The sequence below is a fragment of the Williamsia sp. Y721 genome (genome assembly GCF_059683565.1).
Genome location: NZ_JCASNH010000005.1, coordinates 343,521 through 574,206 on the forward strand (window position 1 = coordinate 343,521; position 230,686 = coordinate 574,206).

206 protein-coding genes and 7 tRNA genes (2 of these 213 only partly in view) are annotated in these 230,686 nt (G+C 63.6%); 88 read left to right on the top strand and 125 right to left on the bottom strand.

Annotation, left to right across the window (positions count from 1 at the left end; all coding sequences use genetic code 11):
• The 14 genes from AC56PL_RS25110 to AC56PL_RS25175 all read right to left on the bottom strand — a co-directional run.
• Window positions 1-2,365: the 5' portion of a molybdopterin cofactor-binding domain-containing protein gene (locus tag AC56PL_RS25110; protein WP_497155503.1), read on the bottom strand. The gene continues 959 nt to the left of window position 1, outside the view; the window shows 2,365 of its 3,324 coding nt (coding positions 1-2,365); it begins with the start codon at window positions 2,363-2,365; its stop codon lies beyond the left edge, outside the window.
• Window positions 2,362-2,820, bottom strand: a complete 459-nt coding sequence (locus AC56PL_RS25115; protein ID WP_497155504.1) for a (2Fe-2S)-binding protein — start codon at window positions 2,818-2,820, stop codon at window positions 2,362-2,364. Before AC56PL_RS25115 ends, AC56PL_RS25110 begins: the two co-directional genes overlap by 4 nt.
• A 6-nt stretch (window positions 2,821-2,826) precedes the next feature.
• Window positions 2,827-3,837 carry an ABC transporter substrate-binding protein gene (locus AC56PL_RS25120; protein WP_497155505.1) on the bottom strand — a complete coding sequence of 337 codons (1,011 nt, stop codon included), beginning with the start codon at window positions 3,835-3,837 and terminating at the stop codon, window positions 2,827-2,829.
• Between the two features lie 243 nt (window positions 3,838-4,080).
• The gene (locus AC56PL_RS25125) at window positions 4,081-4,866 is read right to left on the bottom strand and encodes a UTRA domain-containing protein (protein ID WP_497155506.1); all 786 of its coding nucleotides are present in this window, start codon (window positions 4,864-4,866) and stop codon (window positions 4,081-4,083) included.
• An 85-nt stretch (window positions 4,867-4,951) separates the two neighbouring features.
• A complete protein-coding gene (locus AC56PL_RS25130) occupies window positions 4,952-6,298 on the bottom strand; it encodes an NtaA/DmoA family FMN-dependent monooxygenase (protein ID WP_495517368.1) in 1,347 nt (448 codons plus the stop codon).
• A 12-nt stretch (window positions 6,299-6,310) separates the two neighbouring features.
• Window positions 6,311-7,408, bottom strand: a complete 1,098-nt coding sequence (locus AC56PL_RS25135) for an LLM class flavin-dependent oxidoreductase (RefSeq protein ID WP_497155507.1) — start codon at window positions 7,406-7,408, stop codon at window positions 6,311-6,313.
• A gap of 31 nt (window positions 7,409-7,439) precedes the next feature.
• Window positions 7,440-9,125 (bottom strand): asparaginase domain-containing protein, encoded by a 1,686-nt coding sequence (locus AC56PL_RS25140; protein ID WP_495517366.1) that lies wholly within the window; start codon window positions 9,123-9,125, stop codon window positions 7,440-7,442.
• Window positions 9,126-9,278: 153 nt separating this feature from the next.
• On the bottom strand, window positions 9,279-10,046 hold the full coding sequence (locus AC56PL_RS25145; RefSeq protein ID WP_497155508.1) for an ABC transporter ATP-binding protein: 768 nt from the start codon (window positions 10,044-10,046) through the stop codon (window positions 9,279-9,281).
• A 32-nt stretch (window positions 10,047-10,078) separates the two neighbouring features.
• Window positions 10,079-10,960 carry an ABC transporter permease gene (locus AC56PL_RS25150; RefSeq protein WP_497155509.1) on the bottom strand — a complete coding sequence of 294 codons (882 nt, stop codon included), beginning with the start codon at window positions 10,958-10,960 and terminating at the stop codon, window positions 10,079-10,081.
• The gene (locus AC56PL_RS25155; RefSeq protein ID WP_497155510.1) at window positions 10,953-11,807 is read right to left on the bottom strand and encodes an ABC transporter permease; all 855 of its coding nucleotides are present in this window, start codon (window positions 11,805-11,807) and stop codon (window positions 10,953-10,955) included. The genes AC56PL_RS25150 and AC56PL_RS25155 overlap by 8 nt, the downstream gene beginning before the upstream one ends.
• Before the next feature lie 179 nt (window positions 11,808-11,986).
• Window positions 11,987-12,748 (bottom strand): IclR family transcriptional regulator domain-containing protein, encoded by a 762-nt coding sequence (locus AC56PL_RS25160; RefSeq protein WP_495517362.1) that lies wholly within the window; start codon window positions 12,746-12,748, stop codon window positions 11,987-11,989.
• Between the two features lie 267 nt (window positions 12,749-13,015).
• Window positions 13,016-13,792 (bottom strand): IclR family transcriptional regulator domain-containing protein, encoded by a 777-nt coding sequence (locus tag AC56PL_RS25165; protein WP_495517361.1) that lies wholly within the window; start codon window positions 13,790-13,792, stop codon window positions 13,016-13,018.
• On the bottom strand, window positions 13,768-15,057 hold the full coding sequence (locus AC56PL_RS25170) for a hypothetical protein (protein ID WP_497155511.1): 1,290 nt from the start codon (window positions 15,055-15,057) through the stop codon (window positions 13,768-13,770). The genes AC56PL_RS25165 and AC56PL_RS25170 overlap by 25 nt, the downstream gene beginning before the upstream one ends.
• The gene (locus tag AC56PL_RS25175; RefSeq protein WP_495517359.1) at window positions 15,035-15,928 is read right to left on the bottom strand and encodes a VOC family protein; all 894 of its coding nucleotides are present in this window, start codon (window positions 15,926-15,928) and stop codon (window positions 15,035-15,037) included. The genes AC56PL_RS25170 and AC56PL_RS25175 overlap by 23 nt, the downstream gene beginning before the upstream one ends.
• Before the next feature lie 247 nt (window positions 15,929-16,175).
• On the opposite strand from AC56PL_RS25175, the gene AC56PL_RS25180 reads away from it, so the two are divergent.
• Window positions 16,176-17,264 carry an acetamidase/formamidase family protein gene (locus AC56PL_RS25180; protein WP_497155512.1) on the top strand — a complete coding sequence of 363 codons (1,089 nt, stop codon included), beginning with the start codon at window positions 16,176-16,178 and terminating at the stop codon, window positions 17,262-17,264.
• 101 nt (window positions 17,265-17,365) lie between these two features.
• Here AC56PL_RS25180 and AC56PL_RS25185 read toward each other — a convergent pair whose 3' ends face one another.
• Together AC56PL_RS25185 and AC56PL_RS25190 are read right to left on the bottom strand one after the other, a co-directional pair.
• Window positions 17,366-18,601, bottom strand: coding sequence for an MFS transporter (locus tag AC56PL_RS25185; RefSeq protein WP_495517357.1), 1,236 nt, complete (start codon window positions 18,599-18,601; stop codon window positions 17,366-17,368).
• Window positions 18,602-18,878: 277 nt separating this feature from the next.
• Window positions 18,879-19,886 carry an ABC transporter substrate-binding protein gene (locus AC56PL_RS25190; protein ID WP_497155513.1) on the bottom strand — a complete coding sequence of 336 codons (1,008 nt, stop codon included), beginning with the start codon at window positions 19,884-19,886 and terminating at the stop codon, window positions 18,879-18,881.
• 321 nt (window positions 19,887-20,207) lie between these two features.
• Between AC56PL_RS25190 and AC56PL_RS25195 the strand changes: the two genes are divergently transcribed.
• Window positions 20,208-21,002 (top strand): UTRA domain-containing protein, encoded by a 795-nt coding sequence (locus AC56PL_RS25195; protein WP_495517355.1) that lies wholly within the window; start codon window positions 20,208-20,210, stop codon window positions 21,000-21,002.
• Window positions 21,003-21,038: 36 nt separating this feature from the next.
• On the opposite strand, the gene AC56PL_RS25200 is transcribed toward AC56PL_RS25195, so the two are convergent.
• Window positions 21,039-21,608, bottom strand: coding sequence for a DinB family protein (locus AC56PL_RS25200; protein WP_497155514.1), 570 nt, complete (start codon window positions 21,606-21,608; stop codon window positions 21,039-21,041).
• Between the two features lie 199 nt (window positions 21,609-21,807).
• Between AC56PL_RS25200 and AC56PL_RS25205 the strand changes: the two genes are divergently transcribed.
• From AC56PL_RS25205 to AC56PL_RS25215, 3 genes are all read left to right on the top strand, one after another.
• Window positions 21,808-24,045 carry an NADP-dependent isocitrate dehydrogenase gene (locus tag AC56PL_RS25205; protein WP_497155515.1) on the top strand — a complete coding sequence of 746 codons (2,238 nt, stop codon included), beginning with the start codon at window positions 21,808-21,810 and terminating at the stop codon, window positions 24,043-24,045.
• Between the two features lie 317 nt (window positions 24,046-24,362).
• Window positions 24,363-25,064 carry a GAF domain-containing protein gene (locus AC56PL_RS25210; RefSeq protein WP_497155516.1) on the top strand — a complete coding sequence of 234 codons (702 nt, stop codon included), beginning with the start codon at window positions 24,363-24,365 and terminating at the stop codon, window positions 25,062-25,064.
• 141 nt (window positions 25,065-25,205) lie between these two features.
• Window positions 25,206-26,702, top strand: a complete 1,497-nt coding sequence (locus tag AC56PL_RS25215) for an exopolysaccharide biosynthesis polyprenyl glycosylphosphotransferase (RefSeq protein WP_495517351.1) — start codon at window positions 25,206-25,208, stop codon at window positions 26,700-26,702.
• A 17-nt stretch (window positions 26,703-26,719) separates the two neighbouring features.
• Here AC56PL_RS25215 and AC56PL_RS25220 read toward each other — a convergent pair whose 3' ends face one another.
• Window positions 26,720-27,898, bottom strand: a complete 1,179-nt coding sequence (locus AC56PL_RS25220; protein ID WP_497155517.1) for a polysaccharide biosynthesis protein — start codon at window positions 27,896-27,898, stop codon at window positions 26,720-26,722.
• Window positions 27,899-28,252: 354 nt separating this feature from the next.
• On the opposite strand from AC56PL_RS25220, the gene AC56PL_RS25225 reads away from it, so the two are divergent.
• Both AC56PL_RS25225 and AC56PL_RS25230 read left to right on the top strand, forming a co-directional pair.
• Window positions 28,253-29,611 carry a hypothetical protein gene (locus AC56PL_RS25225; RefSeq protein WP_495517349.1) on the top strand — a complete coding sequence of 453 codons (1,359 nt, stop codon included), beginning with the start codon at window positions 28,253-28,255 and terminating at the stop codon, window positions 29,609-29,611.
• Window positions 29,608-31,125, top strand: coding sequence for an AAA family ATPase (locus tag AC56PL_RS25230; RefSeq protein ID WP_495517348.1), 1,518 nt, complete (start codon window positions 29,608-29,610; stop codon window positions 31,123-31,125). Before AC56PL_RS25225 ends, AC56PL_RS25230 begins: the two co-directional genes overlap by 4 nt.
• Window positions 31,126-31,152: 27 nt before the next feature.
• Here AC56PL_RS25230 and AC56PL_RS25235 read toward each other — a convergent pair whose 3' ends face one another.
• Window positions 31,153-32,778 (bottom strand): glycosyl hydrolase family 28-related protein, encoded by a 1,626-nt coding sequence (locus AC56PL_RS25235; protein WP_497155518.1) that lies wholly within the window; start codon window positions 32,776-32,778, stop codon window positions 31,153-31,155.
• Window positions 32,771-33,940: a glycosyltransferase family 4 protein gene (locus tag AC56PL_RS25240; RefSeq protein WP_497155519.1), complete on the bottom strand. Its 1,170-nt coding sequence runs from the start codon at window positions 33,938-33,940 to the stop codon at window positions 32,771-32,773. Before AC56PL_RS25240 ends, AC56PL_RS25235 begins: the two co-directional genes overlap by 8 nt.
• A gap of 257 nt (window positions 33,941-34,197) precedes the next feature.
• On the opposite strand from AC56PL_RS25240, the gene AC56PL_RS25245 reads away from it, so the two are divergent.
• Window positions 34,198-35,313 carry a glycosyltransferase gene (locus AC56PL_RS25245; RefSeq protein ID WP_495517345.1) on the top strand — a complete coding sequence of 372 codons (1,116 nt, stop codon included), beginning with the start codon at window positions 34,198-34,200 and terminating at the stop codon, window positions 35,311-35,313.
• Between the two features lie 59 nt (window positions 35,314-35,372).
• On the opposite strand, the gene AC56PL_RS25250 is transcribed toward AC56PL_RS25245, so the two are convergent.
• From AC56PL_RS25250 to AC56PL_RS25280, 7 genes are all read right to left on the bottom strand, one after another.
• Window positions 35,373-36,401, bottom strand: a complete 1,029-nt coding sequence (locus tag AC56PL_RS25250) for an oligopeptide/dipeptide ABC transporter ATP-binding protein (RefSeq protein ID WP_495517344.1) — start codon at window positions 36,399-36,401, stop codon at window positions 35,373-35,375.
• Between the two features lie 5 nt (window positions 36,402-36,406).
• Window positions 36,407-37,471: an ABC transporter ATP-binding protein gene (locus AC56PL_RS25255; RefSeq protein WP_497155520.1), complete on the bottom strand. Its 1,065-nt coding sequence runs from the start codon at window positions 37,469-37,471 to the stop codon at window positions 36,407-36,409.
• Window positions 37,472-37,499: 28 nt separating this feature from the next.
• Entirely contained in the window at window positions 37,500-38,405 is a 906-nt protein-coding gene (locus tag AC56PL_RS25260) for an ABC transporter permease (RefSeq protein WP_497155521.1), read from the bottom strand.
• A complete protein-coding gene (locus AC56PL_RS25265) occupies window positions 38,402-39,358 on the bottom strand; it encodes an ABC transporter permease subunit (RefSeq protein ID WP_495517341.1) in 957 nt (318 codons plus the stop codon). Before AC56PL_RS25265 ends, AC56PL_RS25260 begins: the two co-directional genes overlap by 4 nt.
• A 434-nt stretch (window positions 39,359-39,792) precedes the next feature.
• On the bottom strand, window positions 39,793-41,370 hold the full coding sequence (locus AC56PL_RS25270) for an AMP-binding protein (RefSeq protein WP_497155648.1): 1,578 nt from the start codon (window positions 41,368-41,370) through the stop codon (window positions 39,793-39,795).
• Window positions 41,371-41,432: 62 nt separating this feature from the next.
• Window positions 41,433-42,248, bottom strand: coding sequence for an alpha/beta hydrolase fold domain-containing protein (locus AC56PL_RS25275; RefSeq protein WP_497155522.1), 816 nt, complete (start codon window positions 42,246-42,248; stop codon window positions 41,433-41,435).
• A 10-nt stretch (window positions 42,249-42,258) separates the two neighbouring features.
• Window positions 42,259-43,155, bottom strand: coding sequence for an IclR family transcriptional regulator (locus tag AC56PL_RS25280; RefSeq protein ID WP_497155523.1), 897 nt, complete (start codon window positions 43,153-43,155; stop codon window positions 42,259-42,261).
• A 121-nt stretch (window positions 43,156-43,276) separates the two neighbouring features.
• Here AC56PL_RS25280 and AC56PL_RS25285 point away from each other — a divergent pair, with 121 nt between their 5' ends.
• The 10 genes from AC56PL_RS25285 to AC56PL_RS25330 all read left to right on the top strand — a co-directional run bounded on the left by AC56PL_RS25285 (window position 43,277) and on the right by AC56PL_RS25330 (window position 55,407).
• Window positions 43,277-45,229, top strand: a complete 1,953-nt coding sequence (locus AC56PL_RS25285; RefSeq protein ID WP_497155524.1) for a flavin-containing monooxygenase — start codon at window positions 43,277-43,279, stop codon at window positions 45,227-45,229.
• Between the two features lie 69 nt (window positions 45,230-45,298).
• Window positions 45,299-46,123 carry an SDR family NAD(P)-dependent oxidoreductase gene (locus AC56PL_RS25290; protein ID WP_497155525.1) on the top strand — a complete coding sequence of 275 codons (825 nt, stop codon included), beginning with the start codon at window positions 45,299-45,301 and terminating at the stop codon, window positions 46,121-46,123.
• 55 nt (window positions 46,124-46,178) lie between these two features.
• Complete coding sequence (locus AC56PL_RS25295; protein ID WP_497155526.1) at window positions 46,179-46,988, top strand: SDR family NAD(P)-dependent oxidoreductase; 810 nt, start codon at window positions 46,179-46,181, stop codon at window positions 46,986-46,988.
• A gap of 103 nt (window positions 46,989-47,091) precedes the next feature.
• Window positions 47,092-47,862 (top strand): SDR family NAD(P)-dependent oxidoreductase, encoded by a 771-nt coding sequence (locus tag AC56PL_RS25300; protein WP_497155527.1) that lies wholly within the window; start codon window positions 47,092-47,094, stop codon window positions 47,860-47,862.
• A gap of 86 nt (window positions 47,863-47,948) precedes the next feature.
• Entirely contained in the window at window positions 47,949-49,520 is a 1,572-nt protein-coding gene (locus tag AC56PL_RS25305; RefSeq protein WP_497155528.1) for an ABC transporter substrate-binding protein, read from the top strand.
• A 542-nt stretch (window positions 49,521-50,062) separates the two neighbouring features.
• Window positions 50,063-50,761: a M23 family metallopeptidase gene (locus AC56PL_RS25310; protein WP_497155529.1), complete on the top strand. Its 699-nt coding sequence runs from the start codon at window positions 50,063-50,065 to the stop codon at window positions 50,759-50,761.
• Window positions 50,762-51,121: 360 nt separating this feature from the next.
• Window positions 51,122-51,451: an SDR family NAD(P)-dependent oxidoreductase gene (locus AC56PL_RS25315; protein WP_497155530.1), complete on the top strand. Its 330-nt coding sequence runs from the start codon at window positions 51,122-51,124 to the stop codon at window positions 51,449-51,451.
• A gap of 638 nt (window positions 51,452-52,089) precedes the next feature.
• A complete protein-coding gene (locus AC56PL_RS25320) occupies window positions 52,090-53,355 on the top strand; it encodes a hypothetical protein (RefSeq protein ID WP_497155531.1) in 1,266 nt (421 codons plus the stop codon).
• Entirely contained in the window at window positions 53,352-54,530 is a 1,179-nt protein-coding gene (locus AC56PL_RS25325; RefSeq protein WP_497155532.1) for an SNIPE associated domain-containing protein, read from the top strand. Before AC56PL_RS25320 ends, AC56PL_RS25325 begins: the two co-directional genes overlap by 4 nt.
• A 130-nt stretch (window positions 54,531-54,660) precedes the next feature.
• The gene (locus AC56PL_RS25330) at window positions 54,661-55,407 is read left to right on the top strand and encodes a DUF6308 family protein (RefSeq protein WP_497155533.1); all 747 of its coding nucleotides are present in this window, start codon (window positions 54,661-54,663) and stop codon (window positions 55,405-55,407) included.
• A gap of 136 nt (window positions 55,408-55,543) precedes the next feature.
• Here the strand turns inward: AC56PL_RS25330 and AC56PL_RS25335 are convergent.
• From AC56PL_RS25335 to AC56PL_RS25350, 4 genes are all read right to left on the bottom strand, one after another.
• Window positions 55,544-55,620, bottom strand: a tRNA-Phe gene (locus AC56PL_RS25335).
• Between the two features lie 71 nt (window positions 55,621-55,691).
• A tRNA-Asp gene (locus tag AC56PL_RS25340) sits at window positions 55,692-55,765 on the bottom strand.
• A 37-nt stretch (window positions 55,766-55,802) separates the two neighbouring features.
• A tRNA-Glu gene (locus tag AC56PL_RS25345) sits at window positions 55,803-55,875 on the bottom strand.
• An 86-nt stretch (window positions 55,876-55,961) separates the two neighbouring features.
• Window positions 55,962-56,417, bottom strand: a complete 456-nt coding sequence (locus AC56PL_RS25350; RefSeq protein ID WP_497155534.1) for a hypothetical protein — start codon at window positions 56,415-56,417, stop codon at window positions 55,962-55,964.
• 87 nt (window positions 56,418-56,504) lie between these two features.
• Here AC56PL_RS25350 and AC56PL_RS25355 point away from each other — a divergent pair, with 87 nt between their 5' ends.
• From AC56PL_RS25355 to AC56PL_RS25370, 4 genes are all read left to right on the top strand, one after another.
• Window positions 56,505-57,350: a helix-turn-helix domain-containing protein gene (locus AC56PL_RS25355; RefSeq protein WP_497155535.1), complete on the top strand. Its 846-nt coding sequence runs from the start codon at window positions 56,505-56,507 to the stop codon at window positions 57,348-57,350.
• Window positions 57,351-57,519: 169 nt separating this feature from the next.
• Complete coding sequence (locus AC56PL_RS25360; protein ID WP_495517327.1) at window positions 57,520-58,425, top strand: ATP-binding cassette domain-containing protein; 906 nt, start codon at window positions 57,520-57,522, stop codon at window positions 58,423-58,425.
• Window positions 58,422-59,480 carry an iron-siderophore ABC transporter substrate-binding protein gene (locus AC56PL_RS25365; protein WP_497155536.1) on the top strand — a complete coding sequence of 353 codons (1,059 nt, stop codon included), beginning with the start codon at window positions 58,422-58,424 and terminating at the stop codon, window positions 59,478-59,480. The genes AC56PL_RS25360 and AC56PL_RS25365 overlap by 4 nt, the downstream gene beginning before the upstream one ends.
• Entirely contained in the window at window positions 59,477-61,579 is a 2,103-nt protein-coding gene (locus AC56PL_RS25370; RefSeq protein ID WP_497155537.1) for an iron ABC transporter permease, read from the top strand. The genes AC56PL_RS25365 and AC56PL_RS25370 overlap by 4 nt, the downstream gene beginning before the upstream one ends.
• Before the next feature lie 20 nt (window positions 61,580-61,599).
• On the opposite strand, the gene AC56PL_RS25375 is transcribed toward AC56PL_RS25370, so the two are convergent.
• Window positions 61,600-62,367, bottom strand: a complete 768-nt coding sequence (locus AC56PL_RS25375; RefSeq protein WP_495517324.1) for an alpha/beta fold hydrolase — start codon at window positions 62,365-62,367, stop codon at window positions 61,600-61,602.
• Between the two features lie 184 nt (window positions 62,368-62,551).
• Between AC56PL_RS25375 and AC56PL_RS25380 the strand changes: the two genes are divergently transcribed.
• Window positions 62,552-63,007 (top strand): nitroreductase family deazaflavin-dependent oxidoreductase, encoded by a 456-nt coding sequence (locus AC56PL_RS25380; RefSeq protein ID WP_497155538.1) that lies wholly within the window; start codon window positions 62,552-62,554, stop codon window positions 63,005-63,007.
• 15 nt (window positions 63,008-63,022) lie between these two features.
• Here the strand turns inward: AC56PL_RS25380 and glsA are convergent, their stop codons facing one another.
• On the bottom strand, window positions 63,023-64,240 hold the full coding sequence (gene glsA / locus AC56PL_RS25385) for a glutaminase A (protein WP_497155539.1): 1,218 nt from the start codon (window positions 64,238-64,240) through the stop codon (window positions 63,023-63,025).
• 80 nt (window positions 64,241-64,320) lie between these two features.
• Window positions 64,321-65,277 carry an SCO6745 family protein gene (locus AC56PL_RS25390; protein ID WP_497155540.1) on the bottom strand — a complete coding sequence of 319 codons (957 nt, stop codon included), beginning with the start codon at window positions 65,275-65,277 and terminating at the stop codon, window positions 64,321-64,323.
• 166 nt (window positions 65,278-65,443) lie between these two features.
• Between AC56PL_RS25390 and AC56PL_RS25395 the strand changes: the two genes are divergently transcribed.
• Window positions 65,444-66,991, top strand: coding sequence for a DUF1254 domain-containing protein (locus tag AC56PL_RS25395; protein WP_497155541.1), 1,548 nt, complete (start codon window positions 65,444-65,446; stop codon window positions 66,989-66,991).
• Window positions 66,992-67,067: 76 nt separating this feature from the next.
• On the top strand, window positions 67,068-68,615 hold the full coding sequence (locus AC56PL_RS25400) for a DUF1254 domain-containing protein (protein WP_497155542.1): 1,548 nt from the start codon (window positions 67,068-67,070) through the stop codon (window positions 68,613-68,615).
• A 55-nt stretch (window positions 68,616-68,670) separates the two neighbouring features.
• Here the strand turns inward: AC56PL_RS25400 and AC56PL_RS25405 are convergent, their stop codons facing one another.
• Window positions 68,671-71,358: a winged helix-turn-helix domain-containing protein gene (locus AC56PL_RS25405; protein WP_497155543.1), complete on the bottom strand. Its 2,688-nt coding sequence runs from the start codon at window positions 71,356-71,358 to the stop codon at window positions 68,671-68,673.
• 170 nt (window positions 71,359-71,528) lie between these two features.
• On the opposite strand from AC56PL_RS25405, the gene AC56PL_RS25410 reads away from it, so the two are divergent.
• Window positions 71,529-71,966 (top strand): DUF6325 family protein, encoded by a 438-nt coding sequence (locus AC56PL_RS25410; RefSeq protein WP_497155544.1) that lies wholly within the window; start codon window positions 71,529-71,531, stop codon window positions 71,964-71,966.
• 262 nt (window positions 71,967-72,228) lie between these two features.
• Here the strand turns inward: AC56PL_RS25410 and AC56PL_RS25415 are convergent, their stop codons facing one another.
• The 3 genes from AC56PL_RS25415 to AC56PL_RS25425 form a co-directional block, all read right to left on the bottom strand.
• The gene (locus AC56PL_RS25415; protein ID WP_497155545.1) at window positions 72,229-72,738 is read right to left on the bottom strand and encodes a DUF1269 domain-containing protein; all 510 of its coding nucleotides are present in this window, start codon (window positions 72,736-72,738) and stop codon (window positions 72,229-72,231) included.
• A 239-nt stretch (window positions 72,739-72,977) separates the two neighbouring features.
• Window positions 72,978-73,892, bottom strand: coding sequence for an alpha/beta fold hydrolase (locus AC56PL_RS25420; protein ID WP_497155546.1), 915 nt, complete (start codon window positions 73,890-73,892; stop codon window positions 72,978-72,980).
• Complete coding sequence (locus AC56PL_RS25425) at window positions 73,889-75,139, bottom strand: MFS transporter (protein WP_497155547.1); 1,251 nt, start codon at window positions 75,137-75,139, stop codon at window positions 73,889-73,891. The genes AC56PL_RS25420 and AC56PL_RS25425 overlap by 4 nt, the downstream gene beginning before the upstream one ends.
• 124 nt (window positions 75,140-75,263) lie before the next feature.
• Here AC56PL_RS25425 and AC56PL_RS25430 point away from each other — a divergent pair, with 124 nt between their 5' ends.
• The gene (locus AC56PL_RS25430; protein ID WP_482140625.1) at window positions 75,264-75,860 is read left to right on the top strand and encodes a TetR/AcrR family transcriptional regulator; all 597 of its coding nucleotides are present in this window, start codon (window positions 75,264-75,266) and stop codon (window positions 75,858-75,860) included.
• A gap of 65 nt (window positions 75,861-75,925) precedes the next feature.
• Here AC56PL_RS25430 and AC56PL_RS25435 read toward each other — a convergent pair whose 3' ends face one another.
• Complete coding sequence (locus AC56PL_RS25435; protein WP_495517318.1) at window positions 75,926-76,732, bottom strand: MmyB family transcriptional regulator; 807 nt, start codon at window positions 76,730-76,732, stop codon at window positions 75,926-75,928.
• 98 nt (window positions 76,733-76,830) lie between these two features.
• On the opposite strand from AC56PL_RS25435, the gene AC56PL_RS25440 reads away from it, so the two are divergent.
• Window positions 76,831-77,667, top strand: a complete 837-nt coding sequence (locus AC56PL_RS25440; RefSeq protein ID WP_495517317.1) for an SDR family NAD(P)-dependent oxidoreductase — start codon at window positions 76,831-76,833, stop codon at window positions 77,665-77,667.
• Between the two features lie 108 nt (window positions 77,668-77,775).
• Here the strand turns inward: AC56PL_RS25440 and AC56PL_RS25445 are convergent.
• The 3 genes from AC56PL_RS25445 to AC56PL_RS25455 all read right to left on the bottom strand — a co-directional run bounded on the left by AC56PL_RS25445 (window position 77,776) and on the right by AC56PL_RS25455 (window position 78,079).
• Window positions 77,776-77,852 (bottom strand) — tRNA-Phe (locus tag AC56PL_RS25445).
• Window positions 77,853-77,896: 44 nt separating this feature from the next.
• Window positions 77,897-77,970 (bottom strand) — tRNA-Asp (locus AC56PL_RS25450).
• Window positions 77,971-78,006: 36 nt separating this feature from the next.
• Window positions 78,007-78,079, bottom strand: a tRNA-Glu gene (locus tag AC56PL_RS25455).
• A gap of 187 nt (window positions 78,080-78,266) precedes the next feature.
• On the opposite strand from AC56PL_RS25455, the gene AC56PL_RS25460 reads away from it, so the two are divergent.
• Both AC56PL_RS25460 and yidC read left to right on the top strand, forming a co-directional pair.
• Window positions 78,267-78,581, top strand: coding sequence for a DUF6412 domain-containing protein (locus AC56PL_RS25460; RefSeq protein WP_497155548.1), 315 nt, complete (start codon window positions 78,267-78,269; stop codon window positions 78,579-78,581).
• Between the two features lie 147 nt (window positions 78,582-78,728).
• The gene (gene yidC / locus AC56PL_RS25465) at window positions 78,729-79,661 is read left to right on the top strand and encodes a membrane protein insertase YidC (RefSeq protein WP_497155549.1); all 933 of its coding nucleotides are present in this window, start codon (window positions 78,729-78,731) and stop codon (window positions 79,659-79,661) included.
• Between the two features lie 37 nt (window positions 79,662-79,698).
• Here yidC and AC56PL_RS25470 read toward each other — a convergent pair whose 3' ends face one another.
• Complete coding sequence (locus tag AC56PL_RS25470) at window positions 79,699-80,616, bottom strand: NmrA family NAD(P)-binding protein (RefSeq protein WP_497155550.1); 918 nt, start codon at window positions 80,614-80,616, stop codon at window positions 79,699-79,701.
• 104 nt (window positions 80,617-80,720) lie between these two features.
• Between AC56PL_RS25470 and AC56PL_RS25475 the strand changes: the two genes are divergently transcribed.
• Window positions 80,721-81,290 (top strand): TetR/AcrR family transcriptional regulator, encoded by a 570-nt coding sequence (locus AC56PL_RS25475; protein ID WP_497155551.1) that lies wholly within the window; start codon window positions 80,721-80,723, stop codon window positions 81,288-81,290.
• Between the two features lie 3 nt (window positions 81,291-81,293).
• On the opposite strand, the gene AC56PL_RS25480 is transcribed toward AC56PL_RS25475, so the two are convergent.
• Window positions 81,294-81,369, bottom strand: a tRNA-Lys gene (locus AC56PL_RS25480).
• Between the two features lie 273 nt (window positions 81,370-81,642).
• On the opposite strand from AC56PL_RS25480, the gene AC56PL_RS25485 reads away from it, so the two are divergent.
• Entirely contained in the window at window positions 81,643-82,398 is a 756-nt protein-coding gene (locus tag AC56PL_RS25485) for a hypothetical protein (protein ID WP_497155552.1), read from the top strand.
• A gap of 15 nt (window positions 82,399-82,413) precedes the next feature.
• Here the strand turns inward: AC56PL_RS25485 and AC56PL_RS25490 are convergent, their stop codons facing one another.
• Window positions 82,414-83,412, bottom strand: coding sequence for an oxygenase MpaB family protein (locus AC56PL_RS25490; protein WP_497155553.1), 999 nt, complete (start codon window positions 83,410-83,412; stop codon window positions 82,414-82,416).
• A 107-nt stretch (window positions 83,413-83,519) separates the two neighbouring features.
• On the opposite strand from AC56PL_RS25490, the gene AC56PL_RS25495 reads away from it, so the two are divergent.
• From AC56PL_RS25495 to AC56PL_RS25510, 4 genes are all read left to right on the top strand, one after another.
• Window positions 83,520-84,128, top strand: coding sequence for a TetR/AcrR family transcriptional regulator (locus AC56PL_RS25495; protein ID WP_497155554.1), 609 nt, complete (start codon window positions 83,520-83,522; stop codon window positions 84,126-84,128).
• Window positions 84,129-84,217: 89 nt separating this feature from the next.
• Entirely contained in the window at window positions 84,218-84,700 is a 483-nt protein-coding gene (locus AC56PL_RS25500; protein WP_495517311.1) for a nuclear transport factor 2 family protein, read from the top strand.
• Between the two features lie 181 nt (window positions 84,701-84,881).
• Window positions 84,882-87,101, top strand: coding sequence for an MMPL family transporter (locus tag AC56PL_RS25505; protein ID WP_497155555.1), 2,220 nt, complete (start codon window positions 84,882-84,884; stop codon window positions 87,099-87,101).
• On the top strand, window positions 87,098-88,153 hold the full coding sequence (locus tag AC56PL_RS25510) for a PHP domain-containing protein (protein WP_495517309.1): 1,056 nt from the start codon (window positions 87,098-87,100) through the stop codon (window positions 88,151-88,153). Before AC56PL_RS25505 ends, AC56PL_RS25510 begins: the two co-directional genes overlap by 4 nt.
• A gap of 331 nt (window positions 88,154-88,484) precedes the next feature.
• Here the strand turns inward: AC56PL_RS25510 and AC56PL_RS25515 are convergent, their stop codons facing one another.
• Entirely contained in the window at window positions 88,485-89,213 is a 729-nt protein-coding gene (locus AC56PL_RS25515; protein ID WP_497155556.1) for a guanylate cyclase, read from the bottom strand.
• Window positions 89,214-89,275: 62 nt separating this feature from the next.
• Here AC56PL_RS25515 and AC56PL_RS25520 point away from each other — a divergent pair, with 62 nt between their 5' ends.
• On the top strand, window positions 89,276-89,446 hold the full coding sequence (locus AC56PL_RS25520) for a hypothetical protein (protein ID WP_495517307.1): 171 nt from the start codon (window positions 89,276-89,278) through the stop codon (window positions 89,444-89,446).
• Between the two features lie 21 nt (window positions 89,447-89,467).
• Here the strand turns inward: AC56PL_RS25520 and AC56PL_RS25525 are convergent, their stop codons facing one another.
• Window positions 89,468-89,935, bottom strand: a complete 468-nt coding sequence (locus AC56PL_RS25525) for an SRPBCC family protein (protein WP_497155557.1) — start codon at window positions 89,933-89,935, stop codon at window positions 89,468-89,470.
• A 100-nt stretch (window positions 89,936-90,035) separates the two neighbouring features.
• On the opposite strand from AC56PL_RS25525, the gene AC56PL_RS25530 reads away from it, so the two are divergent.
• Entirely contained in the window at window positions 90,036-90,689 is a 654-nt protein-coding gene (locus AC56PL_RS25530) for an NUDIX domain-containing protein (RefSeq protein WP_495517305.1), read from the top strand.
• A gap of 71 nt (window positions 90,690-90,760) precedes the next feature.
• Window positions 90,761-91,771, top strand: a complete 1,011-nt coding sequence (locus tag AC56PL_RS25535) for an iron-containing redox enzyme family protein (RefSeq protein WP_497155558.1) — start codon at window positions 90,761-90,763, stop codon at window positions 91,769-91,771.
• Between the two features lie 11 nt (window positions 91,772-91,782).
• On the opposite strand, the gene AC56PL_RS25540 is transcribed toward AC56PL_RS25535, so the two are convergent.
• Together AC56PL_RS25540 and AC56PL_RS25545 are read right to left on the bottom strand one after the other, a co-directional pair.
• Window positions 91,783-91,992, bottom strand: a complete 210-nt coding sequence (locus AC56PL_RS25540; protein WP_497155559.1) for a CDGSH iron-sulfur domain-containing protein — start codon at window positions 91,990-91,992, stop codon at window positions 91,783-91,785.
• Entirely contained in the window at window positions 91,989-92,732 is a 744-nt protein-coding gene (locus AC56PL_RS25545; protein WP_497155560.1) for a HemK2/MTQ2 family protein methyltransferase, read from the bottom strand. Before AC56PL_RS25545 ends, AC56PL_RS25540 begins: the two co-directional genes overlap by 4 nt.
• A 243-nt stretch (window positions 92,733-92,975) precedes the next feature.
• On the opposite strand from AC56PL_RS25545, the gene AC56PL_RS25550 reads away from it, so the two are divergent.
• The 4 genes from AC56PL_RS25550 to AC56PL_RS25565 all read left to right on the top strand — a co-directional run bounded on the left by AC56PL_RS25550 (window position 92,976) and on the right by AC56PL_RS25565 (window position 97,049).
• Window positions 92,976-94,448 (top strand): NCS2 family permease, encoded by a 1,473-nt coding sequence (locus AC56PL_RS25550; protein ID WP_497155561.1) that lies wholly within the window; start codon window positions 92,976-92,978, stop codon window positions 94,446-94,448.
• 129 nt (window positions 94,449-94,577) lie between these two features.
• Window positions 94,578-95,825 carry an MFS transporter gene (locus AC56PL_RS25555; protein ID WP_497155649.1) on the top strand — a complete coding sequence of 416 codons (1,248 nt, stop codon included), beginning with the start codon at window positions 94,578-94,580 and terminating at the stop codon, window positions 95,823-95,825.
• A 66-nt stretch (window positions 95,826-95,891) separates the two neighbouring features.
• Window positions 95,892-96,812: an alpha/beta fold hydrolase gene (locus AC56PL_RS25560; protein WP_497155562.1), complete on the top strand. Its 921-nt coding sequence runs from the start codon at window positions 95,892-95,894 to the stop codon at window positions 96,810-96,812.
• An 81-nt stretch (window positions 96,813-96,893) separates the two neighbouring features.
• The gene (locus AC56PL_RS25565) at window positions 96,894-97,049 is read left to right on the top strand and encodes a hypothetical protein (RefSeq protein ID WP_495517299.1); all 156 of its coding nucleotides are present in this window, start codon (window positions 96,894-96,896) and stop codon (window positions 97,047-97,049) included.
• A 33-nt stretch (window positions 97,050-97,082) separates the two neighbouring features.
• On the opposite strand, the gene AC56PL_RS25570 is transcribed toward AC56PL_RS25565, so the two are convergent.
• The 4 genes from AC56PL_RS25570 to AC56PL_RS25585 all read right to left on the bottom strand — a co-directional run bounded on the left by AC56PL_RS25570 (window position 97,083) and on the right by AC56PL_RS25585 (window position 102,238).
• On the bottom strand, window positions 97,083-97,793 hold the full coding sequence (locus AC56PL_RS25570) for a DUF305 domain-containing protein (protein WP_497155563.1): 711 nt from the start codon (window positions 97,791-97,793) through the stop codon (window positions 97,083-97,085).
• A complete protein-coding gene (locus AC56PL_RS25575; RefSeq protein ID WP_495517676.1) occupies window positions 97,790-99,292 on the bottom strand; it encodes an LVIVD repeat-containing protein in 1,503 nt (500 codons plus the stop codon). Before AC56PL_RS25575 ends, AC56PL_RS25570 begins: the two co-directional genes overlap by 4 nt.
• Window positions 99,293-99,428: 136 nt before the next feature.
• Complete coding sequence (locus tag AC56PL_RS25580; protein WP_497155564.1) at window positions 99,429-100,244, bottom strand: hypothetical protein; 816 nt, start codon at window positions 100,242-100,244, stop codon at window positions 99,429-99,431.
• The gene (locus AC56PL_RS25585) at window positions 100,241-102,238 is read right to left on the bottom strand and encodes a serine/threonine-protein kinase (protein WP_497155565.1); all 1,998 of its coding nucleotides are present in this window, start codon (window positions 102,236-102,238) and stop codon (window positions 100,241-100,243) included. The genes AC56PL_RS25580 and AC56PL_RS25585 overlap by 4 nt, the downstream gene beginning before the upstream one ends.
• 158 nt (window positions 102,239-102,396) lie before the next feature.
• On the opposite strand from AC56PL_RS25585, the gene AC56PL_RS25590 reads away from it, so the two are divergent.
• The 6 genes from AC56PL_RS25590 (at window position 102,397) to phoU (ending at window position 108,847) form a co-directional block, all read left to right on the top strand.
• Entirely contained in the window at window positions 102,397-102,861 is a 465-nt protein-coding gene (locus AC56PL_RS25590) for a DUF8021 domain-containing protein (protein ID WP_497155566.1), read from the top strand.
• Between the two features lie 46 nt (window positions 102,862-102,907).
• Entirely contained in the window at window positions 102,908-103,408 is a 501-nt protein-coding gene (locus tag AC56PL_RS25595; RefSeq protein ID WP_495517294.1) for a nuclear transport factor 2 family protein, read from the top strand.
• Between the two features lie 200 nt (window positions 103,409-103,608).
• Window positions 103,609-104,601 carry an acyl-ACP desaturase gene (locus tag AC56PL_RS25600; protein WP_495517293.1) on the top strand — a complete coding sequence of 331 codons (993 nt, stop codon included), beginning with the start codon at window positions 103,609-103,611 and terminating at the stop codon, window positions 104,599-104,601.
• A 103-nt stretch (window positions 104,602-104,704) separates the two neighbouring features.
• Window positions 104,705-105,790, top strand: coding sequence for a tRNA dihydrouridine synthase DusB (gene dusB, locus AC56PL_RS25605; protein WP_495517675.1), 1,086 nt, complete (start codon window positions 104,705-104,707; stop codon window positions 105,788-105,790).
• Between the two features lie 198 nt (window positions 105,791-105,988).
• Entirely contained in the window at window positions 105,989-108,094 is a 2,106-nt protein-coding gene (locus AC56PL_RS25610; RefSeq protein WP_497155567.1) for an LCP family protein, read from the top strand.
• 93 nt (window positions 108,095-108,187) lie between these two features.
• Window positions 108,188-108,847, top strand: a complete 660-nt coding sequence (gene phoU / locus AC56PL_RS25615; RefSeq protein WP_495517291.1) for a phosphate signaling complex protein PhoU — start codon at window positions 108,188-108,190, stop codon at window positions 108,845-108,847.
• A 9-nt stretch (window positions 108,848-108,856) separates the two neighbouring features.
• On the opposite strand, the gene AC56PL_RS25620 is transcribed toward phoU, so the two are convergent.
• The 8 genes from AC56PL_RS25620 to AC56PL_RS25655 all read right to left on the bottom strand — a co-directional run bounded on the left by AC56PL_RS25620 (window position 108,857) and on the right by AC56PL_RS25655 (window position 116,969).
• Window positions 108,857-109,714, bottom strand: a complete 858-nt coding sequence (locus AC56PL_RS25620) for a protein kinase domain-containing protein (protein WP_495517290.1) — start codon at window positions 109,712-109,714, stop codon at window positions 108,857-108,859.
• Window positions 109,704-111,107, bottom strand: a complete 1,404-nt coding sequence (locus AC56PL_RS25625; RefSeq protein ID WP_497155568.1) for an FHA domain-containing protein — start codon at window positions 111,105-111,107, stop codon at window positions 109,704-109,706. The genes AC56PL_RS25620 and AC56PL_RS25625 overlap by 11 nt, the downstream gene beginning before the upstream one ends.
• 46 nt (window positions 111,108-111,153) lie before the next feature.
• A complete protein-coding gene (gene pstB, locus AC56PL_RS25630) occupies window positions 111,154-111,930 on the bottom strand; it encodes a phosphate ABC transporter ATP-binding protein PstB (RefSeq protein WP_482140685.1) in 777 nt (258 codons plus the stop codon).
• 92 nt (window positions 111,931-112,022) lie between these two features.
• The gene (pstA, locus tag AC56PL_RS25635; RefSeq protein WP_495517288.1) at window positions 112,023-112,916 is read right to left on the bottom strand and encodes a phosphate ABC transporter permease PstA; all 894 of its coding nucleotides are present in this window, start codon (window positions 112,914-112,916) and stop codon (window positions 112,023-112,025) included.
• A 1-nt stretch (window position 112,917) separates the two neighbouring features.
• Window positions 112,918-113,934 carry a phosphate ABC transporter permease subunit PstC gene (gene pstC, locus AC56PL_RS25640; protein WP_495517287.1) on the bottom strand — a complete coding sequence of 339 codons (1,017 nt, stop codon included), beginning with the start codon at window positions 113,932-113,934 and terminating at the stop codon, window positions 112,918-112,920.
• Between the two features lie 83 nt (window positions 113,935-114,017).
• Window positions 114,018-115,070, bottom strand: coding sequence for a phosphate ABC transporter substrate-binding protein PstS (gene pstS / locus AC56PL_RS25645; protein WP_495517286.1), 1,053 nt, complete (start codon window positions 115,068-115,070; stop codon window positions 114,018-114,020).
• Between the two features lie 248 nt (window positions 115,071-115,318).
• Window positions 115,319-116,188: a mycothiol synthase gene (gene mshD, locus AC56PL_RS25650; protein ID WP_497155569.1), complete on the bottom strand. Its 870-nt coding sequence runs from the start codon at window positions 116,186-116,188 to the stop codon at window positions 115,319-115,321.
• Window positions 116,178-116,969, bottom strand: coding sequence for a winged helix-turn-helix domain-containing protein (locus AC56PL_RS25655; RefSeq protein ID WP_495517284.1), 792 nt, complete (start codon window positions 116,967-116,969; stop codon window positions 116,178-116,180). The genes mshD and AC56PL_RS25655 overlap by 11 nt, the downstream gene beginning before the upstream one ends.
• Window positions 116,970-117,149: 180 nt before the next feature.
• On the opposite strand from AC56PL_RS25655, the gene AC56PL_RS25660 reads away from it, so the two are divergent.
• From AC56PL_RS25660 to AC56PL_RS25675, 4 genes are all read left to right on the top strand, one after another.
• A complete protein-coding gene (locus AC56PL_RS25660) occupies window positions 117,150-117,965 on the top strand; it encodes an LmeA family phospholipid-binding protein (RefSeq protein ID WP_497155570.1) in 816 nt (271 codons plus the stop codon).
• A 284-nt stretch (window positions 117,966-118,249) separates the two neighbouring features.
• The gene (locus AC56PL_RS25665; RefSeq protein WP_495517282.1) at window positions 118,250-119,089 is read left to right on the top strand and encodes a rhodanese-like domain-containing protein; all 840 of its coding nucleotides are present in this window, start codon (window positions 118,250-118,252) and stop codon (window positions 119,087-119,089) included.
• A gap of 2 nt (window positions 119,090-119,091) precedes the next feature.
• Window positions 119,092-119,397, top strand: a complete 306-nt coding sequence (locus AC56PL_RS25670; RefSeq protein ID WP_482140700.1) for a DUF1416 domain-containing protein — start codon at window positions 119,092-119,094, stop codon at window positions 119,395-119,397.
• Between the two features lie 254 nt (window positions 119,398-119,651).
• Window positions 119,652-120,266: a heme-binding beta-barrel domain-containing protein gene (locus AC56PL_RS25675; RefSeq protein ID WP_495517281.1), complete on the top strand. Its 615-nt coding sequence runs from the start codon at window positions 119,652-119,654 to the stop codon at window positions 120,264-120,266.
• 231 nt (window positions 120,267-120,497) lie between these two features.
• Here the strand turns inward: AC56PL_RS25675 and cydC are convergent, their stop codons facing one another.
• The 5 genes from cydC to AC56PL_RS25700 form a co-directional block, all read right to left on the bottom strand.
• Window positions 120,498-122,207: a thiol reductant ABC exporter subunit CydC gene (gene cydC, locus AC56PL_RS25680; protein ID WP_495517280.1), complete on the bottom strand. Its 1,710-nt coding sequence runs from the start codon at window positions 122,205-122,207 to the stop codon at window positions 120,498-120,500.
• Window positions 122,194-123,885: a thiol reductant ABC exporter subunit CydD gene (cydD, locus tag AC56PL_RS25685; protein ID WP_497155571.1), complete on the bottom strand. Its 1,692-nt coding sequence runs from the start codon at window positions 123,883-123,885 to the stop codon at window positions 122,194-122,196. Before cydD ends, cydC begins: the two co-directional genes overlap by 14 nt.
• A complete protein-coding gene (gene cydB / locus AC56PL_RS25690) occupies window positions 123,882-124,943 on the bottom strand; it encodes a cytochrome d ubiquinol oxidase subunit II (RefSeq protein ID WP_497155572.1) in 1,062 nt (353 codons plus the stop codon). Before cydB ends, cydD begins: the two co-directional genes overlap by 4 nt.
• A 15-nt stretch (window positions 124,944-124,958) precedes the next feature.
• A complete protein-coding gene (locus tag AC56PL_RS25695) occupies window positions 124,959-126,584 on the bottom strand; it encodes a cytochrome ubiquinol oxidase subunit I (RefSeq protein WP_495517277.1) in 1,626 nt (541 codons plus the stop codon).
• 321 nt (window positions 126,585-126,905) lie between these two features.
• Window positions 126,906-127,817, bottom strand: a complete 912-nt coding sequence (locus tag AC56PL_RS25700; protein ID WP_497155573.1) for an aminodeoxychorismate lyase — start codon at window positions 127,815-127,817, stop codon at window positions 126,906-126,908.
• A 30-nt stretch (window positions 127,818-127,847) separates the two neighbouring features.
• On the opposite strand from AC56PL_RS25700, the gene ygfZ reads away from it, so the two are divergent.
• The 3 genes from ygfZ to AC56PL_RS25715 all read left to right on the top strand — a co-directional run bounded on the left by ygfZ (window position 127,848) and on the right by AC56PL_RS25715 (window position 129,995).
• The gene (ygfZ, locus tag AC56PL_RS25705; protein WP_497155650.1) at window positions 127,848-128,981 is read left to right on the top strand and encodes a CAF17-like 4Fe-4S cluster assembly/insertion protein YgfZ; all 1,134 of its coding nucleotides are present in this window, start codon (window positions 127,848-127,850) and stop codon (window positions 128,979-128,981) included.
• 2 nt (window positions 128,982-128,983) lie between these two features.
• The gene (locus AC56PL_RS25710) at window positions 128,984-129,622 is read left to right on the top strand and encodes an MOSC domain-containing protein (protein WP_497155651.1); all 639 of its coding nucleotides are present in this window, start codon (window positions 128,984-128,986) and stop codon (window positions 129,620-129,622) included.
• Between the two features lie 193 nt (window positions 129,623-129,815).
• On the top strand, window positions 129,816-129,995 hold the full coding sequence (locus AC56PL_RS25715; RefSeq protein WP_331889125.1) for a DUF3073 domain-containing protein: 180 nt from the start codon (window positions 129,816-129,818) through the stop codon (window positions 129,993-129,995).
• 235 nt (window positions 129,996-130,230) lie between these two features.
• On the opposite strand, the gene purM is transcribed toward AC56PL_RS25715, so the two are convergent.
• The 3 genes from purM to AC56PL_RS25730 all read right to left on the bottom strand — a co-directional run bounded on the left by purM (window position 130,231) and on the right by AC56PL_RS25730 (window position 133,604).
• Window positions 130,231-131,328, bottom strand: a complete 1,098-nt coding sequence (gene purM / locus AC56PL_RS25720; protein ID WP_495517275.1) for a phosphoribosylformylglycinamidine cyclo-ligase — start codon at window positions 131,326-131,328, stop codon at window positions 130,231-130,233.
• A gap of 222 nt (window positions 131,329-131,550) precedes the next feature.
• Complete coding sequence (gene purF, locus AC56PL_RS25725) at window positions 131,551-133,104, bottom strand: amidophosphoribosyltransferase (RefSeq protein WP_497155574.1); 1,554 nt, start codon at window positions 133,102-133,104, stop codon at window positions 131,551-131,553.
• 113 nt (window positions 133,105-133,217) lie between these two features.
• Window positions 133,218-133,604: a sterol carrier family protein gene (locus tag AC56PL_RS25730; protein ID WP_482140719.1), complete on the bottom strand. Its 387-nt coding sequence runs from the start codon at window positions 133,602-133,604 to the stop codon at window positions 133,218-133,220.
• A gap of 124 nt (window positions 133,605-133,728) precedes the next feature.
• Between AC56PL_RS25730 and AC56PL_RS25735 the strand changes: the two genes are divergently transcribed.
• Window positions 133,729-135,366, top strand: a complete 1,638-nt coding sequence (locus tag AC56PL_RS25735; RefSeq protein ID WP_497155652.1) for an ABC-F family ATP-binding cassette domain-containing protein — start codon at window positions 133,729-133,731, stop codon at window positions 135,364-135,366.
• A 22-nt stretch (window positions 135,367-135,388) separates the two neighbouring features.
• Here the strand turns inward: AC56PL_RS25735 and AC56PL_RS25740 are convergent, their stop codons facing one another.
• On the bottom strand, window positions 135,389-136,015 hold the full coding sequence (locus tag AC56PL_RS25740) for a TetR/AcrR family transcriptional regulator (protein ID WP_497155575.1): 627 nt from the start codon (window positions 136,013-136,015) through the stop codon (window positions 135,389-135,391).
• 97 nt (window positions 136,016-136,112) lie between these two features.
• Between AC56PL_RS25740 and AC56PL_RS25745 the strand changes: the two genes are divergently transcribed.
• The 3 genes from AC56PL_RS25745 to AC56PL_RS25755 are packed head-to-tail and all read left to right on the top strand — an operon-like array spanning window position 136,113 to window position 139,866.
• Window positions 136,113-137,228, top strand: coding sequence for an Rv3169 family protein (locus tag AC56PL_RS25745; protein WP_497155576.1), 1,116 nt, complete (start codon window positions 136,113-136,115; stop codon window positions 137,226-137,228).
• A gap of 4 nt (window positions 137,229-137,232) precedes the next feature.
• The gene (locus AC56PL_RS25750) at window positions 137,233-138,300 is read left to right on the top strand and encodes a phosphotransferase (RefSeq protein ID WP_495517267.1); all 1,068 of its coding nucleotides are present in this window, start codon (window positions 137,233-137,235) and stop codon (window positions 138,298-138,300) included.
• A gap of 57 nt (window positions 138,301-138,357) precedes the next feature.
• Entirely contained in the window at window positions 138,358-139,866 is a 1,509-nt protein-coding gene (locus AC56PL_RS25755) for a glutamate-cysteine ligase family protein (RefSeq protein ID WP_495517266.1), read from the top strand.
• A gap of 78 nt (window positions 139,867-139,944) precedes the next feature.
• Here AC56PL_RS25755 and AC56PL_RS25760 read toward each other — a convergent pair whose 3' ends face one another.
• On the bottom strand, window positions 139,945-141,339 hold the full coding sequence (locus AC56PL_RS25760; RefSeq protein ID WP_497155577.1) for an MFS transporter: 1,395 nt from the start codon (window positions 141,337-141,339) through the stop codon (window positions 139,945-139,947).
• A 507-nt stretch (window positions 141,340-141,846) separates the two neighbouring features.
• Window positions 141,847-142,839, bottom strand: coding sequence for a cupin domain-containing protein (locus AC56PL_RS25765; protein ID WP_495517264.1), 993 nt, complete (start codon window positions 142,837-142,839; stop codon window positions 141,847-141,849).
• A gap of 178 nt (window positions 142,840-143,017) precedes the next feature.
• Between AC56PL_RS25765 and AC56PL_RS25770 the strand changes: the two genes are divergently transcribed.
• Window positions 143,018-144,418: an FAD-binding oxidoreductase gene (locus AC56PL_RS25770; RefSeq protein ID WP_497155578.1), complete on the top strand. Its 1,401-nt coding sequence runs from the start codon at window positions 143,018-143,020 to the stop codon at window positions 144,416-144,418.
• Between the two features lie 16 nt (window positions 144,419-144,434).
• Here the strand turns inward: AC56PL_RS25770 and AC56PL_RS25775 are convergent, their stop codons facing one another.
• Both AC56PL_RS25775 and AC56PL_RS25780 read right to left on the bottom strand, forming a co-directional pair.
• Window positions 144,435-145,283, bottom strand: coding sequence for a phytanoyl-CoA dioxygenase family protein (locus tag AC56PL_RS25775; protein ID WP_497155579.1), 849 nt, complete (start codon window positions 145,281-145,283; stop codon window positions 144,435-144,437).
• Between the two features lie 51 nt (window positions 145,284-145,334).
• A complete protein-coding gene (locus AC56PL_RS25780; RefSeq protein ID WP_495517261.1) occupies window positions 145,335-146,135 on the bottom strand; it encodes a nuclear transport factor 2 family protein in 801 nt (266 codons plus the stop codon).
• 109 nt (window positions 146,136-146,244) lie between these two features.
• Here AC56PL_RS25780 and AC56PL_RS25785 point away from each other — a divergent pair, with 109 nt between their 5' ends.
• Window positions 146,245-147,270 carry an NAD-dependent epimerase/dehydratase family protein gene (locus AC56PL_RS25785; RefSeq protein WP_497155580.1) on the top strand — a complete coding sequence of 342 codons (1,026 nt, stop codon included), beginning with the start codon at window positions 146,245-146,247 and terminating at the stop codon, window positions 147,268-147,270.
• 12 nt (window positions 147,271-147,282) lie between these two features.
• Here AC56PL_RS25785 and AC56PL_RS25790 read toward each other — a convergent pair whose 3' ends face one another.
• Together AC56PL_RS25790 and purL are read right to left on the bottom strand one after the other, a co-directional pair.
• The gene (locus AC56PL_RS25790; RefSeq protein WP_497155581.1) at window positions 147,283-148,362 is read right to left on the bottom strand and encodes an NAD(P)H-dependent amine dehydrogenase family protein; all 1,080 of its coding nucleotides are present in this window, start codon (window positions 148,360-148,362) and stop codon (window positions 147,283-147,285) included.
• A gap of 119 nt (window positions 148,363-148,481) precedes the next feature.
• Window positions 148,482-150,761, bottom strand: coding sequence for a phosphoribosylformylglycinamidine synthase subunit PurL (gene purL, locus AC56PL_RS25795; protein ID WP_495517258.1), 2,280 nt, complete (start codon window positions 150,759-150,761; stop codon window positions 148,482-148,484).
• Window positions 150,762-150,925: 164 nt separating this feature from the next.
• On the opposite strand from purL, the gene eccA reads away from it, so the two are divergent.
• The gene (gene eccA / locus AC56PL_RS25800) at window positions 150,926-152,746 is read left to right on the top strand and encodes a type VII secretion AAA-ATPase EccA (protein ID WP_497155582.1); all 1,821 of its coding nucleotides are present in this window, start codon (window positions 150,926-150,928) and stop codon (window positions 152,744-152,746) included.
• A 4-nt stretch (window positions 152,747-152,750) separates the two neighbouring features.
• Here the strand turns inward: eccA and AC56PL_RS25805 are convergent, their stop codons facing one another.
• From AC56PL_RS25805 to cysD, 3 genes are read right to left on the bottom strand one after another with little or no spacing between them, the layout of a single operon-like run.
• On the bottom strand, window positions 152,751-153,554 hold the full coding sequence (locus AC56PL_RS25805; RefSeq protein WP_497155583.1) for a 3'(2'),5'-bisphosphate nucleotidase CysQ: 804 nt from the start codon (window positions 153,552-153,554) through the stop codon (window positions 152,751-152,753).
• Window positions 153,551-155,434: an adenylyl-sulfate kinase gene (gene cysC, locus AC56PL_RS25810; RefSeq protein ID WP_497155584.1), complete on the bottom strand. Its 1,884-nt coding sequence runs from the start codon at window positions 155,432-155,434 to the stop codon at window positions 153,551-153,553. The genes AC56PL_RS25805 and cysC overlap by 4 nt, the downstream gene beginning before the upstream one ends.
• On the bottom strand, window positions 155,434-156,348 hold the full coding sequence (gene cysD, locus AC56PL_RS25815) for a sulfate adenylyltransferase subunit CysD (protein WP_497155585.1): 915 nt from the start codon (window positions 156,346-156,348) through the stop codon (window positions 155,434-155,436). Before cysD ends, cysC begins: the two co-directional genes overlap by 1 nt.
• A gap of 70 nt (window positions 156,349-156,418) precedes the next feature.
• Between cysD and AC56PL_RS25820 the strand changes: the two genes are divergently transcribed.
• Window positions 156,419-157,315: a helix-turn-helix domain-containing protein gene (locus AC56PL_RS25820; RefSeq protein ID WP_495517253.1), complete on the top strand. Its 897-nt coding sequence runs from the start codon at window positions 156,419-156,421 to the stop codon at window positions 157,313-157,315.
• On the opposite strand, the gene AC56PL_RS25825 is transcribed toward AC56PL_RS25820, so the two are convergent.
• Both AC56PL_RS25825 and AC56PL_RS25830 read right to left on the bottom strand, forming a co-directional pair.
• Window positions 157,302-158,063 (bottom strand): ABC transporter ATP-binding protein, encoded by a 762-nt coding sequence (locus AC56PL_RS25825; RefSeq protein ID WP_497155586.1) that lies wholly within the window; start codon window positions 158,061-158,063, stop codon window positions 157,302-157,304. The two genes, AC56PL_RS25820 and AC56PL_RS25825, sit on opposite strands and share 14 nt — an antisense overlap.
• Window positions 158,060-159,109, bottom strand: a complete 1,050-nt coding sequence (locus AC56PL_RS25830; protein WP_497155653.1) for an ABC transporter permease — start codon at window positions 159,107-159,109, stop codon at window positions 158,060-158,062. Before AC56PL_RS25830 ends, AC56PL_RS25825 begins: the two co-directional genes overlap by 4 nt.
• Window positions 159,110-159,271: 162 nt before the next feature.
• Between AC56PL_RS25830 and AC56PL_RS25835 the strand changes: the two genes are divergently transcribed.
• The 6 genes from AC56PL_RS25835 to AC56PL_RS25860 all read left to right on the top strand — a co-directional run bounded on the left by AC56PL_RS25835 (window position 159,272) and on the right by AC56PL_RS25860 (window position 165,300).
• Window positions 159,272-160,441, top strand: a complete 1,170-nt coding sequence (locus AC56PL_RS25835) for a sensor histidine kinase (protein WP_497155587.1) — start codon at window positions 159,272-159,274, stop codon at window positions 160,439-160,441.
• Entirely contained in the window at window positions 160,438-161,055 is a 618-nt protein-coding gene (locus AC56PL_RS25840; RefSeq protein WP_497155588.1) for a response regulator, read from the top strand. The genes AC56PL_RS25835 and AC56PL_RS25840 overlap by 4 nt, the downstream gene beginning before the upstream one ends.
• A 97-nt stretch (window positions 161,056-161,152) precedes the next feature.
• Window positions 161,153-162,055: an enoyl-CoA hydratase gene (locus AC56PL_RS25845; protein WP_495517249.1), complete on the top strand. Its 903-nt coding sequence runs from the start codon at window positions 161,153-161,155 to the stop codon at window positions 162,053-162,055.
• Window positions 162,055-163,230: an acyl-CoA dehydrogenase family protein gene (locus tag AC56PL_RS25850; RefSeq protein ID WP_497155589.1), complete on the top strand. Its 1,176-nt coding sequence runs from the start codon at window positions 162,055-162,057 to the stop codon at window positions 163,228-163,230. The genes AC56PL_RS25845 and AC56PL_RS25850 overlap by 1 nt, the downstream gene beginning before the upstream one ends.
• Before the next feature lies 1 nt (window position 163,231).
• Entirely contained in the window at window positions 163,232-164,206 is a 975-nt protein-coding gene (locus AC56PL_RS25855; protein ID WP_497155590.1) for an acyl-CoA dehydrogenase family protein, read from the top strand.
• Window positions 164,203-165,300 (top strand): acyl-CoA dehydrogenase family protein, encoded by a 1,098-nt coding sequence (locus AC56PL_RS25860; RefSeq protein WP_495517246.1) that lies wholly within the window; start codon window positions 164,203-164,205, stop codon window positions 165,298-165,300. The genes AC56PL_RS25855 and AC56PL_RS25860 overlap by 4 nt, the downstream gene beginning before the upstream one ends.
• A 59-nt stretch (window positions 165,301-165,359) precedes the next feature.
• Here AC56PL_RS25860 and AC56PL_RS25865 read toward each other — a convergent pair whose 3' ends face one another.
• From AC56PL_RS25865 to hsaA, 8 genes are all read right to left on the bottom strand, one after another.
• Window positions 165,360-166,001, bottom strand: a complete 642-nt coding sequence (locus AC56PL_RS25865) for a TetR/AcrR family transcriptional regulator (RefSeq protein WP_497155591.1) — start codon at window positions 165,999-166,001, stop codon at window positions 165,360-165,362.
• 7 nt (window positions 166,002-166,008) lie between these two features.
• Window positions 166,009-167,484 (bottom strand): MFS transporter, encoded by a 1,476-nt coding sequence (locus tag AC56PL_RS25870; RefSeq protein ID WP_495517244.1) that lies wholly within the window; start codon window positions 167,482-167,484, stop codon window positions 166,009-166,011.
• 150 nt (window positions 167,485-167,634) lie between these two features.
• A complete protein-coding gene (locus tag AC56PL_RS25875; RefSeq protein WP_497155592.1) occupies window positions 167,635-168,768 on the bottom strand; it encodes a sulfotransferase family protein in 1,134 nt (377 codons plus the stop codon).
• Window positions 168,769-168,777: 9 nt separating this feature from the next.
• Window positions 168,778-169,602, bottom strand: coding sequence for an SDR family oxidoreductase (locus tag AC56PL_RS25880; RefSeq protein WP_497155593.1), 825 nt, complete (start codon window positions 169,600-169,602; stop codon window positions 168,778-168,780).
• Window positions 169,599-170,786: a hypothetical protein gene (locus AC56PL_RS25885; RefSeq protein ID WP_497155594.1), complete on the bottom strand. Its 1,188-nt coding sequence runs from the start codon at window positions 170,784-170,786 to the stop codon at window positions 169,599-169,601. The genes AC56PL_RS25880 and AC56PL_RS25885 overlap by 4 nt, the downstream gene beginning before the upstream one ends.
• A 27-nt stretch (window positions 170,787-170,813) precedes the next feature.
• Window positions 170,814-171,422: a 3-hydroxy-9,10-secoandrosta-1,3,5(10)-triene-9,17-dione monooxygenase reductase subunit gene (hsaB, locus tag AC56PL_RS25890; RefSeq protein ID WP_497155595.1), complete on the bottom strand. Its 609-nt coding sequence runs from the start codon at window positions 171,420-171,422 to the stop codon at window positions 170,814-170,816.
• A 1-nt stretch (window position 171,423) separates the two neighbouring features.
• Window positions 171,424-172,344 (bottom strand): iron-dependent extradiol dioxygenase HsaC, encoded by a 921-nt coding sequence (hsaC, locus tag AC56PL_RS25895; protein ID WP_495517239.1) that lies wholly within the window; start codon window positions 172,342-172,344, stop codon window positions 171,424-171,426.
• A gap of 46 nt (window positions 172,345-172,390) precedes the next feature.
• Entirely contained in the window at window positions 172,391-173,572 is a 1,182-nt protein-coding gene (gene hsaA, locus AC56PL_RS25900) for a 3-hydroxy-9,10-secoandrosta-1,3,5(10)-triene-9,17-dione monooxygenase oxygenase subunit (protein WP_495517238.1), read from the bottom strand.
• Between the two features lie 230 nt (window positions 173,573-173,802).
• On the opposite strand from hsaA, the gene AC56PL_RS25905 reads away from it, so the two are divergent.
• Window positions 173,803-174,984 (top strand): Rieske 2Fe-2S domain-containing protein, encoded by a 1,182-nt coding sequence (locus AC56PL_RS25905; protein ID WP_495517237.1) that lies wholly within the window; start codon window positions 173,803-173,805, stop codon window positions 174,982-174,984.
• Window positions 174,985-174,997: 13 nt separating this feature from the next.
• Window positions 174,998-175,354, top strand: a complete 357-nt coding sequence (locus tag AC56PL_RS25910; RefSeq protein ID WP_495517236.1) for a hypothetical protein — start codon at window positions 174,998-175,000, stop codon at window positions 175,352-175,354.
• Between the two features lie 74 nt (window positions 175,355-175,428).
• On the opposite strand, the gene AC56PL_RS25915 is transcribed toward AC56PL_RS25910, so the two are convergent.
• The 5 genes from AC56PL_RS25915 to AC56PL_RS25935 all read right to left on the bottom strand — a co-directional run bounded on the left by AC56PL_RS25915 (window position 175,429) and on the right by AC56PL_RS25935 (window position 180,739).
• Window positions 175,429-176,484 (bottom strand): hypothetical protein, encoded by a 1,056-nt coding sequence (locus AC56PL_RS25915; protein ID WP_497155596.1) that lies wholly within the window; start codon window positions 176,482-176,484, stop codon window positions 175,429-175,431.
• A 127-nt stretch (window positions 176,485-176,611) separates the two neighbouring features.
• A complete protein-coding gene (locus AC56PL_RS25920) occupies window positions 176,612-177,793 on the bottom strand; it encodes a hypothetical protein (protein ID WP_497155597.1) in 1,182 nt (393 codons plus the stop codon).
• 111 nt (window positions 177,794-177,904) lie between these two features.
• The gene (dmpG, locus tag AC56PL_RS25925) at window positions 177,905-178,966 is read right to left on the bottom strand and encodes a 4-hydroxy-2-oxovalerate aldolase (RefSeq protein ID WP_497155598.1); all 1,062 of its coding nucleotides are present in this window, start codon (window positions 178,964-178,966) and stop codon (window positions 177,905-177,907) included.
• A gap of 3 nt (window positions 178,967-178,969) precedes the next feature.
• Window positions 178,970-179,890: an acetaldehyde dehydrogenase (acetylating) gene (locus AC56PL_RS25930; protein WP_497155599.1), complete on the bottom strand. Its 921-nt coding sequence runs from the start codon at window positions 179,888-179,890 to the stop codon at window positions 178,970-178,972.
• Between the two features lie 60 nt (window positions 179,891-179,950).
• Window positions 179,951-180,739, bottom strand: a complete 789-nt coding sequence (locus AC56PL_RS25935) for a fumarylacetoacetate hydrolase family protein (protein ID WP_495517230.1) — start codon at window positions 180,737-180,739, stop codon at window positions 179,951-179,953.
• Window positions 180,740-180,903: 164 nt separating this feature from the next.
• On the opposite strand from AC56PL_RS25935, the gene kstD reads away from it, so the two are divergent.
• Both kstD and chsH3 read left to right on the top strand, forming a co-directional pair.
• A complete protein-coding gene (kstD, locus tag AC56PL_RS25940; protein ID WP_495517229.1) occupies window positions 180,904-182,649 on the top strand; it encodes a 3-oxosteroid 1-dehydrogenase in 1,746 nt (581 codons plus the stop codon).
• Window positions 182,649-183,521 (top strand): enoyl-CoA hydratase ChsH3, encoded by an 873-nt coding sequence (gene chsH3 / locus AC56PL_RS25945; RefSeq protein WP_495517228.1) that lies wholly within the window; start codon window positions 182,649-182,651, stop codon window positions 183,519-183,521. The genes kstD and chsH3 overlap by 1 nt, the downstream gene beginning before the upstream one ends.
• Before the next feature lie 22 nt (window positions 183,522-183,543).
• On the opposite strand, the gene AC56PL_RS25950 is transcribed toward chsH3, so the two are convergent.
• Window positions 183,544-183,669 (bottom strand): hypothetical protein, encoded by a 126-nt coding sequence (locus tag AC56PL_RS25950; protein ID WP_495517227.1) that lies wholly within the window; start codon window positions 183,667-183,669, stop codon window positions 183,544-183,546.
• Window positions 183,670-183,865: 196 nt separating this feature from the next.
• Here AC56PL_RS25950 and AC56PL_RS25955 point away from each other — a divergent pair, with 196 nt between their 5' ends.
• On the top strand, window positions 183,866-185,521 hold the full coding sequence (locus tag AC56PL_RS25955; RefSeq protein WP_497155600.1) for an MFS transporter: 1,656 nt from the start codon (window positions 183,866-183,868) through the stop codon (window positions 185,519-185,521).
• Between the two features lie 189 nt (window positions 185,522-185,710).
• Here the strand turns inward: AC56PL_RS25955 and AC56PL_RS25960 are convergent, their stop codons facing one another.
• Both AC56PL_RS25960 and AC56PL_RS25965 read right to left on the bottom strand, forming a co-directional pair.
• Window positions 185,711-186,922 (bottom strand): HNH endonuclease signature motif containing protein, encoded by a 1,212-nt coding sequence (locus AC56PL_RS25960; protein WP_497155601.1) that lies wholly within the window; start codon window positions 186,920-186,922, stop codon window positions 185,711-185,713.
• Window positions 186,923-187,130: 208 nt separating this feature from the next.
• A complete protein-coding gene (locus AC56PL_RS25965) occupies window positions 187,131-187,691 on the bottom strand; it encodes a TetR/AcrR family transcriptional regulator (RefSeq protein ID WP_497155654.1) in 561 nt (186 codons plus the stop codon).
• A 158-nt stretch (window positions 187,692-187,849) separates the two neighbouring features.
• On the opposite strand from AC56PL_RS25965, the gene AC56PL_RS25970 reads away from it, so the two are divergent.
• Complete coding sequence (locus AC56PL_RS25970; RefSeq protein WP_497155602.1) at window positions 187,850-188,593, top strand: SDR family oxidoreductase; 744 nt, start codon at window positions 187,850-187,852, stop codon at window positions 188,591-188,593.
• A gap of 30 nt (window positions 188,594-188,623) precedes the next feature.
• On the opposite strand, the gene AC56PL_RS25975 is transcribed toward AC56PL_RS25970, so the two are convergent.
• The 7 genes from AC56PL_RS25975 to AC56PL_RS26005 all read right to left on the bottom strand — a co-directional run bounded on the left by AC56PL_RS25975 (window position 188,624) and on the right by AC56PL_RS26005 (window position 197,500).
• The gene (locus AC56PL_RS25975; protein ID WP_497155603.1) at window positions 188,624-190,258 is read right to left on the bottom strand and encodes an AMP-binding protein; all 1,635 of its coding nucleotides are present in this window, start codon (window positions 190,256-190,258) and stop codon (window positions 188,624-188,626) included.
• Window positions 190,259-190,294: 36 nt separating this feature from the next.
• A complete protein-coding gene (locus AC56PL_RS25980) occupies window positions 190,295-191,467 on the bottom strand; it encodes a lipid-transfer protein (RefSeq protein WP_482140817.1) in 1,173 nt (390 codons plus the stop codon).
• On the bottom strand, window positions 191,464-191,949 hold the full coding sequence (locus AC56PL_RS25985) for a MaoC family dehydratase (protein ID WP_495517222.1): 486 nt from the start codon (window positions 191,947-191,949) through the stop codon (window positions 191,464-191,466). Before AC56PL_RS25985 ends, AC56PL_RS25980 begins: the two co-directional genes overlap by 4 nt.
• Window positions 191,946-192,962 carry a bifunctional MaoC family dehydratase N-terminal/OB-fold nucleic acid binding domain-containing protein gene (locus tag AC56PL_RS25990; RefSeq protein ID WP_497155604.1) on the bottom strand — a complete coding sequence of 339 codons (1,017 nt, stop codon included), beginning with the start codon at window positions 192,960-192,962 and terminating at the stop codon, window positions 191,946-191,948. The genes AC56PL_RS25985 and AC56PL_RS25990 overlap by 4 nt, the downstream gene beginning before the upstream one ends.
• Before the next feature lie 13 nt (window positions 192,963-192,975).
• Window positions 192,976-194,139 carry an acyl-CoA dehydrogenase family protein gene (locus tag AC56PL_RS25995; RefSeq protein ID WP_495517220.1) on the bottom strand — a complete coding sequence of 388 codons (1,164 nt, stop codon included), beginning with the start codon at window positions 194,137-194,139 and terminating at the stop codon, window positions 192,976-192,978.
• A 5-nt stretch (window positions 194,140-194,144) separates the two neighbouring features.
• Entirely contained in the window at window positions 194,145-195,203 is a 1,059-nt protein-coding gene (locus tag AC56PL_RS26000; RefSeq protein WP_497155605.1) for an acyl-CoA dehydrogenase family protein, read from the bottom strand.
• Window positions 195,204-195,295: 92 nt separating this feature from the next.
• The gene (locus AC56PL_RS26005) at window positions 195,296-197,500 is read right to left on the bottom strand and encodes an acyl-CoA dehydrogenase family protein (RefSeq protein WP_497155606.1); all 2,205 of its coding nucleotides are present in this window, start codon (window positions 197,498-197,500) and stop codon (window positions 195,296-195,298) included.
• 218 nt (window positions 197,501-197,718) lie between these two features.
• Between AC56PL_RS26005 and kstR the strand changes: the two genes are divergently transcribed.
• On the top strand, window positions 197,719-198,372 hold the full coding sequence (kstR, locus tag AC56PL_RS26010; RefSeq protein ID WP_495517217.1) for a cholesterol catabolism transcriptional regulator KstR: 654 nt from the start codon (window positions 197,719-197,721) through the stop codon (window positions 198,370-198,372).
• 136 nt (window positions 198,373-198,508) lie between these two features.
• Here the strand turns inward: kstR and AC56PL_RS26015 are convergent, their stop codons facing one another.
• Window positions 198,509-201,046 carry an AAA family ATPase gene (locus AC56PL_RS26015; RefSeq protein ID WP_495517216.1) on the bottom strand — a complete coding sequence of 846 codons (2,538 nt, stop codon included), beginning with the start codon at window positions 201,044-201,046 and terminating at the stop codon, window positions 198,509-198,511.
• A 284-nt stretch (window positions 201,047-201,330) separates the two neighbouring features.
• On the bottom strand, window positions 201,331-201,936 hold the full coding sequence (locus AC56PL_RS26020) for a TetR/AcrR family transcriptional regulator (protein ID WP_497155607.1): 606 nt from the start codon (window positions 201,934-201,936) through the stop codon (window positions 201,331-201,333).
• Window positions 201,937-201,996: 60 nt separating this feature from the next.
• On the opposite strand from AC56PL_RS26020, the gene AC56PL_RS26025 reads away from it, so the two are divergent.
• Entirely contained in the window at window positions 201,997-202,845 is an 849-nt protein-coding gene (locus tag AC56PL_RS26025; protein ID WP_497155608.1) for an alpha/beta fold hydrolase, read from the top strand.
• On the opposite strand, the gene AC56PL_RS26030 is transcribed toward AC56PL_RS26025, so the two are convergent.
• Together AC56PL_RS26030 and AC56PL_RS26035 are read right to left on the bottom strand one after the other, a co-directional pair.
• Window positions 202,814-203,299 (bottom strand): anthrone oxygenase family protein, encoded by a 486-nt coding sequence (locus tag AC56PL_RS26030; protein WP_497155609.1) that lies wholly within the window; start codon window positions 203,297-203,299, stop codon window positions 202,814-202,816. The two genes, AC56PL_RS26025 and AC56PL_RS26030, sit on opposite strands and share 32 nt — an antisense overlap.
• Window positions 203,296-204,138 (bottom strand): Rossmann-fold NAD(P)-binding domain-containing protein, encoded by an 843-nt coding sequence (locus tag AC56PL_RS26035; protein WP_497155610.1) that lies wholly within the window; start codon window positions 204,136-204,138, stop codon window positions 203,296-203,298. Before AC56PL_RS26035 ends, AC56PL_RS26030 begins: the two co-directional genes overlap by 4 nt.
• Before the next feature lie 71 nt (window positions 204,139-204,209).
• Here AC56PL_RS26035 and AC56PL_RS26040 point away from each other — a divergent pair, with 71 nt between their 5' ends.
• The 4 genes from AC56PL_RS26040 (at window position 204,210) to AC56PL_RS26055 (ending at window position 208,331) form a co-directional block, all read left to right on the top strand.
• Entirely contained in the window at window positions 204,210-205,139 is a 930-nt protein-coding gene (locus AC56PL_RS26040; protein ID WP_495517209.1) for a cupin domain-containing protein, read from the top strand.
• A gap of 22 nt (window positions 205,140-205,161) precedes the next feature.
• A complete protein-coding gene (locus AC56PL_RS26045; RefSeq protein WP_495517208.1) occupies window positions 205,162-206,436 on the top strand; it encodes a hypothetical protein in 1,275 nt (424 codons plus the stop codon).
• Window positions 206,437-206,553: 117 nt separating this feature from the next.
• Window positions 206,554-207,048 (top strand): sigma-70 family RNA polymerase sigma factor, encoded by a 495-nt coding sequence (locus AC56PL_RS26050; protein WP_495517669.1) that lies wholly within the window; start codon window positions 206,554-206,556, stop codon window positions 207,046-207,048.
• Entirely contained in the window at window positions 207,045-208,331 is a 1,287-nt protein-coding gene (locus tag AC56PL_RS26055) for a VOC family protein (RefSeq protein WP_497155611.1), read from the top strand. Before AC56PL_RS26050 ends, AC56PL_RS26055 begins: the two co-directional genes overlap by 4 nt.
• A gap of 70 nt (window positions 208,332-208,401) precedes the next feature.
• On the opposite strand, the gene AC56PL_RS26060 is transcribed toward AC56PL_RS26055, so the two are convergent.
• The 4 genes from AC56PL_RS26060 to AC56PL_RS26075 all read right to left on the bottom strand — a co-directional run bounded on the left by AC56PL_RS26060 (window position 208,402) and on the right by AC56PL_RS26075 (window position 211,395).
• A complete protein-coding gene (locus AC56PL_RS26060; RefSeq protein ID WP_495517206.1) occupies window positions 208,402-209,673 on the bottom strand; it encodes a M18 family aminopeptidase in 1,272 nt (423 codons plus the stop codon).
• Between the two features lie 7 nt (window positions 209,674-209,680).
• Complete coding sequence (purQ, locus tag AC56PL_RS26065) at window positions 209,681-210,364, bottom strand: phosphoribosylformylglycinamidine synthase subunit PurQ (RefSeq protein WP_497155612.1); 684 nt, start codon at window positions 210,362-210,364, stop codon at window positions 209,681-209,683.
• Window positions 210,361-210,609, bottom strand: coding sequence for a phosphoribosylformylglycinamidine synthase subunit PurS (gene purS, locus AC56PL_RS26070; RefSeq protein WP_495517204.1), 249 nt, complete (start codon window positions 210,607-210,609; stop codon window positions 210,361-210,363). Before purS ends, purQ begins: the two co-directional genes overlap by 4 nt.
• An 81-nt stretch (window positions 210,610-210,690) precedes the next feature.
• A complete protein-coding gene (locus tag AC56PL_RS26075) occupies window positions 210,691-211,395 on the bottom strand; it encodes a DUF2334 domain-containing protein (protein WP_497155655.1) in 705 nt (234 codons plus the stop codon).
• A 174-nt stretch (window positions 211,396-211,569) separates the two neighbouring features.
• Here AC56PL_RS26075 and AC56PL_RS26080 point away from each other — a divergent pair, with 174 nt between their 5' ends.
• Window positions 211,570-212,082: a MarR family transcriptional regulator gene (locus AC56PL_RS26080; RefSeq protein WP_495517203.1), complete on the top strand. Its 513-nt coding sequence runs from the start codon at window positions 211,570-211,572 to the stop codon at window positions 212,080-212,082.
• A 67-nt stretch (window positions 212,083-212,149) separates the two neighbouring features.
• Window positions 212,150-213,604: a DHA2 family efflux MFS transporter permease subunit gene (locus tag AC56PL_RS26085; RefSeq protein WP_495517202.1), complete on the top strand. Its 1,455-nt coding sequence runs from the start codon at window positions 212,150-212,152 to the stop codon at window positions 213,602-213,604.
• Between the two features lie 82 nt (window positions 213,605-213,686).
• On the opposite strand, the gene AC56PL_RS26090 is transcribed toward AC56PL_RS26085, so the two are convergent.
• Together AC56PL_RS26090 and AC56PL_RS26095 are read right to left on the bottom strand one after the other, a co-directional pair.
• Window positions 213,687-215,804, bottom strand: a complete 2,118-nt coding sequence (locus tag AC56PL_RS26090) for a S9 family peptidase (protein ID WP_497155613.1) — start codon at window positions 215,802-215,804, stop codon at window positions 213,687-213,689.
• On the bottom strand, window positions 215,801-216,694 hold the full coding sequence (locus tag AC56PL_RS26095) for a phosphoribosylaminoimidazolesuccinocarboxamide synthase (RefSeq protein ID WP_497155614.1): 894 nt from the start codon (window positions 216,692-216,694) through the stop codon (window positions 215,801-215,803). Before AC56PL_RS26095 ends, AC56PL_RS26090 begins: the two co-directional genes overlap by 4 nt.
• Before the next feature lie 127 nt (window positions 216,695-216,821).
• On the opposite strand from AC56PL_RS26095, the gene AC56PL_RS26100 reads away from it, so the two are divergent.
• On the top strand, window positions 216,822-217,112 hold the full coding sequence (locus AC56PL_RS26100; RefSeq protein ID WP_497155615.1) for an Rdx family protein: 291 nt from the start codon (window positions 216,822-216,824) through the stop codon (window positions 217,110-217,112).
• A gap of 4 nt (window positions 217,113-217,116) precedes the next feature.
• Here AC56PL_RS26100 and AC56PL_RS26105 read toward each other — a convergent pair whose 3' ends face one another.
• The 4 genes from AC56PL_RS26105 to AC56PL_RS26120 all read right to left on the bottom strand — a co-directional run bounded on the left by AC56PL_RS26105 (window position 217,117) and on the right by AC56PL_RS26120 (window position 219,917).
• Window positions 217,117-217,614: a pyridoxamine 5'-phosphate oxidase family protein gene (locus AC56PL_RS26105; RefSeq protein ID WP_497155616.1), complete on the bottom strand. Its 498-nt coding sequence runs from the start codon at window positions 217,612-217,614 to the stop codon at window positions 217,117-217,119.
• The gene (locus AC56PL_RS26110; protein ID WP_497155617.1) at window positions 217,611-218,063 is read right to left on the bottom strand and encodes an SRPBCC family protein; all 453 of its coding nucleotides are present in this window, start codon (window positions 218,061-218,063) and stop codon (window positions 217,611-217,613) included. Before AC56PL_RS26110 ends, AC56PL_RS26105 begins: the two co-directional genes overlap by 4 nt.
• Window positions 218,060-218,404, bottom strand: a complete 345-nt coding sequence (locus AC56PL_RS26115) for an ArsR/SmtB family transcription factor (RefSeq protein WP_497155618.1) — start codon at window positions 218,402-218,404, stop codon at window positions 218,060-218,062. Before AC56PL_RS26115 ends, AC56PL_RS26110 begins: the two co-directional genes overlap by 4 nt.
• A gap of 109 nt (window positions 218,405-218,513) precedes the next feature.
• The gene (locus AC56PL_RS26120) at window positions 218,514-219,917 is read right to left on the bottom strand and encodes an MFS transporter (RefSeq protein WP_497155619.1); all 1,404 of its coding nucleotides are present in this window, start codon (window positions 219,915-219,917) and stop codon (window positions 218,514-218,516) included.
• Between the two features lie 89 nt (window positions 219,918-220,006).
• Here AC56PL_RS26120 and AC56PL_RS26125 point away from each other — a divergent pair, with 89 nt between their 5' ends.
• Window positions 220,007-220,603 carry a TetR/AcrR family transcriptional regulator gene (locus AC56PL_RS26125; RefSeq protein ID WP_497155620.1) on the top strand — a complete coding sequence of 199 codons (597 nt, stop codon included), beginning with the start codon at window positions 220,007-220,009 and terminating at the stop codon, window positions 220,601-220,603.
• A gap of 72 nt (window positions 220,604-220,675) precedes the next feature.
• Here AC56PL_RS26125 and purB read toward each other — a convergent pair whose 3' ends face one another.
• The 3 genes from purB to AC56PL_RS26140 all read right to left on the bottom strand — a co-directional run bounded on the left by purB (window position 220,676) and on the right by AC56PL_RS26140 (window position 224,002).
• A complete protein-coding gene (purB, locus tag AC56PL_RS26130) occupies window positions 220,676-222,103 on the bottom strand; it encodes an adenylosuccinate lyase (protein ID WP_497155656.1) in 1,428 nt (475 codons plus the stop codon).
• A gap of 68 nt (window positions 222,104-222,171) precedes the next feature.
• Window positions 222,172-222,780 carry a TetR/AcrR family transcriptional regulator gene (locus AC56PL_RS26135; protein WP_495517193.1) on the bottom strand — a complete coding sequence of 203 codons (609 nt, stop codon included), beginning with the start codon at window positions 222,778-222,780 and terminating at the stop codon, window positions 222,172-222,174.
• A gap of 73 nt (window positions 222,781-222,853) precedes the next feature.
• Window positions 222,854-224,002, bottom strand: a complete 1,149-nt coding sequence (locus AC56PL_RS26140; RefSeq protein ID WP_497155621.1) for an aminotransferase class I/II-fold pyridoxal phosphate-dependent enzyme — start codon at window positions 224,000-224,002, stop codon at window positions 222,854-222,856.
• A 90-nt stretch (window positions 224,003-224,092) separates the two neighbouring features.
• Between AC56PL_RS26140 and AC56PL_RS26145 the strand changes: the two genes are divergently transcribed.
• On the top strand, window positions 224,093-225,049 hold the full coding sequence (locus AC56PL_RS26145; RefSeq protein WP_497155622.1) for an alpha/beta hydrolase: 957 nt from the start codon (window positions 224,093-224,095) through the stop codon (window positions 225,047-225,049).
• 52 nt (window positions 225,050-225,101) lie between these two features.
• Here the strand turns inward: AC56PL_RS26145 and AC56PL_RS26150 are convergent, their stop codons facing one another.
• Window positions 225,102-225,947, bottom strand: a complete 846-nt coding sequence (locus AC56PL_RS26150) for an MmyB family transcriptional regulator (protein ID WP_495517190.1) — start codon at window positions 225,945-225,947, stop codon at window positions 225,102-225,104.
• Between the two features lie 51 nt (window positions 225,948-225,998).
• On the opposite strand from AC56PL_RS26150, the gene AC56PL_RS26155 reads away from it, so the two are divergent.
• Window positions 225,999-227,006: an SDR family NAD(P)-dependent oxidoreductase gene (locus AC56PL_RS26155; protein WP_497155623.1), complete on the top strand. Its 1,008-nt coding sequence runs from the start codon at window positions 225,999-226,001 to the stop codon at window positions 227,004-227,006.
• On the opposite strand, the gene purD is transcribed toward AC56PL_RS26155, so the two are convergent.
• The 3 genes from purD to AC56PL_RS26170 all read right to left on the bottom strand — a co-directional run.
• On the bottom strand, window positions 226,996-228,246 hold the full coding sequence (gene purD / locus AC56PL_RS26160; RefSeq protein WP_497155624.1) for a phosphoribosylamine--glycine ligase: 1,251 nt from the start codon (window positions 228,244-228,246) through the stop codon (window positions 226,996-226,998). The two genes, AC56PL_RS26155 and purD, sit on opposite strands and share 11 nt — an antisense overlap.
• 37 nt (window positions 228,247-228,283) lie before the next feature.
• On the bottom strand, window positions 228,284-229,564 hold the full coding sequence (locus tag AC56PL_RS26165) for a low temperature requirement protein A (protein ID WP_495517187.1): 1,281 nt from the start codon (window positions 229,562-229,564) through the stop codon (window positions 228,284-228,286).
• 93 nt (window positions 229,565-229,657) lie between these two features.
• Window positions 229,658-230,686, bottom strand: partial view of a glycosyltransferase family 39 protein gene (locus AC56PL_RS26170; RefSeq protein WP_495517186.1) — the 3' end only. It continues 1,101 nt past the right edge of the window; 1,029 of the gene's 2,130 nt are visible here — the last part of the coding sequence; its start codon lies off the right edge, out of view; it ends in the stop codon at window positions 229,658-229,660.

The window sequence follows — 230,686 nt, forward strand, 5'->3', positions numbered from 1 at the left end:
CCACCACTTCGACCGCCGCGGTCTCGGGTCGGCGTGCCCAGCGCGTTCCGTATCGGTCGAGAAAGTGGTGCAGACCAAGGGGATACAGTCGCCGGAAGGCCTCGATCTGCCACCGGGACGGCCTGCGGGCCAGGTGAAAGCGCCGGGTGGCCGGGACCGCAACGGCGCCGCTGTCACGCAGCGCGGCGAGCAGAACGTCAGGTGTCAGCGGAAGGGTCCGGAACCGGATCCCGATCGCGTCGTATACAGCGTTGAGGACGGCGGGTGCCACTGGCACGATTGCCATCTCGGCCACGCTCTTCGCATCGAACGGACCCGCCGGCTCCGGCCCTTCGATCAGGATCGAACGGATATCGGGGGCGGTGGTCGATCGCGGGACGGGGTAGTTGAGGTAGCTCGTATTGACCGTTCGACCACCCTCGTAGATGAGATGCTCCCCCACCACGGCGCCGAGCCCCTGAACGACACCGCCGATGATCTGGCCATCGACGAGCGCGGGATTGATCGCGTGCCCTACGTCGTGCGCCGCAACGTACTCGATGATCTTCAATTCACCCGTATCAGGGTCGATCTCGATCTCCACGGCGTGCGCTGCGAACGTGTAACTCGCGGAGATGTTCGGCCGGTCCAGACCGGTCCAGTAGGGCTCCATCTTCTCTTCGAGGTAATCCGCCTCGACGCGCAACACCCCGGCGCTGCTCTCCGGCGCATGCTCGATCAGGTCTGCGAAATCGCCTGACCCGATGCGGCCCAGCTCTTCGAGGCGTTCACGCAATGCGGTCGCGGCCTTGACCACCGCATGTCCACCCATGTGCGTTCCGCGTGAGCTCCAGGCGCCCATCTCCGGAGGCGCCTCATCCCAGTCGGTCATCACGACATCAACCAGGTCAAGAGGTACGTCGAGGATGTCCGCGGCGAGCTGTCCGAGGATCGTGCGTTGCCCGGTTCCGGCATCACTGCCACCGAATTTGACTGTGATGCGCCCGGTTTCGGAAGCCTCTACCGCCGCCGCACTGACATTGCCGCCGGGGTAGGCATACGAACCACTACCGTGCATGCCTGCCGCAACGCCGACTCCACGGTATGCCACCTTCGCGGACTTCTTCTCTGCCCAGCCGATTCCGTCGCGCACCGCGTCGAGACATTCGACGAGTCGGTTCGACCCGATGCGGGCACCGGCCAGGGCGCGAGTATTCGGCAGGCCCGCATTGAGCCGCCGGAACTCGATCGGGTCGATCCGGCACTTCTGGGCCAACTCGTCGACCAACGACTCGACCGCGAATGCGGTCTGCGGTTGCCCATATCCCCGGAACTGTCCGCCGGGAGTGAGGTTGGTGTCGACGAGTCGCGCACGCCAGATCGCAGCGTCAGGCCGGTACATCGACCCGAGCACCTTGATGCCCGCACTCATCACAGATGGTCCGTAGTGGTTGTATGCGCCATTGTCGACGTCGATATCGGCTTCCAGCAGGCAGATTCGACCATCAGCATCGGCGTGGACGGTCATCTCGCTCCGGAAACCGTGGCGCGGTTTGGTGGAAGCCAACTCCTCGGCACGTGAGAACTCCAGCATCACCGGCGCTCCGGTGCGCATCGACAGCAGTGCCGCGATGACCTCGTGCTCGCTGACCTTGGATTTGGAACCGAAGCTTCCACCGACAGCGACATCCCGACAGACGATCTGATCGGGGCGGAGCTCGAGGAGCTGCGCGAGTTCATGGATCACAAAGTGTGCCGCCTGGGTTGACGTCCACAGTTCCAGTCGGTCGTCGTGCCACCAGGCCAGTGTCGTATTCGGCTCCATACAGGCATGTGACACACGGGGATAGACGAAGACTCCGTCCGCGCGATGTGCACTGTTACGCCTCCCGAGATCGGGTTCGCCCCAGGTCCCGTCCGATTCGACAGACACGTTCGAGTCCGACGATCGCCGGTGGATGCGAGGGGCAGATCTCGCCAGTGCTGCGGCAACGGTCAGCGCCGCCGGTCGTCTCCGGTACCGCACCACGATCCGGCGCAGGGCCTTCTCTGCGGCCTCCGGCGTCTTCGCTGCGACCGCGGCGATTTCCTGGCCGTGAAATCGGATCTCCCCCACCGCAAAAGGCGTGCGGTCGGAAAACGTGCCACCACTGTGCAGGTAGCGTGCACCCGGCGGTAGATCACGGGAGTCGACAACCGCAAACACTTCGGGCGACGCCAACGCACCACTGAGGTCGACGTGCTCGATCCGAGCACTGGCCGTCGTCGACCGCAGGATTTTGGCGTACAAGATCCCGTCGGGATGCACATCCCCTGCATACAGCGCTGTGCCGGAGGTCTTCTCATCCCAATCAAGCGGACGGACGGACCGTCCCACCGAGGTCACCGCAGCGCCCTTCTCCGCTGGGCGACCGATTCGACAGCGTCGATGATCTGAACGTATCCGGTACAACGACAGATGTTGCCTGCCATGGCCTCGACGATGTCCTTGCGCCCGGGTTCGGCCACCTCCCGCAGCAGAGCCGCCGCTCGGACAACCTGCCCCGGCGTGCAGAAGCCACACTGGAATCCCGCATGGTCCGCGAATGCTTCGCGGAGGTCGCGGTCATCCTCGCCGAGACCGGCCGCCGTGGTCACCGGCTCGGTGACCACGGTGGCGAGGCTGACGCAGGACAGCACGGCTTTCGAACCGACGAAGACGGTGCAGGCCCCGCACTCCCCCCGGTCGCACGCAGCCTTGGGTGCGGTGTGGCCGTGCGCACGCAGGACACGCAGCAGCGTATCCGCGGGGGCGATGTCCACGACCAACTCGGCTCCGTCGACCTTGAGTGTCTTCTTCACTGCGACTTACGAGGTGACCACGAAGTCAGGAACGTAGCTCGATGCATCGGCCGGATCGTCCAAGATCTTCTCGTCTTTCATCATCTCGGCCATCCGGTCGAGCGCCGCGATGTTCACCGCCGCTGCGTAGGGCGGCTCTGTCAGCGACTTGAGCACAGTGGCGTCCTGCTTGCATGCCTGCGCCTGGATCGCGTAGCGCTCGTCCTGATTTTCCGGGAGCTCGATCTGTTCCGAAGCCTCGATGAGCGCTGTCTGGAACGCCTTGAAGGTCTCCGGATCGCTTTGGGCGGCATTGCCTTTGGCCACATACCCGGCAAAGACAAGCGGCTGGCCCGCACCCGCCACGACGTAGGGGTTACCGAGTGATTTCAGTTCGGGGAGCATATTCTGCTCGGTGATCTGCGCAGCATCGATTCGACCGGACGCCACCGCGGGCCCCAGGTCCGCGAAGGGTAGTGCGACAAAATCCACCGTGGACGGATCGGCACCGCCCGCCCGCATCCATTCACTGGTGATGATCTGGTTGATCCCAGCGACTTCGTTGACTCCGATCTTGGTTCCTTCCAGCGACTTGGCGTCGGTGTACTTCGAGCCTTCCTTCACGGCAACGGCATTCGCCTTGTTCGCCGAATCGGTCGGTGTCTCGTACGCGGTAGAGATCCAGGCCAGGTCGATCCCCTGGTCGAGCGCGCGCATCGTCGAGAACGGATTCGTGAACGCAAGGTCCACCTCACCGCTCTGCAACGCGGACAAGCCTGCCGCGCCACCCTGGGCCCGAACCAATTCCACGTCGAGTCCGTGTTCGGTGAAGATGCCCTTCTCCTGCGCCCAGTACACCGGCATCTCGTTGCACAGTCCGAGTGTCGTCACGGACACCGAGCGCGTTCCGTCCGCCGATTCGCTCGCCGGGGCAGATGATGAGTCCGACCCGCAGGCGACGAGCACAGCGGCCATCAGGGATGCGGCCAAACCGGCACCGATCTGTTTGCCGTAGTGGCGGGAGGAAGCGTCGTTCATGAGGATCCTTACGCGATGTGGGAGATCCGACCACGGCGAGTGCGCGGTCGTTGATGCAATGCCATCAACGACGCGTTTCGGTTGTGAGTCCCGGGTATGTCCGCGATGTTTCGCCCCTTGGCCGCTGAATCCGACCGCCTCGAACAGCCTGAGCCGCCACCCGATGCCGTGTTACGCCGCCTGGGTTACCTGGTTGGCCACCATTCGATTTCGGGCCACGCAGCCGGTGATTGCGAGGTGTCTTCAGCCTCGTGGAGGGTCGAGGGCAACGGTCACCATGTCGCTTCGATAGCGGGCATGGGAAACCAGAATGGTGTGTCCCCGTTCATCGAAGACCGTGGTGTCGATGTACAGGATCGGGGTTGTGGTCTCGACCTCGAGCAGCGCTGCGGCGGACTCACCGGCCGCGACGGCCGAGATGCGACGGTCAGCGGTCAAAGTTCCGTAGCCGAACCGATTTTCGAGGATCTGGTACAGATCGTCGATTGCATCGTCGCGAGTGAATTCGTCGTTCGGGCGCAGCGCCAGATAGTAGGTCCGCAACTGCCTGGGTACACCGTCGCCGATACTCAGTCGTTCGAAGATCGCAACCGAGGTGGCATCGGGTGGAAAGACCTCGGCCAACGGTCCCGGTATGTCGGGCGAGACCTTCCATCCGATGATCCGTGTGCCGTTGCGATCGTCGTTCACACCCCCGGCAGCCGAATCGATCAGAAGGTCGAACCGACTGCGCCGATGGACGTTTGTGGTGTACGTACCGGCTCCGACCGCGCGGTGCAGGCGTTTCTCCGCAACGAGTGTCTGCAGCGCCAGGCGGACACAGTTGCGCGAGGAGTGAAAGGCGCGCGCGATGTCCTCGTCGGCGGGCAATCGAGCGGCCGAACCGAGCCGGGTGACAACGATTGCCGAAATCAGGTCACGGAGACGACGCACTTCATCTTGGCGCCGATTGCCCTCGAGTCGCAGCAGATTGCTGTTGACGCGGTCCTGACGAAAGCGCGGCGGCCGGAAAGGCGGAGGCGAACTCACCGGTCGATACCGTGTTCCGTCACCGCATCCCTCCCAGGTCGGATGTAGTCGGCGACGAATGTGGCCGCCGACGGCTCCTCTCATGCTAGCCGAATGCCTCCAGCCCCAGGTTCTCCCGCAGGGTCGCGCCCGCGTACGACTTCCGGAATCGGCCGCGCCGTTGCAGCTCCGGAACAAGGAGTCCCACGACGTCGACGACATCGCCGGGCGTCGATTGTGGGTGCGAGATCATGAAGCCGCCCCGACTGCCCGTGGCTTCGAAACTCTCCTCCAGATAGTCGGCGACCTCGCTCGGTGTCCCGACCACCGTGTGGTCGTATCCGGTGGCCTCGCGCCAGCCGTTGTCGATGAGTTCGGTCCGCGTCATCTCGTGGTTCTCGTCGTACTTCGCGAAGAGATCCCGGAAGGCCATCGGACTTGCATTGCGGGCCTTGGCTTCCGCCTGCAGATCACCGAGGGTGAAGGTCTCGGGCAACGCCGCGAGGTCGAGACCGGTCTGGTGGGACATGAACGCCGCGGCACCGTCGCGAGGCAGGACGTCTCGCAGCATTTCGCGCCGCGCCAGCGCTTCGGACCGGTCCCGGGCGACGATCACCTGGATGTCCCAGAGGATTCCGACCTTCTTGGGGTCGCGACCACTACGGACAAGGGCGGCGTCGAGTTCGGTCCGGTGGTTGATTCGCTGACCCGGATCCCAGGCCCCACCGAACACGACATCGGCGAACTTCGAGGACGCGTTGATCCCCCGGGGTGAGCCGCCCGCCTGGATCAGCACCGGTGCACCCTGCGGGCTCGGTACGGTGTTCAACGGTCCCACGACGTCGAAGAACTCGCCCACATGATTGATGGGCGACACCATCGAGGCATCGGCCACCTGCCCGGTGGCCTCGTCCCAGACGAACGCGTCGGGACCGACACTGCGCCACAACGCCTGACAGACGTCGATGAACTCTTCCATCCGCCGGTACCGCGCGTCGTGATCGGCCAACTCTTTGAAGCCGTAGTTGGCGGCATCCGCGCCCCGCGAGGACGTCACCACATTGAAAGCTATTCGGCCGGAAGTGATGTGATCAAGTGAGTTCAGCAACCGCGCGACATAGAACGGGTGCATGAAGGTCGAGGAATACGTCAGACCGAACCCGAGCCCCGTCGTACCCTGCGCGAGCGCTGCGATGAAGGGACTCATGTCCTGTCGGGGCCACCCGACGCCCCAGTGCACTGCGGCGTCGATCGACCCGCCGTAGGTCGACGGGATGCCGGTGCCGTCGCCGAAGAAGATCATGTCCAGACAACCGCGTTCGGCCATCATCGCGACTTCCTGGTACATCTTCAGATCCGGGAATGTCGCGCCGGCCCACGATCCCGGCAGCCGCCAGCGGCCTTGGTGATGCGCGAAGGACATGTCGAGCGCCAGGCTCATTTCGTAAGACATGGGGAGCCGACCTCAGGCGGCGGGAAATGTCGAAGGGACAGGTGTCTCCGAAGGGGTGACCGGATGGTCGAGCAACGGGACGACGTCCCGACCGAACCGCTCCATACCTTCGAGAAAATCGTCGAAGGTGAGCATGATTCCCGAAGTGCCGGGGACTGCGGCGAGTTCGTTGAGCCGATCGGCGATGGTTTGCGCCGAACCGGTCAACGGAGCAGCGCCGTAGAAGGGGCTGATGTCGGTGCGGTGGCGCTGCGCGACCGCCGCGCTCGATCCGGTGGTGGCGGTGTCCCTGGAATACTCCGCAACCATGGCGGCCAGCGCTTCGTGATCCGCACCGGCCACATAGCGACTCACGATCCGGTCGGCCTCGGCGTCGGTGTCGGCAATGACCAGCGTTGCGTTGGCGATTGCGGTGGGGTGCCGGCCGGTGTCCCGACAAGCCTCCGCCAGGGCTGTGTTCGATCGCAGCACCGCTTCCGGCGTCGACCCGGCACCGAAGTGGTAGTCGGCGTACTCGGCGACGAAGCGGCGGCCGCGCGGCGAAGAACCGGCCGAGACGAGGTCGATGTGACCGGCCGGCTTCGGCAGGCATTGGGCGTCATCAACCTGGAAGTACTTTCCGTGGAAGGTCGCCGCGCCATCGGCCCACAGGGTCTTGGCGATATGGGTGAACTCGGAGAGCCAGTCATAGCGCACGCTGTAGTAGTCGTCGCCCGGCCACGCACCCATCTGCTGGTACTCCGCCTGGTTCCAGCCGGCGACCAGATTGAGTCCGAAACGCCCGCCGGACACATCGTCGAGTGTCGCCGCGGTCTTGGCGGCCACGAGTGGATTGATGGTCAACGGCGACACCGTTGCGTACAGCTTGATGGTCGAGGTGACGGCGCACAGCGCCGCAGTCAGCGCCAACGGATCAACCGTGTTGTCCCAGTGAGACGTTGCCCCGCCGAACCCGCGGTACTTCAGCATCGACAAAGCGAAGGCGAAATCAAGCTCTTCGGCTTTGGCGACGATCCGGCGATTCAGGTCGTAGGTGGGCATGTACTGCGGTGCGTCTCGCGACAGCACCCAGCCGTTGTTGCCCACGGGAAGGAAAACTCCATACTTCATCTGTCAGCTTCTTCCGTGCGGTTCCGTTGGTTCAATGTGTGTCGAAGACAGCCTGATACGCGCGCACTTTCGCCCGGATCGCGTCGATCTCCTCGTCGGTCGGTGCCTGCGGATCGACCGCCGGGGGCACGCATCCGAACTTCAGCAAACATGCCATCAACAGCATGCGCGCCTTGGTCGCGGTGAGATTGCCCGCAGTGACGAACAATCCACCCTGCCCGCCGTACCGCGAGACGTAGCCTCCACCACCGCGACCCACCGCGACAACCGGAATGCCCGAATAGACTGCGAGTTTCATCGCAGCCAGCAACGATTCGTACAGTCCCCCGTACGGCGACGATCCTTCGGCGATGAACCCGGACAGCGGGTACCGCGCGAGATTCGCCTTGATCCGGGCCAGCACCTCGACCTCACCATCGACGGAGTCCGAGAAATCGTCGGCGCCGAAGTTGGCATATCGGTTGATGGTGACCTTGGGTAGGGCCGTCTCGAGCAGGTTCCCATCGGCATCCTTGATCGAAACATCGACCAGGACAGTGGATCCATCGACGGTTGCAACGCCCTGGACGGAATCGGGAAGCTGCGTCAGACGCACCGCGGATGTGTGCGTGTGCCGCGCAACCGGAATGAAGGACAGCACGGGATCCCAGACGGTGTTCCCCACGATGCCACCATGTCCACCCGTTGCGATATAGCCGCCGGGACGTGCATCGGCCTTCTGCACCTCGCGGGATGTGAAGATCTGGCCGTTCTGCACCATCACAACACCCACTCGGTCCGAGCCGGCCGCATCGGCCCACACGCGCGAGGCGATGTACTTCGTCGACTGGATCAGGTTGTGGTCGCCGTCGTTACCGATCACCCCGTGTGGGTACTGAGATGCATTGCCCACGATCGGACTCTGGGTGTCGATCAGCAGATTCAGCCAGTACAGCGTCTCCTCCGCCGTGGGACTTCCCTCCAGCCAGATGGCACCGTCGTAGCCGCCCGCGCCGAGCGTCTGTGCCACCGAATTGGTCAGCCGCGCCAGGGTCGGCAGAGCGGGTTCGTGCCGAGTTGGCTTGTAAGGAAAGAAATCTTCGCCCAGCACCTCGGGCGAGATGTCGCCATCACCGATGTCGGTACGTTCTGCCGCCGGCAGCCCCTTGGTGTAGCCGCCAGAAGGGGCAGCGCGCACGAACTCGAAGTCTGCGACATCGCCGAGCAGATTGTTGTACCCGAATTCATCGATCCCGAAGCGATCGATCTCGGAGAAGATCTGCGACGCATCGGGATAGAACTGTTGGCGCGGCTCCCCTGCCGACGTGAACCCCGTATCCCACGGCCGCCCGTCGGATTGCCGTCCGGCGTAGGGCAGCAGATACGGGCCATCGGAAGGTCGGACGGTGACCCGGTACACGGGTATCCCGTCGGCGCCCGGGGTCGTGCTGAAGTCACCGGTCACCGGATCGACGAAACCGTCTGGAGATACGTGTGATTCGGCGGCATCCCGCTCCAACGGATGTGCTGAGAGGGCTTCGACGTACACCGTCGCGGTGGCCGCGAGCCGCTGAGATCGAATCGTGTCGAAGCCGGCACCCTGACCCGGCAGGCCACGGTCTCGGCGGACCGAATCGCTTGTCCTCAGTACACCGCTGTTCTGAATGGTTGCTCGCGGGCCCGAGAACACCGCGATCCGCGGCCTGTCCTTCGCACTCGACTGGTCTCCTGAACTCATACCGAAAGTAAAGACCAGTGGTGTTGCGGCGGTGTAAAGCACTGCAACGCAAGTGGTTACGCCATCTCAAACGCCACGATTGGGCCTGTGTCCAGGCGTTTGCCCATCACACCCGAGTACTTACGCCACTCATCGGATGCCTTGCGGACAAAGTCAGGCCACAACTGCTTCTGCAGGCCGCATCACGAGCTGGAAGACCTCGGTCCGCAATTCGGCGAATCGCGGTTTCAGTTTGGTGGTCACCTGATCTCGGACATGCCCGAGATCCACCTGGATGTCTGCGACGAGATGACCCGGATGTGCCGCCAGAACCAGCACCCGATCCCCGAGGTAGACCGCCTCATCGATGTCATGGGTGACAAATGCGATGGTCACCTTGTACTCATCGCGAACCTTCAACACCAGGTCTTCGAGGTCGGCCCTGGTCTGCGCGTCGACGGCGGCGAACGGCTCGTCCATCAACATCACCTTGGGTTCGACAACCAGCGCTCGTGCGATCGCAACGCGCTGCTGCATACCGCCCGACATCTGCCAGGGGTACATGTCGCCTTGTCCTGGCAGTCCCACCGAGGTCAACGCATGTTCGACACGGTGGGCCACTTCTGATTTCGGTAGCTTGTACGCGGCCGCGGCCATGACCAGGTTCTTTCGAACGGTCATCCAGGGGAACAGCGACCGGCTGTAGTCCTGGAACACAACCGACAAGCCGAAGGGAGGACCGTCGACCCGTTCGTCGCCGAGCATCACCTGTCCACCGGTGGGCGACAGCAAGCCGGCCATCATCATCAACAACGTCGACTTGCCACATCCCGACGGTCCGACGATCGAGACGAATTCCTGTTCGCCGATCGCGACCGTGGTGGAGGCGAGCGCCAAACGCTCACCGTAGGTCTTGGTGACCCCTTCGATACGAAGCTTCATGGCTCTCCTTGCGTGCGTTGTGGGTTGGTCGTCTACAGGTCGCGTAGCGAACTTCGGCGCTGCCACCGCAGAACCTGCTTCTCGACGGTGGTCATGATGGCGTTCAGCGCGATACCCAGCACCGCGATCAGCAGGAATGCGGACCACATCTGCCGGTATTGAAAGGTCTGCTGATAGACCATGACGTTGTAGCCCAGACCCGCGGTCGTCGCGTACAGCTCCGAGATGATCATCAGGATGAGCCCGATGCCGATGCTCACCCGTAGCCCGGCCATGATCTGTGGCATCGCCGCCGGGAGCAGCACGCGGCGATAGAGGGCCAGTTTTCCGAGCTGCATGCTACGAGCACTTCGAATCCATTGCGGATCAACGCCTGCGACTCCGTCTGCGGTGTTGACCACGATCAGCCACACCGTGCCGAAGAAGATCAGGAAGATGTTCATGGAGCTGTTGGGACCGAAGATCTGGAACACGATCGGCAGCAACGCGACGTTCGGCAACGACATGAAGAAGCGCACGATCGGGTTGTACATCCCGGCCAGGATCTGGCTGCGGCCCAGTGCCATGCCGAACACGACTCCGACAACCGCGGCCAGTCCCCATCCCGCTGCGAGCCGTCCGAGGCTGACCGGCACAGTGTCGTAGAAGTCGCTGGAGAGGAACAACATCGACGGATCGCTCGACAGCCAGTCCTTGCGGAACTGCACGAGAACATCACTGAGCGGTGGAAAGAACACCGTCGGCGAGGTCTGAGCGAATACTTCCCAGGCGATGAGCAGTGCCACGAGCAACCACAGCGCCCCGATCGGCGTCAGGACGCGACGGGCAGCGGCGACGGTGGTCCGGGACTTCCGCAAAACGACCGGGGGCTGCGCCGCAACAACTTCGGGCCGCAACTCGGTGACGCTAGACAATGTGCACCCACTTCATCGAAGTCTTCTCGATTCGCACGAGAACTGTGTAGACGGTCATACCGATGACACCGATCACCAGCAGCATCGCGTACACCACGTCGATCTTCAGCGCTTGCTGATACTGGACCATCAACGTCCCCACACCCGACTTCGCACCGAGTAGTTCGGCACTGATGACCACGACCAGTGCAACACCGGAGGCGATGCGCAGCCCGATGACGATGGACGGGAGCGCACTGGGCAGGGTGACGTAGGCGTGCGTCCTGAGCCAGCCCCACTGCATGGATCGGGCGGCGTCTTTACGCATCGGTTCGGTGGATGCGACGCCATACATCGTGTTGATCAGGACGATCCAGAACGTCGCATACACCGCGACGGAGACCTTCATGTCCAGGCCGAGTCCGAAGATGAGGATCACCACCGGGATCAGAGCCGTCGCCGGAATCGACCGAAACACGTTGACTGCCAATGTGGCGGGGAGCGTGAGCCACGGGATCGTGCTGATGAGCAGTCCGACCGCAATGGCGGTGACCGAGCTGAGCACCAACCCGGCAAGCCACGCCCACATCGTGTCGCCGAGACTCGACAGGAACTCGCTGTCGGTCAACAGGTCGGGCAGACGTGCGGCGACCGCCGAGGGATACGGCAGGGAAGTCGACGGCACGAGATCCAGTGCCACGACCACGGTCCACGCCAGCAGCAGCGTGAGGACCCCCAGGGCGCCCAAGCCGACGGCACGAACCCGATCCGGACTCAACATCACCTTGCGCACGCTTGCGACAGCACGGACACCCGTGGAGGGTTTCGCGTCCGACGCAACCTCTTGTTGCGACGTCGTCGTGATCATGGGCTGCACCCTCGATTTGTGTGGAAGTTCACTGCGAGACGTTGTCTCGCACTACGCGACAATTCGACCAAGGTGTGGCTGCGCTGTCAATTCGCCGGGGTTCCCAATCCCAGGATTTACCAGCGTGTTTCACGCCCGTAATGTGCCGATCCGGCCAGAAGTACGCGCGTCCACCACGGTCAGCCGGGTCCGAGTTCGCAGGACAGGGCCTCCGCAGCGGATTTGAGGGCGGCGATGTGTCGGTCGAGGTCTCCGCTGACCGACACAGACGTAGCCACCACCGCCAGGGCCGCCACGATCCGGTCACCGGCGAACACCGGGGCGGACAGTGTCCGAAAACCGTTGACCACCGGTGATTTCACCGAGACGTAGGTGGAACGAATGCGTTGGAGCTCGTCGGCGAATTCGGGATTCGTGCGCAGTTCGGCGCGCGCCATCGAGGCGTCGGATTCGGGAAGAAACGCACAGAAGACCCTTCCCTGCGCCGAGGCCGTCGGAGAAAGCCGTGCACCGACGCGCACCGTCACCCGTGCCACCTGCTCGGTATTGTCGTTGGTGGCCACCACAATTGGACTCTCACCATCCCAGACGCTGAGAACCACCGTCTCGCGGACCTCGGCGAGCAGTTTTTCCATATGGACTTCGGCACTTTTGATGACCGGAAGACCCGCGCGGGCCGCCGCCGCGAGTGTCATGACATGCGGCCCCAATGAGTACATGGATTCACCGTCATCGAATCGGATGAGGTTCGCGTCCCGCAGCGCCTTGGTGTAGCGATGCGCGGTCGCCTTGCTGGTGTTGAGCACCACGGTGATCTCACCAAGGCTCATCCGGGGACGCGCAGGGGTGAACGCCGCGAGGATCGTTGCCGCTCGCTCCACTGCCTGAATGGCCGGTAAGGCTTTGGCTTCCGGTTCTGATACCGCGATCGCCGCCGTCATCGTGGGTTCATCCGCAACGGCCGCCACATCCACACTAACTGGATCGCCTGCGGATTCTGTGACTCGATACCGCACATGATTCCTCTCCCTGGATGCCGGTGTTATGGCCGGCGTGACCGCACCCGCGGCCCGAATCCGGGCCGGAACATGGCACTACTGGGAGGCTAAGTCGCGAATTGGCTTACGTCAATGCGGGATACCATCTCGCAATATGAGGAGCGGATCGTATCGCCGCTGTAACAACCTGCGTCGGTCAGCCGACACATGTCATCCGTTGCCGAGGGCCGCCGACAGACGTTCGGCGCTGCTGCGAAGCGCGTCGATATTTCGCTGAACCTGCTCATCACTCGCGACCGACGTCGCCACCACGGCCAGTGCCGCAACAACGTGGTCGGCCTGGAACACGGGGGCCGCCAACGTGCGAAGTCCGTTGACAACAGGAGATTTGACCGAGACGCCACTCTCACGGATGCGCACCAGTTCGGCGGCGAACTCGGGATCGGACTGGATTTCGCGGCGCAGCATCGGGACCTCCTCGTCGGGGAGATACGCGCAGAAAACCCGCCCTTGCGCGGACGCGGTCGGTGACAACCTGGCACCGAGGCGCACGGCGACGCGCGCAACGTGATCGGTGTTGTCGTTGGAGGCGACCACGATGGGGCTCTCGCCGTCCCACACACTGAGCACAACCGTCTCCTGGACCTCCCGGAGGAGTTGCTCCATCAGCGGTTCCGCGAGCTTGATCACCGGTAGTCCGGAGCGGGCCGCGGCCGCCAGTGTGAGGACCTGGGGGCCAAGTGAATACACGGTTTCGGTGGGGTCGTAACGGAGCAGGTTCACCTCGCGCAACGCCTTGGTGTAGCGGTGCGCCGTCGCCTTACTGGTGCCCAGCGCCGCCGTTATCTCGTTCAGCGACAATCGCGGACGAGCCGGGGTGAAGGCAGACAGGATGACGGCAGCACGTTCGACCGCCTGGATGACTGGCGCACCCTTTTCTTCCGGTGTCTTGGCCACCACCGTCACCTCTTCTCTCCAGCTGCCCATCTGCCACCGATGTCGGCGTAGATATGTGCACAGCGCATCAGGTCGCTGACGCGCAACACGTCGCGATCGGCATCGTCGTCGTCCGCCACACTAACCGGCCCTGTCCGGACGGTTTCGACACCGGCCTCGCGGAGCAGCGCACCGTCTGTGGATCCGGTCCAACTGGTCACTTCGGGGGCGCTTCTTCCGTGGTGACTCTGCCATACTGCGCGGGCAGTGTTCACGAACACAGAATCTTGTGACGTGAGACCGGCAGCCTGCGGCGTTGTCAGCTCCACTGCGACAGTGCAGCCCTCGAGGGGACTGCCCGCGAAGGCCCGGTCCATTGACGAACAGAGATCGGCGGCCAGGTCGGCGACGACATCGCCGGGCATCGTGACGAGATACACGTAGAGATCGACATGGGACGGCAACAGATCGGGTTTGCGAACCGAACCCGTCCTGACCGCGCCGATCCCCGCCTCACGCCCGATCTGACCATCGCGGTGGCCACTGTGCGTCAGCCGGTGGCGCCAGTCCTCGAATGCGGCGCACATCGCGCCGATATGGATGGGGAGGCCACCGGATGGTTGCGCACGGTCGCGGCTGAGCACCGCACCCCGCTGACCCGAAACCCGGATACGCAGGTATCCCGCTCCCGGTTCCTCCCACAGCACGCCCGGCGGACCGCATTTCGCGACAATCGCGGCGCCAGGGGGCGGATAGGCCTCGAGATGGTCCTTCAGACCGCTGTAGACCGCATCGGCAGGACCGGGATGCTCACCAAGCGTGTTCTCATGCGTTCCGCCACCGGCAAGTACCAGTCGCAGGGAGCGCGGTGCGGATGTCGGCAACGACGTTGCAGCACTGGCAAATCCGACCAGTGCCGCCGCCGCCGGACCGCGCGCGACCCCGAGACCGAACGCCGAGACGGCATCCGCCCGCCTGGTGAAGCCCACCGCTGCATCCGCCCAGGACCCGGTGATGTCGTGATCGGCAGACCCGATCCCCGTCAGGGACGTGTCGAGGTGGGAGTACACAAGCAGATCGTCGCGCGACGCAACCCTGGTGCAGCACACCAGGTTCGCGCCAGCGCTGCCGATCTCGTCCACCGTGAACGACAAGGCCGGCCAGCGCAGGCCTGCCCACCGGGCGAGCGCATACGCGGTCTGCCGCTCTTCACCCCGCGGTGTCGGCTGTGCGGTGAGAACACCGATCGCCCCGAGCAGGCTGTCGATGCCTGTCGAGTCGGTGCTCGGCGGGTCAGTGTGCCCAGGTCCGGTCATCGGCCTCCGCACGCCAGATATCGATATTCCGCGGATCTCGTTTGAGACGACGGGGACGGTGCGTCTCGTGTTCCTCCGCGGAGAAGATGCGGTGTCCGTCACAGAGTTCGTAACGGGGCCCGTGTTTTTCATCGAACAGATAAAACGCGATCGAGGTCGACGCCGAGTGGTTCACCACGTCGCCGAGAATCTTCACGCCCTTGTACTGGGCTCGCGCACGGCGACGCATCACACCGTCCAGATCGCCCATGATGAAACACAGGTGCTCGAGTGCGAACTTCGTACTCCGGCGGATTGCCAGGCTGTGGTGATAGCGATCTTCACACCGCAGAAACGCCGTGAAATCTTCGACATAGTCAGAAGGCATGAACCCGAGGACATCGAGGTAGAAGGCCAGGGTCTGCTCGTACTTGTCGGTCACGATGAACGGATGGACCAGTCGCTGCGGCCTCAGGTCCGGCCACGGCGTCTCCGCATATTCGAGGAAGCCCGTGAACAACTCCACCAGAGTGCCGTTGGGGTCACGAACCGCAAAGCCTTCCTGGCACAGCCCTTTTGTCCCATCGGTCAAGGGCAAGATCTCATGCCCCGACTCGGCAACCCGGTTCCGGAGATCGGCAAGATCTTCATCGGCGACGTGGAAACCCACACCGTCGTAACGGAACTCGGTCAGTGACGGATCCGAGATCAGTTCGATACTGTGGTGTTCCAGGCCGACCCGAAGGTAGGCATGGGTGTCGTCATGGCCTTCGGTGGCAAGGCCGACATGGTATTCGAGGAACTCGATGGTGGCGGCCATGTCAGGGACCGCGAGGCGCACAAATGCTGCACCTGCGGGCCCCCGACGGCGGTTGTTGCCTGGTTCGGACACGGACCTTGCCTTTCGTATGCGTGGAAGCCGTTGACGCCCACGTGTGACCACCGTTCGAGCGGATACGAAAAGGGTAAGAGCCCCGAGACCGACCGTCAAGCAATGTGGGACAACGTCTCGTAATGCAACATGTACGTAACCTAAGGGCAGCGATCGGTCACTAACGTCCATGGTGGGGCGAGAAACTCGTGCCCCGCCCCAGGCACCCGCCCCTCACCCTTTTCCTCGCTCGAAAGGTTCATCCTCCATGCCCATCTTGCAACCACATTCCGGGGAACGTCTCGGCGATCACTACGTGGCCGCGTCCCCCAAGACGGTGTCGTGGGGACGGCTGCCGACTCCGGACCGTGAACCCGTTCTCACCATCGCCTCCGGCGAGACCGTCACCATCGACACCATCTCCCATGAGGGGCTGATGGAAGATCAGGGACGAGATCCACTGTCATACTTCGGCTCTCACGGCGTATCGGCAGGGGATGTCCTCGAAGACCTCGTTGAACTGGCCGCATCCGACGTGGTCCACACCAGGGGGCCGGACGGCCCACACGTTGTCACCGGACCGATTCACATCGACGGCGCCAAGCCCGGCGACATCCTCAAGGTCGAGTACCTCGACCTCACACCCCGAGTGCCCTACGGCGTCGTCTCGAGCCGTCACGGCCTGGGCGCATTGGCAGGCGAACGCCCGGTCAGCGACGAGACGGGTGAGCCCGTACCGATCATCAGCCAGTTCTGCACTGCGGACGTCGACGAGTTCACCGCGACGATGCGGTGGGGTGACAAGCGGCGAATCACGTTCCCGCTCAGTCCGTTCATGGGCCTGTCCGGACTCACCGCGAACACCGATGTCGCCCTGAACACCATCCCGCCCGGGGCACACGGCGGCAATCTGGACGTCCGCGACCTGGGACTGGGGTCGACGATGTACCTACCGGTGCAGGTGGACGGCGCCGGTTACTACATGGGCGACCCCCACTTCGCACAGGGCAACGGCGAGGTCTCGTTGACCGCGCTCGAGGCGTCGCTGCGTACGACCGTTCGGCTGACGGTTCTCTCTGCGGCGCAGGCCTATCCCGCCACCGGGGGCATCGACGGACCGTTCGGCGAGAGCCCCACCCACTGGATTGCCATGGGGTTGGATCAGGATCTCAACGAAGCCATGAAAAAGTGTGTCCGTGAGGCCATCCGACTGCTCAGCCAGGTCGCCTTCGTTCCGGAGTCCATCGCGTATCTGTACCTCAGTGCCGCAGGCGATTTCGTGGTCAGCCAGGTTGTGGACGACGTCAAGGGCGTGCATTGCCTGATCCGTAAGGCCGACTTCCCGGCCTGGACCTAGTACAGGAACAGATCCGCCCCTGCCGGTAGCCCTTCATGGGCTGCAGGCAGGGGCGGATCGCTCTATCCGATGTCCCGGCGGGCAAGTCACAGCAGAGGGTTTCAGCCTGCTGACGTCGGCCGGGTGGCAACTCTGATCCGTTTCAACAACACCGCGGCAACCGCCGCGACGCAGGCGACGCACGCGAAGGCGAATGGCCACGACGACGCCTCGACGATCACCCCCATCAGCGGTGGAGTGATCGCCATCCCCGCCGCGACTGCGGTGTTCTGCACGCCGAGCAAAAGCCCGATTCTGGTGGGTCCGGCCAACTCCCCGATCGCCGTGAACGCCAGGCCATTCCAGCTGATCGACGACAGACCGGCGCATACCAACACGATGACCGCGACGGCCCCGCCGATCATCTCACCGACGACGGCGAGCCCGAACAGCACGCTGGTCACCACGGCGACGTGCTGCAACGGGGCCAGACGCATTCCCTTGCGATCCGACCAGGCACCGAGTCCGATACGTGCTGCGCCGCCACCGAGTTGGACGAGCGCGAGCACTCCGGCCGCCGCGATCGCCGACATCGCGTGTCCATCAACCAGATAGACGACCAGGAATCCCACGACCGTCAATTGCGGCACGACAAGAAGAAACGAAACGACGCACAGTTGCACGAGGACGCGGGTGCTGCCTGCGTGAACTTCGGACTCGTGCGTCCGCTCCTCCGCCTCCACCGGCCTGTCAGGTTCGCGAATGAACACGACCACCACGACCGCACCGACGCCGCAGACAGCCGCCGCGAGGAGTAGCGCACCACTGAGCCCCCATCCCCTGGCCGCCGCCGGCAACGTCACTGCCGCCACGGCCGCACCGAGGGGGATCGCGGTCTGCCGAACGCCCATCGCAAGGCCGCGTTCGGAGCGCGGGAACCACAGGATGACCGCACGCCCACTGGCGGCGTTCACACTTGCGCAGGAGGCCCCGGCCAGCGCCATCGACACCATCAGGGTCCACACCGATGCCGAGAGGGCGGCACCGATCAAGCCGCAGGCGCCGAGCACGAGGCCGACCGTCATGACCCACCGTTCACCGATCCGGTCGGCCAGAAAGCCCCACGGCACGAGAAACAACATCAGCCCGATCGTGCTTGCGGCCAACACGAAACCCAACGCGGTGAGCGACAGGGTGAATTGCGATCGCAACATGGGCGACAGGCTGGGCATGCCCTGAAGCACCGACGCTGCCGAAGCCTGGGCGAAAACACCTGCGGCCAGCACAACCCATCGGTATCGGCTTTTGGAGGCGGCCGCCGGCACCACGATCGACGCTTCTTCTTTCATCTGCGTCATGCCGCGCCGCTCTCCGCCCACCTCATGCGATGTATCTTGTAATGCGCGATATCGTCATGTCAACCAAGATGATAGGTCTCGACGTGCTTTCGGCGCCATCGGCCCGGATCAACTGCCCGCCACCCACACCACGACCGGGGACCGTCAAATATCTACCCGCACCAACACCCCTGGGCGCGCGACCACGGGCGCGGCTGGGCGAGCGGGCGGCCAACAGCTATGGCCCCCGGATCCCCCAGGGGCCATAGCTGTTTTCGGGAGTCGGGGTCAGCCGAACTCAGTCGACCTGGACGCCTGGAACCACCAGGGATTCGAGGTCGGGCATGCTCTCGAGCTGATCGGACTTCAGTGCCATCTGGGCCATGTCCTCGAGGACCGCCATGTCGATGGACGACGTGATGGTGTTCCCTGGCAGTTCCAACAACGTGGCGGCAGGCGTCTTGCAGACGGCACTGGCGATCTCGAAGGACTCCGCCTCGTTTGCCGGGTCGTGAATCTGCTCAATCGACTCGTTCAGCGCCGCAAGCCACTTGCCCTCCACGCCCGGATGATCCTTGATCCAGTCGGTCATGCCCGTATACGTCGCATAGATCGCGTAGCCACCATTCGCGGATGTGAACGCGTTGCCGATGGAGTCCAGGGCATCCGCGTTCATGGCGAGAGCCGAGGCCGGGAGCTGACCTGCGTCGACTCGACCCGACACGACGGCCGGTCCGAGCTCGGGAAAGGGTAGTGCGACGAACTCGACCTTCGAGGGATCGCCATCGGCCTCACGCACCCAGTTCTCGATCATGATCTGGTTGATGCCTGCGAGTTCGTTGACGGCAACCGTCTTGCCCTCGAGGTCGGCGGCGCCCTTGATGTCCGACCCCTTCTTCACCGCGACACCACCGGCCTGTGGCGCGGGTGGCTGAGCGCTTGTGTAGGCGGCACTGACAACAGTCAGATCGATTCCCTGCGCCTCGGCACGGAAGATGCTGAACGGATCGGTGAACGCGAGATTGACCTCACCGGGCTGCAACGCCGCGATCCCCGGCGCGCCACCGACTCCGGGCACAACGGTGACGTCGAGCCCGTGTTCGGCGAAGATACCCTTCTCGACGCCCCAGTAGAGGTACCGCTCATCGCAGAGATTGAGGCTGCTGACCTTCACGGAAATCGGCGCGTTGGGATCGGCCGAGCTTCCCGAATCCGATGAACTGCCGCCACAGGCGGCCACCATCAACGTGGCGGCGACGGCTGCAGTGACCCCAAAGGTCCTGACTATTGGACGCGTACAAATCACGGGGCATTCCTCCTGAGCGGACACAGCCGCACATGCATGGTCGGTGAACGCATCTCTGGACACATGATGCGATCTTGCTATGGGAGATGGTGTTCCCGTCAGATTGCCCGTCGGTCGCGGGGCCGTAACACTCGCGTTTCGCCGGGCATCCGACATCAACCCCCGACGTGTTCGGGCAGCTCACGGGGCTGCAACCACCGTCGACCAATCCGGCTTCGCCACCCACCACACGGGCTGATCAGACCTTCCCGCGGCGGGCGGTCCGTGTTGGTAACCTCACCGTTTCGTTGCAGCAACACCGGTTCCGTAGATGTACGTGGTGTGGAGTACGGAAAGTTCCCTCGGAGCGTCACCAGCCATGCCCTCCGGGTTCGCACCGGTGAGCGTCGTCGCGAGGAAGCACGTCGCCTACGGGACATCCTCAGCGGCACACTCGAGCACCAACCCGATCAAGTGACACGACTACCTGACGAGTCCGCCCTCTCGAAAGGTCATGGTGCATCGCGAAACACCGTCCGCGAAGCGTTGCACCTACTGGCCGATGAGGGACGTATTCGGCGTCAGGTCGGAACCGGCAGCTTCCCCGGCATGATCCCGAGTCGGTACAGATTCGACAGGTTGTTGGACGGCTCGGAGATTGCGGGGCGCTACGCACGGCTCGATTCCGCCCTCCTGGGATTGAGCGTTCTCGAGTCGATCCCGGACACCCTGCGAACGAGTCTGGACCTGCCTGCAGATGCAACGCGTCTGGCCGTCTTCGAACGGGTCGAGTCTGCTGATGGCACGCCCGTGGAACTACGCACCTATCTGCTCCCCCTGGTTGCCGCTGATGTCATCGACGAGACCGTCGCGGCCGGCGACGTGTACGCGTACATCGAGATGGGACAACAGAGGTCCATCGCATCGGCGGCTCGCGCGGTCTCGGCGGTCGCCGCCGATGCCGGTGTCGCGACCATTCTGGGCGTGCCCGAGAGCACACCTCTGCTCTTTCTCGAATCAACCCTGTTCGACGACGACGGTCGCGTGCTCCTGGTGACCTACGGCCGACATCGCAACGACCGTGTCACCGTCACGTTCAACGCCGTGCGAGAACGCACTCGGCCCGACGCCACGTAGGGACACCCACGCCGCCGCGCGCGGTGTCCCGGCGGCTCACTCGGCAGGAAGGTCGGCCCAGTCCGAACCCTCCGAGATGGCTGCCATGGTGCTCTGTCCGTCGAGGGCCTCACGGATGATGTCGGCGTGCCCGCAGTGGTGCGCGGTCTCACGCAGCAGATGCAATGCCATCTTGCGCACTGTCCACCAGTCCCGCTCGGGCTGCCAGGGGGCGGTCGGCTGTGGGATCAACTCGTCCAGGCTGGCCACCTCCGCGATGACGCGGTCGTAGTCGGCGGCGGCGCGATCATATTCGTCGAGCCAATACGCGAGCGTCTCGTCGTCGCGGAGCGTGTATGCATCGCCGACCTCGCTCATATCGAACTCGGCATTCTCGTCGCGCTCACGAATCGTCTGTGCATTCCCGCGTTCACCTTGCGCCAGGTGCTTGATCAGACCGCCGATGGTGAGTTCGCTGACAGTCGTCCGCGTGCGGGCCTTGGCGTCGGTGAGGTTGCGTGCCGTCACTTTCAGTAGTGCCCGCTGGTCGGAGAGAAGCGTCAAGATGTCCGCTTTTTCGCCGGTGACGGGGACAGTGAGAGCGACGGAGGTATAGGTGCCGGCCATGATCGAGTCCTTTCGGGAACTGATGGGAACAGTGCCCACGTTATGACCTATAGAGGACAGTTCCGGTCCGCAATTGTGGCCGCAGCTATAGAGTGCTTCCGAGGTGTCCGCGCTCACAGGGGCCTCGGGTCTTAGGATTACGAACACGGGGGAAGACGGACCAATGCATGACGCGACGAAACTGGAGACGAAGGCGAATATGAACGCAAAGCAGCCGACCATCATTTACACCCTGACGGACGAGGCGCCGATGCTTGCGACACACGCATTCCTCCCGGTTGTACGTGCGTTTGCCGGTGCGGCCGACATCAACATCGAGTCGAGCGACATCTCCGTTGCGAGCCGCATCCTTGCCGAGTTCCCCGATTACCTGACGGACGACCAGCGTGTGCCGGACAACCTGGCCGAACTGGGCCGTCTGACACAACTGCCCGAGACCAACATCATCAAACTGCCGAACATCAGCGCCTCGGTGCCGCAGCTTGTCGAGGCCATCAAAGAACTCCAGGCAAAGGGCTACAAACTCCCCGACTACCCGGGCAACCCGAAGACCGACGAAGAAGTCAAGGTTCGGGATCGCTACACCAAGTGCCTCGGAAGCGCCGTGAATCCGGTTCTCCGCGAGGGTAACTCGGACCGCCGCGCACCAAAGGCCGTCAAAGAGTTCGCCCGCAAGCACCCGCACAGCATGACCGAGTGGTCGATGGCCTCGCGGACCCACGTGGCACACATGCGCGAAGGCGACTTCTACCACGGCGAGAAGTCGATGACCGTCGACGGCGACCGCGACGTGAAGATGGAACTGCTGACCAAGAGCGGCAAGACGATCGTCCTCAAGCCCAAGGTCTCCCTGACCGACGGTGACGTCATCGACAGCATGTTCATGAGCAAGAAGGCCCTGATCGAGTTCTACGAGGAGCAGATGGAGGACGCCTACGAGACGGGCGTCATGTTCTCGCTCCACGTCAAGGCCACGATGATGCGCGTCTCGCACCCCATCGTCTTCGGCCACGCCGTGCGGGTCTTCTACAAGGACGCATTCGCCAAGCACGGCGATCTGTTCGACGAGCTGGGCGTCAACGTCAACAACGGCCTCTCGGACCTGTACAGCAAGATCGAGTCCCTGCCCGCGTCCAAGCGTGACGAGATCATCGAGGACCTGCACAAGTGTCACGAACACCGGCCGGAACTGGCCATGGTGGATTCGGCACGGGGTATCTCGAACTTCCACTCGCCAAGTGACGTCATCGTCGATGCCTCCATGCCCGCGATGATCCGGGCCGGCGGCAAGATGTGGGGCGCCGATGGTCGGCCCAAGGACACCAAGGCCGTCAACCCGGAGTCCACCTTCTCTCGCATCTACCAAGAGATGGTCAACTTCTGCAAGACCAACGGCCAATTCGATCCGACCACCATGGGCACCGTCCCCAACGTCGGCCTGATGGCACAGAAGGCCGAGGAGTACGGCTCACACGACAAGACCTTCGAGATCTCCGAGGACGGCGTCGCCAACATCACCGACCTGGCCACCGGTGAGGTCTTGCTGTCGCAGAACGTAGAGGCCGGCGACATCTTCCGTCTGTGCATCGTCAAGGACGCCCCGATCCGCGACTGGGTCAAGCTGGCCGTGTCGCGCACCCGCGATTCCGGGATGCCGGTCATCTTCTGGCTCGATCCGTACCGCCCGCACGAGAACGAGCTGATCAAGAAGGTCAAGACGTACCTCAAAGATCACGACACCGAGGGCCTCGACATCCAGATCATGTCGCAGGTCCGCGCCATGCGGTACACCCTCGAGCGAGTGGTCCGCGGCTTGGACACCATCTCCGCGACGGGCAACATCCTCCGCGACTACCTCACCGACCTGTTCCCCATCCTCGAACTCGGCACGAGCGCCAAGATGCTCTCCATCGTGCCGCTGATGGCCGGTGGCGGTTTGTACGAGACGGGCGCAGGCGGTTCGGCTCCCAAGCATGTCAAGCAGTTGCTCGAAGAGAACCATCTGCGCTGGGATTCGCTCGGCGAGTTCCTCGCTCTCGCCGTCAGCTTGGAAGACCTCGGCAAGAAGACCGGCGACGCCAGGGCGGTGATCCTGGCCAAGTCGTTGGACGCGGCGACCGGCAAGCTGCTGGAAAACAACAAGGGTCCCTCACGCACCACCGGCGAACTCGACAACCGCGGAAGCCAGTTCTATCTCGCCCTGTACTGGGCACAGGAACTGGCCAACCAGACCGAGGACGAAGAACTGCGGAAACACTTTGCCGCACTGGCAGATACGTTGTCCAAGAACGAAGCTGCCATCGTCGAAGAGCTCAACGACGCCCAGGGCAAGCCCGTCGAAATCGGCGGCTACTACCTGCCGGACACCGAGGCCGCGACTGCTGTGATGCGACCGAGCAAGACCTTCAACGAGGCGTTGACTTCCGCTCAGTCCTGAACCGCGGTTCACTGATCCGCTCCACTTCCACGAACCGCTCCAGTTGCAGCACGACGCAACTGGAGCGGTTCGCTATAGGTAGAGCTGTTTTCGTGGCCATCCACAAGATGATCAATCGTCAATCCTGAGATAGCCGTCGCGAAACGTCGTCGTCCCAAATGGTCGCGAAGGCATCCTCACGGCATACTCGGACTGGGTCCTCCCTGGCCGACCGGGTTATTGATGGTCTGGCAGGCACAGCGGCGGCACCAAATGTGCACTCGACAGGCCGTTCGCGGTAGTACAAAAGCGTGCTACCGCTTCACGAAAGATGAGAAATGGATCCACTGCGCTCGACGGACGCGAAAAGTTCTGCCAATTCGAGCGATCACGGAGTGGGTGAACGAGAAGAGAAGATCACGGATTCTCCGGACCGTTCCGAAGGCACCCCTCGCGACCATTTCGCAGCCGTCACCGGTGCATATGCCGATCCCGCTCTTCTCGCCATTCTCGAAGGCCTGCGTTTGCCCGACGGAGACTCGCAGTCCCCCATCTGGTCGGTGCTCGGCGACAGCGAGCGGTTGCGAGCGATCGCCGACACCGGACTGCTCGAGCCGGGACCTCATCCGGCGGTCGATCAGATCGTCGGTATGACCATCGAAGCAATCGGGATCCCGTACGCCGCCCTGAACATCATCACAGACGTCGAGCAGGTACACGCCGGGATCGCGTACCGCTCAGGTGACATCGGGGACCGCCGGACGTATCCCCTTGCCGATTCGCTCTGCGTGTACGTGGTCGCCAGCGGATCCCCGCTCATCATCGACGACATCGCCGACCATCCGGTACTCGGGGATCATTCGGCCGCCCGAAGTGGTGCGGTCGGCGCATACATCGGCATCCCGATCGTCGACGACGCGGGTCAGGCGGTGGGTACGCTCTGCGCCTGGGACACCGATCCGCATCATTGGTCCAGCGGCGAGATTCAGATCATGACCGACCTTGCCGACGTTGTCCAAAACTCCATTTTCGATCATTAATATCTCGGCACCCGATTTTAATTCAAGGCCGACTGAGACCAATAATCCGCGCTCGAACCGAGCGTGTATTGCGACACCGCATATAGAGTGTGTTTAATTGTGAGTGCACCAAATTTTATGAGTGATCTGACCTTGCCATGAATGGAGTGGGAATTGCCACAATTGCTCGAGGTCGAAACCTCGACTGCACCCAGTGGCCCCCCGCGTAATTCTCCGAATACTCGAAGAACATTCGGAGAACTCATCCGGACCGATCCGTTGAGCACCATCACCACAATTTCCATAGATGTGTTGTCTGCGTCGATCGCGGTCGCACTCGCCTGGTGGTGGGTGGTCTCGTCGGATTCACCCCACCCACCCATGTGGTGGCTCGCGATGTTTGTTCCCGTCGTCGTGATCGTGATGGGGTTGCGATCGTTGTATCGCCGCTCACTCAACCGCCGATTCCTCGATGAGTTCTACGGAATCCTCTCCTCTGCCGCGATCGCGACGATGCTCTTGCTGTGCAACCTGGTCATTTTCGGGATCACCGATCGGCCCGGGATTGCCGTGACGAAGTTGTGGGTGTGTGCCAGCATTCTCATTCCGCTCGGGCGTCTTCTCCGTGTGGTGGTCCAACGTCGCCTGCAACGGCACTCCCACCTGGTCTCCCCCACGCTGGTCATCGGGTCCGGACCGGTCACCCAACATGTCATCGATCGGATGATCGCGGCTCCGGAGCACGGCATGAACCCCGTCGGCGTGCTGTCGGCCGAAACCCTCACCCGCGGTGACCAAAGGCTCGACACCGACCAGGTGCCGTACCTGGGCACTGTTGACCAGCTGGAAGACGCGATTGCCAGCACACAGGCCGAACGTCTCGTCGTGGCATTCACAAACGTTCGCTGGGAGATGCTGACGGCGGCGGTCCGCATCGCGCACCGCCACGGACTACGGGTGTGGGTGGTACCCCGCATGTACGAGGTGATCGGCTCGAAGAGCGCCGTCGACCATATCGGCGGTATGCCATTGCTATCTGTGCCCCACACCAATCCACGCGGGTGGCAATTTCGCGCCAAACACATCAGCGACCGCGTCACCGCGGGCCTTATCCTGCTGGCGATCTCACCCCTGTTCCTGTTGCTCGTATTGTTGGTGCGGTTGAGTTCTCCCGGGCCGATCTTCTTCGCTCAACAACGGGTGGGGCGTGACGGGCAGGTCTTCGGCTGCCTCAAGTTCCGGTCGATGCGGCTACCCGATCCCGCGACGCCGGCGTATGTTCCGAAAGTCGGCAACGCACCGGGCGGTGTCGAGGGTATCGATCGACGGACACGGATCGGAAAGCTCATGCGGACGACGTCGATGGACGAACTCCCCCAGCTCCTCAATGTCCTTCGGGGTGACATGAGCCTGGTCGGACCTCGGCCCGAACGTCCCGAATTCGTAACCCTTTTCGAGGCGCAGATCCGCCGCTACGGCGAGCGGCACCGAGTCAAGGCCGGCGTCACGGGGTGGGCTCAGGTCCACGGCCTGCGCGGACAGACGTCCATCGCCGACCGTGCCGAATGGGACAACTACTACATCGAGAACTGGTCGCTGTGGCTGGACATCAAGATACTGCTGCTGACCGTGCTCGCAGTGCTCAAGCGCGCCGAATGATCTTCCGATAGAGCCTTTCATGCCCTGTCGGACGCGAGTCCATGAGCTCGCTTCCTGCTCACGAAGACCGAGTTGTATTCCGGCGCCAATCTCGACGCGGCCACGTGATAAGGCACGAACATGAGTACCTCGGTGATGACAAACGAGACGAATACAGCAGTGCTGGAGTGGAAACCGAACAGGAAGGCCAGTCCCAGCACGACGTAGAGCGCGGTGTTCGCAGCTCTGAGCCAGAAGACCATCTTCGTCAGTCCCGCTCGTCGCAGCGCGGCAAAGGGAATGGTGGTGATCAGCATGCACACCTTCCACAGGCATGCGATCGCCAAACCGACATACAGGGAGCTGCTCCAGGCGGGGCCGAAGATCAAGCTCCACACTCCCAGGTAGGCACTGCCGAAGATCGCCGCCGTGCCGACAACAAGGATCAACGCGACGCCTGCCACCTCGCCCTTGTGCCCGTGGGCGAGCTGACGCACGCGGCCATAGGCAAGGATCGGTTCGAGAACTCCCGAAATGGTTGAGACAACCCGGAAACCAACAGCTGCCGACGGGCCGAGGATCACCAGGATGAAGGACGCCAATGCGGGTTGCACCATGCCAACCGTCGCGGTTTCGCCGGTGACCCACGCAGCTCTGGTCAGGTCAGGCGGCAAACCTGATTCCCGCCGGTCCGGCAGTGGCCAACACCTGATGAGGATGGCCAGCAGGGCACCCGCGGCCAGAACCCTTACGCAGTTGGAGTTGTCACCCACGGCAAGGATCAAGGCCCCCAGAGCGCCCACCATGAGGACTGCTGCGGCAACCGATTCGAGCTTCCAACTGCCCCGAACGACTCCGATCGTCCGGGCCATCAGCAACCCTGACGACAGTCCCAGCACGCCGACCAGCGTGACGACCGTCGGCGGTACCGGCGGACTCACGATGAGAAGGGTGCCGGATACAAGGCTCAGCAATGCCATCCACCAGGGCATCTTTATCTTGTGGTCCGCTTCTGGGGTGGCAAGGCGGGACTCGACCACGAACGCCGACAGCAGCTGGGCCACATAGGTTCCGATCGCCAGCGAAACGGCCAGGCGACCCTGTTGGTCGATCGGCGCGACGCGCGCGAATACTGCGACGAAAATTGCCGGGAAAGCGTTGAGTGCCAGCCCGGCGGCGATTTGCACCAGCGGCTCGACGCGCTTCCCGTCAACCACTGACCGTATTCGTGTCACCACACGTCGGCCTCGCCGGTCACGTCCATGAATTCTTCGAAATAGGTGTCGTGGACCGCTCCACGATGCGACGCCCAAATATTCTCGCCAGCGGGATTCAATCTGGTTGGGGCAATTCCTGGTAGCAAGTGCGTTATTGCACTTCTGCACCGAAATGTCCGCTCCACCTGTAGTAGTCTATGTCACGGATTGGTTGCCCTGCTCGCTGAGATCGAGCCACTTTGGTTTGTGATGGAGAGGACTCAGCGGTGGGTTGTGCGACATCCTTTTCCACCGGTCGATATTTCGATCCCGCCCGGCCGCAGAATTGTTGCGCAATCACACCCCGCCACCATCATGCAGTTTGATTTTCTGCCGAAATCGGCCGCGGAGAGTCCGCCGCGTAGCAATGCACCGACATGGTGGCTCGCGCCGGCCGTTGTAATCCTCATCCCGGTCCTCGGGTCGTTCATTGCGTGGGCGTCCTTGATCGGCTGGTGTTCGGCCGGGGGATGCCCGGCGGGCTCATGGATGGATCTGCGCGGGTTTCTTCAACCGGCCCCGTTCACCGTTCCCGGCGTGACGTTGCTGGCTGTCTGGTACGGAGCCGTCGTTGTCCTGGCGACAGTCGGTTGGCGACTGGGGCTCGGGACAACGCCGACACCGGAACTCGTCGAGCGCACCACCGGTCCGACGTTCGAGCGGCGGTACTTTTTCCTCATCCTCGCGGTGTCCGCGATCGGCGTCGGATATGCGTACTCCCGAATCGCCGCCGCGACATCGATCAGCGACGCTTTGACCACCCAGACCGGCAACACATTCACGGAGGCGCTACCGGATTCGGCCGGTATCGCCACGCTTCGGTACGCGACCATCCTGGCGGCACCCATCAGCGTCTACCTGTGGCGAAAGAAGGTGCTGCACCCCGGTTTCATGCTGTTGGCAGTCCTCCTGCTGGTGGCCAACTCGATGGTTGCCTCTCGCCTCTCGCTGCTGATGGCGGTCGTGGTGTACGTCGTCTTGCAGACCGCGGTTCCCCGCGAATCCGCGGGTGCCGACCGTAAATCGGTACGGCCTTGGCAACTGCTCGTCGCGGTTGCGCTCATGTTCACGCTCCTCACCGCACTCAACTACATCCGAAACGGCAACTACTACCGCGATGCGGGTGTGTCGAATCCGATCGCGATGAACCTCTACCAGTCCGGCGCATACCTTGCCGTGCCTGCGCAGGTGTCCATGGGGGTGGCGGACGCGGTCATGCGCGGATCCTTCGACAACCCCGGGGCCCCGGTCGACTCGGCGGCGGCGGCATTACCCAGCTTCCTGGTCCCGGCGCACGAGGTCCGGGCCAAGGAATCACTGGGCGCCGACTCGTACGACTTCACTGTCTCATTTGCGCCGAACTTCACGACCAACTCCGAATTCGCCGATACCTACGCAGATTTTGGAGCGTGGGGATGGCTTTACACGCTTCTGCTGTTTCCGCTGGCCGGCTACGTCTTCGGGCGGTTCCTGACATACGGACCAGTGGTTGCCGGATCGGCCGGGGTTATTGCCTACTGCTTTGCCGAAGTGTGGCGTATTCAATTGTTGACCCAGGGAATTACCCTTTTCCTCGTACTTCTGACGCTTGTTTGCGTGTTCTTGGCGGCACGGGGACCGTCCATCGGGAAAGCTGGAACGCATGGTTCCGAGAGGAAATGTGAAGTCACTTGACTAGCAACTTTGCAGGTACTGCATATCGACCAGGCAATGTGGGTAGCGAATGGCTACGCAGCGCGGTTGCCGCGGTCCGCAGTCGGTGGATCGTCTTACTGTTGGGAGCATTGGTCGGCGGGATCCTGGGTGCGGTCCTGACCACCGCGCAGTCGCCGAGCTACGAGTCGTCGGCAGTGATCTACCAGACGCCCCACTTCGGTGACACCGATGGTATGAGTCGCCAGCGGACCGAGGCGTACACGAAATTGCTGACCTCTGACCTGGTCATCGAAACCGCGCTTGAAAACACCGGACTGGCGATGTCGATCTCCGATGTGCGTGAAATGACCACGGCCAGCGCCAACGTCGGAAGCGCGATCCTGACGGTGACGGTCCGCGCGGACGACGCGGACACGTCCGCAGAGCTTGCCAACGGCCTGGCACAAGCGCTTCCGGGCACCGTCTCGGCGCTGGACGGGATCACCTCTGCGCCCGAGCAGCCGGCCACGGTGGACGGGATCACCCCTGCCCCCGAACAGCCGGCCACGGTGGACGGGATCACCTCTACGCCCGAACAGCCGACGACGGTGGACGCCGACCCGGTGCGGTTGTCCGTGATCAGCCCGGCTCTGTCCGACGACGCCGAGGGCGGCCCGAAGTATGTGCGCAACACCGCACTCGGCGTGGTCGCAGGACTGCTGGTCGGATTGCTCTACGCGTATCTGCGGAAACAGGTGAGCCGAAGAGTTCAGGATGCGGGCGCACTCGGCAAGTTTCTGTCCGGGCCGGTGTTGGCAGGCATTCCTGCCGACAAGGCACTGGAATCCGGTCTCGTCGACTTCCGAAGAGACGGTCCCGCGGCCGAAGCATTCCGCCGGCTTCGCGCCGTGATCGCCGACCACGAACCCGGCCAAGGCGATTGCCGGACCATCGTCGTCTCGAGCGCGGTCGGCGGCGACGGCAAGACAGCGGTCGCGGTGAATCTCGCAGCCGCTCTCGCAGAGAGTGGAAACGAGGTCGTTTACGTCGACGCCGCCCCACCCGACTCCGAGGGCTCCGGGGACCTGGCCGCACCGGCCGGGTTGTCCAACTACCTTCTGGGTGACGGTGACATCGGCCGATATGTCTCCGCGAGTAGATATTCGAAACTCTCGCTCATCTCAAGCGGTCCCGCCGCGGCCGGTTGGTCCGAGCTGATCGGCACCGGTCGGATGCGCACCGGACTGGCAGATCTCGCCGCTCGCGCCGACTACATCATCGTGGACACCGCACCGCTGGGTACCCGATCCGATGCGCTCGTGCTGGGACGTTGGGCCGACGGCATCCTGCTGGTGGCGCGGTCCGACCACACCAGGTACGCAGAGCTGAGTGCTGCCCTCGAGCGCTTGTCATTGGCCGGAGTCCGCATGTGCGGCGTTGTGCTCAATGACTTTCCGAGGCCACTGGTCCGCAGCGTGCGCAAACGAGGCAAACGATTGTCAGGTACTCATCTGCTGGCACCTGCGTCCCGTCCCGTCAAAACAATCGTCTGACCAAGGGCCGGTGGGACATCGGGTTCGTCATCGGCAGGCGACGAAGATCGGCTCTCCCTTCGGCGGGTTGGTGGTCACGGCGCCGATGGTCACCTCGGTGTTTCCGGGTGTCCCACCGACGCACCGGTCGCTATAGATCAAGATCGGCAGCCACCCCGAAGGCGCTTGCGTCCAGACCAATTCCGCGGTCGACACCGCCCCGGACGAGCCGAGGAACTGGACGAATGGTCCGCCACCTTCGGAACTGATCGGAGGGCCGGTCACCGTCACGCTGAGCTGGTCGATCTCCAAGTCCGGTGAGTTGTGAGCAGAGAACGCCAGCCCCGGCTTCGTGCTCGTCACGGAGACGGTTCCCAATGACATGCCCTGCGCGGTCTGCAACCCGACCGCCCCGGTGCCCTGGGCGATCTCTGTGTCGGTCACGGAACAATCCGCCAGTCGGACACCCGTGACCGGTTGTGCTGCGACTGATTCCATGAGAACGGACCAACTACGGCAATCGGATACGGTGACCCCCGAGATGTCGAGGTCGAAACGGCTGAACGCGTCGCCGGTTGACCCGTTCGGTCTTGCGAGTACGTGCAACCCCATCTGCGAGTTCTCAATGGAGAGCCCGGTGAGGCTCACTCCTCGCGATGCCACGTAGCGCCACCCGGCATTTGAGTCAGCCGCGGCCGAATCGACCATGACACCTGCACCATTCGTCTTGCCACTGACCGTTACCCCGGTGATCGTCGACCTGTTGACACCGGCCAGACGCATCCCGTTCGCCGCACCGCCCGTCACGACCACATCGGAGATGCTGAAGTCGGCATTCGACCACCCGGTCAGAGCGGGGAACGAGAAGGTCTCGGAAGCATTGTCGAACTGGTTCACCGCGGTGTGATAGGTCACCAGGGCCAGACCGTCGTCACCAGTATTGGTCGCTGAAAAGCGTTCGATGCTTCCGCGGCGGCACGCGTTGAAATGAAGTCCGTCGGCCATGGTGTTCTCGACGTGCAGGCCGTCGACAGTGATGTCGGAAACGCCCATCATGATCACACCCGCCTGCGGGCTCGACTCCACGCTGCAGTTCAGCAGGCTCACCCCGCTCGCCGGACCGTTGGAGCCGGTCCAACCACTGGGGACGGCGGACGTTTCCGATGGGTAGCCCACCACGCGGATACCGTCGCCCATGGACCGCTGCGCCGGCTGGGTTGTCCACCGCACTGTCACGTTCTGGAGTGATACGCGCTCCAACGGGCCGCGCAGCACGATGCCGTGGCTCGTGCCGGCACCGTTGGCGTCGAGATTGTCCATCAACAGTTCGGCGCCTGCGTCGAAGTCGATGGAAACGTCGGAGATCCCGGCTATCGAGATCGCCGCGGCGCCTGTCGGATTACGCTCCGCGAAGCGATACCGGCCAGACGGGAAACGTAAGACGTCTCCAGACCTCAACGCGGAGACGGCGTTGCGGATGGCAACGGAGTCATCGTGTACGCCATCACCCACGGCGCCGAAAGCGCGGACATCGCGGATCTCGCCGTCGTCGGCGACGAGGCGAACGGCGTGGGTGGATACGGGCAAGGCGGCGGAACACGAGGTGAGCGCCAACGCTGCCGGAAGCACACCGAGAAAACTACGACGCGATAGCGCCGACGACCTGTCAGACAATGGATCTCCTCTTCAATACCGAACAGATCGCCTCGGCCGTCACCGGCGACGAAATCTCCGACTGGCGCCGCTTGACATGCAGCTGCCCACGATCACTCAACAATGCCCTGGCGGCGCCATCATTGCAGTACTTCTTCATGAGCAGCGCCAACGCCGCAGCGTCATGCGGGTCGAAATACTCAGCGCCGTCACCACACGTTTCCACCAGGACCGGGATGTTCGACGACAGGACAGCGGTGTGCGATGCCATTGCCTCCAGCGGCGGGAGGCCTGCACCCTCGTAAAGCGATGGCATCACAAGCATGTCCGCGCGCGCGACCAGAGCGCGCAACTGGTCAAAGGGAAGTCTGCCCGTCAGCTGCACACGGTCACCCAGGCTGTCCACGAGCCGGTTGACTCGCTCGTCGAGCGTTCTGAGCGACTCATCGCCACCGGCAATCACCAGTTTGTGCGGCACCGAATCCGCTATCGCCGCAAACGCATCGAGAAGCACCGGCAGGTTCTTGTGCCGCTTGATGTTGCCGACATACAACACATACGGCGGCTGAATCGGTGACGGTGTGGGTTCGGGGGGAGAAAACCAAATATCGTCAACTGGGATGGGAGTCACCAGTATCTCGGCCGAAGGTGCGATCGCGGCCATGGAACGCGCGGTCGCCTGGGACGGCGTGAAAATTGTTTCCGCCCGTCGTGCGCCGAGTTGCAGCATTGTCCGTGCGTACACGTTCTTGGCCAGATTCTGATCGCTCAACTTGTTGTCTTCGACATGGAGGGTGTCGTGCACCGTGGAAAAAAATCGCACGTTTCGACGGCGTGGAGACAATAGAGCAAGAGGAAAAGGATAGTGCGGGACCCACAGTGCCTGGGGACGCGTCAGGGACAATGCACGACCCCACGCACGCTGTTCCTGCGCCGAATACATCCGGGCATCGGCAGGGTCGGAGAGAATCACACGCGTGTTTGCGCTGATCACAGGTATCGCGTCTCGATCGGTGAGTATCGCCAGAGTGAATCCACGATCGCCCAGCACCTGTTCGAGATACGGGATCTGTGTCCTGATGTAAGTGCCGATACCGCTCTGACGGATATGCCGGGCATCAAATAGCACATCAACGGGTAACACGCTGTCGCAGCTCGCCTGAGCGGCGCGGGAAGTGTCCACGAATTCATTATCGCAGGTCTGACAAATCGGTGAAACAGTTATTCGCGCGGTGACACGGCGACCTCCAAGAGAAAATGATATCTTCGGACACGAACGAACTGACCATTTACTGGGGCAGCGGCAGTTCTTCAGCTGCATTTCTCGGCAAGCGAAGGGCGACTTTGCGTGAATATCCGCAATTCTCAATTGTCTGGGGTCCCGGATGAAATGGGTCCACGCCGAGTGATTGCCACCCGTCGCGAGTCCCCGAAGCAATCATGACCGGTCCCCGGTTGGCGATAGTCCACGAGCGATTCACGGAGATCGCCGGTTCTGAACATGTGGTCGAGCAGATGTCCGTGACGTGGCCGCATGCTGCCGTCCACGTTCCCATTGCCCGTCCGGCGGGCATACCGGCCGGCCTGTCGTCCCCCCCGGTGACGACATGGGTCGACGGCGCTTACCGCTTGCTGGGGCAGTCTTCTTACGCCCCATTGATGCCGTTGCTGCCAAGAGCCTTTCGCGGCATGAAACTGGGTGCGGTGGATGCGGTGGTGGTGAGTCATCACGCGTTTGCCACGCAGGCCGCCTTCGCCACCGACGCCCCGGTGATCGCATACGTGCACAGCCCGGCGCGCTGGGCTTGGGACCCCGCCTTTCGTGCGCAAGAAGCCGGGGGCGCCGCCGGTGCGGCCGTGCTCGCGGGACTGGCGCGGGTGGCGCGTCGGGATGAGTTGAAAGCCGTGGACCGGCTCACGCAGATCGTCGCGAACTCGAGCGAGGTCGCCGACAGGATTCACCGCTGGTGGGGCCGGGAAGCAGTGGTGGTGCATCCACCCGTGGACACAGACGGTTTCACGCCTGACCACTCGATCGAGCGGGAGGACTTCTTCCTGCTCGCCGGTCGTCTGGTGCCCTACAAACGACCGGATCTCGCGATCATGGCCGCGCGGCGGGCCGGTAAACGACTCGTCGTCGTGGGCGACGGCCGATGGATGGACGTCTGCAAAGAGCTGGCCGCTGCCGACACGATCTTTGCCGGGCGACTCCCCCACGATGAACTACTGGCGCTCTACCGGCGCGCACGAGCTCTGATAATGCCCGGTGTCGAGGACTTCGGCATCGTTCCGGTCGAGGCGATGGCCACCGGGACACCGGTGATCGCCTTGGGCGAGGGCGGTGCGCTCGACACGGTCATCCCGGGCGAGACCGGGATGCTTGTTCCCACCGGTGACGACGAACACGTGGTCAGCGGGCTCGCCCACGCCATGGAGGCATTCGATCCGACAGAGTTCGACTCAGAGAGAATCCGCACATGGGCCGAAGGGTTCTCGCGGAAGATGTTTGGAGAGAACATGATCGGTGTCGTCGACGGCGTACTCAAAGCCCGCTGACCACTGCGACGGCCAGATCTGGTGCTGCGCGCTGCACGGGAAACCGTTCTCGCGTAGCACTAACCCACAAGTGTCTTGACCGAGCTCGCTTCGTTGCTCCCGGGCGTTGATTCGAGCGGGAAGTGACAGGCGGCGAACTGTCCGGATCGAATCTCTCTGACCTCGGGTTCTGTTGTGGTGCAGAGATCCTGGGCGTTGGGACAGCGAGTGCGGAAACGACATCCGGTCGGCGGGGCCAGAGGTGAGGGTACGTCGCCTTCGAGTGCCGGTCCGGCGAATCCCTTGTCGGGGTCGGTCAGTGGCACCGAGTCCAGCAACGCCCGGGTGTAGGGGTGAGCGGGACTGTCGTACACCTGGACCGAGTCGCCGAACTCGCAGACCTTGCCCAGGTACATCACCATGACCTTGTCGCTGACGGTGCGCACGACGCCGAGGTCGTGGGCGATGAACACCACGGTGAGGTCGAACTCCGCTTTGAGTTCTTCGATGAGATTGAGGATTTGGGCTTGCACCGATACGTCGAGTGCGGAGACGGGTTCGTCGCAGATCAACAGTCGCGGGTTCAGCGCCAGGGCGCGGGCGATGGCCACCCGTTGGGCTTGTCCACCGGAGAGCGCGCGTGGGAGGACATCTGAATACCGTTCCGGGGAAAGACCCACCGAGTCGAGGACCTTGGCCGACGTGGTGGCGCGGTCAGCTTTTCCGGCGCCCGCCACGGCCATCCCTTCCACGACGATGTCCTTGACGGATCGGCGCGGATTCAGGGAGCTGACCGGGTCCTGAAAGATCATCTGCATGTCGCGCCGCAGCACCCGCATGGCCTTTTCGTCGGCCTTTTCGATCCAATCGTCGCCGAACCGGATCCGGCCCGCGGTGACCCGGTCCAGACGCAGGACCGCCCGGCCGGTGGTCGATTTTCCACAACCGGATTCCCCTACGATGCCCAGGGTTTCACCGGGCAGTACATCGAAGCTGATCTTGGAGACCGCCTGCACGGTGCCGGCGCTGGTGGGGTATTCCACGACGAGGTCCTCGACGCGCAGGAGTGCCTGATCGCCGCGTAGATGCGCGGTGCCGCTGCCAGCCATGAGTTCTACCTTCCGGACAGTTCGAGGGTTTTGATGGGCTGCGGCAGGACCGGGTGCAGACACGCCACCTGATGATCGCCGCCCGCTGATTGCAGCGTCGGGCCCGGTGTGACGCAGTTCGTCTCTGCGTGTTCGCACCGCGGCGCAAACCGGCACCCTGACGGTGGCGCGGTGGGATCGGGCAACGAGCCCGAGATCACCCGCAAGGGCGCGTGCCGGGCATGGTCGATGGTCGGTGTGGCGCCCAGGAGCGCGTGGGTGTAGCGATGCATCGGCGCCTCGAAAACCTGACGGGTGGAACCGACTTCGGCGAGCCGGCCTGCGTACATGACCGACACCCGATCGGTGCGTCCGGCGACGACGGCGAGGTCGTGGCTGATCAGCATCATGCCCATGTCGCGTTCGCGTTGCACCCGCCGCAACAGGTCCAGGATCTGGCGCTGGATGGTCACGTCGAGCGCGGTCGTCGGCTCGTCGGCGATCAGCAGGTCCGGCTCGCACGCCAGCGCGATCGCGATCATCACCCGCTGACGCATCCCGCCCGACATCTCATGCGGATAGTTCCGAAGCCGCCGTTCCGGATCGGGAACCCCCACTTCCTGAAGGAGTTTCAGCGCCCGGCTGCTCGCTTCGGAACGGCTGACACCGAGGTGCTTGCGCATCCCCTCGGTGAGTTGACGCTCCACCCGCACCACCGGATTGAGGGACCGGCCCGGGTCCTGGAACACCATGGCGATCTGTTTCCCCCAGATCTCCAGCGTCTCCTTCTTGTTCAGGGCCAACAGATCCCGGCCCTGAAAGGTCACCTCACCCGAGCGTGCAGAGCGCGGCGGCATCAACCCCATGATGGCCCGGGCCATCACCGATTTTCCCGAACCGGACTCCCCCACGACGCCGAGTGCCTGACCGGTGTCGAGCGAAAGGGACACATCGTCGACAGCCCGAACCGTCCCACGCGCGGTACCGATATACGCCCGAAGATTCTTCACCTCGAGCAGCGGACCGGCACGCTTGCCTTTCGCGAGCCCTGAAGGGTCGCCGGGCCGTTCCATCTCGGACTCAACGCTCATGGTCACTCTTCCTCGGCTCGATCATGTCTCAGTGCTGGATTGTCTTGTCGAACTTCATGCGGAGGTGGTCGCCGAGCTGATTGAGGGCGAAGACGGTGAAGAAGATGGCCAGCGCCGGCACGAAGACCAGGTGCGGCGACGTCGCGAGCGCGTCCTTGCCGTCGCTGATCATTCCGCCCCAACTGGGCGTGGGTGGGGGTATGCCCAGTCCGAGAAAGCTCAGGGAGCCTTCGGCCACGATCAAGGCTGCCATCACGATGGGCAGGTAGGACGCCAGTGGCGCGATCACGTTGGGCAGGATCTCTTTGAACAGGATCCGAGAGTGGCCGGCACCCATATTCCTTGCGGCGCGGACGAACTCTCGCGACGACCATGCCATCGTGTTGGCTCGGGAAAGGCGGATGAAAGCCGGGACGACGACGAGGGTCAGTCCGGCGAGCATGGTCGTGACACTGGGTTCGAAGATCGAGGCCAGGGCCAGCAGCAGGATCAGGGGCGGGAAGGCGAGCATGGCATCGGCCAGCAATGAGATGCCGTTGTCCAGGTGGCGACCGAAGTAGCCACCAACCAATCCGATCAGCGATCCGATGATGAACCCCACCAGTCCGGCAACGGTTCCCACGACCAATGAGACCCGGGCGCCGTAGATGATTCGGGACAGCTCGGAGCGTCCGAAGTTGTCGGTCCCCAAGAGCAGATCGAGTGATCCGAAGGCCGGATTCAGTCGGGGTGCGCCCACGGGGGTGTCGTAAGGGGCGATGGGAAGCAGGTTGGCGAACAGCGCTGCCAGGATCAGTGCGACCAGCCAGCCCACTGACAGGTACACCAGAAACGAGCGGGGTTTGCGAACCGCCGGGACCACCAGCACCGGTGTCGCGGGTTCGGTATGCGGGCCGGCGGCGGGGAGGGGTTCTTTGGTGATCATGTCGGTCATGCTGTGGCCGCCACCTTCCGGACGCGTGGGTCGATCAGTCCATAACTGAGATCGACGATGGTGTTGATGGAGACATAGACGACGGCGACGAACACCACGATGCCCTGCACCATGATCAGGTCGCGGGTGGTGATGGACGCGGCGATCAGTTGCCCCAAACCTGGTAGACCGAACAGTGTTTCGACGATCACCGTGCCGCCGATCAACCGGCCCAAATTGATTCCGGCCAGGGTGATCAATGAGAACGACGAGGGCCGGAAGGCATGCCGGAACATCACGTAGGTGCCCGACATCCCTTTCGCGCGGGCCGCGGCGATGTAGTCCTCACCGAGGGTGCCGATCAGGTCGGTGCGCAACAACCGGTGGAAGGAGGCGATCTCGGTCAGTGCGATCGCGATCGCGGGCAGCAGGGCGCTCTGCAGATTCAAACCCAATCCGTCACTGATATCGGACCATCCGAGCACCGGGAACATCTGCAGCTGGATCGCGAAGAAGTAGATGAGGATCGGACCGGCAATGAATGCCGGCACCGACAAGAAGACCGCCGAGAGCGCGTTGATGCCGCGATCCAGGGCTGACCCGGGCCGTGACGCCGAGATCACACCCATCACGATCGAGACCACCAAGGCGATCAACAGACCCAATGCTGCCAGCTCCAACGTCACCGGCAGTCGCTCGAAGATGGCTTCGGTGACAGACTGATTCGTCAAAGGCGAGGTACCGAGGTCCCCGGTCACCGCATTACCCAGCCAGTCCAGATACTGTGACCACACCGGCCTGTCAAGCCCCAACTGCGCATCCATTTCCGCAACGGCTTCGGGGGTTGCATTGTCACCAAGAATGACCTGCGATGCAGAACCGGGAGCCAAACTCAGCAAACTCACCACCGCAATGGTCACCAATAGGACCACAGCAATACTGCGCGCGAGACGCGTCGCAATTGTGCGAAGCATGAATAGTCAACTTTCGTCCTGAGCAACGGGCAGAAGGAACTGGTGACATGCCGATTCATGGTGATTACGCGGAACGGGCTGCGCTCCACGGCATGTGCAACCCTGAGCGCTTTCACTGGTTTCTTGTGACAAACGCCGCATTGACAGCGACTGTGCTCTCACCATAGAAGAGCGGTCCTCTCGATGGCAATACCCAAATCGGACTTTTCTCAGGGGACACTTCCGACCAGAGCAAAAGACAAACTCGCATGCCAATTGAATAGCCGCGGTTATAACCACGCGAATTGTGTAGTTCGCGGACGCAAAACTACAACGCCGATCCGAAATCTGAAATCGGCGCGCCAAATAGGCGCTACCACAACATATTCAAATGCTGCAGTATGCGAAACGGCCTGTCGCCTCCGACAGCCCGTGGTGCGTGAGCCCCGTTTATGTCATCTGACACCTTCGATATGGAGGTCGGCGATCTGTCGCCGCACGTGGTGTTTTTTGACCTTGCCGGACGCTGTCCGCGGAAAGTCGTCCACCTCGTGGAGCTCTTCCGGCCATTTCTGTCTGGCCGTGCCCGCATCTGCGAAATGCTGTTGAACCTCGGAGAGCGTCGGCATCATCTGCCCGGGTTTCACCCGCACCACCGCGGCAGTGCGTTCCCCCAGTCGCTTGTCCGGCGCCGCGACGACCACCGCTTCCGCAATCGCGAACATTTCGAGCAGAACGTCCTCGACCTGCGCGGCACTCACATTCTCGCCACCGCGAATAATGATGTCGGACTTACGATCTGTGATCATCAGATAACCATCGTCGTCGATCACCCCGATATCACCGGTGCGATACCAGCCATCCTCGTCGAACGCCTGTGCCGTCAACTCCGGGTCGGTATAGCCCAGGCACAGATCCGGTCCGCGGCTGAGAATTTCGCCGTCTTCCCCCAGCCGGATCTCGACGCCCAGCTTGGGATTGCCATCGGTCAGCAGTCGCTTGTCTTCGGGAGCAGTTGTGACCGATCCGGTGATCGATGGATGTTCGGTGCTCCCATACGACCGGGTGACGATGATGCCCAGGTCGGAGAGGCGCCGGGTGACCGCGGCGGGAACAGTCGAGCCGCCGAGTCCGATGTATTTGAGGTAATGCAGATGGTCCGGGGTGAAGTCGGGATGGTCCAACAGACTGGTCACGAAGTACGTCGGTCCGCCACCGATCGCGACACCATCGGAATCCATCAGGGCGATCACCCTGGTCGGATCCCACTCGTCGCAGAGGTCGACCGGGGTCCCCTCGAGCACCGGGACCAGGAAAGCCCCCAACATGCCGATGAAGTGGCCGACCGGGAGCGCGGTGAGTTGCCTGCCGCGGTCCGCCTGGTAGTTCGCGAGTAGTTGCCGCGTCTCGAATGCCAGCGTCTGGTGAGTGTGGATGACACCCTTCGGGTCACGCGTCGTCCCCGAGGTGTACGCGATCAATGCCGGACTGGCCGGGTCGACGTCGAGGGAGCCGACCATCGGAACATCATCGAGCAGGTCGTCGAAGTTCAGACCGACCACACCCACGATCGGTACTGCTGCACTGACCTCCGGAACGTACGTCATCCGCCCGAACCGATCGGCAGTGATGAACACACGCGGCTTGGCGCGCTCGAGTATGAAACCCAATTCCTTTGGGCCATAGAAATGCACGATCGGTACGACCACTGCACCGAGTAACGACGATGCCCAGAACGTGGCCGCCGCTTCCATCCAGTTCGGTAGTTGAAAGGCGACGACATCCCCTGCTCGCACACCGCGGGCCCGCAATCCTGCCGCCAGCCGACGGGCAACCAGTTCGACGTCGGCCAATGTTCCCGAATACGGCCGAACCTTCGAATGAATCCGGAAGTGGACCCCGGCAGAGTCGTTCAAACCCTTGCCGAGAATTTCTCCGAGCGACTCATCCGTCCACCACCCCATCGCCTCGTAGTGCGCTCTCAGGTGGTCGGGGAGGTCTCGAACGGGAATCGCGCTGATCGTCGAACTCATCTGCTTAACAGTTCCTTTCACGATCTGAAGTGTGTTTTCTGGCTTGATGCGGCGAGCTGGCCTCAGGTGTGTGCAATCGGATCGAGCAGCTCTGAGAGTTGCTCGACCATGTACTCGATCGCGAGAGTTGAACCGGGGGTTGACGGATACGAGAGGTTCCAGATGTGCGGTTCCCCTTCGTGCACCTTCAGACGCACATCGACCCCCGCTTCGGCGGCGGTGCGACACAGGAGCAACGAGTCGTCCCGGAGCACCTCGGAATCACTGACCTGCACGATGATTCGCGGCTGACCCGCCCAATCTCCCAGGACCGGCGAGGCCAGCGGATCCGTCTCCGGGGTCCCGGCCAGGTAGCCCGCTGCAGCTTCGGTCGCCTGGTCGAGCGAGAAGCGGGCGTCGGTTGCGGCATTCTCGGAAAAACTCGCGGCAGTATTACGCAGGTCGGCCCAGGGTGAGAACAGGAATGCGCCGGCGGGAGCCGATATCTCCAGTTGCCGTATCCGCAGCAACAGCGCCGCGGCCAGTCCACCTCCCGCAGAATCCCCCCACAGCACCAGACGTTCGGGCCCGACCTGTTCGATGATCAACCGGTAGGCGGTCAGCGCATCGTCCACCGCAGCGGGGAACGCACTCTCGGTCGAGAGGCGATAGCCCACGGAGAACACCTGGGTCTTGCAGGCGACCGCGATTCGAGACACGCTCTCGGAGAACATCTGCGGGGACCCTTTGCGGTAGCCACCCCCGTGGAAATGGAGCAAGGCGGTATCGGTACCTGCGCCGCACGGCCGGATCCGCAGCACCGGTACGCCCGCGAAGTCGAGTTGTTCGACTTCGACGCTGACGTCCGGATCGGCTGCAGCAAACTCTGTTTCGGTCATCGCCTGCCTCTCAAAGTGGTTCATTCCAGTCATGGGTTGGCGCGCGACCGCCGATCTGCCTCGTCAACAACTGCGCCGAGGCGATGACGGGCTGCGCTGCCGTCGCGATCTCTTTGCCGACGAGCTTGCCGATGTGAAGCAGGGTGAGGCAGAAGACAACCCGGCCGTCGGGGTCGAAGACCGGCGCCGCGATGTTCCCGACGGTGTATTCGACATCCGGATCGACCTGCAAAACCGCATAGTTCGGCTGGTCGTCAAAGAACTGTTCGAGCAGGGCTTCGCGGAGACCGAGATCGTTCGGGCGTTCGGCGAGGTCGTGGGTCAGTGAACGTCGTACGGGGTTCGGATCGTCCAGACCCACCGTGTAACCCCGTTGCCGTACGGCCGGACCGTATGACTGGAGATAGTCGGTCACGCGTTCGTGCAGATCTGCCGGCATTTCCAAGATCCGCTCGCGCAACTCGGCTGGGGCCATCCATGCCATGAAGGGCTGCCCGAACGGGGGCTGCAGTGGTATCCGCTGTCCGGGCGCGAGTTCGAGCTGTCGCCCAGTCGGCCTGCCTTCTACGGCAATACAGAGGATGTCCCTGCCGACCATGACGGTGCCCGTGCACTCGTGTCCGGTCGCCGCCGCCAGCGCTGCCAACTCCTGGCGCGCCAGTTCGATAACCGGGTTGGCTCCCGCTGCCGCGTGCCCGGCAGCCAACACCGCGGGACCGAGTGTGTACGTCTTGTGGCGCGGGTGCCGCGACACGTAACCCCCCTCGCCCATGGTCTTGAGCACCGCAAACATCGAGCCCGGACTCACATCCAGCGCCTTCGAGAGCTCGCTGAGAGTGAAGGTGCCGCGCTCATTCACCGTCAGAAAGTCCAGTACTTGCAATGCGCGCCGCGCCGAGAGGGCCATCCAAATCCTTCTGTGAGCAAATCGTTGACGTGATCTTCGCCTCAGGCTAGCGTAATCCACCAAGTTCCGAAACCGGTTTCGAAATGCTGAAAAATGGTGGGAAATGGTGAATCGCTTGTTCATGAGAAAAGCTTTGGAAAGTTCGAATCTTCACGCCCTGCGACTGGCACTGCTGCACGCCACCGGCGATGAAGAGCTCGCGGCAATGAAGCTGGAGCTGGTGCCGATCCGCAGTGGCGCCGCGTTCGAGATGACTATTGCCGAAGAATCGCGGGCCGACCTGTTCCGCAAAGCCGAAGAGTTCGTGGCCAACAATGCCGCCACGTACATCCCGCGAGAACTCGACGAAGATGAACTCCGCTCGATGATGGAACTCGCTCTGGGTCACGAGCTCACCGACGCAGAGTTCGCGGTGGCGCGGACCATGCCCGCGGTTGAGAAGTTCCCGCTTTTCACGAAGTGGACCGAGCAGCGCCCGGACCGTGCAGACGATTTCACCGTTGTCATCGTCGGCGCGGGCCTGTGCGGAATCGCGATGGCCGTCCAACTCGAACAACTCGATATCTCGTACGTGCTCTACGAGCGGCGACCAGATGTCGGGGGAACCTGGGCCATCAACACGTACCCGGATGCGCGCGTCGACACAGCGAGCACCACGTACGAGTACAGCTTCGTGAAAAACCATCCGTGGACCGAACAATTCGCGCGACAGCCCGAGGTGCGCAGCTATCTCGAGATGGTCGCGAAGTCATACAACGTATTCCAGAACATCAGGTTCGAGCACGAGGTGCAGGCTGCCGAGTTCGATGAGTCGACGTCGATGTGGTCGCTGCAGGTGGCCGACCGTGATGGCGTGTCCGAGAACGTGACCAGCAACTTTGTCGTCACTGCGACGGGGCTGTTCTCGACTCCGAAGAGGCTCGACACCAAGGGTATCGAGGACTTCACCGGTGAAATCATTCATACGACGGAGTGGACCGACGAGCACAGCGCGAAGGGCAAATCGGTCGCGATCATCGGCAACGGTTCCACCGGAGTCCAGATTCTGTCTCGGATCGCGGAGGACGCCGAGCAGGTTCATGTGTTCCAGCGAACCCCGCAGTGGATCGCGCCCCGCGAAGGATACGGCGAAACCGTGAGCCCGGAGATGCGGTGGATTCTCGACAACATCCCGCATTACTGGAACTGGGCCCGCACCACGGCACTCAAACCCAACAATCCCCGCGACACGATCCAGCCCGATCCCGAATGGCGCGCTGCCGGTGGCATTTTCAGCAAGAGCAACGACCGGCTCCGGGCGAATCTGACCCAGTACATCCGCTCCCAGGTCGATGACCGCGCCGACCTCGTCGAAAAGCTCGTACCCGACTACACGCCCGCGGCACGACGTCCGGTGGTGGACAACGGCTGGTACCGATCGCTCACCCGGGACAACGTGGAACTGGTGACCGACGGCATCGAAAAGTTCACCGAGCATGGGATCGTCACCGTCGACGGCACCGAGAGAAGAATCGACATGGCGCTCAGCGCAGTCGGCTTCGAGGTGACGAAATGGTTGTGGCCGATCGACTTCCGCGGACGCGGAGGTGTCAGTATCGAAGATCGCTGGAATCTGCCGGGAGGTCCGCGGGCATACCTGGGCCTGGCAATTCCCGAGTTCCCGAATCTGTTCGTGCTCTATGGCCCCAACGCGCAGCCGGCAACCGGTGGCGGCATCGGCGTCGGCGGACTCCCCGCGTGGATGGAGTCGTGGGTGGGCTACATCGCCAGGGTGATCGTCGCCGTCGTAGAAGACGGGAACACCTGCGCCGAGGTCACCAACGAGGCCTTCTGGGAGTACAACAATGCGGTCGACGACGAGGCAAGCAAACTCATCTGGCTCGATCCTGCCGCGAACCCGAAGCGAAACTACTACGTCAATGAGCACGGACGGCTTGGTACGAGCACCCCGATATCCGGACTGGAACTCGCAACGCGGCTCCTGCATCTCAATCGGGCCGACTTCACGTTTTCCGCTGTGGCACAGAGCTCTTCGGACACCGACGGAACCGACGAACTCGAAACCGTGGCCTGAAGCCTCCGACGCACACCACAACCTGACGCCTACTGCACCGACCACACAAGAGAAAGCCGAGAACTCAACATGATCGATCTAGGACTGGACGGGGCCCGCGCCATCGTCGTCGGCGCGGGATTCATCCCCATGCGTGCCGGGAACGGGCGTGGTTCCGCGTTGCAGCTCGCCAGGGCCGGTGCCACCGTCGCCTGTGTCGACAAGGACGCCGAACGCGCCGACCAGACCGTCCGGGAGATAGCCGCCGAGGGCGGCAAGGCATTCGCGATCGTTGCCGACGTGCTCGACTCCGGTGAGGCTCGGCGTGCGGTCGACGAGGCCGCGGCTCAGATGGGAGGGCTGGACGTATGCGTCGACATCGTCGGCGGTGCAATGTGGAGCAAGGCCGCCGACATCCCGGATGAAGATTGGGACGCGCAGATCCTCCTCAATCTCACGCAGGTCTTCTATGTGTTCAAAGCTGCTATCCCGCACCTGATCCTGAATGAGAAGGGCGGCTCACTCATCGCCATCACCTCGGTCGACGGAATCGGTTCGTCCCGCTTCCATGCCGGATACGGAGCGGCCAAGGCCGGCGTCGTCTCGCTCGTGAAGACGTTCGCCGACGAATACGGCAAGCACGGCGTACGGGTCAACTCGATCGCACCCGGCAACGTCGGCGGCGGCAACTGGGATCTCCCGGAAATCCCCTTCGGTGAGGATGTCGTCAATGCACTCGCACCACCTCGCGGGCGCGACATCGCCGATACCGTCCTGTTCCTCGCCTCCGGCCTCTCCGCGAAGATGACCGGTCAGACGCTGGTCGTCGACGGTGGCGCAGTGATCCAGAGTCCCTGGCGCATGACCGAAGACCAAATCGGCCGCAACGCCGCGTTCTCGAATGCGTCGTCCTAGCCCGACCGCCGGAACGTCTGTGATCACCGGCCGCGGGGCCAGAACGGAGCATCCTATGACCGACGGCCACATCCCGGCTGTGACCGACGCTTTTCTCGTTACCGACAAAGTCGCGCTCATCACCGGCGGAGGCAGTGGCATCGGCCAAGAGACGGCGATCGTGCTCGCGTCGGCTGGGGCGCGTGTGATCGCCACAGACATCGACGAATCCGGTCTGGCGCAGACCCGTATCCGTGCCGGGAACGAAGGCCTGTCCATCGATACCCAGCACCTGGACGTCTCCGATCCCGCGGCGGTATCCAGGACCGTCGATAATGTTGTCGCCCAACATGGCCGGCTGGACATCCTGGTCAACGCGGCAGGCATCATGATCATGCGAAATGCACTCGAGGTGACACCCGAGGAACTCGAGAAAGTACTTCGTATCAATGTCGGCGGCACGTTCTTCGCGTGCCAGGCAGCGGGCCGGGTGATGTCGGCCGGTGGGAGCATCATCAATCTCACCTCGGCCATCCTCGACCGGTCCAGCCCCGGACGCATCACCTATGCGATATCGAAAGGTGGTGTGGCGCAGTTGACCCGCACCTTCGCACTGGAGTTGGGGCCGGCCGGCATCCGCGTCAACGCCATCGCTCCTGGATGGGTCGAGACAGGTATGACCAATCAGCACTGGACCGATGCCGACGGTTCCATCGATCACGGCAAGCGCGATGAATACATCACGATGATGACAACGGCGTCGCCGATCGGGGTGGTCGGCACCACCCGCGACATCGCGCTGTCGGCCCTGCAACTCGCCTCTTCCGCCGGCGCGTTCATCACCGGCCAGGTGGTGCGGATCAACGGTGGTTCATTCATGGCCTAGACGCCGACGACAAGACGAATCGACAACAGGTATCCCCCACCGCGGCGCGAATATGCCCGCGGAACAACGTGATCCGCGAGAGCGGAAGAAGAGGACCAGATTCATGGGTGACAGGCTTGAAGGCAAGGTCGCAGTGGTGACAGGCGGTGCCAGCGGCATCGGAGCGCAGACCGCACGTCGATTCCTGCGTGAAGGTGCACGAGTCGTGATCGCTGATGTCAATGACGAACTGGGTAAGACGGTCGCTGATGAACTGGGTCCGCAGGCACTCTTCGTGCACGCCGACGTGACCTCGCAAGACGATTGGGATCAGCTACTACGGGTGACGAGTGAGCACTTCGCGCCGCTGGACGTGCTCGTGAACAACGCCGGTGGCGGTCGCGGCGTCGGCAACATCGTTGATGAAGTGTACGAGGGTCATCACAACATCCTTGAACTCAACGTCTCCTCGGTGTGGATGGGCACCCGCACCGCGCTACCCATCATGCGGGCCAACGGTGGTGGGTCGATCGTCAACATCTCGTCGATCGACGGGCTCGTCGGTGTCGCGGGGATGACAACGTATGTCGCATCCAAGTTCGCGGTCACGGGTCTCACCAAAGCCGTTGCCTTCGAGGGTGGCCCGTACAACGTGCGGGTCAACTCCGTCCATCCCGGATTCATCGAGACACCGATGATGCTCAAGGCCACCGGAACGGTGCGCACTCGACTCGTCTCGGCGATGGAGAAGCAGCCGATCGCCAGATTCGGAAAACCCGAGGACGTCGCCAACGCAGTTCTGTTCTTCGCCTCCGACGAGAGTTCCTACTGCACGGGCACATCTCTCGTTGTCGACGGTGGTCAATTGGCAGGCCCGCATCGGGAACCGATGTGATCACCAGTCGCTGACCGGAGAGTCCGCTCTTCATCTCTCCAACCTCATTCGGTTCGCCCACAATTCAATTCAATGAAAGGTCGACGATGATTCGACAAAGACGTCTATTCACTGCGGCAATCGCTGCGGTGTGTTCTGCGACCCTCCTACTGACCGCCTGTGGTTCGTCCTCCTCCCCCGGCGGATCGTCGGCGGACGTCGGGGATCCGGTGGCCGGCGGTGCCGGACGCATCATCCAGGTCAGCGAGCCACGCACCCTGGACCCGGCAGCACTGGGAAATGTCTGGGCGAGCCAACCCGAAATCGGCAATGCGATCTACGGGACATTGATGATCAACAAACCCGGATCGCTCGACATCGAATACAAGATGGCCGAAGACTTTTCGACCACCGACGGCGGCAGCACCTACACGATGAAACTTCGGCCGGGCCTGATGTTCACCGACGGGACTCCGCTCGATGCGGAAGCGGTCAAGTTCAACTGGGAGCGCATGCGTGACCCCTCGCTGGGATCAGGGGCGAGCAAGTTCAGCCCACAGATCGCCGGCACCGAGGTGATCGACCCGACGACGTTGAAAGTGACGATGGTCGCGGCGAATTCGCACTTCGACCAAGCAGTCGTCACCAGTGCCCTGAACTGGGTCGCATCCCCGACCGCTCTGCAGAAGGGCAAGCAGGAGTTCGACAAGGCACCGATCGGCGCCGGCCCGTTCACCCTGACCAGTTGGACCCGCCAGGACGAAATTGCACTCACAAAGAACCCGGGCTACTGGGACGCACCCAAGCCGTACCTCGACACACTCACGATTCAGTTCGTTCCTGACGCCGCTCAGCGCTACAACGCCGTCATGAGCAACGCTGTCGACCTCGCCTCTGAATCGAACGCCGCGAACCTGCAAAAGGCCGAGGGTGCCGGTTTGAAGAACGAACTCGTCGATGCCGGCGGTGGTTACTACATGGCGATGAACACCCGACGCGCACCATTCGACGACGAGAGGGCTCGCAAGGCCGTGTCCTTGGCCTTGGATCTCAACACCATCAACACCGTTGTCTACAACGGCGCGGGAGTGGTGCCGACGACCCTGTTCCCTGAGGCATCCCCGTTCTACAGCGATATCCCGTTGTCAGAGAACAACAAAGCCGAAGCCCAGGCCCTGTTCGACGAACTGGCTGCCGAAGGCAAGCCCGTCTCGTTCGACTTCACCTCGTTCTCGACGACCGAGAACAAGCAGACCGGCGAGGCCGTGCAGGCCCAGCTGAGCGCCTACGACAACGTCAAAGTCGGGATCAATGCCCTCGATTCCAGCGCAATCGGCTCCGTCGTGGCCGGACGGGACTTCGAGATGGTGGTCACCTCGGCGAATGTCCTGGACCCCGATACCGAACTGTGGACAAGCTTCCATTCCCAGTCCAAGGGCAACATGAGTGGAATCAGTGACCCCCAGCTCGACGCAGCGCTCGACGCCGGTCGCGTCGGCACCACCGTCGAGGAGCGTAAAGCGGCCTACGACACCGCCCAGGAGCGCATCGCCGAAGTTGTTCCCGGTGTGTTCTTTGTCCGGTCGACCCCCTCGGTGATCGCCGGAACCAACGTCCAGGGCATCGTCATGTACGGACTCGGATCACCACTGCCCGAAGAAATGTGGCTGACCGACTGACGCTTGCGCAGCAAAAGAAGGCAGGGCCCCGGCTTGCAACGCATGCCGGGGCCCTGCCCATTGCTTTTGTCCTATTGCGCCGAGCTGATTGTTGCGGGCGGCGGAGAGTCTCGAGGCGGCGTGGCCGCATCGTCACCGTACGCAATCAGGACTGCCGCCCAGGCAACTGCCGCGCAGGTCGCGACACCACGGGAGAGAACCTTCCGGTTGCGTTCCCGGATTTCGGTAGTGGACGCCATGTTGATCACCCCAAGCCAGTCGTCTGCATCATTGCGACGACGGTTCCACCTGGTTCGGTTGGACACACGAGTACTGCGCTACTCGGTTCTCACAAGCCCCTTCGCGGCGGCATCGCGTACCGGCAGCCTCGGGTGAGCGCCGGCATGTGTCTGACGCCTCCCTCGGCCCGCTTGCAACAACCCAGGGCGTTCGTAGTAACCTTTCCGTGTCCTTGCTGATACCAAAAAGTTACCTCTTACGAAACGGACATATTTGTGGCTCGACACCGACTGAATGCCCAGGTCCCATCTCTGCCCTCGACCATGGCACTCGCGGATTGCGCGTCGCGCAGTGGCCGTGGGGGCCAGCACCGGGCCGCACGAACCAGCGCCGTGCCGGCAGCGGCGACAGCAGGCGCGTTCGTGGCCATGGCCGGCGCGATCGGTCTGACAGTCGGCGGAGCCGCCCAGGCCGCCGCACAGCCTGCGCCCACCCCGATCAACCTCGAGGACATCTCCCCGCTGGCTGCGCATCCCGCATTGTCATCGCTGCCCTCGGACGTGACGCTGCCTGCACCACTCGACGACCTCGTTCGCGACCTACTGCCGCCGAACCTGTTCGAACCAGGCGCAGGGGCCACGGCATCGCCGGCCTCGGGCACGATCACCTCGCGCTACGGCGCTCGATGGGGCACCACCCACTACGGCCTGGACATCGCCAACGACATCGGCACCCCGGTTTACGCGGTCACCGACGGAACAGTTCTCGAGTCCGGCCCCGCCGACGGTTTCGGACAGTGGGTTCGGGTCCAGCAGGACGATGGCACCATCGGCGTCTTCGGGCACGTCGACGAGAGCTTTGTGACGCCCGGCCAGCAGGTACGGGCCGGCGAACAGATCGCCACCGTCGGCAACCGCGGACAATCCACCGGTCCGCATCTGCACTACGAAGTGTGGGACACAGACGGCACCAAGATCGACCCCGAGGTGTGGCTCAACAACCGCGGAGTCAGCGTCAACTAATCCGGCAGGACGGGCCCAGCGCAAGACGATCACTCAGAAGGATCAGTTGAGTTTCGTCAACGCGCCAGGCGTTGCCGACTGGGACACCGATAGGGCTCTGACTTGCAGAAATGCAGGCCAGGGCCCTATCTCTCTCTGGACTGCTCATCAATCGCGCCCGCTACCAACCGCCGTTTCGGCATGTCGGTCTGGTTCCACGAGGCGAGCAGCTGCAAGGCATTCGCGGGGTCGCTACCGGGTTCGGTGTCGTAGATGAAGAGCACTTGATATCGAAATCGCCTGCAGGCGTTAGCGCTTGGTAGGTGATGGTGAGATCTCCTCGGATCGCGGTCAGGATTCGAAGGAGAGCCCGGCGTCAGCATGTACAGCGCGAGCAAGTTCGCGGTGGCCGGGATCAGCGACGCACTCGCCGCCGAGTTGGAACCATTCGGCATTCAGAGCATGGTCGTAGAACCCGGCGTCTTCCGTACCGATTTTCTCGATCCTTCATCACTTCAACTGCCGCGCAACCGAATTGATGACTACGACGGGACGCCCGCTCATATGACACTTGATTGGGCGTCGGAGGCGAACCACACCCAACTCGGCGATCCCGTCAAGGGAGCGGCCCTGATCTACCGTGTGGCGTCGATCGTGATCTTCCACTCCACCTTCCGGTGGGCCGCGACTCGATCAATCGCCGAGCCGTAATGACCGAAAGGCTTGCACGCGAGCTGGTCCCGTGGCGTGAAGACTCAGCCGCGACCGCCTGCGACGACAACTGAGGCCCAATCCTTCGCTCCCCTACCCCGGTGTGGGGCAACTTCGGGCGTCGTCGGAGCGTAGCGACAGTGTTCGCCGGAATCCCGTTTAGGCAAGATAAGGCCTTCCGATGAAGCTGATGCTTTGGATTAGTACATCGGAGTACGGGTCTTCCTGCGTCAGAACTCTCGGGCCGCCGATGTCTCCCCCTTCACCACTGATCAGTCCGCGCTCGGACTCACCTGTGGATCCCCCGCGGGCGGGTAGCGCCATTTCCAAAGCCGCCAGCCGATGCAAGCGAAGAAGTCGAGAGGCATTCTCGGGAACGAGCATCAGCCCGGAAGCGGCGGCAACCAGTGCACCATGGGAATTAAACCGCCCCAGACGCATCGGCGACTTTTCGACCGGAGATGATCAGATCGGATGACCCGGACATTCGTCTTACAAGGTTCAACTACATTTCGATAGAGTCCGAGGAGATGAATAAAAGCAGGCATGCCACGGCCAATCCGCCAGGCGGGGAAGGCTAATTCCAGGTTCGTAGACTGCCGCGTGCACTTCAATACTGCGTGGTGTATTCAGAAGTAATGGCCCGTCGTCGCGGTTTCTTCGCCGAACTTCAGCATCAGCAGCAGTTGGCCGCCAAGCGGCAGGCTCAGCAGCAGCGGCTTGCGGTCCGCGAGTACAACCAGGCGGCGCTCGCTCGACAACGCGCAGCCAGTGTGCACCGCAGAGCCGCTGATGCGGCGCGACGATCTACTGCCGCTGAGCAGGCTCGCCTCAACAAGCAGATGGCAGCCGCTTACGTCGCGGAGTGCGAAGCCGAAGCCGCCGAGAAGACAGCTGAAGCAGTCGCCCAACAGCAAGAGATAGAGGAACTGCTCGCAGCAACGCTCGAGGTCGACGACTGGGTCGATCTGACGAGACTCCGGCAAGTCTTCGAACCCACAACGCTCGACGCTGGCACCCTCTCGACGGAAACTCCGGTCCCCACCTACATCCCGATCCCGCCTAGACCGCACTTCTATGCGCCTGAACAACCAACAGGCCTCAGTGCAAGACTCGGTGGTCAACGCAAATACGAAACCCAACTCGCCGCCGCACACGCACAATACGCAAGCAACGTGACCTACTGGCACGGCCAACTCAACGATCTCTTCGCACGCAACGGCGCCGCTCGTCACGCGTGGTTGGCGACCGAGTTCGACCGCCTCACACGACTCGAACAGGCCCAGCGTGACCATGACGCCGCAAATCGATCTCAGCGCGAAGAAGTCCAACGAGCCAACTCCGAGCTTGATCAGCTCATCGCCGACCTACGAAACGGCAACGGGCGCGCTCTCGAGCAATACGTTGGAATCGTGCTCGCCAACTCCACGTACCCCGAAGAGTTCCAGGTCGATTATGACTACGAGTTCATCACTGCAGACCGCGAACTCACAGTGACCGTCCTCGTACCGCCCCCCGACCAGTTCCCTTCAGTGAAAGCGGTCCGCTACGTCAAAGCCAAAGACGAATTCACCACAACGCGCCTGTCTGCCACCGAGCTCAAGCGTCGCTACAACAGTGCCGTCCATCAGACCGCGCTGCGCACGCCCCACGAGGTGTTCGAATCCGATCGAGAAAACATCGTTGACGCCATTTCACTGACCGTTGCTGTGGACACCGTTGACCCTGCGACTGGCCACGACCGCCGCGTACCGCTGATTCAACTCGCTGTCGACCGCGAAAGCTTCCTGGCCATCGACTTGTCCCGGATCGAGCCCATCGAGACCCTCAAGCACCTGGCCGCAGCGGTGTCGAAGAACCCCTATGGACTGATTGCCCTTGCTGGACAAGGCGTCCGCGGATGAGCGACCCCCAAGTCGTCATCAACGCGCTGCGCCGCACTCTCGTCGAAAAAGAGCGTGAAGCTGCCAACCTGCACGACAAGGTCACCGAGTTGACCACGCAGCTCAACCACAAGTTGCCACCGCAAGTCCCGACGGCCGCCACGCCCGTCGTCGACGAACGAGTCATCACCGTCGATGACGCGCTGGTTCTCCAAGAGGTCGGACTGTACGAGTACCACCATCCCCTTGAGAACGCCGAGGCGTACAAACTCAGTCTCGCTGCCCTACGTTCACAGATCCGCGACGCCATCACCGGCGGCGACGCCATCGAAGTGTCAAAGCAGTTCAGCTTCAACAACTCCCTCGCTCAAGGCCGCCGCCTCACCGGCGACCTCTCGAAACTCATGCTCCGCGCCTACAACGCCGAAGCCGAAAACTGCGTCCGCACCATCCGCGCCGGCAACCTCATCACCGCGACCCGCCGACTCGACAAAGCAGCCGCCGACATCGAAAAGCACGGCGCCATCATGCAAATGCGCATCGCCGCCGCCTACCACGACCTCCGCACCCAGGAACTCGAACTCACCGCCGACTACCTCATGAAAGTCCAAGACGAACGCGAAGCCGCCCGCGAAGAACGCGAACGCCTCAAAGACGAACGTAAAGCCGAACAGGAACTCGCCAACCAACGCAGGCTCCTCGACAAGGAACGCGACCACTACCGGAACCTCCTCGGCCGCGTCACCACCGCGGCCGAACGCGACGAGGCACAACAGGAGCTCGAACGCCTCGACCAAGCCATCGCCGACAACGACTACCGCGCGGCGAACATCCGTGCCGGCTACGTCTACGTGATCTCCAACATCGGCGCCTTCGGCCCAAACGTCGTGAAAATCGGACTCACCCGCCGACTAGAGCCACTCGACCGCATCCGAGAACTCAGCAGCGCCTCAGTCCCCTTCCCCTTCGACGTCCACGCCATCTACTTCTCCGACGACGCCGTCACACTCGAAAACCAACTGCATCAACAGTTCGCGGAGCTTCGGCTCAACCACGCCAACCCACGGCGCGAATTCTTCTTCGCCACACCAGCACAGGTCCGCGACGTCCTTGCCACCAAACTCGGCAACCTCCTCGAATACACCACCGAACCCGAAGCCACCCAATACTTCCAATCCCGCCGCTACTGGCCCTAGCCATCACCCCTTCAGCGGTGTTGCCCAACATGACGAGCGGCATCGGTCTCGGGCCACTCGCACCACGCCACTTGGCTTCGACACTCCGAGAACCTCTACCAATGCGTCGGAAACTCCTTACGGTCAGGTCATGAGCCACTCCGGGCAGTACGCCGACGACCGCAACTACACGCTTCCCGAATCATGGGACCCCGTCGAGCAAGTGACCCTGCAGACTGCGCTCTCGCAAACGCTCGAGGCCCTCACCGGCGACGACCCACTCCACAGACTTGGCTACTTCTACGACCCACTCGGGGAGTACGCCGGCACCAGTTTCCTCGACGCGGGCCACAACTCGGAGTCGTCGATCGAGGCGGACGACCTGTACGCCGTGAGCCGCCTCAGCATCACCGTGACCAATCGACAAGGTCGATCCCTCCTCGACCCAGGACCCGCAAGAGATCAAGCCACTGAACTCTTGGCCGCCTTGCCACCAGCGCTCACCATCACCGCCAGTCTCGACGCCAGCGTGCTGGAGCGGATGTGGAAGCTTCACGATCTCTTCCGCACATTGCTCGCCACTGACACCAAGGACTCGAACCACTGGGTCTTCGCAGCCAAACTCTGCGCCCGCAAACGACCAAACCTCTTCCCCGTGCGCGACAGCCAAGTCTGCGGCTACCTCTCAGGCGGTAAGGCGCTCGGCTCTGGTCCAGGCAGACTCGGGCGCTTCACCAAAGACATCCAAGTCTTCGCATTCCTGATGTCGCACGAAGCAGTCAACGAGAAACTCGCTGAATTTCGCGAGGCGACGGGAAACGCTGACCTTCGGGTAGACAACGAGCCTCTGCGGCTTCTCGACGCGCTGCTGTGGACGAGAGCCACTGACTCGTCGTAGGTGTGGCTTAAAGCAACGCGATTCGTTTGACCGCTCCAGCACGCGAAGATGCAAGACCTAAGCCGATGAAGCGAAGATCCGGCCCTCATCGAGGTCCGGATTGAAGGCGCTAAGCCTCTGAACTGCGTGAATAAATTGGTGGCCAGAGTCGGGATCGAACCGACGACCTTCCGCTTTTCAGGCGGACGCTCGTACCAACTGAGCTACCTGGCCGAACGACACTCAGGCGAACCTGGATGTCGGTCGCAATCGCTTGCGACCCTCCGGCAAGCCGGAAATCTAAGCGACCCTGACGGGACTCGAACCCGCGACCTCCGCCGTGACAGGGCGGCGCGCTAACCAACTGCGCTACAGGGCCATGCGTGCTCTGCCATCAGGCGACTGATGGCAATGCGTACCCCCTACGGGATTCGAACCCGCGCTACCGCCTTGAAAGGGCGGCGTCCTAGGCCGCTAGACGAAGGGGGCCGGTGTTCTCCTTTGGGAGCTGAATCAGCATATGACACGGAGCCGAATGCGAGAAATCGAGTCCCCAACCTGCAAAGACTCCAGCGTCAGCGGCGGCCCTGGACGGCATCCGAGGTACTCAACGCCGTCGGCAGATGCCCGATTGCGAAGATGGCTGCTGCCGCCGCAATCCAACCGTTGCCGAGCCATGCCGCGGTGCCGAGAAAGACCAGGACCGGCAGGATCGCCATGGGCACCGGTACCTGCCACAACGGCCGATACAGCGCGGCACCGGCGCGGCCCGTCACGAAGTAGCGAGCCCAGAGAGCGTAGTAGAGCACCAGACAAGCCAAAGTCGGTGCAGCCCACCACTGCACGACGGTCCCGGACTGGGTGATCGCCGGAACAACCAGACACAACGCCTGTCCCCCGCGTTCCAGCCACGTCAGCGGCCACGCCACAGGGGCCGGTGGAATCGGGGTTCTGGGCGGAAACAACAGCAGGAGAAGGTTAGGAGCGAGTACCGCAAGACTGACGATGAGCCCTATCGGCGAAAACCCCACGGGCCGAAGCTACAGGCACCGATCGCCGGACGATTGATCGAAGTTCACCGAGTCGCCGGTGCCCCGGGCTGACGTATCGTCATCGGCATGGCCTCGCCCACTCGTGATCACGCGGGCGTCGGGTCGTGGCGGCGCGAGCGGGGCACGGTGGTCCGCCGGGCCACAACGGTCACCGACAAAACGCCGCTGTCGTTCGTCATCTTCGCCGAGTCGGAAACAGCCGGTGTGCCGTTGGAGTACGAACCGCACTCGCATCCCACGCACGAGCTGGTGTGGGTACGCAAGGGAACGCTGACGGCGATCATCGACCAACGCGTGTTCACCGTCTCGGATGGAGACGCGCTATGGCTACCGGCCGGGACAGTCCACGCGGGACGGCTGACCGCGAATGCGCAGTTCTCTGACGCGTATTTCGCTCCCCATCAGACACCCGTTGCGTTCGTAGACCCAACCACCATCAAAATGACTCCGGTGCTGGAGTCTCTACTCACCCATCTCGGACGCACCGATCTCGATGGCACCGCCCGAGCCAGGGCCGAGGCGGTTGTGTTCGACGTACTCGAGCCGTCGAAACATCAACTCACACTGCAATTGCCGGGTGATCCCAGAATCGACGCGATCGCCAAGGCGCTACTGGAGAATCCAGCGGACGGCCGCGCATTGGATGAATGGGCGCGCACCTTGGGCATCAGCGAGCGCACGATCACACGGGTGTTTCGCAGCACCACGGGGCTGCCGTTCGCACAGTGGCGACAGGTCCTGCGAGTTCACCAGGCGCTGACCTTGTTGACTGAAGGCTGTGAGGTCCAAACCACCTCTGAGCTGCTGGGCTACGCACAGCCGAGCACCTTCATCGACGCCTTCCGGCGTGTCATGGGAACGACACCGGGCACCTTCGTCGGGACGCTACCGACATCTCGCCGGATGTCCTGAATCCCGTATCGCGGGTCTCAATGTCTGTATTGCAGACAAGCCCATCCACCCCTATAGTCCCTTATGCAAGGGTTGCCTAACCTTCTGCTGAATACGTGCGGACCTGCTGGTGGCTGATTGAAGCCCCCGAAAGTGACGTGCTCCGCCACTTCGACTCAGAGCTGACTTCATGACCTCCACAGATGCTGCGCGTCCAGACGCGACAACGAGCGCACCCACTCTGGTCGGCGACGCATTGACCTTGAGGTACGGCAAGACCGAGGTGGTCCACGACGTCTCGATCGCTCTGCAACCCGGCCACATCACCGCGCTCGTGGGACCCAACGGGAGCGGCAAGTCCACTCTGCTGCGTTCACTTGCTCGCCTGCATCGGATCGACGAGGGGCACGTGCGGCTCGGCGGCGTTGACGGACGGCCTGAGCGGGCCGCGTCACTGCTCAGTGCACGTGAGTTCGCCCGAGAAGTCACCCTGTTCTCCCAATCGCGGCCCGCACCGCAAGGCCTGTCCGTGAGCGAAGTTGTGGCGTTCGGACGTCACCCGTACCGCCGTGGCTTCGCGGGATTGTCCGCCGAGGATCGCCGCGCCATCGACCACGCGATGAACGCCACCGGAGTGCACAAGATGGCAGACCGTGCCGCCGGAGAGCTGTCCGGTGGTGAGGTGCAACGTGTTTGGCTGGCTGCCTGCGTCGCCCAGGACACCCGAGTCATCCTCCTCGACGAACCCACGAATCACCTTGACCTGCGGTACCAAATCGAGACTCTCGACCTAGTCCGCGATCTCGCCGAGGAGCACGGCGCTGCCGTCGGGATCGTCCTGCACGACCTCGACCACGCAGCGCGCGTCGCGGACACCCTGATCCTGTTGTCCTCCGGACGAATTCACGCGGCGGGTGCCCCGCTCGAGGTTCTCACCGCGCGGAACATCAGCGATGTCTACGAGATCGAGGTCGAGGTCGACGTCGACCCCCGCACGAACCGCCTTCGCATCGACCCCGTCGGACGGCACCCCGCCCGGATCTCGGGCGATACCACTCATTCCCGTTCCATCCGCACTCGAGAGGACCTTTCGTGACCCGCTTCAATCGAATCGCCACCGCGTCATTGGCTTTCGCCGCCGCGCTGGCCGTCGGCGCCTGTGGCACCACCAGTGCAGACAAGGCAGACAGCAGCGCTGTGGCGCCGCCGCCGTCGCAAAGTTGCAACGACGACACGACAACAACATCCACGGGCCCGGTCTCGTTGACCGACGGTGTCGGCCGCACGGTCGAACTCGACCAGCCCGCAAAGCGGGTGGCGGTGCTGGAGTGGCAGCAGATCGAAGATGCACTCACCTTGTGTGTCACGCCTGTCGCGGTCTCTGACTCCGAGGGCTACAGCACTTACGTCAGTGCCGAAGAGCTCCCCGCCGGCGTCGCCGACATCGGCACCCGGGAAGAGCCCGACTTCGACACGCTGTACGCCACCAACCCCGACCTCATCATCATCGAGGCATTCAGCGCCGACGACGAGATCATCGCCCAGCTGGAAGCGCGCGGTGTACCCGTGCTCGCCACACTGGGCGCCAACGGTGCAGACCCGATCGGGAACATGAAAAACGTGTTCTCGATGATCGGCGAGGCAACCGGCCGCACCGACCGGGCCGACCAGGTGCTGCAGGAGTTCGATGACCACCTCGCGGCAGCGAAGACCAAGGTCGCCAATGTCGACCTCCCCACGCGGGACTTCCTGTTCTTCGACGGATGGATCGAGGGCGCAAACGTGATCATCCGCCCTTACGGTGACGGAGCACTGTTCACCGCGCTCGGCGAACAGCTCGGAATGACTTCGGCCTGGACGAACGAGATCAACGACGTGTACGGCAGCGGCGGAGTGGATCCCGCATACGGACTCGCCCAGACCGACATCGAGGGCCTGACCGCCGTCGGCAACGCCAACCTCTTCTACTCGACCGACGACGAAGCCGAAAGCTATGTCACCGAGTTGGAGAAGAGCCCGATCTGGACGTCGCTGCCCGCCGTCCAGCAGGGACGCGCGTATCCCTTCCCGCCGGGAGTCTGGGGCGCCGGTGGTCCGCTCTCATGCCAGCAGGCAGTAGACGCCTACGTCGACGTCCTCACCACCGCTTGATCGCCACGCGTGACGCCGACACCGGGCAGCAGTCGCTGCCCGGTGTCGGCGTTCGTCGCGGCGCGGGTGGAGTGGCTGTCCTGGCCACTCTGGTCGTCGCGGTCGTCCTGGTCGGGATGTGGCACCTCACACAGGGAACATCCGGTGTCGGGATGTGGGACCTGCTGCGCCTTCTGGGCGGAGCAGACGAAAACGTCGGCGGCGTGCCGGTCCGGGACGTACTGACCGGATCGCGGCTGCCGCGCCTATTTGCGGGTGTGGCAGTGGGTTTCGCCCTCGGCGTGGCCGGAGCCCTGTTGCAGTCGATCACCCGCAACGTCCTGGCCTCCCCCGACACACTTGCCGTCACCGCCGGATCGTATTTCGCACTCACGTTGGTCGCCGCGCTCGGCCTCTCTGTGCCGCTGTGGGCGTCAAGTGGCGTCGCATTCCTCGGGGGCATCGTCGCAGCAGCCGTGGTCCTGGGACTTTCCGGCCGCGCGGCGGGCACCGGAACCACACGGCTCATCCTCGCCGGCGCAGCGATTGCGATGGCACTCGATGCGTTGACCGCGATGATGCTCATCCTGTTCAAGGAGAACACCACCGGCCTATTTGCTTGGGGCAGTGGCTCGCTCGCTCAGCTGAACATCGACGCCTTCGTCCGCGCGGCCCCGATCATCATCGTGGTGTTCTGCGCGGCACTACTGCTCTCGCGCCGGCTCGATGTGCTCGGTCTCGGTGACGACGCCGCATCAGCGGTGGGCGTACCGATCCAGTCCACCCGCGTCATCGCGGTGATCTGCGCCGTGCTGCTAACCGCCATCTCGGTGACCTTGGCCGGACCGATCGCCTTCCTCGGACTCGCCGCCCCCGTGCTGGCCCGCCTGATCGCCGGACGCGTGCACACGCTGCGCCGACACGTGTTCCTCGTACCGGTCTCGGGACTACTCGGGGCTTTGCTGATCCTGCTTGCCGACGCCTCGCTGCGTGCGGTGATGGGCGCACAGGCCGCCACCTCCATTCCCACCGGCATTCCCACCGCACTGCTGGGAGCGGTCCTGATCGTGATCCTCGCACTGCGACTTCGTGATTCGGGATCGAACCGGCAACCGCCTGCGCAACGGATCGGAATCCGCTCGCGTCGCCGATTTGTCATCGCCGTGGTCATCGCGGCGGTGTTGCTGGTCGTGGCCATCATCATCGATCTGCTCGCCGGAAGCCTGTGGCTCCGTACCGGCGACCTCGCGCTCTGGCTGCAAGGCACCGCACCCGACCTCGTCGGACGAGCTCTCGACGAACGGTTCCCCCGCGTGGCCGCCGCGGTACTCGCCGGCGCAGCGCTCGCCTTGGCGGGCTGCGTTGTGCAAGGCACGGTGCGAAATCCGTTGGCCGAACCCGGGATTCTGGGCATCACTGCCGGCGCCGGATTGGGCGCGGTGAGCGTGGTGACCTCCGCCGGAGGAGGCGGGCGCCAGGCAATCATCGTCATGGCAGTCGTCGTGGGAATGGCGACGTTCGCGTTCATTGCTCTGCTGGCCTGGCGCGGTGGACTCCTGCCCGACCGGTTCGTACTGATCGGGATCGGTTGCAGCTACGGCATCAGCGCCGTGACCACTTTCCTTCTCCTGCGCGCCAATCCGTGGGACACACCCCGCATCTTCACCTGGCTGTCGGGTACGACCTATGGGCGCACGCTCCCCGACGTCATACCGATCGCAATAGCCCTCGTTCTCGCGGTACCGGTGCTGTACGGGATGCGACACCAGCTCGACATCATTGCCATCGACGAGGACACCCCACGTGTTCTCGGTATCCGGCTCGAACGCACCCGCCTGATCCTGCTCGCGATCGCGGCACTGCTGGCCGCCCTCAGCGTCATCGCGGTTGGTGTCGTCGGCTTCGTCGGCCTCGTCGCGCCACATCTCGCTCGCGGCATCGTCGGATCCCGGCACGGACGCGTCATCCCGGTCTCGATGATGCTCGGCGCATTGCTGGTGTGTGTCGCCGACATCCTCGGCCGGACACTCATCGCGCCCGCCCAGGTGCCGGCCGGACTCATGATCGCCCTGGTCGGCGCACCCTACTTCGTCTGGCTGCTCAGCCGCTCACGCGACTAGCTTGGTGCCCCTGCGGTTGATCAGTTCTCCTGCTGCAGAAATCCTTTGATGAGGAGACTGATCAACTCGGGGCGTTCGGCGATCAGGTTGTGAGTTGTTCCGGGCACGATGCACAGCTGTGCGCCCGGAATCGATGAAGCGATCAGCAGGCTGTGGTCGGGGCGGATGGTGTCGCGGTCTCCCGACATCACCAATGTGCGTGCGGTGACCCCGGCGAGGTCGGCCGGTGCGATCTTGGGCTCCGCGGTCCAGAGGCGAAAAAGCTTGGCCAACACGATGTCTGCATGCGCTGGTCCGTCTGGGGAGAGCCGCTCGTAATGCATCCGCTCGACGTCGGGTTCGTCGGCGCCCTTGTCCGCGGCATGTACAGGCGAGTCGAGGACGGGAGCACCGACGGTCTCGGCCGAATCCGTGAACGCGGAGGGGTCCAGGTTCGCGCTGATCGAAACCAGCGACCGGATCCGCTCCGGGTGATTGATCGCGAGTAACAGACCGATGATCGCACCGTCGCTATAGCCGATCACGTCCACCGATTCCAGGCCCTGAGCGTCCAGGTACTCCAGTGTGTCGGCGACACCGCGCGCGTAGTTGTAGTCCTCGTCGATATCGGCCGATCGACCGTGACCGGGTCGCTCGTAGGCGAACACCTGATGGTCCGGTACCAGGGCATCGGACTGCGCTCGTAGGGACTCGAGCGAGCAGTAGCCACCGTGCAGAAGGAGTACGGGACTCCCCCGGCCGTCGACCTCCGAATACAGGTCCATTCCGTTGATCCGGAGATACGCCACTTGTTATGTCCATCCCTCGACCCCGGCCGCCGCTGTGCGCATGCGATTGAACCGTCTGCTCGACAGACAGCGTACTTCGCTCCATCTGCCGAACCCCGACCACGGCATCGCCAGGAGCGCGACAATCGAAGTCGTCGAATCTCCATGATGTTTCACAATTCAAACAATCTGAAGGAAGCGACCCATGAGCTTTGAAACACCCGCAGGCACTCGCGGTGGCAGCAAGCCATCCGGCCCCCTGTTCCGGCTGGTCAACAAGGTGATGGCCAAACGGATCCGCCGCCGTGGCGACTTCAGGGGCATCAGAGCACTCGTCCTGACCACAATCGGCGCCAAGACCGGACAAGAACGATCCAACCCGGTCAACTGGTTTCCCGGCCCCGATGGCAGCTGGTTGATCGTGGCGTCGGCCGCAGGCGCGGCCGGGAATCCGGGCTGGTACTACAACATCAGGGCCCATCCGGACAGGATTCGCATCGAACTCGACAACCGCACGATCGAAGTCAAAGCCGACCAACTACATGGCGCCGAACGCGAGCAAGCCTGGAACGACATCACCACCATCGCACCACAATTCGCGGGTTATCAGGAGAAGACCGACCGCGAACTCCCCATCATCCGCCTGACCCCACGGGACTGACTGATCATCTCGCAGCTAGCGCGGCAGATCAGCATCTTCCCCGCTGCGCTCGAGCAGCCGTTCCGGGTCCTTCACGGTCGTCGTGTAGTCATCGGCCAGCCTCTCGCGCACCTCACAGATCAGTCGCCGCGCGGCATTGTCGATGACGCGCACCCGAGAGAGGTCGATGACGACCTCATTGCCCGAAATACCCTCGCAGACACGGCTTGCGAAGATCTCGGCGCCGGCGAACCGAATGTCTCCCTGTAGTTCGATCACGGTCTCCCCGTCCCGCTCTTCGACTGACCGAAGCGCCGATCGCCCCGTCGGGACAACGTGCATCATGTGTAGTTCCAGATCCCGGGACAGCCGTTCAAAAACGGCTACTCCCCGCACACTGTTTCCATGCTGATTGAGCCGGGGTGAGAACACCGCGAGTCCTACCTGTCCCGGCAACACCCCCATGATTGCGCCGGCCACACCACTCTTCGCCGGTATGCCCACCGTCGACATCCAACTGCCACTGCCGTTGTACATCCCGCACGTCGCCATTACCGACAACACATGTCGATTGATCGGACCCTCCAACAATTGTTCGTCCGACGAGGTCGACAATCCACCGTTCGCCATCACCGCGCCCATGGTCGCGAGATCTTTGGCGTCAACCCGGATTGCACACTGCTTCGCGTAGCCGTCGACCACCTCGTCGGGTGAGCTGTCGAGTTGTCCTGTCGACCGAAGTAGATAGGCGAGCGCTTTATTGTGGTCGTCGGCCGCGAGCTCGGCCTCGTACACCTGTTGGTCGAGTTCGAGTTCGCGGCCTGCCAGGCGGCTCATCTCATCGACGATGCGGCGGCTGCGGTGTTGGGCATCGTCCCCCTCGACGAGGTCGTGGACGGCGAGCGCGCCGGCATTGATGAAGGCATTGCGCGGGCGCCCGGTGTCCTCCTCCAGCGAGATCTCATTGAACTTCTCACCTGACGGCTCGGCGTCGACACGCTTCCGCACTCGGTCGAGACCACCGTCGCGGAGCGCAAGGCCATACGTGAACGCCTTGGAAATCGACTGGATCGAGAACTCGTGATGCGCGTCGCCTGCCGTGTAGACAGTGCCGTCCACGGTCGCCAACGCTATGCCGAACAAGTCGGGGTCGGCTTTCTCGAGCTGCTGATTGCCGGTCATCACCGAACCGCCGTCGTCATCCCTGCATTCGGTCAAGACCCGGTGTAGGTAGTCCTCAATCGGTGAGCGCATACCTCACGTGTAGCCACGACCTGGACGAACTAACCTTCGCGGCGGAGGACGCCGCATACGTAGACCGAGCTCGTGAGCTCTCAAATCTTGGATTCGTACTGTTCGGCCGCGGTGTCGATGGTCAACCCGGCACCGAAATGCGGTCCGCCGCCGACGTTGTAGATGCCGGCGATCCGTTTGGGGTATGAGTTGGCGGCCACAACGGCCTCCGACCACGGGTCGAGGTGTGAGAGCAGTTCTTCGAGATCATCGCCGAGCGCGTCCAGCACGGGTCGTTCGAGTTCATCGGTGCGAACCTCGATCTCCTCACGGAACGCTCGGCCGACGTCGGTGAGCTTCTCGTCGCCGGTCATCAGTCCACGCTTTTCCAGACGTACGAAACCCGCGTCCATGTCAGCGGCGGCCCATCCGCGGGTCGGGGCGTACGACCGCGCAGGCAACCCCCACCACTGTTCAGTCAGCAGCAGTATCTCGACCGCGTCGACGCCACCGACTGCCCAGCTGATGACGTGGCTGTCGCCCCGGTGTTCGCGCAGGAGGTCCGCAGCTCGCCATAGGTCACCGATCGGGTCGCCGGGGAAGCCGAGCGAGCGCAACCCTGCGTAGACGGGATGGGCTTCCCAACTGGCCGCGTTGGCCCCGCGCCGAAGTATGTCGATCACCCGATCGAGATCTGGAGGTCGGTCGCCCAGCACCCTCGCCAGCATCGCCGTTGCGCCCTTTTCCCGAGCGGTGAGGATGGACTGTCGATCGGCAGTCTTCCTTCCCGCCGCAACTGCCGGCACGACAGCCTTCGGGTTGAAGCAGCCGAACGCGGCCGCGACCACTTCCCCGGCCACCTCGCCCAAGCATGCTCCGCGACTGGTGAAGTATGCCGTCATCTCAGGACGGGCCGCGCCCTCGTGAGTTACCGGACTCCCTGCGAAACCGAGTTCTTCATAGGCCGCGTGCGCCTCCGGGGCGAAGTACACGCCCGCCGCCACCGGTTCGAGTGCATTGCGTAGACGACGGGCGTTCTCGTGGAAGTCGGTGGTCATCAGATCTCCCGATGCTCGGCTGATAAGCGGGAAAGCGGTTTTCGTCGTTGTCCAGCCTGGTCGCCCGGTTGCGCGGTCGCCTCATCCGTTGCGGATGAGGCGTAGATCGTGGCAAGTGGCGCATTCTGTTCGCGGCCGTCCCCCTGGAGTGAAAGGGAACCTGAATATGCACATCGACGAAAAGGCTTTGGAAGCAATCGCGGCACCCGACCGCGTGGAGACCCCGCTCGGCACCGCCGAATTCGGGGACGGCGCACCGACCACCAAGACCGTGGAACAGGCATACGACCACCTCGACTTCCTCCACGGTGTGAACGTCTACCTCAACGCGTTTCAGGGAGCATCGACGTGGGCGCTGCGCCAAGGTTTCCTCGATGCCGGCGCCGAGGACAACGCAGTGCTGATCTTCTCGGACCTGATGGATTCGGAGTCCCTCTTCTTGACCGCGAACGCCGACACGATCTACTACTGGTCGGTCGTGGATCTGGGCGGCGGCCCGATGGTGGTCGAGACACCCCCGATGGCTTTGGGCACGTTCGACGACATGTGGTTTCACTGGATCAGCGACTTCGGCCTCCCCGGCCCGGACCGGGGTGAGGGGGGTCGATTCCTGTTGGTGCCGCCGGATTACGACGGACCGTTGCCGGACAGCGGATTTCATGTAGGACACTCGGGCACCAATCGAGCCCTGCTCATCGGCCGATCGTTCATGCAGGACAACGATCCAAGGCCCACCGCAGACCTGATCAAGAGCACTCTCAAGATTTATCCCTACGTCCCGGGTGGTTTCGGCACCAGTGTGGCAACCCTTCTCGAGGGAGAGGTCCCCGGTGGGATATCGGCATCGCCCCCGGAAACCCGGTTCATCGAGGCCAGTGGAACGGCACTCAACACCCTCCCTCCGTCGGACTTCGGGTTCTACGAAGTACTCAATGCGATGGTTCAAGACCAGCCCGCCACGGCCACCGATCCCGAGACCCTCGGACAACTCGCGGCCATCGGCATCGTCAGAGGTGAACCTTTCGACCCCGACGAGCGGATGCGCACCATCCTCGACGAAGCAGCCGCCGTCGGGCATGCAACCTCTCGGTCGCTGATGTTCGATGCCCGCGCCTCGGAAGGGCACGTGTACTACCCGGATTCGGCATGGACCAACATGCTGTTGCCCGCCGGCTACACCTTCGACAGACCGCCGGCGTTGGTCACCGAGAAAGGCATCGAACCGGTGCCGACCACGGGTGCGAAGAAGGTGAATCTACGAACCTTGTTCTTCTACGGATACACCGGCATCACCCCGGCGATGTGCATGCGCTTGACCGGCATCGGCTCGCAATACCTGGCCGCCTTCACTGACTCCGACAACACGTATTTCGACGGAGCCGAGCACTACTGGGTCACCTTGCCTCCAGACATTCCCGCAGCGCGATTTTGGTCACTGACCCTGTACGACAACCAAACCCGATCGATGCTGCAGACACCGCAACGCTTTCCACGATCCGGTAGCCAGAGCTACCCGACACCGGCGGCACAGGCGAACACCGACGGTTCGACCACTGTCCACATTGCTCCGGAAAAACCGGACGGTGTCGATGACGGCAACTGGATCCAGACCGCAGCAGGTAAGGGCTGGTTCGTCATCCTGCGCCTCTACAGTCCGTTGAGCTCCTTCTTCGACAAGACCTGGCAACCCAGCGAGATCGAACACCTGAGTTGAAACGTCGGCTTCATCCGCAGTGAGGTGCCGGCAGCGATCGGTCGTAACAACCCGAAGCGAAAGGGAACACAACAATATGAGCATCGACGAAAAGACCCTGGAGGCGATCTCCGCACCCGACCGACTGCAAACCCGCATCGGCACAATGGAGTTCACCGATGGGGCGCCAAGCAAACAGACCGTCGAGAAGGCCTACAACCACCTCGACTTCGTCCATGGCGTGAATGTGTACCTCAACGCTTTCCCCGGCGCTTCGACCGAGGCGATCCGACAGGGTTTCATCAGCATCGGTGCCGACGACAACTCGGTCGTGATCTTCTCAGAATTGATGGATTCGCAATCGCTGTTCTTGACAGCCAACGCCGACACCATCTATTACATCTCGTTCGTGGATCTGAGCAGTGGACCCATGGTCGTCGAGACACCACCGATGGCGTTGGGCGTGTTCGACGACATGTGGTTTCACTGGATCATCGATTTCGGCCTCCCCGGCCCGGACCGGGGTGAAGGTGGTCGATTCCTGCTCCTCCCACCGGGTTACGACGGCCCCTTGCCCGACAGCGGCTTTCACGTCGGACACTCGGGCACCAACCGGGTTCTGATGCTCGGTCGATCGTTCATGCGAGACAGTGACCCGAAACCCACAGCCGACGAAATCAAGAACACACTCAAGCTCTATCCGTACGTCCCGGGCGGGTTCGGCACCAGTGTCGCAACACTTCTGGAGGGAAAGGCCCCCGGCGGGAAATCGGTGTCGCCCCCGGAAACCCGGTTCATCGAAGCGAGTGGCACATCGTTCAACACCATCCCACCATCCGATGCCGGATTCTACGAAGTGCTCAACGCCATGGTTCAAGAGCAACCCGCCACCGCCACCGATCCCGAAACCTTGGGGCAACTTGCGGCGATCGGCATCGTCAAGGGCGAATCGTTCGACCCCGACGACCGAATGCGCAGCATCCTGGACGAGGCGGCTGCCGTCGGCCACGTCACCGCCCGCGCCCTGTTATGTGATGCCCGCGCGGCGGAAGGACACTTCTACTACCCGGACTCGGCGTGGACGGCCATGCTCTTCCCGGGTGGCTACACGTTCGAGACACCGCCACCGCTCGTCACGCCGGACGGTATCGAGCCGTTTCCTCCCGGTGGCGCGAAGAAGCTGAACCTGCGGACGCTGTTCTTCTTCGGATACACCGGCATCACCCCGGCGATGTGTATGCGTTTGACCGGCATCGGTTCGCAATACCTGGTTGCGTTCAAGGACTCCGAACACAACTACTTCGACGGCGCCAAACACTACTCGATAACATTGCCGTCTGACATTCCCGCAGCACGATTCTGGTCACTGACCCTGTACGACAATCAAACCCGATCGATGCTGCAGACGCCGCAGCGCTTTCCACGATCCGGAAGTCAGAGCTATCCGACGCCGGCCGCGGATACTGACGCCGATGGGACGACCACCGTCCACTTCGCAGACAAGAAACCGGCCGGCGTCGCCGACGGCAACTGGATTCAGAGTGACCCGGACAAGGGTTACTTCGTGATCCTGCGCCTCTACAGCCCACTGCAGTCCTTCTTCGACAAGACCTGGCGACCCGGCGAGATTCGTGAACTGAGCTGAGCAGATCAAACTACTCGACGACGGTTGACGTCTGCCTGGTGGGAAATGCTGCAGTTCACAACAACTCGTAGAATCGAGCTTGCTGCACCGCTTCGCGGCGGTTGTTCACACCCAGTTTGCTGTAGATGCCGCGCAGATGGGTTTTCACAGTGTTGACCGAAATGAACAGGTCGGTCGCGATGTCGGAGGCCCTGAGCAGCGTGGGCAGGTACTGCAGGACCGCGAGCTCGCGGTCGGTGAACGGTGGAACGATGTGTATCTCCGCGGCAGGCGTGGTGGTCGGTCCAGCAGTCGCGATCAGTTCGGCAACGAAGTTGCTGTAACCGGTGGAGAGGTGTTCCTGTCGACTCAATTGAGTCTCGATCTGTGCGCCTGCCATGACGAATGGAGCGATCATCGCCATCGGTTGCGCCAACGCCACCGCATCTGCGAACCGAGCCACGGCATCGACGTCGCGATGAAGACGCAGGTTCGCGATCGACTCGACGATGGCGGCTTCTGTGGCCTGGACTCGATAGTTGTTGAATCCCTCGTTCGGCCCCAGAGCCGTCAACGCTCCGGCTGGATCGGCGATGGCCAGGAATGCCTTTGCCCGTGTGACGCGTTCGAGAGCTGACGCAAAATCGTTCCTTTCACCGGGATCGTCGACCATGGCCAGGGCGTCGCCTGGTTTGTCGTCCAAAAGCAGGACTTCGGCGTGTGTCACCCGCGACCAGCGGGTCAGCAAGTCCGACAGCCCGCCGATGCTGTCTTGCTCGGCGATGAGGCGCTTGAGCCGCACTCGTGCTTCGACGACATCGCGGCGCAAGGTCGCAACCCCCACGGCGGCGATGTACATGATCAGCCGCGCGGCGATGTCGGTGTCCGGGAGGGCCGAGGACAGAGCCGAATCAATATGGTCCTGTGCGGCATCGAGTTCATTGGTCTGCAAATGAACCAGGGTCGCGGACGCCACGGCGGCGAGCCGCTGCGGTTCATTGACCCACCCGCGACGCTCGGCGATGTCGAACGCAACAGCCGACTCGGACCGCGCTCGAACCAGGTCCCCGACCAGGGCATCGATGAGCGAGAGATAGGACGTTGCCGCCACCTCCAAGATGCCCAATCCGCTGCGCTCAGCGCCCGCCCGCGCTGCTGTCAGGTCCGAATATGCCTCGTCGAACCGCCCCTCAAGTGTCAGACCGATGGCCCGGTTGTTCGAGGCGATCAGTGCGTAAGCACCCGCGGCCGGAAACTGTTGCCGTGGAAGATTGTTTGCCAACTCCAACAGCCGATCGGCAGCACCGACAATCGCCTCGGGCGAATGCGTTCTCGCATGCACCAGTCGGGCCACCGCGATGAGGATCGTGGCCGCGTGTTCTACGTCGACGCCACCTTCGAGTAGCTCGGCGGCGTCCTCGGCGTACCGCGACATCGACTCGAAGTCGTGCCGCTGATACGCACACACCATCGCCGCCAACAGTGTCGGCGCCGTCGGGCGTTGAGCCGCCTCCGCAGCCGCCACAGAGAGCGCCGACGCCAGGGCAGCCGACTGCGGCGAGAGAATCAAGGGCAGAGCGACGGTTCCGAGAACCCGCAACACCGCCACCCAATCTCGCGCCAGCGAGTAGTGCTTGATCGCGACTATCGGTTCGTCCTGCGCTGCATGCCAATCACCCGCACGACCGTTGAGTTCGAATGCACTGTCGGGATTCTCGGCAGCAAGCCTGTCCTGCAACAGTTCACGTAGCAATGGGTGGTATCGAAACCAGTTCGGCCTGTCTGACAGTCGGACTGTCAGAGCATTTCGGTCCACCAGGGTTTCAAGCACTCGTCGACTATCAGCCCGCCCTGTCAAATGCCTCGCCAACTCGGCAGTCAATTGATCGGCGACACTGGTTGCAAGCAGGAAGCTACGGTCGCCGGCGGTGAGCTGGTCAAGGACTTCCTCGAGCAAATATTCTGCGACCCGTCGATTGTCTCCGCCAAATCCCTTCAGCCCGGCATCCGACGTCGTCCGAGGGTCACTGAGGTTCAGCAACGCCAAGCGGATACCTGCCGGCCAACCCTGGGTTCGCCGTAAGAGATCAGCCAGGTCGTGCCTTGCCAGAAGATGCCCACTCAGGACACAGACCCCGTGCGCCTCCCCCGCAGTGAACGCCAGATCGTCCGCTCCGATCTCGGTGACATGGCCGGCCAGGCGCAAGCGTGACAGCCGCAGCGGCGCCTCGTTCCGCGTCGCCAACATCAAGCGCAATTGCGGTATACGTTGATCCACAACATGATTCATGAAGTTGAGCACCTGAGTGTCTTCTATGTTCTGAAAGTCGTCGAGCACGAGCACCACCGGCCGCGGCAGTCGGATCAACGCCTCCAGAATGCGGTTCAGCTCACCTTCTCCAAATTGCGGGCCCGGCGCAATCTCCCACAGCGGACTACCGTGAGGAAGGACCTCAGAAATTCGCAGGGCGTCGAGAAGGTCTGTCCAGAAGCTTCGCAAGTCGTAACCGTTTTCGATGGTCAACCACGCAACCGGGCCCGGCAAGTTGCCTCGCCGGAGCCATGCCGCGATTGCCAGAGTCTTGCCATAGCCGGCACCTGCACAAACGATGGTGACCGGACGCCGGGATCCCCCGGTGAGGATCGAATCAAGACGCGGACGCTGGAGGAACCGCGGAGGTAACTCCGGCCTGGTGGCCCTCAACTTCAAGGCACCGCTGAACTCGTGTGCCATCGCAGGTATCACCTTCTCATCGGTGCCCACGATCGTCACCCTGCAGTGGGCCACCCCTGATAGTAGGCGTGACGACCCCTCACCCGCTTCGGATGATGACAACTTCACCTGGACATCGTCGAATATTTGCTGAGGCGTATGCCCAGAACACCTGACTTGTCCTTGTCGGTCGGTTTAGGGCCACCTAGGAAGGTTGGTTAATGCAACAGCAATCTCAATTGGGCCCGATCGACTATGTGCTGATCGAACTCAAAGACGGCAACCAAAGGCTCGATCTCACCCTGGCTCGGTCCATCGCCACGCTCGTCGACCATGAGGTCATTCGAGTGCTCGATCTACTCATCATCACGAAATCTGCGACGGGCGAAATCGATGTGATCGAGTTCGAAGAGCTCGACCAACCAGAACTTGCTTCCGTGGAGCGCACCCTCGCAGAAATTTTGGCTTATGAAGACGTGGTGAACCTTGCCATGGCAGTCAGACCTGGCGCCAGAGCTGCGGCAATCATTTGGGAACACACTGCCGTAACCCCCATCGCGGCAGCCAGCCGGGAGGTGGGAGGAACGATCATCGCGGAGGGACGGATACCCGTGCAGGCCATCCTTGCCACTCTCAAGTCAGAACACCCGGAGGACTGACAATGCCCTTACGTCCAGGACGCATCGACCGCCAAGCGGTCATCGGTCACCCAGTCATCCGGACCAGATCAATCGGCGACACTGCCGCTGTGGTCGACGAGGCAATCAAACGTCGCCACGGCGCTCCCACCCCAAAAACGCCGGACCCGGCGTCCGACTGCCCACCATCCCGTCGGCCTCCGACCGCACCGCCTGCCTAGATCGCGCGCGTCATCGTCTCTATTGTTAGCTATTTACCACGTATACAAATTGGCGCCAGGACCTACAAGTCCTTCAGAGCGTCCTGAAGGACGTGATCGACGTCTTTCGGGTCGATGCCGAGTTCTTCGGCAACATCCTTCTCGGCTTGCTTCACGGCCTTCTGAATCGCTTCCTTGACCTTGCTTTCACCAACGACGACGAGTCCCGCCTGGCCGGGGTCGATGAAATCGCCGAGATGCTTCACGTCCTTTCGTGACATGCCTTTGGCAAGGTGCCCACTCACACCCCCGACAACGCCACCGAGGGCCGCCGTTGCAAGGACAGATGGCGGAAAGATCACACCCAGCACCGCGCCGGCGGCAATCCCTCCCCATGCACCGTGGCGAGTCGCTGTTTCATCCTTGTTTGCGTGCACTTTGCCGTTGGCGTCCTTCGTGACGACAGCTGCGTCATACGAGCCGACCAGACCTCCCGCATGCAGTTCTTTGACCGCCTCGTAGTCGCTTTGGGCCGCGGCCTCGCTCGAATATGTCGCGATGTAAATGAATGTTTCGTCGTTCTTGCCCATCATGTTCTCGCTTCCGGCGTTGATGCAGTCGGTTGACCACAGACCCAGACTGCACAGCCCGGCTACGCCTGTCCTCACCCGTACAGAGTGATGTCGAGCACCGAGCTCGCCGAATTACACTCCAAAAGCAGTGTCTCGTTTCACCGCTGCACATGGCAATCGCTGAAAGCAAATTGGCTTTGTTTCCCGTCGCTGCATGCTCGGCCCGACACTCCCTGCGTACCCGGTGACGGTTTCCCAGTTCAGAGGAACTCGAGAAGCAATTCAATCGCCGCCGACGGGTTCTCCTCGAACAGATAGTGTCCGGCGTCTGAGATGACCCTGGTGGTGACGTCATCGGCCCCGACTTGCATCGTGACGCCAACGCCTTCACCCCACCCCAGGGCTCCACCGATGGCGAGAACGGGCAGGGTGAGGCGCTGCTGTTGACGAATCCTGTTCTGCGCGATCGTCGTATCGAGAGCGCGGTAGAACTCGAAGCTGGTGTGCAGGCCGACTGGATCTCGGGTTATCGCGTCGACGTACTCGCGGATTGCGTAGTCCGGGATCGCAGACGGCGTCGCGGCCTTGGTGCGGAATTGCTCGGCAAAGAAGTCGTATTCATGTCCCCGGACGAGGATTTCGTTCAACGCCGGTAGACGGTTGAAGGCGAAATGCCACAGCTTTTCGTTGACAGACGAGTCGCTGAAGATCGGAGCCGACGGAGTCAGCCCGGGGATCGCCGCTTCCGCGACGACCAACCGATCCAGCACGCCCGGGTGATCTGCAGCCAGCGCATAGCCCGTCCACACGCCGAGGTCGTGGCCGACCATGGAGAACCTGGAGTGTCCGAGCGCTGCCATCAAGCCGACCATGTCGCGAGCCAGACTTGCGGTGTCGTAGCCGCCCTCCGGTTTGTCCGACAGCCCGATCCCGCGCGGGTCAGCAACAACGATGCTGAACCTGTCGGCCAACGCCGGCATCACATGACGCCAGGCGTACCAGGTTTGAGGCCACCCTGCGACAAGCAGTAGCGCCGGCCCATTGCCGCCGGTGACCGCGTGCAGCCCAACTCGGCCGGTGTCGATGATGGAACTGGAGAATCGTTCCGCGAAGCCGGCAGGCAAGTTCGGGACGGTGGATGCACTCCCTGCGCGAGTGACATTGACAGACTTCATGATTGGACTCCTGATTTCGAATTGGACGTGCCGGCGCGGGATGGTTCGACATCCCGCCGGAACGACATTGTTGATGCGCCGACGACAGTCACAATCACCACGACCAAGAGGAGAGTCGAGACTGTGACCCCGAAGAGCTGATCGAACTCGCCGAGCGCGAGAGTGGGAATCGTTGTCCCGAGATAGGCGGCCAGGAAATAGGTCGCGACCAGATCGGCACGACGGTCGGGATCGGCGAGGCGCTGCGCGATTTCGATACCTTGCCCGAAGATCAGCCCCACGCCCACGCCCGCGACGACGGTCCCGGCGACAAACAGGGCCAGCCAGTTCCCCAGAAGTCCGACTTCGAAGACACTGACGCCGACAACCAGAGCAGACGGTCCGGCGAACCGATCCGCAAGCCATGGCGGATGCGGGACGAACTGCACGACCAGTGCCGCAAAGAACACGATGCTGACGACCCCCGCGACAACAGCACCATTGCCGATTCCCAACTGTCCCGTCAAGAACGACGGAACGAGGGACGAGAACAGGCCGTTCACCGCGAAGGCAGCGAAGACCAGGCACGCTAGGCGAACAAAGGTGCCACGCTCCGGTCCGCTGGGAACAGCAGGACGACGGAGGTGAAGTCGAGTACCCGGGCGGCGGTCTACCGTCTCAGGAATGGCGAACGCGGCCAGGACAGAGATCCCGAGCCCGCCGAGATATAGCCAGAACACCAGGTGCACGGGATCTTTGAGCAGCTGTGCGAGAAGTCCCGATCCAAGGACCCCCAATCCGAGCCCACCCATGTTCGCCACGGTGGCCATCGCGGCGGCGAGGTGTGCGCGGTCCCGCCCGGCAAGCTCGCCGAGGGCAGCGGTCGCGGTTGCCGTGATCACCCCAGCGGCCAAGCCGAATACGAATCGAGCCACCACGAGATGGGCCAAAGTTGTTGCGGCGAGGAAGATCACGGTACTCACGCCCAGAACAACCAGCGCCGCCACAAGCACGGGGCGGCGGCCGAGCCGATCGGATAACGACGCCAGGACAAGTAGTGCGATGACCACGCCGAAGGCGTAGGCGGCGAAGATCAGCGTTGTCGCAAACGATCCGAAATGCATCTCCGGCGCCCAGAACCGATAGAGCGGAATCGGCATGGTGCCGCCCATCATCACCAGACCGTAAATGGCCACCACGAGCCAGAACCCGACCGTCCGCCGCCGCGTCATCCCCAACACGATCGGCTTGTCATCCTGCACAGTCATCGGATCAGCCTCTCCTGCCACGGAATTCGAATCCGCAACACCATCTTGGTCCAATCAGTCCAACATAGTTGGAACGATCGGTCAAATTTGGCGGTATGATCGTAGGTGAATGAAAGGAATCGAAATGGCGGGACGAAAACAGTTCGACGTCGACCAGGCACTCGACCAGGTGATGACCGTGTTCTGGGAACGCGGGTACGCCGAGACATCTCTCGACCTCATCGGTGCTGCAACGGGCCTCGGCAAAGGCTCTCTCTACGGAGCATTCGGAGGTAAGCAAGAGCTGTTCCGACTGTCCCTGGACCGTTACGCTGACACCTTCGGTGAGCAGTACGACGCTGCCCTGAACGCTCATCCCGACAATCCGGCCGCCGCAGTGAGCGCGTTCTTCGACGTCATCTTGGCGCGCATCGCCGAACCGACGATGCCCGGCGGATGCTTGGTCGCTCTATCCGCTGCGGCCGCACCGACTCTCGATGAAGCGAACCGTGATCACGTCAAGGAACTGCTCGGGCGCCAGCGTGGGCGCATCCGGGCGGCGATCTCTGGTTCTTTCGTCGACGAGCTGATCGCCGACAATGTCGCCCTGTTCGTGGTGAGCACCAACCAAGCACTTGCAGTCATGGATCGTGCCGGGTCAACCGCCGAAGAGCTTGAAACAATTGCGCGGATGGCCGTACAGACTGTCGAAACGATGACTCCCCCGAGCCCTACGCGTTAGAGATTCTGGTTTCCGACGGTGAATGTGGCGTCGACCATTGGGTGGCCAGATACCACTGACAACGATCAGTGACCATGGTCCTTGAGCTTCTCCAGCGCGGCCGCGGCCGGCGAATTCGGCTCCGCGCGATAGATCACGAGTTCTTGGCCGGGTGCCGAGCGCACATCGAAGGTCTGGATGTGTAGTTCGAGGTCGCCGACGACCGGATGCCGAAACCCCTTGGTCTTCAGGCGACGTCCGCGCACCTCGTGATCCGTCCACATGGCGGCGAACTCGGTGTCGGAGGCCAGTAGTCCATCGCGCACCTCACAGACCCGCGGATCGTCGGGCTGCGCCGTCTCCAACAATCGAAACCCCGCAACCGTGCTCGCGGCCACCGCAGCCCAATCCGCATACAACGCGCGAACAACCGGATCGCAGAACACCGATTCCAAAAGATTGCGCGTGCCGGGAAAACCCATGAACAGCTTCTCCCCCAGCGCATTGGTCGCGATGACGTCGAACGCGTGACCAAGAATTATCGCCGGATGCTGCGGCCATTCGTCGATGAGCGCGGTCAACTCGGGTTCGACGATTCCGGCAGTAGGCGTCGCGCGAGGAGGCGTGAGCCCGGCCAGGCGGTACAGGTGGGTCAAGCCGTGCTCGTCCAGCAGCAGTGCGCGACCGATCGAGCGCGCAACCTGAGCCGATGGCGACAGTTCACGGCCTTGCTCGAGCCGCATGTAGTAGTCGACGCTGACATCGGCGAGCAGCGCCACCTCTTCGCGACGAAGACCGGGCACCCTGCGCCGGTCGTTGCTGCTCAGGCCGACGTCGGTCGGCTGCACTCGGGAACGGTGAAGGGCAAGGAATTCGCCCAGCGACGATGGCATCCCGCCGATGCTAGTGCCGCATGTTCGTCAATGGGTGCGGCGCACCCAGGAAGGGAGCGGCGTTCCACAGCGCCGCCCGTCGCGCGACGCTGGAACACATGACAAGAACACACGAACAATCCACCACCCGTTGGCTCATCACGGGCGCGAGCCGAGGCCTCGGACGAGCCTACGCAACAGCAGCGCTCGAGCGTGGCGACCTCGTCGCCGCCACCGTGCGGAACGCATCCGATCTCGAGGACCTGCGCGACATCTATCCGGATCAGCTGTACATCGACACCCTCGACGTCACGGACCGCGACCGGGCCCGGGCTGTGGTCGCTCAGGCTGCGGAACAACTTGGAACACTGGACGTTCTGGTCAACAACGCCGGATATGGGCACTTCGGTACCGTCGAGGAGCTGTCCGAATCCGATCTTCGCTCACAGCTCGAGACCAACCTCTTCGGCGCCCTGTGGACCTCTCAGGCGGCGATCCCGATCATGCGGGACCAGGGACGCGGGCGCATCATCCAGATCTCCAGTCTCGGTGGGATCGGCGCGTTCGCCAATCTCGGGGCGTACCACGCGTCGAAGTGGGCGCTGGAGGCCATTTCCGAGTCTCTTGCCCTGGAGGTCGCACCATTCGGCATCAAGGTCACCATCGTCGAACCGGGTGGATACGAAACGGACTGGGCAGGCGCATCGTCTCGTCATTCCGCTCCCCTGCCCCAGTACGAGCCGCTGCGCGCCGCCGCCGCCGCACGACGCGGAAGCCAGGTCTCGGGATCCCCTGAGCGCGCCGCTGACGCACTTCTGCGAGTCGTGGACAGTCCAGAGCCCCCGCTACGCGTCGTCTTCGGCGGCCAAGCCCTCGGCATCGTCCAGGGCATCTACGAACGTCGCCTGGCGGAATGGTCGCAATGGGAGGACATCAGCAAACTCGCCCAGCAGTAGCCGAAATACGTTGCTGCACACGGGCCGATCGGACCCATGGAACAAAAAAATCCGATCCTCGCGGAGGACCGGACTGAAGGCGCTAAGCCTGTGAGCTGGGAAAACTAGTGGTGGCCAGAGTCGGGATCGAACCGACGACCTTCCGCTTTTCAGGCGGACGCTCGTACCAACTGAGCTACCTGGCCGAACGATATCCGGGCGAACCTGGATACCTAGTCGAAATTTCTTGCGACCCTGACGGGACTCGAACCCGCGACCTCCGCCGTGACAGGGCGGCGCGCTAACCAACTGCGCTACAGGGCCATGCGTGCTTTGCCATCTGCGCACGATGGCATTGCGTACCCCCTACGGGATTCGAACCCGCGCTACCGCCTTGAAAGGGCGGCGTCCTAGGCCGCTAGACGAAGGGGGCCGGTGTTCTCCGTTTGGGAGCTGAATCAGAATATGACACGTACACAGCAATTCCCAAATCAGCAGGCCAGGTGCTGTTTTTTGGCTGACACGACGATTTTCGCCGGCCAAACGTCTGGATCGACAGCAGGCCGATCACGCTCCCGGCTCGACGACGCCGAACCAGCCCCTGCTGTATGTTCGGTCACATGATCTCGGGGGTGGTCGCGATGAGCAGGTGGGTGCTAGCACCCGTCCTGGCAACGCTTTTCCTGGTTGCCGCTCCCGTCTCGCTCGACAGTCAGGCCGGCATGGTTGCGGTCGGCGCCTCGGTCGCAGTCCTGCTGCTCTCCGCCTTCACGCTCGACCGTTCACGCGACCTGCTTCTTCTCGTGGCGGTCGGGAGCACCGGCCCGGCGAGTGACGAACGCTGCCTGCGCGGGTCCTTCCGACGGCAGACGAACCCCGACACTGATGGCCGCCCACGTCCCAGAGCACCCGGAAGCGGTCTACGACCAGCCTGAGTTCCGTGTGACCGGAATCTTCCTCTCACCGGCTGGTCGACACGAGTTTCTTTTGTCCTCGTAGACCCATCGCCGCGTCGATTCATCAGGCCCTGTGTAGACCGCCCAGCGCCTTGTCGTCGACGCGCCCGCCAGTGAGGTGCTTTCATGCTCGACATCATTTGCTATCCCGTATCTGCCATTTTGTGGTTCTGGCACAAGGTTTTCGCCTTCATCCTCCAAAGTTCCGACAGCGGCATCGGCTGGGCGCTGGCAGTGGTGTTCCTGGTGTTCACCCTGCGGCTGATACTCATCCGGCCGTTCATCAAACAGGTTCGTACGCAACGGCAGATGCAAAAGCTGCAACCCAAGATCAAAGAGCTGCAGCGCAAACACAAGGGCGACCGGCAACGCCTGTCGACGGAAACGCAGACGCTGCAACGCGACCACGGCGTCAATCCCCTACTCGGATGCTTGCCGGTCCTGCTCCAGATCCCGGTGTTCTTCGGACTGTTCCACGTTCTGCGGTCGTTCAACCGCACCGGCGGTGGCACCGGGATCCCGTTCCTCGACTCCGACCCGTTGAGCATCGAAGAGAACGCCAACACACCGAACTACATCTTCTCGGCCACCGACGTGCAGTCGTTTCTCGATGCCAAACTGTTCGGCGCACCACTCTCGGCGACGATCACGATGCCTGTCGAGCAACTCGAAGCGTTCGGTGATGTGAGCCGCCTGGCGATCGCACTGGTCGCGATCCCGTTGATGGTCATCGCCGCGGTGGCCACCCACTTCACCGCCCGCGCCAACCTGGCACGCAGTACGGCCACCTCGTCCACACCTCAGATGGCGATGATGAACAACCTCGCACTGTGGGTGTTCCCGGTCGGCGCGATCGTGGGCGGACCGTTTTTGCCAATCGCCATCCTCATCTACTGGGTGGCCAACAACGGTTGGACGCTGGCACAACAGCACTGGGTGCTACGCAGGCTCGATGCCGAAGAGGTCACTGCGCAAACTGTCGCATTGAAGACGCAGCCCACCGGTCCGCCGCCGGGTGCGCGGCCCGCGCCAGGGCGAGGACGACGCGGCAAGCGTTGACGCCACGCGTACTGCACACCGCCTGGGCGCGCAGGCGCTATTCCACCTCCGGAAGACGCTTGCGCGCCCAGTCGTCGAATGGAGTGACGGAGATTCCGAGGGCACGGGCAAACTGCGGCCGGGCAGGCTGGACGGCCACGTTCATCCAGTCGAGTCCGATGCCCATCGGCGGCATCCCTGCGGCAATGGCCTCCCCCAGGGTCATGTCGGGGGCGGTGAAATCGGCATTGAGGTGACGCGACAGTGTTTCGGCGATCTTTGTCATCGACAGGAAGTCGCCGGCCAGCTCCAGTTCGACCTCATGGAACTTCGCAGGCTCGGCGACGATGGCCGCGACCGCGGCACCGATGTCGTCGACTGCCACAAGCGACACCTCGGTCGTCGGTTTGAGAAGGCTCACCAGTCCACCGTCGACGCCGCGGGGCAGCATGTACGCCTGCGAAGGCAGGAAGTTCTCCATGAAGGTGCTGGGATTGATCAGCGTCCAGTGCTCGAAGCCCGCTGTCCGGACGTGTTTCTGGATGGCCGATTTCGTGCCCAGGACTGGCTCCAGGACCGCCCATCGTCCTTCGGCCCAGCCGGGGGTCTCGGTGTAGCCGGCAATTCCGGACACCGCCGTGTAGATGAACTGTGGCACTTCGGCGGATTTCGCGGCCTCGATGAGGTTGATCCCCTGCGCCAGTTCTCCTTCGAATGCACGCCCGGCGATGTCCGGCATCTGGATGGAGAAGACGGCCCGCGCCCCTTGTGCGGCGTGGGTGAGCGATTCGCGGTCGTCGAGGTCGCCGACCGCGAGCTCGGCACCAAGTGCTGCAACAGCTTTCGCACGGTCGGTCCCGGGATTGCGCACCAGTGCCCGCACCGGGGTACCCGCCGCAAGCAGTGCACGCACGGCGGCACCCCCCTGCCGGCCGGTGGCGCCGGCAACTAGTACGGGTGCGGTATCAGTAGTCATGAGTTCCCCTGGGAGGCAATAGAAGAATAAGTGGCGAGGCCCGCCACTTAGCTTCCGCTAGACTAACGGCGGCCCCCGCCACTTAGCAACCCCGGAGATGATCGATGACCGTTCAACGCGCCGACGCGCGGCGCAACTACACGCGGATCCTGGCCGTCGCCGAAGAAGAGGTCGCCGCGCATGGCGCCGACGCATCGATGGAACAGATCGCCCGGACCGCTGGTGTCGGTTCGGCGACCGTGCGCCGCCATTTCCCGAGCAAGCAGGCCTTGTTGGAGGCGGTGTTCGCCGAACGGACCGATGCGTTGTGTACCCGGGCTTCAGCACTGGCCGATGCGCCTGATGCCCGCGCGGCATTACTCGACTGGCTGGGTGCGCTCACCGATTACGCGACGTCGGCGCGTGGGCTGGCCGATCTGCTGGCCGGAGGTGCCATAGACGATCAAGACCACGTCGATGCCTGCGCCGCAAAACTATCGGGTTCAGCAGGCCCACTGCTGCAACGAGCAATACAGGCAGGGGCCGTGGGGCCGGGAATCACTCTCGGAGACCTGATCACGCTCGTCACGGGCCTCGCGCTGGCCACCGAACATCACCAGAACCCCAGTGCCGAAGCACGTCGTCTGCTCACCCTGACCCTCGAGGGCATCAGCCCGCGAGGATTACCCGGGTGAACGTGGTGCCCCCTGACGGGCTCGAACCGTCGACCTGCGGATTAAAAGTCCGTAGCTCTACCAACTGAGCTAAAGGGGCATGCTCTGGAACCACCGGTTTCAGTGCGCTACGGAGTTTACAGACGGACCCGCCGGAGACGAAAACGGGGCATGGACTCGGCGGGTCGAGGCTCCCCAGGGCGGGTTTGTCCTACGCACGCCGGTGCCGCCACACCGGTACCCGATCAGAGAACCTGCACGGAATTTGATTGAATGCAGTTTCCGCCGGTTCGCGGTAATTCACCTACTTGAAATAGTTTTATGGTCTCCTCTTTTGGGCTCACAAATTACAAAACAGATCGGGGCGTTCTTGATGCGTAAGGGTTTGAAGCGGTTGATGACAGTCGGAGCCGCAGGCGCGATGGCGATCACGCTCGCGGCGACGCCGGTGGCACAGGCCGACCCGGCACCGCGACCGAACCCTTTGGCGGCCATCGAGGCAACCCCAGCGGCACTGTCCAACGACCTCGCTGCGCAGCTCGAATCAGCCAACAGGCAGCTCAGCAGGCTCGGCTTCGCCCCCTTCCTGTGGCCGACCGCCGCGGTCAACTGCTCACAAGCACCGGGCACCCCCCTCGGGGTTGTGCCGGCAGTCGCCGGCGCGATGTCGGGACCGCAAACCCCGGGGCTCGGCTATCTAGCCCTTCAGAATGCTGCCGATCCGACAAGTCCTTTTGACTTCAATGCCGTCAAGAGAGGCGAGGTTCTCTACGGATTCTTCCCGGCAGGCATCGTCAACGACAGCGCGAACAAATCCGGCATGAATGTGGGTTGGTTCAACGTCAATACAATGCAGGGTGGATTTGTCCCGATGGGCAGCCTGTCCGACGCGATCCTGACGCCGATCAAGAAACAGGTCGCCAAGCTCCCCGCACCTCAACAGGTCGCGGCCCGTGCCGCGGTGGCTACGGCGGAAACCGTCCTGAACCGATTCCCCCAGGCGGGATCAAGGGCAGCAGTGGTCAAAACCGGCCAGGGCATGGTGCTGTCGCTTGTCGTCGGGTCGGTCACTCATTCGAGCGGCACCTGCTACTTCCTGCCGACCGTCGGACTCCAGGAAGTCGACTGACGATCGGCTGACCGCTCAGACGAGTTCGGCCTCCACCGTCGTGCGGTCCAGCGCCGGATCGGTGCCGAGGACGTAAGTCGGTTCGGTGTGGGGAACCGTTGTACCCCCGGCCACGCGGGCCTTGGCTTCCTCGAACTCCGGCATCGAACCCATTGCCGCGTACAAACCATTGAGGGACGTCCATACCGCGGTCCGCCGCGCGGTGCGCTCGAGGGCGTTCGGCGGCTTGTACATGACGAGTTGAGCCGCCCAGCTCGGCATGGTGTCGCGGATGGCCCAGTCGACTGCACCCTGTATCGGGTCGGTCAGATTGTTCCCGGTGGCCATCGCGTTGCCGTGAGTCAGACCGAGTTTCGGCACATACGACTTCAGCAGGTCCAGCGTCTCGGCTTTGGTGGTCGGCAGATCGTCGCCACCGAGGGCGTGGCCCACCCGGACGAACTCGCCGTAGTACCGGTCGAGTGCCTTACCGCGCAGTGGCCGCGGGTGGTAGATCTCGTGCGCGGTGGCAATCCCCCAGACGACCGTGGCGTAGTTCCAGCGCAACCATTCTGGATCGTCGGCGTCGTAGGGCAGACCGTCGGGCCGGGTTCCCTTGATGGTGTGGTGCATCGACCGGACGGTCCGCGCCAGCCGCTCGGCGGTTTCCGTGGAGCCGTAGGCGGTTCCGATGAAGAACGCCACCGAATGACCCAACCGCACCGAGAGTCCGGCGGGGTCGAGCTGACCGGTGGGCCGGCCCGACTCGTCCTTCCCGACCAGCCGCGAATGATGCATACCCATCCAGAAGATGCTCGGATCGAGGCGCTCGAGATAGGAAGCGCATTGCAACCCGAAAATCAGGGCCGGGGTATGCGAATGGACGTGCCATACCGCGCTGTCGGGTCCGAACCACCCCGGATCGCCTTCCGGACCAGCGAACTCCATACCGCGGAAATAGTGACTGCGTACATCCCGATCAAAACGGTGGTTGATCCACTGACCAGCAATTTGATGAGGCAACGGTGGCAACATCGAGCATCCCCTCCCAGGTGTGGATACGTATGTGACCAGAATAGTGATTGGTGACGACTGTGACCAGAAGTTCGAAATAGTCGTGCGGCCGGACGTATGCTGCGGTCATGTCGACCCCCACCCGCTGGGCCGGTGTTCCGCTGAGCGATCGCCGCACCGAGCGGCGATCGCTGCTCGTCGAGGCCGGATTCACGCTGTTCGGCGCGGGCGGTGAAGCTGCTCTATCGGTCCGGTCCGTCTGCCGCGAATGCGGCCTGAACACCCGCTACTTCTACGAGAGCTTCACAGACACCAACGACCTCCTCGGCGCGGTGTACGACCACGTGGCCGCAGGTCTCGGCGTAACCGTCGAGCATGCGATCGAGAACTCCGCCGACTCGGTCCGCGACCGGACCGCTGCCGGCATCCGGGCGGTGCTCGGTTTCAGCTCCGCCGACCCCCGCCGGGGCCGGGTCCTGTTCACCGACGCCCGGGCCAATCCGGTGCTCATCTCGCGGCGGGCGCTCACCCAGGACATGTTGCGCGACGTCGTTCTCGCCGAAAGCGGGCAATCACACCCCGACTCCAGCCCGGTCGCCGCCCGGGTCGGCGCCTCGATGTACACCGGCGCCATGGCCGAACTCGCCCAGGACTGGCTTGCCGGAAACCTCGGCGACGATCTCGACGCGGTGGTGGCCCACGCCGTCCGGCTGGTGCTGCGCGCCATCCGCGTGTAGGGGTCGGGGTTCGAATCCCCTTAGTACCGCTCCCTTTCGAGTTTCCCGATCGGCCACGCAGCCGCTGCGCATTCGATAGCGTCGACTCCATGTCATCGCCGGAAATCGACGCGTCGCTCGATCAGGACGCCCTGTTCAAACTCCTTGCCATCGAACAGATTCGGCAGTTGAAGGCTCGCTATTTCCGGATGCTCGACACCAAGGACTGGGACGGGTTCGCCGCGGTGTTCACACCCGACGCAGTCCTCGATTCCGGTGCCTGGACGATCACCGGCGCCGACATCATCCGCGACCGGGTCTCCGCATCCCTCGAGGGCATCACCACCGTGCACCACGGTCACACCCCGGAGATCACCATCGACTCCCCGACCACCGCACACGCGATCTGGGCGATGGCCGACGAACTGCACGCAGGCGGCAGCCCGGAAAAGGGGCTCACGGGGTCCGGTCACTACCACGAGGAATACACCCGCACCGGCGACAGCTGGCGGATCAGCCGTTCGAAGCTGACCCGCTTACACATCTCACCGCTGCCCGGAGGCTTTCACGTCGCGATCCCCGGCGACAACTGAAAATCAGAGCTCCACAGCACTGAAGAGAGCACATCCGGAGAAATCCGGGGCACTGGTGGCGCGTCGGCGATGAATTTCTTGGAACCTCAGGGTCATCCCTTATAGATCGACGCTCCATCTTGGTTCAAGATGGAGAACGTCGATGTAAACCGTCCCATCTGCCGCAGCCCCGGAGGCCGCCATGGACCGTTATACCGCATTTATCATTCGCCGCCGCTGGCTGATCATCGGAAGCTGGGTGGTTGTTCTGATCGGCGCGATCTTCGCTGCCTCGATGTGGGCCGGACCGACCACCACATCCTTCACCTCAGACACCCGCACCGAATCCGGCCGGGCCGCTGAGCTTCTGGAGCAAGCAGGCCAAGAGAAACAGGCAAATGCGACACAAATAGTGATTGCCGCACCCGACGTCGACGGCGGAGTACGAAACCCAGAGGTCGAGGCCGCGGTCTCCGCGCTGGTGGACGAGATCACCGCCAGTTCTCCCGAGGTCAGTGTCACCGACCCCTTCGGACCGCAGTCGCAGATCTCGACCGACGACCGAATCGCGGTGGCCCCACTTGACGTGGGCACCGGAACCGACGCCGAGGTGCAGGACCGGATCGACGACATCAAGGCCATCGCCGAAGACAACCAAATAGCCGGTGTGGACGTCGAATTCAGCGATCCACGGTTCGACGACGCGCCCCCGAACGGCACAGCGGAGGCAGTCGGCGTATTCCTTGCGTTGATCATTTTGCTGGTCGCCTTCGGATCTGTTGTGGCAGCAGGACTTCCGATCCTGTCGGCGCTGTTCGGCGTCGGCGTCGGCGCAGCCGTTCTCATCCTTGTGCAGAACTTCATGGATGTCCCGAACTTCGCCATCTCATTGACCTTGATCATCGGTATCGGTGTCGGAATCGATTACGCGTTGCTCATCGTCACCCGCTTCCGATCCGGTATCCACGACGGACTGGATGTCAACGACGCCGTGACCATCGCGATGCTCCGCGCCGGCCGTTCGGTGCTGTTCGCAGGCGGCACCGTGATCATCGCCATGTGCGGCATCCTCATCTCCGGCGGTGACATCGGCCCGGCCCTGACCTTCGCGGCCATTGCCGGCGTGCTGGGCACCCTCATCGCCTCGGTGTCGCTGCTACCTGCGCTGCTCGCTGTCATCGGCACGCGCATCAATCGGCTCTCGTTGCACTGGCTACGTAAACGGAGGGGCAAAGACCCCGACAAAGCACTTGAAGGCGTGTGGGCGAAGAGGTGGAGTGCCCGCATTCAGGCGATGCCGTGGGTTGGCGTCTCGGTCGCGTTGCTCATTCTCATCGTCCTGTCGATCCCGGCGTTCCAGCTCCGGCTCGGATTCTCCGATGCCGGTAACCGAAACACCAGCGCCACCACCCGCGTTGCCTACGACTACGTCACCGAAGGCTTCGGTGTAGGTGCCAACGGGCCGCTGATCGTGGTCGCCGACTACCCGGCAGGCACGAATCCGCAATCAGAACTGGAGGCCTTGCGCACCGCCATCGCCGCCGATCCGGATGTTGCGGAAAATGGTGTGGACCAGGCATTTCCGGTGGGCCAAACCGACGGACGAGAGATCTCGATCATTTCGGTGAACCCGTCCAGTGGCCCACAGGACGAGGCCACCACAGAGCTGGTGGACCGCCTGCGTGACGAGACCATCCCCAACACCCTCGGTTCCGATTCGGACGTCAATGTTCAGATCACCGGACAGAGCGCCGGATCCATCGACTACGCCGAGGTCACCCTTGACCTGCTTCCCTGGACCATCGCGGCGGTGCTGGCAGCAGCATTCATCCTGCTCGTCCTGGCATTCCGCTCGATTGTTGTCCCGATCAAAGCCGTGATCGTCAACGTCCTCTCGCTCGGTGCGGCGTACGGGGTGATCGTTGCCATCTTCCAATGGGGTTGGGGTGCGGAAATCTTCGGTGTCGGTCGGCCCGGACCGATCGACAGCTGGGTTCCGATGATGCTGTTTGTCACCGCAATCGGGTTGTCGATGGACTACGAGGTCTTCCTGGTCTCACGAATCAAGGAGCGCTACGAACACACCGGTAATCCCACCACGTCGGTCGCAGAAGGTCTCGCGAGCACAGCCCGCGTGATCACCTGCGCTGCGCTGATCATGATCTGCGTGTTCATGTCACTGGCATTCCTGCCCGACCGAAGCCTGAAGATCCTGGGTGTCGGCCTCGCAGTGGCCGTCCTCATCGACGCCAGTATTGTCCGACTGTTGTTGGTGCCCTCGACCATGGAGATCCTGGGCAAGGCCAATTGGTGGTTCCCGACGTGGCTCGAATGGATTCCACGACTCGACGGGATGCACCGGGACGAGGACGAGCCAACGCCCGACCAGACGCCGAAGGTCAGCGATAAACTCACCCAGTGAGATCAGTCGAACCACTGAGTGCGCCGGTCGGTGCCGCGGAGGCATTGCGCCGCATCGCATTCCTGCTCGAACGAGCCCGCGAGGGGACCTACCGCGTCGAGGCATTCCGCAAGGCGCTGAAGGTCGTCCAGAAATTGAAGCCGGACGAATTGCGCACACTGGTGACCAGTGGCGGATTGACCGATCTTCCCGGCATCGGGAAATCCACTGCGACGGTGATCACCCAGGCGGTGGGCGGTGAACTACCGGACTATCTGAAGACCTTGCAGGAGAAGGCCGCTGCACCCCTGGCATCCGGTGGCAACGATCTCTACGCCTCGGCTCGTGGCGATCTGCATTGCCATTCCGACTGGAGCGACGGCGGATCGCCCATCGACGAGGTCGTCTTGGCCGCGATCGAACTCGATCACAGCTGGCTGGCCCTGACCGACCACTCCCCTCGCCTGACGGTGGCCAACGGACTGTCGGCCGAGCGACTGGTCGAACAGATCCGAGTGGTCGACAAGATGAACAGCGCACTGGGCGATCGATTTCGGCTGCTGCGCGGCATCGAGGTCGACATCCTCGACGACGGTTCGCTGGATCAGACCGACACGATGCTCGATCAGCTCGACATCGTCACGGCGTCAGTGCATTCCAAGTTGGCCATGGATTCAGGGCCGATGACACGGCGGATGGTGGCCGCTGCCCGCAACCCGTACGTGAACGTCCTGGGACATTGCACCGGCCGATTGGTGACCGGCGGCCGCGGCAAACGCGCGCAGTCAAAGTTCGACGCCCACAAAGTATTCGAGGCCTGTGCCGAGTCGGGAACCGCAGTCGAGATCAACTCACGACCCGAGCGTGTCGACCCGCCCGACGAGCTCATCCGGATCGCCATGGACCTCGGTTGCCTGTTTGCCATCGATTCCGATGCCCACGCTCCCGGTCAACTCGACTTCAAAACGCTCGGCTGCCAGCGCGCGGAGAGCCTCGGTATCGAAGCCGACCGCATTGTCACCACCTGGCCTTTGCCGCGACTTCTCGAATGGGCGGGCGGTTCTCGGCGGTGATCCCCGCAGCCCTGAACCATTCGGGGCAAAGTCGGCGACTCCACTTCGCCGACGTGAGAACTTTGTTTGTCGTTTAGCGAAAAATGACGTCGATTTTGATCTTCTGTGTCAGAATCAGAACCCTGCGGGAGCGGAAGTTCGATGCCGACACAGACGGAGTGGGGGTTGCGCTTGATTGATTCGGCCACCCTCGCCCCCGACCCACAGACGACAGTCCTGGTTGCGAAACAGCCAGATTGACGCCACCGAGCGTGCTTCGTCCACCACCGGGTGAGCCTTCAGGGGAGCATTCGAGTCCGACGGAGCACGCTCAACGGCATTGTGCCGCCGACTATTTTTCGACGGCGATTTCTGCACCGAGCTCGTATCCCGGGGCCATCGGCAACGTATCGCCGCTCCAGAACCGGCCGGGGTCAAACCAATTCGAGCGTTTATCGGTCTCGAGTAGTCCCATCGCCTCGTAGGTCATCGCCACGACCTCGGCACAATAGGCGGTCTCCAGGCGGGTCTTGTCTTCGGCTTCTCTGCGTTTGCTGATCCGGTTACGCACCTTCTTGTCCAGCACCGGTACACCCCTGGTGAGGTCGGCGGCCGTGGGTACGCGCCCCTTGAACCACCGGCCGGCGAGCTTGGCGGTCGTCGGAAACGCGGTGCCGTCCATGCGGGCAATCACCTTGAGCAGCAGGTCCTCCTGCTGCCGACCCGCATACGGCGTGATCTGGCGAATCCAGCAGCGCTGGCCATATTTGTCCATCCACTGCAGCGCCGCCTCACGCGCGTCATTGAGCTGAACGCCGCGATGATTCGTCCCCGTCCACATATCGGTCAGCTTGTTGCCGAGTTCGGCATGCCACATCAACGGCGGCAGGTCGTCGAGCACAACGGCCATCGCCACGTGGTTGACCGGACTGTTGGTCAGCGCCTGGATCGCCCGATCGGGCCCGGACTTGCCACGAAAGAGCCATACGTCCCCGGTACGGGTGGACTCGAGCGCCTTGTCGAGGGAGATCGCCTCGGTCCTGTTCGGATGCACACCCGAAAGACTAAACGCCGCAGGCATCACCGGCGCGACGCCGCGGTTATCGGCGGCGCGACGATTGTTCGACGGCTATTGTTCGACGGGTGCACAGTGCGTGGAAATGGATCGGACTCGCGGGCGTTGTCGGGGTGGCCGCAGGTGGGGTGTTGGTCGGCCGAGATGTCCGCCAGCGGAACTCATATACGCCCGACGACATCCGGGCTCGGCTCCACAAACGATACGAAGAGGCCGCCGCGTCCGACGAGTCCCCGTGACGTCCGTCTGGAGGGTTCGACTCAGGCGAACCGCGCAGCCAATGCCCGGAGCGTCGCGCTGATCCCGTCGCCGTTCTTCTTGTCGAACCCCATGACCTCGAGCATCTTCGGCGATTTAGCGGTCGAGTAGTCGAAGGTCTCGGTGACCTTGGTGGTGGTCGGCGATGTCTGCTGCAGTTCCCAGCGCCAGCGGTGACCGAGCGGATGCTGCCATTCGACCAGCTTGTCGTCCTCGAACGCGGTCACTTTCGAGGTGATCTTGTACGGGAATCCGTACTGCTTCATCCCGACGCTGAATCTGGCGCCCTCGCTGAGCCTGTCCGGCCCTTTGACGGGAATGTCGCGCACCGTGCCCGACCCGTCGATTTCGGGATGCCGGTGCGGATTGGCGACAAGCGCAAAAACCTCGGCCGCAGGCGCATTCACCACAACCTGGCGTGCGATCTTGCGGGGACCCACATCAATTGTCGACACAGCAGCATCAGCCATGGCGCCAACCTACTCCGATCCGGCCTCACGCCAGTGACATCGCGGGCTTTTCCCACCTCGCCCTCCCACTGCCCGTCGCCGATGCGGCACAGTAGGGAACATGGACGGCGAAACAGCGAAGGCCCCAGGTTCAAGATTCTGGGAGACCGGCGATCCCGAAGCGATCCGCGCCAACATCGTCGCCACGTTGGACAACTTCGACCACAACTCCGCCGAACTCGACGGTGCCCGGGCAGCAGCCGTGGTGCTCGCGGTGACCAGTCGCGACGGCGAATACGGCATCTGGCTCACCAAACGTCCGTCGAAGATGCGAGAACATCCGGGCCAGTTCGCGCTGCCCGGTGGTCGCATCGACCCGGGTGAGGATTACGCCACCGCCGCGCTACGTGAACTACATGAGGAACTCGGCGTCGAAGTCGATCGCGCGGATGTCCTCGGTCGGCTCGACGACTACGTGACCAGGTCGGGATACATCATCACCCCCATCGTCTGCTGGGCCGGACCCGACCGCCAGACCACGCCGAATCCCGGCGAAGTCGACCATCTTTTCTTCATCCCGATGAACGACCTGCAGGTCGAACCACGGTTCGTCACCATCCCGGAATCAGACCGCCCGGTGGTCCAGATACCGCTGCTCGGATCACTGATCCATGCGCCGACCGGAGCGGTGATGTACCAGTTCGCCGAGGTTGTTCTCGGCGGCCGCGACACCCGCGTCGACCAGTTGGAGCAGCCGGTGTTCGCATGGCGCTGAGATGCGAGAGACAAAGGTCTCACCAGCTCCGATCAGGTTTCACACGTCCCGACCCCGGGTAGGAGTACCAAGTGACTACATCTGTGGGTTCCATCGCGCGGACCTTGCCCCGAGCCTGCGGTCCGTTGTCGTCGACGGTCATCGCTGCACTGACCTGTCCGGCCTCGTCGTCGGCGGGCAGCAACTTGTCGGTCGACACCGGCGACAGCGACCCCTACGGCCTGGACCTGCAGCTGGCCCTGTACGTCTGTTACGAGCTGCATTACCGCGGGTTCACAGACGTCGATGATGACTGGGAATGGAATCCCGACCTGCTGCGACTCCGGGCCGAACTCGAGCGCCGTTTCTCCACCGCGCTCATGGCCGACATCGACCTGACCGGCAGTGCCGGTGATGCAGTCGGCGCACTGCTGACCGAACCGGCACACGGCAGCGGTCCGTCGTGGTTCCTCAAGGAACAGGGCACCTGGGATCAGATGCGGGAGTACTTCATCCATCGCTCGATCTATCACCTGAAGGAAGCCGACCCCCACGCGTTTGCGATCCCGCGCCTGACCGGGCAGGCCAAAGCGTCGTTTGTCGCCATCGAGTTCGACGAATACGGCGGCGGTCACGGACAACACGTGCACCAGAAGCTGTTCGCCGATCTGCTCGAAGCCGCCGACCTGAACTCGGACTACCTCGCCTATCTCGAACAGGTTCCGGGTGAATCCCTGGCCCTGGTGAACGTGATGTCGATGTTCGGGCTGCACCGCAACCGGCGGGGCGCAACGGTCGGGCACTTCGCGGCCACCGAAATCACTTCGCCACCAGGGTCACAGCGACTGGTCCACGCGCTCGAACGCCTCGATGCCCCCGAGGCCTGCGTGCACTTCTATCGCGAACACGTCGAGGCCGACGCCATGCACGAACAAGTTGTCCGGCACGACGTGATCGGCGATCTCCTGGCCCGCGAGCCCGATATCGAATCCGACGTCGTGTTCGGCATCAAGGCGTTCCTGTACCTGGAGGACAAACTCGCCGATCACCTGATGGCCTGCTGGGTCGACGGCCGGACCTCGCTCCTCAACCCGGCGGGTTGAGGAGCGAAGGCTCAATCCGCTTTACTCGCTGAGCTTTTCCGTCGGTGACTGGTGTCGCACAGCGGAAAGTTCTTGCTGCGCTTGCATGCACAGATGGCCACCATGAACCGGTCCGACTCGACCACCCGGCCATCGGGCATCTCGATGCTCACCGGACCCTCCACCATGAGTGGGCCTCCCGCCACCACCCGGACCACGCGCCGGTCGGCCGGTGAGGTCATGCGTCCGAGTCCGGCTTGTCCGCGCGGATGACACACAGTTCTTCAAAACGACGGCCCGGCTCCAGCATTCCCACCGTTTCCAGCCACCGCGCATTCGTGTTCATCACCGGTCCGAACGGGATCTGCAGACGTTCCACCACACGCGCATGCAATCCGCCTGCACGCAACATCGTCACGGAACGTTCGACATCGGCGAACTCGGATTGCACCAACAGCATGGTGCCGTTGTCGGCCAACAAATCCGGGGCGACGATGCACAGCGGGTCGAGCAACGAACGACCGTCGCGGCCACCATGCCAGGCGCGGGTCAGCCCCACTTTCCCGGGCAGCGCAGTGCTGTCCGGTACATAGGGCGGGTTGGACAAGACCACGTCGTACGGTCCGTGCGCGAGTGCTTCCGGTAGCGACCCCTGCCGCGCGTCGACCTGCACACCGAGCGCGGTTGCGTTGTCGAGGGCACAGGTGACCGCAGGCGCGGAGATGTCGAAGGCCGAAACCTCGGCGGCGCCGAGGACCGCAGCCCCGATGGCCAGCACGCCACTGCCGGAGCACAGATCCAGCACCCGCCGCCCCGCAACGAGGTTCCGCTCGGCCAGCGCTGTCAGCAGCAGTCGCGAGTCGTCTTGAGGTGCATATACTCCCGCCGGTACACGGATCGAGTCGTAAACCGCGGCCGCGTCGATCACAGGATCGCTGGTGTTGTCGGTACGAACTGTCGGCAGTGGCTGCGCTGCGACCATTATTCGGGCTCCTCGTCGATCTGCGGTTGGTCGACCACCACCAGGGCTCGCGCGGTGGGTCTTACACGTGGAGATTCCCTGTCATCTCACGTTGTAAACACCTTCACATCCACCCCGCGCCTCGACGCTCCAGTCGGCACGGAAATCGCCTGGCCCAGCGGTTTGTGTCATACAACGCATCCTTTGTACGATCTCGAACGAATCGGTTCGGCCACTGTCGGTCAACCGGGATGGGCACGAGGGATGGCAATCGAGAGCAGCGACACCGAACAGAAAGAACCGGTGTCGGCGATCGACCGGTATTTCAAGATCAGCCAACGCAATTCGACCCTCTCCCGCGAGATCCGTGGCGGCCTGGTGACCTTCTTCACGATGGCATACATCGTGGTGCTCAACCCGATCATCATCGGCGGCGTGCCGGGCAATTCACGAAATGCCGACGTATTGGGCAACGTACTTCCGCTGGCACAGGTGGCCGCCGTCACAGCACTGGTGGCCGGCATCATGTCGATCGTCTTCGGACTCGTCGCCAACTATCCGTTCGCGATTGCCGCCGGCCTCGGCATCAACAGCCTGCTCGCGGTGTCCATCGCCCCGCAAGTCACCTGGCCCGAGGCCATGGGCCTGGTGGTGGTCGACGGCATCATCATCGTCCTGCTGGCGGTGACCGGTTTCCGCAGTGCGGTCTTCCGGGCGATCCCCGGTGAGCTCAAGGCCGCGATCGCGGCCGGCATCGGTGCATTCATCGCCTTCATCGGCTTCGTCGACGCCGGATTCGTCCAGCGCATCCCCGATGCTGCCGGCACCACCGTGCCGGTGAGCCTGGGCATCAACAACTCGGTCGCCACCTGGCCCGCACTTCTGTTCGTGTTCGGGATCCTGTTCATGGGGGTCCTGGTGGTTCGCAAGGTCCGCGGCGGCCTGCTCATCGGAATCGTGGTCACCACCATCCTGGCGATGTTCATCGAGCAGATCGCCGATCTCGACTCGACGATGACCGACCCCAAGGGGTGGAGCCTCAACATCCCGGAGATCCCCAGTTCCATCGGCGATGTGCCGAATCTGAGCCTGGTCGGTGATGTCGACATTTTCGGCGCCTTCACCCGCATCGGCGTGCTGTCCGCCTCGGTCCTGGTGTTCGCGCTGGTCCTGTCGAACTTCTTCGACGCCATGGGGACGATGACCGGCCTCGGCAAGGAAGCCCACCTGGCCGACAAGGACGGAAACCTGCCCAACATCGGCAAAGCGCTGGTTGTCGAGGGCACCGGCGCCATCGCCGGCGGTGTCGGATCGGCATCGTCCAACACGGTGTTCGTCGAATCCGCCTCCGGTATTGCCGAGGGTGCCCGCACCGGACTCGCCAACGTGGTCACCGGCGTGCTGTTCCTGGTCGCCATGTTCTTCACGCCGCTGTATTCGATGGTTCCGCTCGAAGCCGCCGCCCCGGCGCTCGTGGTGGTCGGTGCGATGATGATCTCGCAGGTGCGCGACATCGACCTGACCCGCTTCGAGTACGCGTTGCCGTGCTTCCTGACGATCGTGGTCATGCCGTTCACCTACTCGATCGCCAACGGCATCGGCGTCGGGTTCATCTCCTGGGTGGTGCTCGCAACCGCCCGCGGCAAAGCGCGCGACATCCACCCGCTGCTCTGGTTCGTGGCCGGGATCTTCGTCCTCTACTTCGCGAAAGAACCGATCGAGAACCTGATCGGCTGAGTTGCCGCTCTCGGCGTGATCGGGTTTGCCGCAGGTAACAGTTTTATTTAGTTGGCTCTGTGCAACTAATGTGGTGTGGTGCATGAGAGACGAGAGATGACCCGGGTGCGTTCTCGAACGCTCCCGGCGATGTTCTCGTCACTCGGGGTACGAAACTATCGGCTCTGGGCCGGTGGCCAGGTCGTCTCGCTTACGGGTACCTGGATGCAGCGCATCGCACAGGACTGGCTGGTACTCGAACTCTCCGGCGGCAGCGGAGTCGCGGTCGGCATCGTGATGGCCCTGCAGTTCGGCCCCACCGCGGTACTGTCACTTCCCGCCGGTGCCCTCGCCGACAGGTTCGACAAGCGCAAGCTTCTCATCGGCACTCAGGTCGCGATGGCCGTGTGCGCCCTGATCCTCGGTCTGATCGATGTCAGCGGGGCCGCAACCCTGCCGATCGTCTACGTGCTGTCGTTCGCGTTGGGGTGTATCTCCGCGGTGGACGCGCCGGTCCGGCAATCGTTCACCATCGAGATGGTCGGCCCCGAACAGTTGCCCAACGCCGTCGCACTGAACTCGTTGACGTTCAACACCGCTCGCATCACCGGCCCCGCGCTGGCCGGTTTGCTGATCATGCTCATCGACACCGGACCGGTGTTCCTGATCAACGCCGCCAGTTCGGCGGCGGTTCTGGCCGCACTCATGGCGATGCGCAGCAACGAACTGGTGCGCAGCGCGCGTTCGGTCACCGATCGCTCCATCCGCAGCGGTGTGCGTTACGTCCGCAGACATCGCCACCTCGTGGTGATCCTGGCGACCATCTTCATGGTCTCCACGTTCGGGCTGAACTTCCCACTGTCGCTGTCACTGCTCACCGCCAACACCTTCGAAGGCACCGCCGGTGGCTACGGACTGCTGGCCACCATGCTGGCGGTCGGCACCCTGGCCGGCGCCCTTGTCGCGGCGCGGCGCACCAAACCCGCACGCCTGCGCCAATTCTTTGCCGGCGCGATCGCGTTCGGGATCCTCGAGGTGGTCGTCGGGCTGATGCCCACATTCACGCTGGTGGCCTTGATGTTGATACCGGTCGGCGTCGCGAACATCGTCTTCAGCACCGCGGCGATGAACATCATGCAACTGTCGGTCGACTCGGACATGCGTGGTCGCGTGATGGGCATCTACATGCTCTGCTTCCTCGGCGGAACACCCATCGGAAGTCCGTTGCTCGGCTGGTTGGCAGAGATCACAGACCCGCGCATGCCGCTGATCGTAGGTGGCATCATCAGCGCGATCTCGGCCACCGTGTGTGCCATGGTCCTTCTGAAGGTCACCCATCAGCGCCCCTCATTCGAGCGCGGAAAACTGAGTCTGTCCACAACCGAGACCGTCGGCTGAACCACTGCCCGACGGACGGTCGGGCATTCAACCCCCACCGCCGCGGATCAGTGCCATCCTGGGTGCGTGATCGATGTCGAACGACCCAAGCTCGAGGGCAACGTCGCTGTCGGCGAAGGTCGGCGCATCGGTATCGCCGAGTTCGGTGCCGCCACCGGCCGGGCCGTCTTCTGGTTGCACGGCACACCCGGTGCCCGGCGACAGATCCCGATCGAAGCCCGGCGATACGCCGAACGCGAGAACATCCGGATCATCGGGCTAGACCGTCCCGGCGTCGGATCGTCCACACCGCACCGTTACGAATCGGTCCACGCGTTCGCCGACGACGTCGCGACGATCGCCGACATCCTGGGCATCGGACGCTTTGCCGTGATCGGACTGTCCGGCGGCGGCCCCTACGCGCTGGCCGTCGCGGACGCGATCCCCGAGCGGGTGGTGGTCACCGGCATCCTCGGCGGGGTCGCGCCGACCCAGGGCCCGGAGGCAATCGACGGCGGTGCGATGGAGTTCGGCAAGCTGCTCGCGCCGCTGCTCCCGACGCTCGGGATGCCGATCGGCCGGGTGCTGAGTTCATTTTTCCGCGTGGCCCGCCCGGTGGCCGAACCCGCCATCGGACTCTACGGTCGCTTCTCCCCCGCCGCCGACCGTGAACTGCTGCAGCGTCCCGAGTTCAAGGCCATGTTCCTCGACGACCTACTCAATGGCGGCCGCAAACAAATGGAAGCACCGTTCGCCGATGTTGTTGTGTTCTGCCGTGATTGGGGCTTCTCGGTCAGCGATATCACCGGACCGGTGCGGTGGTGGCACGGCGATCACGACCACATCATCCCGCACGCACATGGCGAGCACATGGTGGGATTGCTGCCCGACGCGAAACTCGTCACCATGACCGGGGAAAGCCACCTCGGCGGACTCGGTATGGCCGTCGACATCCTCGCCGAGCTGATGAGTGTGTGGGATCAGCAGACCGGGATCCTCATCCCCTGACCCCGCTCGCCGCACATATGCGCGAAGTACGCTGTTCTCGGGTCTCGATCAGATACCTCGACCGATCAGAGAGGCAACACGATGTCCGACTGGGTGCGCAAGATCAAAGAAGAAGCCAAGGAGTTCGTCGCGTCCGCCGAGCAAGAACTGACCGTCCTCGAAGGTGTCGACGGAGTCGATCCTCTTGACCCCGACCACGACGATGAGGACGAGCAGAACCCGAAAGAGCCTGCCTGACACCTATTGAGCGACACGTCGGACCGGCTACGGCTAGGTCGGGTACGGCAGCGCTTGTCCGCCGCGCTGGTTGAGCATCACCGTCATCACGCCGATCTCTTCGGACTGCTCTTTGACCATGGCCGTCGCGGCCCGTCGGATCGCCGGGTCCCCGGCCTCCTGGCTGGCGTACGCCGCCATGTCGATCCCGCCCTGGTGATGACGGATCATCAACTGCAGGAACAGGATCTCCGCCTCTACGCCCGCGGCGTTGTGCAACGCTGTGAGCTCGTCGCCGTTGGCAGTACCCGGCATGGCCGCCGGAGTGGAACCGCCCGACCCGGCCGGGGCCGTTCCATCGGGCACCGGGGCCGTTCCATCGGGCACCGGGGCCGTTCCCATGTGGCCGTGGTCTTCCGGCTTCATCCAGCTCATCGTCTGATCACTCTGCAATGGCGCATCGAGCATCTGCAGCCATCCGGTCATCTGGCCGATCTCGCGCCACTGGGCGGCCTTGATCTGATTCACCAGCCCACGTACGTCTGGCGAACTGTCGACCGACATCATGTCGGCCATCATGATCGCCTGCTGGTGATGCGCCGACATGTCCTGGGCAAAGCCGATGTCAACGGCGGTTGCTTTCGTCTGTGGCTGCGCGGTGTCGTCGTCGGGACTGATGGCCAGGCCGATACCCAGTCCGACGATCAAGGTGATCACCAGAGCCGAGGCCGGCCACCACCACCGACGAAGGGTTGAATCGGTCACCGCGGCGGGTACACCGAGGGATCCAGCTGCAAGGTCATGAACCCATTGTCCATGCACGTCACCCACAGCTGGTCGCCGTGGAACTCCGGGGGTGACAGACACCAGTCGGCCGATAGGTCGCCGCCTGCCAACCGGTTCTGATCGCTGATGATCCCATCTGCGCGCGCTTCCCCCTGCAGCACTGCGCGGGCCACCGCGAGCGTGCCGAGAATTGCCGGCAACTCGACCGAACCAAACAACGCATGACTCGAATTGGTGAGCTGCTCGACCTTGCCACGCTGTGCCGGCGGGTTGAAGTACGCGATCTCCCGGAAATGATCGGGATCTCTGATGTCGAAGACCCGGATGCCCGACTGAATCCAGCCACAGGCCATCGCAGTCGGATCCACCTGGCGATCGATGGCGCAGTAGTGCGCGTCGTAGCCGAAGAGCCCGTTGCCGGCCGTACTCTGCGCCCAGCGGTTCGCATTCTCGGGCAGGTTGATCGCCAGCTTGATGGCGTTGCGCTGCGTGAGATTTGCCGAGTTGCTCGCGTCGAACAATTTGACGCCGCCCGAACCGGCCTCGTCGACCGCGAAGAGAAATGGCCGGCCGTCATACGTCGCGTAGATGTTGTGCTGCGTGACCTGACCGTCGGCCCAGTACTTCTCTCCGATATGCGGCATCATCTGGGGCACAATGGTTCTGGGCTTGCGGTTCTGAACGTCGGTGACGTCGATGACCGTCAGTCCGAACAGGTTCGCCAAATATAGGGTGTTGCCATCGGGCGAGAATCCCATGCCGTGGGCTTCGACTCCGGTGATCCCCGACCAGACGATCATCGGGTTACGCGGATCGGTAAGGTCGACGGCGCTGAGATACCCCGGAGCGATACCGGATGCCCAGTAGGTGTTGCCGTCGGGCGAGAAGTCACCCTCGTGGGTGGTGATCGGCATCGGCATGCTCAATTGGGAGCCGGCGCCGGTGTTAAGCAGTCGCGGGTGGGCGCAATCGCCGGAAATGTCGTAGACCGAGATGTAGCCGGCACCCTCGAGTATCCCGACACCGGTCCCGACCAGGAGACCGCGTTTCTGGTTGACCTTCAACGACTCCCACGTGCCACCCACCATGGCTGGTTCGGTGAGCACCGCGGAGAGTTTCGGGGTTCGCGGATCTGACGCGTCAATGACTTGCACCCCCGGATTTGGTCCGAGGAAGCTTGCCGGAAATGTCGACCCGGTGTACGAACAGTTCTTGTAGGTGGCGCTGACGATGCCGGCGCCCTGACCCTGATACTGCCCGATCAGATCGAGGTTGCAGTTGTAACCCTGGGTGCTGCGCCCCGACTTGCGGTCGGCCAGCGGAACTTCGCCCTGGATCCCGGTTTCCACCCGATCGCCCTCGCGACACGAGGCCGGCGCGACCGCGGTCGCCCAGACATCGGTGAGGTCGTTGTACCCCGGTGGCGCTGTGGCCACCGCCGGACCGGCCACAGTCAGGCCGGCCGACACCACCGCCATCGTCACCGCAACCCGACCCAAAGCGCGAACGAATTCATACCGCGACACAGTGTCCCCCTCCGGACGCACTACATTGTGCTGTCGCGGACAGTACCGCTCTGAGGTGCCCCGAAGGCGGGATATGCCGATTCCGGCGTCAGTTGATGACGGGCAGACTGTTGGCCAATGCAGTGAGTTCGTCCACCGTGGTTCGGGTGTCCACCGCACCGAGTTCGATATAGACACCGGGATGAGAATCGACGGTCAATCCGATCCACTTGGTCTCTCCGGCAGGATCACCCACCACGGCCCGACCCCCCTGCCAGGTGGTGCTGCGGACATCGGTCCACCCACGGATCTCCGTCATCCGCGACTCGAGCTGCTCCGGGCTGACATAGAAGTCCGTCCAGAGGTCGTACTCCGTGCCGTCGACCTCCAGTGCACATCGGAAGCCGCCCTTGATGAACAGTTCACCCGAGCCGTCCCGGTCGGTCCCCTCCTCGGGAGGAAGGGCATCGAACCTGGTCTCGCACAGCATCGCGTTCCAGCCTTCCTCGGACGGGGCGGCAGGAAGCAGTTCGGCGAGTTCCGCTGCAGGTTGCGCGAGCAAACCCCACCCGGCTCCGACCTCGACGGTGGCTCCGGCATCGGGTTCCGATACCCGGCCCTTGTCGTCGACCGCCCGGACCGAGTACTCGACCGTTGTCGAACCTTCCGGAGCGACGGCGGAGGCGTCGGTGAACTCACGATCCAAGCCCGTGTACACAACCTCGGTGCCGCGGCTGAGCAAAAACGACTCGGCATCGGAATCCGCAGACCACGTCACCTTCACCACGCCGCCTTCCTGGACGGCCTTGATACCGGAGGGCTCCGCGACATCTCCTGCGCCCCGGACAAAGTAGGTGACCGCCAGTGCGACCACCAACGCCACGACCGCTCCGACCACCAGCAATGGCCACGCCCAGCGCTTCACAGCGGAAGCTCATCGAGTACGGCCGCGGCATCGGCATTCTTACCGTTGTCCATGACCACCGAAACGTCGTACTTCTCCAGATCGGGGTCGTCGAAGGCGAAGAGCAACGTACCCGCCCAGTCGCTGTTCGGTCCGTCACCCTGGTAGAGCAACCCGCGCACGCCCTTGTCCGTGGTGACCGTTGCCGTCTGCAGATCCAGGCTGTCGAGGTACTCGTCCCGCGCCTGCTTGGATTCGAACTCCCGCAACCGAACCGAGTACTCACCGTCGGTGGAACGACACAGGATCGTGCCGGTTTTGGGAACATCGGTGTCGACCGATCCGACACCACCCCAGCACGCCTCTCCGGTGAAAGTGTCGGTCGACAGCGGGCTCGGACCGACGATGTCTCCGAACGCTGCCGCCAGCTCCTCGACCCCGTGCCAGCGCTGTGTCACAACGACTTCCTCGGTGGCCGGGCCAAATGGTGAGGCATCGCGATCGCCGGATCGCGCCGACACCGAATACGTGTACGCACCCGGTAGCGGCACCGGCTGTGAATACTGGGGGTCGCCACCGACGTAGATGATCGTTTCTCCCTGGCGCAGCGCGTATTCGGAGGCACCGTCGACGGCAGGCCAGCTGATGTCCACCGTGGTCTCACCGACTTCGGCGGTGGGTTGCCCCGGTGTGGCAAGGGCATCGCCACCCCCGAACATCAACAGCCCCAAGACAACTCCGACGACCACCGCGAGAGCCACGATCGGGCCGGCCATCACCGCGGCACGCTTGAACCACGGTGGCTTGTGCCCCGGTCCGCCGGAAGCCGCACCAAAGGGGACGAAGCCCGCACCCGGCGGGCCTCCCGGTGGCGGTGTGGTCTGGTTGTAATTCGGATACTGCCCGCTTGGTACCTGCGGACTCGATGGCGACGAATGTCCGCCGACCGGCGGGCCGCCCTGATATCCCGTACCGCCACCGGAATGACCTGGATTCGATTGATACGGATTCGACTGGGGCCGAGCCAGATTCGCCGACGGCGGATAGGTGATCGCGGCTGTCGCAGGAGCCGGTCCCTGATGACCCACATGAGGCGGACCAGGTTGCGGAGCCACATTCCCCGGGATCGGCGCAAAAGCATGCTGTGCTCGGGTGCTCTGTTGAGCCCCACCACCCTGCAATGCCTCTTGCGCGGCCTCGGCGAGTTCGCGTCCGGAGTCGAATCGGTCGGCGGGTTTCTTGGCCATCGCCCGGGCGATCACCGCAGCCATGGCCGCCGGGACCGCGGGATTGGCAACCGCCGGATTCGGCGGCGGGTTGAACATGTGCGCAGCCATCAGCCCCTGACTCGTCGGGGCATCGAACGGCGCTGTGGCCGTGAGCAGTTCGTAGAGACTGCAACCCAGCGCATAGATGTCGGCGTGGTGATCGATCTCCTCGCCACCCACCTGTTCGGGTGCGCTGTATCGCAGCGTTCCCACCGTCATACCGACCGAGGTCAGGCTGCTGTCGGTTTCCTGCGCCATCCGCGCGATCCCGAAATCGGTGAGTTTCACCGCGTCCGGGTTCATCGGATCGGAGCCGGGGGTGATCAGGATGTTGCCGGGTTTGACGTCGCGATGGAGGAGACCTTTGCGATGCGCGTAGTCGAGACCGTCGGCGACCTTCGCGATGATCGTGACCGCCAGACGCGGGTGAAGCGGTCCGCCCGACAGCATCTGGGCCGCATCTGTGCCGGGAACGAACTCCATCGCAATCCACAACTGGCCATCGTGCGTGCCCCGATCGAGCACATTCACCAGGTTGGGATGACTCAACGGCGCGACCAGGTCTGCCTCACGCTCGAACCGCGCACGGGTATCCGGATCACTGCCGTAGGTGCTGTTGAGGAGTTTGATCGCGTCGGCGCGAGGAAGTCGCGGGTGCTGGGCCTTGTAGACCTCACCCATTCCGCCGCGGCCGATCAGCTCGAGGATCTGATAGCCACCGATGTGAGACCCGATCGCCACACTCATAGCCACTCGACCTTTCTCGTCACCCGCCGGCGGCGAGATGCGGTCGATACTATCGACAGGCGCCGATGGCACACCAGGACTCGAGCAGCTATTAGTCCGTCTGACCGATCACGAAAGAATTCCCCCGCCCGATGGATTGAGCACATACGCTTACTCTCATGAAACCTGCCGCATCCCGGTTCATCGTCGGCGCCGCATTGACCGGGGCGGCACTGCTGACGACGACGCCATCCGCGATGGCCGGCGATCAGAGCGCAACCTGCACGGCCGACGCACAACGCCTCGGGGCACAGACTTACGTTGCCGCGCTTGCCGATCCACGACTCGCCTACGACGTACCGCTGGCCGAGGACGTCATCCGATTCGAGAACGGGCTGCAGACCGGCTTCTCCGGGCCGTTCATGAAAGCCGAACTGGCCGCCCACCTGCAGTACGGCGGCATCACCGGAATCGGGAACGCGACGTGGCGCCAGCACGACAATCTGGTGCGAACGGTGTACGACCTCGACTACGGGTTCGCCGGTCTCGACCTCGCCGGAGCCACCGTCGATGAAACATTCGCCTTCGACGACCAGTGCCGGATCAAACGGATCGATGCGACGATCACCGTCCACCTCGCCTGAACGGCAGCCGAGCGGACACCATTGACGACCAGGGGAGACAGAACAGATGGGGCAGTTCACCAGGGCTGAACTCGAGTCGGAGTTCAGCAAGTTCAAAGCGGTCAATGACGCAGTCGCGATCACCCAGGACTGGAATCGGTGGGCCGACCAGTTCACCGAGGACGCCGACTACGTCGAACACGCGCTGGGCACCTTCAAAGGCCGCGAGGAGATCCGGGCGTGGGTCAACAAGACGATGGGACGCTTCCCCGGCAATCACATGGTCGGATACATCTCGTTGTGGCATGTCATCGATCCCGAGACCGGCCGGGTGATCTGTGAGATCGACAACCCCATGCGCGATCCCGGCGACGGCAGCGTCTTCACGGCCACGAACATCACGATCCTGACGTACGGCGGCGACGGCCTGTGGGCAAAAGAAGAGGACATCTATAACCCCGCAGAGTTTGCCCAGGCAGCCAAAGCCTGGTGCAATAGGGCACAGGAGCTGGGAAATCTCACCGAAGAGGCTTCCGAATGGCTCATCAAGTTCGGTAAATATGTGTGAAAACCCCGCGTTACCTGCACCACAATCCGACAATGTCGGGTAACACCGACGTGCGCGGGCACGACGCCCCTGAGGTACTGACGACAACTGGTGTGGCGCCGCTTTTACTGGCCGAGCGCGCCGCGCAACAACTTGGGTGACGGCATCACGATCCCGTACCCTGAAGCCTTACAGCCTAGCCCTTCCTGGAGGAATATCTGATGGCACGCGAGTTGACCCAACTTGAGCTACTGAAGGAACTGTCACCGGCGGCCGAAGAGAACGTCAACCGCCACCTGCGCACGACGAGGGATTGGCATCCTCATGACTACGTGCCGTGGGACGAGGGCCGGAACTTCGCCGCGCTCGGTGGCGTCGACTGGGATCCCGAGCAGTCGCAGCTCAACGAGGTTGCCAAGGCCGCCATGGTCACCAACCTGCTGACCGAGGACAACCTGCCGTCCTACCACCGCGAGATCGCCGAGAACTTCTCGATGGACGACGCGTGGGGTCACTGGGTCGGCCGTTGGACTGCGGAAGAGAACCGGCACGGCATCGTGATGCGCGACTACCTCGTGGTCACCCGCGGCGTCGATCCCGTGGCGCTCGAAGAGGCCCGCATGATCCACATGACCAACGGCTATTCGCCGCTACAGGCCGCAGGCGACCGCGCCGACGAGCTGGGCGAAGAGGCAGCAGGCATCCTCCGGTCGGTCGCGTATGTGACCTTCCAGGAACTCGCCACCCGCGTCTCGCACCGCAACACCGGCAAGGCCTGCAACGACCCGATCGCCGATCGGATGCTGCAGCGCATCGCCGCTGACGAGAACCTGCACATGGTCTTCTACCGCAACATCTGCAGCGCAGCCCTCGATCTGGTCCCGGATCAGGCGATGAAGGCGATCTACGAGATCGTGTCCAACTTCCAGATGCCCGGCGCCGGCATGCCCAACTTCCGCCGCAACGGTGTCCTGATGGCCAAGCACGGCATCTACGACCTGCGTCAGCACCTCGAAGAGGTCGTCCAGCCCGTCCTGCGCAAGTGGAACATCTTCGAGCGCGACGACTTCGGACCCGAAGGCCAGAAGATCCGCGAGGATCTCGGAGCCTTCCTCGAGAAGCTCGAAGCCGACACCCTCAAGTTCGAAGAAATGCGTGATCGTTCGCTGGCGCGCGAAGCCGCCAAGCGCGAAAAAGCCGCAGCCGCTTCCTAAACAGAAAACCACTGAGCTGACCGCACTACTGCCAGAAACCGTCACAACCCCGGCCCTACGGATCGGGTCCATCGAGCTGTCCAGCCCGGTGGTCCTGGCCCCGATGGCCGGGGTGACCAATGTTGCCTTCCGGACCTTGTGCCGCGAACTCGAACTCGCGCGGATGGGCACCGTCGCCGGACTCTATGTCTGCGAGATGGTGACCGCCCGCGCGCTGGTCGAACGGCATCCGGTCACGATGCACATGACCACCTTCGGCCCGGAGGAAAACCCCAGGTCGATGCAGTTGTACACGGTTGATCCCGAGTACACATACGCTGCCGCGAAGATGATCGTCGACGAGAATCTCGCCGACCACATCGACATGAACTTCGGCTGCCCGGTCCCCAAGGTCACTCGTAAGGGTGGCGGTTCGGCGATTCCGTACAAGCGCCGACTCTTCGCGAATATCGTCGCCGCGGCGGTCCGCGCCACCGAGGGCACCGATGTCCCGGTCACGGTCAAGTTCCGGGTCGGCATCGACGAAGACCACCACACACACCTCGATGCCGGCCGTATCGCGGCCGCCGAGGGCGCGAAAGCTGTTGCGCTGCACGCACGTACCGCATCACAGCGTTACTCCGGCAACGCCGACTGGAACCAGATCGCACGCCTCAAGGAACACGTCACCGATGTTCCGGTCCTCGGCAACGGCGACATCTTCGAACCCGCCGACGCCACCCGGATGATGTACGAAACCGGCTGCGACGGCGTGGTCATCGGCCGCGGCTGCCTCGGCCGCCCGTGGTTGTTCGCCGAACTGAGTGCCGAATTGAACGGCACTCCCGCCCCACCCGCCCCAAATCTCGGTGAAGTGGCGCAGATCATTGTCCGGCATGGGCAACTCCTCGCCGACCATCACGGTGAGTTCAAAGGCATGCGTGAGATCCGCAAACACGTCGCCTGGTATCTCCGCGGGTTCCCCGTAGGTTCGGAACTCCGGCGCGAGATGGCGTTGGTCGAAACCGTTACGCAGCTGGCCGACCTCGTCGGACAATTACCCGCTGACGTGCCGTTCCCCGACGACGCACACGGTCCGCGCGGCCGCCAGGGGTCACCATCTGCGGTGGCGCTCCCCGAAGGCTGGCTCGACGATCCCGACGACGAAGCGGTCCCGGCAGGGGCCGAGGTCATGCATTCGGGCGGCTGAACCCGCCCCACTGCCGCGGTGCCGTTCGCGAACTTCAGATCCAATCTGGCGCATCTCGGCGCTCCACACCGCACATTCTCATCCCTCACATAGGGATGCGCCCGTTTTGGTCAGTATCATCGAGACGGCGCCGTGCCCGCTGAATGTTCAGACGGGCCTGAGATACAGCCCGGCGCCCAGATGGCTGAAGGAACATGGGTGAGCGAGGACGAACTCCGGGCACGTGCGTCCGAGGAGCGCCGCGATGAGATTCGCCGTCAGCTCGGCGCACCCTCCGACGAGGTACTGCGGGAGCCGACCAGTCGCGAGCTGATCGAGGGCGACCGCAATCGATTGACCGTCCGCGAGCTGCTCAACCGGATGAATGCAGCGGCCCGGTCCGACGACGAAGATGCCGGCGATGCCCCGCAGAGTCCTCCGCCGCCGCCGAAACCGCCGCAGCAGAACACAGCGCCCCCCGCTTCACCGAGTTCTTCCCCACCGGCATCGCCGACGTCCGCCTCCACGCCCCGTCGTCTCCGGCGCGTGAGTCCGGCAGATGCACCGACCGAACGGATTGTCGGTCCCGGGGAACCCACGTTCGTCGAGGCCGAAGCGAAGACCGAGGTCATCCCGGCCACTCCCGACGCCACGGTCACCAAATACATCCCGCCGATCAGCGCTGCGGCACGGATCCCAGAGCTGTCCACCGAAGACGCCGCGGCCGAGGCGCCGCGCGCAATGGGCTCCGGTCCCGCGACCCCCTCACGTCGGCGGGCCACACCACCCGAAGTCCGCGACCACAAGCAGTTGATGCACCGCGCCACGGTCGGTGGCCGAATCCTCATCGCTCTCGCCTGCGTGTTGGCGCTGCTCGGTACGGGCGCAGTGTGGGGATATCAGAAGGTCAAGGACAGCAATTGGAACACCGTTGACGCGGTGAACCCCGACAACGACCAGATTCGCGACAAACAGCTGCAGACCGGCGACGAGACCTACCTGATCGTCGGTACCGACACGCGAGCCGGGCAGAACGGCACCGTCGGCGCAGGCGACAGCGTGGATTTCGAGGGCAGCGCCCGCTCGGACACCGTGATCATGGTGAACATCCCGGCCGACCGCAGTCGCGTTGTCGCCGTGTCGTTTCCCCGCGACCTGCAGGTCGACCGGCCCGAATGCTCCAGCTGGAACAACGAAGACGGTGAATACACCTCCGAGGAGGTCCCGTCGGCGACCGGCGTGAAACTCAACAGCGTGTACGGCGATGGCGGCCCGAAGTGCCTGGTCGAAACCCTCACCTCCATGACCGGCCTGAACATCAACCACTTCATCGCCATGGATTTCTACGGGTTCGAGCAGGTGGTCAACAAAATCGGCGGTGTCGAGGTCTGCTCGACAACCCCGCTGAAGGACTACGAACTCGGCACCATCCTCGCCAAGCCCGGCACGAAGACACTGAAGGGCTCCAAAGCCCTGGACTACGTACGGGCCCGCAACATCGAAACCGAGGGCAACGGCGACTACGGACGGATCAAACGGCAGCAGCTGTTCATGTCGTCGCTGCTGCGTGGAGCACTGTCCAGTCAGGTCCTGACCAATCCGAGCACTCTCAACGGCATCATCGACACCTTCATCAAGTACAGCTACGTCGACCGGGTCAACACCGACAACCTGGTGGAGCTGGGCCAGTCGATGCAGGGACTCGATGCCGGGCGGGTGACCTTCCTGACCGTGCCGACCTCGGGTACCGCGGAGGACGGGTCCGGTAACGAGATCCCACGACTCGACGACATCGACGCGATCTTCAATGCGATCATCAACGACTTGCCGCTCCCCGGGGAGAAGTCCGAAACTCCCGAATCGGGCACGCCGACGCCCGGCCCGACGACCACCGCGCCCAAGCCCGCGGAGGCGACTGTCACCGCCCTCTCGCCGTACTCGATTTCGCTGCGCGTGCTCAACGGCACCGGTACCAGTGGCATCGCCGCCGAAACCGCCACCGATCTGGCCAACTACGGCTTCGAGATATACGGCGTCGCCGATGCCTCGGAAAACCGCACCGACACCGTGGTCCGGTACGGCCCGGGCGAACAGCAGTCCGCTGCAACGGTCGCCCAGATGTTCCCCGGTGCCACGATCCAGGCGGATTCAACGGTCAGCTCGGGCGTCGAAGTCATCCTCGGCAGCGACTTCTCGGGCACCCTTGACGACGCACCGGCCGAAGGTGCGCAGGTCAGCGTCCGAGAGCTGCCACGGGAGTCCAATCCCGACGACCTCCCCAACGACCTCACGGTCACCAACGCGGGTGACGCCACCTGCGCGTGATCATCGGATCCGAGCCCCAGTACACGGCTGCCGTTCATTTGCAGTTCACCACCTGACAACCATTTGCCCTGCTTGTGGCAGTACGGTGGGGATATGCGTAGTGCGTACATTGAGCAGATGGCAGAACTCAACGGAGTTCTCGGACAGATGTGTGAGTTGGCGGGGATCGCAATGGAGCGTTCCACCCAAGCCTTGCTACAGGCTGATCTGGCCGTGGCCGAAGAGGTCATCGGCGCCCACGAACAGCTGACGACGCTGTCGACCACAGCCGAGGAACGAGCCTTCGCCATCCTCGCGCTACAGGCGCCGGTGGCCGGCGACTTGCGGGCGATCGTCAGCGGATTTCAGATTGTCGCCGACATCGAGCGGATGGGCGCCTTGGCGCTGCACGTCGCGAAGGTGGCACGCCGACGTCACCCGGCCAAGGCTCTCCCGGAGGAAGTCAACGGCTACTTCGCCGAGATGGGCCGCCTGGCCGTCGCCATGGCATCGAGCGCTCGTGAGGTTCTCAACACCCAGAACCCGGAAGACGCACTGAAGCTACAGGACGACGACGATGCGATGGATGATCTGCACCGGCATCTGTTCACCGTTCTGATGGATCGTGACTGGCCGTACGGCGTGGCCGCCGCGGTCGATGTCACGCTGCTCGGCCGCTACTACGAGCGCTTCTCAGATCACGCGGTCCTCATCGGCCGTCGCGTGGTTTTTCAGGCAACCGGTCAGACACCGGAGCAGTTCTCCGAGGTCTGAACCCGGCGTTCAACGGCTGTATCCGCGGCCGATCTCGGCGATACGATCGGCGAGTTCGGCCGCGGTACGGAATCGGTCGCTATGCGGCGCAAGGCATTCCGACACCAGTTCCTGTTCGGCAGCCGAGAGCGCAGAGCTGAGTACGGGCTTGGTCGACTGCACTGTCCGGATTGCCACCAGCGGCTGCATGTCCGGCAATTCGCCATAGAGCCCCTCACCAGTCAGCGTGCGATGGATCGTCGCTCCCAGCGCCCACAGATCCGTTGCCCGCGAAGGCGCTTGGCCGACCAGCATATCGGGATCAGCGAACTCCAGCGTCGCCGATGATCCGACGCCACTGACCGCGGTCGCCGCTGTGATCACCCGCGCCAGGCCCAGCGCACTGAGCACGCCTGCCGGCCCGTCCTGATCGCCGCCGATCATCACGTTGGCGGGTTTGATATCCCCATGGACCAGACCCGCCTGATGCATGTCGTGAGCCCCACGTGCGGCGCCTTCGAGTACCGCCAAAGCCTGTTCGCGTTGCAGGGGCATGGCAGGCGCGGCCATCGACCCACCCGGCAGATAGTCCATGGAGTACATGAACTGATCACCCAGTGCTGCCTCGTAGAGCCGGAGCAGGTGCGTCGAACGGACTTCGGAGAATGTTCGGAGTTCCCGAACGCCGCGATGGAACGCATCTTCGCCCACCGGATTCGAAAAAACTTTCAGCGCAACATGTTCAGCGGGAAGTGAAAGTCGCTCCGGAGCCACCGCGAGGTATGAGATCCCGTGACTGCCCGCGCCGAGGGCACGAACGATCCGGTAGTCGGCGATCGCGGCAGGCGATCTACGTGCATCGGATCCCGACGGCGAATCAACGTACATCGCTCACCCTCCCATGCGGAGACTCGAACAGCAGCGATCGGCTACCCACCCGCAACTGCGAACCCGGGTAGAGCACAGCTTCTTGCCCACGTCGCAGCGTGATCCAGCCCGACGCTCGGGGATGTCGCACATAGGTGCCGTTGACCGAACCGGCATCGATCACGCGAACCTCCCAATCCACAAGGCGCAGTTCACAATGCGCGCGCGACATCGAACCGGAGGTGTCGTTGATCCGGATCGGGTCCAACGGCCCGATTCCGCCGGCGGACACCCCACCACGGCCGGCGACCATCGGTTCGGGATCACGGCCGATCAACAGATCCCCGGCCACGACGTAGGTGGAACCGTCGTCGATCACCAACAGCCCCAAGGGCGGTCGCGGCCCTTGCACCAAGGCGCCTGTGTGCCGGTCGATCCGGATACCGCAGCGGGTGCAGATCGGAAGCCGCGGATCGTTGATATGCCCGTTGACACAGAGCAATCCGTGGATCTGCAGCTTCTGCTCACGGGCCGACACTCGCGAGTTGCCGACCTTGACAGGGCGGTTGGCCACGTCGGTCGGCGCCGACGACAGCGCCGAATCCAATACATCCTGGGGTGGGACCAGCGTCGGTTCGGCCACACCTTGACGAAACCCGGTGGGCTTACGCGGACCGCCGACGATGGGGAGCGGACTGCGGGCGCTCTGCGTCACCTCTTCGTGATCGTCGAGCCGAACAGACAACAGCGGTGGTGCCAAACGTATTTCGGCGTCGCTGTCGGTGGCGCCGACCATGAGCGGCGTCGACTCCGACTCGTCGTCCACCGGCGCGGTCTGCGGGATCATGTAGACCGCGCTGTCGGTGGACGGCGACGCGGACGGCCACAGGATCATCCCGGCTCCGGGGGCTGCACCTTTCTCCAGGGAGAAGATGTGCGACGGCGCGATCCCGGAGGCTCCGATGGGACCGCCCGAGAGCGGGTCCGTCTCGTCGATCGTGACCGCGACCGCATAGAGGCTGCTGGGATAGCTGCGCTGGACCAGGAACCCGGAGTCGGCCCCGCGCACCACCTCTGGGGACGCGAGTTCCGTGACGTACATCCGCGCAGTCGCACCGCCATAGACGAATACCTCGAGCCCGCCGCGGGAATCGGTCGAGATGACCGCGAAGTCGGGGCTGCTGTCTTCGTTGGCCAGCAACCACTTGGTCAGTGACCGCAGCCGAGAACTTTCCTGCGTCCCGGTTTCGGACGGCAACTCGGTGGCAATCCGCGCAAGATCAGTCAGTGTCGCACTGGTTTTCATCGGATCGGCATCGATGAGCAGCAGCGAAGGTCCGCGCCGGAGAGCGATGCCACGGCCAGGCAGCAAGCTGACCGGATGTTTGACCGTCACTCCCCCATCATCACCCATGCCGCCGGATTTTCGCCCGTTCGGGGCCAGGCGACGATCGTTCGGACTAGCCGAATCGACCGGAGATGTAGTCTTCCGTGGCGCGTTGCGCGGGGTTGGAGAACATCGTCTCCGTGTCGCTGACCTCGATCAGTTGACCCGGTTGACCGACACCGGCCAGGTTGAAGAACGCCGTCTGGTCACTGACACGCGCAGCCTGCTGCATGTTGTGGGTGACGATGACGATGGTGAAGTCCTTCTTGAGTTCGTTGATCAGCTCTTCGATAGCCAGCGTCGAGATCGGGTCGAGGGCTGAGCAGGGCTCGTCCATCAACAGCACCTCCGGCGAGACCGCAATGGCGCGCGCGATGCACAGGCGCTGCTGCTGACCGCCGGAAAGGCTGCCACCGGGCTTGTCGAGACGGTCCTTGACCTCTTCCCAGAGGTTCGCGCCACGCAGGCTGCGCTCGGCGACCTCGTCGAGCTTCTTCTTGTCCCGCAAGCCCTGCAGGCGAAGGCCTGCGACCACGTTGTCCTTGATGGACATCGTCGGGAAGGGGTTCGGCCGCTGGAACACCATGCCGATGGTGGAACGCACCGACACCGGGTCGATGTTCTTGCTGTAGATGTCCTCGCCGTCGAGCAACACCTTGCCCTCGACGCGGGCACCCGGGGTGACCTCATGCATGCGGTTGAGCGTGCGCAGCACCGTCGATTTGCCACATCCGGACGGACCGATGAAGGCGGTGATGCAGCGCGGCGGCACTTCCAGGCTCACGTCCTTGACCGCGTGGAAGGCGCTGTAATAGATGTTCAGGTCTTTGATATCGAGGCGCTTTGCCATGAATCTGTACTTTCGTTCGCTACTGGAGCCGGCGGGCGTCGGGGGGTGGGCGTCGCGTCAGAATCTCTGTGATCATCAGAACTGCTGTGACATCAAAACTTCTTGGGCGAGAACACTTTGGAGACCAGCTTGGCGCCGAAGTACACGATCGCCACCAGGATCACCAGGGTCAACGCCGCGCCCCACACCGTGTCGAAGGCGCCGGGACCGTTGTTGTATTGCTGCACCATCATCAAAGGCAGCGACTGCTGGTTTCCTTCGAATGGGTTGGTGTTGATCACCTTTGTCGAGCCGACCAGGATCAGGACCGGCGCCGATTCACCCATCACGCGCGCTATCGCCAGCATCACACCGGTGACGATGCCCGACAGTGCTGTGGGAAGGACGATCAGCGCGATCGTCTTCCACTTGGGTACACCGAGGGCGTATGACGCCTCTCGTAGATCCTGCGGGACGACCTTGAGCATTTCCTCGGTCGCCCGGACCACGATCGGTGCCATCAGCAACACCAACGCCAGCGCGACCACAAATCCCGAACGTGGCAGCCCGAACGTGGTGCGCCACACCGCGTAGATGAACAGCGCGGCCACGATGGAGGGCACACCCGAGAGGATGTCGACCATGAAGGTGGTGATCCGGGCGAGCACCGAATTGTTGCCGTACTCCACCAGGTAGATCGCCACGAAGATGCCGATGGGGATCGCGATGACCGCGGCCAGCGCAGTCTGTTGAAGCGTGCCGATGATCGCGTTGAGCGCTCCGCCCCGCAGCTCCGACTTCTGCCACCAGTCGGCGTCGAGAATGGTCGACAATCCGCGGGAGATCAGCGTCCAGACCAACCAGGCCAACGGGATCATGGCGATGACGACGGCGGCCGTGACCATGATCGCGGCACCCTTGTCGCCGATCTTCCGACTTCGTTTGACGGGCGTGAAGCCCGAGGGTGTGCGTTTGACCGGTGCAGTACTCGTGTCGAGTGTTGTCATGTCACTTGGCCTTCTTTCCGCTGATGACGGCCCGTGCCGCAGAGTTCACGATGAACGTCAGCACGAACAGCGCGAGGCCGGCGGCGATGTAGGCACCGGTCTTCGACGGTGAGTCGAACTCGGCGGCATTGTTGGCGATCTTCGTCGCGAACGTTTCGCCGCTCTCCATGAGGTTGAAGTCGATCGGGCCCGCCGTCGAGATGATGAGCAGCAGCGCCATTGTTTCGCCGAGGGCGCGTCCCAGGCCCAGCATCGATCCGCTGATGTACCCGGAGAATCCGAACGGGATCACCGCGACCCGGACGACCTCGAACTTGGTCGCGCCCAGCGCCAGTGCGGCCTCACGATGCCCAGCCGGCGTCTGCACGAACACCTCTCGGGTCACCGAAGTGATGATCGGCAAAATCATCACCGCCAGGACGACGCCTGCGGTCAGCATCGTTCCGCCGGTCGACATGTTGGTGACCTGAGATGGTTCCTGAAAGAGCGGCATGAAACCGAGGTTGCCCACGAGCCATTCGTTGAGCGGCACGAGTGCGGGCCCCAGGACCAAGATGCCCCACAGGCCGTAAACGATCGACGGCACTGCGGCGAGCAGATCGATCACGTAGGCGATCGGACTCACCAGCCGCTTGGGTGCGTACTCGGTCAGGAATATCGAGATACCCAGTGCGATCGGCATCGCCAGCAGCAACGCGATGATCGACACCACCAGCGTCGCGTAGAGCAGGCCCAGGATGCCGAACTTCATGTTCCCGGGGTCGGTACTCCACGGACCCGAGTAGGTGAAGAAGTTCGCCTCGTTGTCGAGCATCGAGGGGACCGCCTGGATCACCAGGAAAAGTGCGATCAGTCCGATGATCACCGAGATGAAGATGCCGGATCCGACCGAAAGGGTCCGGAAAATCCGGTCTCCCAGTCGAATCGCCGAACCGCCGGTCTTGATCTGCGACCCGGTCGGTTCTGTTGAACCGCCTCCACCGGTGGTGGTACCGGGTTGAGTAGTCGAGGAGCTCATAAGCCCTTTCGCCCTCGTCGTATCGTCAGTCTCTGTCATCGCCTTCTACCGCGTTTTCTCTACGGTCACCCTCGCCTACTCGATCAGGCCAGTGCGTCGATGGTCGACTGCAGCTTGGATTTGTATTCTTCGGGCAGCGGGGTGTAACCCAACTCTGCCAGTCCCTCTTGGCCATCGCTCAGAATGGTGGTGAACGCCTCTTTGAGGGTCGACGAGACGTCGCCTTCGTAGCCTGCGGAACAGACGATCGAGTACGGCGTCAGCAGCAGCGGGTATGCGCCCTCCTCCTTCAGCGCGTACAACGCGTCAGTGTCGACGATCAGGTCCTTGGACGCCGGGTCTTTGAACTCGACCGCGTCGAGCGCCTTGGCCGAGGTATCACCGTTCAGCTCCGTGGCACCGACACCGAAGTCGACCTGCGCGATACCCAGACCGTTCTCCTCGGCGAATCCCCACTCGACGTAGGTGACCGAGCCGGGAGTCTTCTTGACCGTGTCACCGACACCTGTCGACTTGGCTGCACCCGAGCCGCCCTGACCCTGGAAGGCCTTGTCGTGCTCGTACGGCCAGGCCTGCGGCGCCGAGTTCTGCAGGAAGCGCTGGAAGTTGTCCGTGGTGCCCGAGCTGTCGCTGCGGTGCACCGGCACGATGGCGGTGGCGGGCAGCTGCACGCCCGGGTTCAGAGCTGCGATCTCGGGCGCGTTCCAGGTGGTGATCTTCGAGTCGAAGATGCCTGCCAGCACGGCCGGGTTCAGGACAACACTGTCGACCCCGGGCAAGTTGTAAGCGATCGCGACCGGCCCGGCCACCATCGGGATGTGCCATGCGTCGTTTCCGCCGCAGCGGGTCTTCGCCTCGGCGATCTCCTCGCCCTTCAGCGCCGAGTCGGAACCGGCAAAGTCGACGTCGCTGCTCAAGAACTTGGCAACACCGTCACCGGAACCCGAACCGGTGTAATTCAGCACGATGCCGCCATTGTCGGCGACCACCACCTGGAAGTGTTCCATCGCCTTTTGCTGCGCGGTTGATCCTTCACCGCTGACGGTGCCACCGCTCTCTTCACTGCTACACGCAGACAGCACCAGAGCAGTAACCGCAGCCGCACTGACGAGCGCAGCACTTGACTTCATTCTCACCGAAGACTCCTCCATGGACTTTCCGTGACATCTCGTGATTCGAGCCGCCACCCCGACGCTCAATGCGTCACTTGTTGAAAGCTAGAGGTCCGTCATGTCTGGATTACCTACGTGTGGTGAACCGCAGATGAATACAACATCGACCCGTCGACGACGCTCTCGCAGGGCAAACTCGAGGTGTCCACCCAATGTTCACCTGCGGGCCACCTCGGGGACGATCAGATGTCCGCCGGACACCTGATGGTCGGTCAGCCGTAGGCCACGTCGATCGCGTATTGCCCGAATCCGAGCTTGCTGTAGGTGTTCAGAGCGGCCGTGTTGTCGCCCTCGACATAGAGTTCGACTTCGTCTACGCCCTGGTCAGCGAGGTAGTGCAGACCGGCGAGGGTCAGGAGGCGCCCGAGGCCGCGGCCTTGCGCCGCGGCATCGACCCCGACGATGTAAACCTCGCCCAGTGACGGCGTGTGAATCTTGGTCCAGTGGAACCCGAGTAGCCGGTGCGGGTCTGCCGCGTCGAACGCGAGGAACAGGCCGGCCGGATCGAACCACGCCGAGCCCGTACGTTCTTCGATCTGCTGCGAACCCCAGCCACCCTGTTCCGGATGCCAGGCAAACGCCACATTGTTGACGCGAATGATCTCCGCATCGTCGGAGGGTCCGGCGTAGGTCCGGAGCACCACGTCATCGGGGACGACCAGTTCTGGCAGGGCGGGATTCGGCACTGGCCGGCGCAACTGCAGCAATTGCCGCCGCGCAGTCAGCCCGGAAGCCGAGGCCAGGGCCTGCGCCGCAGGTAGATCGCCGTGCGCCCAGACCCTGACATCACCGGTGACGCGCCTACGCGTCTCGTCCAGCAGTGTCTTGCCGTGCCCCTTGCGCCGATGGTCCGGGTCGACCACCAACTCGATCACCGCCAGCTCGTCGCCGCGTGCCGGGGTCACGTTGGCGTACCCGACGATCTGGTCGCCGTCGCTCACCGTGACCTCCACGACGCCGGGCCGGCCGACACCGTTGACGGCCTGCTCTCCCAACGGCGCGACACCGTCGACGGCCGTCGCGGCGTCGAGGATCTCCGTGATTCGCCCGGCGAACTCCGGACCGCCCGATTCAGCTCCCATTGGTGCTGGAGCTGAACTCCGCGTCGGGGAACTCGACCTCATCGGGTTCGACAAGGTCTTCCAATTCTGTTCCGTCCGGGACAGTTCCGTTCGAATCCGGTGTTCGTCCGCCACGGCTGGGCCGCACGGCCTTGTATCCGACGTTGCGTACGGTTCCGATCAGCGCCTCGTGCTCGGCACCGAGCTTTGCGCGGAGCCGTCGAACATGTACGTCGACGGTGCGGGTGCCACCGAAGAAGTCGTAGCCCCACACCTCCTGCAGCAGCTGTGCACGGGTGAACACCCGGCCGGCGTTCTGCGCGAGGTACTTCAGCAACTCGAATTCTTTGTACGTCAGATCGAGGGGACGCCCCCGCAACCGCGCGGTGTACGTGCCCTCATCGATGACCAGATCACCGAGAGTGACCTTGCCACTGGCTTCTTCTGCGGTGACGCCACGACTGCGAACCACCAGCAGACGAAGTCGCGCGTCCAATTCGGCCGGACCAGTGGCCGGCAACAGGAAGTCGTCAAGACCCCACTCCGAGTTCACGGCCACCAGGCCGCCCTCGGTCAATACAGCAACGACAGGCACCGATGAGCCCGTACTCCCCAGCAGTCGGCACAGACCGCGTGCGGCTGCCAGATCAGAACGCGCATCAACGATGGCTACATCCGCATTTCCAGCTTCCATCAGCGACGACACCTCGGTGGGCGCAACGCGGACGGTATGAGCCAGCAGTGACAACGACGGCAATACAGACTCAGGGGTGGGATCGGCTGTCAGTAACAAGAGATCCACAAACCACTCCGATCTCGAAGGTACGTATTTTATGTACGCTGCCTTACCAACGTGTGCGAGACAGATGTCAGAATAGCGCCATATCGGTCGCAGCCCGTTAACAAGTCCCCGGTAAGCGAAGGAATCGCGACCGTCGGCCACGGTGACCGTGGGTCAAAGTCCACGCAAAGAAAGGTTTCGGTGCGCAAACTGCTGGCCGGCGTGCTCATCGCCGTCCTCTCTGCGGTCGGCATCGACTTCGCCACCGCCGCGTACGCGGAGTATCACTATTCGCAGGCCCTGCGAACGGCCTCCGAATTGGAGTTCGACCCCGAGGTCACAATCACCGGTTTCCCCTTTATCGCGGCCGCCGCCGCGAGCGACGAATACGACCGGATCGGTATCACCGCCAGGGGCACTGACCTGGGGAATGGCCGACGCGGGGACCTCCGTTCCAACCTGTCCGGCGTCGAACGTCTCGGCGGTTCCTGGCTGATCGGGGAACAGACACAGCTACGGGTCGCCAAGGTGAGCGGCTCACTGAAGATCGATTCGGTGAATCTGGGCCGCTTCCTGGGGCTGGACGACCTGACCGTCACAACCCCTGCACCCGAGGACAAGGCCGGCGGAGGCGGACCCGGCGACGGCATCCTTTCTGCCGGCTCGGGCATCATTCTGACCGCCACGATCAATTTGCCAAAAGTGAGTAATCTCGGTCACATTCGGGGCTCCGACCACCAGAAAGTCAGTGTTTCCGCCGATCTGTCGATCAGCGGCGGTGCCTTGCGGATCGACGCGACCGGCATCTACTCGGGCCCTGCCGACCACGTCGACTCAGATGTCTCGCCGGAGCAACTGCCCGACGTGTTGGGGCAGTTCTCCCGAACACTTCCCGTTCTGCCGCTCCCCTGGTCGCTGCCTGCATCGTCGGCGGCAACCGAAGGCAGTGACGTAGTTCTCACCGCCGATCCGAAACCGCTGGTGGTGACCGCGGATGACTTCTGGCATGGGTCTTGATAACCCCCGGCAGGCCTGCGGTAGTGTGGCGCTCATGCAACTGGGCCGTGAGTTGATGCTCACACGTCGCCGGGCGATCGACTTCTGTCGTATCGCCAACTGTTGCTGTCTGAGCCGGTAGTCGACGGGCTTTTCACAGTATTTCTCTGTGCCCCGTATGCCGGTGCGCCCCCTGGTCAGCTCTGCGCTGGTCCAAGGCGATCACCTCACGTCACCAGCAAGTCCCGATCTCTATCGATCACCGAACAAACCTGAACGCAATACCCCTCAACGAAAGGAAAACCATGGCTCGCTCCGATGTCCTGGTCAGCGCTGATTGGGCTGAACAGAACCTGAAGGCCGACAAGACCGTCTTCATCGAGGTCGACGAAGACACCTCGGCCTACGAAGGTGGCCACATCGAAGGCGCCATCCGCCTGGACTGGCGCAAGGACCTGCAGGACGGCGTCCGTCGCGACTTCCTGAACCGGGAGCAGTTCTCCGAACTCCTGTCGGCCAAGGGTGTTTCCAACGACGACACCGTTGTGCTCTACGGCGGCAACAACAACTGGTTCGCCGCTTACGCCTACTGGTACTTCAAGCTGTACGGACACAAGGACGTCAAGCTGATCGACGGCGGCCGCAAGAAGTGGGAACTCGACGGCCGCGAGCTGTCGAAGGACGAGGTCACCCTTCCGGCCGCGACGTACAAGGCCGAAGAGCCCGACACCAGCATTCGCGCCTTCCGCGACGAGGTCATCAACGCCATCGGCAGCAAGAACCTCGTCGATGTGCGTAGCCCCGATGAGTTCTCCGGCAAGATCCTCGCACCGGCTCACCTCCCGCAGGAGCAGGCTCAGCAGAAGGGCCACATCCCCGGAGCCATCAACATCCCGTGGAGCACCACCGCCAACGAGGACGGCACCTTCAAGTCGGACGAAGACCTGGCAAAGCTGTACGCCGACAAGGGATTCGACGAGAGCAAGGAAACCATCGCTTACTGCCGTATCGGCGAGCGTTCAAGCCACACCTGGTTTGTGCTCGATCAGATCCTCGGTAAGAAGAATGTCAAGAACTACGACGGCAGCTGGGTCGAATACGGCTCACTTGTCGGCGCCCCGATCGAGCTGGGAGAAAACAAGTAATCATGTGTGCTGCGCCTAAACAGGGACAGAATCTGCCCGCCGGTGTTGATACCGAAAAAGAGACCGTGTTGACCGGTCAGGTGCTCGACACCGACGGCAACCCGGTGGCCGGCGCATTCGTGCGTCTGCTTGACGGAACCGGCGAGTTCACCGCCGAAGTTGTTGCCAGCGGTACCGGCGACTTCCGCTTCTTCGCCGCCCCCGGAACCTGGACGCTGCGCGCGCTGTCGTCCACCGGTAACGGCGACGTCATCGTGAAGCCCGAAGGTGCCGGCGTGCACGAGCAGAACGTGACCGTCAGCAAGTAAGAGCCTCGGCTCTGACGAAGGCCCGGTTCACCTTTCGAGGTGGACCGGGCCTTCGTGCTTCCACCCGCTCCATCTTTTTTGTGGTCGCGATGACGGCTCTGGCAAAAGTGAGGGAATCCCCACACGCAGCAGGATCGGAGTGGACGCTAGAATACTCAGGTGGTCATCTTCTTCGAAGCATTGTTGGTACTGGCGAGTGTCCTGATCGTCTGGTTCGGCCTTTACGTGCTCTACCGGCTGGTCACAGACGAATCGTGACCCGTTCCGGCAACGAGGCGGTCAATCAGGCCGCCATCAAGGCTCAGGAAACCGGCAGCCGGAACATCCCGGCGCTGCCTGACCTGCCGCTGCCCGACGACACCGCCAACCTTCGCCAGGGTCCGGATCTCCATCCGGGCTTGCTGGCGTTGTTGCCGTTGGTCGGGGTCTGGCGCGGTGAAGGCGAAGGCAATCACCCCGAAACCGGCGACTACCGTTTCGGCCAGCAGGTGATCATCAGCCACGACGGCCAGAACTACCTCAGCTGGGAGTCCCGCTCGTGGGTCATCGCTGAGGACAGCGATGAGATCACGCCCGACCTCCGCGAATCCGGCTTCTGGCGCATCGGCGATGACGATGTGATCGAACTTCTGCTCACCCATGCCGAGGGGTGGATCGAACTCTTTTACGGCACCCCGTTGAACCAGACGAGCTGGGAGCTGGCCACCGATGTGGTGATCAAGTCCGCGTCGGGTTACAAGGCCGGCGGCGCCAAACGTCTCTACGGTCTCGTGGAAGACGGCGACCTGGCGTACGTCGAAGAACGGGTCGACAGCGATGGCGATCTGATTCCCCGCGCATCTGCAAAACTGAGCCGCTACGTCGGCTAGAACGGGGTAGACCCCCACACCACCCACTGAGCAGCGGGTTTCCGACCAGGACAAGGCCGGGGGTGCGGGGGTCCGGTGACCAATGTGGATTCAGCTCCATATCGATTGGGGTACTGCGCCCAAACAGATTGCGGAACAAGGTAATCCACCAATCGGCCGGTTAGCTGATGGTCACCTCACGTGTCCTAGAAATCAATTTCAGACCACCTCCTTCCTCGTGTACCGACGAAGCTACTCCGGCTGCTGCGGCACGGCAACAGATTTTTCTGGCGGCGAAACTTCGGGCAGCGCCAAGACCAGATCGGCATGGTGACGGGCCGGGAGGCGATGGGTCACCACCACGACTGCCCGCTCCGGCCCGACCAACGCTGCCGTGGATGCGTCGAGCAACTCAGATTGCAACCGATCAGAATCAGCGCGGTCGAGGTTCTCCCCCGGCTCATCGAGCAGCAGTATCGGCGCTTCGTTGATCAGCGCACGCGCGAGTAACAAACGCCGGCGCTGACCTCCGCTGACGGAGTCCGCACCCGCATCCAGTGGGGTGTCGACACCCGCGGGGAGCCCGGCCACCCAGTCACCGAGCCCGACCCGATTGATCGCGTCGATGATCAGGGCATCGGGGGCGTCACCGCGCGAGACCAGCAGATTCTCGCGGACGCTGGTCGTGAAGATGTGACCGTCCTCGGCGAAATAGCGGACGCCGTTGTCGTCGGGCCGGGTGACCGTACCCGCCACCGGCGCCAGCAGACCGGCCAGGGTGAGCAGCAACGACGACTTCCCACACCCGCTCGGTCCGACGATCGCGATCCGCGACCCCGGTTCGATGTCGAGGTCGATTCCACTGTCACCACCGAACACCTCGCCGCCCGGCCAGCCCCAGCGCAGCCCTCTGGCCACGACGGTGTTCGGGTCCGTGCCCGCAGTCACCGTATGCGCCGGCTGCTCGAAATCGCCTGCCCGGTCGATCATCGACATGATCCGGCGAGCAGAGTCTCGGCTCTTCGAAAGCTGCAGCGCCGCCTCGGTCATCGGCCCGGTCGATTCGAATGCGCTCAGCGGCAGCAAGATCAGCACACCGAGCGCCATCGGGGATACGCCATCGGCCAGTCCGATCCCGATCAGGGCCGCGGCCAGCACCGACACCCCGACCGCCAGCGGAACCGCGGCACTGGCCCAGGCACCTTGCCTGGCACCAATATTGCCGGCGTCGGCCGCATCGGATTCGGCGGATCGCGCCTCGTCGAGCAGCACCTGACGCCGCCCGGCCACGGCCAGTTCTGCGGCATGGTCGAGCAGGGTCATGATCGCGCCCGCGTTGCGCGTCTGGGCTGCGGCCTCGGCCCGGCCGGCACTCCGGGCGCCCCGGGCCGCCAGCCACGGCGCAATCACACCGCTGACCACCAATGCGACCGCCAACACCAGCGCCGCCCACAGCGACACGATCGCCATGATCGCCACCGCAGCACCGGACACCACGACCGACACACCGATCGGGATGATCGCGCGGATGAGTGCATTACCGATCTCGTCTACGTCAGTCCCCGTCCGCGACAACAACTCCCCGCGACGCAGCCCCACCGAATACCCGGCCGGGCCCCCGGCCAGTGCCAGATAGAGTCGACTGCGCGCCGTCGACATCGCATCAAACGCCAGGTCGTGGGTGGCGAGCCGTTCGAGGTACCGGAACAGTCCTCGGGAGATACCCAGCGCCCGAACCGATGTCACGGCCACCGACAGGTAAAGCACGGGCGGCATCTGCCAGGCCCTGGTGATCAGCCACGCGGACAGGGCGGCCAGGGCCAGTGCGCTGCCCGCTCCCAGGATTCCGAGAAGCAACGAACGGGCCACCGGCCGGCCGCGCAGACCCAGTAGGCCCAGCGCCCGCCAGAGCGCATCGCCGCGAAGGCTTCGGAGAGCAGATGTGTTGTCAGTGTTCGGCATACGTCACCCCGGTGACTTCGACGATGTCGTCGGCAACAGCCAGCATCGCCGGACGGTGGGCGACCACGATGACGGTATCGCCTGCCGCAGCCCGCGACTGCAACGCGCGCGCCACCGCCAACTCTGCATCGGCATCGAGGTGGGTGGTGGGCTCGTCGAGCAGCAACAGTGGCGCAGGCGAAGCAAGCACCCGGGCCAGCGCCAGTCGTTGTCGTTGTCCGGCGGACAGTCCCACTCCACCGCTGCCCAGGTTCGTTTGCCAACCGTCCGGGAGACCGGCCAGCACCGAGTCGAAACCACTGGCCCGACAACCGAAATCACGGTCACTCTCCCCGACCGGACCGGTCATCTCGAAGTTCTCCGCGACTGTACCCGGCACCAGGGCCGGATGCTGGGGCAGCCAGGCCACCTGCTCCCACAACGCCGGCTGATCGAGTTCGACGACCGGGACATCGCCGATCAGGACTGAACCCTCCTGCGGTGACTGCAGGCCCAAGATGGCCGACAGCACCGTCGATTTTCCGGCTCCGTTTGGGCCGGTGAGCACGCTCAGGCGACCAGGTGTGATGGTCGCGGACAGATCGTGCGGCGCCCAACCATCGCGGCCGTGCACGCCCAGACCGGCCACAACGATCCTGGCTCCCGCGACCGCCACCGTCCGGTTTCCCGCCGGACGTGTGGTGGCCCCGCCCTCGATGATTTCGAATACCTCACGTGCGCTGGCTGTTCCGGCCTCTGAATTGTGGAACTGTGCGCCGGCTGTCCGCAGCGGCAGGTACACCTCGGGCGCGAGGATCAACGCGAGCACGCCTCCGTAGAGGCCCATCTCACCGTGCACCAGACGCAGGCCGATGCTGACCGCCACCAACGCCACCGACAACGTCGCGAGAAACTCCAGCACCGCACCCGACAGGAACGCCACCCGCAACGCCTGCATCGTGCTGCGCCGGTGCGCCTGCCCGAGTTCGCCTACCCGGGCGGCCGGCTCCCGCTCGCGCCCCAGGGCGCGCAAGGTCGGTATCCCCGCGATCAGGTCGAGAAGTTGAGAGGACAAGCGGCTCATCGCCGTAAGCCGATCGGCGGTTCGATCCCGCGTCAGACGTCCGATCAAGATCATGAACATCGGGATGAGGGGCAAGGTGATCACCACGATGACGGCCGAGGTCAGATCGGCCATCGCCATCACGACCACCAGCACCGGGATCGCCACCACCGAGAGCAGCAGCGCGGGAACGTACCCTGTCAGATACGGGCCCAGCGCTTCGAGTCCCTGCGTGAGAATCGTGGCGAGGCGATTACGGCGTGCCAAGAGCTCACGGGGCGGGGTGCGGGCCGGATCCGATACCGCGGCAAGCGCTTCCCCGCGTAGGTCCGCGATCACCCCGGCACTGGCCCGATGCGCGTATCGGTCGTGGATGTACACCGCCACCACCCGCACCGCGATGGCCCCGCCCAACCCCCACAGATGCCAGGCCTGGGCGTCCAGACTGCGCCGATCCGGCGACACGATCAGCTCGGACAGGATCGATGCGACCATCGCGGCGGTGACGATCACGCAGACCACCTGCATGATCGTCATCAGCACCGTCAGGATCAGGTACCGGCGAGAGGTCCGCGAATAGCGCCACAGCCGTGGATCGATCGGCGGGCCGGATGCCGCCGGAGTCGCGGAGGTCACTTCGGCTGCTCGACCACTTTCGGTCGGCGCAAGGGCAAGCCGATCGACGGCGGAATCTGACTCGTGGAAATGCGCTGGCGGAACACCCAATACGTCCAGCCCTGATAGCACAGGACAATCGGGGTGAAGATGGCCGCGGCCCAGGTCATCACCACCAGCGTGTGATGACTCGACGAGCTGCCTTCAACGGTCATGTCGAAGGCCGGATCGAGCGTCGAGGGAATCACGTTCGGGAACATCGACCCGAGGATCAGGACGACGACACCGGCGATCGCAAAGCAGGTGGCGACAAATGCCCAACCCTCACGTCGCAGATACGCCAATCCGGTCGCGGCGATGATCGCAACGGCCGCCACTCCCAGCGCGATCCACGTCCAACCCTTGCCGTAGGCGATCTGCGTCCATAGACCCCATACGGCAGCGACAACCGTGGTGGGGACTGCAAGTGCAAACGCTGTCTTCATCGACTCCCCTTGCAGGTCACCAGCCGTCTTGAGGGCCAGGAACACCGCACCGTGGGTGGCGAACAGCATTGCCGTGGCCACACCACCGAGCAGAGCGTACGGGGAAAGCAGGTCGAAGAAGTTCCCGGTGAACTGTTCGTCACCGTCGATCGGCAACCCGCGCACCAGGTTTGCAAAAGCCACGCCCCACAGGATCGCAGGTAGCCACGACCCCAGACCGATACCGAAGTCGGCCCACCAACGCCAGCGCGGGTCATCGATCTTTCCGCGCCATTCGATGGACACGATGCGAACGATCAAACCGACCAGGATCAGGAACAACGGTATGTAGAAGGTGGTGAACATCGTTGCGTACCAGTTCGGAAAGGCTGCGAACAGCGCACCGCCACCGGTGATCAGCCAGACCTCATTGCCATCCCACACCGGTCCGATCGTGTTGATCATCGCCCGGCGACGGGTATCGCCGGGAATGCCGTTCTTCGGACGGCCGAGGAAGGGCAACAACATGCCGACACCAAAGTCGAACCCCTCGAGTACGAAGTATCCGAGGAACAGAAAACCCACCAAGCAAAACCAGAACTCCGCCAGACTCATTACTTACCCCAGTCCTCAGTACGCGAACGACAGTTGCTTGGGTTCATCCGGCGACGGTCGTTCATCGTCGGATTCCGGTTTCTCGGGTCCGTCCCCGCCACCCGGCCCGTTGATCGGAGGACCCGAATCGGCGGCGGTCGGACCTTCCCGGGTGTACTTGCGGATCAGTGAGAACCAGATGACCCCGAGACCGCCGTAGAGCAGGGTGAAGATGATCAGGGTGACCAGGACCTGGTAACCGGAATGTTGACTCACGCCCTGTTGGACCGTCAGGTGGATGTTCTCCAACCCGTTGGTGTCACCCTGGTTCGCCGGGTTGGGGGCCACCATCCATGGCTGCCTGCCCATTTCGGTGAAGATCCAACCCGAACTGTTGGCGAGGAACGGGGTCGGGATCATCCAAATCGCAAATGTGGCAAACTTTTTCGAATCGGGGATCCGGCCGCGCCGCATCAACCACAGTCCGAGCAACGCCACTGCCGCAGAGCCGAGTGCCCAACCGATCATCGCGCGGAATGCCCAGTACGTGACGAACAGATTCGGTTTGTAGTTGCCGGGCCCGAAGTTGGCGACATGCTCGGCCTGCAACTCCTCGACGCCTTGCAACGTGGAGTTGAAGTTGTTGTTGGCCAGGAACGAGAGCATGTTGGGAACCTCGATGAGATGGGTCACCGATTCACAGTTGTTCTGGGTCCCGATTGCCAGAATTGAGAAACTTGCCCCGGTTTCGGTGGTACACAACGATTCCGCCGAAGCCATCTTCATCGGCTGCTGCTCGAACATCAGCTTGGCCTGCTGATCACCGGTGATGGCCAGGGCCACACCACTGACGATCATGATCCACAACGCCAGGCGCGTCACCGGGCGGTACAGCGTTCGCGCATCATGCTCGAGTTGGTCGGCGGTCTTACCGTGCATCGACGGTTCCGGATCGTCCGCGACGGCGACCGCACCCTCGCCCGCGCTGCTCTTACCGACCGGGACATTCTCCCGAAGCTTCTTGGCCCGCCTCATATTTCGGACCATCCACCAGATCCCGATGCCCGCAACAAATGTTCCGGCGGTCAGGAATGCACCCGCGATCGTGTGTGGGAAGGCAGCCAGTGTGGTGCTGTTGGTCATCACGTCCCACAAGCTCTTGAGCTCCGGCCGCTGCTTCTCCTCATTCCACTGCGCACCCACCGGATGTTGCATCCACGAGTTCGCCGCGATGATGAACCAGGCCGACGCGTTGACACCGATGGCGACCATCCAGATCGTCATCAGGTGCACCTTTTTCGGCAGCCGATCCCAGCCGAAGATCCACAGGCCCAGGAACGTCGACTCGAGGAAGAACGCCACCAGCCCTTCCAACGCCAGTGGTCCGCCGAAGACGTCCCCGACAAATCGGCTGTACTCACTCCAGTTCATCCCGAACTGGAATTCCTGCACGATGCCGGTGGCCACGCCGAGCGCGAAGTTGATCAACAGCAGTTTGCCGAAGAATTTGGTGGCCCGTAGCCACTGTTCCTTGCCTGTCACCACCCAGACGGTCTGCATGATCGCCACCATCGGCGCCAGGCCGATCGTCAGCGGGACCAGTATGAAGTGGTAGACGGTGGTGATGCCGAACTGCCATCGGGAGACGTCGAGTGCGTCCATGTTTTCTCAATCGCCGGAGGTCTACTACGGTCGGTAGTAGCTGCAGATTACGCCTCGGAACTGGAGTGGAACAAGGTGATTAGCGCCCTTTTGCTGTGCTGATGGCCACTTTCGACAGAATGGGGCACAAGGTCCCGCACCGGCCGGGACGCTCGACCCGGGCCGTGCCGCTCTACACCGCGACGCCTCGATCGCCTGTCCATGGCGACGGTACGCACAACTAAAAAATAGAACACCCAAAGGAATCGTGCGACGTCAATGAAATAACGCGAAAAGGCGGCGCCCCCTCGAAACAGGGGACGCTGCGGCGCTCTGCAGGCGTCAGTCGACGGCGCGATCGACCAGCGCGGAAAAATCTTCCGGGCGATCCGGCGTCACCATCGTGTAGCCGTTCAGTTCGATGACCCTGGTGGCCAGCGTGATGCTCGAAACCAACCAGACCGCCTCGGCGCACACCAGATCCGCCGGACTCAATGGCGCGATCTTGGTCTCCCACCCCTCCTTTTCGGCCTGGGCGAACAAGGCCTGTTGGGTGGTGCCTTCCAAGATGCCGGATTCCGCAGGCGGAGTGGTCAACGTCTTGCCGTTGACCACGATCACGGTCGAGCGGGGGCTTTCGAGCACGAGCCCCTCGCTGCTGGTGTAGATCACATCATCGGCGCCCTGCTCTTTGGCGTAACGCAGGGCCGCCATGTTGGTGGCGTAACTCAACGTCTTGGCACCCAACAGCTGCCACGGTGCTGTGGCGGCGAGGTCGACGGAGTAGCCGCGGGAAGCGGTGATCACCTTGACCCCGTGTTCACGCACCTTCGACGCCCGCTCGGGCACCGGCCCGACGGTCAGGTACTCGGTGGCGCCGCCACCGTCTCGGGTCAACCCGGTCTTGCCGCTTTCCTTCGCCGCCACCGCATCCACCGGTGCCGATTCACGTCCACGCGAGTAGACCAGGCGCATCAGCCCCTCGGCCGCGTCGTTCTCCTTGGCCCAGACACGGGCGCCGGTGGCGATCGCCTCGGCCCACTGCTCTTCGTCCGGGGCGGGCAGATCGAGGGCCTTCGCACTGCGAGCGAAACGCTGCAGGTGCAGATCGACACAGCGAGCCGTGCCGTCACGCACCAGCAGCGTCTCGAAAACACCGTCGCCGCGCACGGCGGCGAGGTCGTCGGCATGCAGGATCGGCACGTCCGGGTCGAGAACAGCACCGTCAACAGTCACCAGAATGGGTTGAGCCATAGCGGCAAGGGTAGCGACCACACTCGTACCATTGGGAAGGTGACTGAACTGTTGGAATCATTGCGCCCCTCAGGAGCCGTCGGCGGCCTGGAAAATACACCGGATGAAGCCGTGGCCTGGCATTTCGGCGACCCGTTCGGTGAGCAGCGCGCTGCGGTCACCTCCGCGGCCGTCATCGACCGTTCCCATCGCGGTGTGATCGCCCTGACCGGGGAGGAGCGATTGAGCTGGCTCAACACGATCTCGAGCCAATTCGTCACCGATCTCGCGGACGGGCGCAGTGCCGAAAACCTGAACCTCGACGGCAACGGCAGGGTTGAGGACCACTTCGTACTCACCGACCTCGATGGGACGACCTGGATCGACACCGAGGCATCGCGGTCCGGGCCGCTGGCCGCCTTCTTGCAGAAAATGGTCTTCTGGGCGAAGGTCGAAGTCGCTCCCCGCCCCGACATGGCGGTACTGACGCTGCTCGGTCCCGACACCCGCACCGGGGCGATTGCGCAGCTACTGCAGATTCCGGGTGCAGCAACGGTTTATGACGCCGGACGGTTACCTGAAGGCGGTTTCTGGCGGGTGATGCCCGCCGTCGGCGATCACGCTTCGGTCGAATCGATCGATCTGATCGTCCCCGCCGACCAGCTCATCGCATGGTGGAAGAGCCTGACCGCAGCCGGCGCGCGTCCTGCCGGGATGTGGACGTACGAGGCGCTGCGTGTGTCGGCATTGCGTCCCCGCCTGGGGATCGACAGTGACGAACGCACGATCCCGCACGAGGTCAATTGGATCGGCTCTCCGGACGAGTTGGGTGCGGTGCACCTGAACAAGGGTTGCTACCGGGGCCAAGAGACGGTCGCCCGGGTCCACAACCTCGGCAAGCCGCCACGACAGATGGTGTTGCTGCACCTCGACGGCAGCGCGGAGCACCGACCGGCCACCGGCGATCCGGTCACCGTCGGGGGCCGTGCCGTCGGCCGCGTCGGCACCGTCGTCGACCACTTCGAGTACGGCCCGATCGCCTTGGCGCTCATCAAACGGGGCATCCCGGCCGACACCCAGCTCGATATCAACGGCGCCAGCGCCGCGATCGACCCGTCCTCGGTACCGGCCGACGACCGCGTCCAGGCCGGACGGGCCGCCATCGATCGGTTGAAGGGCCGTTGAGCCTGGCGACGGGCACGGTGCTCGCTGTCTGCGCCGTGCACGAAGAACATGCGCTCGCCGGTGAAGTCGGACACAGTGCGATCGACAAGCGAGCCGTCGAGGGCCCCGTCGACGTCGACGAGTTCGGTCTCACGATCGACCATGTCTGCGACACCAAACACCACGGCGGAATCGATCAGGCGGTGTACGCCTACGGCGACGACGAGGCGCAGCGCTGGGCTCGTGAACTCGGGCGTGAACTCCCCTTTGGATGGTTCGGTGAGAACCTGCGTATCTCCGGAATCGCGACCACCGACGCCACCATCGGCGAGCGGTGGCAGGTCGGCGAGCACGTGCTGCTCGAGGTGACCATCGCCCGTACTCCATGCCGCACATTCGCTGATTGGGCGCAGGAAGACCAGTGGGTCAAGCGTTTCTACGCACAGGCAGATGTGGGTTGTTATCTCCGTGTCGTCAAGGGTGGCCAAGTCCGGGCCGGGGACCGGGTCACGGTCGTCTCACGGCCAGACCACGGCGTGCTGGTACGGCATCTGATCACCGGGCCCGACACCGATTCGCTGACGAAACTGCTCGCGATCACCGACCTTCCGGCGAAAGTGGTCCGGGATGCCAACCGCTGGCACCGGCTGGCGAAGAGGTGATCGCGAGGCAGCCTGCCGGCCGATTCCCGACCTGAGATCCGGTGCCCGGTTTGTTAATTTTCGCCACCGGCGGACGAGCTGGTCCGCATCACCCCTTCGGGCACGGTAGACTGACTTCCACGACCATATTTGTAAACACAGAATGGGGCCGCCACACGTTTGGCCGCCCCTTCATTGCGCGAGGGGGTCCCCAATGGGCCGCGGCCGGGCGAAGGCGAAGCAGACCAAGGTTGCTCGTGAACTGAAGTACAGCTCACCGAACACCGACTTCGACAGCTTGCAGCGAGAGCTGTCGGGCAGCGAATCAGTTGATCCGAACGATGGGATCACTGATGATCGGTGGTCCGATGAAGAAGGGTGGCGGCGGGCCTGATGGCCGTCGTGGGCCCGGATTGAACCCGGGACCCGATACCTTTTTCAACAGCCCCCTGAAGCGCTAGACCTCAGGTGGGCTGTTGGCATATCCCCACCAAGGCGACGTTCGAGCGGACACCGCTCACTCGCCGACGACATATTCAATCGGGGTCGGATACGAACTCCGGCCCCCAACGCAAAAAGGTTCGGCCGACGCGAACGTCGACCGAACCTCTTCGTTTGTCAGGGGTATGTCAGAACCGCGGGTGCTCACCCATCAGTTCCGCGATACCGTTCTTTGCGCTCTTGACCTGCTCGGTCTTGGTCGAGTGCGACTTCTTGACCGAGCCGAGCACCCAGCAATCCAGGTGCCGTGCGGTCAGTACCGCCAGCGCACGATCGGTGTCTTCGGGTGCGACAACCGCGACCATTCCGACCCCCATGTTGAAGGTGCGTTCCATCTCGGCGCGTTCCACGCGGCCACGCTGCGCGATCATCTGGAAGATCGGTGCCGGTGACCACGTACCGCGGTCCAGCTCGGCCACCAGACCGCCGGGCATGACGCGGGCGAGGTTCTCCGCCAGGCCACCACCGGTGACGTGTGAGAACGTACGTACGTCGGTTTCGGCCGCAAGCGCGAGGCAGTCCTTGGCGTAGATGCGCGTTGGCTCGAGCAGTTCCTCACCGAGGGTCCGTTCGAACTCCTCGACATGACCGCCGAGATCCATGTGGCCCCACTCGAGCAGGACCTTGCGGGCGAGCGAATAGCCGTTGGAGTGCAGACCCGAGCTACCCATCGCAATGACGACGTCGCCGGGCCGAACACGGTCCGGGGACAGCACGGAGTCGGCCTCGACGATTCCGACGCCCGTGGCCGACAAATCGTAGTCCGACTCGCCCATCAGGCCCGGATGTTCAGCCGTCTCGCCACCGAGCAGCGTGCAGCCGGCTTCGACGCAGCCGTCGGCGATGCCCTTCACCAGTTCTGCCACCACTTCGGGGACGACTTTGCCGACCGCGATGTAGTCCTGCAGGAACAGCGGTTCGGCGCCACAGACCACCAGGTCGTCGACGACCATGGCGACCAGATCGCGTCCCACGGTGTCGTGCTTGCCCATCGCCTGGGCGACTGCGATCTTGGTGCCCACACCGTCGGTGGACGATGCCAGCACCGGCTCGCGGTAGTCACCCTTGAGTTTGAACAGTCCGGCGAATCCGCCGAGGCCGCCCATGACTTCGGGACGCAGGGTGCGCTTGGCATGCGGGGCGAACAGCTGTACTGCCCGCTCGCCGGCATCGATGTCCACTCCCGCCGCAGCGTAAGAGGCGCCGCCGGGCTCGTTGTCGGTCATCTTGCGTCAGGTTCCCGTTCTCGAAAGGTTGGCAGGAAAGTCCTGCCGGGGCGGTGAATAATCCGGCTTCACGCTACCCGAGCGTGGTCAGGCCACTACTGATGGGCGGTTCGAAATCTGCGGGTGCGGACATGCATGTACCCGCAGCCGATCTTCGCCGATCCTGATGACACCCGGTGTCGAACTGGCGAACCAGCACGGTTTGCGCTGGTGAACCAGCCCTCAGGGGCGGCGGACAGCGCTGGCGTTGTCGTTCTCGGCGATGACTTCCTGATCCGTTGCCGTCTTCTTGAGCATGGTCTCGAGGACCGCCTTACCCATCGATGTCTCGCGCGGCAATTCGATCGGGTACTTGCCGTCGAAGCAGGCAGCACACAGATTCGAGGCAGGTTGCTCGGTGGCCGCGATCATCTCTTCGGTGCTGATGTACGCGAGTGAATCGGCACCGATCGCCTGGCGAACACCCTCGACGAGGTGCTCTTCGGAGTCGGTGCCGTTGGCGATCAGTTCGGCCGGAGACGCGAAGTCGATGCCATAGAAGCACGGCCAGCGCACCGGGCTCGAGGCGATCCGCACGTGCACTTCGGCCGCCCCTGCCTCCCGGAGCATCCGGACGAGCGCGCGCTGGGTGTTACCGCGGACGATCGAATCGTCCACCACAACCAGGCGCTTACCCCGGATGACCTCTTTGAGCGGATTGAGCTTCAGCCGGATACCCAGCTGGCGAATGGTCTGCGAGGGCTGGATGAACGTCCGGCCGACATAGGCGTTCTTCATCAGACCCTGGCCGTACGGGATACCCGACTCCTGGGCGTATCCAACCGCCGCCGGGGTACCTGATTCCGGAACCGGGATCACCAGGTCGCCATCGGCCGGGAACTCGCGAGCGAGGCGACGACCGATCTCGACGCGGGTGGTGTGCACCGACCGTCCACTGATGACGCTGTCGGGGCGGGCCAGGTACACGAACTCGAAGACACAGCCCTTGGGCGTGGCCTCGGCGAAACGACTGCTCCGGACTCCATCGGCATCGATGGCCAGGAGTTCACCGGGTTCGATCTCGCGGACGTAAGAGGCACCGACGATGTCGAGTGCGGCGGTTTCGGACGCCACCACCCAACCGCGATCAAGGCGTCCCAGACAAAGCGGGCGCACGCCGTGCGGATCACGCGCGGCGTACAGCGTGTGCTCGTCCATGAAGGTGAGGCAGAAGGCTCCGCGCAGCGTCGGCAGCAATTCCATCGCAGCCTGCTCGAGGGTTGCGTCCGCGGCGCCGTGCGCGAGCAACGCTCCCACCACGTCGGAATCCGAGGTCGCGCCGCCGGCCCGACGAGAATCCATCAAGCCGAGATCGCGTGCCTTACTGGCCAGGTCGGCGGTGTTGACGAGATTTCCGTTGTGTCCCAACGCAACACCGGTCCCGGCAGCGGTGGTGCGGAAAATCGGCTGCGAGTTCTCCCACGTGGTCGACCCAGTGGTGCTGTACCGGCAATGCCCGATTGCAACGTGGCCCTGCATGGCGCCGAGCGTCTGCTCGTCAAATACCTGGGAAACCAGACCGAGGTCTTTGAAGACAAGCACTTGAGATCCGTCGGCCGTCGCGATGCCGGCAGCCTCTTGTCCCCTGTGCTGCAAGGCATATAGGCCGTAATAGGTGAGTTTCGCCACATCCTCACCAGGTGCCCAGACACCGAAAACTCCGCATTCCTCACGCGGTTCGTTCTCTGGCTGGTCGGCATCAAGCAGATTCTTGCTGTTTAACGACAGCTCGGTCACTGGCACTCCCATTGGTGGGCTGTTGGAGGGCGTACGAGCGAGTCTACGGGCACGAGATTCGCCATTGCGAATCGCCACGGCGTGTCGTTGCCCGGACTGGTCGGGTGTCGATGTCACACGCGCAGCAATGGCAGCCAATGAACGATCTCGGTTGCGCGGCTTCCGGACGCGGAAACCCTGCCGTCCGCAAGCGCTCCGGAGAGATCCAGTTGCCCGGTTGCCAGCAGCAACCAGGTGCGGGGATCGGTCTCGACAACGTTCGGTGGGGTGCCGCGCGTATGGCGAAGTCCTTCGATGCACTGGACCGCCACGAACGGCGGCACCCGCACCTCTACCGATCCACCCGGCGCGAGTTGCGCGAGGGTTCGCGCGGTCATCCGGACAGCATCGGCGATCTCTTTTCTCGTCGGCTCGACGGCTTCGGGATCACGAAGCCACGGCGCCACGGTTTCGACGGCTGTTCGCATTGCGGCCGGGTCTACCGACTTATGAGGTGCCACAAACACATCGTGGCACCCACTCACCGCCGCACGGAACCACGGCCTGGCCCGACGTTGCCGGCCTGCAATGGCGCACCGACTATCCTCCTGAAGAGAACCTGCACTTCGAAGGAGCGTCACCACCATCAGCGCCACCCTGCACACCACCGGACTCACAGCCGGTCACGGCGAACGAACGTTGTTCTCCGATCTCGACCTCACGGTGGCCGACGGCGACGTCTTCGGTCTGGTCGGCGCGAATGGCGCCGGTAAATCAACGCTGCTGACACTGCTCGCCGGCGTCGGATCAGCGGACTTCGACGGCACCATCACGCTGAGCCCGCCGGACGCCGAGGTCGGCTACCTCGCGCAGGAAGCGGAACCGACGCCGGGCGAGACCGTCCGCCAGTTCCTGGCCCGACGGACGGGCGTCGCACAGGCACAGTCGACGATGGACGCCGCGGCCGAGGCATTGGGCGAGGGCGGCGACGACCTCTACTCCCCCGCGCTGGACCGCTGGCTGCACCTGGGCGGGGCCGACTTCGATGAACGGGCCGATCAGGTCGCGGCAAACCTGGGCTTGACCGTCGACCTCGATCTGCCGATGTCGGCGTTGTCCGGTGGTCAGGTGGCGCGGGCCGGTCTGGCCGCACTTCTGCTGTCGCGCTACGACATTCTCCTGCTCGATGAACCGACCAACGACCTCGACCTCGATGGCCTCGCGCAGCTCGAGGAGTTCGTGTCGAGCTCGCGGACGCCGATGGTCGTCGTCAGTCATGATCGCGAGTTTCTGGCACGCACGGTCACCGGAATCGTCGAGCTCGATCTCGCCCAACAGCAGGTGTCGGTGTATTCCGGTGGCTATGAAGCGTTTCTGGTCGAACGTGAAGTCGCCCGTCGCCATGCCCGCGAAGCATACGACGAGTATTCCGACACCAAGGACGCGCTGACCGATCGCGCTCAGATGCAACGCAATTGGATGGAACACGGTGTCCGCAACGCGCGGCGCAAATCCAAGGACAACGACAAGGTCGGCAAGGGCCTGCGGCTGGAGTCAACCGAGAAGCAGGCGTCGAAGGCCCGCCAGACCCAACGTCGCATCGAGCGGCTCGAAGAGGTCGCAGAGCCCCGCAAGGAGTGGGAGCTGCGCATGGAGATCGCGGCCGCACCTCGTTCGGGCACCGTGGTCGCCACCCTCAACGACGCGACGCTCACCCGTGGTGAGTTCACGCTGGGACCGATCAGCACCCAGGTTGACGCCGGCGATCGGATTGTCATCACCGGCGCCAACGGATCCGGTAAGTCGACGCTGCTGTCGTTGCTCCTCGGCGCGCAGGCACCCGACTCGGGTTCGGCGTCGCTGGGCTCGGGCGTGCAGATCGGTGAGGTCGATCAGGCTCGCGGATTGTTCACCGGTGACACCCCACTCGCCGAAGCGTTCGGCGCCCAGATCCCCGATCAGACCGACGCGGACATCCGGACCCTGTTGGCCAAGTTCGGATTGAAGGGCCATCACGTCACCCGCTCGGCAGACTCACTGTCGCCAGGTGAACGGACGCGCGCGGCGCTGGCACTGTTGCAGGCACGCGGTGTCAACCTGCTTGTGCTCGACGAACCCACCAATCACCTGGACCTGCCTGCCATCGAGCAACTGGAGCAGGCGGTTGAATCCTTCTCCGGCACAGTCCTGTTGGTGACCCACGACCGGCGAATGCTGGCCACCGTCCGGGCCACGCGGCGCTGGCAACTGGCGGGCGGCCAGTTGACCGAGACGCTGGCCTGAACCGAAGGCGAGATACCGGGCCCTAGGTTCGACGACGCCGGGTCCGCGGCTTCCAGGTCGAGTAGGCCAGCGCCGCGAGCGCGTCCGCTGTCTGGTCACAGAACGCCTCCTGCCCGGTCAGACCAACCGTCAGCGCCCGGATGGCGGTTGTGGCAACAAGAAGATCGAAAACCGCGTCCGCCCGCTTCTCCAGCTCCTTCGTGGGCATCTCGGGTAGGTCGCCACGCAGCAGATCCCGCATCATGATCCGGACGTCGCGCTCGGATCGGTTGACGAGACGCTCGTAGAGATCCTCCTCATGCTGGTAGGCCAGCATGAGGCCTGGAATCGCCGCTCGCGCAACAGGATTTGCGAAATGCTGCAGGAACAGCAATGCCCAGGTCCGCAGGTCGTCCCACAGGTCACCGGTGGCCTGTGGGACCACACCCGATTCGGCAGTGCCGAATGCGGCGTCCTCGATCAGCGCCTCTCGGCGTGCCCACCGGCGGTAGATGGTCGGCGCCCCCACGCCGGAGCGCCGGGCTATCGCGGCGATCGTCGCCGATTGAAAGCCCCCCTCGACCAGCAGGTCCCGCGCGGCCTGGAGGACATCGATGTCCTTCTGAGGATCACGTGGACGACCGGGTTGCGGCTGGGCAGAAGTGGTCACCCGACGAAAGTACCGCAAAGCGACCATTCAATTACGTTCCATGCCCTAACGTATTGTCCGTCGCCCCAGAGCTCGCCCCGAAAAAGGAGACTGCGCCGTGTTGACACCCAACGACGAGATCTTGGCTCACCAATTGCCGACCACGTTCGACCACGTGTCGCAGAGTGATCTGCGTTGGGTGGAACGCGTTGTGATGTACGGATTCGACAAATCCGGCGACATCAATGTGATGACCGGAATGGCCCGCTACCCCAACCGCAACGTGACCGATGCCTACGCGATGGTCACCAAACGCAACGGCCCGGCCAAGGTGATCCGGATGTCCACCACGCTCAATCCTCAGACCGGCGGACTCGGGGAATACACGATCGGCCCGTACACCTACACGATCGAAGAACCGTTGCGCCGGGTGCGAACTCAGGTCGCCCCCAACAGCCAGGGATTGAGCCTGGATCTGAGCATGACCGGGCAATTCGACCCCTACGAGCAAACCGCCGCGTTTCATCGGGTCCGCGGGCGCGTCTCGGAGGATGCTCGCCGATTCTATCAAAACGGTCTGGTCGAAGGCTGGATCGACATCGACGGCGAGCGCATCGACATCGATCCGCAGCGCTGGTGGTTCGGCCGCGACCACTCATGGGGGATCCGCAGAGGCGGTGGCGGCGGCAGCCTCCCCGATGGGACCGAACTCCAGCCCACCGATCTGCCCGAAGGTGTCCTCTACTACATGGGGATCTTCCAATTCGACGACGAGCTCGTGCATTTCGCGCAGCGCGAGAACAGCGATGGGTCGAGATGGCAGTTCGAGGGTGAACTGCTCTACCCCATCGATTCCGGTCGTCCACACCAGGCGATCATCGATGTCGAGCACGACCTCAAGTTCCGTGATGATGCACGCGTTGTGTCCGGGGGAACGTTCACGATCACCCGCGGGGACCGTTCGACCAGCACCATCGAGGTGCGCCCGATGACCGACTTCTGGCCCGGGCTGGCCGGTTACGACCATTACAACGACTACGCCAGCGGCTACTACCGCGGAGACGACTTCCTCGACGGTTTCACGGTGAACACCAACGATGCAGAGGCGCTGGCGCCTGTTCGGATGCTCAGCGAGACTTTGTGCGAGGTCCGGATGGATGGCAAGGTCGGGCACGGATTGGTCGAGATGGTCTTCATGGGCGCCTACCCGCGCTACGGATACACGGGCTGGTGAGACCATGACTCCGGTCTCACCATCACGGCTGTCGGCCGATGAGCTGCCGACCGCACTCGAAGCCGTACTACGACAACGGTTTCCGTTTGCCCATAACGCGACCATCGCCAACTGGCGAGTTGCGCAGCAGGGATTCTCCACCGAGACATACCTGTTCGATCTGCTTGACGTCGACCCGACGGCGACCACGCACCCGGAATCTCAGGGACTGGTGTTCCGGCGACCGCCCGACTTCGCGGTCCTGCCGGACTTCGACCTCCGGCGGCAATACCTGGTGATGGAACGACTCGCCGATTCTGCGGTCCCGGTACCGAGGATGCGGTGGATCGACGCAGAGGGAATCGATTTGGGAACGCCCTACTTCGTGATGGACCGCATCGATGACGTCGTCACCGTCAGTGACGTTCCCGCATACCACCAGCAGGGCATCTATGCCGACACCGACGATGCGGGCCGGGCTCTGCTGTGGAACGGATGCGTCGATCTGATCGCCCGGGTCCACCAGATCGACACCACTGAAAGACGCCTGGGTTTCCTGGATCTCGGCAAGTTCGGCACGACGCCACCCCAGCGTCTGGTCAACTTCCTGAGATACGCGCTCCATTGGGCCGGCGACGGCGGTCCCTTACACCCGGGTTTGGCGCATGCGCTCGATTGGGCTGACAACCATCTGTACGAACCGTCTCGAGTCACGTTGTGCTGGGGCGATTCCCGGATGTCCAACGTTCTCTACGCCAACACCGACCACCATCCTGTCGCCGCCCTCGACTGGGAGATCGCCTACCTCGGGGACCCAGGTGCCGACCTTGCCTGGATGTTCCTCACCGACTGGGTCAGCAGTCCGCTGGAGAACCACAGTTCGGTGAGCGGAACGCCCTCACGCGAAGCGACACTCGAACGATACGAGAGACTGACCGGAACGCGGCCGACCAACATGCTCTTCAACGATGTCACCGCTGCGCTACTCCTGGCCGTTCCCCTGATCAGGCTCAACACGAAACTCGAACTCGACGGTATCGATCTCGCCGACATCTGTGCACAGCGCCTCGCGACAGTACTCGGCGGCGGCTGACGCCCACCGGCAACCGGACGTCTACGTGCACCCGGCATTCCGTGGCACGATGGGACGATGGGCACGGATGTCGGCAAGCGCGAATTCAGCCGCGAAGACAGGCGGCAGTTCCGTGAGCAGGTGGGACGGTGCACCGAGGCGGTCGCCCGCATGCTCTCGGACGGACTGTTCACCGACCAGGGAAATCCGCCGGAACCCTTGCTCGGCATGGAAGTCGAGCTCAATCTGGTTGACCGTGCGATGAATCCGGCGATGTCGAATGCAACAGTGCTCGAGGCCATCGCCGATCCCGACTATCAGACCGAGCTCGGTCAGTTCAACATCGAGATCAATGTGGCACCGAGACCCTTCGTCGGCGCCGACACCGTCTCACTGGAATCAAGCCTGCGAGATTCCCTCAATCAGGCCGAGGCAAGGGCCGCGACCACGGACAACCATCTCGTGCTGATCGGCATGCTGCCCACCCTGCGGCAAGAGCACTTTGCCCACCAGTGGATTTCGGCGAACCCACGGTATGACCTGTTGAACCAGCAGATCTTTGCTGCGCGGGGCGAAGACATCGAACTCGACATCACCGGAGTCCCGCTCGTGCCCGGGGATCATCCCGACCGTCTGCAGACGTCGATCGATTCGATCCTGCCCGAAGCCGCATGCACGTCGCTACAACTACATCTGCGCGTTGCGCCCGAGAGCTTTGCCGACCACTGGAATGCCGCGCAGGCACTCTCCGGAATACAGGTCGCACTGGCAGGCAACTCACCGTTCCTGGCCGGCAAGGCCCTGTGGCACGAGAGTCGCATCCCGGTTTTCGAACAAGCCACCGACACCCGCCCACAGGAGCTCATCAACCAGGGCGTCCGGCCGCGGGTCTGGTTCGGAGAACGTTGGATCACAACCATATTCGATTTGTTCGAGGAGAACACCCGATATTTTCCGGCCTTGCTTCCGGTGGTGTCCGACGACGATCCACTGGCACAGTTGGAGGCCGGTGAGATACCTGAACTGACCGAACTCCGAATGCACAACGGGACCGTGTACCGGTGGAATCGGCCGGTCTACGACGTCATCGACGGGCAGGCGCATCTACGCATCGAAAATCGTGTCCTACCCGCCGGGCCGACCGTACTCGACATCATGGCAAACACAGCGTTCTACTACGGGGCGCTGCGCGGACTCGTCGACGCCGATCGTCCGATCTGGTCACAGATGACGTTCAATGCGGCAGCGGAGAATCTCCACACCGCGGCCCGCGATGGGATGGATTGCCAATTGTATTGGCCGACAGTCGGATGGGTACAACCTGACGAGTTGGTGTTGCGCCGAATGCTGCCACTCGCCGAAGAAGGTTTGCGGGCATTCGGTGTCGCGGCCGACGTCCGCGACCGCTACCTGGCGATCATCGAGGGCCGGGCGATCACCGGGCAAACCGGTTCGGTGTGGCAACGTGCGTCTGTGGCCGCCAGAGAAAAGGCAGGCGACAGCCGCGACGTCGCACTGAGCGGCATGCTCAGTGAGTACATCGAACGCATGCACGACGGTGCGGCCGTGCACACCTGGGATCTCTGAAATCCTTCGATCTGCCCGGCCGCACCCGGTGCACCTGCACGTGACCTTCTGTCACGTCTGGCCCACCACAGCGGACCCCTACCGGGTGACCACCGGAACCGCCTCGAACGATTGCGCATGCTTACTCGGATCCAGCAACCCGCTCACCTTGAGCCCGACCATCATCAAGCCGGCAAAGATCAGAACGCCTCCGGCCACCCACATTCCGCTGTTCTCCGAACCAGTGGCGTCGGTGAGTCCACCGGTTATGTAGGGCGCAGCGAAACCGGATAGGTTCGCGAGCGAATTGATCAATGCAATGCCGGCGGCCGCTCCGACTCCGGTCAGAAACTCGCCGGGGATCGTCCAGAAGACCGGGTAGGCCGCAAACACTCCGATTGCGGTCAGGGAGATCACGACCATGACAGCGATCGGCGATCCCAGATAGAGAGCGATCGGAACAGTGAGTCCGGCAAGGAATACCGGGGCCGCAACGTGCCACGCCCTCTCATACTTCCGATCCGAATGTCGCGTCCAGTACACCATCGCCAGCGCTCCGAAGAAGAACGGGACGGCCGTGATGAGGCCGGTCTGAAACAGGTTGAAGTCGGTCCCGAACGTCTCCGAGAATCCAGCGATGATCGACGGCAGAAAGAAGCTGAGTGCGTAAATCCCATAGCCGACACCGAATTCCACGAGCGCGAGTCCGAGTACGAGTGGACTGGTCAAGACGCGTCGGAGGGTCCACGGATCGCCCGCTTCGGTTTCCTCTGCATCCGCGTCCATCGTGGCGCTCAGCCACGCACGCTCTTCTGTGTCGAGCCACTTCGCATCGGCCGGCCGATCGGTCAGATAGAACCAGCACACGATTCCCAGGATCACCGCGGGCAGACCCTCGACCAGGAACATGATGCGCCAACCCGAGAATCCCATGAAGTCATGGCTGTACTGCATGATTGCCGTGGACACCGGGGCACCGACAACCGCGGACACCGGAACCGCGAGCGCGAACAGTCCAATCGCCTTGGCCCGCTGGCGGCGCGGGAACCAGAACGTCAAGTACAAGATGACACCCGGATAGAAGCCCGCCTCCGCGATGCCGAGGAGGATTCGCACGACGTACAGCGCACCGGCACTGTTCACGAAGGCCATTGCCATGGCCACGATGCCCCAGGTCACCATGATTCGGGCCACCCATCGGCGCGCACCGAACTTGTGCAAGGCCAGGTTGCTCGGGATCTCGAACAGGAAATATCCGATGAAGAACAGACCCGCGGCAAGGCCGTAGGCAGCTTCACTGAGACCCAGATCCGAACTCATCTCCAGCTTTGCGAACGCGATATTCGTTCGGTCGACATAGTTGATGAAGAACAGAACCGCGATGAACGGGATCAACCGGCGCGACACTTTTCGCATCACGCGCTCGCCGAGTACGTCGATTTCAGCGTCGGCCTGTCCCCCAGGCTTCACGCCGACCTGCTGCTTGTTTGCCATTTCCGTTTCCTCAACCAGTAGCGGACATTTGATGGGTAGCGGAATACCACCCGGATAGATCGGTTTCAGACATGCATCAGCCACTCCGCATCTTCATGAAAGTAAAGAATCGGCAAAGAGGTAGTGAGTGTCTTCAGTTAGGAATAGATGGCATATTCAAGGCCGGCAAAAAAAGCGCCATCTAATCGAATCCTCTCTGGAGTCCCCGTTGCATACCTTCTGGGGCCATAACGATGCTGGACAGGTTGCCGTTAGTGAGTCTTGCATACAATCTGCTGCCCGGTGGTTTCTTTTGCGTTACTTCTGATCGCCCCACCGCGATGTACCGCGTAACCCACCATGGCGATTTGATCCCCTTATCGCAGCACGTGGTTCCCCGAAAATCAGACACTCGGTAACAACGCAGGAAATGGCGCAACAAGCACCAAGTCTTTACCGCTCCGGATACCCGTTCGACGCCCGTAACTGGTCACTGAACCAAAAGGCCACGACTCGCCGCCGTGCCGATCATCCGTGCGCAGCGCCCACATCCGCCGCGCCCTTTCGTCGCCAAGCACCCGGCGCTTCTCCGACAGAACGTTTGAAGGCCCGGTTGAAGGCCGATTCTGATTGATATCCAACGGCATTCGCGGCTTGGGCAACACTGAGTGAACCGTTCTGCAGCAGTCGTGCAGCAAGCTGGAATCGCCATCTGGCAAGGTAGGTCATCGGCGGCACCCCCACGTAGGCGGTGAACCGATCGGCAAAAGACGAGCGGGACATGGCCACCTCGTGGGCCAGTCCTTCCAGCGTCCACGGCTCGGCGAACCGACCGTGGATGAGCCGCAGTGCTGAGCCGACGTCGGGGTCGCGAATGCCGGCCGCCCAGTTGCGAGCGTCCGGGGACAACCCATCGATGTGGGCACGGAGAGCTTCCACAAACATCAGTTCCGACAGTTTCGCCAGCATCGCCTCCTGCCCGGCGTTGCGACCGTCACTCGCCTCGATGGCCGCGTCGAGCAACCGCGACATCCAACCCCAGCTACGGCTCGACACCGGGGCGTGGACCATTCTCGGCAACGATTCGAGCAACGGGTTGAACGGATGCCGGTCACAGGCGAAGTAGCCGCACACGATCCGACAGCGATCAGCGTTCGTATCGCCGTTGATGTCGATCACGAACGGCAAGGCTTCAGTCAACGGCCGGTAGTACCGAGACAGGTCAGGCTGCCCACTGAGGCCTTGAGCCGACGCGAGGAGGTGTGCCTCACCGCTGGAGACGATCACCATCTCACCGGCCCGCAGCAACTGCGCGGGTTCGGGCGCGTCGACCGTCTCGACCCAACAAGAACCAAGAGTCAGGACGTGGAAGGCGATCAGGTGTTCGGCGTCCGCGGCGATCTTGGCAGCGATCACGTCGGTGGGCGGACTCTCGAGAACAAAGGGCGAGCGGGCATCGATGTCGAAGTACACCGCACCGGTCAACCGGACAGCGAGCAAAACGTCGGATAGGACGTCCATGGCGTAACTCCCGGACGATCAGTCAACTCTCCCGGACGTGCGGCAAAGACCGAGCCTCTACGTGGACGTACGGGCAAGTCCTTCGGCGTATTGGTCATTCCCGCACGTCACCGCTGCTTCGTACCGTTCAACTACCCAGTCTCCCACCATGTGAGTCCGTACAGAAGGAGCACACCAAATGTCCGCTATCGAAGCCACCCCGGATGCCGTTCTCTCCGAGTTACGCCAGACCGTTCGCGGCCGGTTGATCGGTCCCGAAGACCCCGACTACGACGAGGTGCGAAAGGTTTACAACGGGGCGATCGACCGCCATCCGGCGGCTGTCGCGTGCGTCGCGGATGTTGCCGACGTGATCACCTGCGTCAACTTTGCGCGTCGCCATCAGATCCCCATCGCGGTACGCGGCGGCGGTCACCACGGTGCCGGGTTCAGCGTGTGGGATGACGCCCTGGTGATCGACTTCCGCACGCAGCGTTCCACCACCGTCGACCCGAAGGCAGGCACCATACGCGTGGACGCCGGATGCACCTGGGGCGACGTGGATCATGCCAACGGGGCCTTCGGTATGGCCACCCCATCCGGATTCGTCTCAACGACCGGAGTTGCAGGACTGACACTAGGTGGTGGTACCGGCTATCTCACAAGACATTTGGGGCTGACCATCGACAATCTGCTCTCCGCAGACGTCGTGTTGGCCGACGGATCGTTTGTGACCGCGAGCGCCGAGAGCCAGCCGGACCTGTTCTGGGCGCTGCGCGGCGGTGGCGGCAACTTCGGCGTGGTCACCTCATTCACATTTCGATCTCATCCCGTCGGTGAAGCCGGTGAGATCATCGGCGGGCCGGTCCTCTACGACATTGCCGACGCCGAAGAGGTCTTCCGGTGGTATCGCGATCTGGTCCCGACGCTGCCCGACGAGTTGAACGGCTGGATCGGCGTCCTGGAGGTCCCCGGCGGGCCACCCTTCCCCGAGGAATTGTGGGGCCGAAAGGTCTGCGGGATCGTGTGGTGCTATTCGGGGCCACATCAGCAAGCCGACCAGGTCATGGCGCCCGTTCGGGATTTCGGCTCACCGCTCTTGGTCGGACTGGCGCCGATGCCGTTTCCCGTGCTTCAGAGCGCGTTCGACGGGCTGCTGCCCACGGGCCTGCAGTGGTATTGGAAGGCCGACATCTTCGAGGAGATCACCGATACCGCGATCGAACTTCACCGTCGGTACGGCGAGGCCCTCCCGTCGCCTCTGTCGACCATGCACCTGTATCCGATCAGCGGCGCTGCCGAGCGTGTCGCCGCGGACGCAACCGCCTTCCCCTACCGCAACGGCGGATGGAACGGAGTCATCGCCGGTATCGATCCCGATCCCACCAATCTGGGACGCATCACCGAGTGGGCCAAGAACTACTGGGAGGAGCTGCACCCGACCTCTGCAGGCGGCGGCTATGTGAACATGATGATGGACGAAGGTCGCGAGCGCGTTCAGGCCGCCTACCGCGGCAACTACGACCGGCTCGCCCGGATCAAGCAGAAGTACGACCCGCACAACCTCTTTCGGATCAACCAGAACATCGCACCGGAGTGATTCTCGGCCAGGTCGGCTACCGGGCCGCGTTCTTGATGAATTCTTCCACTCCCGCAGCAGGTTTGGTGCCGCCGAAGTAGCCGCCGCGAACATGGCGACGTTGGGTGTTGTCGTCGGTGGCCCTGGCCGCGGAGTGCCAGAGGTAGGCGTCGTGGAAGATGATGTCGCCGCGTTCGGCGTAGATCCCGACTTCACCCCGGATCTTCTCGAAGCCCAACGGCATCTCGAAAGGTGGCTTGCGGCCGGTCCGCCCGCCGGAAGGCCGGGCGGTATCCGGAACAGGTACGCCGTTGACGTTGCGGTACGGGGCCGGGGTATCCCAGAGATGACTGCCCGGCACCACCCGCAGGAAGCCGTTGGCCGGACTGGTTCCGTCGACGTGCAGGGTGAATGCCGTACCGGGCCACACATCCAGGCTGGGGCTGGACTGCCAATCCGAATGCCATCCGATCCGGGTGTATCCGGATTCCTTTCCTGGACGGGCATCCTGATAGACAACGCCGTATTGCTCATGATCCCGCAGCCAGGAATCGGGGCCGAGTAATCGATTCATGACGTCCCGCATCACCGGACCGGTGATCGCGGAATCAACAGCGGGCGATACCTCGCTGACGTATTCGACATAGTTGGCGAACTTCTCCGCCTTGGCGGCCTCGTCGAGGAAAATGGTCGACCCGTATCGGGCATCCAATTCCCCGGCGATCACACCCTGTTGCGCGGCAACACATTCCGACTCGATGGCGTCGACGTCGGACGCACTCAACGCACCCCGCAGGGTGGCGTATCCATACATGTCATAGAACCAGACCAGGCCCTCGAGATCGTCGGGACCGAAGACGCCGGGTGTGGAAAGCGGTGCAGCCATGAAGCAGACTTTAGGCCCGCGACGGCAATCCGTCAGCGCAAGTGCCTTCGATCACTCGTCGAACATCAGCTCGACGGCCGATATCCGTGCACGATCGGCCCCAAACACAAAGAGGCCGACACCCTTCCGATCACCGATGACCAGAGCGACGGCAACCGTGTTACCTGCCGCCAGCAGCTTGTGCGACCGGACACCCCGGAGCGATCCGATGACGTGATCAACGCCGATGGCGTCACCATCGAACACCACAACGGGCGCGTTGGGATCCAGATGCCCACGAGCGGCCGGTACATCCCCACGTGAGGCGGCGTCGAGGAAGTTCTCGACGGTCGCCTTTGCCTGCGTACCAACCCGCCGAAACCCCTCGGCAAATCCAATTGCGCCCCGGATCCCTTGATTCCGAAGCAATGCCACGGCCAGCCGCGCCCCAACCGGCACCGCGGCCACACCACAGTGCGCGAACTGCCTGATCATCCCCGGCAGTTCCCAATAGGCGGCGAGCCGCGTGATGTGCAGGTCGCCCCCGCACTCGTACAGGTCGTACCGAATGAAGACCGGCACCCGCAACGTCACCTTCGGCGACATCTCGACTTCGAGTTCGAGGTCACGAATGACGGTGCGCTCACCCACGAAGTCGGCATCGCGATGAAAGGTGATGTTCCGCGGACCGATGAAAGTGTCGTAAAAGCGCCGGATCTCGGAGCCGCCCGCATGAATCCGCGACCCAACCGGATCGTTGACGATGCCACCATCGACGAACAAGCCGACCCACTCGTCACGGTCGTGGGCACCAGCAGCGGCCGGCGAACGTTCAACAAGTGCGAGCATCCGATCCCGGCCGTATGTCGCCATCGGCTGACACCACCTTCCTCAAATCTAGAACGTGTTCTACTCTGAAAGTAGAACACGTTCTACCTGTCGAAGTCGGCGACTTGTAGCCACTCAAGCGAAAGTGATCCTGATGAAAGTTGCTGTGACCGGCGCCGCCGGGTTTGTTGGTCGTAATCTCCTCGACCAGTTGGTCACCCGCGGCGACACCGTGGTGGCCGTCGATCGACACCGCCCGGCCACAGCTCCGGACATCGCAGGCGTCGAATGGGTCAGCGCCGACATCCTCGATCCAGAGGCCTTGACCACCGCGTTCGACGGTGTCGACGTCGTCTACCACCTGGTTGCGGTCATCACCCTGCGCCACAACGACGAAAACGCCTGGCGCATCAACACCGAGGGCGTCCGCAATGTCGCCGAAGCCGCGCTCGAAGCCGGAGTTCGGCGGATGGTGCACTGCAGTTCGATCCATTCGTTCGACCAATACCTCTGCGGTGGACAGATCAACGAGTCGTCCGGCCGCTCCAACGATCCGGCACTGCCGGTGTACGACCGCTCCAAGTGGGCAGGCGAACAGGAATTGCACCGGGTCATCGCCCGCGGTCTCGACGCCGTCATCTGCAACCCCACCGCGGTGTACGGTCCCACCGATCATGCGCCGTATTCACGAATCAACGGGATGCTCCGCGACTCTGCGCGTGGCCGTGTTCCCGCACTCATCACCGGTGGCTTCGATCTGGTCGACGTCCGAGATGTCGCTGCCGGGCTGATCCTGGCCGGCGAACGCGGTGTCTGCGGCGAAAACTACCTGCTGACCGGCGAAATGGTCGAGATGATCGAAGCATTTCGGATGGTGGCTCGCGAAGCCGGGCGCCGTGGTCCGGCTCTCGCGTTCCCGATGGGCTGGGTGCAGGCGATCCTGCCCGTGGCCGAACCGATCTGCAAACTGTTCGGCTCGGACCTCGTATCCAAGGCTGCACTTGGTTCACTGGAGGCTCAGCCCGTGGTCGACGGAACGAAGGCTCGCTCCGAATTGGGTTATGCACCAAGAACTGTCGCCACAACGATGCGCGACTACGCCGACTTCCTCGTCAGCGCCGGACAACTCCAGCGGCGCCGGCCGATCGCGGTGCCGCGACGGACGAAAGCCTTCGCCTGACACCCCGGTCATTCAGTCCTTGGTCACCAATCCGCGACCGGTGATCTGCGGGAGGTCGATCGCGGTGAGAAGTCCGGGCGGAGCGTTCACCACGGCTTCCACCGCGTTCACCAAACGCATTGCGGTGACCAGCATTCCGGAATCGTTGTGATCACCGTTCTCACCGTGGTGCACGAAGTCGACGGTCATCACCGGGTCGCCTTTGATCTCGATGCGGTAGCAGCCATCGCCGTTGCCCGGGCTCGGCCATTCGGGCTGAGCATCGCGCTGTGTCCGGGTGACGTGTTCGAGGACGATGCGCGGCACTCCGTTCACCGTCCCGATCACCTCGAAACGCACTGCGGCCATGGTGTCTTTGGCGATGTGGCACGAGGCGATGTCGTAGTCACTCTCCGCCGGACGACGGTCGATCTTCTCCACCAGCGGCTCGTCGAGGGTGACGTCGAGGCCGGCCGCGAGTTGTCGCACAACCGGCCCCCAGGCCAGCGACAGAACTCCCGGCATCCACAGCATCGACTGGGTGTCCATCGGTTTGCCGAAGCCAAACAGCTCGGTCATGGTCATCGGCTGGTAGTACGTCGCATAGTCGGCGATCTCGGCAACGCGCAGCTCGTCGATCCGCTTCGAGAGCGACGTCATCGCCAGTGGCAGAACATCATTGGCGAAACCCGGATCGATGCCGTTTACGTGCAAAGTGGCATTGCCACCGCGGGCCGCACTGCGGATGCGCTCGTTGAGCTCGGCCGGCAGCACACCGTCGGGGTACACCAACGCAACCGGACCGGAGGAGACCACATTGATCCCGGCGTCGAGGAACCCGATCAGATCGTCGATCGCTTCCATGATGCGGTCGTCGGTCATCGCGCCATGCACGATGCAATCGGGCCGCAGCGCCAGCAGCGCTTCTTTGTCATCAGTGGCCGCGATACCGAGGTCTCGGCCGAGTCCGGCCAGTTCGCCGACGTCCTTGCCGACCTTGTCCGGGTTCGACACCCATACCCCGACCAATTCGAGCTCAGGGCGGGCCAGAACCCCCGCTATCGCCAGCTTTCCGATGGTTCCGGTGGACCACACCACAACACGCAACGACACCACAGACCTCCGAACGCAGGAACTAGAACGCGTTCACCCTAGCCTGCCCACAACCGAAAATGTGCCCTTTTGGCGAACAAAACCCCAGGTGGGGACCGCCAAAAGGGCACACTATCGGGTCAGGAGAAGAGCTTGGGGAGGGTTCCCTCGAAGGCCTCACGCAGCTCGGTGAGCGGCACGGTGAAGGCATCCTGGACCTCGACGGAGTCGCTGCCCTGATCGACGACACCGATGCGGGTCCACGGCATCTGCCGGGCATCGAGCATGCCGCAGAAGCGGACCTCTTCGGAGCGCGGCACAGCGACCAGCACTCGGCCGGTCGACTCGGAGAACAGCCAGACAAACGGATCGGCACCCTCGGGCAACACGATCCGGCATCCGGTCTCGCCCGCCAGCGCGGCCTCGATCACGGTCTGGGCGAGGCCACCCTCGGACAGGTCATGCGCGGCCGACACCAGGCCGTCGCGCGATGCGGCGGTGAGGATTTCGCCCAGCAGTCGCTCACGTTCGAGGTCGACGGCCGGCGGCGTGCCACCCAGATGATCGTGCGCGACCTGCGACCAGATCGATCCGTCGAACTCGTCGTGCGTGTCACCCAGCAGGATCAGCGTCTCGCCGATTTCGGTTCCGAAGCCGGTCGGGATCCGCCGACGGACATCGTCGATCACTCCCAGGACACCGACAACCGGGGTGGGCAGGATCGCCGTGGCACCGGTCTGGTTGTAGAAGCTGACGTTGCCACCGCAGACCGGGATGCCCAGTTGCGCACAGCCGTCGGCCAAACCGCGGACGGCCTGCTGGAACTGCCACATCACCGCCGGGTCCTCGGGCGAACCGAAGTTGAGGCAGTTGGTGACGGCCTTGGGGGTGGCGCCACTGACCACGACGTTGCGGTAGGCCTCGGCCAGCGCCAGCTGCGCACCGCGGTACGGATCGAGGTAGGTGTACCGACCGGAGGCGTCGGTTGCCAAAGCGATTCCGCGACCGGTGGATTCGTCGATGCGAATCATTCCGGAGTCGGCATTCTCGGCCAGCACGGTGTTGCCGCGGACGTAGCGGTCGTACTGCTCGGTGATGAACCGGCGACTACACAGAGCCGGTGACGAGATCATCTCCAGCAGGGTGGCCCGCAACTCATCCGGCGAGACCGGACGCTTGAGGTCTTTTGTGCTCGAAGCGATCACATCGTCTTGCCAATCCGGACGGGTAACCGGACGCTCGTAGACCGGTCCGTCGTGTGCCACGGTGCGCGGCGGCACGTCGACCACGGTTTCGCCGTGCCAGGTGATCTCGAGATGTTCGCCGTCGGTGACGTGACCGATATCGGTGGCCAACACGTCCCACTTACGGCAGACCTCCATGAACGCCGCGACGTTCTCGGGGGCGACCACCGCGCACATCCGCTCCTGCGATTCGCTGGAGAGGACCTCGGCCGGGGTCATGCCGGTGGCCCGCATGGGCACCTTTTCGAGTTCGATGTGCATGCCACCGTCGCCGGCCGCAGCCAATTCCGAGGTCGCGCAGGACAGTCCGGCGCCACCGAGATCCTGGATACCGATGACGATGCCGGCCTTGTAGAGGTCGAGGCAGCACTCGATCAGCACCTTCTCGGTGAACGGGTCGCCCACCTGGACCGCGGGAAGCTTCTTCGGTCGGCCACCAGCACTGTCGTCGAACGTCTCCGACGCAAGGACGGACACACCGCCGATGCCGTCGAGACCGGTCCGGGCGCCGAACAGGATGATCCGGTTGCCTGCACCCGACGCGAACGCCAGGTGTAGATCTTCGACGCGCATGACGCCGGCACAGAGTGCGTTGACCAACGGGTTGCCCGCGTACGACGCGTCGAAGACCGTCTCGCCGCCGATGTTGGGGAGGCCGAGGGAGTTGCCGTAACCACCGACACCGCGGACCACACCGTCGACCACCCGGCGGGTGTCGGGGGCATCGGCCGCACCGAAGCGGAGCTGATCCATGACCGCGATCGGACGGGCACCCATCGCCATGATGTCGCGGACGATGCCACCGACACCGGTCGCGGCACCCTGATACGGCTCGACGTACGACGGATGGTTGTGCGATTCGACCTTGAACGTGACCGCCCAGCCGTCACCGATGTCGACAACACCGGCGTTCTCACCGATCCCGGCGAGCATCGACGACCGCATCTCGTCGGTCGTGGTCTCGCCGAAGTAGCGCAGGTGCACCTTGGATGACTTGTACGAGCAATGCTCGGACCACATCACCGAGTACATCGCCAATTCGGCGGCGGTCGGACGGCGACCAAGGATTTCGCGGATCCGCTGATACTCATCATCCTTCAAGCCCAGCTCACGATATGGCTGCGACTGATCGGGGGTATCGGCGGCGACAGAAACGGTATCTAGGTCTGCACTCACGAGAACAGTCTAGGTGGTGCCGGACCGGCCGCTGACCACGCCGCCTCCGAGGGCCTGCCGTCGGCACGGTTCCCGGTGGTCTGGCGGACCCGAACCAGCCGGGCGCCGGGTAGTCTGTGCCTCGCGCGCCGGGGGTGGCGCGCCGGGGGGACACGGGGGTCATCATGACTGACAGGGCAACTACACCGGGCTCTCGCTCGGCCGTCGCCAAAGCACGCCATTTGTTCGACTTCGGGGTGCTCAGCCTCGGCATCCCCGTCGACACCGAGCAGTACCCGCCCGACCGGGACAAGGCCACACTCGCGTTCACCCGGGCCACCGAATGGGACCCGACACTCGCCGACGCCTGGCTCGGACGGCTCGCCTGCGGGGACAACTCCCCCGCCGTGATCTTGCAGCTGTACCGGACCCGCGCGACTCTCGGTGCGCAGCAGCGACGACTCGGCCTGCCCGCCCGCACACTGTCGGGACGCTTTTCGACCGGCTTGTACATCGACTATCCACTGGCCGACCGGACCGAGGCCATCACCGCCTACGCCGCCACCCTCATCGCGGGCGCCGACCATCAAGGCGCCGAGGACGCGCTCGACGAGGCGGCCGCCACCGTGGCCGGCCGCGCGCCCATCATCGACTACCTCCGGGCCAGCCTGCACTTCAAGACCCAGCGGTGGCCCGACGTCCTGACGTCGCTGTCCGAGTCGGCCTCGTGGTCCGACGCCTACATGAACGCCGGAGCCGATCTCATGGCCGGTTCGGCGTGCGTGCAGATGGGTTTGTTCACCGAAGGTGTCCGGCGGCTCGAGGCCGCCCAGGAAGGCCCGATCCCATCGGCGGCCACCGCGGCGATGTTCACCCACGGCCTGGCACTGCGTGAGCAGGGCTCCGAAACAGCCGCGCGCGAACGGTTCGAGGCCGTCTACTCCCGCGACCCGTCGTTCGCGGCCAACACCAAGGCCCTGTCCGATCCACGATTCCGGCTGGTGATCAACACTGCCGAAGAGATCGACGCACGCACCGACAAGTGGGATCCGGCGTCTGTGCCCGACTCACCGGTCCCCGGCTCCGGCGGCGGCGGCGACCCGGGATTGCTGGCGACCGCCCAGGCCGAACTCGACGAACAGATCGGACTGGAGTCCGTCAAAACCCAAGTCGCCAAACTCAAGTCCGCTGCAAAGCTGGCCAAGATCCGCGCCGACAAAGGACTCGCGACCGGACCTCGCAGCCTGCATCTGGCATTCACCGGTCCACCCGGAACCGGCAAGACCACCATCGCCCGCATCGTGGCGAAGATCTACTGCGGACTCGGCTTGATCAAAACTGATGCGGTGGTGCAGGTTTCACGGCGCGATCTGGTCGGCGAACATCTCGGCAGCACGGCGATCAAAACCTCGGAGGTGATCGATCGGGCGATGGACGGTGTCCTGTTCATCGACGAGGCCTACACCTTGGTCCAGAGCGGCCTGTCCGGCGGTGACGCGTTCGGACGTGAAGCCGTCGACACCTTGCTCGCCCGGATGGAAGACGACCGCGACCGGCTCGTTGTCATCATCGCCGGCTACGACGCCGAGATCGATCGACTGCTGAACGCCAACGAGGGCATGTCGTCCCGCTTCGCCAAACGCATCCGGTTCGACTCCTACAGCCCGACCGAACTGGCCGGCATCGCCGAATTGCTTGCCCGGAAGCGGGATTCGCTGCTCAGCCCGGAGGCACTGCAGGAACTCGAGTTCGCCTGCGGCCCGCTCTATCACCAGATCCAAACAGACCAATCCGGGGCCGGACGCCGTTCCATCGACCTGGCAGGCAACGGCCGGTTTGTGCGCAACGTCGTGGAGAGCGCCGAGGAAGAACGCGAACATCGCCTGACCAGCGGCGAGATCGACCTGGCCGACCTCGACGACGATGCGCTCATGCGGATCGAGGTCGCCGACATCCAGGCCGCGCTGGAGAACGTGCTGCGCTCCCTCCAGCGCAGGCCGGGCTGAGTGCTCAGCCCCGGCGGGTGACCTCGAGGATTGCCTCGGCCAGCTCGGGCCGACAGATCACCAGGTCCGGCAGATAGACGTCGCGCTGGTTGTACTGCAGGGCAAGCCCATCGGTCCTGCTGCACCACAGCCCCTGCGACTTCGCCACCGCCACCGGAGCCGCCGAATCCCACTCGTACTGGCCACCGGCGTGAACGTACGCATCGGCCTCACCCCGGACCACCGCCATCGCCTTGGCGCCGGCAGAACCCATCGACAGAAGTTCACCACCAACGGCCGCTGCGACATCCTCCGAGAAAGCCGGCGGACGCGACCCGCTCACCACCACTCGCGGGACATCCCCACGCGGCGTCGCGGCCAGGCCGACCACAGGCGCGATGGGCTGACCGTCGTTGACGTACGTCACCCCCAGCGCAGGCAACGCCACCGCGCCCACGGTCAGGCCCAGACTGTCTGACGGTCGAGTTCCGCCTCCGGCTCCATCTCCGCGCTCCCAGAGCGCAACATGTACGGCCCAGTCGTTATGGCCCTCGGTGCCGTACTCGCGGGTGCCGTCGACCGGATCGATGATCCACACCCGGTCGGCGTCGAGACGGGCCAGGTCATCGAACGATTCTTCGGACAGCACCGCGTCGCCGGGACGTTCGTGTGCCAACTGTTTCAGCAAGAGCACATTCGCCTGGAAATCGCCGGCGTTGCCGAGCTCTTTGCCGGTCAATCCCGATGTGGCACGCAGGTCGAGCAACAACTCGCCGGCGGCAGTGGCCAACCGACCGGCCAACTCCAGGTCCTTCGGGTTCACAGTCACACGCCCAGGCTACGGCGAATCGACTCGGCAACGTCCCTTGGCGCACCGTCGGTCGGGGTGATGACCACATCCGGATCGGCCGGACGCTCGTACGGTGAGCTGATCCCGGTGAAATGCGGCACCTCACCGCGCCGCGCCTTGGCGTACAAACCCTTGGGATCACGTTGCTCGCACAGATCGAGGGGTGTATCGATGAACACCTCGTAGAACGGGATCCCGCGCTGCGCGTGAATCTCTTTGGCCCGCTGCCGTTCCGCCGAAAACGGACTGATCAATGACACGATGGCCACCGCTCCGGAGTCGGCGAACAGCGCGGCAACCTCTGCGGTCCGGCGGATGTTCTCCCGGCGATCGTCGTCGCCGAAACCGAGGTCGGAGTTGAGACCGTGGCGCAGATTGTCCCCGTCCATCAGATAGGCGGGCCGGCCCTCGGCGACCATGGATCGCTCCAATTCCACTGCTATGGACGATTTGCCGGCACCAGAGAGGCCGGTCAGCCAGAGCGTGGCACCCTGGTGGGCCCGCTGCTGCCGCGTGACCGATGAACTGTGCCAGACCACATGGGAATCACGGCTCACCGGACCGTTGATCATTCCGGCGCCGACCGTCTTGTTCGTCGCCTCATCCACCAGGATGAAGTTACCGGTGTCGCGATGCTGACGATAGGCGTCGAACATCATCGGTTGCGCAATGCGCACCGTGATCCGCCCTATCTCGTTGAGCTGCAGCGCTTGCGCGTTTCCGTCTCGATGCAGCGAGTTCACATCGAGGCGGTACGTGAGATCACCGATGACCGCTTTCGTCTCACGTGTGGCGCTCTGCAGCGTGTATCGGTTACCGGGTTTCAGTGTGGTGTCCTCCGAGAACCAACAGACCATCGCGTCGATGTCGCGGCCGACGTGAGGCCGGTTGCCCGGGCGGGCCAACATCTCGCCGCGGCTGATGTCGATGTCGTCGGCCAGCGAGATCGACACCGCCATCGGCGCGAAAGCCTCATCGATCTTTGTTCCACCCGGACCCCAGATCTCCGACACCGTGGTGGTGAACCCACCGGGCAGTGCCACGACCTCGTCGCCGGGTTTGAAAGTACCGCTGGCGATCGTGCCCGCGTAGCTGCGATGGTCCGTGCCGTCACCGAGTTGTGGCCGGATGACGTATTGCACGGGAAAGCGCGCGTCGATGAGGTTGTGATCGGAGGCGACGTGGACGTCCTCGAGATGCGAGAGCAGTGAACCACCCTGGTACCAGGGCATATTCGTGGACGCATCGACCACGTTGTCACCGCGGAGCGCCGAGACCGGGATGAAGCTGAGGTCGGTGACGTCGAGCTTGGTGGCAAACGCGGAGAACTCGTCACGGATCGTCGCGAACCGCTCTTCGGACCAATCGACCAGGTCCATCTTGTTCACGCACAGCACCACATGCGCGACGCCGAGCAACGATGACAAGAACGCGTGGCGGCGGGTCTGTTCGAGAACACCCTTACGGGCGTCGATGAGGATCAAGGCCACATCCGCGTTGGACGCCCCGGTCACCATGTTCCGGGTGTACTGCACGTGTCCCGGCGTGTCGGCGATGATGAATTTCCGCTTGGGCGTTGCGAAGTAGCGGTAGGCGACGTCGATCGTGATGCCCTGCTCACGCTCGGCACGCAGCCCGTCGGTCAGCAGCGCCAGATCCGCGTATTCGTCACCGCGCGCAGCGCTGGTCCGTTCGATGGACTCCATCTGATCGGTGAAGATGCTCTTGGAATCGTAGAGCAATCGCCCGATGAGGGTCGACTTCCCGTCATCTACACTGCCGGCGGTAGCCAAGCGCAGCAATGCTTTTCGACCGCCGACTGCGGTTCCGGCGGCAAGCGCCTCCTGGTCGACAGTCATCAGAAGTAACCCTCCCTTTTGCGATCTTCCATGCCGGATTCAGAAATGCGGTCATCGGCCCGGGTCGCACCGCGCTCGGTCAGCCTGGTCGCGGCGATCTCGTCGATGACCTGGTGGACCGTTGCCGCATCACTGAGTACGCAACCGGTACAGGTGGCATCTCCGACGGTCCGGAATCGCACCTGCTCGGTGTGAACCTTTTCCCCCGGTCCCAATTCCAAGAATTGCGTTCTGGCCAAGAGCATTCCATCTCGGGACACCACGTCGCGCCGATGCGAGTAGTAGATACTCGGCAGCTCGATCTCCTCGGCGGCGATGTACTGCCAGATGTCGAGTTCGGTCCAGTTGCTCAGCGGGAAGATCCGGATGTGCTCACCCTTGTGATGGCGACCGTTGTAGAGGTTCCACAACTCGGGCCGCTGGGCGCGCGGATCCCACGCACCGAATTCGTCACGGAAACTGAACACCCGCTCCTTGGCGCGGGCCTTCTCTTCGTCTCGACGTGCCCCACCGAAGACGGTGTCGAACTTGTTTTCTCCGATACCGCGGAGCAACGCGGCGGTCTGCAGCCGGTTACGACTGGCGCCCGGGCCCGTCGCTTCGACCACCCGTCCGGAATCGATGTCGTCCTGCACGCGCGAAACAATCAGCCGGACGCCGGTTTCTTCGACCACTCGATCCCGGTAGTCGATCACCTCATCGAAGTTGTGGCCGGTGTCGACATGCATCAACGGGAACGGAACCGGCGCCGGCCAGAAGGCTTTGCGGGCGAGGTGGAACATCACCACCGAGTCCTTGCCCGCGGAGAACAGCAAGACCGGGCGCTGCGCGGTGGCCGCGACCTCGCGGAAGATGTGGACCGACTCCGCTTCGAGCGCGGCGAGGTGTGTGAGTTCGTACCTCGTGCTCACCATCAGGATGACCCTTCGTCGAGGTGCTCCGAGAACTTGACTTGTCGAATATTCGACACTAACGTCCGACAATATGACATCGACGGTAGGTGACGGCAAGGGCGCCGGTCAACCCTCTCCACCGACACAGCGCGTGGTGCGAACCATCGAAGTGCTGGCGGACAGCATCGACACGCCCCTTTCGCTGGCCGAGATCGTCCGGCGCACCGGGTTTTCGCGGGCCACCTCCCACGCGGTTCTCGCGCAGCTCACCAACGACGGCTGGGTGACCCGCCAGGACGGCAATTTCAGCATCAGTGCCGGATTCGTGGCGCTCGTCCGGCATACCGAACGCGGATTCCCGATGCGACGGCTCGCGGCCTCCGCGGCCCGCGACATGGCCGAGGCTCTCGACATGCCGGCCTTCGTTGCCGAGCGCACCGGCGAATCGATCACGGTGACCGACGTTGTCGGCACCCCTGGACTCGAGTGGATCCGGCCCGGCCGTCGCATCACCCTGCGCCCCACCGTCTGCCGGGAGTTCGTCGCATGGTCACCTGAAGATGAGGTCCAGCGTTGGCTCGACGCCGCACCCGCGCAGGCCCGGGGCCGACTTCGCGACGTCCTCGACACCATCCGCGATCGCGGTTACGCGGTCGAACGTTTGACACCGGACCACGCGCAGATGGTCGACACCCTTGCATCCCTGCGCAATTCGCCGGTGTCCGACTCGTTGCGGTCACGGGTCGACGGCCTTCTCACCGAACTGACCACCATCGACTACCTGGCAGACGAAACGGTCGGACAGGTTGCCGTGGTCACCATCGGCGCACCCATCTTCGACGAGACCGGCGCCGTGGTCGCGTCGATCGTCGCCGTGCCCGACCGTGAGATGTCTGCCGAAGAACTGCAGCAGATCGGAAAAGCGGTCACCTGCGCCGCCGGCCGCGTCGGGGAAGCGCACACCCGTCACGGCCTCAACAGGGCCTGAGAAGGGTGTCACCACTTGCACCGGCACCCATCGACGCCGATGCATCGGTGAGCACACCGTCGACCACCTGATAGACCGAATCCATCTTCGCGAAGTGGGTTCGATCGTGAGTGACCAGCAGTGTGGCCGCCTGGTGGTCGCGGACCACATCCACGATCAGGTCGATGATGGCGGCGCCGCGTTCTTGGTCCAGGGCACTGGTGGGTTCGTCCACCATGAGCAGCCCAGGGTTGTTCATCAGGGCTCGGGCGAGATTGACGCGCTGCCGCTGGCCACCGGATAGCTGTCCGGGCTTCTTGTTTCGGTGGTCGGCCAGCCCGACCGCGTCCAGCAATTCCATCGCACGATCCCGCGTCTCCCGCCGGCGACCACGGGGCACCACCAGGCTCTGTCCCAGATGCGCGGTCACCTCGAGCTGTTCGAGTGCGGTCAGCGACGACACCAGGTTCGGCTGCTGGAACACGAATCCGATCTCGTTGCGCCGCACCACCGCAGCATCTCGACGGGAGAGCTCGGTGACATCGGTCCGGCTTTCACCGGTACGCAGGAGGACGCGACCACGGTCAGGGCGGATGAGTGTCGAGGCCACCGCCAGCAGACTCGATTTTCCTGAGCCCGAGGGACCGGTGACGGCGGCTATCTCGCCGCGGTTTAGACGGAGCGATACGTCGTCGAGCGCGGTGACTCGGTGATTTTGTCCGTCAGCGAAGGTGAGCGTGACGTGTTCGATGTCGAGTGCGATGTTCATCGGGTACTCCCCAGGGCAGTGAGTGGATCGGTGGTGGACACGAAACGGAGCGCAAACCCGGCGCCGATCAGTCCGAGTCCGACGAGGGCCGCCGCCGGCACGACGGTGGTGGACATGTCGACGACAAACGGGACCGCGTCGCCCATGACCTGACCGGCCGCCACCGTGATGGCCAGTCCTGCGCCGACCCCCACGACGAGGACGATCAACGCCTGGCCCAGTGCATCGCGAACGAGGGAACCGGTACTGGCACCCAGTGCTTTGAGAATTGCGATGTCCGGGGTCCGCTGAATGGTCCAGACCGTGAAGAACGCACCGATCACCAGGGCTGAGATCGCAAAGAGCATCACGGTCATCAACGTCAAGGACATGTTCTCGGATTTGTACGAACCAATCGCCTGCAGTGAATCCGACACACTCGTGGACGTCGTTCCGGCGACCCGGTCCACTGCGTCGGTATTCGAGATCCCCGACACCGCGAGAACCGTGGCGCCTGCGGTTTGGTTCAACGCCTGCCACTCGGCCAGACCGATCCAGATCACCGGGCTGTGGCTGAACCAGTCGTCGCCGCGGACCGCGCTGACGACGAAGTCCTCGCCGCCAAACGTGACCGTGTCCCCGACTTCGGCGTCGAGGTCTGACGCCGCGGGTTCGCTCAGGGCCACGGTGTGGGGCGTGGTCGGCGCGCGGCCGGTGAATCCGGAGTCGGCACCGATCAATGCCACGGTTGCCGTCGATCCGCCGTCGGACATTGCCTTGGCGCGACTGATCCCGATCGGGTCTACCTCACCACCGGCCCGTTCCCAGGCGGCGATCTGATCAGTGGACACGCTGGAATCGTCGAAAGACGGATCCGTTTCACCGCCTGCGAAGACCACCGTTTGAGCGGTGATCGCCTCGATGGCCGATACGTTCTGATGGCGTAGCCCGGCAGTCAGGCCGCTGAGAAAACTGGTCAGCACGGCCACCATCAGGACGACGAGGGTGATCAGCACGAACCTGCCGCGCGCGGCGCGCAGGTCCCGTAGAGCGACGAACACGAGCATTCCTTTCATCGACGCCACCTTGTTGCGGCCTTGAACTCATCGTGGCCGCGGTGGGCACCGCCGCCATCGCACGGAAGCGCCGGTCCGCGCACGTCGAACGATCGACCGCGGCTACTTCTTTTGATGGATGCGCAGGGGTGCTGGTTGTTTACGCTCGAAGACGTGCGTCATTCGTCCCTGACCCCGGTGTTCGCGGGCCTGCAGACCTCGCTGCATGCGCTGATCGTCGCGCTGAGCATGGTGGTCGTTCTGCGCGCGCTGCTCCTCGACGAGCCGCATCCGGTGGCGGTGATCGTCCTCACGCTCGGGTTCCTCGGTACGTATCTCGTCGGCGTCGTGGTCCGGTTGCAGCGACGGGGACGAGGGGTGTGGATCGCCATCCTGACGCTGTTGTGGCTGGTCCTGATCGTGCTGACACCCGATGCCGCCTACATCGTGTTCGGACTGTTCTTCCTGTATCTGCGGGTCCTGCCCCCGCGGTGGAATCTGCTCGCGGTCGCCGCGGCCACTGCCCTGGCGATCATCAGCACCGGGGTGCATCGGGGCTGGTCTGTTGCCGGTGTTGTCGGTCCGGTGATCGGGGCCTGCGTCGCCGTTGTCATCGGCGTGGCCTACCGGACGCTGTATCGCGAGGCCAAGGAACGGCAACGACTGATCGACGAACTCGTCGCCACTCGGGAAGTTCTCGCCGCCCAGGAACGCGCCTCCGGAACGCTGGCAGAACGTGAGCGGTTGGCCCAAGACATCCACGACACCGTCGCGCAGGGGCTGAGCAGCATCCAATTGCTGCTACACGCCGCCGAACGGGCCGACCCGCAGCACCCTGCGGTCCAAAAAATCCAGATGGCCCGCGAGGTCGCTGCCGACAGTCTCGCCGAAACCCGTCAGCTCATCGCCGAACTCACTCCGGCAGCGCTGGAGGGGCAGTCATTGGGGTCGGCAGTGCGGCGGATCTGTGCCGGAGCACAGTCGGAGACCCTTGATGTGCACACCCTCGTCGAAGGCGAGGCCGTGCAATTACCGATGCCGATCGAGGCAGCGCTGGTGCGGATCACTCAGAGCGCGATGGCAAACGTGGTGCAGCACGCGCAGGCGAGAAGGGTCCAGGTCACGCTGACCTACAGTGACGACGTGGTGTCACTCGACGTCGTGGACGACGGGATCGGATTCGATGTGCGAATACTCGATCAGGACCCGTCAGAATCGTTTGGTCTCAATGCAATACGGCGTCGAGTGCAGCAGCTTCACGGTTCACTCGATCTGGAGTCCGAGCCTGGGCACACCGCACTGGCGGTCTCGTTTCCGATTGCCTCGGTCAAGATGACGCGATGATCCGATTGTTGTTGGCCGACGACCACGCGATCGTGCGGGCAGGTCTGCGCGCGATCCTCGAAGACAGCGATGACATCGACGTCGTGGGTGAGGTGGCCACTGCAGAGGCCGCGATCGCCTACTGCACCACCACCGACGTCAATCTGGTCCTGATGGATCTGAGATTCGGCGCCGGCACGTCGGGCGTTGAAGCCACCGCAGCCCTCCGCAGGCTGCCGAACGCGCCACATGTGTTGGTGGTGACCAACTATGACACCGACAGCGACATCCTCAACGCCATCGAAGCCGGTGCCTGCGGCTATCTTCTCAAAGACACCCCGCCTGCTGAACTACTCGCTGCGGTTCGGACCGCTGCGGTTGGCCAGAGTGTCTTGTCGCCCGCCGTCGCATCCAAACTCATGACGCGGGTTCGCAAACCCGAGTCGTCGTTGAGTCCCAGGGAGATCGAAGTCCTCCGACTCGTCGAGTCGGGGATGTCGAACCGGGCCATCGGTAAATCGCTGTATCTCAGCGAGACGACCATCAAAACCCACCTGGTCCACATCTACGCGAAACTCGGCGTCAATTCTCGGACCTCAGCAGTGGCGCGCGCCCGAGAAATGGGAGCCATCTGACTCGACCCGCAGTCGGTACCCGATCGAAGCCGGTCAGTGCGTGAAAACCGGCCGTGACCACGAGCCGGGTTTACCAACCAAGCACTTGCTAGGTAGGGTGTCGGATGTGACGATCCCGAGCCCCCTGAGCGCCGCCGAACTAGGTCCCGACACCTCACCGGTGGCCTACGACGTTGTTGGCGCCACGGCATACATCACCCTCAATCGACCCGAGTTCCGCAATTCCCAGAACTCGGTGATGACCTACTCCCTCGACGCCGCCTTCGGGCGCGCGGTCGATGACGCAAGCGTCAAGGTCATCGTCCTACGCGGAGCGGGCAAGCACTTCTCGGCCGGCCACGACATCGGTACGCCCGAGCGTGATGTGCACGTCAAGTACCCCAACACCGCGTCCCTCTACTGGGACCACACCGACCGCGTCGGCGGCGACCAGCGACTGGCCCGCGAGACCGAGGTCTACATGGGGATGTGCCGGCGCTGGCGGGAGATCCCCAAGCCGGTGATCGCCCAGATCCACGGTGCGTGCATTGCAGGCGGGTTGATGCTCGCCTGGATCTGCGACTTCATCGTCGCCTCCGACGACGCCTTCTTCTCCGACCCGGTGGCCCGGATGGGCATCCCCGGCGTCGAGTACTTCGCCCACGCCTTTGTGCTCGGGCCGCGCCGCGCCAAGGAGATCCTGTTCACCGGGGAACGATTCGGTGCAGCCGAAGCCCTCGAGTGGGGCATGGTCAACCACGTTGTCCCCCGCGATCAGCTCGAAGCCAAGGTCGACGACATCGCCGGACGCATCTCGGAGATGCCCCAGCTCGGGCTCGCGTTGAGCAAGAAGGCCGTCAACATCTGCGAAGACCAGATGGGTCTGCGCAACGCGATGGATTCGGTCTTCGGCTGGCACCACTTCGCACACAGCGCCAATGCCGAAGCATCCGATGGTGATTCGCTCGGCGGTATGGATGCCAAGTCGATGAAGTCCAGCGCAGAGAAGAAGAGCTCCTGATGGATCTACTCTTCGATTCAGCAGCCGACGAATTCCGTGCCGAGGTCCGTGGCTGGCTCAACGAGAACGTGCCGTCGGAACCACTCGCATCGATGGACAGTGCCGAAGGATTCGAACAGCATCGACAGTGGGAACGGCAGATGGCCGATGCCCGCATGTCGGTGGTGAGCTGGCCGGTCGAGTTCGGTGGCCGCGACGCACCGCTGCTGCACTGGATCATCTTCGAAGAGGAGTATTACCGCAGCGGCGCACCCGGTCGGGTCAGCCAGAACGGCATATTCCTTCTTGCACCAACCCTTTTCGAACATGCACATCCCGATCAGCTGGCGCGGATCATGCCGCGGATGGCCCGGTCCGAAGACATCTGGGGTCAGGCCTGGAGTGAGCCCGAGGCCGGCAGCGACCTCGCGTCGCTACGGTCGACCGCCACCCGCACCGACGGTGGCTGGCTTCTCAACGGTCAGAAGACCTGGAGTTCCCGCTCGAGTTTTGCCGATTGGGGTTTCGGCCTGTTCCGGTCCGACCCGGATTCGTCGCGCCACAAGGGCATCACGTACTTCATGTTCGACCTCCGCGCCGACGGCGTGACGGTACGACCGATCAATCAGCTCGACGGTGAACCCGGCTTCGCAGAACTGTTCCTGGAGAACGTCTTTGTCCCCGATGACCCCGAGTCACCCGGCGAGTCCGGTGTGATCGGAACGGTGAACAACGGCTGGAAGGTGGCGATGAGCACGGCCGCCAACGAACGCGGCCTGTCGCTGCGTTCTCCCGGCCGGTTCCTGGCCACCACCGATCGACTCCTGGCTCTGTGGAACGACACCGACGCCGACGCCCGCACCGGATACGGCGATCAGGTCGCCGATGCCTGGATCGGCGCCCGTGCCTACGAGCTCTCGACGTATGCCACGGTGAGCCGTCTCGCCGAAGGTGGCCAGCTCGGGATCGAGTCGTCCATCAACAAGGTGTTCTGGTCGCAGTGGGACATCACCACGCACGAGACCGCACTCGATCTGCTGGGCGCCGATGCCGAGCTCGCGCAGCGGCAACCGTCGGGGGCCTGGATGGATGGATACCTGTTCTCGTTGTCAGGACCTATTTACGCCGGCACCAACGAGATTCAGCGCAATGTGATCGCCGAACGCCTACTCGGACTACCACGAGGAGATCGCTGACATGAGGTTCCTCCTCGAAGAAGAGCACCAAGACCTGGCCGCGTCCATCGACTCCATGCTGGCCAAGGCCGACCTTCCCGGCGTCATCCGGTCGTGGAATGACGGCGACACCAAGCCCGGTGAGGTCGTGTGGTCCAAGCTGGCCGAGACCGGTGTCAATGCCCTGCTGATCGGTGACGAACACGGCGGAATGGGCGCAGGCGCCGTCGAGATGGTCGTCGCGGCGCAGCAACTCGGCCGCCATGCCGTACCCGGCCCGGTTGCCGAAACCATTGCTGCCGTGCCGATTCTGTTGACTGATGCCGGCGCCGTCGACCGGTTGGCAGCCTTGGCCGAAGGTGAACTCGCCACCGTCGCCTTTCCGCCGCTGGTGCCGTACGCGGTCGATGCCGCCATGGCCGGTCAGGTCTACGTGGTCCGCGACGGCACCCTCAGTTCCGGCGTCGCCGCCAACCCACGGCCGTCGGTTGATCTCGCTCGCACACTCTCGTCCGTCGATGTCGACACGGCGATCGGCCCGGTCGATCCCAGTCGTGCCTTCGACTTCGGCGCTCTGGCCACTGCCGCCCAGCTGATCGGGTTGGCCGACACGATGCTCGAACTCGCCGGCGAGTACGCCAAGACCCGCAAGCAGTTCGGCCGGGAGATCGGCTCGTTCCAGGCGGTCAAACACCACCTGGCCAACGTCGCTGTTGCAGTGGAGATGGCCCGGCCGTTGATCCACGGCGCCGCGCTGTCGCTTGACGGTCAGGTTCCCGAGCCGCAGTTCGCCTCCCGGGACGTCTCGGCGGCGAAAGTTGCTGCCGGCGAGGCTGCCTACCTCGCCTCGCGGGTCGGACTGCAGGTCCTCGGTGCGATCGGTTACACCCAGGAACACGACCTGTCGTTGTATCTCACAAAAACACGTGCGCTGATCACGGCCTGGGGCACACCGGCCGTTCATCGCGCGCGGGTACTGGAGGCGATCACCGCATGAGCATCTACTCCCCCGGTGTCGACACCGAAGAACAGGCAGCACTGCGCGATTCGGTCGCCAGCCTACTGCGGCGGAGCGGTGATTCCGCCGCGGTACGGTCGGCGATGGAATCCGAAGGCCGAACCGATCGGGCCCTGTGGGCCACACTCTGTGAGCAGATCGGCGTTGCCGCACTGTCGATCCCCGAAGAGTTCGACGGTATCGGTGCCTCACTGACCGAGACCCATGTGGTGCTCGAAGAGCTTGGTCGCACACTGTCTCCGGTTCCGATGCTCGGGTCGGCGGTTCTGGCCACCCAGGCCCTGCTCCTCAGTAAAGACACCGACGCCTGCGCCGCCACGCTGCCTGCCCTCGCGTCAGGCGAGAAGACCGCGGCACTGTGCTGGGCCGATGCCGACGGGTGGAAACGCCCGGGCGTCGAGGCGAACGCCGGTATTTTGTCCGGCACCGCCCACTACGTACTCGACGGTGAAACAGCCGACGTGCTGGTGGTTCTGGCGCGCAGCGGCGGTGTCGTCACGCTGCATGTCGTCGATGCCACCGCGGACGGCATCAGCCGTTCGCCGCGCCCGACGATGGATCCCACTCGGCCGTTGACCAGCATCACCTTTGACGACGTCGACTCGACCGCCATACCAACACCGGCTGATCTGGTGGACAGGCTACGCGCGATCGCATACGTCGCGCTGAGTGCCGAACAGGTCGGCGCTTCTCGCGCAGCGCTGGATCTGACGGTGGAATACACCAAGTCCCGCAAGCAGTTCGGCCGTGTCATCGGATCCTTCCAGGCGCTGAAGCACCGGATGGCCGACATGTATGCGCTCACCGAGATCGCCCATTCGATCTCGTACGCAGCTGTCGACGCACTGTCATCCGGCTCCGACGAAGCCCTCGACCTGGCCGCAGCGGCACGCGTGTACTGCTCGGATGCGTTCTCACACATCGCAGGCGAGACCATTCAGCTACACGGCGGGATCGGCATCACGTGGGAACACGATGCCCATCTCTACTTCAAGCGAGCACACGGCAGTGCCCAACTCTTTGGTCTGCCGCATGAGTCCCTACCCCGTTTGGCCACCGCAGCCGGCCTCTGACATCCCTGCCGCCACCGCCTGCCGAGCTCTTCCGACCGGCGGTGGTCAGGGGCCCGGGGTCAGCGGGACTGTAGACGCACCTTGGCGCGTTGAACGTGCTGCTCGTCCATCGGCGGTTCGACGATCTGCTCGGCGCCGGGACGTAGGCCGGCGATGGCGAGCGCAAGGTGCCGCCGCCACGCGGTATCGCTGACGCCCCTGGTGGTTTCGATGACTCCACGCAGCGCCCAGAAGATGACGTCCACGTCCGACTCCGCGGCGTCCTCGCGGATACGTCCGTGTTCTTTCGCCGATACGAGCAACTCCGACGCGATCCGCCGGTACTCGTTCTTGAGCGCCGTGGTCTCGTCGTCGTTCCACATGCGCGAGATGCAACCCCTGTGCGATGCCTGGATCTCGCCGGTCCCGTACATGACCTGTTCGAGACCCGAGCCGTCGGTCACGTCGAGGGCCTTGGTGGCGATCGCGACCAGATCGCTCAACAGCTGTCGAACGAGTTCGCTGATCAGTGCATCCTTGGTGGGAAACCGGCGATAGAGCGTGCCGGTTCCGACTCCGGCAACCCGTGCGATCTCGTCGACGCTCGCGTCGAGGCCGCGTTCGCTGAAGACGGTGGCCGCCGCGTCCAGCAACCGTTGCCTGTTCTCGGCAGCGTCGCGCCTGAGCACTTTGTCACCGCTGGGTGCCTCACGAACACTCACATGGACCTCACTCGGATTCGTCGCCCGCCAGAGTACCGCCGGCAACCATTGCAAGCTCGGGATGCGAGAGTTCGGCAACGTCTTCGCGATGGGTCGTCTTGTTGCGGTTCACCGCCGGGATGAACAGGGCGGCAACAGCCGCCAGACCGCCTGCGATGCCCAACATGACAAACCCGTTCGTATAACCGGATTCGGTCGGGACGCCCGCCGACGATGCGCCCGCAGCGACAACGCTGGCCATGAACGCTGCGCCGAGTGACCCGCCGATGGTGCGGATGTTCGCGTTCATTCCGCTGGCGACGCCGGTTTGGTGCGGCGGTACAGCGGCGACAACAACATTCGACATCGCCGCAAAGGCCAGTCCGAACCCGATCCCGTTGACTGCCATCGCCACGTAGATGTCAATTTCGGCCGAATGAAGAAAGGCGATGATGAAGTAGGACGACGCGCTGATCAGCGATCCGACGATCAGTAGATTCTTGGAGCCGAAACGGGCTGCCAGACGGCCTGAGAAGAGTCCGACGGTGAACATGCCAACCGCGTTGGGCAGCAACATCAATCCCGACTCCGTGACGGTCGCACCGAATCCATAGCCCGCCGAGCTGGGTGCCTGCAGGAACTGCGGTAGGAAGCCGAGTCCTGCGTACATCCCGATGCCCATCAGCAGTGCGATCAGGTTCGCAGCCCACACACTGCGGATTCGCATCATCGTCATGTCGATCAGCGGATTCGACGAGCGGGATTCGGCGATGATCCAACCGGCCAGCACAACGGCCGCGGCCAACAGCATGCCGATCACCTTTGCCGAGCCCCAACCCCACGAGGGCGCCTGACTCACGGCGAGCAGAAGCGCAACAAGCCATGCCGACAACAGAAACGCGGTGAACCAGTTGATCTTTCCGGCCGACCGGATCGGCGATTCCGGTATCAGGAAGAACGCCGCCACACCGGCGAGGCTGGTGATGATCAGCGGAATCCAGAAGAGCCAATGATAGCCGAGCAGGTCGACGATCGGCCCGGCCAGCACGATACCGATGCCTGCCCCGACGGACACCAGTGCAGCGATCAGACCAACCGCTCCGGGCACCTTCTCTTTGGGGAACTCGTCACGGATGATGCCGAACGCCAGGGGCAGGACTCCGCCGCCGATCCCCTGAATGGCCCGCGCAATGATCATCATCGACAACGACGTGGCCAACGCTGCCAGCATCGAACCGAGCGCCAACGCGACCATCGCGATCACGAACATGCGCTTCTTGCCGTGCATGTCACCGAGTCGACCCAGGATCGGTGTGAAGATCGATGCCGACAGCAGGTACGCCGTCAGTACCCACGTGACATCGGTCTGGTTGGTTCCCAACGCCGCCTCAACGGTCGGCAGGACCGGCATCACCAGCGATTGCAGGAGGGCGAAGGCCGATACTCCAACAGTGAGGACGGCAAAAGTCACTTGATGATGCGCCCGGGCGGGTGCGGTTTCCATTCATTCTCCTGAAGACGAAAGCGGAGACTGCGCTCCGGATACTGGAATGAACCTAGCACCCGAAGCGGAGAGGTCGCTCCGCATAACGTCGAATCAAAGGATCGCAAATGGGCAAGATCGATGGCCAGATGGCCCCGCACCAGGGAGTGGTCAGGCGAAAGCGGCGTTGACCTGCGCCTCGGTCAGGCCATAGTCCGCCAGCGAGTATTTGTGCACCGGCCGGCGGTCGCCGGACTGACTTTCTTCGTCAAGGGCTCGCATCGCCGCGGACGCCGCATCCGTGAAGTCCAGTCCGAATGTCCGGTAGATGTCTTCCATCGTTCCCAGCGGATCTGTTCGGAAATCGCGGAAGTCGACGTCGATGAACTGGGCCGGATTGTATTTGGCACGTGCGGTGTTGAATTGGCGCAACCCGCGCGACCACAACTCCAGCTGGGTCTGGCCGATCAACTCACCCTTGAACACGGTCGACCAGCCATCACCGGCGGCGTCGGCCAGACTGCACATCGACGGGATGATCGTCGCCGGCGGACGATGCGTCTGGATGATGAGCGCGTCGGGATAGACCGACATCAATTCGTCGAGCGCGAACAAGTGGCTGGGGTTCTTCAGGATCCATCGATGCCCGGGCTCGTTCACACCGACCAACTGCAAGTTCTTCTTGTGCCTGGCATAGGCGTTGATCCAGTCCTGCTGCTGCAGCCAATGCGAATACGTCGGCAGGTACGCCAACGACTCATACGAGATCGACTTCATCGTCTGCCGGAGCAACTGCCAGCATTCCTCCACGTCGGAGGCACTCATGTAGTGCAGGCCCATGAACTCCGGATTCTCGACGTGATGCTGCTCGAGTCCCGACTGGATCTGCTGGAAAACCGGATTCGACTCCCAGGTCTCGCGCGGGGGTCGCGGTTGCGGGAACTCGGCGAGCCACATCTCGAGTCCCTGATGACCCGGATCAGCGGTCAGCATCCGATGCAGCGCGGTGGTGCCGGTACGCGGCAGTCCGGTCACGAAGATCGGCCGGTCCACGACGACAGAGCTGTACTGCGGGTTCGCCTTCCACGATGCCTCGCTGAGCAGCCGGGCGACCAGTGCTCCGCGCAGGAAGAACCGATTCATCTTGCTCCCGAGCTCGGTCAGCCCGGCGTCGCGGACATACGATTCGAGCAGCACTCCGAGCGCCTCGGTGTAGTCGTCCTCACCGAAGTCCTCGAGACCACAGGCCTTGGTCGCCGAAGCCTTGAGATCTTCGACGGTTCCGACATCAGTTCTCGTGGTCACAACAACTCCCTACACGTGGTACTCGCCGCAATTGACGTCGAGCGTCTGGCCGGTGATCGCACTGGCCCAGTCGGACGCCAAAAATACTGCGGCCCGGGCGATCTCATCGGGTTCCGGGAGCCGTTTGAGATCAGACTTCGACGCTGTCTGCTCATAGACCTGCTCGGGGGTGATGCCGTACTTCTTCGCGACCTCACCGAAGTACCACTTCAGCTGGTCGTCCCAGATGTAGCCCGGTGCAACGGTGTTCACCCGAATGCCCTTGTCACCCAGTTCCGTGGCCAGCGTTTGAGACATTGCCAGCAACGCCGATTTGGCCAGCTTGTAGCTGCCGTACCGGGGCTCGGAATGACGGATCACCATCGAGTTGATCATCACCACCGCCCCCGAGGTCTTCTCGAGTTCGTCGGTGAATGCCTTGGTCATTCTCAGCCCGCCCAGGATCGTCAGATCCAGGCTGGCCCGGATGTGATCGAAGTCGGTGCGGGCCAACGGTTTCATCGATGGCAGTGCGAATGCATTGTTGACGAGCACATCGACTTTTCCGAACTCGGAGACGGTCGCGTCGACAAGACCGGTCACCGCGTCATCGTCTGTGATGTCCGTCGGGACCTGCAAGGTGACCCCACCGGCCGCGACGATCTCCTTCGCGATCTCTTCGAGTCGCGACGCCGTGCGGGCCGCGAGGACAACCTTGGCGCCGGCCGCGGCCGCCTGCAGGCAGATCGATCGGCCCAACCCCGGTCCGACACCACCCACGACGACAACCTTGCCGTCCAGCAATCCGGTCCCCGCAGAGGTCATTCCCGCACCGGCCATGTCCACAGTTGTCATCCCAGCATCCTTTGTCCAAACCCTCGCTGCCGCTCCGCGATCCGTTCTCGCCATTGCTCGTCCGTCACGACGTTCGATTCGTGATACGGCAGATGCGCAGGCACATCAGCGATGTCGATGATCGCCACCGACGGACCGTCGGAAGCTGTCAGCGCGCGGCTGACCCGCTGCCACCGGAACTGCGCGATCCCCCGCTGCCGCCCGGTCGTCTCGATCCAGTTCGCCACACCCGGACTCTTCGCGCTCACGACAAGCCGGATCATCCCGTCGGGGTCGACCTGGGCCTGCGAGGCATTCAGGCTGGTCTGATGGTTGACATAGTCGAGCGAGATGTACCACATACTGCCGAGCTGAAATCCCTGGTACGGCGCATCGGATTTCGGCACGGTGATGAGCATGGCCTCGTCGTCGGCGAGTTCGTAGTGCCCCACCGATGAGAACTGCGTGCTCAGTCCACCGGGGGTGAGCCGGGGCTCGGTGAGTGTGTTGACGGGGAGGTCGAGGTAAAACCACTTGGGAAAGTTGAACCAGGTGTTGATCCGCGACAACAACATCTTGCCTGCGATCTCATAGCGGCGCGTGATCTGCGCCAGACCGGGCTCGTCCGGTGCAGTACCGACGGTGTCGACCCGTTCGATCCTGATGGAACCCTTGCGCTGATCCCAGCGGTTGTACACCTCACGGACCGCCAACATCGACGAACCCTCGCCGAGAACGAAATAGTTGGGGCCGGCATCCGCTTTCGGTGGCCCGAAACGCAATTCGAAGGAACCGTCGGGGTCGATCTGCAGACGCCGGTCATCAAAAGCGTCGTCACCGCCGGGAACGTTGGTCGAGGTGTAGTCACCCTTGAGGACCTGGAAGCTCAGATCCACTGTGTTACCGCGCGTTCCGGTGATCACGTACTCGGCGTCAGGCACCACATTGGCGTGGTAGTACAGCGTATCCGGATTGTCGAGCCCCATCTTCGCGTAGGGACCGGTGGAGGTGACCAGATATGGATGACTCTTCGCGTGCGCCCAGGCCATCTGCAGGCTCGCCTTGATACTGCCGGACAGATAGTCGAACCCCTCGGCCAGATCCTGTTCATTCCGGATGAATTCGGCTCCGGCAATCATCTTCTCGGCCTCGGTGATCGCCTCCCGGAAGGGACCCGTCACGTCGGGGGCGAAAGGTTGTGTCATCTCTCTCCTTTGAGAAACCCGCGGCACCTACAACCAGGTGTCGCCACCGTTCCAGGTCAGGAAGTTCTCGAGTTCGGCCTGCGCGGGGGTGACCCGCGGGTGCTCCGTGGACAAGTATCCGCCACGGTAGAACAACAAGGGCTTGTCCTGCAGCACTTCTCCCAAAGTCTGCACCCGCCCGATCGCGATGTAATGGTCGCCGCCGTCGTCGACACGGTCGAGGGTGCAATCAACCCAGGACAAAGAGTGTTTGATGACCGGCAATCCCAGCGGCGAATGCTCCCATTCGATGCCGGTGAACTTGTCGTCGCCGGGTGCACCGAACGCGGCGCTGACGGCCTGCTGACTGTTGGAGAGCACATTGACACAGAACTTCTTGCTCTGCTCGATGACCTTCCAGCTGCGCGACGTCTTCATCGGGCAGAACAGCACCAGCGGCGGATCAAGCGACAATGCGGCAAAGGACTGGCAGGCGAAGCCAACCGGTGTGCCATCGTCGGTCACCGTGGTGATCACCGTGACCCCGGTACAGAACTGCCCCATGGCGGTCCGGAACTGCCGCGCATCGAAATCGTCTGTACCTCGAGGGTGACGAATGATCGGTCGAGCTCCGCCTTCGGCTCCGTCTCCAGCCATGTCAGGCGTTCTTGAATCCGATGGAGAAATCGTGGCCCCACAGACTGACCGCGGTACTCTCCCGCGCAATCCAATCGTGATCGTCGACCTGGCGTCCCTCACAACCGAATTCGATGTCGAAACCGCCCGGGGTCTTCATGTAGAACGAGTACATCAGGTCGTTGACATGACGGCCGAGCGTTGCCGACATCGGCACCTTCTTGCGAAGAGCCCGGTCGTGCGCCAAGCCCACGTCGTCGGAGTTCTCCACCTCGATCATCAGGTGCACAATCCCGGTGTCATTCGGGAAGGGCATGAATGCCAGGCTGTGATGACGCGGGTTACAGCCGAAGAAACGCAGCCACACGGGCGGGCTGCCCGGTTCACGACCGGCGATCTCCGGCGGCAGCCGCATCGAATCGCGTAGCCGGAAACCGAGTACGTCGCGATAGAACTCGAGCGACGCATTGTCGTCGTCGGTGGTGAGCACCACGTGGCCCAGACCCTGTTCGCCGGTGACAAACTTGTGGCCGTACGGACTCACGATCCGGCGGTGTTGCAGTGCGACACCATGAAACGCTTCGAGTACGTTGCCCGACGGATCAGAGAAGACGATCATATCGACCACCTGCCGGTCGGCGAGTTCGAAGTCCTTTGCCTCTCGGAATATGACGCCTGCCGCCGACAACCGATCCCGAACATCCTGCAATGCAGCAGCATTGGCGCACTCCCAGCCAGAACTGGACAGATGGTCGCGATCGCCCGGCACGATCACCAACCGCGCCGGGAAATCGTCCATCCGCAGGTACACCGCACCTTCGGTGAGCCCGCTGCCCTCCGACATGCCAAGGACCTTGAGTCCGTAGTCACGCCAGGCGGCCACGTCGGTGGCCTCGATACGCATGTACCCCAGCGAACGAATGGGGCCGAAGTCTTGCGTCATCGTCGATCTGCTCCTTGTGCGAGAGTTGCCGAATTGGGGTGGCGCATCAGACCATCGTGTCGCCGATCGGGATGCCGAACTCTCCGTTTCCGAATGCGACATAAGCCCTTTCGGCATCGTTGGCGGCGTGCACGCGTCCGGCATGGGCATCGCGCCAGAACCGCTGGATGGGTGTGTCGAGGTCGAGTGCATGTGCACCCGAGTTCTCGAAGAGCCTGTCGATCGAGGCTACGGACCGACCGGTGGCCCGTACCTGATCGCGACGGGCCTTGAGCCGCAATTCCATCGGGACCTCTTCGCCGGCCACCAGTAGGTTGTACTCGGCCTGGAGGTTGCCCGACAGTTGCGTCCACGCCGCGTCGATGTCACTGGCGGCCTCGGCGATCCGAATCTTGGCGAACGGATCGTCCTTGGCCTTCTCCCCCGCATACGCGGCGCGCACCCGCTTGCCCTGATGTTCGACGTGTGCTTCGTATGCGCCGTAGGCCATGCCGACGATCGGGGCCGAAATGGTGCTGGGATGGATTGTTCCCCAGGGCATCTTGTAGACCGGCGCGGTGTTCTGCTCCAGGCCCGGGGCCGCCCCGGTACTCATCGCCCGGAAGCTGAGCATCCGATGGCTGGGCACGAAGACATCCTTGACGTCGATCGTGTTCGAGCCGGTGCCCTTGAGGCCCACCACATTCCAAACGTCCCGGATCTCGTAGTCGGATCGCGGGATGAGGAAGCTGACAAAGTCCACCGGCTTGCCGTTCTTGATCACCGGCCCACCGAGCACCACCCAGCTGGCGTGGCCCGATCCGGACGACCACGCCCAGGACCCGTTGACCTTGTAGCCACCCTCGACCACCTCGCCCATGCCCATCGGCGCATACGACGACGAGATCCGGACCGAAGGGTCCTGGCCCCAGACGTCTTCTTGCGCCTGTTGCGGGAACAGCGCCAGATGCCAGTTGTGGACGCCGATGATGCCCGCAACCCAACCGGTGGATCCGCACGCGGACCCGAGGCGGCGCACAGCCTCGTAGAACGTCACCGGATCAGCCTGATAGCCACCCCACTGTTCGGGCTGCAACAGCTTGAAGAAGCCGATGTCGACCAACGATGCGATCGTCTCATCCGGGATCTGGCGTAGATCCTCTGCCTCTTGTGCGCGTTGCGCGATCTCGGGCAGCAGGGCACTGATCTTCTCCAGTACCTCTGCCCCTGCCTGCCTGCCGTCACCCATCGAGCAACTCCTCGCTGTCGTTCCACGTCTACTCAAACGAGACTAGAACACGTTCTCATTTATGTCGAGTACTGCGCGTTTACCTTGCTTTCCTGCGCCGTTTCGTCGATTCCCCTGGCATCGAACCGCACTTTTTTGTAACATGTTCTACTAAGCGCCTGCGCTTAAGGGCGAGAAGCCTGTGGATGTACCGAACAGGGCGGGCAAGCAAAAGTACGAGGGAGCAGCAGATGACCGACATCGATGGCGGCACGATCCGCGAAATCGACACCGGAACCCCACCGACCCGCTTTGCGAGGGGTTGGCACTGCCTGGGTCTGCTGTCCGACTACGACGACGGAGAGCCGCACTCGGTCCAGGTCTTCGGCACAAAACTGGTGGTTTGGGTATCCGAAGGCGAACTGAAGATCCTCGACGCGTACTGCCGGCACATGGGCGGCGACCTGTCGCAGGGTTCGATCAAAGACGGCAATGTCGCCTGCCCGTTCCATGACTGGCGATGGAAGGGCAACGGCCGCTGCGCCGGCGTTCCCTATGCGAAACGCGCGCCCAAGCTCGCCAAGACGCGTTCCTGGCCGGGCATGATCCGTAACGGACAGATTTTCGTCTACAACGACCCCGAGGGCAATCCGCCACCAGACACCGTCGTCATCCCCGAACTCGACGAACTGAACAGCGACCAGTGGACCGGCTGGACCTGGAACAAGGTGATCATCGAAGGTTCGAACTGCCGCGAGATCATCGACAATGTCGTCGACATGGCGCACTTCTTCTACGTGCACTACTCGTTGCCGGACTACTTCAAGAACGTCTTCGAGGGCGAGACCGCAGCACAGTACATGAACTCGCACGGCCGTCCGGATGTCGACATCATGACCGCGTACGGCGACACCAAGCTCGAATCCATTGCCGCCTACTACGGTCCGGCCTACATGTTGAATCCGATGGTGCAGTACTACGGCGGTTACGCCATCGAGACGATCCTGACCAACTGCCATTACCCGATCGACAACAATTCGTTCGTGCTGATGTACGGCGTGATCGCCAAGATCCCCGAGGGTCTCACCTCCGAGCAGGCGAGCAAGATGGCTGCAAAGATCACCGCGGGCATCGAAGTCGGCTTTCTGCAAGACGTCGAGATCTGGAAGCACAAGAGCCGCATCGACAATCCGCTGCTCGTCGAAGAGGACGGTCCGGTCTACCAGTTGCGCCGCTGGTACGAACAGTTCTACGTCGACGTCGCCGATGTGACCGAAGAGATGACCCAGCGCTACGAGTACGAGATCGATACCACCAAGGCTGTCGAGAACTGGAATCTCGAAGTCGAGGAGAATCTGCGACTCAAGGCAGAGCGCGAGTCGACGGCATCAATTGCCGGCCAGGATGCCGCGGATACGGTATCGGCGACCTGATGTCCGATCGGTCATGACTGCGAACTGGTCCAAAGCCCCGGATTTCAGCGATCCGGGACGTAAGGCTGCGGTTCGCGCCGCCACCTCCCGCGACAAGGAGCACTACCTACGCGGTGGCCTGACCGAAATCGAGTGCCGCACATGCCATGCTCACGTTCTTGTGAAGAAGTACAGCCCCCATCACACCAGTGTGCAATGGACCGCGCAGGCACGCGAACAATGCCCTGAACTCGAGGCCATTCGCGCCAAGGGCGGCAACCCGGCGATGCAACCGACATGCCCGCGACTGTCCGCGAGTATCGATCACGGCGTCAGCGAAGGCATCGTCGCAAAGGAGTCACCCGACGTCGACCCCGACGGATACTACTGACCCCCACCTCGGACAACAAACTCCGTCCCCGCAATCTGGTTGCGGGGACGGAGTTTTTCAGACTGTTCTGAAGGTCACCGCTGCTCGTCTGGTCCCGGCTGCTGACCTTCGGGATCCTGGCCCGGGTTCTGGGCAGGCCCCCGGCCGGGGTCCTGCGGCCGACCGGATTGCGGGCCCGCGGGCGGCTGACCTTGATCACCGGGTTGCTGCCCATGGCCACCGGCAGGCGGCTGACCGTAACCCTGTTGCGGCGCTTGACCATACCCGCCGGACTGCTGCGGCGGACCGTAACCCCGTTGTGGCGGACCGTATCCACCGGGCTGCTGCTGCGGGTAACCCTGTTGCGGCGCCTGACCATAGCCGCCGGGTTGCTGCGGCGGACCGTAATCCGGCTGAGGCTGACCATAACCGGGGCCCGCAGACGTGCCGGGCTTGCCGGTCAGCGCAAGGTAGGTGGCGAGGCAGGCAACAACAAGCGCGACAAATGCGCCGAGGGTGACCAACCACAACCCCCATCCGGCACTGACTTCGGATGTATCACCGGCGTCACCGCTGATCACAGCGCTACCCGGATCAGATATGAAAATCACAGCCATGATCACCGCGATCAACCCGAGCACGGCACCGGCGATCGCCGCGATCCCCGGGAACAGGTTGACGATCAGCGCAGCGCCCGCGCCGACAACAAGCACACCGAGAATCATGGTGAAGAGGCCCGGGGCACTCGTGTCGTTCTCGGCTCGGGCTTCGGCCTCTTCGATCTGGTCCGAGCCGGCATCGCTGCCACCGGCATCGATTGACACCGAACCGGTTCCGCTGATGGAGATTCCACCGTCCCCCAGATCCTGCGATGCCCAGCTGAAGAAGCTGAACACCACCATCGCCACCCCCGCGATCACCAACGCGATCCCGGCGAACCTCAAGGTCGGGTTACCGGACGACGGCGCCAGCAACGCAGTCGTCGAGGATTTCTGACCTGTCGGAGCACCAAACGGCGGCTGGTGAGCCGGTTGCTGCGGCGACTGATATCCGCCGGGTTGATAACCGCCTGGCTGCCCCTGATTCGGCTGCCCGCCGGGTTCGTTGGGTGGAAATCCACCGCTGTCTCCGGGTGGCGGTCCGTACGTCATGGTGTACCCCTGATCTGTCGTCCGCCCGCCGGCTCGCGAGCACAATATGCGAAGACGCGAATACTGATCGTAACGCTCCACGACAGATCGTTAAAGGGTCATGCGGTTTCCCGAAACGAGAAGGGCGTCAGGTCTTGGTTATTGGCTCTCGGGGATCCGGCGGCGGGCGGCGAGGCGGCGGTGGCGGCGGTGGTTGACGACTGCGCCGGATCGGCGGCAGCCCACGATCGACACCTGCATTAGGAAGCGGTTGCCGAACCGGGGGAAGCCCTCGCGAATCATCCTGGGATGCACGCTGGTTCGGACGGTAACGCGGGGTTGGCGTCGACGACGGTCGGTACACCTCGACCCCTGGGGGCGGCAGGCGACTCTCGGACGGACGACGACCCATCCGGTCTGTCGAACCTGCCGGGCGCGCCCGCTGGCCGGGTTCCGGTCGAGGGCCATGGTTCGGACGCGGAGCGGCCGGCCCGGCGTTGTGGTTCGGACGCGGAGCGGCCGGCCCGGCGTTGTGGTTCGGACGCGGAGCGGCCGGTCCGTGGTCGCGGTAGCGGGGACCGGTGGCGCGAGGGCCCGCGTGCACAGGCGAATTCGTAGACTGCCGCCGAGCTGATTTGCTTGTTCCCTCGGATGTGTTGTGCGCGAGCGGCCGTCGCGTGCCGCGCATCGCGACAACAACGGCAAAACAGGACACCACCACCGCCGCAGACGCACCGAGCGTGACCAGCCAGAGTCCGAGTGCGGCGAAGCCGATCCCGGCGTCGCCGGTGCCCTCCAGTACCGCAGCGCCCGGGGCGAACAGGTATTCAAGGGACATGAACAATCCGATCAATGCCGGCACGGCACCCGCCAGGGCCCCGATTCCGGGGTAGCGTTTGATCAGCAACATCGCCCCCGATACAACAAGCAGCGCTCCGAGGCCCGCAGTGATGATGCCGGGCGAATTACTCCGTTTGTCCAGTTCCGCTGCCGCGTCGGCCTCCCCGCCCAGCGCCTGAGCCCGGACTTCGGAGATCTCGAGCGTCACCGAGCCCATGCCGGTCACAGAAATGCTGAGACCGTCGTCAGAGGCAGCCGTCCAGGTGAAGAAACTGAAGACCACCATCAGCAACCCGGCAGCAGCAAGCGCGATGCCCGCAACCCGCAGGCGCCAGTCGTTCGACCTCGCCGCGAACAACCCACCGCCGCTCGGTTGCCTGCCTTTCGCAGCGCGTCCGCGCGTCTGCCCCACCTCGACCGGGGCCGACCGAGAACGAGGCGTCGACGACGCCCTTCCACCGACATCAGCACGTGTTCGGTCGTACGTCATCTGCGCCCTCGTGATCAGCTCGCACTGCAGCCGACCCACCCGGAGTCGCCAATTCGGACAGATCGTAACCCGCAAGCCCGCCGACGATGCTGATCAGCGCGCCGCGTGCGGTCAGATTCCGGCGTTGGCGTCCTGCTTCTTCTTCAGTTCCAGGGCGATATCGATCAGTTGGTCTTCCTGACCGCCCACGAGTTTGCGACTTCCGGCCTCGATCAGGATGTCGGCGGCGCTGACGCCGTATTTGTCGGCATGCCCTTCAGCGTGTTTGAGGAAGGAGCTGTAGCAACCGGCGTAGCCCATCATCATCGCCGGACGATCGACCAGACACTCGGTGGGCATCACCGGCCGGACAACGTCCTGCGCGGCATCCGCGATCTTCATGAAGTCGATGCCGGTGGTGATACCGAGTTTGTCGCAGACCCCGACAAATGCTTCCACCGGGGTGTTGCCTGCGCCCGCGCCGAAACGGCGGACCGAACCGTCGATCTGCTGAGCGCCGGCCCGCACGGCCGCAACCGAATTGGCCACCGCGATGTCGAGATTCTCGTGTCCGTGGAATCCGATCTGCGCGTCGTCGCCGAGCTCTGCCCGCAGCGCCGAGACCCGGTCCGACACCTGCTCGAGTACTAGGGCGCCTGCTGAATCGACCACGTAGACACACTGGCAACCGGCGTCGGCCATGATCCGTGCCTGTTTGGCGAGCACTTCCGGTGGCTGACTGTGCGACATCATCAAGAAGCCGACGGTCTCCAGACCGAGCTCACGGGCGAGGCCGAAGTGCTGAATCGACACATCGGCCTCGGTGCAATGGGTGGCGATCCGGCAGATCTGTGCACCGTTGTCCTGCGCGGCGCGGATGTCGTCTTTGATGCCCAGGCCCGGCAGCATCAGGAACGCGATCTTGGCGGAGCGCGCCGTCTCCACCGCAGCCTTGATGAGTTGCTGCTCAGGTGTTTTCGAGAAGCCGTAGTTGAAGGAAGAGCCGCCCAGGCCGTCACCGTGCGTCACCTCGATGACCGGGACCCCGGCGCCGTCGAGGGCTCCAACGATGTCACGGACCTCCTGCTCGGTGAACTGGTGCCGCTTGTGGTGGCTACCGTCACGCAAGGAAGAGTCCGTGATGCGGATGTCTAGTGTGTCGCTGTACTTGCGAGGATCGTTGATACCGAACATTACTCAGACCCCTACCTTTTTCTGTGCTGCGGCCAGTTTCAATTTCGCGATCTCTTCGCCCACCTTGGTGGCGGCGGCGGTCATGATGTCGAGGTTCCCTGCGTACGGGGGCAGGAAGTCGCCCGCACCTTCGACCTCGACGAAGATCGACACCCGGGCCATCCCGCCATTGCCGACGCTCGGCGGATCGAACTGTGGATCCTGCAACAGCCGATATCCCGGCACGTACTCCTGGATCTCCTTCTCGCGCTTGTGAATCGCCTCGGCGATCGCGTCGATGTCGGCGTCTTCAGGGATGGCACAGAAGATGGTGTCGCGCATGATCATCGGCGGATCGGCCGGGTTGAGGATGATGATGGCCTTGCCGCGCTCGGCACCACCGATCGTCTCGATGCCGCGGGAGGTGGTCTTGGTGAACTCGTCGATGTTGGCACGGGTACCCGGGCCTGCAGACTTCGACGACACCGACGCGACGATCTCCGCGTAGACCACCGGAACCACCGACGAGACGGCGTGCACCATCGGGATGGTGGCCTGCCCGCCGCAGGTGATCATGTTGGTGTTCGGTGCATCGAGGTGCTCGCGCAGGTTGGCGGGCGGCACCACCGCGGGTCCCACGGCCGCGGGCGTCAGGTCGATGGCGGTGATACCGGCGGCCTCGTACTTGGGCGCGTACTCGCGGTGCACGTACGCAGACGTGGCCTCGAAGATGAGATTCGGCTTCTCGGCCGACGCCAGTAGTTCGTCGGCGCCCCCCGACATGGTGATCAGCCCGCGGTCGGCGGCCCGCTTCATACCTTCGGACTCGGCGTCGATACCCACCATCCATCTGGGTGAGATGACCTCTGAGCGTGCGAGTTTGTACATGAGATCGGTGCCGATATTGCCCGATCCGATGATTGCGGCGGTGATCTTGTCAGCCACGTGTACTCCTAACGTTGGACTGTTCCGGTGGCGAAAATCAATCGGTAATGACGCCTCTGTCTAGCTGAAATCCAAAGTGACACTTCCCAACCCGACAAAGTCGGCAACAAAGTGATCCCCGGAACGAATATCGATCGCACGAGTCGCGGTTCCGGGCAGGATCACGTCGCCTTTGCGCAGCCTGACCCCAAAACTCTCGACCTTCCTGGCCAGCCACGACACCGCGTTGAGCGGGTGTCCCAGGACTGCACTGGAATTGCCTTCGGCGATAAGCTCGTCGTTGCGGTGCAGGGTGGCGTCGATATTGCCGGTGTCGATGTCCGCGATCCGAACCCGCTGCTCACCGAGCACCCAACCGCAAGAGGAGGCGTTGTCGGCGATGGTGTCGGGTAGGGAGATCTTCCAGTCCCGGATTCGGCTGTCGATGAGCTCGATGGAGGGAACCACCCACTCCACCGCCGCGATCACGTCTTCATTGGTACATCCGGCGCCGGGCAGATCTTCTCCCAGAATGAACCCCACCTCCACCTCGACACGGGGGTAGCAGAACTTCGTCGCGTCGATCGGCGTGTGTTCGTGGTACTCCATCACGTCGAGCAGATGTCCGTAGTCGGGCTCGTCGACGCCCATCATCTTTTGCATCGCCTCGGACGCCAGACCCACCTTGTGGCCGGCGATCGTGGCACCGGCGGCCAGCCGTTTCCGGATGTTGATCAGCTGGATCTCGTAGGCATCGGTCACGTCGAGATCCGGGTACGCCGCAGCCGGCGGATCGATGGCGGCGGCATGTAGCTCGGCGGACGCCAGATCGTCGGCAATCTGCCGGCGCAGCCGGTCGGAGATCGTCACCACTTGCCTCACTTCTCGGTTCGAGCGAAATAGAACGTGTTTCTGTTTTGACCCTCTGAAGGCCTCGCCAACCCGTTCCGGGCTGGTATAGCCTGCCTCTTGAGGCAGTTTATAACGTGTTCTACCTTGCGGGTGGAAGTCGGCGATGCGCGAAGGGGCGAATCATGAGTGGTCCGGACAGCGGACAGGGTGACGGCAGCGTGCCGAATCGGGGAGACGAAACGTATGACGTGATCGTTGTCGGCGCCGGAGGTGCCGGCATGAGCGCCGCCATCACCGCCGCGGCGCACGGTCTGAGCACGATCATCGTCGAGAAGTCCGCCTACTGGGGTGGGTCGACGTCCCGCTCGGGCGGCGGCGTGTGGATTCCGGACAATCGACTCCTCAAGCGCGACGGCGTGAAGGACGACCGCGAGGCCGCCCGCACCTACGTCCGATCGATCGTCGGAGATGTGGTCTCGCCGGATCGGATCGACGCCTACATCGATCGAGGCCCCGAAGCCCTCGAATTCTTGATGGAACACTCCCCACTCGACCTCGAATGGGTCAAGAACTACTCCGACTACTACCCGGAGGCACCGGGTGGGCGCGTCCACGGACGATCCTGCGAACCCAGGCCCTTCGATTCACGCAAACTCGGCGACGACTTCAAGACACTTCACCCGCCGTACACGAAGTCCCCGTTGAACGTGGTGGTGATGCAGTCGGACTACCGCTGGCTGAGCACCGGTCTGCGGCACTGGAAGGGCCCGCTCCGGTTCATGAAGGTCGGAATGCGGTTCACCTGGGCCAAGCTCACCGGCAAGAAGCTGATCGCAATGGGCGCCGCCCTGATGTCAGAACTGTTGCTCGGTGTCCGGCAAGCCGGTATTCCGTTGCAGCTGAACACCGGACTCGTCGAGCTGGTGACCGAGGGCGACCGGGTTGTCGGCATCGAGGTCGAATCCGACGGAACAAGGCGCACACTCCATGCCCGTCACGGTGTGGTGCTGGCCTGCGGCGGTTTCGAGCACAACACCGAGATGCGGCACAAGTACCAGCGTCAGCCGATCGGATCCCAATGGACCACAGGTGCCGAATCCAACACCGGTGATGGAATCAACGCCGGGCTCAAAATCGGTGCCGGCGTGAGCTTTATGGACGATGCGTGGTGGGGCCCGACCATCCCACTCCCCCGCGGACCCTGGTTCGCACTGTCGGAGCGCGCGCTGCCGGGAAGCATGATGATCAACGACCGCGGCCAACGATTCATGAACGAATCACTGCCGTATGTCGAAGCGGTGCATCAGATGTACGGCGGCGAGTTCGGCCAGGGTGAAGGTCCCGGAGAGAATCTGCCGTGCTGGCTGGTCTTCGACCAGACCTACCGCAACCGGTACATGTTCGCCTCGGTGTCCGGACGGCAACCGCTGCCCGGCAACTGGTACAAGTCGGGTGTGATCACCAAGGCCGACACCATCGAGGCACTTGCGGAGAAGATCGGCGTTCCGGCCGAGGGCCTCGCCCAGACCACCAAGCGGTTCAACGAGTTTGCGGCGAAGGGCGTCGACGCCGACTACGGCCGGGGGGTCAGCAAGTACGACCACTACTACGGCGACATCACCAACAAGCCGAACCCGAGCCTCGGCCCGCTGAAGAAAGGCCCGTTCTACGCGGTCAAGATGGTGCCAGGCGACCTCGGCACCAAAGGTGGCATCAACACCGACGCTGCCGGACGCGCACTTCGCCCGGACGGTTCTGCCATCAACGGCTTGTACGCCGCGGGCAACACCAGCGCGCCGGTGATGGGCCACACTTACGCGGGTCCCGGCGCAACGATCGGTCCGGCAATGGTTTTCGGTTACCTCGCGGCTCTCGACATCACCGCACATGCGCAACAGGAACGAGTTAAGAAGGAGAAGGCGAGCTGATGGCGATCGACCCGGATATCGCGCTGGGCGCGGTGGTCTCGAAAGAAACCTACAGCTGGAACGCCTCAGATGTCGCGCTCTACAACCTCGGGGTTGGTGCAGGCGCCGATCCGCTGGACCGCGCAGCCCTGGGCTATTTCGACGACAACCACCCGAAGGTGTTGCCCACATTCGCGACCGTGGCCGCACATTTCCATGACACCGAACCGCCGAAGGTCTCCAAGCCCGGCGTCGAGATCGATCTCGCCAACGTTGTGCACGGTTCGCAGGAAGTACTGGTGCACAAGCCCATTCCCGCATCGGGATCGGCAACCACCACGGTCAGGATCATCGAGCTGCAGGACAAGGGTTCGGCCGCGGTGATCATCGAGGAGTTCACCACCGTCGACGATGCGGGCGAGCCCCTGTGGACCGCGCGTTCGTCGATCTTCGCCAAGGGCGAGGGCGGTTTCGGTGGCGAACGGGGTAATTCAGACAAAGTCGCCTATCCCGATCGCGAACCAGATCACGTCATCGAGGCAAAGACACTTCCGCAGCAGGCCTTGCTCTACCGGCTGTGCGGTGACCGCAATCCGCTGCATTCCGATCCGGAGTTCGCCGAGAAGTCGGGTTTCCCGAGGCCGATCCTGCACGGACTGTGCACCTACGGGACGGTGTGCCGCGCTGTTGTGGACACACTGCTCGATGGAGACGTGGATCGGGTCGAACGGTTTGGCGCCAAGTTCGCCGGAGTCGTCTTTCCCGGAGAGACGCTACGAATCAGGGTGTGGGAGGACGGATCCCGCTTCCTCATCACGGCATCGGTCGCCGAACGTGATGACGCACCAGCGCTCGGAAATGTAGTGCTGACCACGTTTCGTCACCAGGACTGACGAAGCCCGGCCCGAACTGGGGTCAGGCGGCACTCATGAAGATGGCAACCAGGCCGACGAAAATTGCGGCCAAAGAGCCAAGCAGCGCGAGAAGCCGCCAGATACGCAGTTTGATAACCGGAGTTGTGTGGACATGCAGTGAGGTCATCAGATTCCCTCTCTTGTGAATAGGGCCAGCCCGGCTGGGTCGGTCGTCACCAGCAACTTCAACAATTTCCGTTACCAGTGTGACTAATGTGACACACGGGACAGGTGATACTCGCGGTCGACACTGCTGCCAGTGATAACGATTACACAACGCGAACAGTTGCCTAGAACACGTTTCACTCGCCTAAATTAGATAAATGGACTCTTCCGGGGGCACCCCGACGCGCGACAAGCTTGGTTTCCGCGCGATTTGGCTCATCGTGGTCGCCTGCGCCGCACTGAGCCTGGTCATCGCCGCGATGGCTTCCCTCAACACCGCGATTCCCGAAATAGCCCCTGCCGTCGGAGCCACCTCCAATCAGGTGACCTGGCTGATCGACGGCTACACACTCACCATCGCCGCCCTCCTGCTTCCGGCCGGGGCCATCGGCGACCGATATGGGCGCCGTGAGGTACTGATCGGCGGGCTCATCGTCTTCACCATCGGCTCATTGCTCCCGATCTGGGTGTCCAACCCCGATCAGTTCATCGCCGCCCGCGCACTGACGGGCGTGGGCGCGGCGTTTGTCATGCCGGCGACGCTGTCAGTCATCACCGCCGGTGTACCCGAATCCAAACGCCATCTTGCCGTGAGTATCTGGGCCGGCGTTGGTGGATCCGGCGGCATTGCAGGCTTTTTCGTGACCGGCGTGCTTCTCGAGTTCTTCAGTTGGCACTCCATATTCGTCACATTCGGCATTTCTGCGGCCGTCACCGCGGTACTGGCCTGCACGATCCCGACATCCAAGGACTCGACCACGCACCGATTCGACTGGATCGGATCGATCACCTCGGCGTGCGGGATCGGCCTACTTGTCTACGGCCTCATCGAGGCACCGCATCGCGGCTGGCTCGACCCGCTGTCGCTGCTGGCGCTGATCGGCGGTCTCCTGCTCATCGGGGCATTCTGGTTCTGGCAGCTCAAGAACCCGGAACCGCTGCTCGACGTACGTCTGTTCAACAACCGCGCATTCTCCGCCGGCACATTGAGCATCACGGTGCAGTTCCTTGTGGTCTTCGGGATCTTCCTGGTGCTACTGCAACAGCTGCAGCTGGTCTTCGGATACTCACCGCTCAAGGCCGCAGTCGCCCTGATGCCGATGGTTGGTCTGGTGATGGTGTTCTCGCTGATCGGAAACTGGCTCGCCACCCGAACGAGTTTGCGGACCATCCTGGTGTTCGGCATGGCCGCGATGGGCGTCGGTTCGATCTATCTCGGCGCGGTCAGCCTCGACAGCTATCAGACCATCGTCGTCGCAATGATCATCCTGGCAATCGGTTTGGGTATCGCCACGGCACCCTCGACCACCGCGATCATGGTCAACACACCCACCGACAATCAGGGCGTCGGGTCAGCGGTGAACGACACCGCCCGCGAGCTCGGTTCAGCGATCGGAATCGCTGTCGGCGGCAGCTTGTTGGCCGCCGGCTACACCCGGAACATCGAACCTGTCGCCGCGGACGCCGAGGCGTCGATGCAACAGTTGTCCAAACAGCTCGAAGCCGCCGGACAAACGGAGCGAGCGCAAGAAGCCGCGACCGCTGCCGACTCCATCAGCGAGCACATCACCAACACTCTTGCCGAAGCGCTTCAGGTGGCAGGCCAACTGTCCCCCGTCCAACCAGAGCTCGCCGCACGGATCAGCAAGGGCGCCATCGAGGCCTTCGAAGGACCGATGGGAACCTCATGCCTCGCTTTGGGCGGCGTATGCCTGGCAACGGCCATCGGCCTTGTCTTCCTCACGCCCAAACAGATCGACGACGGTGCGGCAGAGCGTGCCGCCGCCAAAGCCGAAGCGGGCATCAGAGACTGACGTCAGCAGAGGCGTTGCACCGCTTGGAAATGTCGGCGAACGTCCCCCACTCGGTGCTGCCGCCCAGCTCGTCTGGACGGCAGCACCACGCGTTTCACGCTATGAAGTTGTCAAAGATGCGTGCGCGGTCCCGACAAGATCTCGGGTGCGCCAGTGGAGGGAGAAGTGGTGACGGTGGCGGAAGTTGGTTCAGGCGGCGAGGGTCAGGGTTCGCCGGTTGTAGGCCGGTAACGGTTTTCGCTGCGGATCGATACCGGCGGGTGGGATCAGCCACGGATGGCCGTCGGAACCCATGATCACGTCCCAGTCGGTGTTGTGCACCGCCATATGGCAGGTGCGGCACAGCAAGCACCCGTTTTCGAGGGTGGTCAGGCCGCCGTCGACAAAGTGCACGATGTGGTGACAGTCCGACCAACCGGCCTTGGCCCCGCATTTCACGCAGCAGGTGTCGCGGATGATGCTCGCCTTACGGACCAAACCCTTGAACAGACGTTTCGGCGGACTCAAATCGACCGGCACCTGCTGCCCGTCAAGGGTGATCGAGGTGATCGACGAATCGCACGCCAACATCGCGGCGGTCGATTCGGTGACCGGACCCATCCAGGGCAGTGTGGCAGCCTCGGGATGGTCGGCGGGCACGGTCACCATCACCTCGGTCCGCGGCGCCGACACCAACGTTTGTCCGCCACCACCGCAATCCAAGAGTTGATGCAACGCGTCAGCGCGACGCTGGGTTGGGGAACGCGGATCATCGGAGCCGTCGGGTTCAGGACGCGCCCTTGACCACAGGTCCAACGCCGAGTGCAACTTCTCCCCAATCACCGCATCAAGATCGAATGTGCCGACACAACGGCCCTCGTGAACCTTGTATTCGAGACTGTTCAGCGACCGGTCTTCAGCCGGCGGAGGACCACCCGTGTCTTTCGCCACCTCGTTCCCCAGCAATCGAGCGGCCGCGCTGATCTCAGCTGGTGCGGCTCCGGAGATGGCTTGGTTCAACAGTTTCCGCTCAAAGCCAACCTGCTGTTCGGAAGTTATAGGAACCTCGGACCGGCCAACAATATGCGCAACCCCTTTGACCACCGCATCGACATGCTCGGACGACAAAAACCCGTCCCGTGAATACCCGGCAGTACGATCCAGACCGGCGAGGCCCGGACCGATGCGCAACCACCGATACGCCGATGCTGGTACCGCACCATTGGCCTGCAACAACTTTGACGTGGTAGACCCCGCCTTACGGGCGATACCCGACTCGTCGATCACCGCGGCGCACACCGCGAGCTGATGCTCGGTGGCGTTGCGTAGGGTGATCAGATCCTTCGCCATGCCCAACGTGGCAGTTGGATCATCGGGTAAGACCAGGTCGACGAGATCGTCGACCATCTCGAGAAGTCGCATAGCACAGCACCTTCCAAGGAGAGAGCAAACCGGGGGGCGTCGACCGGAGTGTCTCTGCGAGGAAGGCGTCAGATACGTCGTGCTTGTGGTCGACTGACTCCACCATACCGAGTCGAACGCATGTTCGCAAGGTAGAAAGTGGTGTATCTGACTCCACCGCAACGTCTTTCGGTAGACAGACAAACAACTGACGAATGAGCCCGCGGAGTCAGTCGCTGTGCGCGGAGGGAGTGCCGATGCCGCGGAGAATATTGTCGACCAGAGCGTCCGCGAAGGCGGCGGTCAACGGTTGCGCCGGGAGCAACAGCCGGTGGTAGGCCGCACCCCACAACTGGTCGACCACCACTTCGAGGTCGACATCATCGCGAACCTCACCCGCCTCCTGCGCCAGCCGAAGGCGGTCGACCGCGAGTTGGCGGCGCGGTCGCGTGTACGTCGTCTCGATCGTTGCGGCGAGTGCGCGATCCGATTGGGAAAGCCCCACCAACTCTGCGATCACGCGACCTCGAGGGGTGTCGACGAGCAGGTGGATGAAGGAATGCAACTGCGCCTTGAGGTCGCGGCCGAGGTCGCCAGTGTTCTGGAAACCCAGCTCCACCTCGACGGCGGAGAAGTACGCCTCGAGCGCAAGCGCCCCCGGCGACGGCCACCACTTGTACAAGGTCATCTTGCTGACGCCGGCATAAGTTGCGACCTTGTCGAAGGTCACGGCTTTGATTCCGCCGGTGAACAGCAGCTCCGTCGTCGCGGCAAGAACAGCCTGGTGCACGTCCGCTGCCGCGCGGCGCCCTCTTCCGGCGCGCAACTTGATGTCCTTCTCGGCGGGCAACCCGTCCGTCGTCAATGGCCTCACCCCTTGCCTCATATGTACAAGTAGTCTACATTTCAGTTTATGTACAACTAGTCCACTTATGGAGGGAACTGGCCATGGTCAGCAACAATCACAATGCCCGTTCCGCGATCGTCTTCGGCGGCTCCGGCGGAATCGGAAAGGCGGTCGCCGAACGCCTCGCTGCCGACGGCAACAACGTGGTGGTCCACTACGCCGGACGGGCAGCGGCAGCCGAAGCGGTGGCCAACGGCATCACTGCAAGCGGCGGGACGGCCATCACTGCCGGCGGTGACGTTGCGGACGACACCCAGATGGAGCGTGTTTTCGATCAGACCGCCGACCAATTCGGTGGTGTCGACATCGTTGTCAACACTGCGGGCATCATGCTGCTCGCACCTGTCGCCGACATGAATCTCGACGACTTCGACCGAATGCACCGGACCAATGTCCGAGGGACGTTTGTCGTGTCCCAGCTCGCGGCCCAGAAACTGCGCCCGGGCGGCGCGCTGATCAACTTCTCCACCTCGATAACCCGTCTGCAACAACCGAATTACGCCGCGTATGCCGCAACGAAAGGAGCTGTCGAGGCGTTGACGCTGATACTCGCGCGCGAACTACGTGGGCGCGACATCACCGTCAACGTCGTCGCGCCGGGCCCAACCGCAACACCATTGTTCCTCGACGGCAAACCCAGCGAACTGATCGACCAGCTGGCAAGCGCCGCCCCACTGGAGCGACTGGGCGAGCCCGAGGACATCGCAGAAGTCGTCGCGTTCCTGGCAGGCCCGGGACGATGGGTCAACGGACAGACTTTGTACGCCAACGGCGGCATTGCCTGATCGCATGCGGCACAACGCCCCCGGGCTACCTCAGCTGCTCACCGCGCCCGAAACCGATGTGCCGAGTGCGGCGTCCTTGGCCCACCGGTAGTCAGCCTTGCCTGCCGGGGTCCGTTTGATCTCGTCCACCAACACCAGTAGACGGGGAATCTTGTAACCCGCCAGCATCGTTCGGCAGTGTTCCTGGATTTCGTCGAGCGTAGGCGCGGTCTGGTCCGGGCGGACCGCAACCACGGCCGAGACCTTCTGCCCCATACGTTCGTCGGGGGCGCCGACCACCAATGCATCGGCGACCGCGGGGTGAGCGTGCAGGCAGGCCTCGACCTCTTCGGCAAACACCTTCTCGCCACCGGTGTTGATGCACTGCGAACCGCGTCCGAGGAAGACGATGGTGCCGTCGGCCTCGACGTGCGCCATATCGCCGAGCACCGATACGCGGGTGCCGTCGGGCAACGTGGGGAATGTTCGCGCCGACTTCTCCTCGTCCCCGTAATAGCCCAGGGGCACGTTCCCGATCCGCGCGATCATCCCCACCTCGCCGGAGCCCGGTTCGATCGGCTCCAGTTTTTCGTCGAGCACCGTCATCTTCGAAGACGGTGGCATTGCCAACGTGCCGTCCTCCCGGACTTCGAAGGCACCGTCGTTGCCGGATTCAGAGGCCCCGAAGTTGTCGCGCAGCAACAAATCAGGCTTCGCCGCGACCATCCGATCTCGCACACCGACCGACCAGATCGCACCGCCCGAGGTGATCGAGAACAGCGCCGACATGTCGACCTCGTCCTTCAGCTTGTTCATCGCATCGGCAAGTGGCGAACCCATGCCGTCGCCGACGATCAGGATCACGTTGACCTTGTCGGACTCGATGGACCGCACGACTTTTTCGGGATCAAACGCCCGCATCAACACCAGGCGCGCACCCAGGGTCAAGAACGTGAACAGCGAATACAGCGCCGCGCCATGCATCAGCGGTGCCGCGATCAAGAAGGCCAGATCGGGGAACTCCTTAGCCGCTGCGGCAACTTCGCCGAGGTTCTTGCGCGGGTTGTTGTCCTCGTATGGGTTACCGCCCGACAACGGCTTGTGGAAGAAGTCGTCGTGGCGCCACATCACCCCCTTGGGGTACCCGGTGGTGCCGCCGGTGTAGAGCACCCACAGCTCATCACCCGTCCGGGGTTCGAAGTCCCGCGCATCCGAATACCCTTCCGGTGCAAAGGGAAGGACACTGACACCGGCCTCCGTTGCGGCGTCGGCCAGCGCCCCCGAGATCTCCCCGATGACCAGCACCGTCCGCAAGGTCGGGATCTGTCCGACGATCTGTGCCAGGTTCTCCTGATGTTCGAGTTCTTCGACAACTATCGCCACCGAGTCGGAGTTCTCGAAGATGTAGAGCAGCTCTGCCGGGGTGTAGCGATAGTTGATGTTGATGGGGACGGCACGCAGCTTGATGACGCCGAGGATGGTGGTGACGTGCTCGAGGCTGTTCTTGAGGAACAGTGAGACATGGTCGCCGGCACCGATTCCCGCGGCCGACAACATGTGTGCCACCTGATTCGACTCACGCTCGAGTAGGCGGTAGCTGTGATCAACACCCTCGTAGGTCAACGCAATCCGGTCGGGAACCGAGTCGGCGACGGTCTCGAATACATCGGCAAGGTTGAAGGCCATCTGAGAAATCTCCTTTGCGAGAGAACTTGGCACGAACTATGCGGTCAGGACAAGACCGCTGGTGGGGACTCCGGTGCCGGCGGTGACCACCACCGCACCTGCCCCGTCGACCTGGTTGACCGAGTCACCACGAAGCTGTCGGACAGCTTCGGCGATGCCGTTCATTCCGTGGATGTACGCCTCCCCGAGTTGTCCCCCGTGGGTGTTGAGCGGAAGCCGGCCACCCACTTCGAGTGCACCGGGTTCGCGGACAAGATCTTTCGCTTCGCCGCGACCGCAGAATCCGAGCTCCTCGAGCTGCATCAACGTGTACGGGGTGAAGTGGTCGTAGAGGATCGCCACATCCATGTCGTCGGGGCGAAGCTCCGACTGCTCCCACAACTGCCTGCCCACCAATCCCATCTCGGGAAGTCCGGCGATGTCGTCGCGGTAGTAACTGGTCATGATGTATTGGTTTTCGCCACTGCCCGATGCGGCACCCGCGATGACGACCGGCGTATGCGGGAGGTCCTTGGCGCGCTCGGCCGACACCACCACAATCGCCACTCCACCATCGGATTCTTGGCAGCAATCAAGAAGGTGTAGGGGTTCGGCGATGTACCGCGAGTTCTGGTGATCGTCGAGCGTGATGGGCTTGCCGTAGAAGAAGGCTTCCGGATTGACCGCTGCATGCTTGCGATCCACCACCGCGATCTGTCCGAAATCTGCACTGGTGGCGCCATATTCGTACATGTAACGCTGGGCCACCATGGCCACGAACGCAGCGGGGGTACTGAGCCCATGTGGGTAACTGAAGGCGTTGTCGGTGCCCGACGAGTTGTCCTGCGCGACCAGCGAGGTGTTCACCTGCCCGAACCGCATGCCCGACCGCTCATTGAAGGCCCGGTAGGCCACCACCACATCGGCAACCCCGGTCGCCACCGCCATCGCCGCCTGCTGCACGGTGGAGCACGCTGCTCCCCCACCGAAGTGGATGCGAGAGAAGTACTTCAACTCACCGATGCCAGAGGCGCGGGCGACCGCGATCTCGGTGTTGGTGTCCATGGTGAACGAGACCAGTCCATCCACGTCTGCCGGCGTCAATCCGGCATCGGCGAGCGCCGCGGTGACCGCTTCGGCGGCGAGCCGCAATTCGCTGCGTCCCGAGTTCTTGGAGAAGTCGGTGGCGCCGATACCGACGATGGCCGCCTTGCCGGACAACCCGCTCATCGGCTCACTCCCGCTTCACTTTTTCCTGCCGGTGCACTGACTTCCGTATGGTCCATCACCAGGGTCACCACCGACGTCACGTGGTTTCCGAGGCTGTCTTTGCCGACCACGTCGACCGTCACCAGACCGTCATCCACCGCACTCACGGTGCCGTTGAGCGTCAACGTGTCGTAGGCGTACCAGGGCACACCGAGTCGTAGCTTGATCGACCGGATCTGCGCGCGCTGACCTGCCCAGTCGGTGATGTACCGCTGCACCAGTCCGGTGTCGGTGAGGATGTTGACAAAGATGTCCTTCGACCCCTTCTGGTGCGCGAGGTCGCGGTCGTGGTGGACGTCCTGAAAGTCCCTGGTGGCCAGGGCCGTCGACACCACGAACGTCGGCGTCGCAGTCACCGTGAGAGTCGGTAGTTCGAGACCGACCGCCGCCGCGGGAGGGTTGGTGGGAGGGACAACTGTGGGCACTGCGGGGGGAACATTCATTGCTGCACTCCTGTTCCGGCGGGCTGCCACGCGTACAGCGTCCAGGCGGCGGCACCGTCGACCGCCGGGAAGTCAAGGAATTCGACACGTACCGGAAGCCCGATCTCGACCTGCTCGGGTTCGACCCCGCGGAGCTCACCCAAAAGCCGCACACCTTCGTCGATTTCGACGAGCGCGATGACGAAAGGCACCTTTCGGCCCGGAACCTTGGGGGCATGGTGCACCACATAGCTGTAGACACTGCCCAGGCCGGATGACACCACGTAGTCGGTGTCCTCGCCCTTGGCCTTCCAGATCGCCGGCACCGGCGGATGCCGCAGCGATCCGTCCTCGAGTTTCTGGATCCGCAACTCGTGCTCGCGCACACCGTCCCAGAAGAACAGCGTGTCCAGAGAGGGGGTGGGGCGCATCATCTTTGCCGGATCGAAATCGTCGGACGGTGAACCGAGTGATGAGATCACCGGTGTGTCCGCCGAAGATGGCTCCGGGTCTTTGGCCGGTGGCCGGAACTTGAGGATCCGGAAGTCCATCTCGGCGACCACTTCGTCCCCGACCTTCCAGGTGTTCCTGGTGGTGAAGAACCATCCTTCGCCGAGCCCGGTCTGCTTGGGCCCCACCACATCTGTCAGTGCGGCCTCGATGGTCACCTCTTCACCAGGCTTCGTGTACCGGTGGTAGGTCGAATCACAGTTGGTCGCAACGACTGACGTGTAACCCGCGTCGTCGAGAATCTGTGTCACCCGACCGAGTGGATCATCATCCGCACGCACCCGGGTCAGTCCCCGCATCGTCCACACCTGCGCCATCGCAGGCGGAGCCACGATGCCGTCGTATCCCGCAGCGCGGGCGGCATCGTCGTCGACGTAGATCGGGTTGTTGTCCCCGATGGCCTCGGTCCAGTTGTTGATCATGGCCGTGTTGATGGGGTCGCGGCCGGCCACCGGCGCACTGGTGCCCGCGGCCCGGACCCTGTCGGTGGCCGCGATGATCGCTGACGTGTCAACGGTTGTCATGGAATGGCTCCTCTCAGCGCTTTCCACGGGGCAGCCCGAGCCCGGCAGTGGCGATCATCTCGCGCATCACCTCGTTCACACCGCCACCGAAAGTGATCACGACGTTGCGTTTGGCCTGGACGTCGAACCAGTCGGCGAGCGCCGCGGTCTGCGGGTCGGAGAAATCTCCGTGCCTGCCCAGGATCTCGTCGATCAATCGGTGAACGTGCTGTAGCCGTTCGGTGGCGAAGACCTTGGTCGCCGCGGCATCGGCCATCGAGATCGAATCGCCGCCTGCTGCCACCTGCCAGTTGAGCAACTCGTTGATCCGGTAGTAGGCATGCAGTTCTGCCAGAGCACGTTTCACGTCCGCGTGCTTTGCCGGAACTGTGCCGTCGGGGCCCGGACGCTCCGCCCACTCGGTGATCCGGGCGAGGAGTCCGTCGAGTCGTCCGGCGGGACCGAGCATGACCCGCTCGTGGTTGAGCTGTGTGGTGATCAGCCGCCAGCCGCCGTTGACCTCACCAACCACCATGTTGGCAGGCACCACAACGTCCGAGTAGTACGTGGCGTTGACGTGATGTGCATGGTCGGCGGTGATGATCGGGGTCCAGCTGTATCCGGGGTCGGTGGTGTCGACGATCAGGATCGAGATGCCCTTGTGCTTGGCGACATCCTTGTCGGTCCGGCACGCGAGCCAGACGAAATCGGCGTCATGCCCACCGGTGGTGAAGATCTTCTGCCCGTTGACGATGAACTCGTCGCCGCGACGTACCGCGGTGGTCTTGAGCGACGCGAGGTCAGTGCCGGCATCGGGTTCGGTGTAGCCGATCGCGAAGTGGACCTCACCGGCGAGGATCGCGGGCAAGAACCGTTGCTTCTGCTCCTCGTTGCCGTAGAGCTGCAGCGTCGGTCCGACCGTCTGCAGCGTCACCGAAGGCAAGGGCACATCGGCGCGGGCGGCCTCGTTGACAAAGATCTGCTGTTCGATGTGGCCGAAGCCGCGGCCGCCGTACTCCTTTGGCCATCCGACACCGAGCCAGCCGTCCTTGCCCATCTGCCGGATCACCTTGCGGTAGGTGGGCCCGTGGCGCTCGGTGAGCATCACCTTGGCATCGGTTTCGGAAATCAGCGTCGAAAAGTATTCGCGCAGCTCTGCTTTCAGGCTGCGCTGCTCTGGGGTGAGATCGATGAACATCGGGTTTACGCTCCTGCCTCTACCTGCTCGGCCAATGCATCGAGGCGGCTCGTGGGTCCACCGACCAGGCGCGAGAGATCCTTGGCGATCGAGAAGTATCGGTGCAACGGGTACGTGAGGTCGACGCCGATGCCGCCGTGTAGGTGGACCATCGTCCGCATCGTGGCCGGGACCTCCTGCGCCAGCCAATAGGTGGCCACCGCCAGATCCGACCCCGCATCAAGACCTTCGGACAAACGCCAGCCGGCCGCCGTTGTCGCCAGTGTCATCGACCGGGCCACCACGTAGATGTCTGCGAGTTGCTGCTGTACGGCCTGGAATGTGCCGATCGGCTTGTCGAACTGGACTCGCTCGGTGACATGGGTGGCCGTCAGCTTCATCGCACCGGCGACCAATCCGTCGGCGTAGGCCGCGATGCCGAGCGCGTGATGCTCGATGAGCCAATCCGGATCGCCCTCGACGATGGTCCGGACCGGCACGTTGTCGAACTCGACCGTGTATTCGCCCCACCCGCACGACGAGGTGGTCCGGGTGATGGTCACGCCCGGGTCATCACCGGCGACGACCGCGACACCCGCATCGGCGGCGACGAGTAGGGCGCTCGCGCCCTCGGCGTGCAGCACACCGGTTTTGGTCCCGGTCAGCTTCCCGCCCGATACCGATGTGTGCGGCGTGGCCGTCATCGCCGCGCCCGGTTCGTTGATGGCGGCCGCCAACCAGCCACCCGATTGCACCGCGGCACCAAGTTCGACCGCCACGTCGGGAGCCCGGGTCGCCAGTGGCGCAAGACCCGAGATCAGGGTCCCGATCGCGGGTGTCACGGCCGCGGCCCGTCCCAACGCGGTGGCGACGGGGATCAGCGCACCGACACCGACGTCATCACCACCCAGGCTCTCCGGCAATGGCAGCGCCAGAACACCGCCACCGGCCAGTGCCGACCACAACGTTGTCTCGAACCCCCCGCGATCTGTCAGATCCGCGTCCCAGACCGTCTCGTGCCGTTCCAGCACCGAGTCCATGACATCGCTCACAGTTTGGGCGGTGGAATCCAGCGTGAAATCCACGTTCTACACCCCTCCAAAGAATTAGAACTTGTTCTAGTTGTATCAGACGAACACGGTGTCCGTTTCGACTTGCGCCAAGCTGCGGCGCGACGTCACCGAGGCAGACCCAACAGCCTCTCGGCCGTGGCCGTCAGCAGGATCTGGGTGGTGCCACCCGCGATGGACAGGCACCGGTTCAGCAGGAACGTGTCGGCAGCCGCGGACAACGCGAGGCCTTCGGTGCCATGCAACTGCTGGGCGAACTCCGGCACCGATTGGCGATGCCGAACCCCGATGAGCTTGCGGACACCGGCCACCGCCCCCGGATCTGTCCCGTTGATCGACCCGAGCACCGTCCGCAGATCCAGGACCTGCCCGAGCTGTGCCTGCACGATGAGGTCGCCGAGACCTTCGGTCTGCGCATCGGTCAGCACCGAGTCGCCGACCTGATCCAGAAGCGCTTCCATCTCTTTGCCCAGCGCCGAGCCACCCATCGCCACGCGCTCGTTGGCCAGCGTGGTGCGTGCCAGCCTCCAGCCGTTGTCCACCTCCCCGACCACACAGTCGTCGGGGACGAACACGTCATCGAGAAAGACCTCGTTGAACAGGGACCGCCCGGTCAACTCGCGCAGTGGCCGTGTTTGGATGCCTGCCGACTTCATGTCGACGAGGAAGTAGGTGATCCCCTTGTGCTTGGGGACATCCGGATTCGTCCGGGCCAGGCAGATGGCCCAATCGGCCTCGTGTGCGTGCGACGACCACACCTTCTGCCCCTGCAGCCGCCAGCCGCCGTCGACCTTCGTGGCCTTGGTACGCAGCGAGGCGAGGTCCGAGCCCGCCCCCGGCTCGGAAAACAGCTGACACCACAACAACTCGCCGTCGAGTGTCGCCCGCACAAACCGCTCACGCTGCGTGTCGGTGCCGTGCGCGACGATCGTCGGGATCGCCCACCCCGCGATCACGAGGTCCGGACGACGAACGCCCGCTCGTTCCAGTTCGGAATCGATGAGCACCTGGTGCGACGCGTCGGCGCCTAGTCCGTACGGCGTGGGCCAATGCGGGGTCAGATATCCGGTGGAAGCGAGTGCCCGGCGCAGATCCGGTGCGGCCGCAATGGACTCCGCCTGCTTTCGGACCTGCGGGCGGTCGCGCTCGGCCTCCCCCAGATCAATCGTGAACGTTCGACGCACCCCGGACCGGTTCAGTTCGGCGACCCGCTTGCGCCACTGCCCCGGACCCCCGAGCTGGGCCTGCCAGGCCAACGCCCGACGCAGGTAGAGGTGCGCATCGTGCTCGAAGGTGAACCCGATCCCGCCGAGCACCTGGATGCAATCCTTGGCGTTCGCCACGGTCAATTCGGCGACCACCGCGGCTGCCGCTGCGGCGCTGATCTCCAGCTGCGCCGTCGCCGCCTCGCGGTCGGCACTGTCGGCTTCGGTGAGTTCGTCGATGGCCTCGGCGAGGTCCCAGGCCGCGGCGCCGACCAGTTCGCTGCGACAGAGCATTTCCGCGCAGATGTGTTTGACGGCCTGAAAGCTCCCGATCGGCGCCCCGAACTGTTCCCGCACCTTCGCGTACTCGACGGCGGTATCGAGGCACCAGCGGGCAACTCCGGCCGCCTGAGCGGCGATCCCGGCGATAACCGTTGCCTGCACAAATGAGTCCGAGACGTGCAGAACCTCATGAGCGGGGATCCGGACCTGTTCGAAGCGGACCCGCGCCAGGTCCATCGAGAAGTCGACGCCCTCGACTTTGTCGGCGACGACCCCCGGCGTTTTCGGTTCCAACAGCACCCACCGACGGCTACCCGCGATGTCCACCGGCGCCAGCAGTGCGACACCGTCGGCATAGCCGGCGACCAGTCCGAGATCACCGTCAGCTGACAGGACGCCGCGTTCGGTTTCGGTCGACAGGACCACGCCACCGCCCGTCAGCACAGCCGTTGCGATCGCGACGCCGACTTCACCGGCCAGCAGCTGCCCGAGTAACGCGTTCTCATTCGGCGCGCCTGTCACCGCGGCCAGCAGGGCACCCACGGCCGTTCCGGCCACCGGACCGGGAACGAGACCGTAGCCCGTTTGCTCGAGCATGACGGCGAGGTCGATGAACATCGCGTCCATTCCGCCCTTGCTCTCCGGTACCGCGGCCGCGAACACCCCGAGACCCGCGAGTTCGGGGAACAGTGCAGGCCAGGCATCGGCCTGCAGATTGGATCCGGGCTCGGCCGCGCGGACCGAGGTGATCGCCGACACCTTTTTGGACCATTGACCAATTGCATCGGCCACAGCGGTATGTTCTTGAGTGGTAGCGATCGTCATAGGCCTGGACATCCTGACTACTCGGAGTTGTCGGTGCGTGGTAGAACCTGTTCTAATATTGCACGTTCGAGGCGGCAGAATGAAAGGGGCTGCGGCACGCGGCTCCCAAATCGCATTTTCGGTGCCAGCGATTAACGTGTAGTTGACCAACTGCAAAAACGGTCAACAGCAGAAACAAGGGCCCACCGGGCGCAGAAAACGAAAGAGGTCGTCCACTGATGGCAAGCCCGAATCCCACCGGCGGTTCGGTCAGCGATGCTGCCGTCGGTACCGAGGTCGACCTCGGCTCCAACGCCCAGCGTGAACGCAGGCGCCGCATCCTCGACGCGACGCTTGCCCTCGCATCCAAGGGTGGCTACGACGCCGTACAGATGCGCGCCGTGGCCGATCGTGCCGACGTTGCCGTCGGAACCCTCTACCGCTACTTCCCGTCGAAGGTGCATCTGCTCGTCACCGCCCTGGCCCGCGAGTTCGAAGGCGTTGAAGCCCGCGCCGACAAGACCCGCCTCCGCGGCGATACCCCGCTCGAGCGTCTACGCCACGTCCTGGACATGATCACCCTTGCCATGCAACGGGATCCGCTGCTGACCGAAGCGATGACCCGCGCATTCATGTTCGCCGACGCATCTGCCTCCGCCGAGGTCGACAAGGTCGCGAACATCATCGACCGCCTGCTCGCCAACGCCATGGTGGAAGGCGAGCCCGGCGATCTCGACCTCAAGATCGCCCGCGTCGTCTCCGACGTCTGGATGTCGAATCTGGTGCAGTGGCTGACCCGGCGGGCCTCGGCCACCGACGTCACCAACCGCCTGGAGTTGACGATCACGCTCCTGCTCGCCGGCCGCGACAACAAGGACGCCGCAGCGCAATAGCCGCAAAAACACCCGTTCCAGTCAAAACCACACGTTGCAACATGTGCTTTTGACCGGAACGGGTGTTTCTGTCTGTGCCTGCAAACAAAGAAGGGGCGCAACCACTTTCGTGGTTGCGCCCCTTACTTTGTATCGACTACTTCTCGGAGTCGCCGGTCTTGGCCAGCTCCACCGGGGTGTCGGGAAGCTCGATCGGCCTCTTCGAACCCTTGAAGGTGAACTTGACGTCTTCGCCGTCGTCTTCGCCATCCCAGTTCTCGACGTCGACGAGGATGATCTCGCCGGCACCGATCTCGTTGAACAGGATCTTCTCGGACAGCTGATCCTCGATCTCACGCTGGATGGTGCGACGCAGCGGCCGCGCACCCAGGACGGGATCGAACCCGCGCTTGGCGAGCAGGCTCTTGGCCTTGTCCGTCAGCTCGATGTCCATGTCCTTGTTCTTCAGCTGCTTCTCGACACGGGCGATCATCAGGTCGACCATCTTGATGATCTCGTCCTTGGTGAGCTGATGGAACACCACGATGTCATCGATACGGTTGAGGAACTCAGGCCGGAAATGCTTCTTGAGCTCGTCGTTGACCTTCTGCTTCATCCGCTCGTAGTTCGAGCCCTCGGCGCCGGACTGGGAGAAGCCCAGACCCACGGCCTTGGAGATGTCGCTGGTACCGAGGTTCGAGGTGAAGATCAGGACGGTGTTCTTGAAGTCGACCGTACGACCCTGACCGTCGGTGAGACGGCCGTCCTCGAGCACTTGCAGGAGCGTGTTGTAGATCTCCTGGTGTGCCTTCTCGATCTCGTCGAACAGCACGACGGAGAACGGCTTGCGGCGCACCTTCTCGGTGAGCTGGCCGCCCTCTTCGTAGCCGACGTAGCCGGGAGGGGCACCGAAGAGCCGCGACGCGGTGAACCGGTCGTGGAACTCGCCCATGTCGATCTGGATGAGCGCGTCGTCTTCGCCGAACAGGAAGTTCGCCAGCGCCTTGGACAGCTCGGTCTTACCGACACCGGACGGACCGGCGAAGATGAACGAGCCGGACGGGCGCTTGGGATCCTTCAGACCGGCGCGGGTACGACGGATCGCCTTGGAGACCGCCTTGACCGCTTCGGTCTGGCCGATGATCCGCTTGTGCAGCTCATCTTCCATACGGAGCAGACGCGTGGTCTCTTCCTCGGTCAGCTTGAACACCGGGATACCGGTCCAGTTACCGAGGACCTCGGCGATCTCGTTGTCATCGACCTCGGCAACGATGTCCATGTCGCCACTGCGCCACTGCTTTTCACGCTCGGCGCGCTCGGTGACGAGCTGCTTCTCCTTGTCGCGCAGGTTCGCGGCCTTCTCGAAGTCCTGGGCGTCGATCGCCGATTCCTTCTCTTTGCGGGCGTCGGCGATACGGTCGTCGAACTCGCGCAGGTCTGGCGGTGCGGTCATCCGGCGGATACGCATCCGGGCGCCGGCCTCGTCGATCAGGTCGATCGCCTTGTCCGGCAGGAAGCGGTCGTTGATGTACCGGTCCGCCAGGGTTGCCGCGGCCGTCAGTGCACCGTCGGTGATCGAGACGCGGTGATGCGACTCGTAGCGGTCCCGCAGACCCCGAAGAATCTGGATGGTGTGCTCCACACTCGGCTCGCCGACCTGCACCGGCTGGAACCGGCGCTCGAGTGCGGCGTCCTTCTCGATGTACTTGCGGTACTCGTCGAGGGTGGTCGCACCGATGGTCTGCAGCTCACCGCGGGCCAGCTTCGGCTTGAGGATGCTGGCGGCGTCGATGGCACCTTCGGCAGCACCTGCGCCGACGAGCGTGTGCAGCTCGTCGATGAACAGGATGATGTCGCCGCGGGTGTTGATCTCCTTGAGAACCTTCTTCAGGCGCTCTTCGAAATCACCGCGGTAGCGGCTACCGGCAACCAGCGACCCGAGGTCGAGGGTGTAGAGCTGCTTGTCCTTGAGCGTCTCGGGAACGTTGCCGTTCACGATCGCCTGGGCCAGGCCCTCGACGACGGCGGTCTTACCGACGCCGGGTTCACCGATGAGCACCGGGTTGTTCTTGGTGCGGCGGCTCAGCACCTGCATGACGCGTTCGATTTCCTTCTCGCGCCCGATGACCGGGTCGAGCTTGCCCTCGGCAGCAGCCGCGGTCAGGTTGCGACCGAACTGATCGAGGACCAGCGAGGTCGACGGCGTGCCTGCCTCCGTGCTGCGACCGCCCGTGCCGGCTTCCTGAGGCTCTTTGCCCTGGTAGCCCGAGAGGAGCTGGATGACCTGCTGGCGCACCCGGTTGAGGTCGGCGCCGAGCTTGACCAGCACCTGGGCGGCTACGCCCTCGCCCTCGCGGATGAGGCCGAGCAGGATGTGCTCGGTGCCGATGTAGTTGTGGCCGAGCTGCAGCGCCTCACGCAGCGAGAGCTCTAGGACCTTCTTCGCGCGGGGAGTGAAAGGAATGTGACCGGACGGTGCCTGCTGACCCTGGCCGATGATTTCCTCGACCTGGCTGCGTACGCCTTCGAGCGAGATCCCCAACGACTCGAGCGACTTGGCGGCAACGCCTTCGCCCTCGTGGATCAGACCCAGCAGGATGTGCTCGGTACCGATGTAGTTGTGATTGAGCATCCGCGCTTCTTCTTGAGCCAGGACTACAACCCGACGAGCGCGGTCGGTGAACCGTTCGAACATTGTTCTCCCTTACGTTTCAATGGGTCGAGCTCGGCCTTCGGCTTCGGGTCCAGTCTGACTGGTCCGCAGGCCTCGATCTTCCCAGGGTGGGCCTATGCCGACAGCAACATGGAAACGTCACCCTCAGCGGCCTTGGTCTCAGTCTAATGGCCGCAGGTCACCGGCACCGCAGATGTGTCGGCCTGCGCCCCCGGCGGGCCCGGTTTCGGAACCTTCAATTCATCAACACTGCAGCTCGGGCGGGTATTCGCCCTTCGATACGCCGTCAGCGAACGCGGTGCAGGTCATTCGATCGTCATGGACTTAATCAACCGGCGGGTGATATCGAGCATCTCGCGACGCGCCTGGCCGGGTTCAGCAGAGCGCGCCACATACATCGCTGCCTCGTCGATCGCGCCGATCATCACGTGCGCCAGCGGACGTACCGGCTGCTCCGGAACGGCCCCGGTCGAGACGGCCTCGGCGATCAGCGCCTCGACCATCCCCAGCGCGTATCGCTGTCCGGCCTCTCGCCACCGCTCCCAACCGAGTACCGCGGGGGCCTCGATGAGCACGATGCGATGAACCTGCGGGTCGGCGCAGAGCTCGAGCCACGCCGCGGCCCCGACCTCCAAGGCCTCGATCGGCCCGTCGGCGGCGGCGTCCGCGACCGCGACGGCAACAGCTGCCATCACCCCTTCCTCGACCTGCTCGAAGACTGCGGCAAACAACTCGGCCTTGTCGGCGAACTGGTGATAGAGCGCTCCGCGGGTCACGCCCGCCTGCGCAGCGATCGCCTGGGTGCCGACCGAGCTGAATCCGTGTTCGGCAAAGAGGACGCGAGCGGCACCGATCAGCGCGGCCCGCGTTGCGGCCGTGCGATCGGCCTGGGTACGACGATTGACTTCCATGCAGGGTGTATGTAACTTTCATGCCAGGTGTACGTAAGTTTCTTACGGAGGATACCCATCATGGCGACCATCGAGACCACCCTCGGGACCATCGAGTACACGTCCGTCGGCCCCGAGGACTCCACGTCACCGCCGGTTCTCTTCATCCACGGCGCACTCGTCGACGCCGAGCTGTGGCGCGACGTCGCCACCGGCCTGGCTGCCGCAGGGTTCCGGTGCTATCTGCCGACCCTCCCCCTCGGTTCACATCGAATACCGATGAAACCCGATGCGGACTTGAGCCCCGCCGGAATCGCGGGCCTGATCCGCGAATTGATCATCGGCCTCGACCTCGACGATGTGACGCTCGTCGGCAATGACACCGGAGGCGCACTGTGCCAGTTCACCGTTGACGCCCACGGGAAGGACATCGGGCGGATGGTACTCACCAATTGCGACGCCTTCGACACCTTCCCGCCGTTTCCCTTCAATGCCATCTTCTCGCTCTTGAAGATGCCCGGTGCCCTGTCCCCCGCATTGAATCTCATGCGGACCAAGGCAATTCGCCACTCGCCTGCGGGGTTCGGCCTGTTGGCGAAGGACCTCCCGCCCGACCTCACCGAACGCTGGGTGGCACCGGCCCGCGAATCGGCGCAGATCCGGCGTGACATCAGGAGATTGTTCGCGACCATCAGCCCATCCGAGCTGAATGAGGTCACCGGGCGGCTGGGCGCCTTCGACAAACCGGTGACGCTGGCCTGGGGCACCGCGGACAAATGTTTCACACCAAAACTCGGCCGACGCTTGGCCGCCCAGTTCCCCGACGCACGATTCGCCGAGGTGCCAGGCGCGAGAACGTTTGTGTCCCTGGATAATCCAGCCGCGGTGATCGACGAGATCACGAGAATCTCAACGAAGTCGCACCGGTGACGAGCACTGCCAGAGCGCCGGTGCTCACCACTGCCCGGACGATGTTCCACCGCACCCAGGGTTCCTCGAACGCCTCCCGGACCGCGCGCAGGTCGCTGATCCGATCGGGATCCCCGGCTGCGGCGATCTGATTGTTGAGCGGGATGTTGAAGGCGATGGTGGTGATCAGCGTCAATCCGTACAGGACCGCGCCTGCAACGATCCACCACAAGAGCCGGTGGTCGCGGTAGAGCACCGCAGCCAGGACCGTGAAGCCGAGGCCACCGAAGAAGACCAGCAGGAAGATCGGATTGACGATGGCCACGTTGATCCGTTGCATGACCGCGACAAAGGACTTGTCATCGACGCGCCGGAGACCTGGCATCACGGCGTAGGCGAACGCCGAATACAGCCCGGCCATCAGGCCCACCGTCACCACTCCGAGGACCAGCACCGATTCCCGGAACACCGTCATGACCAGACTCCCTGTGCGGACGCCCTTTTGATCACATCAAAGAAATCACCGGGTTCGCGTCCGAGGATCTCGCGGACGCCGCCGGTCACCGATTCATTGCGACCGTCGAACAACGTTCCGAACAGTGCCATCACCATGTCTGCGTACTCCGAGCCGACGCCTTCGGCCAGCATCGCGGCACGATAGTCGCCATCGGGGACCGTCACGAATGCGATGTCGCGGCCGAGTATTTCACCGATCTCCGCGGTGGCGTCGGCAAAGCTGAGCAATCGCGGGCCGGTGAGCTCATAAACATGTCCGGCGTGGCCGGTGCCGGTCAGTGCTTCGACGGCGGCGTCGGCGATGTCGTCGGCGTCGATGAACGGCTCACCCACCGGTCCGACGGGCAGCACCACCGCACCATCGCGGATACCGTCCACGAGGAACGCTTCGCTGAAGTTCTGCGCAAACCAGCTGCACCGCAACACTGTTGCGGGGACACCGGCGCGCAGGACGATTTGTTCACAGGCCCGCGCCTCGGGCTCGCCACGCCCGGACAACAGGACGAGGCGGTCGACACCGGCCTCGCCGGCCGCAGCAACGAAGGCGGCGATGTCGTCGACCGAGGCAGGCACGATCAGATCCGGCTGGTAGGTGATGTAGACCGCGCCTGCACCTTCGAGCGCGGCCTTCCAGGTACCGCGGTCGGTCCAATCGAAATGTGTGGTCGATGTGCGACTGGCCCGCCGGACCGGCAGACCCGATCGTTCGAGTCGATCTGCCACGCGCCCACCGGTTTTGCCGGTTGCGCCGACCACCAGGACGGGACGTTGATGTTGGGGTGTTGTTGTGTTTGTCATGTAGACCAGTACAGGGGAGCGAAACGAGCGTTTCCATGGCTTATCCGCTTGATTTCATGTGTAATCGTCTTGTGGATGCGCTTGGCAGTGTGCTCAATGGACCCCGTGCAAAGGATGCGTTCCTGTTACGGGTGGTGATGTCGCCGCCGTGGTCTGTCCGGATCGAGGACAAGGCTCCACTGACGGTGGTGGTGACCGTATCCGGGACCGCGGCCGTCGCCTTCGACGACGGTGAACAAGCGAACCTGCATCCCGGCGACATCGCGATCATCCGCGGCCCTGACCCGTACACCTTCGGAGACGGCAGTTCCGCGACCACCGCGATCATCGAAGAAGGCCAGCACTGCGTCAGCGACGACGGCGCAGAACTGGCCGACGAAATGTGCCTCGGCGTCCGTAGTTGGGGCAACAGCGCCGACGGCGAGTCCGTCTCGCTGGTCGGTTCCTATGGCGTGGCAGGCGAGGTGTCCGGCCGGCTTCTGAACGCACTCCCTCGGCTGATCACCCTGCATGACAACAGTTCTCCACTTGTCGAACTCCTCGCGGCCGAGATGGTGCGTGACGCCCCAGGACAAGAGGTGATGCTGGATCGACTCCTCGACCTGGTCTTGATCGACTCACTACGGTCCTGGTTTTCCTCAACCGAGTCGTCAGGGTCGAATTGGATTGCCGCCGAGTCGGATCCGGTGGTGGGACGGGCACTGACCCTGATCCACAACAATCCACAACATCCATGGACCGTCGCCGGGCTCGCGGGACAGTGCGCGGTGTCGCGGGCCGTGTTGGCCAAGCGGTTCACCGAGCTCGTCGGTGAATCGCCGATGGCGTATCTCACCGAATGGCGGCTGTCGATGGCGGCCGACCTGCTGGCCGGCGGGGACCTCACGCTCGATGCCGTTGCGGCGCAGGTCGGCTATGGCGGCGCCTACGCATTGAGTGCCGCATTCAAACGAGTTCGGGGTATCAGCCCCCGCGACTACCGCAGGTCCCTGGCGAGCTGAAGCCCGTGATTGGATGGGCCTCATGCTCAAAGGCCGGCCCGCTCCGGGAATCGGATTCGTCGTCTTCCTGCTGTCGATCATCATGGTGGTCACGGTCGGAGCGGTGTTGGCGATGGATACGCCATCCGAAGACACGTCCGAATACGAAGGTGGCACGCTCCGGTCGTATCCGAGCGAACCGCAGGAGCGTTGGAGCCTCGACCTCAGCGACATGCGCACGTATGGTTCCGGCGCCACACCGCTGGTGGCAGGCACCTACCGGGACACCTGGCTGATCTCCTACCCATCGGGCGACGGCACCACCTACCTCGCCATCAATCGCGGCAATGGAGAACGGCTCTGGGCGAAGCCGATCGACGCCGGACTCGGGAGCTGTGCACTCAACGACAAAGGTGAGGTCGGCTGCGCGGTGCGTCTGGCAGATCAGCCGGACGGCTTCTACATCGCAGATCTGGACACCGGAGAACTCGGCTCCGTCTCAGATCTCGACAACACCCAGGCCGTCACCGGATACGGACCCGACTATCTACGGGTCAACAGCTCCGGCTATCAGGTGAGCCGCAATGCGCCGGACGGCACAGAGATCTGGGCCCGCACCTTTGCCGGCGCCGCAGCGGTCGAGGTGAACGGCACCGTCGCCATCGTGCGGGCGTCGGACGGCACACAGCATCTCATCGATCCGGATACCGGCGACGACAGGTTCGGATGCGCATGCGATCTGGTGGTCTATCCGACCGGTATCGCAGCCCAGTTCACCGAGCGCGGCGCCCAGCGCGTCGAGTTCCTCCGCACCGACGGCACACAGACGTCGAACAACGACAAACAGCAACTGGTGCCGGGTCCGTCGACCCTTCCGGTCACCACGGGCGCAGGCAGCGAGCAGGTCTTCCAGACCCAGGGCACGTACGCCGCGTTCGATCCACAACAGAAGACGAGGCTCTGGCAGGTCACCGACCCTGAGCTGTCGAAGGTCGGCGCCCGGCCCTGCGGTACAACGGTCTCCTTTGCCCGCAAGGACGGCACCCGGTCGGTCCTCGATCTCGTCTCGGCAGACAAATTGGGGGAACTCCCCCGCGGCGACGCGATGGATCCATCCGCCAACATCGACATCCTCGGCTGCATCGGACAGGGCGGGAACATCATCGTGTTCGGTGGCAACTCCGCGCTGACTGCCTACGACTTCACCACCGGAGCCATCGCGTGGCAACGGTCGGTGGTCGGTGGACAGCCCGCTGTTGTCGACGGATACATCGTGCTCGAGGAGGGCACCACACTCTCGCTGCTCGCGCCTTCATAAAGAAGTTCTCTGGTTGGGCGTCGGAAAACGGCCGCTACCGACGACTATGAGAATGTGAGCAGCTCAGCGGGTGGCAACCCCCACGACCCGTCCGGCCCCGCGCCGGCCGGTACAGCGCTGCTCGCTCTGTACGACGAGGCCTTGCCTGCGGTGTACGGGTACCTGATCCGGCGGGCCGGTGACAAGAACGTCGCCGAGGACGTCACCTCCGACACGTTCCTGGCCGCCATGGACCGGGCGCGAAGCGACGATCCCGTCGAACCGTCGATCCCGTGGCTCATCGGTATCGCCCGACACAAACTGGCCGACCACTGGCGCAGGATGCAACGCACCCCGACCCCGGTGGAAGAGGTCCCGGACCATCCGGCCGGCGACGAATGGGATGTCCACCTCGACCGGATGCTCGCCGAGTTCACCCTGGCCCGGCTGTCGAGCACCCACCGCGCCGTACTGACGCTGCGGTATGTCGATGACTGCACCGTGCCGCAGTGCGCCGAATTGCTCGGGCGCACGGTCATGGCCACCGAAGCACTGCTCACCCGGGCCAAACGGGCTTTCCGCGCGGCCTACCCCGACAACACGATGCCCATCGCGAAGGGAGGCCAGTCATGAACGCTCCTAACTCATTTGACCCGTTCACCGTGCTGGCCACAGCCGATGTGCCGGTGTCCCCCGACGCCGACTTCGCACGTCGACTGCGTACCCGCCTGGAGCGTGGACTCGAACTACCCGAAGGAGTCACCATGAGCACCGACATCGGCTCTGCGCCGTCGGCCGAGAACCTCTCGTCGCAGATCCTCACCACCGTGGAACGTCCAGGGGCACTGCCCTATCTCACCGTCGCCGACCCGGCCGCGGCCATCGACTGGTACGTCGCCAATCTCGGCGCCCGACTGCGCGGCGAACCGATCGTGATGGACGACGGCACCATCGGGCACGCCGAACTCCTGATCGGCGGCGGCGTGATATACCTCGCCGGCGAGTTCCCCGACCTGGGACTCAAAGCCCCCGCGCCACAAGCAGTCTCGGTATCACTGATGCTGCCGGTCTCCGACACCGACGCGGTTTTCACCCGCGCCCGCGACGGCGGTGCGACGGTCCAGCGTGAGCCCTATGAAGACCACGGCGCTCGAACCGGTGTGATCGTCGATCCGTTCGGACATCGATGGATGATCACCGGACCGGTGTCCGGGGTGAAGATCGAACAGATCCACCGCGGCGACATCGGTTACTGCTCACTGTGGACCACGGACGTCGACCGCGCCGCCAAGTTCTACGGGTCGGTCCTGGGCTGGGAGTTCAACGCTGCCACCAGCCAGGTCACCAACCTGTCCCATCGCCTCGGGATCTACTCGGCCCCCGGCGATCCGACCATGCTGTGCGTATACGCCGTCGACGACATCGATGCCGCCCGTTCCGCCATTGTGGAGGCCGGCGGTACGCCAAATCAGGTGCAGCAGTTCGGCTTCGGCGAGCTACTCGACGCCGTTGACAGCCAGGGTGTGGCATTTTCGGTGTACCGGCCGACGGCGCAGGATCCGCGGCCGCCACTCAACGCCACCGGCCACGGCGAGCTCACGTACATGACCCTGTACACACCGGACAGTGAACGGCTTCGCGACTTCTACGGCCGAGTATTGGGATGGACGTTCAACGCCGGGCGCGTCGACGACGGCTGGGAGGTGGACGGCATGCATCCGATGACCGGTATCGCAGGCGGCCAGGATCGTTCGGTGGCGGTCCCGATGTGGGTCGTCGACGACATCGAGGTCGCGGTGCAGCGAGTACGCGACGGCGGCGGCACCGTAATCAGTGGACCGTCACAGCAGTCGTACGCCATCTCCGCCGAATGCCTCGACGATCAGGGCGCGCGCTTCTACCTCGGCCAGTACTGACCCCATCTTGGTGGGTTTTGGTGACGCCCACCTGGGCAAATGCTCGCCAAAACCCACCAAAATCGGGGGGTCAGGGAGCGAGGAATGCGGCGAGGGCGGCGGAGTACATACCGACGTCGGCGCTGCCCATGACCTCACGGGCACTGTGCATCGCCAACTGCGGCGCCCCGACATCAACCGTGTTGAGTCCGGTGCGGGTTGCGGTCAGCGGACCGATCGTCGAGCCACACGGCAGATCGGCCCGGTGGACGTAACGCTGGAGCGGGACCCCGGCCTTGTCGGCCGCAACCGCGAACAGGGCTTCGCCTGCCGCATCGCTGGCGTACCGCAGGTTCTGGTTCACCTTCAGTACCGGCCCGCCGTTGATGGCGATCTGATGTGACGGCTCGTGACGTTCGGGATAGTTCGGATGCGTCGCGTGGGCCATGTCGCCCGACGCGCAGGCACTCATCGCCATCGACCGCAGGTAATCTTCTCGAGAACCGCCGCCTGCCAGCACAATTCGTTCGAGAACGGTACCGAGCAGATCCGACGAAGCACCCCGGTCCGAACCGCTGCCGACCTCTTCGTGGTCGAAGAGCGCGAGCACGGGGATGGCCGCCGAGGATTCGGATTCGATGGCGTCGATGAGCGCGCGGGTACCGGCGTAACAGGTGCCCTGATTGTCCAGCCGCGGTGCGCTGACGAGATCACCGTCGACCCCGACGACTCGACTGGGGGCCAGGTCGTGGGTCATCAGTTCCCAGCCGAGGACCTGATCCGGTGCGACGCCGGCGCGGGCGGCAATCCATTCCATGAATCCCGGACCGTCGGTGCCGACACCCCAGACGGCATTGACATGGCGCTGCGGATCGAGCGACACCCCGCCGCGATCCTCCGAGAGGTGGATCGCCAGCTGAGGAACCCGCAGTATCGGTTCGTCGATACGGATCAGATGTTCGCGCAGACCGTCGGGCTCACGGATGGCCAGCCGTCCGGAGATCCCGAGGTCACGATCGAGCCAGCTGTTGAGCCAGGCACCGCCGTACTTCTCCAGCCCGACCATCCGCAGTCCGGCCGACCGGAGGTCGGGGTTCTGCTTGACCCGCAGGTTGGGACTGTCGGTGTGTCCACCGACGATCCGGAAACTACGGCCACGAGCAGTGCTATCCCACGCGACAAGCGATCCGCCTCGGATCACATAGTGCCGACCCGGCTGCGATGGCCACTGATGCTCTTCCTTCAGTTGCCGAAAGTCGTTTGCTTCCAGAACTTTTGCCACCGATTCACAGACATGGAACGGCGACGGGGAGTCATCGATGAAACTGCAAAGGCCGACTGCTTCGGCGGACGTTGTCACCATGTGCGCCTCAGGCGTTGGCGAGGACGGCGTCGAGGGCCGAGTAGAACAGGCCCAGACCGTCGTCGCTGGGACCGGTCAACGCTTCTGTCGCGTGCTCGGGATGTGGCATCAGTCCGACGACCCTGCCGTCGGCACTGGAGATACCGGCGATGGACCGCATCGAACCATTGGGGTTGTCACCGGCGTAGCGGAAGACCACCCGGCCCTCACCCTCGAGTTCGTCGAGCACAGCTTCAGAGGCGACGTAACGTCCCTCGCCCGACTTCAGGGGGACCAAGATCTCGGCACCCTGCTCGAAGCGCGAGCTCCAGGCCGAGGTGTTGGACTCCACGCGCAGCCACTGGTCGCGGCACATGAAGTGCAGGCCCTGGTTGCGCGTGAGCGCACCCGGCAGCAGCCCGGCCTCACACAGCACCTGAAAACCATTGCAGATACCCAGGACCGGCATACCCTTGCCCGCTGCCTCGACGAGCGAACCCATCACGGGGGCAAATCGGGCGATGGCACCGGCCCGCAGGTAGTCACCGTAGGAGAATCCGCCGGGCACGATCACCGCGTCGACACCCTTGAGGTCGCCGTCACCGTGCCACAGGTCAACCGCTTCGCCACCGGCGATGCGGACCGCCCGGGCGGCGTCGACGTCGTCGAGTGTTCCGGGGAACGTGATGACCCCGATCCGCGCTCCGGTCACGACGATGCGCCCTGCACCCGGGTCACCGAGTAGTCCTCGATGACGGTGTTGGCCAGGAGCTCGGAGGCGATCCGGTCCAGGGCCTCGTCGTCGATGGAATCATCGACCTCGAGTTCAAATCGCTTGCCCTGTCGGACATCGGCGACACCGGCGAATCCGAGTCGACCCAGGGCGCCACTGATGGCCTGCCCCTGCGGGTCCAGGATCTCGGCTTTGGGCATGACGTCCACTACGACTCGAGCCACTTCGGAACTCCTCTTCAGCTGCGGTTTGCTGGACGTAACTCTACCGGCTGAGTGCGGGCTTCCCGGCGGGAGGACCTCCGATCAGGCAACGCTCCGGGCAAGGGGCGGCTCCAGCATCCGGTAGGTCGTCGGCCAAGCTCCTTGCAGCAACGCTAGATCCACGCAATTGATCAGCGCATTGGCCGCGATCGGGTTGTCGAGGTGCTTGGCTGCGACCGAGAGCCGGACGATTCCGCCGCGGCGAGCCACGCGCACGGTGTTCGCGATCAGCAGCCTGCACCACCAGGCATCGGTCCCGAATCCGTCGCCGATGCCGAGGACCCGGGCCCGGAGGCGATGCCCGGTGACCAGGTCGTCGATCGAGCCCGGGCCCAGATCGGTCCGAAAACCGCGGCCGGGCAGCGCCTGGCGGGCACCCGGCGAGGAGTTCCATCGGGGTGCGGCAAATATCCGCGTGCGCAATCCCATTCGTTCGAGAACTCGGTCCGCGGCAAGTAGTCGCAGGTCAGCCTCATGCGCTCCCAGCACTGCGAACTCGGCGCGACGCCTGCGAACCGGGGCCTGGTCATATCCGTGGAGCACGATCGCGTCGTCGCCTGCCCGTCGCTCACGGAGCCATTCGCAGGTCGCGGCGTCGTCGACCAGCCGGAACCCGCCCGCCAGACGCGGGGCGACCAGCAGCGACACCGGTACATCTCGCGCGGCAAGCCGCTCGGTGAAGGCCGCGGCCGTCACCAACGTTTCCGTCCTGATGCCCGAGATGGACACGATGAGTTGTCCTGTCACAGCCATCAGTATCGCCGTCACACATGGTCAGACGGTTGCACCGAAGTGGATGGTAGGCAAAGTCTTCACGCGGACAGCATCTTCGGTGACAGAACTCACTTCTGTAATTTGCTGTAACGGAACACACATTGCTTGCGTTGGCACCAATAGTTGCGTCGGCGTTACCGTTGGCCAGTGTCAACAACAGGTGTGGTCGAGCAACCCTCTTCGGAGCGTGTGGAAGTCGACGAGGCCTTCCAGACCGTCCACGACTTCATGTCCCGCCTGATGGCGGCGATGGACGTCGACACGATGGACGACATCATCGACACCGAACTCGGATTCAGTCACTTCAAGGCACTGCTGATCCTCAGCCGACACTGCCGGCCGCTCTCGGTCAACGAACTCTCCGACGAGCTGCGCCTTTCACTTGCTGCCACCGGACGAGCTGTCGACAAGTTGGTCGGCCTCGAGTTGGTCGTCCGTCGTGAGGACCAGTTCGACCGCCGCATCAAACGGGTATCCCTGGCCCAAGCCGGCGAAAAAGCAGTTGCCGTCGCAATCGACCGTGGGCAGGACGCGATCCGCAGTCTGGTCACCTCACTGCCCGGCGACCTGCGGACCAATCTGAACAACGCACTCGTGCCGGTATTGTCCGGCGACTACCTCGCTCCCTCACCTTGCGCCGATGACCGGGCGTCCATGTAAGCAACCGCGTCGGCATCGCCGACGGACCAGACGACAGCATGTCCAACCTTTTCCAGAAAGCAACTCTATGACCTCTACCGACAAGGCCGCACCGCCGAGTCAGAAACTCGATCCGGCGATTCTGAAAATTGCCGTGGTCGTTGTACTCGGCGCCATCATGGCGATCCTCGACACCACCGTTGTGTCGGTGGCACAGAACACATTCCAGGATGAGTTCAGTACCGACCAGGCCGGAGCCGCCTGGACCATCACCGGTTACACCCTGGCGCTGGCCGCCGTGATCCCGCTGTCCAGTTGGGCTGCAGCACGATTCGGCACCAAGAACGTCTACCTGACGTCGCTGGTGCTCTTCGTCTTGGGTTCGGCACTGTGTGCGCTGGCCTGGGATATCACGTCCCTGACCGTGTTCCGCGTGCTCCAGGGCCTCGGCGGCGGCATGCTCATGCCCGTCGGAATGATGATCCTGACCAAGGCCGCAGGGCCTGCTCGCGTCGGATCCGTGATGGCCATGCTCGGTATTCCGATGCTGCTCGGTCCGATCATGGGCCCGATCATCGGTGGCGCACTGATTGAATACGCCAGCTGGCACTGGATCTTCCTCATCAACGTGCCGATCGGCATCATTGCGTTCTTCTACGCGATGGCAGTACTGCCCGCGCAAGACGAAAAGGCCCGGCCGACATTCGATTTCCTCGGACTGCTCCTGCTCTCGCCAGGCCTGGCCCTGTTCCTCTACGGCATCTCACTGAGCGCTGAACACGGCAACTTCACCGATACCCCGGTCTGGCTCTCCGCCACCGTCGGCCTGCTCCTGATGATCGCGTTCGTCTTCCACGCGCTGCGGCACAAGAACCCGCTGCTCGATCTGCGTCTGTTCAAGAACAGCAAGCTGTCGATGGCCGTGGTCACCATGACGTTCTTCATGATCGCGTTCCTCGGCGCCGCTCTGCTGTTCCCGCAGTACTACATCGGCGTGCGCGGCGAGTCGACTCTGATGACCGGGTTGTTGCTGGCACCACAGGGTCTGGGCGCGATGCTGACCATGCCGATGTCCGGCAAACTGACCGACCGTCAGGGACCGGGCAAGCTGGTCATGGGTGGCATCGTCCTGATCACACTGGGTATGGGCTTCTTCATCTTCCTTGGCGCGGACACCTCGTTCTGGCTGCTGAGTATCGCTCTGTTCGTTCAGGGTCTCGGTATGGGTATGACGATGATGCCGATCATGTCGGCCGCGCTGGCAACACTGTCGGACAAGCAGGTTCCCGACGGTTCAACGCTGATGAATGTGGTTCAGCAGGCTGCCGGTTCAATCGGCACCGCGATCACTTCGGTGCTCCTGGTCAACAACCTCAAGGACGCAGAGACTCTGAGCGAGGCGGCAGATGGCTTCGCCAGCACCTTCATCGTGGTCACTGTCCTGATCGCACTCTGCTTCATCCCGGCGTTCTTCTTGCCCCGCAAGGCGATCGCCAAGCCCACCGATGCCGAAGGGCAGCCGGTGCCGGTGATGATGCACTAGCGATTATCCGGTTCGACAACAGCAGCGCCGCCCGAGAGATTCTCCCGGGCGGCGCTGCTGCTTTGTCAGGTGGTGGCGCAGGTCAGACGGCGCCGGTCTGCCGCAGGACCCAGGCGTACTCGAAAGCAACCTCTTCCCACTGCTTGTAGCGTCCGCTGACCCCTCCGTGACCGGCCTTCATCTCCGTCTTCAGCAGGATCGGGGCATCGCCGGTCGTGTTGGCCTGAAGTCGGGCAACCCATTTGGCAGCCTCGGTGAACAGAACCCGGGTGTCGTTGAGCGAGGTGACCACCAGGATCTCGGGATATGGCAACGCTTCGACGTTCTCATACGGCGAATACGACCGCATGTAGTCGTAGACCTCTTTGTCGGCGAGTGGATTTCCCCATTCATCCCATTCGATGACCGTCAACGGGAGCGACGGATCGAGGATGGACGTCAGCGGATCCACAAACGGCACCACGGCCAGGATTCCGTTGAACAGTTCCGGTGCCATGTTGGCGACCGCACCGACCAGCAGCCCGCCGGCACTGCCACCCTCGCCAACGAGATGATCGGCGTCGGTCACACCGGTGTCGATGAGATGCTGTGCCGCGGCGACGAAATCGGTGAAGGTGTTCTTCTTCGTCAGGGTCTTGCCGTTGTCGTACCAGTGGCGTCCCATCTCACCACCGCCACGAATATGGGCGACCACGAATACGACGCCGCGATCGAGCAGTGACAGACGCGAGATCGAGAAGCCCGGGTCGTTACTCGATTCGTACGAGCCGTAGCCGTACAGCAGCGTCGGGGCGGGCCCGGAATCAGCGCCTCGCCTGCGGATCACCGACAACGGGATCTTGGTGCCATCCGGTGCGGTGGCCCAGTCCCGGCGTTGCTCGTAGTCGGCCGGATCGAAGTCGCCAAGCACTTGCTGCCGCTTGAGCAGCGTCCGCTCACCGGTTGCGACGTCGAGATCGAAGATCTCGGTGGGGTTGATGAAACTCGTGTAGCCGATGCGAAGGCGCGGGGCCGCCCACTCAGGGTTGGCCCCGAGCCCGGCCGAGTACAGCTCCTCGTCAAAAGTGACCTCGGTGAACACGGGTTCGCCGGTGGTCAGCGGAGCGATCGAAAGTCGCGGCAGCGCTTCGCGGCGGTAGCTCAGGACCAGTTGTCCGGCAAAGGCGTCGACATCCTCGAGGCGTACCTCGGCGTCGTGTGGCACCAGGGTGCGTGTTGCCGTGGGGTCACTGATCGGGGCTTCGAGCAGTTCGAAGTTCTCGGCGTTTGCGTTGTGCAGGATCAGGAATCGATCCTGGTCCTCGATGACGGCATGTTCGACGCCGTACTCGACGCCCTCTTCGCGCGGCCATACCACCGTGAACTCACCGGTGGGATCTCCGGCGTCGAGGACCCAGACCTCCGACGTGATCTTCGACCCGACCGTGATCATCAGGTACTTGTCGCTGCGGGTGCCGCCGATACCCACCCAGTACTGCTCGTCCGGTTCGTGGAACACCTTGACGTCGGGGGTGCCTGCACCCAGATCGTGCCGCCAGACCGTATCGGGGCGCCAGGCCTCGTCGACAGTCTGATAAAAAACGTGACGGCCGTCGAGCGACCACAGTGCACCGGGCGCTGTGTCGGTGATCTCATCGGCGAGCAGGTCACCGGTACGAAGGTCCTTGAACCGCATCGTGTACCGCTCGTCGCCGGTGCTGTCGACGCTGTAGGCCAGCAGCGTGCCGTCCTCACTGACCGACAACGCGCCCAGACTGAAGAAGTCGGTGCCCTCGGCCTCGACGTTCGAGTCGAGCAGGATCTCTTCACCGGGAACGGGCTGTCCGGGCTCGACTTTCGGCGGCGTCCAGTCGTCCGGACCACTGATCGGGCACCGGGCACTCAGTGAATACTGCTTGCCCTCTTCGGTGCGGGCGTAATACCAGTACTGGCCCCGCCGCGTCGGCACCGACATATCGGTTTCCTGTGTGCGACTTTTGATCTCGGAGTAGATGTCGGTCCGCAGATCGGCGAGTTCAGCCGTTTGGGCAGCGGTGTACTCGTTCTGTTGCTCGAGAAACGCGATGACCTCGGGATCCTCTTTGTCACGCAACCACTCGTACTGGTCGATCACGGTCTCACCGTGATGGGTGCGCTCGAATGGAATCTGTTTCGCGACGGGCGGCACGATGGCTTCGGAATCCTGCGAGGTGTCGGTCACTGCTCTCCCTTCGGCCAGTCATCGAATGACAGGCCTGAAATACGTTCGTACGCTTCGATGTAGCGGGCGCGAGTGCGTTGCGCGATGTCGTCGGGCAGTGCCGGTGGTGGCGCATCGACCGCTCGGTCCCAACCGGAATCGGGGCTCAGGAGCCAGTTGCGGACGATCTGCTTGTCGAAACTCGGCTGCACCCGGCCCGGGGTGTAGGTCTTCGCATCCCAATAGCGCGAGCTGTCCGGGGTGAGCACCTCGTCGGCGAGTACCACGGCGCCGTCGGCGTCCAGACCGAACTCGAACTTGGTGTCGGCCAGGATGATTCCGCGCTGCGCCGCCAATTCCGAGCCGCACGAATAGATGTCGAGGGTCAGGTCCCGCAAACGGACCGCCAACTCTTCACCGACGGTGGCCACGACTGCGTCGAAGCTGACGTTCTCATCGTGCTCGCCGATGTCCGCCTTGGATGCAGGTGTGAAAATGGGTTCGGGCAGCTTGCTGGACTCCCCCAGTCCGGCGGGGAGTTCGATCCCGCAAACCGATCCGGTGGCGTTGTAGTCGAGCAATCCCGACCCGGTCAGATATCCACGGGCGACGCATTCGACGGGCAACATGTCGAGCTTCTTGACCACCAGCGCCCGGCCGAGCAGCTCCGCCGGGATCCGGGGATCCTCAGGACCACCCGCGAGGTGATGCGGAACGCCCAGTGCACCGAAGTAGTAGACGCTCATCGCGGTCAGGATGCGACCTTTGTCAGGGATCGGCGTCGACAAGATGTGATCGAAGGCCGAGATCCGGTCCGAGGCGACCATCAGCATGGTGCCCTCATCGATCGAATAGAGATCCCGCACCTTGCCGGCCGCGAGATGTTCGTAGGAGTCCAGAGCAGGGCGCATACCTGTAGAGGTTAGTGGCCCGAGCATCGCCCGCCGTTGCCAGGTGCCCGGGCGATGCCGTCATCAGGGCGCGATCGCCCATTGGCGCATCCACCCCGTTCCCGGCCCCTGCTGCGACAATGACCCGGTGAGTGAATCGAAAGCTGCCGTCACCATCACCTACTGCACACAGTGCAACTGGGTCCTGCGGGCCTCGTGGATGGCCACCGAACTGCTCAACACCTTCGGCACCGAACTCGGTTCGGTCACGCTGGTTCCAGGCACGGGCGGTGTCTTCCACATCGAGGTCGACGGCACGCTGATCTGGGAGCGCAAGCGTGACAACGGCTTCCCCGACATCGTCACCCTCAAGAAACTCGTCCGGAATATCGCGGTGCCCGATTGGAACCTCGGCCACGCGGACTCGGTGACCGACTGACCCTTCAGTCGCGGTCTGTCAGCGCCGCGGGCGCAGCACCCGGAAAGCGCGTCTCGAAGTCGAGCACCCCGACCCAGGCCGGGATCACGGCGATCCGGTGCATCTTCGCCCCGCTTGCCCGCAGGTCGGCGAAGTAGCCGTCGGCAACGTCAGCGGGCATACCGCGACGCATCATCAGCTCATACTCCTCGACGATCCCGTCGACGTCGGTGATGACGGCCTTCCCGCGGATCTGCAGTACATGCGGCGGGGCCTGGTCGGTGTCGATCGTCAGGGCGACCACCGGACGGCGTCGGAGAGCCGGAACCTTGGCGGCGCCTGCGAAGGTGGCCATCACCAGCTCGGTGCCGTTCCACCAGAAGTTGATCGGCAGTACCCGGGGTGTGCCATCGGCGACGACGTACGCGAGTCGGGCCGGGATATCCGTGTGCAACAGCTCCTGCGCAACATCGGTCTCGAGTAGCGCGAGGTCACCCTGCGGCAGAGAGTCGGCGGTGATCACGGCGCCGTCTCCACGTGCCGCGAGAGTTTGTTGAAGCAGCTGTCCCAGCCGAGTTTCGCGCCGTCATCGCTGCTGATGGGCCCCGGTGCCAGCAGGTGAAAAGTCATGGTGGTCGCGCCGGGCGCCGATTCGACAAACGTCACCGTGCACACCGAAACGCTCTCCGGCATGGTCGGATCCGACCACGTGAACACCAAGCGGTCCGGCCGGTCGACCTCTTGGTAGACGCCATCGATGTGCGCTTCGAGTCCATCCGGGAGCACCATCACCGCGCCGTAACCACCGCCGGGTCGAACATCCCCGTACATGCGCTCGCGTGGTGTGGTCATGCCCTCAGGCGCCATCCACTGGGACGACTGGTCCAGATCGACCCAGGCATCGAAGACCACCTCGGGCGGTGCTGCGAACTCGCGGACGATTGTGAACTCTCGATTGGCTGTCTCGCTCATGGTTCTTCCTCCTGGTTGCCGACCCCGGTGATCCGGTTGATGTGCTCTTCGAGTTGATCGAACTTCGCGTCCCAAAAACGTCGGTATTCGCCCAGCCAATCACTGGCCTGTTCGAGCGGGCGAGCTTCGAGCGAACACGGACGCCACTGGGCGTCACGCCCCCGCGAGATGAGGCCGGCCCGTTCCAAAACCTTCAGATGCTTGGACACCGCGGCCAGGCTCATGTCGAACGGCTCGGCAAGCGCGGACACCGTGGCCGGGCCGTCGGCCAGTCGCTCCAGCATTGCCCGCCGCGTCGGATCGGCGAGCGCTGAGAACACGGCGCTGAGTTGATCGGCCACTTGTACACGCCTCGGCTTTCCACCCTGCCGGGTTATTCAACTAATAGGTTATCAACCAATGAGTTGAATATTAGTCCGAGTCGGCGATTCGTCAACCCCTGATTTGCCATCACCCGTGGGCCACGACAGACGGCTTTCCGGGCGCGATGATCAACACGATGAGTGCTGCAACCACGGCGGCCACCCCCGCCGCGACAAAGCTGCGAGTGAACCCGGCAAGCGTGACCCCGACGATGCTGGCCGCCGCGGTGCTCGACATCGCGGCCGCCCCGATCGATGCACCGAACTCGTGGAACGTACTGACGATGCCGGCCGCGATACCCGCCTCCTGCGGAGCGATCTGCCCCAGAGCGGTCGCCGAGGCGGTGACGAACAGCGCCCCGGTGCCGGCTCCGGCGATGCTCACGCCGATGGTGACGGCCACCGGATGCAGCTCGATGGCGGGAACGATCATGCCGACCGCGGCGACGAGCAGCCCCGCCACCGACATCGCCCTGACTCCGAGCCGTCCGATGAGTTGACCGGTTGTGTTGGCGCCCACCATGGTTGCGATCGCAACGGGCAAGAAGAGCAGCCCGGTGTGCAGGGCGCCATAGCCCAGCGAGTGCTGGAAATAGAAGGTTCCGAGGAAGAACACCGCAACCATCAGCGCCGTTGCCATGACGATCAAGAACACACCTGTTGCCACCGGCCGCCGGGCCAAGAGACCCAGATCCATCAACGGGGATGCGGAAGTGCGTTGGCGCCACACGAACAGCCCGAACCCAAGTGCCGCAACAAGAACCAGCACTGCCGAAGTAACCGTCAGCCACCCTTCGTCGCCGGCCTCGATCAGCGCATAGATCAAGAACACCGACGAAGCGGTCACCAGCGCGGCACCGAGTACGTCGAGGCGAGCAGGGCCGGCGCCCGCGGGTAGCGCAGGCAGCATCAGCGCGAGCGCCACCATGATCACCAGGCCGATCGGCACGTTGACGAAGAAAACCCACGGCCAGCCGGGTCCGGCGGTGAGCACGCCGCCCACGAGCACCCCGAGCGCGGCGCCGCCACCCCCGAGTGCCGACCACACGCCCAACGCCTTGTTGCGCTCATCCCCCGCGAACAGGGTCACCACCAGTGACAACGCCGCCGGGGACAGCAGCGCCGCGCCGACCCCCTGCGCAATCCGACCACCGATCAAAACCTCGGCGGAGCCGGCGAGTCCGGTGCCCAGGGAGGCAGCCACGAAGACCCCGAGCCCGGTGAGAACAACGCGTTTGGCTCCGACCAGATCGACGATCCGACCGCCCAGGAGCATCAGGCCACCGAAGGTCAGCGTGTAGGCGCTGACGGTCCAGGTGACCGCCTCGCGACCGACATCGAGATCAGAACCAATGTGCGGCAACGCAATCGCGACAACCGTGACATCGAGTATCAGCATCAGTTGAGCCACACCCAGAAATCCCAGGATGCGCCACCGGGCCGGGTGAGGCTCAGGATCGAAGGCAATCGGTTCTCTACTCGAATCAGACATGGCGACCCCCTAAGGATCTAAGTCGTATGGTTGTGTACGAGTTAGTTCGACGCTAACACGTACAGCCATGTACGAGCTAGGGTTTTGCCGTGAGCAATTCGGCGGCGCGTCCCAGGCGGCGGGCTGATGCCCGCCGCAGCATCGACCGCATCCTCGCTGCGGCGCGCGAACAGTTCGCAACCAACCCGCGGGCCAGCATCGAAGACATCGCCACCGCAGCCGGTGTGGGACGCATGACCCTGTACGGGCACTTCCGGACGCGGGCCGACCTCATCGAGGCGACCCTGGCCGATGCGCTGGGGTCCGGTGAGGAGGTCCTGAAAGAGGTGGATCTGACCGGCGATCCCCGCGAGGTGATGCGCGAGCTCCTATTGTCGAGCTGGTCATTGGTCTGGCAGTCGTCGGCGTTACTGGCCGCTGCAGAGGGAACCCTCGGCGAAGAACGCATCCGCGAGCTCCATGAGGCGCCGGCGCAGCGTCTCGAAGGCCTGATCCGGCGCGGGCAGGACACCGGCGCTTTCCGTACCGATCTGCCGGTGTCGTGGCTGGTGAACGCCGTGCACTACCTGTTGCACGGCGCGGCCACCGAAGTCCGCGTCGGCCGCCTGGCCGCGCAGGACGCCGCCTACGTCGTCAGCCAGAGCGTCGACGCGCTACTTGCCTCGCCCGCGCCGCGAACACCCTGAAAACTGTCAAATAAGAAGGCGCCGAGGGCTATTCACCCTCGGCGCCTCGCTATAGGACAGTTTTGGGGGACGTCAGAGAATCGGCGCCGGCGCGTATCCGGCGGCGTCGGGGTACTTGGCGACCAGCTCCGCGACCTGCGCCACCACTTCGGCCACCTGATGTTCGGCAGCACCGATGAACGCCGACTTGTCGGCGAGTGCGGCGTCGAGTGCTGCCCGATCCAGCGGCAGACGATCGTCGGCGGCAAGCCGGTCGAGCAGGTCGGGCTCGCGGCCGTCTTCCCGCATCGCGAGCGCAACGGCCACCGCGTTCTCCTTGATCGCCTCATGGGCGACCTCGCGTCCGACCCCCGCACGCACTGCCGCCATCAACACCTTGGTGGTGGCGAGGAACGGCAGATAGCGGTCGAGTTCCTTGGAGATCACCGCGGGGTACGCACCGAACTCGGCGAGAACGGTCAGGAACGTTTCCATCAGACCGTCGATGGCAAAGAACGCATCCGGCAGTGCGACGCGGCGGATCACGGAGCAGAACACGTCGCCCTCGTTCCACTGCGCGCCCGCGAGCTCGGCGGCCATCGACCCGTATCCGCGCAGGATGACCTGTAGGCCGTTGACCCGTTCACAGCTACGGGTGTTCATCTTGTGCGGCATCGCCGAACTGCCGACCTGTCCTGGCTGGAAGCCCTCCGTCACCAGCTCGTGCCCGGCCATCAGCCGGATCGTCTGCGCCAGCGACGACGGTCCGGCCGCCACCTGCACCAGCGCCGAGACCACATCGTGGTCCAGCGAGCGCGGGTAGACCTGCCCCACCGACGTCAGCGACTTCGAAAAGCCAAGATGCTCAGCAACTTTCGACTCCAACGCCGACAACTTCTCCACGTCGCCGTCGAGGAGGTCGAGCATGTCCTGGCTGGTGCCCATCGGGCCCTTGATGCCACGCAGGGGGTAGCGGTTGATCAACTCGCGCAGCCGGGTCAGGGCGATCAGCAATTCATCGGCGGCAGAAGCAAAACGCTTGCCCAACGTCGTCGCCTGCGCAGCGACGTTGTGGCTGCGTCCGGCCATCACCACCGACGAGTACTCCGCGGCGCGATCGGCCAGCCGGGCCGCGGTGGCCACACCATGGGCGTGGACGTGTTCGAGGGAGCGCAGGATCTGCAGCTGTTCGACGTTCTCGGTGAGGTCGCGGCTGGTCATGCCCTTGTGGATCTGTTCGTGCCCGGCCAGCGCGTTGAACTCCTCGATCCGCGCCTTCACGTCGTGCCGGGTGACCCGTTCACGATCCGCGATCGACGCCAGGTCGATCTGGTCGAGCACCCGTTCGTAGTCGGCGATGGCCTCGGGCGGAACGTGGATACCGAGTTCGCGCTGCGCCTTCAGGACCGCAACCCAGAGCTGGCGCTCCAGCACGATCTTGTACTCCGCCGACCACAGCCTCACCAGGTCGGCGGACGCATAACGCGCGGCCAGAACGTTGGATACGCGGGGCTTCGTCAGGTTTTGCTCGGTATCAGACACCGGTACATTATGCCCCGCCGCGAAACGCCCTCCGCAGCCACTGCAGGTCAGCCCACCGCGACCGGTGTCACCGGCGCGACATGGTCGATCACCTCGGACAGTGCAAACTTCGCCGCGGACACAACATCTGCGACGGAATCGGCCAACGCCCCGATCACCACACCGTCCTCGACGGCCATCAGTTGCGCGATCCCGGACAGGTCGGTGCTGCGCCCGGACTTCTCCAGGACGTCGAAGTGGACGTTCCGGATCCGGTTCCGGTGATCGGCGAGTATCTGGTGCAGCCGCGGCATCCGTGCACACAGGATCACTGTTTCGTAGCGGCAGGTCAGTGTGGCCCGTGGCGTGTTGTCCCCGACGAACACCTCGGCGAGCGCTTCAGCGGTCGCCTCGGCACCCCGACGCCGGCGCGGGAGCGCCCGACTCCGCTTGGCAATTGCGGTCTGGTCGTCGTCGCAGACATGCTCGACGGCTTCGGCCACCAGATCCTCAAGGCAGGCAAAATAATAGGTTGTCGACGCCAGCGGCAACCCCGCCCGATCCGCGACCGCACGATGCCGGACCGAGTCAAACCCACCCTCCAATAGCAACTCTCCCGCGGCGGCGATCAGCAGCGCCCTGCGACGCGCGCCTTTTGGAGTTCCTGCGGAGTTCACCCCGCCATGGTGGCAAAGGCCGCGCGACCATGGGTCATTTCGGCCAAATACCGGCTGCAGGCAGGCGTTTGCGCTAAAACACCGGAGCGAGGCGCTCCAAGGCCAACGCGATGTCGTCTGTGGCGCCTGCGAAACTCATCCGGACAGTCCGATTTCCGTGGCGAGTATCGAAATCCAGCCCGGGTGCCATCGCCACTCCGGTCTGTTCGAGCACTCCCTCACACCAGCCCAGCGAATCGTCGGTGCGATCGCCGAGGTCGGCGTACACATAGAACGCGCCGTCCGGCGGGGCGATGTCGTCGATACCCAGATCGGCCAGCCCCCCGAGCAAAAGCTCCCGATTCCTGGCATACCGGGTGACGTGACCGTCGAGTTCGACCTTCGACTCCGGACCGAATGCGGCAACCGCTGCGTACTGACTGATGGCAGGCGCGCAGATCGTCAGATTGGCCGTCAGCCGTTCGACCGGGCGGCGGAGCGGCTCGGGAACCAGCATCCAGCCGAGGCGCCATCCGGTCATGCTGAAGTACTTCGACACCGATCCCATGACGACCGATTGCCGCGACGTGTTCCACGCACACGATGTCTCACGGCCGTAGCTGATGCCGTGGTAGATCTCGTCCGAGATCAGCAGTGTGCCGTGCGCATCGCACCAGCGCGCGAGGTCCGCCAACTCGGCCGGATCCAGGATCGTCCCGGTCGGATTGGCCGGACTCGCGACGATCAAACCCGCGGGCGGTCGGTCCAGCGCTTCGAGCATCGCCACCGTCGGCTGAAATCTCGTCTGCGGCCCACAATCGAGTTCGACGACCTCACAACCCAGGGCCGCCAACGTATTTCGGTAGGCGGGGTAGCCAGGGCGAGCCATCGCGACGGTGTCCCCGGCGTCGAACGCGGCCAGGAAGATCAGCGTGAACGCACCCGACGATCCGGTGGTCACCACCACGTCATCGGGTTCCACCGGAACGTCGTAGCGCTCGCGATAGTGGCCGGCGATTGCTTCGCGCAACGGCGCGATCCCCAGCGACTCGGTGTAGCCGAGCAACGATTCGTCCAGCGCCTTCTTGGTGGCGGCGAGGACCGGGACCGGGGCCGACGTCGACGGCTGACCGGCGGCCAGCGAGATGACGTCGAGGCCACGGGCCCGCCGCGCAGCAATCGCGGCCTGCACGTCCATCACGTGAAACATGTCGACCTGAGATCGTTGAGATTGCGAACGCATACCCCGAAACTATCTGCTCCCGGTCGGCCCTGATCGATCACCCGCATCGACTGACATTCACCCGCCACTCACAGGTACCGTTGTCCTGCGATGACTACCTCCGCCAACCGGGCGCCCTCACCCCGAACCTCCGGCAACCCTCCCACCCACGGCGGCCCCGTGACCGGCCGTCGTGCCGTGCTCGGTGCCGGGCTCGCGGTCGGCGCCCTCGGATTGCTGGCGGCATGCGCTGACGACGAGCCGAAGCGGGTCGCCCCGCAAGCGGTGCGCGCGGATCAACCTTCGACCCGGCCCCAGGAGGCCACCGCCCCCGTCGGCACGGCGGAGATCTTCACCGGCAGTTTCGAATCCGCGAAGATGCTCGGCCGCCAGACGAACTGGATGGTGGCCCGACCGGCCGGGGTGACCGGCGAACTCCCGGTTGTTGTGGTCCTCCACGCGCTGAACACCGATCACCGCGCTGCGTTCATGGGCGGGCTCGAGATGCAGACCCTGATGCAGGATTGGGCAAGCCAGGGCAACGCCCCGTTTGCACTGGCCGCGGTGGACGCCGCCCGCAGCTACTACCACCCACGGACCGACGGCACCGACGGCGGTGCGATGGTGCTCGACGAATTCCTCCCGATACTCGAAGGCGATCCTGGGCTGGGTCTGCGCACCGATCGCATCGGCTTGTTCGGCTGGTCGATGGGTGGATACGGCGCACTACGTCTGGGCGCGATGCTCGGCGCTCCCCGCGTTGCTGCGATCGCCGTCAGCTCACCCGCATTGTGGGGCGACCCCGCGAACTTTCCGCCCCGCGCGTTCGACAGCACTGCCGACTACCAAGCCAATTCCCTGTTCGGACAACAGAATTCGTTCACCCAGATACCACTGTTGATCGAGTGCGGATCCAGTGACCAGTTCTTCACCTACACCCGCCAGTGGATGGCAGGCCTGCGGCCGCCGCCGGCATTCGGGACATCGCCGGGTGGGCACACCAACCGCTACTGGCGGGGCGTCCTGCCCGGACAGATCGCATTCCTCGGCCGCAACCTCGCGGACTGACGGACGTAGATCAGATTCCTCTGCTGATGAGCTCCGAGAACCGGCGCTCTGCTCAGTCCCGCCTCGTCACCGGTTCGACAACTCGCAGGAAATCGAGTAGCTCGGCGTCTGCGCTGCCCGGTGTTGCCGAGTACAGGACCAGCTTCAGGTCGGAGCCGGGGACCAGTAGGACATCGCAGTCGAGGGTGATGTCGCCGACCGTCGGATGGCTGATGGTCTTGCGGTCGGACGCGTGCACGCCGACCTCGGCGCGCTGCCAGAGTTCGGCAAACCGTGGATGGTGTGCGTTCATCTCGTCGATCAGACCACTCACCCGGGGATCTGCCGGGTACCGGGCGGCGGCCTCACGCAGATCGGCCACCAGAGCCGCTTCGAAATGGTGGGCATCACGCTCGGATCGGACGTATTTGCCTGCGTCGCAGGCGAAGATGACCCGGACGAGGTTGCGGTCGGCGGCCGAGGTCGCGCTGGGGTCGCCGAGCAGTGCCGACCAGGGGTTCGTCCAGCGGATGAGCTGCCAATCGGCGGCATAGACCGCCAGCGGTTGATCGCCAAGCCGGGCCAGGATCCGTGCCACTCCGGGCGAGATGTGATCGTCGACGAGACGATCTCCCGGCGGCAGTAGCCCCGCGGCCCGGAACAAATGGTCGCGTTCGGCTCGACTGAGCTGCAATGCTCGCGACAGCGAACCGATCACCGAATCGGTGGGACGGGTGGCCCGCCCCTGTTCGAGCCGGACCAGGTAGTCGACCGACACCCCGGCGAGCTGCGCGAGTTCCTCACGACGCATCCCCGGGACGCGCCGCCTGGTTCCTGTGGTTATTCCGGCGTCGGCCGGATCGAGCCGATCCCGCCACCGCCGGATCAGCTCCCCCGCGTCCGCTCGTGATGTTGTCACCGGTCCATTGTGCGACACCCCGCCTCATCGAGCCTGGTACTGCCAGACCCCATGTTCACCGGTGATCTGGCAGTACCGATCGCGGCAGACGATTCTTCGGGTACGTACCGTTTCAAATCCGAGGAGATCGTCTTGACCCCCACCCGAACTTTTGTGATGACCGGCGCCACCCGCGGAATCGGCCGCCTTGCCGCCGCGAACATCGTGTCCGACGACCCCGACGTCCATCTGGTGCTGCTCGCCCGCGGCGCGGCCGACGACGTTGCCTCCGAACTGCGGAGCGGCGGTGGCACCGTCACCGTCATCACCACAGACCTCTCATCGCCTGCTGATGTTCATGCGGCCGCCGATCGGGTGAGGTCTTTGCTCGCCGCGGGGCAACTGCCACCGCTGGCCGGAATCGTCGCCAACGCCGGAGTCCAGTTCACCAACGCCCTGACCGTCACCCCGGACGGCCACGAGGAAACGTTCGCGGTGAACGTACTGGCCAACCATGTCTTGATCCGAAGTCTTGCCGGCAGCCTTCAGTCCGGCGCACGCATCACCGTCACCTCGAGCGACACCCACTTCGGCGACCTGCGGCACAATCTCGGGATGATCCCGGCACCGGCGTGGAGTCACCCCGCCAGACTGGCGGCACCGGGCGCGTTCCCGAATCCCGAGTCGGCCGCGGCGGGCCGAACTGCCTATTCCACAAGCAAATTGGCGGTTGTGCACCTCGTCCACGCCTTCGCGCGCCGGCTACCCGACGGGCTGCAGATCGTCTCCTACAACCCCGGCTTCGTCCCGGGTACCGGCCTGGCGCGCGACGCGAATGGGTTCGAACGGTTCCTCGTCGGCCGAGTGATGCCTGCGCTGACCCTGACCCCGATCGCCACCACGAAGCGCGCTGCGGCCCGTCACCTCACCGACACCGCGCTGGGTGTCGTCGCGGCGACCTCCGGCGACTACATCGACCGCGGTCGGGTGGTCCGGTCGTCGGACGAGTCGTATGACCCGCTGCGCGAGGACGAACTCTGGAACCATGCCGAGGAGCTGATGGGCGGCCTCAGATACTGATGCGACCCTCTTCGGCGGCCAGCCCGATATCGGTGCGGAAGTGCGAACCGGTCAGTTTGACGGTCTCGAGCCGGCTGTAGGCCTGGGCGCGGGCGGCGGCAAGATCTGCGCCGACGCCGACAACGCTGAGCACGCGGCCACCGTTGGAGACCACAGCACCATCAGCGATCGCGGTCCCGGCATGCAGCACACCTTCGGCGTCGGAGCCGATGATCGGATCGCCGGTACGCGGCCGTCCCGGGTAGTTCTCGGCGGCCACGACCACGGTCACGGCAGCGCCCTCTTCCCATTCCAGGGGCGGAAGCTGTTCGAGGGTTCCGGTGGCCGTGGCGTGCAGTGCCACACCGAGCGGCGACTTGAGCAGCGCGAGCACGGCCTGGGTCTCCGGATCACCGAAGCGACAGTTGAATTCGACAACAGCGGGGCCTTCGGCGCCGATCGCGAGTCCGGCGTAGAGCAGGCCGGAGAACGGGATTCCGCGGGCCACGAGCTCGGCCGCGACCGGCTTGACGACCTCGTCGACGATCCGCGCGACCATCTCATCGGACAGCCAGGGCAACGGTGTGTACGCACCCATGCCGCCGGTGTTGGGTCCGGCGTCGCCGTCGCCGACCCGCTTGTGGTCCTGCGCAGGCAGCAGCGGGACGACGGTGTCACCGTCGACCAGGCAGAAGAGCGACACCTCGGGACCGTCGAGGAAGGACTCCAGCAACACCGGATGTCCACTCTCGAGGAGGTCGGCGGCGTGGATCCGGGCGGCGTCGCGGTCGGCGGTGACAACCACACCCTTGCCTGCAGCCAGCCCGTCGTCCTTGACGACCCAGGTCGGCCCGAAACGGTCGAGTGCGGCGTCGAGGTGGGCCGGGTTGTCGACGATCTCGCTGTGCGCGGTCCGGACGTTCGCCGCAGCCATCACATCTTTGGCAAATGCCTTGGAGCCCTCGATCTTTGCCGCTTCGGCGCCGGGGCCGAACGTGGCGATGCCTGCTGCCCGCAGCGCGTCGGCAACTCCGAGTACCAGGGGTACCTCGGGGCCGATGACCACCAGGTCTGCGGCGATCGATGTGGCCAGGGCCACTACGGCATCGGTCGACACCATATCGACCACATGGTTGGTGGCCAACGCCGCGGTGCCGGGGTTACCCGGAGCCACATGTAGGTCGGTGACGGACGGGTCGCGGTTCAGACCCAGGACGAGGGCGTGTTCACGGCCGCCCGATCCGATGACGAGTACTCGCACGTGCCTGACCCTACCGCCCACCGCACGGGGCACATACCTACGCCTCCAGCACTTCCAGTGCCTGACGTCTGTGCTCGCTGCCCACGACCTCATCGACCACAATCCCCAGAGCGGGTGCCAGTGCCACGACGATCAGACAGGTCGCCACCGAAACCCCTGCCGCGGCAAGCACAACCGCCACCGCGAGTACCACCGCCATCCCGCACAGTTCGACCAGGTGGACGCGGTTGAAGCCGAGTAGAAAACCATAGAGCGAGTAGATGCACGCAAGGTAGGTCCCCACCGGGACGATCACGGCGACCACCGCGGCTGTCTCGCTGATCGTCGCCTCGTGCTCGAGGTAGAGCGCCGCCACATGGAGCCCGGCGCCCATCATCGCAATGGACATGAAGATCAGGATGTGGAAGTAGCCGAACGTGAACGCACGGCCACGGCGCGCATGCAGTGCCCGCCCGGAAGGGACCACGAAGTAGATCCACCACATGCCGAAGGTGATCCCCACACCCGCCAGACCGACGACGGCGGTCTCGACCGTCCAGCCCTGGAGGTGCACCACGGCCTGGAGCGCCACGGCTGTCCCGAGGATGCCCTCGCCGAGGGTGATGATCGCCAGCAGGCCGTACCGCTCGGCGATGTGGTGCGCATGCCACGGCGTCGGTCCTTCTTTGCCCACTTTCTCGGCGATCACCGGGACACACATCTCGGCGGCCGCGAGCAGCCCGATCACCGCCATCGTCTGGTAGAGGCCGGTGTCGAGGAATATCGCTGCCACCCAGGCGATCTGCACAATGCTGATGCCGACCACATAGACCAGACACGTGTGGCGGTAGCCCGAACTGCCCAGTGCCGCGCGAAGCCATTGCACAACCATCGCCAGCCGCATCACCACATATCCGAGAACCATCACGCGGTTGTTGACCACGCCGCCTGCATCGATGGACTCGAAGACCGGCTCGATGCCCAGCGACAGGATCAGCACGCCGATCATCTGCACCATCGTGGTCAGGCGGTACACCCAGTCGTCGGTGTCGAAGGCCGAGGCGAACCAGGTGAAATTGATCCACGCCCAGATCGCGGCGAATGTCGTGAAGACGAACCCGAACACAGCCGTCTTGTAGTGCCCCTCGGCCACATAGTGCGAGACCTGCAGACCCGCGAACGAGAAGGCGACCACGAACGTGAGGTCGAAGAACAACTCCAGGTTGGTCGCGGCCCGATCGTCCTCGTGCGGGTCGCGGCCGACCATGCGGGTCACCCGATGTTTGAGTTCGCTCACTGCGGCCACGGCCGACGGTCCGCCACCCTGTGTGTCGGTCATGTAGAGCCCCAGCCCTTCTCCATTGACGATCGCTTGCCTGAAACCAAGGATCGGCCCCGACCCAGGCTAAGTCAGCACGTGAAGGAGCGTGGATCAGGTGGGTTCGGTGAGGTCGTACAGCGTTACCGAACCCACCGTCGTACTGGAGAAGTTGGCCTCGACCCACTCGGTGATCTCAGACGCGGTGCCGCTGCCACCGCCCCCCATCTGGCCGCCACCGGCGATGAAGTAGTGGATCTTTCCCTCGTGCACATACACCTGGAACTCGGTCAAAGTCGGCGACGGATCACTCCCGTTGAACCCACCGATCGGCATCACCGAATGCTCGGTGGCCAGCTGATAGCCCGACGCACTGTTCGAGCCGATGGCGGCCGCCACCCAGGTGAACTGGTCGGCGTCCTCGTTCAAGGTCGCAACCATCTCGCCGGTTGGCGTCGATCCGGAGAGTAGTCCGCCACCGGCACCACCCATCTGACCTGCTTCCCCCAACTGCGCCCGGCCATCTGTGCCGCCACCCGGCCCCGGCATCGCACCTTGACCACCCGGTGCACCTCGCCCGTCGGTCATGCCGGGCATGCCTTGCTGTCCGGTCATCCCGGGCGGCACCATGTCGCCGGCGCCGGCGGTCATCCGACGCATCCCACCGCCCGGCCCGAAACCGCCGTCGGAGGAAGGCCCGGCAGTGGGAATCGATCCCGATCTGGTGGACGAGACCGTCTCGATCGCATATGCGGCCGGACCCACCAGTCCCAGGGTCAGTGCCACAAACGCTGCGACGGGTGCGACACGCCGCAGCGCCGGTCTGGTCAGCTGTGAGAATGCCACAACGACCGCGGCAACGACCGAGCCGATCAACACGACGTAGCGCAACCACGGCACGAAGTCCGGTGAACGACTCAGGAGTACGTAAGCCATTGTGCCCGTTGCCAGAATCGCACCAGCCAAAACCATACGCGGCCACAACCGATCACGGCGTTGCCAGCACTGAACCGCCCCGGCACCCACCAGTGCGGCGATCGCCGGCGCCAGCGCCACCGTGTAATAGGCGTGGAAGATCCCCGCCATGAAACTGAACACAGCCATCGTCGTGACCAGCCACAGTCCCCAGACCACCAGCAGCGC

Excerpts from the sequence above, each read along its gene's own strand:
- AC56PL_RS25120 (WP_497155505.1), bottom strand. The coding sequence starts at position 3,837 with ATGAACGACGCTTCCTCCCGCCACTACGGCAAACAGATCGGTGCCGGT.
- AC56PL_RS25130 (WP_495517368.1), bottom strand. The coding sequence starts at position 6,298 with ATGTCTTACGAAATGAGCCTGGCGCTCGACATGTCCTTCGCGCATCAC.
- AC56PL_RS25135 (WP_497155507.1), bottom strand. The coding sequence starts at position 7,408 with ATGAAGTATGGAGTTTTCCTTCCCGTGGGCAACAACGGCTGGGTGCTG.
- AC56PL_RS25140 (WP_495517366.1), bottom strand. The coding sequence starts at position 9,125 with ATGAGTTCAGGAGACCAGTCGAGTGCGAAGGACAGGCCGCGGATCGCG.
- AC56PL_RS25145 (WP_497155508.1), bottom strand. The coding sequence starts at position 10,046 with ATGAAGCTTCGTATCGAAGGGGTCACCAAGACCTACGGTGAGCGTTTG.
- AC56PL_RS25155 (WP_497155510.1), bottom strand. The coding sequence starts at position 11,807 with ATGATCACGACGACGTCGCAACAAGAGGTTGCGTCGGACGCGAAACCC.
- AC56PL_RS25160 (WP_495517362.1), bottom strand. The coding sequence starts at position 12,748 with ATGACGGCGGCGATCGCGGTATCAGAACCGGAAGCCAAAGCCTTACCG.
- AC56PL_RS25165 (WP_495517361.1), bottom strand. The coding sequence starts at position 13,792 with ATGGGCAGCTGGAGAGAAGAGGTGACGGTGGTGGCCAAGACACCGGAA.
- AC56PL_RS25170 (WP_497155511.1), bottom strand. The coding sequence starts at position 15,057 with ATGACCGGACCTGGGCACACTGACCCGCCGAGCACCGACTCGACAGGC.
- AC56PL_RS25180 (WP_497155512.1), top strand. The coding sequence starts at position 16,176 with ATGCCCATCTTGCAACCACATTCCGGGGAACGTCTCGGCGATCACTAC.
- AC56PL_RS25185 (WP_495517357.1), bottom strand. The coding sequence starts at position 18,601 with ATGACGCAGATGAAAGAAGAAGCGTCGATCGTGGTGCCGGCGGCCGCC.
- AC56PL_RS25200 (WP_497155514.1), bottom strand. The coding sequence starts at position 21,608 with ATGGCCGGCACCTATACCTCCGTCGCTCTCACTGTCCCCGTCACCGGC.
- AC56PL_RS25205 (WP_497155515.1), top strand. The coding sequence starts at position 21,808 with ATGAACGCAAAGCAGCCGACCATCATTTACACCCTGACGGACGAGGCG.
- AC56PL_RS25210 (WP_497155516.1), top strand. The coding sequence starts at position 24,363 with ATGGATCCACTGCGCTCGACGGACGCGAAAAGTTCTGCCAATTCGAGC.
- AC56PL_RS25215 (WP_495517351.1), top strand. The coding sequence starts at position 25,206 with ATGGAGTGGGAATTGCCACAATTGCTCGAGGTCGAAACCTCGACTGCA.
- AC56PL_RS25225 (WP_495517349.1), top strand. The coding sequence starts at position 28,253 with ATGCAGTTTGATTTTCTGCCGAAATCGGCCGCGGAGAGTCCGCCGCGT.
- AC56PL_RS25245 (WP_495517345.1), top strand. The coding sequence starts at position 34,198 with ATGACCGGTCCCCGGTTGGCGATAGTCCACGAGCGATTCACGGAGATC.
- AC56PL_RS25250 (WP_495517344.1), bottom strand. The coding sequence starts at position 36,401 with ATGGCTGGCAGCGGCACCGCGCATCTACGCGGCGATCAGGCACTCCTG.
- AC56PL_RS25255 (WP_497155520.1), bottom strand. The coding sequence starts at position 37,471 with ATGAGCGTTGAGTCCGAGATGGAACGGCCCGGCGACCCTTCAGGGCTC.
- AC56PL_RS25260 (WP_497155521.1), bottom strand. The coding sequence starts at position 38,405 with ATGACCGACATGATCACCAAAGAACCCCTCCCCGCCGCCGGCCCGCAT.
- AC56PL_RS25265 (WP_495517341.1), bottom strand. The coding sequence starts at position 39,358 with ATGCTTCGCACAATTGCGACGCGTCTCGCGCGCAGTATTGCTGTGGTC.
- AC56PL_RS25270 (WP_497155648.1), bottom strand. The coding sequence starts at position 41,370 with ATGAGTTCGACGATCAGCGCGATTCCCGTTCGAGACCTCCCCGACCAC.
- AC56PL_RS25275 (WP_497155522.1), bottom strand. The coding sequence starts at position 42,248 with ATGACCGAAACAGAGTTTGCTGCAGCCGATCCGGACGTCAGCGTCGAA.
- AC56PL_RS25280 (WP_497155523.1), bottom strand. The coding sequence starts at position 43,155 with ATGGCCCTCTCGGCGCGGCGCGCATTGCAAGTACTGGACTTTCTGACG.
- AC56PL_RS25285 (WP_497155524.1), top strand. The coding sequence starts at position 43,277 with ATGAGAAAAGCTTTGGAAAGTTCGAATCTTCACGCCCTGCGACTGGCA.
- AC56PL_RS25290 (WP_497155525.1), top strand. The coding sequence starts at position 45,299 with ATGATCGATCTAGGACTGGACGGGGCCCGCGCCATCGTCGTCGGCGCG.
- AC56PL_RS25295 (WP_497155526.1), top strand. The coding sequence starts at position 46,179 with ATGACCGACGGCCACATCCCGGCTGTGACCGACGCTTTTCTCGTTACC.
- AC56PL_RS25300 (WP_497155527.1), top strand. The coding sequence starts at position 47,092 with ATGGGTGACAGGCTTGAAGGCAAGGTCGCAGTGGTGACAGGCGGTGCC.
- AC56PL_RS25305 (WP_497155528.1), top strand. The coding sequence starts at position 47,949 with ATGATTCGACAAAGACGTCTATTCACTGCGGCAATCGCTGCGGTGTGT.
- AC56PL_RS25310 (WP_497155529.1), top strand. The coding sequence starts at position 50,063 with ATGGCACTCGCGGATTGCGCGTCGCGCAGTGGCCGTGGGGGCCAGCAC.
- AC56PL_RS25315 (WP_497155530.1), top strand. The coding sequence starts at position 51,122 with ATGTACAGCGCGAGCAAGTTCGCGGTGGCCGGGATCAGCGACGCACTC.
- AC56PL_RS25320 (WP_497155531.1), top strand. The coding sequence starts at position 52,090 with ATGGCCCGTCGTCGCGGTTTCTTCGCCGAACTTCAGCATCAGCAGCAG.
- AC56PL_RS25325 (WP_497155532.1), top strand. The coding sequence starts at position 53,352 with ATGAGCGACCCCCAAGTCGTCATCAACGCGCTGCGCCGCACTCTCGTC.
- AC56PL_RS25330 (WP_497155533.1), top strand. The coding sequence starts at position 54,661 with ATGAGCCACTCCGGGCAGTACGCCGACGACCGCAACTACACGCTTCCC.
- AC56PL_RS25355 (WP_497155535.1), top strand. The coding sequence starts at position 56,505 with ATGGCCTCGCCCACTCGTGATCACGCGGGCGTCGGGTCGTGGCGGCGC.
- AC56PL_RS25360 (WP_495517327.1), top strand. The coding sequence starts at position 57,520 with ATGACCTCCACAGATGCTGCGCGTCCAGACGCGACAACGAGCGCACCC.
- AC56PL_RS25380 (WP_497155538.1), top strand. The coding sequence starts at position 62,552 with ATGAGCTTTGAAACACCCGCAGGCACTCGCGGTGGCAGCAAGCCATCC.
- glsA (WP_497155539.1), bottom strand. The coding sequence starts at position 64,240 with ATGCGCTCACCGATTGAGGACTACCTACACCGGGTCTTGACCGAATGC.
- AC56PL_RS25390 (WP_497155540.1), bottom strand. The coding sequence starts at position 65,277 with ATGACCACCGACTTCCACGAGAACGCCCGTCGTCTACGCAATGCACTC.
- AC56PL_RS25395 (WP_497155541.1), top strand. The coding sequence starts at position 65,444 with ATGCACATCGACGAAAAGGCTTTGGAAGCAATCGCGGCACCCGACCGC.
- AC56PL_RS25400 (WP_497155542.1), top strand. The coding sequence starts at position 67,068 with ATGAGCATCGACGAAAAGACCCTGGAGGCGATCTCCGCACCCGACCGA.
- AC56PL_RS25410 (WP_497155544.1), top strand. The coding sequence starts at position 71,529 with ATGCAACAGCAATCTCAATTGGGCCCGATCGACTATGTGCTGATCGAA.
- AC56PL_RS25415 (WP_497155545.1), bottom strand. The coding sequence starts at position 72,738 with ATGATGGGCAAGAACGACGAAACATTCATTTACATCGCGACATATTCG.
- AC56PL_RS25420 (WP_497155546.1), bottom strand. The coding sequence starts at position 73,892 with ATGAAGTCTGTCAATGTCACTCGCGCAGGGAGTGCATCCACCGTCCCG.
- AC56PL_RS25425 (WP_497155547.1), bottom strand. The coding sequence starts at position 75,139 with ATGACTGTGCAGGATGACAAGCCGATCGTGTTGGGGATGACGCGGCGG.
- AC56PL_RS25430 (WP_482140625.1), top strand. The coding sequence starts at position 75,264 with ATGGCGGGACGAAAACAGTTCGACGTCGACCAGGCACTCGACCAGGTG.
- AC56PL_RS25435 (WP_495517318.1), bottom strand. The coding sequence starts at position 76,732 with ATGCCATCGTCGCTGGGCGAATTCCTTGCCCTTCACCGTTCCCGAGTG.
- AC56PL_RS25440 (WP_495517317.1), top strand. The coding sequence starts at position 76,831 with ATGACAAGAACACACGAACAATCCACCACCCGTTGGCTCATCACGGGC.
- AC56PL_RS25460 (WP_497155548.1), top strand. The coding sequence starts at position 78,267 with ATGATCTCGGGGGTGGTCGCGATGAGCAGGTGGGTGCTAGCACCCGTC.
- yidC (WP_497155549.1), top strand. The coding sequence starts at position 78,729 with ATGCTCGACATCATTTGCTATCCCGTATCTGCCATTTTGTGGTTCTGG.
- AC56PL_RS25470 (WP_497155550.1), bottom strand. The coding sequence starts at position 80,616 with ATGACTACTGATACCGCACCCGTACTAGTTGCCGGCGCCACCGGCCGG.
- AC56PL_RS25475 (WP_497155551.1), top strand. The coding sequence starts at position 80,721 with ATGACCGTTCAACGCGCCGACGCGCGGCGCAACTACACGCGGATCCTG.
- AC56PL_RS25485 (WP_497155552.1), top strand. The coding sequence starts at position 81,643 with ATGCGTAAGGGTTTGAAGCGGTTGATGACAGTCGGAGCCGCAGGCGCG.
- AC56PL_RS25490 (WP_497155553.1), bottom strand. The coding sequence starts at position 83,412 with ATGTTGCCACCGTTGCCTCATCAAATTGCTGGTCAGTGGATCAACCAC.
- AC56PL_RS25495 (WP_497155554.1), top strand. The coding sequence starts at position 83,520 with ATGTCGACCCCCACCCGCTGGGCCGGTGTTCCGCTGAGCGATCGCCGC.
- AC56PL_RS25500 (WP_495517311.1), top strand. The coding sequence starts at position 84,218 with ATGTCATCGCCGGAAATCGACGCGTCGCTCGATCAGGACGCCCTGTTC.
- AC56PL_RS25505 (WP_497155555.1), top strand. The coding sequence starts at position 84,882 with ATGGACCGTTATACCGCATTTATCATTCGCCGCCGCTGGCTGATCATC.
- AC56PL_RS25515 (WP_497155556.1), bottom strand. The coding sequence starts at position 89,213 with ATGCCTGCGGCGTTTAGTCTTTCGGGTGTGCATCCGAACAGGACCGAG.
- AC56PL_RS25525 (WP_497155557.1), bottom strand. The coding sequence starts at position 89,935 with ATGGCTGATGCTGCTGTGTCGACAATTGATGTGGGTCCCCGCAAGATC.
- AC56PL_RS25530 (WP_495517305.1), top strand. The coding sequence starts at position 90,036 with ATGGACGGCGAAACAGCGAAGGCCCCAGGTTCAAGATTCTGGGAGACC.
- AC56PL_RS25540 (WP_497155559.1), bottom strand. The coding sequence starts at position 91,992 with ATGACCTCACCGGCCGACCGGCGCGTGGTCCGGGTGGTGGCGGGAGGC.
- AC56PL_RS25545 (WP_497155560.1), bottom strand. The coding sequence starts at position 92,732 with ATGGTCGCAGCGCAGCCACTGCCGACAGTTCGTACCGACAACACCAGC.
- AC56PL_RS25550 (WP_497155561.1), top strand. The coding sequence starts at position 92,976 with ATGGCAATCGAGAGCAGCGACACCGAACAGAAAGAACCGGTGTCGGCG.
- AC56PL_RS25555 (WP_497155649.1), top strand. The coding sequence starts at position 94,578 with ATGTTCTCGTCACTCGGGGTACGAAACTATCGGCTCTGGGCCGGTGGC.
- AC56PL_RS25565 (WP_495517299.1), top strand. The coding sequence starts at position 96,894 with ATGTCCGACTGGGTGCGCAAGATCAAAGAAGAAGCCAAGGAGTTCGTC.
- AC56PL_RS25575 (WP_495517676.1), bottom strand. The coding sequence starts at position 99,292 with ATGGCGGTGGTGTCGGCCGGCCTGACTGTGGCCGGTCCGGCGGTGGCC.
- AC56PL_RS25585 (WP_497155565.1), bottom strand. The coding sequence starts at position 102,238 with ATGAGTGTGGCGATCGGGTCTCACATCGGTGGCTATCAGATCCTCGAG.
- AC56PL_RS25590 (WP_497155566.1), top strand. The coding sequence starts at position 102,397 with ATGAAACCTGCCGCATCCCGGTTCATCGTCGGCGCCGCATTGACCGGG.
- AC56PL_RS25595 (WP_495517294.1), top strand. The coding sequence starts at position 102,908 with ATGGGGCAGTTCACCAGGGCTGAACTCGAGTCGGAGTTCAGCAAGTTC.
- AC56PL_RS25600 (WP_495517293.1), top strand. The coding sequence starts at position 103,609 with ATGGCACGCGAGTTGACCCAACTTGAGCTACTGAAGGAACTGTCACCG.
- dusB (WP_495517675.1), top strand. The coding sequence starts at position 104,705 with ATGGCCGGGGTGACCAATGTTGCCTTCCGGACCTTGTGCCGCGAACTC.
- phoU (WP_495517291.1), top strand. The coding sequence starts at position 108,188 with ATGCGTAGTGCGTACATTGAGCAGATGGCAGAACTCAACGGAGTTCTC.
- AC56PL_RS25620 (WP_495517290.1), bottom strand. The coding sequence starts at position 109,714 with ATGTACGTTGATTCGCCGTCGGGATCCGATGCACGTAGATCGCCTGCC.
- AC56PL_RS25625 (WP_497155568.1), bottom strand. The coding sequence starts at position 111,107 with ATGGGTGATGATGGGGGAGTGACGGTCAAACATCCGGTCAGCTTGCTG.
- pstB (WP_482140685.1), bottom strand. The coding sequence starts at position 111,930 with ATGGCAAAGCGCCTCGATATCAAAGACCTGAACATCTATTACAGCGCC.
- pstA (WP_495517288.1), bottom strand. The coding sequence starts at position 112,916 with ATGACAACACTCGACACGAGTACTGCACCGGTCAAACGCACACCCTCG.
- pstC (WP_495517287.1), bottom strand. The coding sequence starts at position 113,934 with ATGAGCTCCTCGACTACTCAACCCGGTACCACCACCGGTGGAGGCGGT.
- mshD (WP_497155569.1), bottom strand. The coding sequence starts at position 116,188 with ATGGGAGCTGAATCGGGCGGTCCGGAGTTCGCCGGGCGAATCACGGAG.
- AC56PL_RS25665 (WP_495517282.1), top strand. The coding sequence starts at position 118,250 with ATGGCTCGCTCCGATGTCCTGGTCAGCGCTGATTGGGCTGAACAGAAC.
- AC56PL_RS25670 (WP_482140700.1), top strand. The coding sequence starts at position 119,092 with ATGTGTGCTGCGCCTAAACAGGGACAGAATCTGCCCGCCGGTGTTGAT.
- cydC (WP_495517280.1), bottom strand. The coding sequence starts at position 122,207 with ATGCCGAACACTGACAACACATCTGCTCTCCGAAGCCTTCGCGGCGAT.
- cydB (WP_497155572.1), bottom strand. The coding sequence starts at position 124,943 with ATGAGTCTGGCGGAGTTCTGGTTTTGCTTGGTGGGTTTTCTGTTCCTC.
- AC56PL_RS25695 (WP_495517277.1), bottom strand. The coding sequence starts at position 126,584 with ATGGACGCACTCGACGTCTCCCGATGGCAGTTCGGCATCACCACCGTC.
- AC56PL_RS25700 (WP_497155573.1), bottom strand. The coding sequence starts at position 127,817 with ATGGCTCAACCCATTCTGGTGACTGTTGACGGTGCTGTTCTCGACCCG.
- AC56PL_RS25715 (WP_331889125.1), top strand. The coding sequence starts at position 129,816 with ATGGGCCGCGGCCGGGCGAAGGCGAAGCAGACCAAGGTTGCTCGTGAA.
- purM (WP_495517275.1), bottom strand. The coding sequence starts at position 131,328 with ATGACCGACAACGAGCCCGGCGGCGCCTCTTACGCTGCGGCGGGAGTG.
- AC56PL_RS25750 (WP_495517267.1), top strand. The coding sequence starts at position 137,233 with ATGACTCCGGTCTCACCATCACGGCTGTCGGCCGATGAGCTGCCGACC.
- AC56PL_RS25755 (WP_495517266.1), top strand. The coding sequence starts at position 138,358 with ATGGGCACGGATGTCGGCAAGCGCGAATTCAGCCGCGAAGACAGGCGG.
- AC56PL_RS25760 (WP_497155577.1), bottom strand. The coding sequence starts at position 141,339 with ATGGCAAACAAGCAGCAGGTCGGCGTGAAGCCTGGGGGACAGGCCGAC.
- AC56PL_RS25765 (WP_495517264.1), bottom strand. The coding sequence starts at position 142,839 with ATGGACGTCCTATCCGACGTTTTGCTCGCTGTCCGGTTGACCGGTGCG.
- AC56PL_RS25770 (WP_497155578.1), top strand. The coding sequence starts at position 143,018 with ATGTCCGCTATCGAAGCCACCCCGGATGCCGTTCTCTCCGAGTTACGC.
- AC56PL_RS25775 (WP_497155579.1), bottom strand. The coding sequence starts at position 145,283 with ATGGCTGCACCGCTTTCCACACCCGGCGTCTTCGGTCCCGACGATCTC.
- AC56PL_RS25780 (WP_495517261.1), bottom strand. The coding sequence starts at position 146,135 with ATGGCGACATACGGCCGGGATCGGATGCTCGCACTTGTTGAACGTTCG.
- AC56PL_RS25785 (WP_497155580.1), top strand. The coding sequence starts at position 146,245 with ATGAAAGTTGCTGTGACCGGCGCCGCCGGGTTTGTTGGTCGTAATCTC.
- eccA (WP_497155582.1), top strand. The coding sequence starts at position 150,926 with ATGACTGACAGGGCAACTACACCGGGCTCTCGCTCGGCCGTCGCCAAA.
- cysC (WP_497155584.1), bottom strand. The coding sequence starts at position 155,434 with ATGACTGTCGACCAGGAGGCGCTTGCCGCCGGAACCGCAGTCGGCGGT.
- cysD (WP_497155585.1), bottom strand. The coding sequence starts at position 156,348 with ATGGTGAGCACGAGGTACGAACTCACACACCTCGCCGCGCTCGAAGCG.
- AC56PL_RS25820 (WP_495517253.1), top strand. The coding sequence starts at position 156,419 with ATGACATCGACGGTAGGTGACGGCAAGGGCGCCGGTCAACCCTCTCCA.
- AC56PL_RS25825 (WP_497155586.1), bottom strand. The coding sequence starts at position 158,063 with ATGAACATCGCACTCGACATCGAACACGTCACGCTCACCTTCGCTGAC.
- AC56PL_RS25830 (WP_497155653.1), bottom strand. The coding sequence starts at position 159,109 with ATGCTCGTGTTCGTCGCTCTACGGGACCTGCGCGCCGCGCGCGGCAGG.
- AC56PL_RS25840 (WP_497155588.1), top strand. The coding sequence starts at position 160,438 with ATGATCCGATTGTTGTTGGCCGACGACCACGCGATCGTGCGGGCAGGT.
- AC56PL_RS25850 (WP_497155589.1), top strand. The coding sequence starts at position 162,055 with ATGGATCTACTCTTCGATTCAGCAGCCGACGAATTCCGTGCCGAGGTC.
- AC56PL_RS25855 (WP_497155590.1), top strand. The coding sequence starts at position 163,232 with ATGAGGTTCCTCCTCGAAGAAGAGCACCAAGACCTGGCCGCGTCCATC.
- AC56PL_RS25860 (WP_495517246.1), top strand. The coding sequence starts at position 164,203 with ATGAGCATCTACTCCCCCGGTGTCGACACCGAAGAACAGGCAGCACTG.
- AC56PL_RS25870 (WP_495517244.1), bottom strand. The coding sequence starts at position 167,484 with ATGGAAACCGCACCCGCCCGGGCGCATCATCAAGTGACTTTTGCCGTC.
- AC56PL_RS25880 (WP_497155593.1), bottom strand. The coding sequence starts at position 169,602 with ATGACAACTGTGGACATGGCCGGTGCGGGAATGACCTCTGCGGGGACC.
- AC56PL_RS25885 (WP_497155594.1), bottom strand. The coding sequence starts at position 170,786 with ATGACACAACCTTTCGCCCCCGACGTGACGGGTCCCTTCCGGGAGGCG.
- hsaB (WP_497155595.1), bottom strand. The coding sequence starts at position 171,422 with ATGGCTGGAGACGGAGCCGAAGGCGGAGCTCGACCGATCATTCGTCAC.
- hsaC (WP_495517239.1), bottom strand. The coding sequence starts at position 172,344 with ATGACGCAAGACTTCGGCCCCATTCGTTCGCTGGGGTACATGCGTATC.
- hsaA (WP_495517238.1), bottom strand. The coding sequence starts at position 173,572 with ATGGGTGACGGCAGGCAGGCAGGGGCAGAGGTACTGGAGAAGATCAGT.
- AC56PL_RS25905 (WP_495517237.1), top strand. The coding sequence starts at position 173,803 with ATGACCGACATCGATGGCGGCACGATCCGCGAAATCGACACCGGAACC.
- AC56PL_RS25910 (WP_495517236.1), top strand. The coding sequence starts at position 174,998 with ATGACTGCGAACTGGTCCAAAGCCCCGGATTTCAGCGATCCGGGACGT.
- AC56PL_RS25915 (WP_497155596.1), bottom strand. The coding sequence starts at position 176,484 with ATGACGTACGGACCGCCACCCGGAGACAGCGGTGGATTTCCACCCAAC.
- AC56PL_RS25920 (WP_497155597.1), bottom strand. The coding sequence starts at position 177,793 with ATGACGTACGACCGAACACGTGCTGATGTCGGTGGAAGGGCGTCGTCG.
- dmpG (WP_497155598.1), bottom strand. The coding sequence starts at position 178,966 with ATGTTCGGTATCAACGATCCTCGCAAGTACAGCGACACACTAGACATC.
- kstD (WP_495517229.1), top strand. The coding sequence starts at position 180,904 with ATGAGTGGTCCGGACAGCGGACAGGGTGACGGCAGCGTGCCGAATCGG.
- chsH3 (WP_495517228.1), top strand. The coding sequence starts at position 182,649 with ATGGCGATCGACCCGGATATCGCGCTGGGCGCGGTGGTCTCGAAAGAA.
- AC56PL_RS25950 (WP_495517227.1), bottom strand. The coding sequence starts at position 183,669 with ATGACCTCACTGCATGTCCACACAACTCCGGTTATCAAACTGCGTATC.
- AC56PL_RS25955 (WP_497155600.1), top strand. The coding sequence starts at position 183,866 with ATGGACTCTTCCGGGGGCACCCCGACGCGCGACAAGCTTGGTTTCCGC.
- AC56PL_RS25960 (WP_497155601.1), bottom strand. The coding sequence starts at position 186,922 with ATGCGACTTCTCGAGATGGTCGACGATCTCGTCGACCTGGTCTTACCC.
- AC56PL_RS25970 (WP_497155602.1), top strand. The coding sequence starts at position 187,850 with ATGGTCAGCAACAATCACAATGCCCGTTCCGCGATCGTCTTCGGCGGC.
- AC56PL_RS25975 (WP_497155603.1), bottom strand. The coding sequence starts at position 190,258 with ATGGCCTTCAACCTTGCCGATGTATTCGAGACCGTCGCCGACTCGGTT.
- AC56PL_RS25980 (WP_482140817.1), bottom strand. The coding sequence starts at position 191,467 with ATGAGCGGGTTGTCCGGCAAGGCGGCCATCGTCGGTATCGGCGCCACC.
- AC56PL_RS25985 (WP_495517222.1), bottom strand. The coding sequence starts at position 191,949 with ATGAATGTTCCCCCCGCAGTGCCCACAGTTGTCCCTCCCACCAACCCT.
- AC56PL_RS25990 (WP_497155604.1), bottom strand. The coding sequence starts at position 192,962 with ATGACAACCGTTGACACGTCAGCGATCATCGCGGCCACCGACAGGGTC.
- AC56PL_RS25995 (WP_495517220.1), bottom strand. The coding sequence starts at position 194,139 with ATGTTCATCGATCTCACCCCAGAGCAGCGCAGCCTGAAAGCAGAGCTG.
- AC56PL_RS26005 (WP_497155606.1), bottom strand. The coding sequence starts at position 197,500 with ATGACGATCGCTACCACTCAAGAACATACCGCTGTGGCCGATGCAATT.
- kstR (WP_495517217.1), top strand. The coding sequence starts at position 197,719 with ATGGCAAGCCCGAATCCCACCGGCGGTTCGGTCAGCGATGCTGCCGTC.
- AC56PL_RS26015 (WP_495517216.1), bottom strand. The coding sequence starts at position 201,046 with ATGTTCGAACGGTTCACCGACCGCGCTCGTCGGGTTGTAGTCCTGGCT.
- AC56PL_RS26020 (WP_497155607.1), bottom strand. The coding sequence starts at position 201,936 with ATGGAAGTCAATCGTCGTACCCAGGCCGATCGCACGGCCGCAACGCGG.
- AC56PL_RS26025 (WP_497155608.1), top strand. The coding sequence starts at position 201,997 with ATGGCGACCATCGAGACCACCCTCGGGACCATCGAGTACACGTCCGTC.
- AC56PL_RS26030 (WP_497155609.1), bottom strand. The coding sequence starts at position 203,299 with ATGACGGTGTTCCGGGAATCGGTGCTGGTCCTCGGAGTGGTGACGGTG.
- AC56PL_RS26035 (WP_497155610.1), bottom strand. The coding sequence starts at position 204,138 with ATGACAAACACAACAACACCCCAACATCAACGTCCCGTCCTGGTGGTC.
- AC56PL_RS26045 (WP_495517208.1), top strand. The coding sequence starts at position 205,162 with ATGCTCAAAGGCCGGCCCGCTCCGGGAATCGGATTCGTCGTCTTCCTG.
- AC56PL_RS26055 (WP_497155611.1), top strand. The coding sequence starts at position 207,045 with ATGAACGCTCCTAACTCATTTGACCCGTTCACCGTGCTGGCCACAGCC.
- AC56PL_RS26060 (WP_495517206.1), bottom strand. The coding sequence starts at position 209,673 with ATGGTGACAACGTCCGCCGAAGCAGTCGGCCTTTGCAGTTTCATCGAT.
- AC56PL_RS26085 (WP_495517202.1), top strand. The coding sequence starts at position 212,150 with ATGACCTCTACCGACAAGGCCGCACCGCCGAGTCAGAAACTCGATCCG.
- AC56PL_RS26095 (WP_497155614.1), bottom strand. The coding sequence starts at position 216,694 with ATGCGCCCTGCTCTGGACTCCTACGAACATCTCGCGGCCGGCAAGGTG.
- AC56PL_RS26110 (WP_497155617.1), bottom strand. The coding sequence starts at position 218,063 with ATGAGCGAGACAGCCAATCGAGAGTTCACAATCGTCCGCGAGTTCGCA.
- AC56PL_RS26120 (WP_497155619.1), bottom strand. The coding sequence starts at position 219,917 with ATGTCTGATTCGAGTAGAGAACCGATTGCCTTCGATCCTGAGCCTCAC.
- AC56PL_RS26140 (WP_497155621.1), bottom strand. The coding sequence starts at position 224,002 with ATGCGTTCGCAATCTCAACGATCTCAGGTCGACATGTTTCACGTGATG.
- AC56PL_RS26145 (WP_497155622.1), top strand. The coding sequence starts at position 224,093 with ATGACTACCTCCGCCAACCGGGCGCCCTCACCCCGAACCTCCGGCAAC.
- AC56PL_RS26155 (WP_497155623.1), top strand. The coding sequence starts at position 225,999 with ATGTTCACCGGTGATCTGGCAGTACCGATCGCGGCAGACGATTCTTCG.
- AC56PL_RS26165 (WP_495517187.1), bottom strand. The coding sequence starts at position 229,564 with ATGACCGACACACAGGGTGGCGGACCGTCGGCCGTGGCCGCAGTGAGC.